Source organism: Streptomyces sp. ITFR-6 (genome assembly GCF_031844725.1).
In the GTDB taxonomy this organism is placed as follows: domain Bacteria; phylum Actinomycetota; class Actinomycetes; order Streptomycetales; family Streptomycetaceae; genus Streptomyces.
Window position 1 is genome coordinate 2,059,232 of sequence record NZ_CP134612.1, and the last position, 230,686, is coordinate 2,289,917.

Annotated in this window: 195 protein-coding genes, 5 tRNA genes, 10 pseudogenes and 2 riboswitches (2 of these 212 cut by a window edge); of the genes and pseudogenes, 51 read left to right on the plus strand and 159 right to left on the minus strand. The window is 70.9% G+C overall.

Annotated features, from left to right (window positions below):
• The 4 genes from RLT59_RS09090 to RLT59_RS09105 all read right to left on the minus strand — a co-directional run.
• On the minus strand, positions 1–1,878 hold the 5' portion of the coding sequence (locus RLT59_RS09090; protein ID WP_399125088.1) for a glycosyl hydrolase family 28-related protein. Its footprint begins 42 nt before the window's first position; only the first 1,878 of its 1,920 coding nucleotides appear in the window; its start codon is at positions 1,876–1,878; its stop codon lies beyond the left edge, outside the window.
• Between the two features lie 50 nt (positions 1,879–1,928).
• Complete coding sequence (locus RLT59_RS09095; protein WP_399125090.1) at positions 1,929–3,677, minus strand: glycosyl hydrolase family 28-related protein; 1,749 nt, start codon at positions 3,675–3,677, stop codon at positions 1,929–1,931.
• A gap of 293 nt (positions 3,678–3,970) precedes the next feature.
• A complete protein-coding gene (locus RLT59_RS09100) occupies positions 3,971–5,134 on the minus strand; it encodes a polyamine ABC transporter substrate-binding protein (protein ID WP_311307661.1) in 1,164 nt (387 codons plus the stop codon).
• 196 nt (positions 5,135–5,330) lie between these two features.
• Entirely contained in the window at positions 5,331–6,770 is a 1,440-nt protein-coding gene (locus tag RLT59_RS09105; RefSeq protein ID WP_311302938.1) for a gamma-aminobutyraldehyde dehydrogenase, read from the minus strand.
• A gap of 163 nt (positions 6,771–6,933) precedes the next feature.
• Between RLT59_RS09105 and RLT59_RS09110 the strand changes: the two genes are divergently transcribed.
• The 4 genes from RLT59_RS09110 (at position 6,934) to RLT59_RS09125 (ending at position 10,963) form a co-directional block, all read left to right on the plus strand.
• A complete protein-coding gene (locus RLT59_RS09110; RefSeq protein ID WP_073739130.1) occupies positions 6,934–7,440 on the plus strand; it encodes an Lrp/AsnC family transcriptional regulator in 507 nt (168 codons plus the stop codon).
• Positions 7,425–8,804, plus strand: coding sequence for an aspartate aminotransferase family protein (locus RLT59_RS09115; RefSeq protein ID WP_311302939.1), 1,380 nt, complete (start codon positions 7,425–7,427; stop codon positions 8,802–8,804). The genes RLT59_RS09110 and RLT59_RS09115 overlap by 16 nt, the downstream gene beginning before the upstream one ends.
• Before the next feature lie 255 nt (positions 8,805–9,059).
• Positions 9,060–9,797 (plus strand): ABC transporter ATP-binding protein, encoded by a 738-nt coding sequence (locus RLT59_RS09120; RefSeq protein ID WP_311302940.1) that lies wholly within the window; start codon positions 9,060–9,062, stop codon positions 9,795–9,797.
• Positions 9,779–10,963, plus strand: coding sequence for a hypothetical protein (locus tag RLT59_RS09125; RefSeq protein WP_311302941.1), 1,185 nt, complete (start codon positions 9,779–9,781; stop codon positions 10,961–10,963). The genes RLT59_RS09120 and RLT59_RS09125 overlap by 19 nt, the downstream gene beginning before the upstream one ends.
• 56 nt (positions 10,964–11,019) lie before the next feature.
• On the opposite strand, the gene RLT59_RS09130 is transcribed toward RLT59_RS09125, so the two are convergent.
• The 9 genes from RLT59_RS09130 to rpsB form a co-directional block, all read right to left on the minus strand.
• Positions 11,020–12,045 (minus strand): ABC transporter ATP-binding protein, encoded by a 1,026-nt coding sequence (locus RLT59_RS09130; protein WP_311302942.1) that lies wholly within the window; start codon positions 12,043–12,045, stop codon positions 11,020–11,022.
• A gap of 13 nt (positions 12,046–12,058) precedes the next feature.
• Positions 12,059–13,672: an ABC transporter permease gene (locus tag RLT59_RS09135; protein WP_311307662.1), complete on the minus strand. Its 1,614-nt coding sequence runs from the start codon at positions 13,670–13,672 to the stop codon at positions 12,059–12,061.
• 86 nt (positions 13,673–13,758) lie between these two features.
• Positions 13,759–14,862 (minus strand): thiamine ABC transporter substrate-binding protein, encoded by a 1,104-nt coding sequence (locus tag RLT59_RS09140; protein WP_311302943.1) that lies wholly within the window; start codon positions 14,860–14,862, stop codon positions 13,759–13,761.
• Positions 14,863–14,944: 82 nt separating this feature from the next.
• Positions 14,945–15,061, minus strand: a riboswitch (TPP riboswitch).
• A gap of 41 nt (positions 15,062–15,102) precedes the next feature.
• A complete protein-coding gene (gene rlmN / locus RLT59_RS09145) occupies positions 15,103–16,209 on the minus strand; it encodes a dual-specificity RNA methyltransferase RlmN (RefSeq protein ID WP_311302944.1) in 1,107 nt (368 codons plus the stop codon).
• Positions 16,210–16,477: 268 nt separating this feature from the next.
• On the minus strand, positions 16,478–17,563 hold the full coding sequence (locus tag RLT59_RS09150; RefSeq protein WP_311302945.1) for a phosphatidate cytidylyltransferase: 1,086 nt from the start codon (positions 17,561–17,563) through the stop codon (positions 16,478–16,480).
• On the minus strand, positions 17,563–18,120 hold the full coding sequence (gene frr / locus RLT59_RS09155) for a ribosome recycling factor (RefSeq protein WP_024488459.1): 558 nt from the start codon (positions 18,118–18,120) through the stop codon (positions 17,563–17,565). Before frr ends, RLT59_RS09150 begins: the two co-directional genes overlap by 1 nt.
• A gap of 167 nt (positions 18,121–18,287) precedes the next feature.
• Positions 18,288–19,064, minus strand: a complete 777-nt coding sequence (gene pyrH, locus RLT59_RS09160) for a UMP kinase (protein WP_311302946.1) — start codon at positions 19,062–19,064, stop codon at positions 18,288–18,290.
• Between the two features lie 158 nt (positions 19,065–19,222).
• Positions 19,223–20,059 (minus strand): translation elongation factor Ts, encoded by an 837-nt coding sequence (gene tsf, locus RLT59_RS09165; protein ID WP_311302947.1) that lies wholly within the window; start codon positions 20,057–20,059, stop codon positions 19,223–19,225.
• Between the two features lie 101 nt (positions 20,060–20,160).
• Positions 20,161–21,108, minus strand: coding sequence for a 30S ribosomal protein S2 (rpsB, locus tag RLT59_RS09170; protein ID WP_311302948.1), 948 nt, complete (start codon positions 21,106–21,108; stop codon positions 20,161–20,163).
• A 276-nt stretch (positions 21,109–21,384) separates the two neighbouring features.
• Here rpsB and RLT59_RS09175 point away from each other — a divergent pair.
• A pseudogene (locus tag RLT59_RS09175) lies at positions 21,385–21,957 on the plus strand (peptidoglycan DD-metalloendopeptidase family protein); the annotation flags it as partial.
• Positions 21,958–22,184: 227 nt separating this feature from the next.
• Here the strand turns inward: RLT59_RS09175 and RLT59_RS09180 are convergent.
• From RLT59_RS09180 to RLT59_RS09265, 18 genes are all read right to left on the minus strand, one after another.
• Positions 22,185–22,763 carry a TetR/AcrR family transcriptional regulator gene (locus RLT59_RS09180; RefSeq protein WP_024494563.1) on the minus strand — a complete coding sequence of 193 codons (579 nt, stop codon included), beginning with the start codon at positions 22,761–22,763 and terminating at the stop codon, positions 22,185–22,187.
• Positions 22,764–22,868: 105 nt separating this feature from the next.
• The gene (gene whiG, locus RLT59_RS09185; RefSeq protein ID WP_073739112.1) at positions 22,869–23,705 is read right to left on the minus strand and encodes an RNA polymerase sigma factor WhiG; all 837 of its coding nucleotides are present in this window, start codon (positions 23,703–23,705) and stop codon (positions 22,869–22,871) included.
• A 302-nt stretch (positions 23,706–24,007) separates the two neighbouring features.
• Positions 24,008–25,267, minus strand: coding sequence for a DNA-processing protein DprA (dprA, locus tag RLT59_RS09190; protein WP_311302949.1), 1,260 nt, complete (start codon positions 25,265–25,267; stop codon positions 24,008–24,010).
• The gene (locus tag RLT59_RS09195; RefSeq protein WP_311302950.1) at positions 25,264–26,889 is read right to left on the minus strand and encodes a YifB family Mg chelatase-like AAA ATPase; all 1,626 of its coding nucleotides are present in this window, start codon (positions 26,887–26,889) and stop codon (positions 25,264–25,266) included. Before RLT59_RS09195 ends, dprA begins: the two co-directional genes overlap by 4 nt.
• A complete protein-coding gene (locus RLT59_RS09200) occupies positions 26,889–27,248 on the minus strand; it encodes a YraN family protein (protein ID WP_311302951.1) in 360 nt (119 codons plus the stop codon). The genes RLT59_RS09195 and RLT59_RS09200 overlap by 1 nt, the downstream gene beginning before the upstream one ends.
• A gap of 84 nt (positions 27,249–27,332) precedes the next feature.
• The gene (locus RLT59_RS09205) at positions 27,333–27,641 is read right to left on the minus strand and encodes a DUF2469 domain-containing protein (protein WP_003965949.1); all 309 of its coding nucleotides are present in this window, start codon (positions 27,639–27,641) and stop codon (positions 27,333–27,335) included.
• Between the two features lie 61 nt (positions 27,642–27,702).
• Positions 27,703–28,191 (minus strand): NUDIX hydrolase, encoded by a 489-nt coding sequence (locus tag RLT59_RS09210; protein ID WP_311302952.1) that lies wholly within the window; start codon positions 28,189–28,191, stop codon positions 27,703–27,705.
• Complete coding sequence (gene lepB, locus RLT59_RS09215) at positions 28,181–28,930, minus strand: signal peptidase I (RefSeq protein WP_311302953.1); 750 nt, start codon at positions 28,928–28,930, stop codon at positions 28,181–28,183. The genes RLT59_RS09210 and lepB (RLT59_RS09215) overlap by 11 nt, the downstream gene beginning before the upstream one ends.
• A gap of 49 nt (positions 28,931–28,979) precedes the next feature.
• The gene (gene lepB / locus RLT59_RS09220) at positions 28,980–29,885 is read right to left on the minus strand and encodes a signal peptidase I (protein ID WP_399126861.1); all 906 of its coding nucleotides are present in this window, start codon (positions 29,883–29,885) and stop codon (positions 28,980–28,982) included.
• Between the two features lie 98 nt (positions 29,886–29,983).
• Positions 29,984–30,883, minus strand: a complete 900-nt coding sequence (gene lepB, locus RLT59_RS09225; protein ID WP_311307663.1) for a signal peptidase I — start codon at positions 30,881–30,883, stop codon at positions 29,984–29,986.
• Positions 30,780–31,853 (minus strand): signal peptidase I, encoded by a 1,074-nt coding sequence (lepB, locus tag RLT59_RS09230; protein ID WP_311302955.1) that lies wholly within the window; start codon positions 31,851–31,853, stop codon positions 30,780–30,782. The genes lepB (RLT59_RS09225) and lepB (RLT59_RS09230) overlap by 104 nt, the downstream gene beginning before the upstream one ends.
• Entirely contained in the window at positions 31,846–32,616 is a 771-nt protein-coding gene (lepB, locus tag RLT59_RS09235; protein ID WP_311302956.1) for a signal peptidase I, read from the minus strand. Before lepB (RLT59_RS09235) ends, lepB (RLT59_RS09230) begins: the two co-directional genes overlap by 8 nt.
• A gap of 45 nt (positions 32,617–32,661) precedes the next feature.
• Positions 32,662–33,012, minus strand: a complete 351-nt coding sequence (gene rplS, locus RLT59_RS09240; RefSeq protein ID WP_024492231.1) for a 50S ribosomal protein L19 — start codon at positions 33,010–33,012, stop codon at positions 32,662–32,664.
• Between the two features lie 126 nt (positions 33,013–33,138).
• Positions 33,139–33,960, minus strand: a complete 822-nt coding sequence (gene trmD / locus RLT59_RS09245) for a tRNA (guanosine(37)-N1)-methyltransferase TrmD (RefSeq protein WP_311302957.1) — start codon at positions 33,958–33,960, stop codon at positions 33,139–33,141.
• On the minus strand, positions 33,960–34,541 hold the full coding sequence (gene rimM, locus RLT59_RS09250; protein ID WP_311302958.1) for a ribosome maturation factor RimM: 582 nt from the start codon (positions 34,539–34,541) through the stop codon (positions 33,960–33,962). The genes trmD and rimM overlap by 1 nt, the downstream gene beginning before the upstream one ends.
• A 79-nt stretch (positions 34,542–34,620) precedes the next feature.
• Entirely contained in the window at positions 34,621–34,860 is a 240-nt protein-coding gene (locus RLT59_RS09255) for an RNA-binding protein (protein WP_024492228.1), read from the minus strand.
• Between the two features lie 2 nt (positions 34,861–34,862).
• Complete coding sequence (gene rpsP / locus RLT59_RS09260; RefSeq protein WP_073739096.1) at positions 34,863–35,306, minus strand: 30S ribosomal protein S16; 444 nt, start codon at positions 35,304–35,306, stop codon at positions 34,863–34,865.
• Positions 35,307–35,463: 157 nt separating this feature from the next.
• Entirely contained in the window at positions 35,464–36,057 is a 594-nt protein-coding gene (locus RLT59_RS09265) for a hypothetical protein (RefSeq protein ID WP_311302959.1), read from the minus strand.
• A 543-nt stretch (positions 36,058–36,600) separates the two neighbouring features.
• Here RLT59_RS09265 and RLT59_RS09270 point away from each other — a divergent pair.
• A complete protein-coding gene (locus RLT59_RS09270; protein ID WP_311302960.1) occupies positions 36,601–37,461 on the plus strand; it encodes a methyltransferase domain-containing protein in 861 nt (286 codons plus the stop codon).
• A gap of 39 nt (positions 37,462–37,500) precedes the next feature.
• Here the strand turns inward: RLT59_RS09270 and ftsH are convergent, their stop codons facing one another.
• From ftsH to RLT59_RS09300, 6 genes are all read right to left on the minus strand, one after another.
• On the minus strand, positions 37,501–39,423 hold the full coding sequence (gene ftsH, locus RLT59_RS09275; protein WP_311302961.1) for an ATP-dependent zinc metalloprotease FtsH: 1,923 nt from the start codon (positions 39,421–39,423) through the stop codon (positions 37,501–37,503).
• Between the two features lie 171 nt (positions 39,424–39,594).
• The gene (gene ffh, locus RLT59_RS09280; RefSeq protein ID WP_311302962.1) at positions 39,595–41,145 is read right to left on the minus strand and encodes a signal recognition particle protein; all 1,551 of its coding nucleotides are present in this window, start codon (positions 41,143–41,145) and stop codon (positions 39,595–39,597) included.
• Between the two features lie 131 nt (positions 41,146–41,276).
• On the minus strand, positions 41,277–43,730 hold the full coding sequence (locus tag RLT59_RS09285; RefSeq protein WP_311302963.1) for a [protein-PII] uridylyltransferase: 2,454 nt from the start codon (positions 43,728–43,730) through the stop codon (positions 41,277–41,279).
• A gap of 31 nt (positions 43,731–43,761) precedes the next feature.
• The gene (locus RLT59_RS09290) at positions 43,762–44,100 is read right to left on the minus strand and encodes a P-II family nitrogen regulator (RefSeq protein ID WP_003965965.1); all 339 of its coding nucleotides are present in this window, start codon (positions 44,098–44,100) and stop codon (positions 43,762–43,764) included.
• Positions 44,097–45,449, minus strand: coding sequence for an ammonium transporter (locus RLT59_RS09295; RefSeq protein WP_311302964.1), 1,353 nt, complete (start codon positions 45,447–45,449; stop codon positions 44,097–44,099). The genes RLT59_RS09290 and RLT59_RS09295 overlap by 4 nt, the downstream gene beginning before the upstream one ends.
• 365 nt (positions 45,450–45,814) lie before the next feature.
• On the minus strand, positions 45,815–47,290 hold the full coding sequence (locus tag RLT59_RS09300) for a transcriptional repressor NsdA (protein WP_311302965.1): 1,476 nt from the start codon (positions 47,288–47,290) through the stop codon (positions 45,815–45,817).
• Between the two features lie 427 nt (positions 47,291–47,717).
• On the opposite strand from RLT59_RS09300, the gene RLT59_RS09305 reads away from it, so the two are divergent.
• Complete coding sequence (locus RLT59_RS09305; RefSeq protein WP_311302966.1) at positions 47,718–48,377, plus strand: bifunctional DNA primase/polymerase; 660 nt, start codon at positions 47,718–47,720, stop codon at positions 48,375–48,377.
• An 81-nt stretch (positions 48,378–48,458) separates the two neighbouring features.
• On the opposite strand, the gene ftsY is transcribed toward RLT59_RS09305, so the two are convergent.
• On the minus strand, positions 48,459–49,655 hold the full coding sequence (gene ftsY, locus RLT59_RS09310) for a signal recognition particle-docking protein FtsY (RefSeq protein WP_311302967.1): 1,197 nt from the start codon (positions 49,653–49,655) through the stop codon (positions 48,459–48,461).
• A gap of 214 nt (positions 49,656–49,869) precedes the next feature.
• Between ftsY and RLT59_RS09315 the strand changes: the two genes are divergently transcribed.
• On the plus strand, positions 49,870–50,835 hold the full coding sequence (locus RLT59_RS09315; RefSeq protein WP_311302968.1) for an LLM class flavin-dependent oxidoreductase: 966 nt from the start codon (positions 49,870–49,872) through the stop codon (positions 50,833–50,835).
• A gap of 46 nt (positions 50,836–50,881) precedes the next feature.
• Here the strand turns inward: RLT59_RS09315 and RLT59_RS09320 are convergent, their stop codons facing one another.
• From RLT59_RS09320 to RLT59_RS09335, 4 genes are all read right to left on the minus strand, one after another.
• Positions 50,882–52,300 (minus strand): sugar porter family MFS transporter, encoded by a 1,419-nt coding sequence (locus RLT59_RS09320; protein ID WP_311302969.1) that lies wholly within the window; start codon positions 52,298–52,300, stop codon positions 50,882–50,884.
• 142 nt (positions 52,301–52,442) lie between these two features.
• Positions 52,443–56,141, minus strand: coding sequence for an AAA family ATPase (locus tag RLT59_RS09325; RefSeq protein WP_311302970.1), 3,699 nt, complete (start codon positions 56,139–56,141; stop codon positions 52,443–52,445).
• Positions 56,142–56,506: 365 nt separating this feature from the next.
• Complete coding sequence (locus RLT59_RS09330) at positions 56,507–56,719, minus strand: hypothetical protein (RefSeq protein ID WP_024494492.1); 213 nt, start codon at positions 56,717–56,719, stop codon at positions 56,507–56,509.
• A 439-nt stretch (positions 56,720–57,158) separates the two neighbouring features.
• Positions 57,159–57,440: an acylphosphatase gene (locus RLT59_RS09335; RefSeq protein ID WP_073739083.1), complete on the minus strand. Its 282-nt coding sequence runs from the start codon at positions 57,438–57,440 to the stop codon at positions 57,159–57,161.
• A 144-nt stretch (positions 57,441–57,584) separates the two neighbouring features.
• On the opposite strand from RLT59_RS09335, the gene RLT59_RS09340 reads away from it, so the two are divergent.
• Together RLT59_RS09340 and RLT59_RS09345 are read left to right on the plus strand one after the other, a co-directional pair.
• Positions 57,585–58,574 (plus strand): CAP domain-containing protein, encoded by a 990-nt coding sequence (locus tag RLT59_RS09340; protein ID WP_311302971.1) that lies wholly within the window; start codon positions 57,585–57,587, stop codon positions 58,572–58,574.
• Between the two features lie 109 nt (positions 58,575–58,683).
• Positions 58,684–59,106, plus strand: coding sequence for a winged helix-turn-helix transcriptional regulator (locus RLT59_RS09345; RefSeq protein WP_311302972.1), 423 nt, complete (start codon positions 58,684–58,686; stop codon positions 59,104–59,106).
• Here RLT59_RS09345 and mutM read toward each other — a convergent pair.
• The 9 genes from mutM to RLT59_RS09390 form a co-directional block, all read right to left on the minus strand.
• Positions 59,103–59,957 carry a bifunctional DNA-formamidopyrimidine glycosylase/DNA-(apurinic or apyrimidinic site) lyase gene (mutM, locus tag RLT59_RS09350; RefSeq protein ID WP_311302973.1) on the minus strand — a complete coding sequence of 285 codons (855 nt, stop codon included), beginning with the start codon at positions 59,955–59,957 and terminating at the stop codon, positions 59,103–59,105. The genes RLT59_RS09345 and mutM overlap by 4 nt on opposite strands.
• 111 nt (positions 59,958–60,068) lie before the next feature.
• A complete protein-coding gene (rnc, locus tag RLT59_RS09355) occupies positions 60,069–60,896 on the minus strand; it encodes a ribonuclease III (protein ID WP_311302974.1) in 828 nt (275 codons plus the stop codon).
• Between the two features lie 19 nt (positions 60,897–60,915).
• On the minus strand, positions 60,916–61,089 hold the full coding sequence (rpmF, locus tag RLT59_RS09360) for a 50S ribosomal protein L32 (RefSeq protein WP_003965982.1): 174 nt from the start codon (positions 61,087–61,089) through the stop codon (positions 60,916–60,918).
• A gap of 2 nt (positions 61,090–61,091) precedes the next feature.
• Positions 61,092–61,700, minus strand: a complete 609-nt coding sequence (locus RLT59_RS09365) for a YceD family protein (protein ID WP_311302975.1) — start codon at positions 61,698–61,700, stop codon at positions 61,092–61,094.
• A 225-nt stretch (positions 61,701–61,925) separates the two neighbouring features.
• Entirely contained in the window at positions 61,926–62,996 is a 1,071-nt protein-coding gene (locus RLT59_RS09370; RefSeq protein ID WP_311302976.1) for a cell division initiation protein, read from the minus strand.
• Positions 62,997–63,094: 98 nt separating this feature from the next.
• Complete coding sequence (gene coaD, locus RLT59_RS09375; RefSeq protein ID WP_311307664.1) at positions 63,095–63,574, minus strand: pantetheine-phosphate adenylyltransferase; 480 nt, start codon at positions 63,572–63,574, stop codon at positions 63,095–63,097.
• 26 nt (positions 63,575–63,600) lie between these two features.
• Positions 63,601–64,185 carry a 16S rRNA (guanine(966)-N(2))-methyltransferase RsmD gene (gene rsmD, locus RLT59_RS09380; RefSeq protein WP_311302977.1) on the minus strand — a complete coding sequence of 195 codons (585 nt, stop codon included), beginning with the start codon at positions 64,183–64,185 and terminating at the stop codon, positions 63,601–63,603.
• 88 nt (positions 64,186–64,273) lie between these two features.
• Positions 64,274–66,499 carry an ATP-dependent DNA helicase RecG gene (recG, locus tag RLT59_RS09385; RefSeq protein WP_311302978.1) on the minus strand — a complete coding sequence of 742 codons (2,226 nt, stop codon included), beginning with the start codon at positions 66,497–66,499 and terminating at the stop codon, positions 64,274–64,276.
• Positions 66,500–66,562: 63 nt separating this feature from the next.
• Complete coding sequence (locus RLT59_RS09390) at positions 66,563–68,203, minus strand: fatty acid kinase ATP-binding subunit FakA (protein ID WP_311302979.1); 1,641 nt, start codon at positions 68,201–68,203, stop codon at positions 66,563–66,565.
• A 258-nt stretch (positions 68,204–68,461) separates the two neighbouring features.
• Between RLT59_RS09390 and rpmB the strand changes: the two genes are divergently transcribed.
• The gene (gene rpmB / locus RLT59_RS09395) at positions 68,462–68,647 is read left to right on the plus strand and encodes a 50S ribosomal protein L28 (protein WP_003965989.1); all 186 of its coding nucleotides are present in this window, start codon (positions 68,462–68,464) and stop codon (positions 68,645–68,647) included.
• A 107-nt stretch (positions 68,648–68,754) separates the two neighbouring features.
• On the opposite strand, the gene thiD is transcribed toward rpmB, so the two are convergent.
• Entirely contained in the window at positions 68,755–69,582 is an 828-nt protein-coding gene (gene thiD, locus RLT59_RS09400) for a bifunctional hydroxymethylpyrimidine kinase/phosphomethylpyrimidine kinase (RefSeq protein ID WP_311302980.1), read from the minus strand.
• Between the two features lie 10 nt (positions 69,583–69,592).
• On the minus strand, positions 69,593–70,564 hold the full coding sequence (locus tag RLT59_RS09405; RefSeq protein ID WP_311302981.1) for a thiamine-phosphate kinase: 972 nt from the start codon (positions 70,562–70,564) through the stop codon (positions 69,593–69,595).
• Positions 70,565–70,884: 320 nt separating this feature from the next.
• Here RLT59_RS09405 and RLT59_RS09410 point away from each other — a divergent pair, with 320 nt between their 5' ends.
• Both RLT59_RS09410 and RLT59_RS09415 read left to right on the plus strand, forming a co-directional pair.
• A complete protein-coding gene (locus RLT59_RS09410; protein ID WP_311302982.1) occupies positions 70,885–71,118 on the plus strand; it encodes an Lrp/AsnC family transcriptional regulator in 234 nt (77 codons plus the stop codon).
• A gap of 20 nt (positions 71,119–71,138) precedes the next feature.
• On the plus strand, positions 71,139–71,627 hold the full coding sequence (locus RLT59_RS09415) for a DUF3515 domain-containing protein (protein WP_311302983.1): 489 nt from the start codon (positions 71,139–71,141) through the stop codon (positions 71,625–71,627).
• 48 nt (positions 71,628–71,675) lie between these two features.
• Here RLT59_RS09415 and RLT59_RS09420 read toward each other — a convergent pair whose 3' ends face one another.
• The 3 genes from RLT59_RS09420 to RLT59_RS09430 all read right to left on the minus strand — a co-directional run bounded on the left by RLT59_RS09420 (position 71,676) and on the right by RLT59_RS09430 (position 74,683).
• Entirely contained in the window at positions 71,676–72,833 is a 1,158-nt protein-coding gene (locus tag RLT59_RS09420) for a D-alanine--D-alanine ligase family protein (RefSeq protein ID WP_311302984.1), read from the minus strand.
• 90 nt (positions 72,834–72,923) lie between these two features.
• Positions 72,924–73,934, minus strand: coding sequence for an NAD(P)H-dependent glycerol-3-phosphate dehydrogenase (locus RLT59_RS09425; protein ID WP_311302985.1), 1,011 nt, complete (start codon positions 73,932–73,934; stop codon positions 72,924–72,926).
• Positions 73,931–74,683: a lysophospholipid acyltransferase family protein gene (locus RLT59_RS09430; protein ID WP_311302986.1), complete on the minus strand. Its 753-nt coding sequence runs from the start codon at positions 74,681–74,683 to the stop codon at positions 73,931–73,933. The genes RLT59_RS09425 and RLT59_RS09430 overlap by 4 nt, the downstream gene beginning before the upstream one ends.
• Before the next feature lie 159 nt (positions 74,684–74,842).
• Here RLT59_RS09430 and cofC point away from each other — a divergent pair, with 159 nt between their 5' ends.
• Together cofC and RLT59_RS09440 are read left to right on the plus strand one after the other, a co-directional pair.
• Positions 74,843–75,526 carry a 2-phospho-L-lactate guanylyltransferase gene (gene cofC / locus RLT59_RS09435; RefSeq protein WP_311302987.1) on the plus strand — a complete coding sequence of 228 codons (684 nt, stop codon included), beginning with the start codon at positions 74,843–74,845 and terminating at the stop codon, positions 75,524–75,526.
• A gap of 10 nt (positions 75,527–75,536) precedes the next feature.
• On the plus strand, positions 75,537–75,740 hold the full coding sequence (locus RLT59_RS09440) for a hypothetical protein (protein WP_024490262.1): 204 nt from the start codon (positions 75,537–75,539) through the stop codon (positions 75,738–75,740).
• A 90-nt stretch (positions 75,741–75,830) separates the two neighbouring features.
• Here the strand turns inward: RLT59_RS09440 and RLT59_RS09445 are convergent, their stop codons facing one another.
• The 4 genes from RLT59_RS09445 to leuC form a co-directional block, all read right to left on the minus strand.
• On the minus strand, positions 75,831–76,490 hold the full coding sequence (locus tag RLT59_RS09445) for an HU family DNA-binding protein (RefSeq protein WP_311302988.1): 660 nt from the start codon (positions 76,488–76,490) through the stop codon (positions 75,831–75,833).
• A 144-nt stretch (positions 76,491–76,634) separates the two neighbouring features.
• Positions 76,635–76,862, minus strand: coding sequence for an SCO5555 family protein (locus tag RLT59_RS09450; protein ID WP_024490260.1), 228 nt, complete (start codon positions 76,860–76,862; stop codon positions 76,635–76,637).
• 104 nt (positions 76,863–76,966) lie between these two features.
• Entirely contained in the window at positions 76,967–77,560 is a 594-nt protein-coding gene (leuD, locus tag RLT59_RS09455) for a 3-isopropylmalate dehydratase small subunit (RefSeq protein ID WP_311302989.1), read from the minus strand.
• A 5-nt stretch (positions 77,561–77,565) separates the two neighbouring features.
• Positions 77,566–78,990 (minus strand): 3-isopropylmalate dehydratase large subunit, encoded by a 1,425-nt coding sequence (leuC, locus tag RLT59_RS09460; protein ID WP_311302990.1) that lies wholly within the window; start codon positions 78,988–78,990, stop codon positions 77,566–77,568.
• Between the two features lie 174 nt (positions 78,991–79,164).
• On the opposite strand from leuC, the gene ndgR reads away from it, so the two are divergent.
• Positions 79,165–79,881, plus strand: a complete 717-nt coding sequence (gene ndgR / locus RLT59_RS09465) for an IclR family transcriptional regulator NdgR (RefSeq protein WP_024490257.1) — start codon at positions 79,165–79,167, stop codon at positions 79,879–79,881.
• A gap of 99 nt (positions 79,882–79,980) precedes the next feature.
• On the opposite strand, the pseudogene RLT59_RS09470 reads toward ndgR, so the two are convergent.
• The 8 genes and pseudogenes from RLT59_RS09470 to RLT59_RS09505 all read right to left on the minus strand — a co-directional run.
• Positions 79,981–80,231 (minus strand): annotated as a pseudogene (locus RLT59_RS09470) (monooxygenase family protein); the annotation flags it as partial.
• A gap of 269 nt (positions 80,232–80,500) precedes the next feature.
• Positions 80,501–80,573: transfer RNA gene (locus RLT59_RS09475), tRNA-Glu, on the minus strand.
• Between the two features lie 28 nt (positions 80,574–80,601).
• Positions 80,602–80,673 (minus strand) — tRNA-Gln (locus tag RLT59_RS09480).
• 12 nt (positions 80,674–80,685) lie between these two features.
• Positions 80,686–80,758 (minus strand) — tRNA-Glu (locus RLT59_RS09485).
• 60 nt (positions 80,759–80,818) lie between these two features.
• Positions 80,819–80,891: transfer RNA gene (locus RLT59_RS09490), tRNA-Glu, on the minus strand.
• 24 nt (positions 80,892–80,915) lie between these two features.
• Positions 80,916–80,987: transfer RNA gene (locus RLT59_RS09495), tRNA-Gln, on the minus strand.
• Positions 80,988–81,073: 86 nt separating this feature from the next.
• Positions 81,074–81,793 (minus strand): HAD family hydrolase, encoded by a 720-nt coding sequence (locus RLT59_RS09500; protein ID WP_311302991.1) that lies wholly within the window; start codon positions 81,791–81,793, stop codon positions 81,074–81,076.
• 31 nt (positions 81,794–81,824) lie between these two features.
• Positions 81,825–82,937: a YeiH family protein gene (locus RLT59_RS09505; RefSeq protein ID WP_311302992.1), complete on the minus strand. Its 1,113-nt coding sequence runs from the start codon at positions 82,935–82,937 to the stop codon at positions 81,825–81,827.
• An 85-nt stretch (positions 82,938–83,022) separates the two neighbouring features.
• On the opposite strand from RLT59_RS09505, the gene RLT59_RS09510 reads away from it, so the two are divergent.
• Complete coding sequence (locus RLT59_RS09510; protein WP_311302993.1) at positions 83,023–83,952, plus strand: LysR substrate-binding domain-containing protein; 930 nt, start codon at positions 83,023–83,025, stop codon at positions 83,950–83,952.
• A gap of 44 nt (positions 83,953–83,996) precedes the next feature.
• Here RLT59_RS09510 and gltX read toward each other — a convergent pair whose 3' ends face one another.
• The 3 genes from gltX to RLT59_RS09525 all read right to left on the minus strand — a co-directional run bounded on the left by gltX (position 83,997) and on the right by RLT59_RS09525 (position 86,523).
• Positions 83,997–85,469, minus strand: a complete 1,473-nt coding sequence (gene gltX, locus RLT59_RS09515) for a glutamate--tRNA ligase (protein WP_311302994.1) — start codon at positions 85,467–85,469, stop codon at positions 83,997–83,999.
• Positions 85,462–86,238, minus strand: a complete 777-nt coding sequence (locus tag RLT59_RS09520) for a fumarylacetoacetate hydrolase family protein (RefSeq protein ID WP_311302995.1) — start codon at positions 86,236–86,238, stop codon at positions 85,462–85,464. Before RLT59_RS09520 ends, gltX begins: the two co-directional genes overlap by 8 nt.
• A 93-nt stretch (positions 86,239–86,331) precedes the next feature.
• Positions 86,332–86,523, minus strand: coding sequence for a hypothetical protein (locus tag RLT59_RS09525; protein ID WP_311302996.1), 192 nt, complete (start codon positions 86,521–86,523; stop codon positions 86,332–86,334).
• A 584-nt stretch (positions 86,524–87,107) separates the two neighbouring features.
• Between RLT59_RS09525 and RLT59_RS09530 the strand changes: the two genes are divergently transcribed.
• From RLT59_RS09530 to RLT59_RS09565, 8 genes are all read left to right on the plus strand, one after another.
• Positions 87,108–90,893, plus strand: coding sequence for a sensor histidine kinase (locus RLT59_RS09530; RefSeq protein ID WP_311302997.1), 3,786 nt, complete (start codon positions 87,108–87,110; stop codon positions 90,891–90,893).
• Positions 90,894–90,902: 9 nt separating this feature from the next.
• A complete protein-coding gene (locus tag RLT59_RS09535) occupies positions 90,903–91,316 on the plus strand; it encodes a roadblock/LC7 domain-containing protein (protein WP_024495006.1) in 414 nt (137 codons plus the stop codon).
• 133 nt (positions 91,317–91,449) lie between these two features.
• The gene (locus RLT59_RS09540; protein WP_311302998.1) at positions 91,450–91,857 is read left to right on the plus strand and encodes a DUF742 domain-containing protein; all 408 of its coding nucleotides are present in this window, start codon (positions 91,450–91,452) and stop codon (positions 91,855–91,857) included.
• Complete coding sequence (locus RLT59_RS09545) at positions 91,838–92,419, plus strand: GTP-binding protein (protein ID WP_073738725.1); 582 nt, start codon at positions 91,838–91,840, stop codon at positions 92,417–92,419. Before RLT59_RS09540 ends, RLT59_RS09545 begins: the two co-directional genes overlap by 20 nt.
• Positions 92,420–92,765: 346 nt before the next feature.
• Positions 92,766–96,017 carry a sensor histidine kinase gene (locus RLT59_RS09550; RefSeq protein WP_311302999.1) on the plus strand — a complete coding sequence of 1,084 codons (3,252 nt, stop codon included), beginning with the start codon at positions 92,766–92,768 and terminating at the stop codon, positions 96,015–96,017.
• 10 nt (positions 96,018–96,027) lie between these two features.
• Positions 96,028–96,441: a roadblock/LC7 domain-containing protein gene (locus tag RLT59_RS09555; RefSeq protein WP_037779127.1), complete on the plus strand. Its 414-nt coding sequence runs from the start codon at positions 96,028–96,030 to the stop codon at positions 96,439–96,441.
• 89 nt (positions 96,442–96,530) lie between these two features.
• Positions 96,531–97,193 (plus strand): DUF742 domain-containing protein, encoded by a 663-nt coding sequence (locus tag RLT59_RS09560; RefSeq protein WP_311303000.1) that lies wholly within the window; start codon positions 96,531–96,533, stop codon positions 97,191–97,193.
• Positions 97,174–97,755 (plus strand): GTP-binding protein, encoded by a 582-nt coding sequence (locus RLT59_RS09565; RefSeq protein WP_014048542.1) that lies wholly within the window; start codon positions 97,174–97,176, stop codon positions 97,753–97,755. The genes RLT59_RS09560 and RLT59_RS09565 overlap by 20 nt, the downstream gene beginning before the upstream one ends.
• Positions 97,756–97,905: 150 nt before the next feature.
• On the opposite strand, the gene RLT59_RS09570 is transcribed toward RLT59_RS09565, so the two are convergent.
• The 10 genes and pseudogenes from RLT59_RS09570 to RLT59_RS09615 form a co-directional block, all read right to left on the minus strand.
• Positions 97,906–98,112 carry an acyl-CoA carboxylase subunit epsilon gene (locus RLT59_RS09570; protein WP_311303001.1) on the minus strand — a complete coding sequence of 69 codons (207 nt, stop codon included), beginning with the start codon at positions 98,110–98,112 and terminating at the stop codon, positions 97,906–97,908.
• A 34-nt stretch (positions 98,113–98,146) separates the two neighbouring features.
• Positions 98,147–99,730: an acyl-CoA carboxylase subunit beta gene (locus tag RLT59_RS09575; RefSeq protein WP_311303002.1), complete on the minus strand. Its 1,584-nt coding sequence runs from the start codon at positions 99,728–99,730 to the stop codon at positions 98,147–98,149.
• Positions 99,731–99,894: 164 nt separating this feature from the next.
• Positions 99,895–100,954, minus strand: a pseudogene (locus tag RLT59_RS09580) (carbohydrate ABC transporter substrate-binding protein).
• Positions 100,951–101,970, minus strand: a complete 1,020-nt coding sequence (locus RLT59_RS09585) for a GlnX family signal transduction membrane protein (RefSeq protein ID WP_311303003.1) — start codon at positions 101,968–101,970, stop codon at positions 100,951–100,953. The pseudogene RLT59_RS09580 and the gene RLT59_RS09585 overlap by 4 nt, the downstream one beginning before the upstream one ends.
• Positions 101,970–102,335, minus strand: a complete 366-nt coding sequence (locus RLT59_RS09590) for a hypothetical protein (protein WP_311303004.1) — start codon at positions 102,333–102,335, stop codon at positions 101,970–101,972. The genes RLT59_RS09585 and RLT59_RS09590 overlap by 1 nt, the downstream gene beginning before the upstream one ends.
• Positions 102,336–102,430: 95 nt before the next feature.
• On the minus strand, positions 102,431–103,099 hold the full coding sequence (locus RLT59_RS09595; RefSeq protein WP_311307665.1) for a vWA domain-containing protein: 669 nt from the start codon (positions 103,097–103,099) through the stop codon (positions 102,431–102,433).
• A gap of 348 nt (positions 103,100–103,447) precedes the next feature.
• A pseudogene (locus RLT59_RS09600) lies at positions 103,448–105,763 on the minus strand (tetratricopeptide repeat protein).
• A complete protein-coding gene (locus RLT59_RS09605; RefSeq protein WP_311303005.1) occupies positions 105,760–107,142 on the minus strand; it encodes a S1 family peptidase in 1,383 nt (460 codons plus the stop codon). The pseudogene RLT59_RS09600 and the gene RLT59_RS09605 overlap by 4 nt, the downstream one beginning before the upstream one ends.
• A 72-nt stretch (positions 107,143–107,214) precedes the next feature.
• Positions 107,215–109,548 (minus strand): polysaccharide lyase 8 family protein, encoded by a 2,334-nt coding sequence (locus tag RLT59_RS09610; RefSeq protein ID WP_399126864.1) that lies wholly within the window; start codon positions 109,546–109,548, stop codon positions 107,215–107,217.
• A gap of 131 nt (positions 109,549–109,679) precedes the next feature.
• The gene (locus tag RLT59_RS09615; protein ID WP_311303006.1) at positions 109,680–113,549 is read right to left on the minus strand and encodes an endo-alpha-N-acetylgalactosaminidase family protein; all 3,870 of its coding nucleotides are present in this window, start codon (positions 113,547–113,549) and stop codon (positions 109,680–109,682) included.
• A gap of 410 nt (positions 113,550–113,959) precedes the next feature.
• Here RLT59_RS09615 and RLT59_RS09620 point away from each other — a divergent pair, with 410 nt between their 5' ends.
• On the plus strand, positions 113,960–115,183 hold the full coding sequence (locus tag RLT59_RS09620; RefSeq protein ID WP_311303007.1) for a glycoside hydrolase family 64 protein: 1,224 nt from the start codon (positions 113,960–113,962) through the stop codon (positions 115,181–115,183).
• Between the two features lie 132 nt (positions 115,184–115,315).
• Here the strand turns inward: RLT59_RS09620 and RLT59_RS09625 are convergent, their stop codons facing one another.
• From RLT59_RS09625 to RLT59_RS09635, 3 genes are all read right to left on the minus strand, one after another.
• Complete coding sequence (locus RLT59_RS09625) at positions 115,316–115,546, minus strand: hypothetical protein (protein ID WP_311303008.1); 231 nt, start codon at positions 115,544–115,546, stop codon at positions 115,316–115,318.
• 6 nt (positions 115,547–115,552) lie between these two features.
• On the minus strand, positions 115,553–115,954 hold the full coding sequence (locus tag RLT59_RS09630; protein ID WP_311303009.1) for a histidine phosphatase family protein: 402 nt from the start codon (positions 115,952–115,954) through the stop codon (positions 115,553–115,555).
• Positions 115,955–116,248: 294 nt separating this feature from the next.
• Positions 116,249–116,662 carry a hypothetical protein gene (locus tag RLT59_RS09635; protein ID WP_311303010.1) on the minus strand — a complete coding sequence of 138 codons (414 nt, stop codon included), beginning with the start codon at positions 116,660–116,662 and terminating at the stop codon, positions 116,249–116,251.
• A 262-nt stretch (positions 116,663–116,924) separates the two neighbouring features.
• Here RLT59_RS09635 and RLT59_RS09640 point away from each other — a divergent pair, with 262 nt between their 5' ends.
• Positions 116,925–117,575, plus strand: a complete 651-nt coding sequence (locus RLT59_RS09640; RefSeq protein WP_311303011.1) for a peptidoglycan-binding protein — start codon at positions 116,925–116,927, stop codon at positions 117,573–117,575.
• Between the two features lie 86 nt (positions 117,576–117,661).
• On the opposite strand, the gene RLT59_RS09645 is transcribed toward RLT59_RS09640, so the two are convergent.
• From RLT59_RS09645 to RLT59_RS09665, 5 genes and pseudogenes are all read right to left on the minus strand, one after another.
• Positions 117,662–118,597 (minus strand): ROK family protein, encoded by a 936-nt coding sequence (locus RLT59_RS09645; protein ID WP_311303012.1) that lies wholly within the window; start codon positions 118,595–118,597, stop codon positions 117,662–117,664.
• A pseudogene (locus RLT59_RS09650) lies at positions 118,594–120,301 on the minus strand (dipeptide ABC transporter ATP-binding protein). Before RLT59_RS09650 ends, RLT59_RS09645 begins: the two are co-directional and overlap by 4 nt.
• A pseudogene (locus RLT59_RS09655) lies at positions 120,298–121,193 on the minus strand (ABC transporter permease). Before RLT59_RS09655 ends, RLT59_RS09650 begins: the two co-directional pseudogenes overlap by 4 nt.
• Positions 121,179–121,496: pseudogene (locus RLT59_RS09660) on the minus strand (ABC transporter permease); the annotation flags it as partial. The pseudogenes RLT59_RS09660 and RLT59_RS09655, both read right to left, overlap by 15 nt.
• A 50-nt stretch (positions 121,497–121,546) precedes the next feature.
• A pseudogene (locus tag RLT59_RS09665) lies at positions 121,547–123,353 on the minus strand (peptide ABC transporter substrate-binding protein).
• Between the two features lie 277 nt (positions 123,354–123,630).
• Here RLT59_RS09665 and RLT59_RS09670 point away from each other — a divergent pair.
• The 3 genes and pseudogenes from RLT59_RS09670 to RLT59_RS09680 all read left to right on the plus strand — a co-directional run bounded on the left by RLT59_RS09670 (position 123,631) and on the right by RLT59_RS09680 (position 127,149).
• Positions 123,631–124,851, plus strand: a complete 1,221-nt coding sequence (locus RLT59_RS09670) for an ROK family transcriptional regulator (RefSeq protein WP_399126866.1) — start codon at positions 123,631–123,633, stop codon at positions 124,849–124,851.
• Between the two features lie 23 nt (positions 124,852–124,874).
• Positions 124,875–126,397, plus strand: a pseudogene (locus tag RLT59_RS09675) (M81 family metallopeptidase).
• Positions 126,394–127,149 carry a copper homeostasis protein CutC gene (locus RLT59_RS09680; protein WP_311303014.1) on the plus strand — a complete coding sequence of 252 codons (756 nt, stop codon included), beginning with the start codon at positions 126,394–126,396 and terminating at the stop codon, positions 127,147–127,149. Before RLT59_RS09675 ends, RLT59_RS09680 begins: the two are co-directional and overlap by 4 nt.
• Positions 127,150–127,233: 84 nt before the next feature.
• On the opposite strand, the gene RLT59_RS09685 is transcribed toward RLT59_RS09680, so the two are convergent.
• Positions 127,234–127,755, minus strand: a complete 522-nt coding sequence (locus tag RLT59_RS09685; protein ID WP_311303015.1) for a hypothetical protein — start codon at positions 127,753–127,755, stop codon at positions 127,234–127,236.
• Positions 127,756–127,980: 225 nt separating this feature from the next.
• Between RLT59_RS09685 and RLT59_RS09690 the strand changes: the two genes are divergently transcribed.
• Entirely contained in the window at positions 127,981–128,601 is a 621-nt protein-coding gene (locus RLT59_RS09690; protein WP_311303016.1) for a YceI family protein, read from the plus strand.
• 59 nt (positions 128,602–128,660) lie between these two features.
• Here RLT59_RS09690 and RLT59_RS09695 read toward each other — a convergent pair whose 3' ends face one another.
• Positions 128,661–128,975, minus strand: a complete 315-nt coding sequence (locus RLT59_RS09695) for a hypothetical protein (protein WP_311303017.1) — start codon at positions 128,973–128,975, stop codon at positions 128,661–128,663.
• Positions 128,976–129,045: 70 nt separating this feature from the next.
• Here RLT59_RS09695 and RLT59_RS09700 point away from each other — a divergent pair, with 70 nt between their 5' ends.
• A complete protein-coding gene (locus RLT59_RS09700) occupies positions 129,046–129,945 on the plus strand; it encodes a LysR family transcriptional regulator (RefSeq protein WP_311303018.1) in 900 nt (299 codons plus the stop codon).
• A gap of 45 nt (positions 129,946–129,990) precedes the next feature.
• Here the strand turns inward: RLT59_RS09700 and RLT59_RS09705 are convergent, their stop codons facing one another.
• The 4 genes from RLT59_RS09705 to RLT59_RS09720 form a co-directional block, all read right to left on the minus strand.
• A complete protein-coding gene (locus RLT59_RS09705; protein ID WP_311303019.1) occupies positions 129,991–130,350 on the minus strand; it encodes a hypothetical protein in 360 nt (119 codons plus the stop codon).
• 67 nt (positions 130,351–130,417) lie between these two features.
• Entirely contained in the window at positions 130,418–130,972 is a 555-nt protein-coding gene (locus RLT59_RS09710; protein ID WP_311303020.1) for a DinB family protein, read from the minus strand.
• A 60-nt stretch (positions 130,973–131,032) separates the two neighbouring features.
• Entirely contained in the window at positions 131,033–131,692 is a 660-nt protein-coding gene (locus RLT59_RS09715; protein ID WP_311303021.1) for an SAM-dependent methyltransferase, read from the minus strand.
• Positions 131,689–132,726, minus strand: a complete 1,038-nt coding sequence (locus RLT59_RS09720; RefSeq protein WP_311307667.1) for an NAD(P)/FAD-dependent oxidoreductase — start codon at positions 132,724–132,726, stop codon at positions 131,689–131,691. Before RLT59_RS09720 ends, RLT59_RS09715 begins: the two co-directional genes overlap by 4 nt.
• A 264-nt stretch (positions 132,727–132,990) precedes the next feature.
• Here RLT59_RS09720 and RLT59_RS09725 point away from each other — a divergent pair, with 264 nt between their 5' ends.
• Positions 132,991–134,115, plus strand: coding sequence for an FAD-dependent oxidoreductase (locus tag RLT59_RS09725; RefSeq protein ID WP_311303022.1), 1,125 nt, complete (start codon positions 132,991–132,993; stop codon positions 134,113–134,115).
• Positions 134,116–134,141: 26 nt separating this feature from the next.
• On the opposite strand, the gene RLT59_RS09730 is transcribed toward RLT59_RS09725, so the two are convergent.
• The 3 genes from RLT59_RS09730 to RLT59_RS09740 form a co-directional block, all read right to left on the minus strand.
• Entirely contained in the window at positions 134,142–135,395 is a 1,254-nt protein-coding gene (locus RLT59_RS09730; protein ID WP_311303023.1) for an MFS transporter, read from the minus strand.
• A 155-nt stretch (positions 135,396–135,550) separates the two neighbouring features.
• Entirely contained in the window at positions 135,551–136,147 is a 597-nt protein-coding gene (locus RLT59_RS09735) for a dihydrofolate reductase family protein (RefSeq protein WP_311303024.1), read from the minus strand.
• A gap of 82 nt (positions 136,148–136,229) precedes the next feature.
• A complete protein-coding gene (locus RLT59_RS09740; protein WP_311303025.1) occupies positions 136,230–137,669 on the minus strand; it encodes a hypothetical protein in 1,440 nt (479 codons plus the stop codon).
• Between the two features lie 224 nt (positions 137,670–137,893).
• On the opposite strand from RLT59_RS09740, the gene RLT59_RS09745 reads away from it, so the two are divergent.
• Positions 137,894–139,135 (plus strand): BamB-related PQQ repeat family beta-propellar protein, encoded by a 1,242-nt coding sequence (locus tag RLT59_RS09745; protein ID WP_311303026.1) that lies wholly within the window; start codon positions 137,894–137,896, stop codon positions 139,133–139,135.
• A 76-nt stretch (positions 139,136–139,211) separates the two neighbouring features.
• Here RLT59_RS09745 and RLT59_RS09750 read toward each other — a convergent pair.
• The 14 genes and pseudogenes from RLT59_RS09750 to ureA form a co-directional block, all read right to left on the minus strand.
• Positions 139,212–140,165: pseudogene (locus RLT59_RS09750) on the minus strand (glycoside hydrolase family 16 protein); the annotation flags it as partial.
• A 248-nt stretch (positions 140,166–140,413) separates the two neighbouring features.
• Positions 140,414–141,832 (minus strand): GH1 family beta-glucosidase, encoded by a 1,419-nt coding sequence (locus RLT59_RS09755; protein WP_311303027.1) that lies wholly within the window; start codon positions 141,830–141,832, stop codon positions 140,414–140,416.
• A 31-nt stretch (positions 141,833–141,863) separates the two neighbouring features.
• The gene (locus tag RLT59_RS09760; RefSeq protein ID WP_311303028.1) at positions 141,864–142,877 is read right to left on the minus strand and encodes an ABC transporter ATP-binding protein; all 1,014 of its coding nucleotides are present in this window, start codon (positions 142,875–142,877) and stop codon (positions 141,864–141,866) included.
• Positions 142,874–143,851: an ABC transporter permease gene (locus tag RLT59_RS09765; RefSeq protein ID WP_311303029.1), complete on the minus strand. Its 978-nt coding sequence runs from the start codon at positions 143,849–143,851 to the stop codon at positions 142,874–142,876. Before RLT59_RS09765 ends, RLT59_RS09760 begins: the two co-directional genes overlap by 4 nt.
• Before the next feature lie 3 nt (positions 143,852–143,854).
• Positions 143,855–144,835: an ABC transporter permease gene (locus RLT59_RS09770; protein ID WP_311303030.1), complete on the minus strand. Its 981-nt coding sequence runs from the start codon at positions 144,833–144,835 to the stop codon at positions 143,855–143,857.
• Positions 144,832–145,890 (minus strand): ABC transporter ATP-binding protein, encoded by a 1,059-nt coding sequence (locus RLT59_RS09775; protein ID WP_311303031.1) that lies wholly within the window; start codon positions 145,888–145,890, stop codon positions 144,832–144,834. The genes RLT59_RS09770 and RLT59_RS09775 overlap by 4 nt, the downstream gene beginning before the upstream one ends.
• Positions 145,891–145,914: 24 nt before the next feature.
• The gene (locus RLT59_RS09780) at positions 145,915–147,591 is read right to left on the minus strand and encodes an ABC transporter substrate-binding protein (RefSeq protein WP_311303032.1); all 1,677 of its coding nucleotides are present in this window, start codon (positions 147,589–147,591) and stop codon (positions 145,915–145,917) included.
• 159 nt (positions 147,592–147,750) lie between these two features.
• The gene (locus tag RLT59_RS09785) at positions 147,751–148,725 is read right to left on the minus strand and encodes a LacI family DNA-binding transcriptional regulator (protein ID WP_311303033.1); all 975 of its coding nucleotides are present in this window, start codon (positions 148,723–148,725) and stop codon (positions 147,751–147,753) included.
• A gap of 385 nt (positions 148,726–149,110) precedes the next feature.
• Positions 149,111–150,718 carry a citramalate synthase gene (gene cimA / locus RLT59_RS09790; RefSeq protein ID WP_311303034.1) on the minus strand — a complete coding sequence of 536 codons (1,608 nt, stop codon included), beginning with the start codon at positions 150,716–150,718 and terminating at the stop codon, positions 149,111–149,113.
• Between the two features lie 277 nt (positions 150,719–150,995).
• Complete coding sequence (locus RLT59_RS09795) at positions 150,996–152,330, minus strand: MFS transporter (RefSeq protein WP_311303035.1); 1,335 nt, start codon at positions 152,328–152,330, stop codon at positions 150,996–150,998.
• An 81-nt stretch (positions 152,331–152,411) separates the two neighbouring features.
• Positions 152,412–153,017 (minus strand): TetR/AcrR family transcriptional regulator, encoded by a 606-nt coding sequence (locus RLT59_RS09800; RefSeq protein WP_311303036.1) that lies wholly within the window; start codon positions 153,015–153,017, stop codon positions 152,412–152,414.
• Between the two features lie 57 nt (positions 153,018–153,074).
• Positions 153,075–154,100: an agmatine deiminase family protein gene (locus tag RLT59_RS09805; protein ID WP_311303037.1), complete on the minus strand. Its 1,026-nt coding sequence runs from the start codon at positions 154,098–154,100 to the stop codon at positions 153,075–153,077.
• A gap of 61 nt (positions 154,101–154,161) precedes the next feature.
• A complete protein-coding gene (locus RLT59_RS09810; RefSeq protein WP_311303038.1) occupies positions 154,162–155,844 on the minus strand; it encodes an urease subunit alpha in 1,683 nt (560 codons plus the stop codon).
• On the minus strand, positions 155,844–156,542 hold the full coding sequence (gene ureA, locus RLT59_RS09815) for an urease subunit gamma (protein ID WP_311303039.1): 699 nt from the start codon (positions 156,540–156,542) through the stop codon (positions 155,844–155,846). Before ureA ends, RLT59_RS09810 begins: the two co-directional genes overlap by 1 nt.
• A 157-nt stretch (positions 156,543–156,699) precedes the next feature.
• On the opposite strand from ureA, the gene RLT59_RS09820 reads away from it, so the two are divergent.
• Complete coding sequence (locus RLT59_RS09820; RefSeq protein ID WP_311303040.1) at positions 156,700–158,136, plus strand: cytosine permease; 1,437 nt, start codon at positions 156,700–156,702, stop codon at positions 158,134–158,136.
• Positions 158,137–158,151: 15 nt separating this feature from the next.
• On the opposite strand, the gene RLT59_RS09825 is transcribed toward RLT59_RS09820, so the two are convergent.
• Both RLT59_RS09825 and RLT59_RS09830 read right to left on the minus strand, forming a co-directional pair.
• Complete coding sequence (locus RLT59_RS09825) at positions 158,152–159,240, minus strand: branched-chain amino acid aminotransferase (protein WP_311303041.1); 1,089 nt, start codon at positions 159,238–159,240, stop codon at positions 158,152–158,154.
• 239 nt (positions 159,241–159,479) lie between these two features.
• On the minus strand, positions 159,480–160,520 hold the full coding sequence (locus RLT59_RS09830; RefSeq protein ID WP_311303042.1) for a 3-isopropylmalate dehydrogenase: 1,041 nt from the start codon (positions 160,518–160,520) through the stop codon (positions 159,480–159,482).
• A 130-nt stretch (positions 160,521–160,650) separates the two neighbouring features.
• Between RLT59_RS09830 and RLT59_RS09835 the strand changes: the two genes are divergently transcribed.
• Positions 160,651–162,222, plus strand: coding sequence for a purple acid phosphatase family protein (locus tag RLT59_RS09835; protein ID WP_311303043.1), 1,572 nt, complete (start codon positions 160,651–160,653; stop codon positions 162,220–162,222).
• A gap of 32 nt (positions 162,223–162,254) precedes the next feature.
• Here the strand turns inward: RLT59_RS09835 and RLT59_RS09840 are convergent, their stop codons facing one another.
• Together RLT59_RS09840 and RLT59_RS09845 are read right to left on the minus strand one after the other, a co-directional pair.
• Complete coding sequence (locus RLT59_RS09840; protein ID WP_274535172.1) at positions 162,255–162,383, minus strand: hypothetical protein; 129 nt, start codon at positions 162,381–162,383, stop codon at positions 162,255–162,257.
• A gap of 230 nt (positions 162,384–162,613) precedes the next feature.
• On the minus strand, positions 162,614–163,525 hold the full coding sequence (locus RLT59_RS09845; protein ID WP_311303044.1) for a LysR family transcriptional regulator: 912 nt from the start codon (positions 163,523–163,525) through the stop codon (positions 162,614–162,616).
• A 118-nt stretch (positions 163,526–163,643) separates the two neighbouring features.
• Here RLT59_RS09845 and RLT59_RS09850 point away from each other — a divergent pair, with 118 nt between their 5' ends.
• A complete protein-coding gene (locus tag RLT59_RS09850) occupies positions 163,644–164,654 on the plus strand; it encodes an NADP-dependent oxidoreductase (protein WP_311303045.1) in 1,011 nt (336 codons plus the stop codon).
• A 212-nt stretch (positions 164,655–164,866) separates the two neighbouring features.
• Here the strand turns inward: RLT59_RS09850 and pruA are convergent, their stop codons facing one another.
• Both pruA and RLT59_RS09860 read right to left on the minus strand, forming a co-directional pair.
• Positions 164,867–166,498: an L-glutamate gamma-semialdehyde dehydrogenase gene (gene pruA, locus RLT59_RS09855; RefSeq protein WP_311303046.1), complete on the minus strand. Its 1,632-nt coding sequence runs from the start codon at positions 166,496–166,498 to the stop codon at positions 164,867–164,869.
• Between the two features lie 38 nt (positions 166,499–166,536).
• Positions 166,537–167,517: a proline dehydrogenase family protein gene (locus RLT59_RS09860; RefSeq protein ID WP_311303047.1), complete on the minus strand. Its 981-nt coding sequence runs from the start codon at positions 167,515–167,517 to the stop codon at positions 166,537–166,539.
• 183 nt (positions 167,518–167,700) lie between these two features.
• Here RLT59_RS09860 and RLT59_RS09865 point away from each other — a divergent pair, with 183 nt between their 5' ends.
• A complete protein-coding gene (locus tag RLT59_RS09865; RefSeq protein ID WP_311303048.1) occupies positions 167,701–168,843 on the plus strand; it encodes a PucR family transcriptional regulator in 1,143 nt (380 codons plus the stop codon).
• Between the two features lie 186 nt (positions 168,844–169,029).
• On the opposite strand, the gene RLT59_RS09870 is transcribed toward RLT59_RS09865, so the two are convergent.
• The 7 genes from RLT59_RS09870 to RLT59_RS09900 all read right to left on the minus strand — a co-directional run bounded on the left by RLT59_RS09870 (position 169,030) and on the right by RLT59_RS09900 (position 179,375).
• The gene (locus tag RLT59_RS09870; RefSeq protein ID WP_311303049.1) at positions 169,030–169,620 is read right to left on the minus strand and encodes a TetR/AcrR family transcriptional regulator; all 591 of its coding nucleotides are present in this window, start codon (positions 169,618–169,620) and stop codon (positions 169,030–169,032) included.
• A gap of 76 nt (positions 169,621–169,696) precedes the next feature.
• Positions 169,697–171,289 (minus strand): phosphoglycerate dehydrogenase, encoded by a 1,593-nt coding sequence (serA, locus tag RLT59_RS09875; RefSeq protein WP_311303050.1) that lies wholly within the window; start codon positions 171,287–171,289, stop codon positions 169,697–169,699.
• A 274-nt stretch (positions 171,290–171,563) separates the two neighbouring features.
• Positions 171,564–172,565, minus strand: coding sequence for a ketol-acid reductoisomerase (gene ilvC, locus RLT59_RS09880; RefSeq protein ID WP_311303051.1), 1,002 nt, complete (start codon positions 172,563–172,565; stop codon positions 171,564–171,566).
• A 100-nt stretch (positions 172,566–172,665) separates the two neighbouring features.
• Positions 172,666–173,193 carry an acetolactate synthase small subunit gene (ilvN, locus tag RLT59_RS09885; protein WP_073738667.1) on the minus strand — a complete coding sequence of 176 codons (528 nt, stop codon included), beginning with the start codon at positions 173,191–173,193 and terminating at the stop codon, positions 172,666–172,668.
• A 23-nt stretch (positions 173,194–173,216) separates the two neighbouring features.
• Positions 173,217–175,073 (minus strand): acetolactate synthase large subunit, encoded by a 1,857-nt coding sequence (locus RLT59_RS09890; protein ID WP_311303052.1) that lies wholly within the window; start codon positions 175,071–175,073, stop codon positions 173,217–173,219.
• A 217-nt stretch (positions 175,074–175,290) separates the two neighbouring features.
• Complete coding sequence (locus RLT59_RS09895; protein ID WP_311303053.1) at positions 175,291–178,128, minus strand: EAL domain-containing protein; 2,838 nt, start codon at positions 178,126–178,128, stop codon at positions 175,291–175,293.
• Between the two features lie 284 nt (positions 178,129–178,412).
• On the minus strand, positions 178,413–179,375 hold the full coding sequence (locus RLT59_RS09900) for a 2-hydroxyacid dehydrogenase (protein ID WP_311303054.1): 963 nt from the start codon (positions 179,373–179,375) through the stop codon (positions 178,413–178,415).
• A 98-nt stretch (positions 179,376–179,473) separates the two neighbouring features.
• Between RLT59_RS09900 and RLT59_RS09905 the strand changes: the two genes are divergently transcribed.
• From RLT59_RS09905 to RLT59_RS09920, 3 genes are all read left to right on the plus strand, one after another.
• Entirely contained in the window at positions 179,474–180,466 is a 993-nt protein-coding gene (locus tag RLT59_RS09905; RefSeq protein ID WP_311303055.1) for an aldo/keto reductase, read from the plus strand.
• A gap of 269 nt (positions 180,467–180,735) precedes the next feature.
• A complete protein-coding gene (locus tag RLT59_RS09915; protein WP_399125135.1) occupies positions 180,736–181,920 on the plus strand; it encodes a PQQ-dependent sugar dehydrogenase in 1,185 nt (394 codons plus the stop codon).
• A 31-nt stretch (positions 181,921–181,951) separates the two neighbouring features.
• On the plus strand, positions 181,952–182,212 hold the full coding sequence (locus RLT59_RS09920; protein WP_311303058.1) for a DUF6191 domain-containing protein: 261 nt from the start codon (positions 181,952–181,954) through the stop codon (positions 182,210–182,212).
• A gap of 85 nt (positions 182,213–182,297) precedes the next feature.
• Here RLT59_RS09920 and RLT59_RS09925 read toward each other — a convergent pair whose 3' ends face one another.
• The 14 genes from RLT59_RS09925 to RLT59_RS09990 form a co-directional block, all read right to left on the minus strand.
• Positions 182,298–185,447 carry a helix-turn-helix transcriptional regulator gene (locus RLT59_RS09925; protein WP_311307668.1) on the minus strand — a complete coding sequence of 1,050 codons (3,150 nt, stop codon included), beginning with the start codon at positions 185,445–185,447 and terminating at the stop codon, positions 182,298–182,300.
• 94 nt (positions 185,448–185,541) lie between these two features.
• Complete coding sequence (locus RLT59_RS09930) at positions 185,542–185,721, minus strand: hypothetical protein (RefSeq protein ID WP_311303059.1); 180 nt, start codon at positions 185,719–185,721, stop codon at positions 185,542–185,544.
• 232 nt (positions 185,722–185,953) lie between these two features.
• Positions 185,954–186,670 (minus strand): hypothetical protein, encoded by a 717-nt coding sequence (locus tag RLT59_RS09935; RefSeq protein ID WP_311303060.1) that lies wholly within the window; start codon positions 186,668–186,670, stop codon positions 185,954–185,956.
• Between the two features lie 114 nt (positions 186,671–186,784).
• Complete coding sequence (locus RLT59_RS09940) at positions 186,785–189,010, minus strand: MMPL family transporter (RefSeq protein WP_311303061.1); 2,226 nt, start codon at positions 189,008–189,010, stop codon at positions 186,785–186,787.
• Positions 189,011–189,205: 195 nt separating this feature from the next.
• Positions 189,206–190,465, minus strand: coding sequence for an SLC13 family permease (locus tag RLT59_RS09945; protein WP_311307669.1), 1,260 nt, complete (start codon positions 190,463–190,465; stop codon positions 189,206–189,208).
• A gap of 82 nt (positions 190,466–190,547) precedes the next feature.
• On the minus strand, positions 190,548–192,059 hold the full coding sequence (gene gatB, locus RLT59_RS09950; protein ID WP_311303062.1) for an Asp-tRNA(Asn)/Glu-tRNA(Gln) amidotransferase subunit GatB: 1,512 nt from the start codon (positions 192,057–192,059) through the stop codon (positions 190,548–190,550).
• Positions 192,060–192,076: 17 nt separating this feature from the next.
• On the minus strand, positions 192,077–192,310 hold the full coding sequence (locus RLT59_RS09955) for a hypothetical protein (protein ID WP_073738655.1): 234 nt from the start codon (positions 192,308–192,310) through the stop codon (positions 192,077–192,079).
• Positions 192,311–192,315: 5 nt separating this feature from the next.
• Complete coding sequence (gatA, locus tag RLT59_RS09960; RefSeq protein ID WP_311303063.1) at positions 192,316–193,824, minus strand: Asp-tRNA(Asn)/Glu-tRNA(Gln) amidotransferase subunit GatA; 1,509 nt, start codon at positions 193,822–193,824, stop codon at positions 192,316–192,318.
• Between the two features lie 6 nt (positions 193,825–193,830).
• Positions 193,831–194,127, minus strand: a complete 297-nt coding sequence (gatC, locus tag RLT59_RS09965) for an Asp-tRNA(Asn)/Glu-tRNA(Gln) amidotransferase subunit GatC (RefSeq protein WP_003966094.1) — start codon at positions 194,125–194,127, stop codon at positions 193,831–193,833.
• A 186-nt stretch (positions 194,128–194,313) separates the two neighbouring features.
• The gene (locus RLT59_RS09970; protein ID WP_311303064.1) at positions 194,314–196,485 is read right to left on the minus strand and encodes a putative bifunctional diguanylate cyclase/phosphodiesterase; all 2,172 of its coding nucleotides are present in this window, start codon (positions 196,483–196,485) and stop codon (positions 194,314–194,316) included.
• A 259-nt stretch (positions 196,486–196,744) separates the two neighbouring features.
• Positions 196,745–199,006 (minus strand): NAD-dependent DNA ligase LigA, encoded by a 2,262-nt coding sequence (gene ligA / locus RLT59_RS09975; RefSeq protein WP_311303065.1) that lies wholly within the window; start codon positions 199,004–199,006, stop codon positions 196,745–196,747.
• A gap of 30 nt (positions 199,007–199,036) precedes the next feature.
• Positions 199,037–200,062 (minus strand): methionine synthase, encoded by a 1,026-nt coding sequence (locus RLT59_RS09980; protein ID WP_311303066.1) that lies wholly within the window; start codon positions 200,060–200,062, stop codon positions 199,037–199,039.
• Positions 200,063–200,096: 34 nt separating this feature from the next.
• Positions 200,097–200,786: an SDR family oxidoreductase gene (locus RLT59_RS09985; RefSeq protein ID WP_311303067.1), complete on the minus strand. Its 690-nt coding sequence runs from the start codon at positions 200,784–200,786 to the stop codon at positions 200,097–200,099.
• 52 nt (positions 200,787–200,838) lie between these two features.
• Positions 200,839–201,378, minus strand: coding sequence for an LOG family protein (locus tag RLT59_RS09990; protein WP_311303068.1), 540 nt, complete (start codon positions 201,376–201,378; stop codon positions 200,839–200,841).
• 98 nt (positions 201,379–201,476) lie between these two features.
• Between RLT59_RS09990 and RLT59_RS09995 the strand changes: the two genes are divergently transcribed.
• A complete protein-coding gene (locus RLT59_RS09995) occupies positions 201,477–201,812 on the plus strand; it encodes a DUF427 domain-containing protein (protein ID WP_311303069.1) in 336 nt (111 codons plus the stop codon).
• A gap of 116 nt (positions 201,813–201,928) precedes the next feature.
• Positions 201,929–202,729 carry an alpha/beta fold hydrolase gene (locus tag RLT59_RS10000; RefSeq protein WP_311303070.1) on the plus strand — a complete coding sequence of 267 codons (801 nt, stop codon included), beginning with the start codon at positions 201,929–201,931 and terminating at the stop codon, positions 202,727–202,729.
• Between the two features lie 105 nt (positions 202,730–202,834).
• Here RLT59_RS10000 and RLT59_RS10005 read toward each other — a convergent pair whose 3' ends face one another.
• The 5 genes from RLT59_RS10005 to mnmA form a co-directional block, all read right to left on the minus strand.
• Positions 202,835–203,590 (minus strand): M48 family metallopeptidase, encoded by a 756-nt coding sequence (locus RLT59_RS10005; RefSeq protein WP_311303071.1) that lies wholly within the window; start codon positions 203,588–203,590, stop codon positions 202,835–202,837.
• A gap of 142 nt (positions 203,591–203,732) precedes the next feature.
• A complete protein-coding gene (locus tag RLT59_RS10010) occupies positions 203,733–204,485 on the minus strand; it encodes a hypothetical protein (RefSeq protein WP_311303072.1) in 753 nt (250 codons plus the stop codon).
• A 225-nt stretch (positions 204,486–204,710) separates the two neighbouring features.
• Positions 204,711–204,893, minus strand: coding sequence for a type I restriction enzyme subunit R domain-containing protein (locus RLT59_RS39335; RefSeq protein ID WP_399126869.1), 183 nt, complete (start codon positions 204,891–204,893; stop codon positions 204,711–204,713).
• Positions 204,894–205,428: 535 nt separating this feature from the next.
• Positions 205,429–206,697: an AAA family ATPase gene (locus RLT59_RS10020; protein ID WP_311303074.1), complete on the minus strand. Its 1,269-nt coding sequence runs from the start codon at positions 206,695–206,697 to the stop codon at positions 205,429–205,431.
• Between the two features lie 112 nt (positions 206,698–206,809).
• Positions 206,810–207,940, minus strand: coding sequence for a tRNA 2-thiouridine(34) synthase MnmA (gene mnmA, locus RLT59_RS10025; protein ID WP_311303075.1), 1,131 nt, complete (start codon positions 207,938–207,940; stop codon positions 206,810–206,812).
• A gap of 61 nt (positions 207,941–208,001) precedes the next feature.
• On the opposite strand from mnmA, the gene RLT59_RS10030 reads away from it, so the two are divergent.
• Positions 208,002–208,664 (plus strand): N-acetylmuramoyl-L-alanine amidase, encoded by a 663-nt coding sequence (locus RLT59_RS10030; protein ID WP_311303076.1) that lies wholly within the window; start codon positions 208,002–208,004, stop codon positions 208,662–208,664.
• 17 nt (positions 208,665–208,681) lie between these two features.
• Here RLT59_RS10030 and RLT59_RS10035 read toward each other — a convergent pair whose 3' ends face one another.
• The 3 genes from RLT59_RS10035 to RLT59_RS10045 all read right to left on the minus strand — a co-directional run bounded on the left by RLT59_RS10035 (position 208,682) and on the right by RLT59_RS10045 (position 210,563).
• A complete protein-coding gene (locus tag RLT59_RS10035; RefSeq protein ID WP_311303077.1) occupies positions 208,682–209,851 on the minus strand; it encodes a cysteine desulfurase family protein in 1,170 nt (389 codons plus the stop codon).
• Positions 209,852–209,980: 129 nt separating this feature from the next.
• Entirely contained in the window at positions 209,981–210,349 is a 369-nt protein-coding gene (locus RLT59_RS10040; RefSeq protein ID WP_311303078.1) for a DUF4190 domain-containing protein, read from the minus strand.
• A 52-nt stretch (positions 210,350–210,401) separates the two neighbouring features.
• A complete protein-coding gene (locus RLT59_RS10045) occupies positions 210,402–210,563 on the minus strand; it encodes a hypothetical protein (protein ID WP_311303079.1) in 162 nt (53 codons plus the stop codon).
• A 102-nt stretch (positions 210,564–210,665) separates the two neighbouring features.
• Here RLT59_RS10045 and RLT59_RS10050 point away from each other — a divergent pair, with 102 nt between their 5' ends.
• Both RLT59_RS10050 and RLT59_RS10055 read left to right on the plus strand, forming a co-directional pair.
• The gene (locus tag RLT59_RS10050) at positions 210,666–211,301 is read left to right on the plus strand and encodes a TetR family transcriptional regulator (protein ID WP_311303080.1); all 636 of its coding nucleotides are present in this window, start codon (positions 210,666–210,668) and stop codon (positions 211,299–211,301) included.
• A gap of 49 nt (positions 211,302–211,350) precedes the next feature.
• Positions 211,351–212,214 (plus strand): alpha/beta fold hydrolase, encoded by an 864-nt coding sequence (locus RLT59_RS10055; protein ID WP_311303081.1) that lies wholly within the window; start codon positions 211,351–211,353, stop codon positions 212,212–212,214.
• On the opposite strand, the gene RLT59_RS10060 is transcribed toward RLT59_RS10055, so the two are convergent.
• From RLT59_RS10060 to RLT59_RS10110, 11 genes are all read right to left on the minus strand, one after another.
• A complete protein-coding gene (locus RLT59_RS10060; RefSeq protein WP_311303082.1) occupies positions 212,162–213,154 on the minus strand; it encodes a helix-turn-helix transcriptional regulator in 993 nt (330 codons plus the stop codon). The two genes, RLT59_RS10055 and RLT59_RS10060, sit on opposite strands and share 53 nt — an antisense overlap.
• Before the next feature lie 75 nt (positions 213,155–213,229).
• Positions 213,230–214,096: a thioesterase family protein gene (locus RLT59_RS10065; protein ID WP_311303083.1), complete on the minus strand. Its 867-nt coding sequence runs from the start codon at positions 214,094–214,096 to the stop codon at positions 213,230–213,232.
• A gap of 92 nt (positions 214,097–214,188) precedes the next feature.
• A complete protein-coding gene (locus RLT59_RS10070; protein WP_311303084.1) occupies positions 214,189–214,848 on the minus strand; it encodes a trimeric intracellular cation channel family protein in 660 nt (219 codons plus the stop codon).
• An 18-nt stretch (positions 214,849–214,866) separates the two neighbouring features.
• Positions 214,867–216,078 (minus strand): ABC transporter ATP-binding protein, encoded by a 1,212-nt coding sequence (locus RLT59_RS10075; protein WP_311307670.1) that lies wholly within the window; start codon positions 216,076–216,078, stop codon positions 214,867–214,869.
• A 56-nt stretch (positions 216,079–216,134) separates the two neighbouring features.
• Complete coding sequence (locus RLT59_RS10080; RefSeq protein WP_311303085.1) at positions 216,135–217,223, minus strand: ABC transporter ATP-binding protein; 1,089 nt, start codon at positions 217,221–217,223, stop codon at positions 216,135–216,137.
• Positions 217,220–218,230 (minus strand): ABC transporter permease, encoded by a 1,011-nt coding sequence (locus RLT59_RS10085; RefSeq protein WP_311303086.1) that lies wholly within the window; start codon positions 218,228–218,230, stop codon positions 217,220–217,222. Before RLT59_RS10085 ends, RLT59_RS10080 begins: the two co-directional genes overlap by 4 nt.
• Positions 218,231–218,379: 149 nt before the next feature.
• Positions 218,380–220,095, minus strand: coding sequence for an ABC transporter substrate-binding protein (locus RLT59_RS10090; RefSeq protein ID WP_399126872.1), 1,716 nt, complete (start codon positions 220,093–220,095; stop codon positions 218,380–218,382).
• A 119-nt stretch (positions 220,096–220,214) separates the two neighbouring features.
• On the minus strand, positions 220,215–221,213 hold the full coding sequence (locus RLT59_RS10095; protein ID WP_311303088.1) for an ABC transporter permease: 999 nt from the start codon (positions 221,211–221,213) through the stop codon (positions 220,215–220,217).
• 433 nt (positions 221,214–221,646) lie between these two features.
• On the minus strand, positions 221,647–222,411 hold the full coding sequence (locus RLT59_RS10100; protein ID WP_311307671.1) for an enhanced serine sensitivity protein SseB C-terminal domain-containing protein: 765 nt from the start codon (positions 222,409–222,411) through the stop codon (positions 221,647–221,649).
• A 208-nt stretch (positions 222,412–222,619) separates the two neighbouring features.
• Entirely contained in the window at positions 222,620–223,390 is a 771-nt protein-coding gene (locus tag RLT59_RS10105; protein ID WP_311303089.1) for an enhanced serine sensitivity protein SseB, read from the minus strand.
• Positions 223,391–223,421: 31 nt separating this feature from the next.
• Positions 223,422–224,102 carry an AAA family ATPase gene (locus RLT59_RS10110; RefSeq protein ID WP_311303090.1) on the minus strand — a complete coding sequence of 227 codons (681 nt, stop codon included), beginning with the start codon at positions 224,100–224,102 and terminating at the stop codon, positions 223,422–223,424.
• Positions 224,103–224,258: 156 nt separating this feature from the next.
• Positions 224,259–224,351, plus strand: a riboswitch (glycine riboswitch).
• A 140-nt stretch (positions 224,352–224,491) separates the two neighbouring features.
• Here RLT59_RS10110 and gcvT point away from each other — a divergent pair.
• The 4 genes from gcvT (at position 224,492) to RLT59_RS10130 (ending at position 228,904) form a co-directional block, all read left to right on the plus strand.
• Positions 224,492–225,607 carry a glycine cleavage system aminomethyltransferase GcvT gene (gene gcvT, locus RLT59_RS10115; RefSeq protein ID WP_311303091.1) on the plus strand — a complete coding sequence of 372 codons (1,116 nt, stop codon included), beginning with the start codon at positions 224,492–224,494 and terminating at the stop codon, positions 225,605–225,607.
• A gap of 92 nt (positions 225,608–225,699) precedes the next feature.
• Complete coding sequence (gcvH, locus tag RLT59_RS10120; protein WP_311303092.1) at positions 225,700–226,077, plus strand: glycine cleavage system protein GcvH; 378 nt, start codon at positions 225,700–225,702, stop codon at positions 226,075–226,077.
• 19 nt (positions 226,078–226,096) lie between these two features.
• Complete coding sequence (gene glyA / locus RLT59_RS10125; RefSeq protein WP_311303093.1) at positions 226,097–227,353, plus strand: serine hydroxymethyltransferase; 1,257 nt, start codon at positions 226,097–226,099, stop codon at positions 227,351–227,353.
• A gap of 168 nt (positions 227,354–227,521) precedes the next feature.
• Complete coding sequence (locus RLT59_RS10130) at positions 227,522–228,904, plus strand: L-serine ammonia-lyase (RefSeq protein ID WP_311303094.1); 1,383 nt, start codon at positions 227,522–227,524, stop codon at positions 228,902–228,904.
• Between the two features lie 103 nt (positions 228,905–229,007).
• Here the strand turns inward: RLT59_RS10130 and RLT59_RS10135 are convergent, their stop codons facing one another.
• On the minus strand, positions 229,008–229,271 hold the full coding sequence (locus tag RLT59_RS10135) for a hypothetical protein (protein ID WP_311303095.1): 264 nt from the start codon (positions 229,269–229,271) through the stop codon (positions 229,008–229,010).
• Between the two features lie 297 nt (positions 229,272–229,568).
• On the opposite strand from RLT59_RS10135, the gene RLT59_RS10140 reads away from it, so the two are divergent.
• A protein-coding gene (locus RLT59_RS10140) for a molybdopterin-dependent oxidoreductase (protein ID WP_311303096.1) crosses the window boundary here: on the plus strand, positions 229,569–230,686 show its 5' portion. The gene runs 247 nt beyond the window's last position; only the first 1,118 of its 1,365 coding nucleotides appear in the window; it begins with the start codon at positions 229,569–229,571; its stop codon lies beyond the right edge, outside the window.

Sequence of the window (230,686 nt, forward strand, 5' to 3'; positions counted from 1 at the left end):
TGCCGCGGTCCCGTTGATCACGAACTGCGATCCGGGTTCGACGGTCACGTCCCCGTCGCGCGAACCGCTGATCGTCACATCGGTGAGCGTGGCGCTGCCCCGTGCGCCGCCCATGGCGAGGATGCCGGAGCCGTTGGCGGACCCGGAGATGTTCACGTTGCTGATCTTGACGTCCGGCATCTCGCCGCCGCCGGTCTTGAACTGGATGCCGTCGTACGTCGAGTCCTCGATGTCGGTGTCACGGATGGTGACGCCGGGGATGCCGGAACCCTGGGGGAACAGGGTGATCGCGCCGAACTCCTGGTCCTCGTTCCAGAACGCGCCGCCGGTCCGGTAGAGCCCGTTGTTCGCGATCAGGGTCTCCCCGGAGAAGGGCACCGGGTCGTGGTCGGTGGCCAGCATGATGCCCGGGTAGTTCATGGTGTCGGACACCAGGTTGTTCTCGATCTTGTTGCCGTAGCCGCCGTAGACCGCGATGCCGTTGGCCCGCCAGGGCAGCTGGATCGTGTTGTTGCTGAAGACGTTGTCATGGCCGACGTCGACCGAGGGGTCCTTGACGTACTTGCTCGCCCACACCGCCAGCGAGTCGTCCCCGGTGTTGCGGAAGGAGGAGTTGGTGACGGAGGAGTTGCGGGTGCCGTTGGTGAAGTTGATGCCGTCCGCGTAGGTGTTGCGGATGCGCATCCCGGTGAATTCGAGTCCGTCGCCGGGGCCCCACAGCTCCGGGATGTTGCTGTAGTCGCGGCCGACCCAGGTGGCGACGTTGGCGTGCTCGATCCAGACGTTGCTGATCTTGGTGTTCTCGCCGAAGCGGCCGTTGAGGCCGACGCCGCCCTCGGCGTTGCCGTCACCGCCCCGGATGGTGCCGGAGCCGAAGATCGCGATGTCCGAGATCTGGGTGTTGTCGTCGATGTCGAAGCCGAAGTTCCCCTCGTGCGGGTGGTTGATGCCGCCCGCGTCCTGCGGCGCGGTCAGCGTGTACAGCTGCGAGTGCCACATACCGGCGCCCCGGATGGTGACGTCGCTGATGCCGACCTGGTTGTACTCCCCGCGGTTCTCCGGGTCGTCGGTGAGGATCTTCTGCTCCTGACGCCACTGCCCGGCCGGGATCCACACGCAGTCGATATCGCCGTTCTGGTCGGCGGTGACGGCCGCCTGGATCGCGTCGGTGTCGTCCTTCCCGTCGTCGGGCACCGCACCGTACTCGGTGATCGAGGTGCACTCGGCGGGCTTGCTCGCGGGCGGCGCCACCTGCTCCAGGTCGACCAGGTCGACGACGTAGTACGCGGCGTCGTCACCGGCGTCCCGCTGGAGGCGGAAGGTGGTTCCCTCGGGGTAGGTCTTGTCGAGCAGCGCGTGCGACTCGTCGAACAGCCGCCGCGCGTCACCGCCGGGGTTGTTCGTCAGGCCTTCCGGGTCGTCGGTGCTGCCGTACAGCCAGCTGTGCTTGGACGACAGGTCCAGCTTCTGTACGAACGTGCCGTCGGCGTAGAGGCTCAGCGTCTTGTCCTGGCCGCCGCCGCCCGGCGCGTCGGGGATGGAGTTGCGGACGACGATGGAATTGGTGCTTGCGGCAGAGGTGAACTCCACGTACTGGCCGGTGGAGTCGAGGCGTACCGACTTGCGGCCAGAGGACTCGGTGGAGAAGTTGGTGTGCCCGAAGGTACGGGTGGCGTCCGTCTCCAGCAGGGTGCCGTCGTAGCTGCCGTCCTCCGCCTCGTACTCGGCGAACGGGGATGCCGCACCACGGGCGGCCGCGGTGGCGGACGGCTCGGGGGCCGCCGGCGCCGCGTGTGCGGCCGGTACGAGCCATGCGGCGGTCAGTGCGGCGCCGAGTGCGACGGCGATGCCCGGCCGGCTCCAGTCTCTCCTCGTCACAGCGTGCGTTCCTCTCGGTGGGGGGGGATGGTGCGTGCGTGGGGGGGCCGCTAGTTGCCGGTGTCCGGCTCGGGCCAGGCGGAGCAGTCGTCCCAGGTGGCGTCCCAGCCGGTGTTGCCGCCGCCGTCGGTGAGCGTGAAGGTGCCGGAGCCCTCGGGGAAGGGGCAGTTGTATACGCCTGCCGCGCCGGTCCCGGTGGCGGTGACGTCCGACATCGTCACGGCGCCGGGCGTCTCGGCCTGCACGACGACCGTGCCGACGCCGTCGACGGCCGACCCGTCGACGGTCACGTTCTTGACGTCCTGGCCGGTGCCGCCGCCCGAGACGAACTCGTAGGCGCTGTAGGGGCTGTCCGTGATGGTGGTGTCGGTGATGTTGACGTTCGCCTCGATGGGGCTGTCGTACGCGTCCACGCGCAGCGCACCCATCGGGTGGCCCCAGTTGGGGTTGACGGCCCCGGTGCGGACGAGGGTGTTCCCGGAGACGGTGATGGTGCCGCCGAGGGGGAAGAACGGGTCGGCGAACTTCTGGTTGGAGATGGCGATGCCGCTGCCCAGCGCGTTGGTGTCGCTGATCAGGTTGTCCTTGACGGTGATGTCGCTGCCGCCGTAGATGGCGATGCCGTTCGCCAGGTTGGGCTGGGAGATGGTGTTGTCCGCGAAGGTGGAGTCGGTGTCGGCGGCGTTCAGCGACCACATGGCGAGTGAGTCGTCGCCCTGGTTGCGCAGGAAGTTGCCGCGCACCTGCACGCCCTTGGCGCTGCCGTTGAGGTTCAGCCCGTCCGCGGTGGTGTCGAGGATGCGGTTGTTCTCGACGACCAGGTTGTCGTTGTTGCCGGTCAGCCAGAGCCCGACCTTGAGGTGCTGCAGCCACATGCCGCTGACCCGGGAGTCCGGGCCGAGGGAGCCGTTGACGAAGTTGTCCGGGTTGCTGTCGACCCGCTCCGTGACCTCGCCGACGACCGCGAAGTCCTTGATGGTGACCTTGCCGTCGGAGTTGCTCTGGTTGATGAACCGTGAGGCGTGCACGACCGAGTGCCAGCTGCCGGCCCCCTGGATCGTCACGTTCTCGACGCCGCTCAGCTCGGAGTCCAGCTTGAAGTCGCCCGCCGGGATCCATATGGTGCCGCCACCGGCCCTGGCCTCGGTGATCGCGTCGCGGAAGGCCTGGGTGGAGTCCTGCTGTCCGGTGGCGTCGGCGCCCTTGTCGACGACGGAGACCGCGCCGGAGGGTGCGGCGGCGGGCTCGTCCACCTGCTCGAAGTCGGCCACGTCGACGGTGACCTCGGTGGACGCGGCCTCCAGCTTCACCTTGTCGCCCGCCGCCAGGTCGCGGCCGAGCAGCAGGCGGGCGTTGTCGAAGAGGTGGTGGGTCTTGGCGCCGGCGATCCAGGGGGTGTCGACGTAGCTGTACTTGGAGGTGACGGCCAGCGAGGCGTCGAGCTTGGTGCCGTTGACGTAGACGTCGAGTGAACCGCTCTGCCCGTCGGGCACGTTGTAGGCGACGTTCACGGCGTTGGCGGCCCGGTCGAGGGTGAACTCCACGCTCTGCCCGCTGCTCAGCCGCACCGCCTGCCGGCCCGAGGCCTCGGAGGCGAGGGTGCCCTGGGTGTAGTCGGGGCCGATCTTCTGGCCGGTGGTGGAGGCGGACTCCGCCTCCGTGGAGCTGAACGGGAGGGTGGCTCCGGCCACGGCCGCCGCTCTCGGCTCCGGGGTCCGCTGGGCGGAGGCCTGGCCGGTGACGCCGATGACCGTGCCCACGAGGGCGACCGCGACGGCGAGGACATACGAACTGCGCATGGGATATGACGTGCGCATGACACTCCATTTCTGCTGTGACTGGCGCTTCCCGGTGGGGGGGCGGGGGGAAGCGCCTGTCACTCAAGCATCACGGACACACGAACACAAGATGTCGCTCAGATATTGCAAATTATCGACAGCGTGCTGAAACAACCAACTGTCGCCCGGACGCGGCGTGAAGAGAGCCGGGCCGAACCACGAAGAACCGGCACCACGCGCATTCCGCGTGATGCCGGTTTTTGGTCTTCAGTGCCCGCCGAAAGCCCTGGCCACGGGCGATCGAAGCGGTTCCCTCACAACCCGACTATGGAGTTCCACTTCTTGGCGAACGCGGTGCGCTCCTCGGAGGTGATGTCGCGGGCGATCGCGAGCCGCTTGCGCATGGCGTCGTCGGGGAAGATCAGCGGGTCCTCCGTGAGTGCGGCGGTCTCCTCGTCCTTGGAGGAGGCCAGCACCTCGCGGGCGGCCGGGACCGGGCAGACGTAGTTGACCCAGGTCGCCAGTTCCGCGGCGACCTCGGGCTCGTAGTAGTAGTCGACGAGCTTCTCCGCGTTGCGCTTGTGGTGGGCGAGGTTGGGGATCATGAGTGATTCCGCCCAGAGCTCGGCACCCTCCTCCGGCACGACGAACTCGATCTCCGGGTTGTCGGCCTGGAGCTGGATGACGTCGCCGGAGTAGGCCTGACAGGCGAGCACGTCCCCGGTGGAGAGGTCCTTGATGTAGTCGTTGCCGGTGAAGCGGCGGATGTGTTTCGTCCGCACCAGCTTCTCCACCTGGTCGCAGATGTCGTAGAAGTCGTCGCGCTTCCAGCGGGTGATGTCGACCCCGTTGCCCTGCATCAGCAGCGCGAAGGACTCGTCGAGCCCGGAGAGCAGCGTCACCTTGCCGCGCAGGTCGTGCGCCCACAGGTCGCTCAGGTGCTTGATCTCGCGGCCCAGCCGCCTGCGGTTGTACGCGATGCCGGTGATCCCGGACTGCCAGGGGACGCTGTGGGTGCGGCCCTTGTCGAAGGCGGGCGAGCGCAGCTGCGGATCGAGGTACTTCGCCACGTTGGGCTGCTTGGCCCGGTCCATCTCCTGGACCCAGCCGAGCCGGACGAACCGGGCGGCCATCCAGTCGCTGATGACGATGAGGTCGCGCCCGGTCTGCTGGTGGTTCATCAGCGCGGGGCTGATCTTCCCGAAGAACTCGTCGTTGTCGTTGATCTCCTCGGTGTACGTGACGGAGATCCCGGTGCGCTTGCTGAAGGCGTCCAGGGTGGGCCGCTTCGACTGGTTCCTGTCGTCGGTGTCGATGTAGAGCGGCCAGTTGGCGAAGTGCAGGGTGTGGTCACTGGCGGAGGAGTCGCGCCCGGCCCGGTCGCCCGGCTCCACATAGGCGGCGGGCACTCCGCAGCCGGCCAGCGTGGCACCGGCCGCCCCCGCCCCGAGGGCGCGGAGCAGGGACCGGCGGGACATGGGGTTCTTCGGGATCGCTCGCACCTGCGCAGGATGCCGCTCGTGGGGTACGGCGGGCAATGGACCAACCGTCCAGCGGTGGCCGTCCGCCGCGCACACCCTGTCGAGGGTCCCGCGCGGGGGCGGGGATACGGAGACGGCCCCGGGCGCTCGCACAGTGCGCCCGGGGCCGTGCCCGTACCGAATGGAGCGGCGGTCAGCCGTCGAGGGAGGTCATGACGTGCTTGATCCGGGTGTAGTCCTCGAAGCCGTACGCGGAGAGGTCCTTGCCGTAGCCGGACTTCTTGAACCCGCCGTGCGGCATCTCGGCGACGAGCGGGATGTGGGTGTTGATCCACACGCAGCCGAAGTCGAGGTTCTTGGACATCCGCATGGCGCGGGCGTGGTCCTTGGTCCACACCGAGGAGGCCAGGGCGTACTCGACGCCGTTGGCCCACTCCAGCGCCTGCGCCTCGTCCGTGAACGACTGGACGGTGATGACCGGGCCGAAGACCTCGTGCTGGATGATCTCGTCGTCCTGCTTGAGGCCGGAGACGACGGTCGGGGCGTAGAAGTAGCCCTTCTCACCGACCCGGTGGCCGCCCGCCTCGACCCTGGCGTGGGCGGGGAGGCGCTCGATGAAGCCACTGACCTGGGCGAGCTGGTTGGCGTTGTTTAGCGGGCCGTAGAGCACGTCCTCGTCGTCCGGCTGCCCGGTCTTCGTGTCGGCGGCGGCCTTGGCGAGCGCGGTGACGAACTCGTCGTGGATGGACTCGTGGACCAGCACGCGGGTGGCGGCCGTGCAGTCCTGGCCGGCGTTGAAGTAGCCGGCGACCGAGATGTCCTCGACGGCCTTGGCGATGTCGGTGTCCTCGAACACGACGACCGGCGCCTTGCCGCCGAGCTCCAGGTGGACCCGCTTGACGTCCTTCGCCGCGGACTCCGCGACCTGCATGCCGGCCCGGACCGAACCCGTGATGGAGGCCATCGCCGGGGTCCGGTGCTCCACCATCGCGCGGCCGGTGTCCCGGTCCCCGCAGATGACGTTGAAGACGCCCTTGGGCAGGATCTGCCCGATGATCTCCGCGATCAGCACGGTGGAGGCCGGGGTGGTGTCGGACGGCTTGATCACGACGGTGTTGCCCGCGGCAAGCGCCGGGGCGAACTTCCAGACGGCCATCATCATCGGGTAGTTCCACGGCGCGACCTGGGCGCAGACCCCGACCGGCTCGCGGCGGACGATGGAGGTCAGCCCCTCCATGTACTCGCCGGCCGAACGGCCCTCCAGCAGCCGGGCCGCACCCGCGAAGAAGCGGATCTGGTCGACCATCGGCGGGAGTTCCTCGGTGCGGGTGAGCCCGACCGGCTTGCCGGTGTTCTCGGACTCGGCCGCGATGAGGTCCTCCGCACGCTCCTCGAAGGCGTCCGCGATCTTCAGCAGGGCGCGCTGGCGCTCGGCGGGGGTGACGTCGCGCCAGGCGGGGAAGGCCGCGACGGCGGCCTCCATGGCGGCGTCGACGTCGGCGGCACCGGAGAGCGGGGACGTCGCGTAGACCTCTTCCGTCACCGGGTTGACCACGTCGATGGTCCGCCCGTCGGCGGCGTCGCGGAACTCTCCGTTGATGTAGTTGCGCAGACGGCGCACCTCGGTGGTCACAGCCGACCCTCCTGCTCTGAAGTCCAATGGGTGAGACGCCCAGCGTAGTCGCTCGGGTAACGCTTTCGACATACCTAACCGCCGTGAACTTCGGATTCGGTGAGATTCAGGTCCCTCAACAACGAATTTCATCGATCGAGGGTTGCAAGACAGACGAGTCCCGGTGCACAGTGGCTCCGTGGCAAGCCGCAGCGCAGACTCCAGGACCGGGAACGGATCGTCCTCAACGGTCGATGCCGTGTCCCTCGCAATCATCGAACAGCTCCAGGAGGACGGACGCCGTCCGTACGCCGCGATCGGCAAGGCCGTCGGCCTCTCCGAGGCGGCCGTGCGACAGCGCGTCCAGAAGCTGCTCGACCAGGGCGTGATGCAGATCGTCGCCGTCACCGATCCGCTCACCGTGGGATTCAGACGGCAGGCGATGGTCGGGATCAACGTCGAGGGCGACCTCGATCCCGTCGCGGAGGCCCTGTCGGCCATGGCCGAGTGCGAGTACGTGGTGATGACCGCGGGCTCCTTCGACCTGATGGTGGAGATCGTCTGCGAGGACGACGACCACCTGCTGGAGACGATCAGCAAACGCATCCGGGCCATTCCCGGAGTGCGCTCCACCGAGAGCTTCGTCTACCTCAAGCTCAAGAAGCAGACCTATATGTGGGGAACCCGATAGCCGTGAGCAAGGACCTCAGCCGGACCGCGTACGACCACCTGTGGATGCACTTCACCCGCATGTCGGACTACGAGAACGCGCCCGTTCCCACCATCGTGCGTGGCGAGGGCACCTACATCTTCGACGACCAGGGCAAGCGCTACCTCGACGGGCTGTCCGGCCTGTTCGTGGTCAACGCCGGCCACGGCCGCCGCGAGCTCGCGGAGGCCGCGTACAAGCAGGCGCAGGAGCTGGCCTTCTTCCCGGTGTGGTCCTACGCCCACCCGAAGGCCGTCGAACTGGCCGAGCGCCTCGCGGACTACGCCCCGGGCGACCTCAACAAGGTCTTCTTCACCACCGGCGGCGGCGAGGCCGTCGAGACCGCGTGGAAGCTGGCGAAGCAGTACTTCAAGCTCAAGGGCAAGCCGACCAAGTACAAGGTCATCTCGCGCGCGGTCGCCTACCACGGCACCCCGCAGGGCGCGCTGTCCATCACCGGTCTGCCGGCGCTCAAGGCCCCCTTCGAACCGCTGGTCCCCGGCGCGCACAAGGTGCCGAACACCAACATATACCGCGCCCCGCTCTTCGGTGACGACCCCGAGGCCTTCGGCCGCTGGGCCGCCGACCAGATCGAGCAGGAGATCCTCTTCGAGGGCCCGGACACCGTAGCCGCCGTCTTCCTGGAGCCCGTGCAGAACGCGGGCGGCTGTTTCCCGCCCCCGCCCGGCTACTTCCAGCGCGTGCGCGAGATCTGCGACAAGTACGACGTGCTGCTCGTCTCCGACGAGGTCATCTGCGCCTTCGGCCGGCTCGGCACGATGTTCGCCTGCGACAAGTTCGGCTACGTGCCGGACATGATCACCTGCGCCAAGGGCATGACCTCTGGCTACTCCCCGATCGGCGCCTGCATCATCTCGGACCGGCTCGCCGAGCCGTTCTACGAGGGCGACAACACCTTCCTGCACGGCTACACCTTCGGCGGCCACCCGGTCTCCGCGGCGGTCGGCCTCGCCAACCTCGACATATTCGAGAAGGAAGGCCTCAACCAGCACGTCCTCGACAACGAGAACGCCTTCTTCACCACGCTGCAGAAGCTCCACGACCTGCCGATCGTCGGTGACGTCCGGGGCAACGGCTTCTTCTACGGCATCGAGCTGGTCAAGGACAAGGCCACCAAGGAGACGTTCACCGACGAGGAGACCGAGCGCGTCCTGTACGGCTTCCTCTCCAAGGCGCTGTACGAGAGCGGCCTGTACTGCCGGGCCGACGACCGGGGCGACCCGGTCGTCCAGCTCGCGCCGCCGCTGATCTCCGACCAGTCCACGTTCGACGAGATCGAGTCCATCCTGCGGTCCGTCCTGACGGAGGCCTGGACGAAGCTCTGACCGATCGCTCGACCGGCTGATCGAGCGAGCCCGGCTTGACCACCGCTTGACCCTCCACGGACGGTCCTCCAGCGGTCATTTCATACGGTCCACGCGGCCCGGATGCGCCCAGTCGAGTGGGAAGAGGCGCACCCGGGCCGCGTGCTGTGCGCACACCGCGGTCGGAATCCTTACGGTGCCGAGTGACCGATCGGCCCTCTCTTCGTTCCCCCGTACGGGGGAACGGGATATCTGATCTGAACCGAGGTGTACGCCATGGTGGCCCCGCCGGACAACGACGTGATCTGGGCGCACTCCCTGCACCACTCCCACAACGGCTCACCCGCGCTCGGCGGGGTGTCCCTGGGGATCCGCGACGGCGAGATCCTCGCCGTGACCGGCCCGCGCGGCAGCGGCAAGACGACCCTGCTGCACTGCCTGTCCGGCCAACTGGTGCCCACCGAGGGCGAGGTGTGGTTCAACAGCGTCCCCGTCCACACCATGGGCCCCCGGCTGCGCGAACGGCTGCGCCGCGACAAGTTCGGCTGGATCGCCCCCGAGCCGCAACTCGTCCCTGAGCTGACCACCTGGGAGAACACCGCCCTTCCGCTGCTGCTGCGCGGCGCCTCGCACCGGGAGGCCAAGAAGGCCGCCATGGAGTGGCTGGAGCGCCTCGACATCGGCATGTGCGCCAGGAAGCGGCCGCACACCCTCCAGCAGAGCCAGCGGCAGCGGATCTCGGTGGCCCGCGCACTGGCCACCGCCCCCGCGGTGATCTTCGCCGACGAGCCCACCGCCACCCTGCACCGCACCGACCGCACCCATGTCCTGCGGACCCTGACCAGCGCGGCCCGCTCGCACGGCATCACGGTGGTCCTCGCCACCCACGACGCCGAGATCGCCGCCCTCGCGGACCGCACGGTGCCGCTGCTGGACGGGCGCCGGGTCGCCACGGCCAAGCTGACCGCCGGGACCGACACGGAGGGCCGCGCGGCGTGCTCGCTCTCCGTCTAGCCCGCGGTTCCCATCCCCTGGTCCTGGTGCGGCGGCTGCTCGTCGCGGCCGCCTCCGCCGGGGTCGGCTTCCTCCTGCTGTGCACCCTGGGCTACGCCTCCGGGCACCCGGCGCACTCCGCCGGTTCCGTGCTGCGGCTGCTGTGGTGCTTCGTACCGCTGGCCGCCACCGTGCAGTTCGCGGTCGCGGTGGCCCGGACCGACCCGAGCACCCGGCCGCGCCCCGGACTGTCCGCCGTGGGCCTGGGCCCTGTCCGGCTCAGTGTGCTCGCCGCGGTCTCCACCGCCGTCTCGTGCACCCTCGGCTCCATGGTGGCGCTGCTCTTCTTCCTCCATCTGCGCGGCGACCTGTCCGGGCTGCCGTTCGACGGCGCGGCGGCCGGGCTGCTGGGCGCGGACGCGTCGCTGCCGCTGGCCGCCGTCGTGGTCCTGCTGACCCTGGTGCCCGCGACGGCGGCGACCGCGAGCGCGCTGGCGCTGCGCACCAGTCCGGTGCGGGCGGCGGGCGTGCAGGACGGTGCGCGGGACCTGCTGCCGGAGGAGCAGGCCCCCGCCCCGGCCGCGCCGCCCGCCGGGCTGCCGTGGGGCGTCGCCCTGACGGCCGCCGGCCTCGCGGTCGAGGCGTACGCGAGCCGAGGCTCGTCGGGCAGCCCGTTCCCGCTCCCCGGAAAGCTGGACTCCACCCCGGTCTGGGTCCTGGTGGGGTGGACGCTGACGGCGATCGGCCTCGCCACCGCCGGCCCCGGGCTGACCCATCTCGCCGGACGGCTGCTCCAGGCGGTGCGCCCCGGAGCCGTACGGCTGCTGGCGGGCCGGGTACTGATGGACGAGGCGCGCCGGATCGGCCGGCCGCTGGGCGTCGTCTGCGCGGTGCTCTCCGCCGTCATCGCCGCCTTCGCGCTGTACGGCACGGGCCCCCGCCCCTTCGGACCGCTCACTGCCCTCGGCGCCGTACTCGTCATCGGCTGCACGACGGCGACGCTGCTGACCTCGGCACTGGAGGCGAGGCAGGCCCGCGCGGAAACGGCACAGGCCCTGCTGCGTCTCGGCGCCCCGGCCTCGGCGCTGCGGGCCGCGACAGCACTGCGCGCGGCCGCACTGCTCCTGGTCTTCGCCCCGCTGACCTGGGCGATCGCGGAGCTGGCGGCTCTGCCGCTGACGGGCTGAGCGGGGGGCCGGACGGCTTCGGGGCGATCCGGCCACCGGCCAGTGACCCCCGGCCGTCAGAAGACCGCGGGCAGTACGACGCTCTCCGCCGCGTCGAAGGTGACGCCGACGACCGCGCCCTCCTCCGGTGTACCGCGCAGTGCGCACTCGGCGTCCAGGGCCGGTCCGTGCTCCGGGTACAACTTCACGGCGACGTGGTTGCCCCGGAAGGTGCGGGCGGCCACGGTGCAGCGCAGGCCGTCCTCCGGGGCGCCGATCAGGACTCCGGCCGGCCGCACCAGCAGGTCGCAGGCCCCCTGGCGTGATCCGGCGGGCACTGGCACCTTGCCCCAGTCCGTGTCGGCGGCCTCGCCGGTGACCGTCGCCTCCACCACGTTGTCGAAGCCGAGGAAGCGGGCGACGAAGGCCGACGCGGGATGCTGCCAGACCTCCAGCGGGGTGCCCACCTGGGCGATGCGTCCGTCGCGCATCACGACGACGCGGTCGGCCAGCGCGAAGGCCTCGCCCTGGTCGTGGGTGACGGCGAGCACGGTCGTGCCCAGGCGGGCGAAGAGCGTGCGCAGTTCGACGACGAGGCGTTCGCGCAGACCGCGGTCCAGCTGGCCGAGCGGCTCGTCCAGCATGAGCAGCTTGGGCCGGGGCGCGAGCGCACGTGCCAGGGCGACGCGCTGCTGCTCGCCGCCGGAGAGTGCGGCGACGGCCCGCCGCTCGGCGCCGGGCAGCCCCACCAGACCGAGGAGTTCGGCGACCTTGCGGTCCTGCTCGGCCCGGCCCACGCCGCGCATCCGCAGCCCGAAGGCGACGTTGGCGCCGGCGTCCCGGTGCGGGAACAGCTGGTGGTCCTGGAACATCAGGCCGAGCCCGCGCCGGTGCACCGGCACCCCGGCCTGGTCCGCGCCGTCGAGCAGCACCCGGCCGGCGTCCAGGTGCTGGAGGCCGGCCACCACCCGCAGCAGCGTCGACTTCCCGCTGCCGCTCGGTCCCAGCACACAGACGATCTCGTGGTCCGCGACCTCCAGACCGACCGCGTCCAGCGCCACCCGGTCACCGAAGCGCACGGTGGCCGATTCGAGTGTCAGCATTGTGTCAGCATCCCTAGAACTCGCCGGATCGGTCGGTGCGGATACGTTCGAGCAGCAGCAGCGAGATCGCGCACACGAGCATCAGAATGGTGCTGAGGGCCATCGCCTGGCCGTAGTTGAGATCCCCGGACCGCCCGAGCAGCCGCGCCACCGCGACCGGAAGCGTCGGGTTGTCGGGCCGCGCGATGAACACCGTCGCGCCGAACTCCCCGAGCGACACGGCGAACGCGAAGCCCGCCGCCACCAGCAACGCCCGGCGCACCAGCGGCAGATCCACCTCGCGCCAGACCCGCAGCGGCGAGGCGCCGAGCACCGCGGCCGCCTCGCGCAGCCGCCCGTCCACCGCGCGCAGGACCGGCAGCATGGTCCGTACGACGAACGGCACCCCGACCAGCGCCTGGGCGAGCGGCACCAGGATCCAGGAGGTCCGCAGATCGAGCGGCGGCTTGTCCAGGGTGATCAGGAAACCGAAGCCGACGGTGACGGCGGAGACCCCGAGAGGCAGCATCAGCAGCGCGTCGAAGCCCCTGACCAGCCGCCCGGCCCGCCTGGTCAGCGCCGCCGCGGCCAGGCCCCCGACGACCAGTGCGATGGCGGTCGCGACCAGGGCGTACCGCAGCGAGTTCCCGATCGCTTCGAGCGGCGCGACCAGGAACGTACCGCTGTTCGCGTCCGCAAAGGCCAACGCCCGGTAGTAGCCGAAGCCGTGGCCACCGGGCAGGTCGAGCGAACGCTCCACCAGGATGGCGAGCGGCAGCAGGATCAGCACCAGCACGGTCAGCAGGACGCCTCCGAGCAGCGTCCACTGGCCCGCGCCGCGCGGTCTGCGGGCCGTCTGCGCCGGGTCTACGAGCTTCAGTGCCGTCTCCCGGCGCCGTACGGTCCAGGCGTGCACGGCGAGGATCGCGCCGACCGCGGCGAACTGCACGAGCGTGAGCACGGCGGCCGTCGGCAGGGCGAGCAGCTGCGCGGTCTGGCGGTAGATCTCCACCTCCAGCGTGGAGAATCCGGGGCCGCCGAGGATCTGGACGACGCCGAAGGAGGTGAAGGTGAAGAGGAAGACCATCAGAGCGGCCGCCGCCACGGCGGGGGCGAGCGCCGGAAGCGTCACCCGCCGCCAGGCGGCGAACCGTCCGGCGCCGAGGACGCGCGCGGCCTCCTCCTGCCGGGGGTCGAGCTGCGACCACAGCCCGCCGACGGTGCGCACGACGACCGCGTAGTTGAAGAAGACATGGGCCAGCAGGATCGCCCACACCGTGGTGTCGAGCCGCACGCCCCACAGGTCGTCGAGGAAGCCGCCGCGCCCCAGCAACGCGAGGAACGCGGTGCCCACGACGACGGTCGGCAGGACGAACGGCACCGTGACGGCCGCCCTCAGCACCTGCTTGCCCGGAAAGTCGAACCGGGCGAACACATAGGCGCCCGGCAGCGCGATCAGCAGGGTCAGCGCGGTCGAGGCGAGCGCCTGCCAGAGCGTGAACCAGAGGACGTTCTGCATGTCGGACCGGCTCAGCACCTCGCCGATCCGTCCGAACTGCCACACCCCGCCGTCCTTGAGCCCGCGTCCGACGATCGCGACGACGGGGTAGGCGAAGAACACCGCGAAGAAGGCGACGGGCACGGCCATCAGGCCGAGCCGCACCGCGCTCCCGCGCCGAGACCGGGAGCGTGCGGCCTTCCCGCGCGCGCCCGGTCCGCGTACGGGGGGCTTCGCTACTTCACTACGAGCGAGGACCATGACTGGACCCACTGCTCACGGTTCTTGGCGATCGCGTCCGGGGCGACGGTCGCGGGCTTGTCCGAGGTGGCCCCGAACTCGGTGAAGAGTTCAGGCACCTTCGCACTCTTGGTGACCGGGCTGACGAACATGTTGAGCGGCATATCCTCCTGGAACTTCTTCCCGATCATGAAGTCCAGCAGGGCCTTGCCGCCCTCCTCGTTCTTCGCGCCGTCGAGCAGACCGGCGAACTCGATCTGCCGGAAGCACGTCCCGGTGGCGACCCCGGTCGGGGCGGTCTTGGGCTTCGGGTCCGCGTACAGCACCTCGACGGGCGGGCTGGAGGCGTAACTGACCACGAGCGGCCGGTCGGCCTTGGCCTTCTTGCCTCCCGCGGAGCCGGAGAACTCCTCGTTGTAGGCCTGCTCCCAGCCGTCGACGACCTTGACGCCGTTGCTCTTCAGCTTCTTCCAGTAGTCCTGGTAGCCGTCCTCGCCGTAGGTGGCGATGCTGCCGAGGAGGAAGCCGAGGCCGGGCGAGGAGGTCGCGGCGTTCTCGGTGACGAGGAGGTTTCTGTACGCGGGCTTCGCCAGGTCCTCGAAGGTCTTCGGCGGCGCGAGCTTCTTGTCGGCGAAGTACTTCTTGTCGTAGTTCACGCAGATGTCGCCGGTGTCGACCGGAGTGACCCGGTGCTTCTCGGCGTCCAGCTGGACATCGGACGCGACCTGGCCGAGGCCCTTGGCGGCGTACGGCGTGAAGAGGCCGTTGTCGAGGGCGCGCGAGAGCAGGGTGTTGTCGACGCCGAAGAACACGTCACCGCGCGGTGATCCCTTGGTCAGGATCTCCTGGTTGAGGGCGGCGCCCGCGTCACCGCTCTTCAGCACCTTGACGGTGTAGCCGGTCTCCCGGGTGAACTCCTTCAGCACGCCCTTGGACGCGTTGAAGGAGTCGTGGCTGACGAGCGTGACGGTCTTGGAGCCGGTGCCCTTGGTACCGGACGAGCCGGACGAAGCGTCGTCCGAGCTGCCGCAGCCGACGAGCGCGGTCGCGCCGATCGCGGCGGCGACGGCCGCCACCGCGACCTTGTTGGTGGTGCTCATGTGATTCCTCCTGGAGATGACCAGGAAGAGACGCGGCCCTGCCCGCGCCGGTGGAGAACCGGAAGCGGGCAGGGCGCAACAGCTTGAGTAAGGTCCGAACTTCCTACCCGGAATGACCCGGGCGAGGTTCAGAGGGTCTGCGGCCAACCTGTCCTCGGTGCCGCACTCTCAGCGCTGTGGCGCTCCCCTGTCGGAATATGAAGTTGATTTCACGCCCAGGCTACACGGCCGGTTCCGGCCTCAGCGCTCGGACGCCGCGAGCTGCCCGCAGGCCCCGTCGATCTCCTGGCCCCGGGTGTCCCGCACGGTCACCGGCACCCCGTGGGCGGCGATGGCCTCGACGAACGCCTTCTCGTCCTCGGGCCGCGAGGCGGTCCACTTCGAGCCCGGTGTCGGGTTCAGCGGGATCAGGTTGACGTGTACCCGCTTGCCCTTGAGGAGCCGGCCGAGCCGGTCACCGCGCCAGGCCTGGTCGTTGATGTCACGGATCAGCGCGTACTCGATGGAGATGCGGCGGCCGGACTTCTCCGCGTACTCCCAGGCCGCGTCCAGCACCTCGCGCACCTTCCACCGGGTGTTCACGGGGACGAGGGTGTCGCGCAGCTCGTCGTCCGGGGCGTGCAGCGAGACGGCGAGACGGCACTTGAAGCCCTCGTCCGCGAAGCGCAGCATCGCCGGCACCAGGCCGACGGTGGAGACGGTTATGCCGCGCTGCGACAGCCCAAGCCCGTCGGGCTCCGGGTCGGTCAGCCGGCGGATGGCGCCGACCACGCGGTTGTAGTTGGCGAGCGGCTCGCCCATGCCCATGAAGACGATGTTGGAGAGCCGCGCCGGACCTCCGGGGACCTCGCCGTCGCGCAGCGCCCGCATGCCGTCCACGATCTGGTGGACGATCTCCGCGGTGGAGAGGTTGCGGTCGAGACCGGCCTGCCCGGTGGCGCAGAACGGGCAGTTCATCCCGCAGCCGGCCTGCGAGGAGATGCACATCGTGACGCGCTCGGGGTAGCGCATCAGGACGGACTCGACCAGCGTCCCGTCGTGCAGCTTCCACAGGGTCTTGCGGGTGGTGTCGTCGTCGCAGCTGATGTGGCGGACGACGGACATCAGCTCGGGGAACAGCACCTCCGCGAGCTTGTCCCGCGACCCGGCCGGAATGTTGGTCCACTCCGAGGGGTCGTGCGCGTACCGCGTGAAGTAGTGCTGCGAGAGCTGCTGGGCACGGAAGGGCTTCTCGCCGGTCGCGGCGACGGCTTCCTTGCGCTCGGCGGGCGTGAGGTCGGCGAGGTGCCGCGGCGGCTTCTTGGCTCCGCGGGGCGCGACGAAAGTGAGTTCTCCGGGCTTAGGCATGGTTCATCCAGTGTCGCAGACACGCGGCGATGCCCCGCCCTCCTCCGAAGAGGCCCTGGTCCGGGCCGGACGGGGTAACCGGAGTGACGGGACGGCCCGCCGACTCCGCAGGAGATATCAGCCGTGCTGGAGAGGCGCGAGCGGGCGATCGAGCTCCGCCAGCACATGCGCTCGGCCCTGCGGGAACGTGGCTGACGTCACCGGACACGGGTGAGGGCCCACCGTCCGAGAACGGTGGGCCCTCACCCGTGCTGACGCGTACGGACGCTCAGCCGGAGCCGACGAAGAGGACCATCAGCAGCCAGACCACCGGCGCGGTCGGCAGCAGGGAGTCCAGCCGGTCCATGATGCCGCCGTGCCCGGGGAGCAGCGTGCCCATGTCCTTGATTCCGAGGTCCCGCTTGATCATGGACTCGCCCAGGTCACCGAGGGTGGCACTGGCGGCGACCGCGAGGCCGAGCAGCAGGCCCTGCCACCAGGAGCCGTCGTCGATCAGGAACTGCATGCACAGCGCCCCGGCCACCATCGCGAAGCTCACCGCTCCGAAGAGGCCCTCGCGGGTCTTTCCGGGGCTGATCCGGGGCGCGAGCTTGTGCTTGCCGAACCGCCAGCCGACGGCGTACGCGCCGGTGTCACTGACCACGGTCAGCAGCAGGAACGTCAGCACCCGCATGGGCCCGTCGTCCGCCGTCAGGAGCATGGCGACGAAGGTGGCCAGGAACGGGACGTAGAACGCGGCGAAGACGCCGGCCGTGACGTCCTTGAGGTAGCCCTCCGGCGGTGCGGTCATCCGCCAGACGAGCACCGCGAGAGCGGTCAGCGCCATCGCGGCCCAGGCCCCCTCGGCGCCTCGCGCGTAACCGGCCACGACCATGGCGGCGCCACCGACCGCGAGGGGTACGAGCGGCGCCTTGATGCCCTTGCGCTCCTCCAGCCGGGAGGTGAGCTCCCAGAGGCCGACGACGACGGCGACCACGATCACACCGACGAAGACGGCCTTGACGATGAAGAGCGAGGCGACGACGACGGCGCCCAGCCCCACGCCGACCCCTATGGCGGATCCGAGATCACGGCCCGCACGTTTCTTCTGCGGGGGCGGCGGCGCGGTGGACATGGGCTCCTGCGGCTTCTCGTCGCGGAACAGGGGGCCGCCGCTCAGGCGTGCGGCCCCCTGGTCCCGGTCATCACGGCTCTCAGCGTCTCTACCTGCGTCGGGAACGTCCGGCACGATGGGCATGGGCCGAGTCTGCTGGGCGTTATGCACATCGTATGCAGGACCCGCCGGAACGGACCGCATCTCGGGAGCGGCCCCGTGGCCGGCGTCCTGCGGGACGCCCCAGGAAGAGTCGTTCATCAGACTTCGAGCAGCTCGGCTTCCTTGTGCTTCAGCAGCTCGTCCACCTGCGCGACGTACTTCGCGGTGGTGTCGTCGAGCTCCTTCTCGGCACGGCGGACCTCGTCCTCGCCGGACTCCTTGTCCTTGACCAGCTTGTCGAGGGTCTCCTTGGCCTTGCGGCGGACCGCGCGGATCGAGATCTTGGAGTCCTCGGCCTTGGTCTTCGCGACCTTGATGTAGTCGCGACGGCGCTCTTCGGTGAGGTCGGGGAAGTTCACCCGGATGATATTGCCGTCGTTGCTCGGGTTGACGCCGAGGTCGGAGTCGCGGATGGCCTGCTCGATGTTGCGCAGCGCCGTCTTGTCGAACGGCGTCACGACGGCCATCCGGGGCTCGGGCACCGAGAAAGAGGCCAGCTGGTTGATCGGGGTCAGCGCGCCGTAGTAGTCGGCGACGATCTTGTTGAACATCGCCGGGTGCGCACGGCCGGTACGGATCGCGGCGAAGTCCTCTTTCGCGACCACGACGGCCTTCTCCATCTTCTCCTCGGCCTCAAGGAGGGTTTCTTCGATCACCACGTGCTCCTGCGTGTCTTGAGTGGGCCCGGCGTGCTCGGGCCCGGCGGGTCCTGCGTCGCGTCCTCACCTGCACGGTGTCCGACCGGCAGGCCGTTGTCCATCCTTCGGGCCCCTGCTCGGGCCCCGGGAACCACCCGGGTCTCCCCGGTCCGGTCCCCCGGCTCTCAGGCCCGGGTGCTCCGGTCGCTCACGAGCGAGCCGATCTTCTCACCCTTGACGGCGCGGGCGATATTGCCCGCCGTCGTCAGCTCGAAGACGAGGATCGGCAGCTGGTTGTCACGGCAGAGCGTGATGGCGGTGGCGTCGGCGACCTTGAGATCGCGGGCGAGCACCTCGCTGTACTCCAGCGCGTCGAACTTCACCGCTCCGGGGTTGGTCTTCGGGTCGGAGTCGTAGACCCCGTCCACACCGTTCTTGCCCATCAGCAGCGCCTCGGCGTCGATCTCCAGGGCGCGCTGGGCCGCGGTGGTGTCGGTGGAGAAGTACGGCATGCCCATACCGGCGCCGAAGATGACGACGCGGCCCTTCTCCAGGTGCCGTACGGCGCGCAGCGGGATGTACGGCTCCGCGACCTGGCCCATGGTGATGGCGGTCTGGACGCGGGAGTCGATGCCCTCCTTCTCCAGGAAGTCCTGGAGCGCCAGGCAGTTCATGACCGTGCCGAGCATGCCCATGTAGTCGGACCGGGCCCGGTCCATACCGCGCTGCTGGAGCTCGGCGCCGCGGAAGAAGTTGCCGCCGCCGATGACGATCGCGATTTCCGCGCCGTCCCGGACGACCGCCGCGATCTCGCGTGCGATGGCGTGTACGACATCTGGGTCGACACCGAGACCCCCGCCACCGGCGAACGCCTCTCCGGACAGCTTCAGCATGAAGCGTCCGGGCACCTTGCCGTCGTCGCGCCTGTGGTCACCTTTTGCGGCGTCCGCGCCCTTGTTCATGGAGATTCTCCTCGTGCACATACGAAGAAGGCCATTGCCGGTGGGTCCGATGTCCCTCAGCGGCAATGGCCTCCTCGTCAGATCTGCGGTCGTACGGCGGTGTGCGGCCGTCGACTGCACCAGACCCTATCGGGGTCCACCGTTTTTCGCGGACGGACTCAGATGCCGACCTTGATGCGCGAGAAGCGCTTCAGGGTGACACCGGCCTCGTCCAGGACCTTCTGGACGGACTTCTTGTTGTCCAGCGCGTACGGCTGGCCGAGGAGGGTGGCCTCCTTGAAGAAGCCGTTGACGCGACCCTCGACGATCTTCGGGAGCGCGGCCTCGGGCTTGCCCTCGGCGCGCGTGGTCTCCTCGGCGACACGACGCTCGGTCTCGACGATCTCGGCCGGGACGTCCTCGCGGGAGAGGTACTTCGGCGCGAAGGCGGCGATGTGCTGGGCAAGGCCCTTCGCCAGCTCCGCGTCGGCCTTGTCGAGCTCGACCAGAACACCGATCTGCGGCGGCAGGTCGGGCATGGTGCGGTGCATGTACACGGAGACGTAGGCGCCGGTGAACTGCGCGAAGCGGTCCAGGACGATCTTCTCGCCGAGGTTGGCGTTCGCCTCGTCGACGTACGCCTGAACCGTCTTGCCGGCCTCGATCTCGGAGCCGAGCAGCGCGGCCAGGTCGGCCGGGGAGGTGGCGGCGACGTGCGCGGCCAGCGCGTTGGCGACGGCCTGGAACTTCTCGCCCTTGGCGACGAAGTCCGTCTCGCACTTCAGCTCAAGCAGGACGCCGGAGGTGTTGTCCTCGGAGATGAGGGAGACGACGGCGCCGTTCTCGGCCGAACGGCCCTCGCGCTTGGCTACGCCCTTCTGGCCCTTGATACGAAGGGCCTCGACGGCACCTTCGACACTGCCGTCGGCCTCGTCGAGCGCCTTCTTGCAGTCCATCATGCCGGCGCCGGTGAGCTCACGGAGCTTCTTGACGTCAGCGGCGGTGTAGTTCGCCATGAGTCTGAATTTCTCTCTCGAAGTCTGAAAGATCTACGGGTGAACGGCGGGGGCGGTGCCTCTGCGGCACCGGCCCCCGCCGTCGTCAGCCGTGACGGGTGTCAGGCCTGCTCGCCGTCCGCGGCCGGAGCCTCGGCGGCGGGGGCCTCGACGGCCGGCGTCTCGGTGGCGGGCGCCTCGGCAGCAGCCTCGGCGGCCGGTGCGTCAGCGGCCTCGGCGTCCGCGACCTTCTCGGTCTCGGCGGAGGTCTGGACCTCGGCGTCGGCCTTCTTGTCGCCCTCCAGCAGGTCACGCTCCCACTCGGCGAGGGGCTCGCCGGCGGCCTTCTCGCCCGGCTTCGAGTCGCCGGTCGCGGCACCGGAGCGGGCGATGAGGCCCTCGGCGACGGCGTCGGCGATCACGCGGGTGAGCAGGGTGACGGAGCGGATCGCGTCGTCGTTGCCCGGAATCTTGTAGTCGACCTCGTCGGGGTCGCAGTTGGTGTCCAGGATCGCGACGACCGGGATGTGGAGCTTGCGCGCCTCACCGACGGCGATGTGCTCCTTCTTGGTGTCGACGATCCAGACGGCGCTCGGCACCTTCTGCATCTCGCGGATACCACCGAGGGTCTTCTCCAGCTTGGCCTTCTCGCGGGAGAGAACCAGGAGCTCCTTCTTGGTGAGGCCGGAGGCGGCCACGTCCTCGAAGTCGATGAGCTCAAGCTCCTTCAGACGCTGAAGGCGCTTGTAGACGGTGGAGAAGTTGGTGAGCATGCCACCGAGCCAACGCTGGTTGACATACGGCATGCCGACGCGCGTCGCCTGCTCGGCGATGGCCTCCTGGGCCTGCTTCTTCGTACCCACGAACATGATGGAGCCGCCGTGGGCGACGGTCTCCTTGACGAACTCGTAGGCACGGTCGATGTACGACAGCGACTGGAGCAGGTCGATGATGTAGATGCCGTTGCGCTCCGTGAAGATGAAGCGCTTCATCTTCGGGTTCCAACGACGGGTCTGGTGACCGAAGTGGACGCCGCTTTCCAGCAGCTCCCGCATCGTGACGACGGCCATGGCCGTACTCCTTGAGGTACTCGGTTATCGCGACCGCAGGATTGCGGTCGCGCCTGACGCCCCGACGCGCCGTGCCACGAGGGACCGAGGAGCGCGGCCACCTCCGTTGAGAAGGAGATGGCGGGGCGTGCGAAGTCGACCCGGTGACCCGGATCGCCACAAGAAGTGTACGGGACCCACTGAGTGCCGGGTGACGGCGCTGTCCACAACCGGCCGGTACTCCACAGATCCGGTCCGTGATCCCCGCGGACCGGGCCGCCGGGGGACGGTTGTGCCATGCGAAACACATCTGACCAGGACGGATCCCGGGCCCGCTCCGGGGGCCGCCGCGCACCGGGCGGCGGGCGGGGCGATGAGCGGGGCGGCGGGCCGGGGCGCCTGGCGCGGGCGGTGTCGGCGGCGGCCGCCGCGGCGCTTCTCGCGGCGGGGTGGTGGTGCGGGACATCGGCCGCCGCGGACCGGCCGCCCCCGCCCGTGACGGCGCCCCTGGCTCCCCCGGCCACCCCTGCCCCTGCCCCGGTGGATCCGCCGCCCGCTCGCGGACGGGTCCGGCCGCTGGCGGGGCGGCCCGTGGTCGTACGGGGATGGGAGCCGCCCGCCACGGACTACGGGCCGGGGCACCGCGGGGTGGACCTCGCAGCAGGACCGGGTACGGAGGTGCTCGCGGCCGCGTCCGGCCGGGTCTCGTTCGCGGGCGGCGTCGCGGGACGGGGGGTGCTGGCGATCGAGCTCGCGGGTACGGGCGATCCGCCGCTGCGGACGACGTACGAGCCCGTGCGCCCGCTGGTCGCGAAGGGGGACGAGGTCACCGCGGGGCAGGTGGTGGCGGTCATGGCGGCGGGGCCGTTCCACTGCGCCTCCGGCTGTCTGCACTGGGGGCTGCGTCGCGCGGCGGTGTATCTGGACCCGCTGTCACTGCTGCCGCCCGAGCTGCTGCGGCGCGGACCGTCCCGGCTGCTGCCGGTGGCCGGTGTGCCGGAACCTTCACCACGGCCGGGCGGCGGGGAGCCGGTGGCGGGGGACGGCGAGGGCGCCGCGACCGCGCCCCCGCACGGGGCCGTGGTGAGGCGCCGGAGTCAGGAGGCCTGCTCGCCGGGGGCGCCCCGGACGCCGCGGAGGATCATGGCGACGGCGGTGTCCGCGATCACGGCGGGCTCCTCCGCCACACTGAGTTCGATACGCCGCACCGCCGCGTCCACGGAGCCCTGGAGCAGCATCGCCGCCAGCCGGGGCTGCTCGTGGCCGAGGTCGCCGAGTGCCTCGACGATCATGGCGATCAGCCCGCCGTGGGCGGCGCGGATCTTCTCCCGGGCGCCCGCGTCCAGCTCGCTCGCGGAGATGGCGACGACGGCGCGGTGGCGCCGGTCCCCCACGAGATCGAGCTGCCGTCGTACATACGCCTCGATCTTCTCCTCCGGCGTATCCGCCCGTTCCATCGCGTTCTCCACCTCGGCCGCCCAGACGGGGAAGTCGACGGTGCAGAGCTCCTCCACGACGGCGGCGCGGGAACGGAAGTACTCGTAGACGGAGGACCTGGCGAGGCCCGTGCGCTCGGCGAGGGCGGGGAAGGTCAACGCCTCCGTGCCTCCCTCGGACAGCAGGGAACGCGCTGCGTCCAGGAGGGCGCCGCGCTGCATGGTCCGGTGCTCGGCCACGGAGGCCGCTCGAATCCTGGGCACGCCTCCACTCTACGGCGACCGCTCCCCGGAAGGGGGCGCGCGGCCCCGATCGGCCGACGCCGGACGCCGCACGAGGCGGTCTCAGCGTCCGGCGTCGGCCAGTTTCGCGCGCAGTTGCAACACGGACTTCGTGTGGATCTGGCTGACCCGGCTCTCGGTGACCCCGAGGACGTTGCCGATCTCGGCCAGGGTGAGGCCCTCGTAGTAATAGAGCGTGACCACGGTCTTCTCCCGGTCCGGGAGGGTGTTGATCGCGCGGGCGAGCAGCCGCCGGAGCTCGCGGCCCTCGGCCACTTCCACCGGATTGTCGGCGGCGGTGTCCTCCAGCGTGTCCATCAGGCTCAGCCGGTCGCCGCCCTCGCCGCCCACATGGAGCAGCTCCTCCAGCGCGACCACGTTCGCCAGCGACAACTGGCTGAAAACCGCGTGCAGTTCCTCCAGCCCGATCTCCATCTCCGCGGCGACCTCCGCCTCGGACGGGGTACGCCGCAGCCGCGCCTCCAGCGTGGCGTAGGCGCGTTCCACCGCACGGGCCTTCTGGCGCACGGAGCGGGGGATCCAGTCCAGCGCCCGGAGTTCGTCGATCATCGCGCCGCGGATGCGGGTGATCGCGTACGTCTCGAACTTGATCGCCCGCTCGATGTCGAACTTCTCGATCGCGTCGATCAGTCCGAAGACCCCGGAGGAGACGAAGTCCGCCTGCTCGACGTTGGACGGAAGGCCCACACTCACCCGGCCGGCTACGTACTTCACCAGCGGTGAGTAGTGCAGGATCAGCTGCTCCCGCAGCCGCTCGTCGCCCGTGGTCTTGTACGAACGCCACAACTCGTCGAGGGAGGAGGGGGCGGGAGGGCGCACAGTGCCACGCGCAGCCGGTGGTACTGCCGCGCGGTCAGACCCGGAGGTGTGCTGGGGCATGTGGTGCCTTGAGCCGTTCTGCAGTGAAGTGCTGGGGAATGTGCGTCTGGGGCGGGGTCCTTGTGAGCGTAGCGTGACTGAAGTGTCGCGGTGCGCGCAGGATATGGGATCGGAGCCGCGCGCTTGCGGGAGAACGGACACGGCACCGGACGCGGCACCGGACCCGGTTACGGAGACGGCCGCGCACCAGGTCGAGGACATGACTGGCGGCCGGGGCCGACACGTCGCGCGCCGGCCCCGGAGACGTTGCCGAACGATCCGCCGAGGTCATCGGCATCACCTTTTCACCCGAATGCTCCAGGTCAAGTACCGCCTCGCCGCGCGTCGTCATTGCAAGTGGGCCGCCGCGTCAACCGCCATCCATCGCCATGACGTTCGACGAACCCCAGTGAGTGCAGTTCGTACAACTTGGCGAGTGCCTCGTCGGCGCCCGTTCCGGCGGTACGGGCCAACTCGCGCACCTCGGCGGTGCCACGGGCCGGAAGCGCGTCGAGAACCCTGGCGCAGCCGGTGTCCAGCAGGTCTCTGGGCAGCACCGCACCGTGTCTGGGCGGGGCGAGTTCCCCCATGTCACCGACCAGTTCGACGATTTCCGAGGCATCCGTCACCAGCACCCCCTCGCCCCGCAGGAGTTCATGGACACCTGCCGACAGACCGCTGGTGGCGGGCCCGGGGACGCCCATGGTGAAGCGGCCGAGCCGCTGGGCACACCGCGCCGTGACCAGGGAACCGCTGCGGTATTCGGCCTCCACCACGACGGTTCCCCTCGTCAACGCGGCGATGACCCTGTTCCGGAGGATGAACCGGCTGCGCGTGGGGTGTTCGGCCGGCGCCAGCTCACCGATGACGAGCCCCTGCTCGGCGACGCGCCCGATCAGTTCGGCGTGTCCGCGGGGGTACACGACGTCCACCCCGCAGGCCAGCACCGCCGCCGTCGCACCGCCGGCGGCGAGAGCACCCCGGTGAGCGGCCCCGTCGACCCCGAACGCCGCGCCCGAGACGACCACCCACCCGCGCTCCGCTAGACCGGCGCCGAGGGTCGTCGCCATGTGCGCTCCGTATGGGGTGCAGGCGCGGGCGCCGACCACCGCGACCGAACGCAGCGCCCAGAGCCGCAGATCGGGACTCCCCCGCACCCAGAGCCCGGTCGGCCGGGCGTCCCCCAGGTCGTCCAGTTGGCTCGGCCACTCGTGGTCGCCCGGACAGACGAAGCGCCCGCCGACCGAGGCCACCGCCGCCAGGTCCTGCGCGGGGTCCGCGGCCTCCGCCCGCAGCCGGTAGCCGGCCAGCCGGCGCGCCGTCATACCGCTGAGCCGCTCGGCCGATCCGTCCCGGGCAGTGATCCGCCGCAGCAGCTCCCCGGCGCCGCACTCGCGCAGCCAGCGGCCGCCCCGTTCGTCCCCCGGCTCCAGGACCCGCGTCAACGCGACCCGCGCCAGCCGCTCCCCGCCCCCCGCCCCACCGGAAGACCACCCCGACCGCTCCCCGTCCCCCGCGCCACCGGGAGACCACCCCCCGTCCCCCGCGCCCAGCCGCGGGTTCCCCGCCCGGCGCCCCGTCATGCCGCCCCCGCCGTCATCGGGGCCCCGCGCGGAATGCCGGTGCGCAGCTCCAGCGCCACCGCGATGTCCGAGGCGTCCGGCCGGTCCGCGCCCCGCAGATCCGTGAGGGTCCACGCCACCCGCAGGACCCGGTCCAGGCCGCGCGCGGTGAGCATTCCCCGTTCCATGTCGCGCTCGGCCGCCAGAAGCGCCCCGGGCGCCGCCACCAGACGGGTCCTCAGCTCGTGGCCGGGCACCTCGCTGTTGGTGGTCCAGGGGGTACCGGCCAGCCGCTCCGCCGCCCGTGCCCGCGCCTCCCGCACCCGGGCGGCGACCGTCGCCGTGGACTCGCCGCGACCGCCCTGACCTATCAGGTCCGCGCGCCTGACCGGGTCGACGGTCACCCGCAGATCCACCCGGTCGAGCAGCGGACCGGAGAGCCGGGCCTGATAGCGCCGGACCGAGGAGGGCGGGCACTCGCAGCCGGCCCCGCTCAGGGTGTGCCGCCCGCACGGGCATGGGTTGGCGGCGAGCACCATGAGGAAGCGGGCGGGCAGCCGGACCACCCCCGCGCTGCGCGCCACCACCACATGCCCCGACTCCAGCGGCTGGCGCAGCGCGTCCAGGGCCCGTACCGAGAACTCCGGCGCCTCGTCCAGGAAGAGGATGCCGCGGTGGGCCAGCGACACCGCGCCCGGCCGGGGCAGTCCGTTGCCCCCGCCGACCAGCGACTGCATGGTCGCGGAGTGGTGCGGCGCGCAGTAGGGCGCCCGGGAGACCAGGGGCTGCCCCGGCGGCAGGATGCCCGCCACCGAGTGCACCGCGGTGACCTCGAGGGACTCCTGCCTGGTCAGGGCGGGCAGGATCGCGGGGAGCCGTTCCGCGAGCATGGTCTTGCCCGCGCCCGGCGGTCCGGACAGCAGGAGGTGGTGACCGCCCGCCGCCGCGACCTCCAGGGCCTTGCGCGGCCGCTCCTGGCCCACGACGTCCGCCAGGTCCGGCCGGTTCCCCTCGCCCTGGGCCGAGCCGCGGGCGATACCGGTGCCCATCCCGGCGCCGGGCACCATCAGACCGGCCAGCACCGTGTCGGGGCGCCCCTGGTCGTGCGGCTGCTGTTCCTCCGGCACCGGTTCGTCGCAGAGCACGGCGATCAGCTGCCGCAGGCTCCGCACCCCGAGCACGGAGATCCCGGGTACCAGCGCCGCCTCGCCCGCCGTCTGCTCGGGGACGACCACCTGCCGGTAGCCGGCCTCCGCGGCGGCCAGCACGGCGGGCAGTACCCCGCGCACCGGACGCACCCGGCCGTCGAGCCCCAGCTCACCGATCATCACGACATCCGCGATCGACGCGGGGTCGATCCGCTCGGCCGCGCCGAGCACCGCGCACGCCACGGCGAGATCGAAGCCCGAGCCGCCCTTGGGTACCGACGCCGGGGACAGGCCCACCGTGAGCTTCTTCTGTGGCCACTCCGCACCGGAGTTGGTGACCGCCGCCCGCACCCGGTCGCGGCTCTCCACCAGGCTCTTGTCGGGCAGCCCCACCAGGGTGAACGTCGCCACCCCGGCCTCCAGGTCCGCCTGGACCTCCACCACCACGCCCTCGACGCCGACCAGGGCGACCGAGCAGGCCCGCGCGAACGCCATCAGGCCACCCCCCGCGCGTGCTCGGCCAGCGGCGCACCGCGCCTGGGCAGCACCACGCCGACCAGGTCGATCCGCACGCCGCCGGGCGGCGGACCGCCGTGCCGGTCCAGCCAGAGTTCGGCCAGCCGGCGCAGCCGGTCCGCCTTGGCCGGTGTCACGGCGGCCATCGGGTGCTCGAACCCACCCGCCCTGCGCGTCTTCACCTCACAGATGACGAGCGCGTCGCCGTCCAGCGCGACGATGTCGATCTCGCCGGTGCGACAGCGCCAGTTCCGTTCCAGTACGGACATGCCGGCCTCGGTCAGCAGCCGCGCCGCCAGATCCTCGCCGTACCGCCCGAGTGCCCCCCGTGCGTTCATATCGGCACCACCTCCGGCACCGACTCTGACGCGTCCGCCCTCAGCTAGTGGATCTTGGTGGACAAGCGGGCGGATGTGGAAAACTCAGCCACCCGGAAGTTCGAGATCGCTCTTGTTGAGCTCCTCGATGTTGACGTCCTTGAACGTCAGCACCCGGACCTGCTTGACGAACCGGGCCGGCCTGTACATGTCCCAGACCCAGGCATCCGCCATGGACACCTCGAAAAACACCTCACCCTGGACCGAGTGCACCTGCATCTCGTAGTCATTGGTGAGGTAGAAGCGCCGTTCGGTCTCGATCACATATTTGAACAGACCGACGACATCGCGGTACTCCCGGTAGAGCTTCAGCTCCATCTCGGTCTCGTACTTCTCGAGGTCCTCGGCGCTCATTGGCATGTTCCCCTTCAGCCGTGCGTGCCCCCATTGTGCGCCAGGCCGGCGCCCCGGACGCTCAGGCGGTTTCGGGAGCCAGAACCAACGGCGTACGCGGGGGACCCTCGTCGAGCAGCGTGTGCAGCAGCCCGGCGAGTCTGGTCGGGTACACCGTCTCACGCGTCGCCGACAGTTCGGCGGATGTCCACCACCTCAGGCCCGCGACACTGCGCCGTTCCAGCCCGGTCTGCCCACTGGTGTCCGTCAAGGTCTGTGCCGTACGGGCGAGGAAGTACCACTCGTCCTGCTCCCAGCGTCGGCCGTCGAACGGAAAGGAACACATCCGCTTCCAGAGGAGCGGGCCCAGTTCGACATCCCTGATCCCGGTCTCCTCCGCCAGTTCGCGCAGCGCCGCCTGCTCGCGGGTCTCGTCGCCCTCCAGCCCTCCGCCCGGGGTGAACCACCAGGTGCTGGCCGGGTCCTCCGGTTCGAACCCGTGCATCAGCAGAACGCGGTCGTCCGGATCGAGGAGGACCAGGCGGGAGACCTGGCGCTTCTCAGCGGACACCGGCAGCCGCCTTCCCCTGCCCATTCCGCTTGGACCGGGCGGACCGGGCCGCGAGCGGTCCGTACACGGACCCGCCCAGGATGAGCAGCACGCCCGCGATCACCGCCGCGAGCTGAAGCTTGACCGGCCCCGGAGAGGACACCCCGCCGGGCAGGGCGGCGAAGGCGCTGGGCCGCTCCACCATGCTGCCCAGCGGCCAGGCCACGGCGTCCACCCGGGCCGTCACGGCGCTGCGGGGCACCGAGCCCTGTCCACCGTCCTCCAGGTGGACCCGGGAGTCCAGGGAGACCTGGCGGTCGTCGCCCAGGAGGAAGAGCTGCCCCTTGGGCACCTGGGCCGTGAAACCGTTCGCGGAGGCGGGGTCGTGAGAGCGCAGATACGGTTCCGCGACGGGTATGCCGTTGACCGTGAGCCGGCCGTTCTTCTCGCAGCAGGCGACCTTGTCGCCGCCGACGCCGACGACCCGCTTCACCATCGGCATATCGCCCCACGCCGGATCGGTGAAGACCACGACATCCCCCCGGCGCACCTCGCTGCCGTCCACCCGTTGCGCGAGGACCCGGTCGCCCGCGTTCACCGTGGGGGTCATCGACTCGGTCGGCACCGTGTACGGCCGGTACACCACGGCCGCCCAGGCGAACCCGCCGAGGAAGAGCACACAGCCGACGGCCACCGCCAGCCCCGACAGCTTGCTGCCGAGCCGGCCGCGGCCGTCATCCGTACGTCCTGATCCACTCATCCCAGCGTCCCCCATCGGAGATCGACAATCGCTGATCCGAGTCGGCACCCTACCCGGCGGTACGCCCGCCGGTCAGTTTCCGCCTGCGCCGGATCACCAGCGGCAGGGCTCCGGCGATGCCGAGCGCGCCGGGAGCCACCGCGGCCGCGGTGTTGATCCCCCGCTGGTCGAAGGTGTCCGGGACCGGCAGCGTCGCCCAGCGGTTGACCGGCCACGCGACCAGGACGGCCCGGCCCACGACATCGTCCACCGGCACGAAGCCCTTGTTCACGTCGTTGGTGTGGTACCGGGAGTCCGAGGAGTCCTGCCGGTGGTCGCCCATCACCCAGATCTTGCCGTCGGGCACCTTGAACGGGCCGAAGGGCATGTCGTCACAGGGTGTGCCGCCGGGGAAGATGTACGGCTCGTCGAGCGGCTTCCCGTTGACGACGACCGGACCGCCCTTCTTGCAGGACACGGTGTCGCCGCCGACCGCGATCGTCCGCTTGATCAGATCCTTCTCCTGCGAAGAGGGCATCAGGCCGATGAAGCTGAGGAAGGTCTGCACCGCGTTCGACTCGGGCGTCGGCTCGCCGTCCAGCCAGCCGCTCGGATCGTGGAAGACGACGACCTCGCCGCGCTCCGGCTCTGAGCCGAACCACGGGGTGAGCTTGTCGACCAGCACCCGGTCGCCCTGCTGAAGGGTGTTCTGCATCGAATCCGACGGAATCGAGAACGCCTGCACCAGAAACGTCTTGATCAGCAGCGCCAGAACCAGCGCGATACCGATGAGGAGCGGCAGCTCCTTCCAGAGGGGACGGGGCTTCTTCGCCCGCTTGCCCCCCTGTTCCGGGATGCGCGCGGCCTCCGGGGCGGCCGGACCCGGCGTCCCTCCCACGGGATCGAGCGCGGCGTCGGCAGGCTGCCCGGTCCTCTCCGTGGACTGCCCGTGTCCGGATCGCGCTCCGTCTGCCACGTCGCTCACATTCATTCCTCACTCTGCGCCAACGACGGCCCACCCGGGCCCGCCGATCACAAACCCACCCCCTGCACAACGAGCGGGGGTTCCCCGGGCTACTTCCGCCGCGCCGCCGCGGCCCTGCTGCGCCTGCGCCAGAGCACGAGGGGCACCGCACCCGCGAAGCCCAGCGCGCCCGGAGCCATCGCGGCCGCGGCGTTGATCCCCGGCTGGTCGAAGGTCTTCGGGACGGGCAGCGTCGCCCAGCGGTTGACCGGCCACGCCACCACGATGGCCCGGCCCACGACCTCGTCGTTGGAGACGGTGCCGCCGCCCGGCAGCTCCTGGTGGTAGCGGGAGTCGAGAGAGTTCTGACGGTGGTCGCCCATCACCCAGATACGGCCCCTGGGCACCTTGACCGGGCCGAACGGCTCGTCGTTGCAGGCGGTGTTCCCCTTGAAGATGAACGACTTGTCGTCCAGCGCCTTGCCGTTGACCATGACCGGGCCGTTGTTCTTGCACTCCACCGTGTCACCGCCGACCGCGATGACGCGCTTGATCAGGTCCTTCTCCTCTGCGGACGGCATCAGCCCGATGAAGCTCAGGAACTTCTGCACCGCGTTCGGATCGGCCGTCGGGGTGTTCTCCAGCCAGCCGCCCGGATCGTGGAAGACGACGACCTCGCCGCGCTCCGGCTCTGAGCCGAACCACGGGGTGAGCTTGTCGACCAGCACCCGGTCACCGCGCTGAAGGGTGTTCTGCATCGAATCCGACGGAATCGAGAACGCCTGCACCAGAAACGTCTTGATCAGCAGCGCCAGAACCAGCGCGATACCGATGAGGAGCGGCAGCTCCTTCCAGAAGGAGCGGGGCTTCTTCCTGGCCGTACTGCCACTGCCCCGGGCGTCGCCGTCACTCTCCGTCCGGTCCGCCGTCGTCCCGGCCGACTCGGTGTTCCCCGGAATGTCCGGCCGGTCCTCGGGTTCGTCGTGTCCGGATCGTGCGCCCACCGCCAAATCCCCCACATCTGCTCCTTATTCCGTGCCACCGCCTGCGCCCTAGCCGGTGCAGGCCAACCACTCCCATAACGAGCGGGAGTTCCGCAGGGGTCGGGAGCCGGAACATCCCGTTGGGATCCTGGGACACACTATTCGACGGTTCCGGGGCAGCCGCCGTCCCGGCGCGCGGGTCCGGGACCGAGGAGAACGCCGAACGTTCCTCAAGCTTCGTCCAGTGTCCGACGGGCCAGCCGATCACCACGGCCCGTCCCACTACGGCATCTTCGGAGACCGTGCCGTCGGCCGTCTTGTCCAGGTGGAAACGAGAATCGGCGGAATTGGAGCGATGGTCACCCATCACGAAGATTCGTCCGGCTGGAACCTTTACCTCGAATTTGATCGTGGAAGGGGGATTGCCGGGAAAGAGATAGGGCTCGTCGATCGCCCGGCCGTTGACCATGAGGCGGCCGTCCGCGTCACAGCACTTCACGGTGTCGCCGCCGACGGCGACCACTCGTTTGATCAGGTCCTGTTCGTCGTCCGACGGCAGCAGCCCGATGAAGGTCAGCGCCTCCTTCACCTGCTTGATGACGACGGGCGACTCCTTCGCCGTCACCGGATTCGGCGGCGGCCAGTCGGAGGGGTTCTTGAACACGACCACATCGCCACGCTGCGGCCGCGACCCGAACCACGGGGTGAGCTTGTCCACGAGGACCCGGTCCCCGATCCGGATGGTCTGTTCCATCGACCCCGACGGGATCACGAAGGCCTGCACCAGGAACGTCTTGAGGACCAGCGCGATCACCACCGCGACGGCGATGAGCAGGGGTATCTCCTGGACGGCCGATCTGCGCCGCCTCCGTTTCACCTTGCGGGCCAGCCGGCGCCGCTCCGCCCGGGTGGGCAACGAGCGGGACGCCGTGTCGCCGCCCGACGGCGGCCGCACCCCGGGACCGGCGGCGTCCTGCCGCCGCCCGCGGTTACCCATGCGTCGCCCCCGGCGCGGGCACGCCGTCGAAGGCCGCGGTGCCCGGGAGCGAGGCCACCCGTCCCAGCGGCCAGCCGATCCAGTCCACCCTGCCGATCACCTTGTCCACGGGCACCATGCCGCCGCCCGGTTCGCCCAGGTGATCGCGGGAGTCCCGGGAACGGCTGCGGTGGTCGCCCATCATCCAGAGCGTGCCGTCCGGCACGACGATGTCGAACGGGGCCCGGGAGGGCGCGTCACCCGCGAACAGGTAGCCCTCGTCCAGCGTCCGGCCGTTCACCTGGATCCTGCCCCGCTTGTCGCAGCAGACCACCCGGTCGCCCCCCACGCCCACCACCCGTTTCACGAAGTCGGTCTCGGCGGGCTCCGCGAGGCCCAGGGAGGCCGCCGCCCCGTGCAGCAGCCCGGTGACTGGGTTCTCCGGCGGCGCCTCCCGCATGAAGGAGCCGGTGCCGTCGAAGACCACCACGTCCCCGCGCCGGGGTTCGGAGCCGAAACGGTACGCCAGTTTGTTGACCAGCACCCGGTCCCCGACCCGCAGCGTGGACTCCATCGAGCCACTCGGGATCAGGAAGGGCTGCACCACGAAGATGCTGAAGAGCAGGACGAAGACCGAGCAGACAGCACCGAGCGCGACCGTGCGCCGCCAGGACATCGCGGCGGCGAAACGGTGCGGGATACGCGAAAAGCGCGACCCCTCCTCCGGCCCCTTGGAGGCTGCGGAGGAGCGGTCGCGCTCCGTGGTTCTTGCTTCCGTGTCCATCGGGGCCAGAGCTTATCCGGCCGTGCCGCGGACCTGGGAGCCAGCTCAGCGGTCGCGCTTCTCCTTGATCTTCGCGGCCTTGCCGCGCAGCTCACGGAGGAAGTACAGCTTGGCGCGACGAACGTCACCGCGGGTGACGAGCTCGATCTTCTCGAAGATCGGGCTGTGCACCGGGAAAGTGCGCTCGACGCCGACGCTGAAGGAGACCTTGCGGACCGTGAAGGTCTCGCCGACGCCCGCGCCCTGGCGGCGGATGACGATGCCCTTGAACTGCTGGATACGGGAGCGGTTGCCCTCGATCACGCGGACGTGAACGTTGACGGTGTCACCGGGGCGGAACGCCGGGACGTCGGTACGCAGCGAGGCGGCGTTGACGCCATCGAGCAGGGAAGTCATGTTGTCTGCTTTCTTCGCCGATGCCACAGGTCATCGACGGGAGAGTGATGAGATTCGGGTGCTGATCGCGTCGGACGGGCGTCTTTCCCCCTGTGGCAGGGGCGCACGCGGACGTACAGCAGCGGCCTATTCTTCCACGGCCTCGGGCCTGCGCCAAAATCGGCCGCCCGGCTCGGGCGACCAGCCGAGGATCGAGAGCATCTCGCGGTCCTTCTTGTCGAAGCCCGCCGCCTCGCAACGCTCGATCAGATCGGGCCGGTTGAGCGCGGTACGGCGGAAGGCCTCGTCCCGGCGCCAGCGCGCGATGCGGCCGTGGTGGCCGCTGAGCAGCACGTCCGGAATCCCCCGGCCGCGCCACTCGGGCGGCTTGGTGTAGACGGGCCCCTCCAGCAGATCGGCCATCGCGCCGGGTGCGAAGGAGTCGTCCCGGTGCGATTCGGCGTTGCCGAGCACGCCGGGCAGCAGCCGGGCCACCGCCTCCGTGATCACCAGCACCGCGGCTTCCCCGCCGGCCAGGACGTAGTCACCGATGGACACCTCGACGACCGGCATCCGGGTGGCGTACTCCTCGGTCACCCGCCGGTCGATGCCCTCGTAGCGGGCCGGGGCGAAGATCAGCCAGGGCCGCTCGGACAGCTCGACGGCGAGTTCCTGGGTGAACGGCCGGCCGCTCGGCGTCGGCACCACGAGCACCGGGGAGCGCGCCCCGGACTCGTAGCCGCCGGCCAGCGTCTCGTCCAGGGCGTCGCCCCACGGCTCGGTCTTCATGACCATGCCGGGGCCACCGCCGTAGGGGGTGTCGTCGACCGTGTTGTGGCGGTCGTACGTCCACTCCCGCAGATCGTGCACGTGCACGTCGAGCCGGCCGCGGGCGCGCGCCTTGCCGACGAGCGAGACGTTCAGCGGTTCGAGGTACTCGGGGAAGATCGTGACGACATCGAGGCGCATCAGTCGTCTTTCCCGCCCTCGGCGGCGTCGGCCGCCTCCTCGTCGTCCCGCGAGGAAGCCACGACCGCCTCGCTCTCGTCGATCAGACCCGGCGGCGGCGTGATCACCGCGCGCTGCTCCTCCAGGTCGATCTCGGAGACGATCTCCTCGACGAACGGGATCATCACCTCGGTGCCGTCGGGGCGCTCCACGATGAAGAGGTCCTGGGACGGCAGGTGCGTGATCTCGGTGATCCGGCCGATCTCGGTGCCGTCGGCGAGCACCACGTCCAGGTCCATCAGCTGATGGTCGTAGAACTCCTCTGGGTCCTCCGGGAGCTCCTCCGGGTCGACCTCGGAGATCAGCAGCGTATTGCGCAGCGCCTCGGCGGCCGTACGGTCCCGTACGCCCTCGAAGCGCAGCAGCAGCCTGCCGCTGTGCACCCGGCCGGTCTCGATCGTCAGCGGTCCCGTGGAGGCCGGCTCCGTGGCCAGTACCGCGCCGGGGCCGAGCCGGAGCTCCGGCTCGTCCGTGCGCACCTCGACGGTGACCTCGCCCTTGATGCCGTGGGCGCGACCGATCCGCGCGACTACCAACTGCACCTTGTGTCTCTCCTGTCATACGACGACGGGCCGGGGCGGGCGCATGGCCCTCCCCGGCCCGTGCCGGTGTTCAACTCTGTCAGCGAACCTGATCCACATCGACGAGGTCGACGCGGATACCACGGCCGCCGATGGCTCCGACGACGGTACGCAACGCACGTGCGGTGCGGCCGTTACGGCCGATCACCTTACCGAGGTCATCGGGGTGGACCCGGACCTCAAGCACACGGCCACGACGCAGGGTGCGCGAGGCGACCTGCACGTCCTCGGGGTTGTCGACGATGCCTTTCACGAGGTGCTCAAGAGCCTCCTCGAGCACGATCAGGCCTCGGTCGACTCGGCGGGCGCGGCCGCGTCAGCAGCCTCGTCCGCCTTCTTGTCGGCCTTCTTCGCCTTCTGCGTGATGGCCTCGCCCTTGGACTCCTCAGCGGTGTCCTTGGTCAGGGCCTCGAACAGGGCGCGCTTGTCAGCCTTGGGCTCCGGCTGCAGAAGCGGCGCGGGGGCCGGGAGACCCTTGTGGGCCTGCCAGTCACCGGTGAGCTTCAGGATCGCGAGGACCGGCTCGGTCGGCTGGGCGCCGACGGACAGCCAGTACTGCGCGCGCTCTGCGTTGACCTCGATGCGCGAGGGGTTCTGTACCGGGTGGTACAGGCCGATCTCCTCGATGGCCCGGCCATCACGGCGGGTACGGGAGTCGGCGACGACGATGCGGTAGTGAGGCGAACGGATCTTACCCAGACGCTTCAGCTTGATCTTGACTGCCACGGAAGTGGTGTCTCCTGGTCTATGACGTGGTTGGGCACAACGAAGATGCCACGTGGGGTTGCGGTACTCGGGTGCCCGATGGACGCGTCAGCCGGAGGAGAGAGGGGTCCTATGCGACTGTCGAGTACAGCTAGCCATTGTGCCACACCACATCGGCTCACCCCACCGCGACCACTGCCTCCGGGATCCGGAACGGCTTTCCGCAGCCGCCGCAGACGATCGGGGCCTGTGCGAGGACCGAGGGGACCACGCGCACATTGCGGCCGCAGTCGCAGACGGCCTTGACTCGCACGCCCCCTCCGGAGGAGCCGTGCCGGGCGGCCGGGCCGCGGAAGGAGCGCTTGGTGTCGGCGGCGGTGGCCACGGTGTGCGCCTTGAGGGCGCGCTGCAGCCGTTCCATCGTCGGCCGGTACCGGCGCTTGGCCTCGGGGTTGAGCGTGACCAGGGAGAAGCCACTGCTGGGGTGGGGCTCCTCGGTGTGGTCGAGGCCCAGCTCCTCGGCGATCGCGAGGAATCGGCGGTTGTGATAGCGGCCGGCGCGTGAGGTGTCCCGGACACCTCTCGCGGCGGCGATGCCATGGACTGCCTCATGGAGCAGCCGTTCGAAGGAGAGCTCCGCGCCACAGGCGGACGAGGACTCTCCGATCAGGGACTCGGGCGCGGCAAGATCGGGCAGCTCGGGGTGGTACCGCTGAATGTCGGCCCACGCCTGTGCCAGCTCTGCGGCAAGTACAGGTGGTGTCGTGCTCACGTCGTGACAACGAGCGCGAGTGCCCCGGTGTTCCGATTCCGGGCCATCCCAAATAATTTGCACGTACCAGTCAGTTGCCGTTCATGCGTCCTGACGAGGGCGGGTGCGCTGATCTGCGGAGAACTCTCACAGCTCACACCAAGGTGGTACGTAGCGACGTGTACGCCCGAGCGCGTAGACGGCGCGTACGCCCCCTGAGCTCCGCACCACCCGGGCGCCCGGAGTGCCGGCGGGCGCGGGCCGCGGAAACCGACAGCACCCGGGGCCCGCCCCGCACCGCCCGCCCCCTCCCCCTGGCGGTTCGACGCCCCGGGAGGGCGCTCGACGTGCCCGGCTCCGCCCGCCGGGTGAGACTGGACCGGCGAGCGGTACCGGAGGCAACCACTGCCCGTAGACCCCTGGACGCGGCGGCGGATGCGCAGTTCCCTGGCATACGGGGGAAGCGCGGCCGCAGGCACGGGGGATCGTCCACTCGGACAGGACCGACCGGCAGCACCGGCATCACCGTAATCACCGACATCTCGGCGGATTGGGGCGCATTCCATGACACCAACGCTCGTCCGGCACCACAGGCACGCGGATCCGTCCGCCCCGGTGGACACCGGGTCCCGAGCCCGTGACTGGGCCGAGATCCAGGAACGGATGCTCGCACCGCTCTACGAGGCGGTGTACCGGCGGCTGGAGGTGGGGGCCGCCACCCGGATGCTCTCGCTCGGCTGCGGCTCCGGGCTCGCGCTGCTGATCGCGGCAGGCCGAGGGGCCCACGTCACCGGCGTCGACACCGACCCAGAACGCCTCGCTCTCGCCCGCGCCCGGCTGCTGCCGGACCCGGACCCCGTGGGCGACGCCGGGCCGCCGGCCACCGGGCCGTGGCTCCTGGACGCCGTCCCGGACGTCGCGGCGGGCCACCGGCCGTACGGGCTGATCACCGCGTTCACGCCGATCGGCTGCTCGGCCGACGACGCGGAGGAGCTGGTGGGCGCGCTCGGCTCCGCGGTGCCGCTGGCGGCCCGGGGCAGCACCGTCGTGCTCACCGGCTGGGGCCCGCCCGAGCGGTGCGCCACCGCGGCGGTGCTGCGGGTGGCGGCCCGGCTCGCGGAGGGGACGGGTTCCCCGGGGGCGGGCGGCTGGCTGGGCGCGCAGCGGGACGATCTGGAGGACGTGGCGTTCCGGACCGGGCTGAAGCCGGACGGCTCCGGGCGGGTGGCGTGCCCGTTCGGCTACGCGGACCTGGCCAGCGCGGTCCGCGGCCTGCTGTCGACCCGGCTCTTCGACGCGGCGGTACGGGCGACGGACCGCACCCAGGTGGAGAAGGAAGTGGCGGAGGCGCTGCACCCGCACCTGCGCCGGGACGGCACCGTCTGGATGCCCAACGTGTTCCGCTATCTCGTCTGCACGACGTAGCGGTCCGGGCGGCGGGCGTCGCGGGCGGGCGGGCAGCCCCTACGGCTTGTCCAGCCGGGTGACGCCGGCGGCCCGGTAGGCGGCCACCTCGTCCAGCGTCTCGTGCTCCAGCAGCGCCCCGGCAAGGGAGTCCAGCCGGTCCCGGTTGTTCCCGAGGAGCCGGCACGCCTCCTCGTAGCACTCGTCGACGATGCGGCGCATCTCGCCGTCCACCGCGTCCAGGGTGGCGGGCGCGGCGCTCAGGCCGTACGCCTGCTGGGCATCGGCCGGGATCGCCGTCAGCCGGCCCACCTTGTGGCTCATGCCCCAGCGGCCCACCATGCCCCTGGCCAGACCGGTGACCTGCTCCAGATCGCTCTCCGCGCCCGTGGTGACGACGCCGAACACCACCTGCTCGGCCGCCATCCCGCCGAGCGCTCCGATGATCCGGCCGCGCAGGTACTCCTCGGTGTACGCGTACTTGTCGGCGTCCGGCGTGGAGAGCGTGACCCCGAGGGCCCGGCCGCGCGGCACGATGGTGACCTTGCGGACCGGGTCGGCGCCGGGCTGGAGCATGCCCAGCAGCGCGTGCCCACTCTCGTGGAAGGCGGTTCTGCGGCGTTCCTCGTCCGCCATGACGAGCGAGCGCTCCGCACCGAGCTGAACCTTCTCCAGGGCGTCCGAGAGATCGGCGCCGCTGACCTCCCGCTGCCCCCGCTTGACGGCGAGCAGGGCGGCCTCGTTGGCGAGGTTGGCCAGATCGGCGCCGGTCATCCCCGGGGTCGTACGGGCCACCTGGCCCAGGTCCACGTCCTGCGCCATCGGGATCTGCCGGGTGTGGATCTCCAGGATCGCCTCCCGGCCGGTCTTGTCCGGCGGGCTGACCTGGACGATCCGGTCGAAGCGGCCGGGCCGGGTGAGCGCCGGGTCCAGGACGTCGGCGCGGTTGGTCGCCGCGAGCACGATCACACCCTCCGAGCCGGAGAAGCCGTCCATCTCGGTGAGGATCTGGTTGAGCGTCTGCTCGCGCTCGTCGTGTCCGCCCATGCCCGAGCCGCCGCCTCTGACCCGTCCGATGGTGTCGATCTCGTCGATGAAGACGATGGCGGGGGCAACCTTGCGCGCCTCGGCGAACAGCTCGCGGACCCGGCCCGCGCCCACCCCCACGATCATCTCGATGAACTCGGAGGCCGAGGCCGAGAAGAACGGCACCCCCGCCTCCCCCGCGACGGCCCGCGCGAGCAGCGTCTTCCCGGTGCCGGGAGGACCGGCGAGGAGTACGCCCCCGGGCATCCTGGCGCCCATCTCGCGGTAGGCGTCCGGGTTCTTCAGGAAGTCCACGACGTCGTCGAGCTCGCCCTCGACCTCGTCGATGCCGGCCACGTCGTCGAAGGTGGTGCGCCTGCCGCCCTCCAGCTCGACCGGCTTGGGCGGGGCCTTGCGCCCGAAGCCGGCCATCCCGCCGCCCATGCCGCCCTTCGACATCCGCCGCGCGATGAACACCCAGAGCACGACGAGCAGCAGCATCGGCGCCAGCGAGATCAGCAGGTTGGCCAGGAAGCTGCGCTCCTTGACGACCGGTTCGGCCGTGACCGTGACGTCGTCCTTGACCAGCTCGGCCCAGAGGTTGTCGTCGGCGAAGGCGGGCCGCTGGGTGACGAACTTGGTGTACTTGTCGTCCTTCTTGCCCGGGACCTCCGCCTCCTTCTTGAGCTGCCCCTCGATGGCATCGCCCTTGGAGTAGATCTTGGAGACATTGCCCGAGGTGACCTGCTTGCTGAACTCCGTGTACGCGATCGTCCGCTCCTCCTCGCCGTTGAAGAAGGAGAGCAGCAGATTGGCGATCAGATAGACGACCAGGGCGGTCAGCAGCAGCCCGCCCCAGCCGCCGGGCATCTTCCGGCGGGGCGGCGGGGGCGGTGGTGCGCCCTCGGAGCGCCAGGGCTGGTCGGTGCGGTCGCGGGGAGGTACCGGACTGGTCACGCGCGCTCCTCTGCCGACAGCCGTTGAGCCGACATTAAGGGAGAAACACGGGCAAAGCCCTCGGAGCGGCGGTCCGCTGGGCCCATGGAGGGAACGCCGCTCCCCCGCACACGCCGGAGGGGGCGCCCGCCGTGAAGCGGGCGCCCCCTCCGGGACATGGCACGGGTTCGGTCAGCCCATGAACTTCTTGAACTCGTCGGGGAGCTCGAAGTTCTTGTCGTCCTGACCGGCCGGCAGACCGAGCGCGCCGCCCTGCGCCGCCTGCTCGCGGCGGGCGGCCTCGGCCGCCTCCTCCGCCTTGCGCTTCATCGGGTTGCCGCTCTTGCGCTTGCCCTTGGCCTGCTTGACCTGCTTCTTCTGACGGCCGGGGCCGCCGCCCATGCCGGGCATCCCGGGCATGCCCGGCATCCCGCCGCCCTGCGCCATCTTCGACATCATCTTGCGGGCCTCGAAGAACCGCTCGACCAGGCTCTTCACGGCGCTGACCTCGACACCGGAGCCCTTGGCGATACGGGCGCGCCGCGAGCCGTTGATGATCGTCGGCTCGGCGCGCTCCTTCGGGGTCATCGACTTGATGATCGCGGCGGTGCGGTCGACGTCACGCTCGTCGATGTTGTTGATCTGGTCCTTGATCTGCCCCATGCCGGGCAGCATCCCGAGCAGCTTGGAGATGGAGCCCATCTTGCGGACCTGCTCCATCTGGGCGAGGAAGTCGTCGAGCGTGAAGTCCTTGCCCTTGCTGGACGCCAGCTTCGAGGCCATCTTGGCGGCCTCGTCCTGACTGAAGGTCTTCTCCGCCTGCTCGATCAGGGTGAGCAGGTCACCCATGTCGAGGATGCGCGAGGCCATCCGGTCCGGGTGGAAGGCGTCGAAGTCCTCAAGCTTCTCACCGTTCGACGCGAAGATGATCTGCTTGCCCGTGACATGGGCGATCGACAGGGCCGCGCCACCTCGGGCGTCACCGTCGAGCTTGGAGAGCACCACACCGTCGAAGCCGACGCCGTCGCGGAAGGCCTCCGCGGTGTTGACCGCGTCCTGACCGATCATCGCGTCGACGACGAAGAGGATCTCGTCCGGGCTGACGGCGTCGCGGATGTCCGCGGCCTGCTGCATCAGCTCCTGGTCGATGCCGAGGCGGCCGGCGGTGTCGACGACGACGATGTCGTACTGCTTGGCGCGGGCGTGCTCGATCGAGTCCTTGGCGACCTGGACCGGGTCACCGACGCCGTTGCCCGGCTCCGGTGCGTACACCGCGACGCCGGCGCGCTCGGCGACGACGCTCAGCTGGTTGACGGCGTTGGGGCGCTGGAGGTCACAGGCGACGAGCAGCGGGGAGTGGCCCTGGCCCTTGAGCCAGAGGCCGAGCTTTCCGGCGAGGGTCGTCTTACCGGCGCCCTGGAGGCCGGCGAGCATGATCACGGTGGGCGCGGTCTTGGCGAACCGCAGCCGCCGGGTCTCGCCACCGAGGATGGAGACGAGCTCCTCGTTGACGATCTTGATCATCTGCTGCGCGGGGTTCAGCGCCTGAGAGACCTCGGCGCCGCGCGCCCGCTCCTTGACGTTGGCGATGAAGGACCGGACGACGGGCAGGGCGACATCGGCCTCAAGCAGGGCGATACGGATCTCGCGAGCCGTGGCGTCGATGTCCGCCTCGGACAAGCGGCCCTTGCCCCTGAGGTTCTTGAAAGTCGCGGCAAGGCGGTCGGAGAGAGTATCGAACACGGCGCTCGTCGGTCCTCAGGGTCGGGGGCGGGATGGGTCAGTCGTTCCCCAGGGTATCCGGACGCCGTGGAACGCAAAGCCCTCGCCCGGTTCTCGTGACGGACGAGGGCCGCCGCACGCGGTGAAAGCGCTCAGCCGAGCGCCTTCTCGACCTCCTGGGCCAGCTCCGCCGCCCGCTCCGCCGCCAGGGGCCTGCCGTCCTGATCGGTGACATAGAACGCGTCCACCGCGTTGGCCCCGAGCGTCGACACATGCGCGCTGCGGACCCGTACCGCGCTCTGCTCCAAGGCCCGGCCGATCCGGTGGAGCAGCCCCGGGGCGTCCTGGGCGCGCACCTCGATCACCGTGGCCAGCTGGGAGCCGGCCGCCGCGACCTTCACCCGGGGCGGCGGTGCCTTCATCCCGCGGCGGCGCGGGTAGGCCGCCTCGCGCTCGGCCAGCCGGGACCGGATGTCCAGCGAGCCGTCCAGGGCGCGTACGAGATCGGCGCGCAGCCGGGCGGCCTGGGGCAGGGACCCGTACTCGGCGGCGACCCGCCAGCTGAGCAGCAGTACGTCGGCGCTCCCGCCCAGCTCGGTGGGCAGCTCCACGGCCCGCAGGTCCGCGGCGCGCACGGTGAGCCGGTGCAGGGCCAGCACCCCGGCGGCGGCGGGGAGGACCCCGGGCCGGTCCGGGAGGGCGATGAGGAGTTCGACGCCGACGGGTTCCGGGGCGTCCTCCTCGTGCGGGGTCTCGGTCTGGGCGTGCAGGGCGAGGACCGGTTCGCCGGTGCGCAGGGCCTCGATGGCCAGGCGTTCCTGTTCGGCGCTCGGGGCCGCGGGCTCCGGCTCCTCCGGGCCCTCTCCGGCGAGGACCGCCGCGACGCGTCTGACCAGGTCCGTGACGAGGGAGGCGCGCCAGGCGGACCAGGCGGCGGGCCCGGTGGCGAGCGCGTCGGCCTCGGTGAGCGCGTGCAGCAGCTCCAGGGTGGAGGCGGTGGAGACGGCGGTGGCGACGGAGCGGACGGTCGCCGGGTCGTCGAGGTCGCGCCGGGTGGCGGTCTCGATGAGCAGCAGGTGGTGGCGGACGAGGGTGGCGATGACGCCCACGTCGTGCGGCTCGAAACCGATCCGGGCGGCCATGTCGCGGGCGATGACCTCACCGGCGACGGAGTGGTCGCCGGGCCAGCCCTTGCCGATGTCGTGCAGCAGCGCGGCGACGAGCAGCAGGTCGGGCCGGCCGACGCGGCGGGTGAGGGAGGAGGCACGGACGGCCGCTTCGACGAGGTGGCGGTCGACGGTCCAGGTGTGGACGGGGTTGCGCTGGGGCCGGCAGTGGACCCGCTCCCAGTCGGGCAGCAGCCGGGTGATCAGCCCCTCCGCTTCGAGGGCCTCCCAGACGGGCACGGTGGCCTCGCCCGCGCCGAGCAGGGTGACGAGCTCCTCCCGGGCCTCGGCCGGCCACGGCACCGGCAGCGGCTTGGCGGCGCCGGCCAGGTGGCGTACGACGTGGCGGGAGAGCGGGAGTTCGGACTGGGCGGCGGCCGCTGCGGCGCGCAGGACGAGCACCGGGTCGCGTTCGGGCCGGGCGGTGCGGGCGAGCACGACCTCGCCGTCCGCCTCGACGACGCCGTCCGCGAGCGGGCTGCGGTCGACGGCCGGGGCCCTGCCGCCGCCCAGCATGGCGCGCAGCCTGGGGCGCGCGGAGCGGGCCCGCAGCACCCGGTTGACCTCGCGCCAGGTGACGTCGGTGGCGTACGAGACGGTGCGGGCGGCCTCGTACACCTGGCGCAGCAGGGCGTCGGCGTCCAGGAGGCCGAGGGCCTCGGCGACCTGGTCCTGTTCCTGGAGGGCGAGGCGGTCGGTGGCGCGGCCGGTCGTCAGGTGCAGGGCGTCGCGGGCGTCCAGCAGGACGCGGCGGGCCTCCGCGAGGCCTTCGCGGGGTGCGTCGGCCACCCAGGAGGCGGCGACGGCGCGCAGGGCGGTGGCGTCGCGCAGGCCGCCGCGGGCCTCCTTGAGGTCGGGTTCCAGGAGGAACTGGAGCTCACCCTGGCGTTCGGCCCGTTCGCGGCAGAGCTCGTCGAGCGCGGGCAGCCGCTTGGGGGCCTGGTTGCGCCAGTCCGCGAGGATCGCGGTGCGCAGCGAGGCGACGAGGCCGAGGTCGCCGGCGACGGGCCGGGCGTCGAGCAGCCCGAGCTGCACCTTGAGGTCCTCGCCCGCCGTCTTACGGGCTTCGGCGGGGGTGCGGACGGAGTGGTCGAGGGCGAGGCCGAGGTCCCAGACGGGATACCAGATGCGGTCGGCCAGGGTGGCGACGGCTCCGGCGTCGGCGCTGCCGTCGTGCAGGAGCAGCAGGTCGAGGTCGCTGCGCGGGGAGAGTTCGCCCCGTCCGTAGCCGCCGACGGCGACGAGGGCGGCGCCGCGGACCCCCGCGTGGGCGGTGGCGGAGGCGAAGAGGGCGCTCAGCCAGTCGTCGGTGAGCGAGGCGAGGGCCGCACGGCGCGGCGGCCCGGACCGCGCCTCTCTCTGGAGGAGGCGCAGCCGGGCCGCCGCATAGCCGCTGGGTCCCGAGTCCTCGGATTCGGTGGTCACTTCGGTACTCGTCACCCAGCTGCCTTTCCGTTCAAGGAATCGTCGGTCAGAGTGCGTCGGGGCCGCGTTCGCCGGTACGGACCCGGACGGCGGTCTCGACGGGCACGCTCCACACCTTGCCGTCACCGATCTTGCCGGTCCGGGCCGCCTTGACGACGACCTCGATGAGCTGTTCGGCGTCCTCGTCCTCGACGAGCACCTCGATGCGGATCTTCGGGACGAGGTCGACGGTGTACTCGGCGCCCCGGTAGACCTCGGTGTGGCCGCGCTGGCGCCCGTAGCCGCTGGCTTCCGTGACCGTGAGGCCCTGGACGCCGAAGGCCTGGAGGGCCTCCTTGATCTCGTCAAGCCGGTGTGGCTTCACGACTGCGGTGATGAGCTTCATGCGTCCACCTTCTTGTTCGTCGGGGCTGCCGTGGTGCCGGGGCCGGGGGGCGTGGGGCGGGGGGACAGACCGCCGCCGGCGCCGCTGAAGTCGTAAGCGGTCTCGGCGTGCTCGACCTGGTCGATGCCGGAGACCTCGTCGTCCTCCTCGACCCGCATCCCGATCGTCCGGTCGAGGACGAAGGCGAGGATCGCGGAGACGACCAGAGAGTACGCGAGGACGGCGAAGACGCCGACGGCCTGCTTGCCGAGCTGGTCGAGGCCGCCGCCGTAGAAGAGGCCCTTGGCGTCGGACTGGACACCGCCGGTGGCGAAGAAGCCGATGAGCAAGGAGCCCACGATGCCGCCGACGAGGTGGACGCCGACGACGTCCAGGGAGTCGTCGTAGCCGAACCTGTACTTCAGGCCGACCGCCATGGCGCACAGCACACCGGCGATGGCACCGACCGCGATGGCGCCGAGCGGGCTGACCGCGCCGCCCGCCGGGGTGATGGCGACGAGTCCGGCGACGGCGCCGGAGGCGGCGCCCAGGGTGGTGAAGGAGCCGTGGCGGAGCTTCTCGTAGCCGAGCCAGGCGAGCATCGCGGCGGCGGTGGCGACCTGCGTGTTGACGAACATGACCGCGCCGACGCCGTCGTCGTTGCCGAGCCACGAGCCGGCGTTGAAGCCGAACCAGCCGAACCAGAGCAGTCCGGCGCCGAGCATCACGAGCGGCAGGCTGTGCGGCCGCATCGGGTCCTTCTTGAAGCCGACCCGCTTGCCGATGACGAGGATCACGCCGAGGGCCGCGGCGCCGGCGTTGATGTGGACGGCGGTACCGCCGGCGAAGTCGATGACGCCGAGTTCGTACAGCCAGCCGCCCGCGCCCCAGACCCAGTGCGCGACCGGGAAGTAGACGACGGTGACCCAGAGGGTGATGAAGAGCGCCCAGGAGGTGAACTTGACCCGGTCCGCGAGGGCACCGCTTATCAGGGCCGGGGTGAGGACGGCGAACATCAGCTGGAACACGGCGAAGACGTAGACCGGGATGGTGTAGCCGTCCCAGAGTTCCGTGACGCCGATCCCGCTGAGGCCGGCGAAGTCGGAGCTCCAGCCGATGAAGGAACCGATGTCGGAGCCGAAGGCGAGGCTGAATCCGTACAGCACCCACAGGATCGTGACGATCCCGAGGCTGATGAAGCTCATCATCAGCATGTTGAGGGTGCTCTTGACGCGGACCATGCCTCCGTAGAAGAAGGCCAGGGCCGGGGTCATGACCATCACGAGGGCGGAGCAGATGAGCATGAATCCGGTATTGGCGGCAGACAGCGTCGGGGCGTCTGCTGCGAACGTCGTGATGCCTGGGGGCATCGGCGTCTCCTCGTCGTCGGTGCGGCCGCGTGCGGGTGGTGGGGGCACAACCACGTGCGGAACCACTGGGGAAAGGGGCCGTCCTTATGCGCCATGAGATTCGCTCAGCGCCGTTTCCATGGATGCCGCGTGGTGTTTCGCCGCAGTGACGAAGGCGAGCGACGTGTTACGTCCCCATGAACCGCCCGTGCTGTTCCCGCGCTCGCACCTACTCTGCGGCCGGGGCCGCATACGGTGCGGTTACGACGCTCCGGTACGGGAACGACCACACGAACCGGCCACGGCGACCACCCACTGACCTGGCAATCGGGGGAGCCGAAGTCGGTCTGTGCGGGGTGGCCGTCGTGGCCGGGGACTGGGTGCCTTCAGACCGCTTCCGCGGTCTCGGGCAGCTGTTCGGTGAGGAGATCGGTGAGCCGGGCGACCTCGGGGATGTCCCCGAAGTCCCTGGCGGCGGTGTCGACCGTCTTGCGCAGCCGGGTGTTGACCCGCTCGGAACGGACCTTCCTGGCGACGCGCAGCGCCTTCTCGGCCAGCACGGTGGACTCCTCGGGCTCGCGCTTGAGGAGGTGGACCGTGGCGAGACCGATCAGGTTGAGGGCGTAGGAGCGCTGGTGCTCGTCGTCCTCCCCGAAGAGCTGGACCGCCTTCTGCATGACGGGTTCGGCCAGCGAGGCGTACGTGGGGCTGCGGCCGGCCACGTAGGCGAGGTCACGGTAGGAGTGGGAGTTCTCGCCGTTCAGCTCGGCGTCGGAGAAGAACCGGATCCAGTCGGGCTCGGGCTCGCCGTCGATTCCCGCGTCGAGGAAGGTGTCCTCGGCCATCCGGACGGCTCGTTTGCACTTGCTGGGCTGGCCCATGTTGGCGTACGCGCGGGCCTCCATCGCATACAGCATGGCCTGGGTCCGCGCGGTGGCGCAGTCCCGGCTGCCGTACTGGGCGAGGTGGATCAGTTCTAGGGCGTCGTCGGGCCGGCCGAGGTGGATCATCTGCCGGCTCATGCTGGACAGGACGTACGAGCCGAGCGGCTTGTCGCCGGCCTCCTTGGAGGCGTGCAGGGCGAGGACGAAGTACTTCTGGGCGGTGGGCTGGAGGCCGACGTCGTAGCTCATCCAGCCCGCGAGCTCGGCCAGTTCGGCGGCGCAGCGGAACAGCCGTTTGGCGGTGGCGGCCGGCTGCGGCTCCTGGAGCAGGTCGGTGACCTCGTGGAGCTGGCCGACGACGGCCTTGCGGCGCAGTCCGCCGCCGCACTGCGCGTCCCACTGGCGGAACATCGCGGTGGTGGACTCCAGCAGGTCGAGCTCGGGCCCGGAGAGCCTGGAGGGGCGGCGGGCGGCGGCCTCCGGATCCGGCTCGGCGGCCGCGGCGGCGGTGACGGGCACCAGCCAGCGCTGCATGGGTTCGATGAGGGCGGGACCGGCGGCGAGGGCGAGGGAGCTGCCGAGGAAGCCTCTGCGGGCGAGCATCAGGTCGCTGCGGGAGAACTCACTGAGCAGGGCGACGGTCTGGGGCCCGGCCCAGGGCAGGTCGACACCTGCCACCGACGGGGACTGGTGCGCGGCACGTAACCCCAGGTCCTCCACGGCGACGACGGAGCCGAAGCGCTCCGAGAACAGCTCGGACAAAATGCGCGGGATCGGTTCGCGCGGCTGCTCGCCGTCCAGCCAGCGCCGCACCCGTGAGGTGTCGGTGCTGATGTGGTGGGCGCCCAGCTGGCGTGCCCTGCGGTTCACCTGGCGGGCCAGCTCGCCCTTCGACCAGCCGCTGCGCACGAACCATGATCCCAATTGCCCGTTGGGGCGCTTACCGGCATTCGAATCGCCTGCGCCGCTGCCACTCACTGGAACGCCCCCATCCCGCCGAAATACCGTCCGCCGCGAACCATTCTCAGAATGCCGTGAACCGATCCTGTCCGTACGGAGGTCGCACGCCATCGAACAGAAAATCGAGTCGCCTCCGGCATACCCATGAGCGCACATACTTCCATGGTTCGTGTACCGACGGTAATCCTACGATCACCCCCTCGGGGAGGGTGATTGCGGAAACGCCACCATTCGCCACCCCTTCGGATGAACGCCACCGCAGCCCAGCGCGATTCACTTGACAGGTGACGATCAGCGCTAGGCGCAAAGGTGCATTCAGGGGCGTGCGAATGAGCCCGGACACTCAGGTGTGCGCCCCACGCCCGGCCGGACCGGCAGGGACGGTGGAGTGTCACGATTGAACCGCGTTCCGTAACCACCGCGAGCTGGACCCGTTGGAGGGGGCATGGGCTTCACGATCGGCGGCATCCGCGAACTGCGATCGGGCGCACGGCGCCGCGGCCGTGCGACCGAGGGCACCGCGGTGGCCGAGTACACGGGGTTATGGGGCTGGGCCGTCGCACCGGGCGCGCGGGCCTCTGACGGACACTGCTCCTGTGGGGCGGCCGACTGCCCCTCCCCCGGCGCGCATCCGCTGGACTTCGCACGGGAGGTGCCCGCGGGGGCGAGCCTCGACACCGCGGCGCGCGCGTGGGCAGAGGTGCCCGGCGCCTCGATGCTGCTGCCGGTGGGCCGCAGCTTCGACGTCCTCGAAGTCGCCGAGCAGTCCGGGCGCCGGGCGCTGGTGCGGATGGAGCGGATGGGCCTGCCGCTGGGCCCGGTGGCCGTGACGCCGGCCGGGCGGGCGCAGTTCTTCGTGGCACCGGGCGCGGCCGCCGGTCTCCCCCAGCTGCTGTACCGGATGGGCTGGGACGACGCGGAGCTGGACCTGCGGGCGCTCGGCCTCGGCTCCCACGTCACCGCCCCGCCGTCCGACCAGGGTGGCCTCGGCCCGGTCCGCTGGCTCCGTCCGCCGGCCCTGGACACCGCTGCGGCGCCGCCGGAAGCCCGGCTGCTGCTGGGCACGCTGGCGTACATCTGCCACCGCTGGTCCCTCTGCGGCTGAGCCCGCCCGGCCGCCCCGCGCAGCGAAAAGCCCGGCCGCCCTGATGTCCGGGCGGCCGGGCTGCTTCCTGTCCGGGCGGTCTCAGTCCCCGATCAGGGCGTCCACGAATGCCTCCGGCTCGAAGGGTGCCAGGTCGTCCGGCCCCTCGCCGAGCCCGATCAGCTTCACCGGTACGCCCAGCTCCCGCTGGACGGCGATGACGATGCCGCCCTTGGCGGTGCCGTCCAGCTTGGTGAGGACGATGCCGGTGATGTCGACGACCTCAGCGAAGACCCGGGCCTGCACCAGGCCGTTCTGCCCGGTGGTGGCGTCCAGGACGAGCAGGATCTCGTCGAGCGGTCCGTGCTTCTCGACCACCCGCTTGACCTTGCCGAGCTCGTCCATCAGGCCGGTCTTGGTGTGCAGCCGGCCCGCCGTGTCGATCAGTACGACATCGGCGCCCTCCGCGATGCCCTCCTTCACCGCGTCGAACGCGATCGAGGCCGGGTCACCGCCCTCGGGTCCGCGCACGGTGCGGGCGCCGACGCGCTCGCCCCAGGTCTGGAGCTGATCGGCGGCGGCGGCCCGGAAGGTGTCGGCCGCGCCGAGGACGACGCTGCGGCCGTCGGCCACCAGCACCCGGGCGAGCTTTCCGGTGGTGGTGGTCTTTCCGGTGCCGTTGACACCGACGACCATCACGACGCCGGGGGTGTCGACGCCGCTCTCCGTCTTGACCGCACGGTCGAAGTCGGTGCCGAGCAGGGTGATGAGCTCCTCGCGCAGCAGGGTGCGCAGGTCCTCCGGGGTACGGGTGCCGAGGACCCGGACGCGCTCCCGGAGCCGTTCCACCAGCTCCTGGGTGGGGGCGACGCCCACATCCGCGGTGAGGAGGGTGTCCTCGATCTCCTCCCAGGTGTCCTCGTCGAGGTTGTCCCGGGACAGCAGCGTGAGCAGCCCCTTGCCGAGGGAGTTCTGCGAGCGGGCGAGCCGGGCCCGCAGCCGGACCAGCCGGCCGGCGGTGGGCTCGGGGACGTCGAGCGCGGGGGGCGCGGCGGCATCCGGGGCCTGCTCCGCCTCCTCCTCGGTGGGCGGGAGCCCGACCTCCTCGATGGTGCGGCGCGATTCGTCGCGCGGCGTTTCGGCCTCCTCGCCGACATGGGGCTCGGCGGGAGGAGTGATGGTCGGCGTGCTCGACGGTGCCGGGGGCAGCTGCTTCTTCTTGCGGCTGCTGACCACGAGCCCGCTGATCACGCCGACCGCGACCAGGGCGATGACTACAGCAAGGATGACGAATTCCATAACCCACCCAGTATCAGTCACGCGCGGGGACAATCGGGGAATGGCCGTTCCGCAGGGGGCCGGCCGCACCATATTCCCGGTACGCCGACGGCTCCGCCCGCACGCGGCACCGCCGCGCCCCGGCGTACGGCGGCACGACGCACCCCTACACTTCTGACGCTACGTCAGCTACTGTCCGGCCTCGCCCAGCCCGCCCGGCGAAGGGGACAGTGTCATGGCCTTCACAGTCGTCCGGTTCAACCTCGTCGATCCAGCCGCCACGCCCGACTCGCTCTCGGCCCGCTACCGCGCGGCCCTGGACATGGCCGCGTACGCCGACGAGCACGGCATCGACACCGTACAGACAGAGGAGCACCACGGGGCCGCCAACTCCTGGCTGCCCTCGCCCTTCGTCCTGGCCGGGGCCGTCTTCGGCGCGACCGGCCGGATCGCGGTCACGGTCTCCGCGGTGATCGGGCCGCTGCACGACCCGTTGGGGCTGGCGGAGGACATCGCGGTGCTCGATTTGCTGAGCGCGGGCCGGCTGGTCACGGTCGCGGGGATCGGTTACCGGCCGGAGGAGTACGAGCGGGCGGGCGTCGAATGGGGCAGGCGCGGCCGGATCCAGGACGAGCTGCTGGAGACGCTGCTGCTGGCGTGGACCGGGGAGCCGTTCGAGTTCCGGGGCCGCACGGTCACGGTGACCCCCCGGCCGCTCACCCGGCCGCACCCGCTGCTGCTGGTCGGCGGCAGCTCCCGGGCGGCGGCGCGGCGGGCGGCGCGGCTGGGGCTGCCGCTGTTCCCGAGCGCGCATCTTCCCGAGCTGGAGGCGTACTACCACGAGCAGCGCGCGGAGCACGGCACCGAGGGTTTCTGCATGATGCCCGCGGCCGAGACGCCCCTGTTGCACGTGTCTCAGGACCCGGACCGGACCTGGGCCGAGTACGGGGAGCACTTCCTGCACGAGGCCCGTACATATGCCTCCTGGCAGTCCAAGGACATCCGCTCGGCCGTCCGCTCGGCGGCCACGACAGTGGCGGAACTGCGCGAGGAGGACGTCTACCGGATCGTCACCCCGCAGGCGTGCGCCGATCTGGGCCGGGAGCTGGACAGCCTGGTGCTGCATCCGCTGTGCGGCGGGATGCCGGTCGAGGAGGGGTGGCGCAGTCTGCGGCTGTTCTGCGAGGCGACCGGTGGCTGACGGTCCGTGCCGCGCGGCGTGAGCCGCGCGGCACGGACCGTGGGGGTCAGCCCATCTCCTCCAGCGCCTTGCCCTTGGTCTCCTTGACGAACTTGAGGACGAAGGGGATCGAGAGCGTCGCGAAGCAGGCGTAGATGATGTACGTGCCCGACAGGTTCCAGTCGGCGAGGCTCGGGAAGCTCGCGGTGATCGCCCAGTTGGCGATCCACTGCGCGGACGCGGCGACACCGAGCGCCGCGGCGCGGATCCGGTTCGGGAACATCTCGCCGAGGAAGACCCAGACGATGACACCCCATGACAGGGCGAAGAACAGCACGAACACGTGGGCAGCGACAAGCGCGACCACGCCCTGGGTGTTGGGGAGCTTGCCGTCGACCAGGTTGGCGGAGAAGGCCCACGCCTCGAAGGCGAGCGCGATGGCCATGCCGCAGGAGCCGACGAGAGCCAGCGGGCGGCGGCCCACCCGGTCCACCAGCACCATCGCGATCACCGTACCGATGATGTTGATGATCGAGGTGGTGAACGAGTAGAAGAACGAGTCGGTCGGGTCGATGCCGACGGACTGCCACAGTGTCGCCGAGTAGTAGAACGCCACGTTGATGCCGACGAGCTGCTGGAAGACCGACAGGCCGATACCGACCCAGACGATGGGCAGGAAGCCGAGGCGGCTGCCCAGCAGATCCTTGAATGTCGACTTGTGCTCGCGGTGCATCGCGGTCTCGATCTCGGTCACCCGGGCGTCGAGGTCGACCCCCTCGCCCTCGACCTCCGAGAGGATCCGACGGGCCCGGTCCTTCTTGCCGACCGAGATCAGGAACCTCGGCGACTCGGGGATCGCGAAGGACAGCAGACCGTACAGAACCGCGGGCACGACCATCACACCGAGCATCCACTGCCAGGCTTCCAGGCCGCCGATCTTGCCGCGCTGGTCGCCGTCGGCGATCTGCAGGATGCCGTAGTTGACCAGCTGGGAGATGGCGATGCCGATGACGATGGCCGCCTGCTGAAAGGAGCCGAGGCGGCCCCGGTAGGCGGGCGGTGAGACCTCCGCGATGTACGCCGGGCCGATCACCGAGGCCATGCCGATGGCGAAGCCACCGATGATGCGCCACATCGACAGGTCCCAGAGCGCGAACGGGAGCGCGGACCCGACGGCGCTGATGGTGAAGAGGACCGAGGCGATCTGCATGCAGCGGATTCGGCCGATCCGGTCGGCGATGCGGCCCGCGGTGGCCGCGCCGATCGCACAGCCGATGAGGGCGATGGCGATGACCTGGGCGAGCGTGCCGGAGCCGATGTCGTACCGGCTACGGATCGCCTCGACGGCGCCGTTGATCACGGAGCTGTCGTAACCGAAGAGGAAGCCGCCCATCGCGGCGGCCGCCGTGATGAAGATGACATGGCCCAGGTGGTCCGGGTGGGCCGCTCCGGTTCCGGACTCGGGTCCCTGCGATGTGCTGGTCACGTGAACTCCTGGTGCCTGGCCGCAGACGCAGGCGTGGGGGGCGAGCTGTACCCAGTGGCGCATACGTTCACCTGCGCCACCACTCGAAGACGAAACGTCGGCGCGGGGACCAGATGTTCGGTTCTCGAAGCCTGAGGGTGGCTCAGCGCAGCCGCTGGCTGATCACCTTGGAGACCCCGTCGCCCTGCATCGAGACGCCGTAGAGCGCGTCGGCGACCTCCATCGTCCGCTTCTGGTGCGTGATCACGATGAGCTGGGAGCTCTCCTGGAGCTCCACCATGATCCGGATCAGCCGCTGGAGGTTGGTGTCGTCGAGCGCCGCCTCGACCTCGTCCATCACATAGAACGGGCTCGGCCTGGCCTTGAAGATCGAGACGAGCAACGCCACTGCCGTCAGCGACCGTTCACCGCCGGACAGCAGGGACAGCCGCTTCACCTTCTTGCCCGGCGGGCGGGCCTCGACGTCCACACCGGTCGTGAGCATGTTGTCCGGGTCGGTCAGGATGAGCCGCCCCTCGCCGCCCGGGAAGAGGCGCGAGAAGACCCCCTCGAACTCGCGGGCGGTGTCCCGGTACGCCTCGGTGAAGACCTGCTCGACGCGCTCGTCGACCTCCTTGATGACCTGCATCAGATCGGCCCGGGTCTTCTTCAGGTCCTCAAGCTGCTCGGAGAGGAACTTGTGCCGTTCCTCCAGTGCGGAGAACTCTTCGAGGGCGAGCGGATTCACCTTCCCGAGTTGCTGGTACGCCCGTTCGGCCGACCTCAGCCGCTTCTCCTGCTCGGCCCTGACGAACGGCTTCGGCTGGTTGCGCGGATGCTCCGGATCCTCCGGCAGCTCCTCGCCCTCCGCGGCCGGGGACGGCGGCACGAGCTGGTCGGGCCCGTACTCGGCGGCCAGACCGGCCGGCTCCACGCCCAGCTCCTCCAGGGCCTTGGCCTCCAGCTGTTCTATCCGCAGCCGCTTCTCCGCGCCGAGCACCTCGCCCCGGTGGACCGAGTCGGTCAGCTTGTCCAGCTCGTCCTTGAGCGCACGGCCCCCCAGCCGCTCCGCCGCCAGCTCCTGTTCCCGCTCGGCCTTCGAGGCCTCCGCGGCGGCTCGCTCCTGCTCGGCCCGTACGACGGACACCTCGACGTGGGCCAGCAGCTGACGGGCGCCGGACGCCACGGCGGAGGCCACCGCGGCCTCATGGCGCAGCCGAGCCCTGCGCTGCTCGACCCGGGCCCGCGCCTCCCGCTCCGCGCGGGCACCCCGGTCCAGGGAGTCGGCGCGGCCGGCCAGCGCCTTGACCCGTTCCTCATGGGTACGGACCTGGAGGCGGGCCTCCATCTCGGTCTGGCGGGCATTGGCACCGTCGGCGGCGAGCCGGTCGCGGACGGCGCTGTCCGGCTCCTCGTCGGCGCCGTCCTGCGCGGCCTCCTCGGCCACGAGCAGCCGCTCGGCCAGCTCCTCCGCGTCCTGGGTCGCGCGCTCCAGCGCCTCCTGGGCGCGGGCGGCGGAGGCGGCCATCCGGTCGGCCTCACCGGCCGCGCCCCGCGCCTGGCCGGCCAGCCGGCCGAGCTGCTGGGCCACCCCGGACTTCTCCCGCTCGGCGGCCCGGCGCCGCTCCCCCAGCTCCTCGACGAGCGCCGCGACGGTGGAGCGCCGCTGCCCGGCGAGCTGCTGGGCCTCGGCCAGCTGCGTGCACCGCACCGCCAGTTCGGCCAGTTCGGCGGCGGCCTCGTCCACGGACGCCTGGACTTCGAGGAGGCTGGGCGCGCCCGCGGAACCGCCGTGCGCGAAGTGCGCCGAGAGGACGTCCCCCTCGCCGGTCACCGCCATCAGCTCCGGGCGGGCGGCCACCAGGTCCTCCGCGTCCTCCAGCGTCCCGACGACCACCATGTCCCGCACCAGCCTGCGCACCGCGGCCACCAGTTCGACGGGACCGCTGACGAGGTCCGCGACGGCGGGGTTCTCCAGACCGTCGGGCGCGGGCGCGGCCGGGTGTCCGGCCGGAGCCGCCCCGGTCCCGTCCGCGCCCAGCCGCACCGGGAGCCGCTCCGCCGCCTGGCCCGGGACGTGCGCGGCCTCGCTCCGGGGCGCGGGCTCCGCTTCCGTGCCCTGCCCGGGTACGTGAGCGCCTGCGCCGCCTCCCAGCAGCAGCGCGGCCCGGCCCGCGTCCAGTTTCCGCAGCAGCCGGATCGCCTCTGCCGCCGTGGCCGGGTCCGTCACCGCCACCGCGTCCGCCGCCGCGCCCAGTGCGGCGGCCACCGCGACCTCGTGCCCCGGGGCCACCGTGAGCAGCTCCGCGGCCGGTCCGAGCAGCCCGGTCAGCCGGTCCCGGGCACCCAGCAGCACCCCGGTGCCGTCCTTGCGGCGCAGCCCGAGGGCCAGCGCGTCATGGCGGGCCGCGACGGCGGCGCGCTTCCGTTCGGCGACGGTGGCGGCCTCCCGGGCGGCGGAGAGCGAGGCCTCCGCCTCCTTGAGTCCGCTCCGGGCGGCCTCGTGCCGCTCACCGAGCTCGGCGTCACCGGCGTCCAGGCCGTCGACCTCGGCCTTGAGCTGTTCGTACTCCTCCTGGGCGGCGACCGCGCGCTCCCGTGCCTCGTCGCGCGAGGTGGCCAGCCGGTCGATCTCCGACTGCGCCGAACCGGCACGGCTGCGGGCCGCGTTGACCTGTCCGCTGAGCCGGGCGAGCCCTTCGCGGCGGTCCGCGAGGGCGCGGGCGGCATCCTTCAGCCTGCGTTCCTCCGCCGCCAGCTCCCGCTCCAGTTCGGACCGGTGGGAGGCGGTGTCCTCCAGGGCGTGTTCCGCGGCTTCCAGCGCCGCGGTCAGCTCCGCCTCCTGCTCGCGGATCCGGGCCGCCTCGCGCTCCATGTCCTCGGGGTCGCGGCCGCGCCGCTCCTCCTCCGGCGGGGCGGTCGCGCTCTTCACCCGGGCGTCGGCCAGTGAGATCGTGCCGCGCACCCGCTCGGCCAGCTGCGACAGCTCGTACCAGGTCTGCTGGGCGCGCTGGAGCCTGGGCGTGAGCCGCCGCACCTCGTCCTCAAGCTCCGCCTCGCGCCCCAGCGCCGCCTTGAGCTCCACCTCCGCCGCCTCCCGGCGCCGCTTCAGCTCGGCCTCGTCGGCGATCTCGCTGCGCAACGCGCTGTGCAGCCTGACCAGGTCGTCCGCGAGCAACCGGAGCCGGGCGTCGCGCAGATCGGCCTGGATGACGGCGGCCCGGCGGGCGACCGCGGCCTGCCGGCCGAGCGGCTTCAGCTGTCGCCGCAGTTCGTCGGTGAGGTCCTGGACGCGGGCCAGGTTCGCCCCCATCGCGTCCAGCTTCCGCAGCGCCTTCTCCTTGCGCTTGCGGTGTTTCAGTACGCCGGCGGCCTCCTCGATGAACGCGCGGCGCCCCATCGGGTCGGCGTGGAGTACGGAGTCCAGCTGGCCCTGGCCGACGATGACGTGCATCTCGCGGCCGATGCCGGAGTCGGAGAGGAGTTCCTGGATGTCCAGCAGCCGGCAGGTGTCGCCATTGATCTGGTACTCGCTGCCGCCGTTGCGGAACATGATCCGGGTGATCGTCACTTCGGCGTACTCGATGGGCAGCGCCCCGTCGGAGTTGTCGATGGTCAGCGACACTTCGGCCCTGCCGAGCGGAGGCCGCCCGGTGGTACCGGCGAAAATGACGTCCTCCATCTTGCCGCCGCGCAGGGATTTGGCACCCTGCTCCCCCATGACCCAGGAAAGCGCGTCCACCACATTGGACTTGCCCGATCCATTGGGGCCGACCACGCAGGTGATCCCGGGTTCGAACCGCAGGGTCGTGGCGGAGGCGAACGATTTGAAACCACGCAGGGTCAGGGCCTTGAGGTGCACGCCGCCGGACTCTACCTTTCGCTCTCGGTTTCGCTGATGAAGGTGCAGGGCACATCAGACGGTAAGGGAAGGGGTGTACGTCCGGGGCGGGACGGGCGCGGTTCGGAGGGGAAAAGAAAGAAGGGACGCCGAAGCGTCCCCGGTAAAGCTTGTGCATTGCTCTGTCGCCGGATCCGCCGCCTCCAATGGAGACGCGCGTGCCGGATCATGACAGGCAGACGAAGACGCAGATCAAACGCATTTCATGAGCGAGTTCCATGAGCAAGCGATGATCAGGCGCAATCGATCTTCAATGATCCGGTGACGATCCGGCGATGATTCCGTGCGGCTGACGCGTGCAGCCCGACCGGCCCTGGGGCAATCGGTCAGGTCAGCGCCGGCTCCGCCTGAGGTACGTCGATGTCGATGCTGTCGAGCAGCGACTCTTGGTGCTGAGCGGCGGCGTTGAGCGCGTCGTTCTCGTCCTGAATCCGTACGATCTCGGATTCAAGATCCTGGACGCGCTGCTGAAGCCGTCGCATCTCGGCGAGGAGTCGCGGGTCGGAACCGCCGACGTAACCGAGAAGCGCCTTTGCCATGAGGATGGTCCTCCACACTGAGTGACCGACCGATGCGGTGTGGGTCGTGAGGGAATCGCACCCGCGGTGCTCGGCAGTGCTCTGTGTTCACTGCTGTTCTGCTGCCAAACAGCTCTGCCGAACAGCTAAGGTGCGCGGGGTTTTCAGCGTCTCACCAAAAAGTTTGACGGTCAACACGATCACACCCTGTAGAGAAGGGCGTCCCGGGGGTGCGCGGCCTGGCGATCATGCGGCGCGACTCTCCTGCGGGGCCCTCAGGAGCGCGGAGATCATCCTTCTCGCCGCAGCCTCGCACGGCAACCGATTCTTGGCAACCACCGGATCATTCCGCAGGTCATTTCATGTGTACGCGCGACGGCGCCCCCCCGCGGTCACCCCGCGCCGCCCTTCGAACACAGCCCGAACACGGCACTTCCTGCGCGCCCCTCCGGGCACCGGATCAGCGGATCGCGAACCCCTCGTATCCCCCCCGTGGCGTGTCCCAGATCTCAGTGACTCCGTCAACGCGGCCGGGTGTGTCGTCCGAGCGCAGCCAATCCAGCAGACGGTGGCAATTCTCACGCCGCCCCTCGGCCACCACCTGCACCCTGCCGTCGTCGAGATTGAGGGCGAATCCTGTGAGGTCCCCGATCTCCAGAGCGTTTGCCCTGGTGAACCAGCGAAACCCTACTTGCTGTACTCGACCGCGTACCCAGGCGGTGAGTCGTACATCTTCGTTCATGCCCGAACGCTAACCGCCCAATTGCTCTCGGAGCACTTCTCGGCGAAAGCTCATGGCGTACAGTCCCCTCGCAAAAGCTCACTCGATCGGGTGAGTCATGGTGACGTCGAAAACGGCGTCCAGGTCGTCAGAAGGGCACAGCAGATGGGACGCCATCGACGCTCCGCCGCAGCTCCCACCGCTGAGGAAAGCGCGGAACGGGACGCCGGACGGAGCCGGGGAGACCGCCGCAGGAAGCGGTCCGGCCTGCCGGTGCGCACTGGACTGCTCGGTGTCTCCGCGGCCATGGCCGTCGGAGCCGTCGCGGTGGCCTCCGGTCTGCTGCCCGGTGGTGACAACTATCTGAGCGGTGGTTCGGCCGCCGACCAGGTGCGTTCCCAGGGCGCCCCGGACCTGCTGTCCCAGGGCGGCTCCACGACCCCGCCGGCCGACCGTCACACCGCGTCCGACACCGCCAGCCGCGGCACCGGCCGCGCCGACGGGCCGACGAAGTCGAGCCCCTCCGCCGACGGCAAGCCCTCCTCCCCCTCCAGGACGTCCGGACCGGCGAAAAAAACCGGGAAGAAGGACAAGAAGAAGGAAGCGGACCGGAACGCGGGGAAACCGGCGAGCGCCGGGCCGTCCCGGAAGGCCGCCGCCTCGAAGGCCCCCGCCGCACGGGCCACGAAGAGCGCCACCACCAGCCCGACGACCGCCGCTCCGGCCCCCTCCACGTCCGCACCGGCCGCTCCGCAGACCACCGCGCCGCCCGCCGCCGGCACCTCGGCCCAGGCCGCCGTGCTCTCCCTGGTCAACCAGGAGCGCGCCAAGGTCGGCTGCAGCCCGGTCACCGCGAGCGGTTCGCTGGCCTCGCTCGCCCAGAACTTCAGCGACGACATGGCGGCCCGCGGCTTCTTCGACCACACCGACCCCGACGGCAAGACCCCCTGGGACCGCGCCGCCAAGGCCGGCGTGGACGGACTCGGCGGCGAGAACATCGCCCGCGGCCAGGCCGACGCGCAGGCCGTGATGGATGCCTGGATGAACAGCGACGGCCACCGCGCGAACATTCTCAACTGCGATTACAAGACGCTCGGCGTGGGTGTCCACTTCGGCTCCGGCGGCCCCTGGTGGACCCAGGACTTCGGCTTCTGATCCCTACCCGCCCCACATCGCCACCCGCTCCTGCCCCGTACGCCCCACTCGCCCTCCAGCGGATAGCGCAATCCCGTGGAGAGCGCTGTGCGGGCGTACGCTGGTTTTCATGGACGAGAACGGTGGCAGCGGGGCGGACGGCTGTCCGGACGAGGAATGGGCCTTCGACGTGTTCTCCAAGCGGTGCCCCTCGCGCGGCACGCTGGAACATGCCACCGGCCGCTGGGGAAGCCTGACGCTGGGCGCGCTGTACGAGGGCAGCCTCCGCTTCAACGCGCTGCGCCGCCGGGTCGACGGGGTGAGCGAGAAGATGCTGTCCCGGACCCTGCACGCACTGGAACGGGACGGACTGGTGCACCGAGAGGCGCAGCCCACCAATCCGCCCCGCGTCGACTACGAGCTGACCCCGCTGGGACAGCAGGTCGCCGAGCGGCTGCTCGGGCTGATCCACCTCGTCGAGGGCCGGATGGACGAGGTCCTGGCCGCCCGCGCCCGTTACGACGAGGCCAGACAGGACGCGGGCACGCCTTAGGGGCGCGGCGGGCGCTGGCAGCGCGGGCAGAAGTAGCTGGACCGGTTCATCCAGGCGCGGCGCCTCATCGGCGTACCGCAGCGGTGGCACGGCTCGTCCTCGCGCCCGTAGGCGTCGAGCGACCGGTCGAAGTAGCCGGACTCGCCGTTCACGTTGACGTAGAGGCTGTCGAAGCTCGTGCCGCCCTGTGCCAGTGCCGCGTTCATCACATCGCGGACGTGGCCGAGCAGCTCGGCCGACTTGGGGCGGGTCAGGGTCGCGGTCGGGCGGTCGTAGTGCAGCCTGGCGCGCCACAGCGCCTCGTCCGCGTAGATGTTGCCGACCCCGCTGATCAGCGACTGGTCGAGCAGGGCGCGCTTGACGGTGGTGCGGCGCAATCGCAGCGCGGTGTGGAACGCGGCGTCGTCGAATTCCGGGTCCAGCGGATCGCGGGCGATGTGCGCGATGGTTTCGGGCATTCCGTCGGGGGTGTTGTCGTGCAGCGAGAGGCCGCCGAAGGTGCGCTGGTCGACGAAGCGGAGTTCGGTGCCGAGGGAGTCGTCGAACCGGATCCTGATCCGCAGATGCTTCTCGTCGGCGGCGTCCTGCGGCTGTACGAGCAGCTGACCGCTCATGCCGAGGTGGCCGAGGAGCGAACTGGCCGTGTCCTCCAGCGGCACCCAGAGGTACTTGCCCCGGCGCATCGCGGGCCCGAACCGGACCCCGTCGAGCCGGGCCGCGAAGTCCACGCCGCCCGCGAGATGGCGGCGGACCGCACGCGGGTGCAGTACCTCGACCTCATCGACCGTGCGCCCGGTCACCCAGCGCTGGAGACCGCGTCGTACGACTTCGACCTCGGGCAGCTCGGGCACGGTGTCGCTCCTGTATCTGAAAAGGATCCGGTATCTGAAGGGACCGGTATCCGGAAAGGATCCGGACAGAGAGAACCCCCCGGTGCGCAGGGCACCGAGGGGTTTTCCGGGTCAGGCCGGAGCGACGTCCGTGGATGACGGCGGTTCGGCAGGGGTGTCGGCGGCCCCTCCGTCGGCAGCGGCCTCGTCGGCCACAGCCTTCCGCGCCTCCGCGGCGGCACTGATCTCGCGCCAGGCGGATTCCGCCGCCTGTTGCTCCGCTTCCTTCTTGCTACGGCCGGTGCCGGTGCCGTACGAGACACCACCGACGCGAGCAGCAGCAGTAAAGGTCTTCTCGTGGTCCGGGCCGGTCTCCGTGACGAGGTACTCGGGGACTCCGAGGCTCTCGCTCGCGGTGAGCTCCTGAAGACTGGTCTTCCAGTCCAGGCCGGCGCCGAGGTTGGAGGACCTGTCGATCAGCGGGTCGAAGAGCCGGTGAACCAGCTCGGAGGCCGCGCCGAGGCCCTGATCGAGATAGACCGCGCCGAGCACCGCTTCAAGGGTGTCGGCGAGGATGGACGCCTTGTCCCGGCCACCCGTGCCCTCTTCACCTCGGCCGAGCCGGATGAAGGAGCCGAGTTCGAGGCCGCGGCCCACTTCCGCAAGCGCACGCGAGTTGACCACCGCGGCCCGCAATTTGGCCAGCTGGCCTTCAGGCAGGTCGGGGTGAGTGCGGTACAGCGTGTCCGTGACCACCAGGCCGAGCACCGAGTCCCCGAGGAACTCAAGCCGCTCGTTGGTGGGCAGGCCGCCGTTCTCGTACGCGTACGAACGGTGGGTCAGCGCACGCACCAGAAGGGCGGACTCAAGGTGATACCCGAGCCGCCCTTCCAGAAGCGTGTGGGACGAGGCTGTGTTGACGTTGTCTGACTGCTTCTTGGCGTGGGACAACTCAGACATCGGGCCTCTCACCAGCCGCTCAGACCTCGAGGACCTGGCGCTTGTTGTACGTGCCGCAGCTGGGGCACGCGATGTGCTGCAGCTTCGGCTCCTGGCAACGCTCGCACGAAACCAGGGTGGGGACCGCAGCCTTCCACTGCGACCGGCGGTGGCGCGTGTTGCTGCGCGACATCTTCCGCTTCGGAACAGCCACGGCTACTTCTCCTGCTTCTCGTCGACGCCAGGTTCGGCGCCGCCCATGTTGTCCTTCTCGCCGTCCTGAACGGTCTCGGCGAGTCCTTGCAATGCCGCCCAACGGATGTCGAGGGCTTCGTGGTGGTGACCGGGGTTCTCGTCCAGCCTGACTCCGCATTCGGAGCACAGACCGGCGCAGGTCTCCCGGCACACCGGCTGCATCGGCAGTGCGAGCACTACCGCATCACGCAGCACTGACTCAAGGTCGAACAAGCCGTCCTCAAGGAAGAACCTGTCCTCGTCGTCCTCGGCGTCGTCGACCGGGTCCGCCGTCTTGCTGCGGTTCCGGTCATCGGCGTCAGGGTACGAGAACATTTCCTGGAAGTCCGCCTCGACCTCAAGGCTCAGCGGCTCCAGACACCTTACGCACTCCCCCTCGGCCGATGCACGGGCGGTGCCTGTGACGAGCACACCTTCCATGACCGATTCGAGGCGGACGTCCAGCTCCACGGGTGCGCCTTCCGGCACACCGACGACTCCGTCGATACCGAAGTCCTTGGGGGTGTCCACCGAGCGGGTCAGCCGCTTCATGGCACCCGGACGCCGACCCAGCTCGTGCGTATCGAACACGAGAGGGTTTCGGTGGTCGAGGTGGCCGTTCAGGGCTTTTCCTGCTTTCGAATCATGCGCATCACGCGTGGTGGGGAGGGGCCGACCGACTCCGGAGTCGAAGCGGGCAGCCAGGATCGCGGACATACGCGCGACCGAAGAACCAGGATACTTGACGTGCCGCCCAGCTCCCAATCCGGCCTTGGTCCGGCGCAGGACAGCGGCCCCGCGCCGGTTCCCGGCCGGTCAGCGCTCCTGTTCGTACCGGCGCAGCTGGTCCAGATCGATCATGCTGGTGTCGAACAGGCTGGTCTCGTCCAGCGCGCCCTCACCGTGCTGCTGAAGGGGCTGCTGGGCCTGGACGGGCTGCTGCTGCCAGGCATCGTAGCCCTGGGCGGGTGGCGGGACCTGGCCCTGGTTCTGGTCGTAGCCCTGCTGCTGGTAGCCGGCGTAGGGGTTCGGCTGCTGCTGGTAGCCGTACACGTCCTGCTGGGGCTGGTCCTGGTACGCGTACGTCTGCGCGTACTGCGGCTCCTGCTGCACGGGGTACTGCGGATCGGCCTGCTGGGGCACCTGCGGGGTGGCGATCTCGGCCAGCCCCGCCCAGTGGTCCTCGTCACTGGTGCGGCCCTGGCCGCCCGCGGCGTCCTGGGCGGCCATGTGCGCGCCGAGGTCGTCGGTGGCGACCCGGCCGTGCAGCTTCTGCCGGCCCCGGCCCACCGCCTCCAGGGTCTTGGCGAGCACCGCCTCGAAGGCGCCGAGCTTGGTGTCCACGTACTCGTCGGCCCGGCGCTGGAGCGTGGCCGGGTCGGCGCTGCGCTCGGGGGCCTCGGCGAAGTCCGGGTCCTCGTAGCCCTGCTCGTCGAAGCCCTGGCCCCGGCCGAGCAGCTTCTCGCGGCCCCGGTCGACGGAGCCGATGGTCTTGGTGAGGACGACCTCGAAGTTGGCGAGCTTGCTGTCGACGTACTCGTCGGCCTCCGCGCGGATCTCGTCGGCCTCCTTGCGGGCCTCACCGAGGATCCGGTCGGCCTCCGCCTGGGACCGCCGGGCGATCTCGGTGTCCGAGATCAGCGAGCCGCGCTCGGCGTGGGCGGTCTCGATGATCCGCCCCGCTTCCCGGCGGGCCTGCTCGACCAGCTGCTCATGGCCGCCGATCAGCTCGGCGGCCTGTGCGAGGGAGCCCGGCAGGGCCTCGCGCACCTCTTCGAGCATCGCGAGCAGATCGGCGCGGTTGACCACGCAGGACGCCGACATGGGCATCGACCGGGCGCTCCCGACCGCTTCGACGATCTCGTCGAGCTTCTTCTGCACGTCCACCGTGTGCTCGCCACTCTCTACTGCCGATTGGAGACGGACGGGACGACTGTACGGCCAGTCGGCGCCCGCCCGACACCTGGTGACGGGCTGTCAGTGCCTCAGCGCTGGGCGAGGCGCTCGGTCAGGGCCTCGCGGACCAGCGGGGGCAGCAGGTGCGAGACGTCGCCGCCCCAGGTCGCCACCTCCTTGACCAGCGAGGACGACAGGAAGCTGTAGGTCGGATTGGTCGGCACGAAGAGCGTCTCCACGCCCGAGAGCCCGTTGTTCATCTGAGCCATCTGGAGTTCGTAGTCGAAGTCGCTGACGGCCCGCAGGCCCTTCACGATCGCCGGGATGTCGCGCTCCTTGCAGAAGTCGACCAGCAGTCCGTGGAAGGCCTCGACCTGCACGTTGCCGAAGTCCTCGGTGACCTGGCGGATCATGTCGATCCGCTCGTCGACCGTGAACAGACCCTTCTTCGACTGGTTGATCATCACCGCGACATGTACGACGTCGTACAGCTTCGAGGCGCGGCCGATGATGTCGAGATGTCCGTTGGTGATGGGGTCGAACGACCCCGGGCAGACGGCGCGGCGCAACTTGATTCCCTCGCTCTCCGGTCCGGTCATCGTGCGTCTTCGTACGTAGCGGCGGCGCGACCGTACCAAAGCGTTCCCTCGCCGTAGCGACGGGCCCGCAATGGCTCGTATCCCTTGGGCCAGCTGAATTCTCCGCCTCTGGTGCTGCGCTCCACGGTGACGAGCGCATCGGCCGAGAGCCACCCCTGCGCACGGAGTGTGAGCAGTATCTCGCCAAGATCGTCGTCGGTGACGGCGTACGGAGGGTCGAGGAACACCACGTCGTACGGGTCCGCGGGCGCCGGTCCTGTCACGATCTGCTCGGCTTTGCCGGTACGGACCTCCGCGCCGGGCAGGCCCAGGGTGCGGACGTTGTCCCGGACGGTCCGGACGGCCTTGGCGTCGGCCTCGACGAGCAGGGCGTGGACCGCGCCCCGGGAGAGCGCTTCGAGGCCGACGGCGCCGGAGCCCGCGTACAGATCGGCGATCCGGATGCCGTCGAGGGTGCCGAGGAGCGCCTGCCAGGTGGAGAACAGGCCCTCGCGCGCGCGGTCGGAGGTGGGGCGGGTGCCGGTACCGGGCGGGACGGCCAGGCGGCGTCCGCCGGCCGAGCCGGCGATCACGCGGGTCATGGGTGTCTGATCCTCGGGTCGGGGCGGCGCGCAGGGTGCTGCGGGCGCCGTACCACCCACGATATGGCGTCGGCGCGGCCGGGGCGCGTCACCCCTTGTCGAGGTACTCCTCCCGGTCCTTGTCGAGCAGCGCGTCCAGCACCAGGCGCAGCTCGGGCAGGTGCTCCAGCTCCGGGTCGGCGGCGACGGTCTCGACGGCCTCCGCGCGGGCGGCGGCGATGACCTCCTCGTCGTCGATGACGCTGAGGACCCGCAGCGAGGAGCGGACCCCGGACTGGGCCTGGCCGAGGACATCGCCCTCGCGGCGCTCTTCCAGGTCGATCCGGGACAGCTCGAAGCCGTCGAGGGTGGAGGCGACGGCGGAGAGCCGGGCGCGGGCGGGGCTCGCCTCGTGGGCCTCGCTGACCAGCAGGCAGAGTCCGGGGGCGGAGCCGCGGCCGACCCGGCCGCGCAGCTGGTGGAGCTGGGAGACACCGAACCGGTCGGCGTCCATGATCACCATCGCGGTGGCGTTGGGGACGTTGACCCCGACCTCGATGACCGTGGTCGCCACCAGGACGTCGACCCGGCCCGCGGCGAAGCGCCGCATCACGTCGTCCTTCTCGTCGGGGTGCATCCTGCCGTGCAGCACCTCGATGCGCAGGCCCGTCAGCGGCCCCTTGGCGAGCTGCTCCGCGATCTCCAGAACGGCGAGCGGCGGGCGTCTGTCCGCCTCCGCCTCGGCCGTCTTCTTCCCCTTCTTGCCGGCCGACTCGTCCTCGTCGTCACCGATCCGGGGGCAGACCACGTAGGCCTGGTGCCCGTTCTCCACCTCTTCGCGGACCCGTTCCCAGGCGCGGCTGAGAAAGTGCGGCTTGTCCTTGGCGGGGACGACATGGCTGGCGATCGGGGAACGGCCGGCCGGCAGCTGGTCCAGGACGGAGGTCTCCAGGTCACCGAAGACGGTCATGGCGACGGTACGGGGAATGGGGGTGGCGGTCATGACGAGCAGATGCGGCGACCTCTTCTCCCCCTGGGACTGCGCCTTGGACCGGAGGGCGTCGCGCTGCTCGACCCCGAAGCGGTGCTGCTCGTCGACGACGACCAGCCCCAGTTCGTGGAACTTCACCTTGTCCTCGATCAGCGCGTGGGTGCCGATGACGATGCCGGCCTCGCCGGTGACCAGGTCCAGGAGCGCCTGCCGGCGGGCGGGCACGCCCATGGAACCGGTGAGCAGGACCACTTTGGTGCCCTGGTCCGCCCCGCCGAGCATGCCTCCTTCGGCCAGCTCGCCCATCATCTCGGTGATGGAGCGGTGGTGCTGCTGGGCGAGGACCTCGGTGGGCGCGAGCATGGCGGCCTGACCGCCCGCGTCGACCGTCGCGAGCATGGCGCGCAGGGCCACCATGGTCTTTCCCGAACCCACCTCGCCCTGGAGCAGCCGGTGCATCGGGTGCTCGGTCGCCACGTCGTCGAAGATCTCCTTGGAGACCTTGAGCTGGCCGTCGGTGAGGGTGAAGGGGAGCGTGGCGTCGAAGGCGTCGAGCAGCCCGCCGGGGACGGGTCTGCGGGCGACGGCCGGCAGCTGGGTGTCCGCGTACCTGCGGCGGGCCAGCGCGACCTGGAGGACGAAGGCCTCGTCCCACTTGAGCCGGTCCCTGGCCGCCGCGACGTCGGCCTTGGTGTGCGGGCGGTGGATCTTCAGCAGCGCCTCGGGCAGCGCGGTGAAGCCGCGGCCCTCGCGCAGTGCGGGCGGCAGCGGGTCGACGGCCTCCTGGGCGCTGGGCAGCACGGCGTCGACCGCCTTGGCGATCCGCCAGGAGTCGAGCTGCTTGCAGGCCGGGTAGATCGGGAGCAGCTTGCCGGCGAAGGCGTCCACGGCCTCGGTCGCCCCGGCCTCGTCGGTGAGTTCGGCGTCGAGCAGCTGGTAGGTGGGGTGGGCCAGCTGCATCTTGCGGTTGAAGACGGCGACCTTGCCGGCGAACATGGCGCGCCGGCCCGGCAGCAGCTCCTTGTGCGGCTTGTGGACGCCGTGGCCGAAGAAGACCAGCTGGAGCCGTCCGTGGCCGTCGGTGAGGGTCACTTCGAGGCGCTTGCCCCGGCCGCCGTTGAACGTCATCACGCGGGCGTCCGCGACCTGGGCGACGACCGTGACGTGCTCGTCCAGCGGGAGGTCTGTCAGCGCCGTGAGCCGGCCGCGCTCCTCGTACCGCCGCGGGTAGTGGTGCAGCAGATCACCGACCGTGTGCAGGTCGAGGTGGTCGGCCATCACCTTCGCGGTGGCGCCACCGAGCAGCTTCTTGAGGGGTTCGTCGAACGCAGACACGTGGTCCATTGCACACCACGCGACTGACAGTTGTCCGGCGGGCACCACCGGAGCGGCGGAAGTCCCCGGTCCCTACTCGACGCCGATCAGCAGCGGGGCGCACTGGTGGCCGCCCCGGTAGACCACCGTGTCCACCGCGAGGTAGCCCTCGCGGACGTGTTCCTCCAGTGTCGCGGCCAGTGCGTCGGGGATGTCCTCGCCCAGGACGAGGGTGACCAGTTCGCCGCCGGCCGCCAGCATCCGGTCCAGCACGCTGCGTGCCGTGGTCGGGACGTCCTGGCCGATGACGGCGACATCGCCGTCGATGAGGCCCAGGATGTCGCCGGTCTGGCAGATCCCGGCCATGGTCCAGGACTGCCGCTCCGCGACGGCCAGTTCGGCGTACCGGGTGGCGCCGGCGGCCGCCGTCATCGCGACCACGTCCTCGTCGAAGCTGCGGTCGGCCTCGTGGACGGCCAGCGCGGCGATGCCCTGGACCGCGGCCCTGGTGGGGATGAGGGCGACCCGGATGCCCTCGGCGCGGGCCTGCTCGGCGGCGGCCGCGGCGGTGTGGCGCAGGTCCGCGTCGTTGGGCAGGAGCACCACCTCTCGGGCGTGGGCGCGGCGGATCGCGTCGACCAGTTCGCCGCTGGCGGGCGGCTCCCCGGGGCGGGCCAGCACCGTCGTCGCCCCGGCCTCCGCGCACAGGCCGCCGAGGCCGTCGCCCGGGACGACCACGACGACGGCGCGCTGGGCGGGTTCGGGGCGGGCGTGCAGCCGGTCCGCGGCGAAGTGGGTGATCCGGATGCGGTACGGGCGTCCGGCCTCGACCCCGGCCTCCACCGCCGCACCGGCGTCGTCGACGTGCACATGGACGTTCCAGAGCCCGTCGCCGCCCACCACCACGAGCGAGTCGCCGAGCGCGTCGAGCCGGGCCCGCAGCCGCTCCACGGCCTCGTCCCCGGCCTCCAGCAGGTAGATGACCTCGAAGGCCGGTCCGCCCTCGGGGTCGTCCGCCGCGGGGCAGTCCCCGGCGGCGGTGAACGGGGCGGGCGCGGCCGGCGCGGTGGGCCCGGTGGCCAGCCGCTCCGGTGCCCGGCCCGAGACCGCCTCGACCAGTGCTCCGAGGACCGCGACCAGTCCCCGCCCGCCGGCGTCCACGACCCCGGCCCGGCCGAGCACGGCGAGCTGTCCGGGGGTCGCCTCCAGAGCGATGCGCGCCCCCTCGTACGCCGCCCGCGCCACCGCGCCCGCTCCGGCGCCGGCCCCGGTGCGCCCCGCGGCTTCCGCAGCTGCGGTGGCCACCGTCAGGACCGTGCCCTCGACGGGGTGGGCGACCGCCTCACGGGCCGAGGCGGCGGCCCGCTCCAGCGCGAGGCCCAGTCGGTCCGGGCCCGCCGATTCCGCCAGCACCCCGGCCATGCCGCGCAGCAACTGGGCCAGGATCGTGCCGGAGTTGCCCCGCGCGCCGATCAGCGCCCCGTGCGCCATGGCGCGTACCGCGTCGGCGGTGGAGGGTACGGAGGTACCGGTCTCATGGGCGGTGAACACCGCCTCGACGGCCGCCGCCGCGGATTCCGCGGTCAGGTAGAGGTTGGTGCCGGTGTCCCCGTCGGCGACGGGATACACGTTGATCGCGTCGATCGCCTCGCGCTCCCGGCCGAGTGCGTCCAGCGCCAGTGAGCACCAGGTACGCACCGCGACGGCGTCCAGGTCGTCGGCGGTCTGCGGCACCTGATGGTCCTCCTCGGAACGGGGCCTGGGGCGGCGGGCTGCACCGCAGGGTAGCCCCGGCCGGTGGTCCCCGGCGGGGTCAGGGGCGGGGCGGGCAGCTGTGGATCCCATGGTAGTTTCGTATCTCCGACGCAGCCGTTGTATGCTGCTTCGGTTGCCCGACGAGAGTCGGGACATTCCCCCGGTACCGCCACTTCAGTCATTGAATCCGGCGTGCCGGAATTCACTGTAAGTGCATCTGAAGTTTTGGAGTGACCCGTGGCTGCCAACTGCGACGTTTGCGGCAAGGGGCCGAGCTTCGGCAACAGCATTTCGCACTCGCACCGCCGTACGTCCCGTCGCTGGAATCCCAACATCCAGCGCGTGCGTGCCGTGGTCGGGCGGACGCCGAAGCGGCTCAACGTCTGCACCTCGTGCATCAAGGCCGGCAAGGTCGCGCGCTGACGTTCCCGTCGTAGCGCAGCCTTACCGGTTGCCCAAAAAGCCGGTCCATTTCGGTGGACCGGCTTTTTGCTGTGCCCGTGCGGGCCTCGGGAGGGTGCTGAAGATCTTCAGCACCCTCCCGAGGGCGTCAGCCGGTTCCGCAGCTGCCAGCCGTGGTCGACCGGGCCGATCCCCGCGCCCAGGGCGAAGCCCGCCGCGATCGCCCCGGTCACGTAGGACTTGGCTTCCCGTACCGCCGTGGGCACGTCCTGGCCCCTGGCCAGTCCGCAGGCGATCGCGGAGGCGAGGGTGCAGCCCGTGCCGTGGGTGTGGCGGTTGTCGTGGCGGGGGGCGCGCAGCCAGTGCTCCTCTGAGCCGTCGGTCAGCAGGTCCACCGGATCGCCCGGCAGGTGCCCGCCCTTGATCACCACCCAGCGGGGTCCGAGGCCGAGCAGCTCGGCGGCGGCCCGTCGCATCCCGGCCTCGTCGGTGACCCTCACACCCGTGATCTGTGCCACCTCGTCGAGGTTCGGGGTCGCCACGGTCGCGACGGGCAGCAGCTTCGTGCGCACCGAGTCCAGTGCCTCCGCGGCGAGCAGTGGGTCGCCGTGCTTGGAGACGCCCACCGGGTCCACGACCGCCGGGGCGTCCGTCCCGGCGATCAGCGCGGCGACGGTCTCGACGAGGGCGGCGGAGGACAGCATGCCGGTCTTGACGGCGTTCACCCCGATGTCGTCGACCACGCTGCGGTACTGGGCGCGAACGGCTTCCGGGGGCAGTTCCCAGGCGCCCTGCACACCCAGCGAGTTCTGCGCGGTGACGGCGGTCAGCACGCTCATGCCGTGCGTGCCGAGCGCCAGCATCGTCTTCAGGTCTGCCTGGATGCCGGCACCGCCGCCGGAGTCGGATCCGGCGACGGTGAGCACACGGGGAGGTACGGCGGGAGATATGGGCATGGCCCGCAATCTACTGGGCGTCCTCGATGTCCCCGAAGTGGTCCCAGCCGTTTCTGCTGGTCCAGGGCGCCCCGTCGACGGTCACCTGGGGCAGCGCGGAGGGGTTGAGGACCTCGCCGATCACCTTCCAGCGGGCCGGCAGCTTCACGTCGGGCGGGAACGTCGCGACGATCGCGTGGTCCTCTCCCCCGGTGAGCACCCACTGGAGGGGGTCCACGCCGACGGCCTGTCCGATGTCGGACATCTGGGACGGGATGTCGATCCGGCCCGAGCGCAGGTCGATGCGGACCTTGCTGGCCTCCGCGATGTGCCCGAGGTCGGCGACGAGTCCGTCGCTGACGTCGGTCATCGCGGTGGCGCCGAGTCCGGCGGCCGCGGGGCCCGCGTGGTACGGCGGTTCGGGCCTCCGGTGGGCCTCGACGAAGGCGCGGGGCGAGCGGAAGCCCCGGGAGAGCACGGCGTACCCGGCGGCGGACCAGCCGAGCCAGCCGGTGACGGCGACGACGTCACCGGGCTGGGCGCCCGCCCTGGTGACGGGTTCGTGGTTGCGCAGATCGCCGAGCGCGGTGATCGCGACGGTGATGGTGTCGCCGCGCACCACATCGCCGCCGACCACGGCCGCCCCGGCGACCTGGCACTCGTCGCGGATGCCGTCCATGAGCTCCCCGGCCCAGGTCACCGGGAGTTCGGCGGGGACGACGAGGCCGAGGAGCAGCGCGGTGGGCACGGCTCCCATGGCGGCGATGTCGGCGAGGTTCTGGGCTGCGGCCTTGCGGCCGACGTCGTACGCCGTCGACCAGTCGCGCCGGAAGTGCCGTCCCTCCAGCAGGATGTCGGTACTGGCCACGACCCTGCGGTCGGGAGCGGCCACGACCGCGGCGTCGTCGCCGGGTCCCAGCCGTACCGCCGGAGTGGTGGTGAGCCGGGACGTCAGCTCTCTGATGAGCCCGAACTCCCCCAACTCGCCCACGGTTCCCTTCACCGAGTCTCACCCCTCATCTGTCGCGCCGGACGGACGTCCGGCCTGTTTCGGCGGCCTGCGGATGTCCGGACCGCGGACCGGCCCCGGGGGGCGGCCCGTCCTGGTCGTCACGGGCACGCGGGTCCCCCGTCCGCACCGCTGGACTTGCGGTCGCGGGCCGTCACTGCTGTCGGTACTGTCAAGAGATACGTCAACTTGTGTGTTCTGTACGCCACGCTGTGGGCGTCATCCGGCCCGCAGGTCTCCCCGCGGCCCGGGGCAACGCGATACCGTGGCGTCCCTTTCCCCCACATGATCCTCGTGGCCGCCCTGGAGGTTCCGTGGTACAGGCGTACATCCTTATTCAGACAGAGGTGGGCAAGGCGTCGACAGTCGCCCAGACCATCGCCAGAGTCCCGGGAGTGATCCAGGCAGAGGACGTCACCGGCCCCTACGATGTGATCGTGCGTGCCCAGGCCGACACGGTCGATGAGCTCGGACGCATGGTGGTCGCCAAGGTCCAGCAGGTGGACGGCATCACCAGAACCCTGACCTGCCCGGTCGTGCACCTGTAACCCCCGTCTAGGCTGGGCCGGTGACGTCTTCCCGCCGCCGGCTTTCCCGTCCTGTGATCCTCGGTCCGTCCGCTGCCCTGGTGCTCGTGGCCGCGGCGGGCTGCTCCTCCGGAGATGCCTCGGCGTCGGTCACGGTTCCCACCCCGTCGCCGGAAGCCGCAGCCTACTGCCGTGCGTTGCACAAGGAGCTGCCGAGTGCCGTCGCCGGTCAGGAGCGCAGTGACCCGGGGTCCGGCTCTGACCTGACCGCCGGGTGGGGGGACGGGGAGATCGTACTGCGCTGCGGTGTCCCGCGCCCGGCGAAGATGGATGACTCCCAGTCGAAGGCGATCGACGCGAACGGCGTCAACTGGATGCTGGAGCAGCTGGATGACGGCCGGCCCCGGTTCACGACCACGCTCCGCAAGGCGTACGTCGAGGTGACGTTGTCGGCGGCGTACGCGCATGACGCGAGTCCGCTGGCGGCCTTCGCCCCCGCGGTCAGGAAGACCGTCCCCGACAGCCTGTAGGGCGTGCGCTCCGGTGCGGAGCGCACGCCCTCTGCCGTCGGCTCAATCTCAGCGCAGTCCGGTCGGCCGGTTCAGCGCCGCCTGGATGAGCCGGTCGACCAGTTGCGGGTAATCGACGCCGCTCTCCTGCCACATGCGCGGGTACATGGAGATCGGGGTGAAGCCCGGCAGGGTGTTGATCTCGTTGATGACGAAGCCGCCGTCCTCCGTGAGGAAGAAGTCGGCGCGCACCAGCCCCTCGCAGGACGCCGCTTCGAAGGCCTCGACGGCGAGCCGCTGGACCTCCGCGGTCTGGTCCTCCGTGAGCGGGGCCGGCACGATGCCGGGCGCCGCGTCGATGTACTTGGCCTCGAAGTCGTAGAAGTCGTGCGAGGTGACCGGCGGGATCTCGGCCGGCGCGCTGGCGCGCGGCCCGTCCTCGAACTCCAGCACCCCGCACTCGATCTCGCGGCCGCGCAGCAGTGACTCGACGAGGAACTTGGGGTCGTGGCGCCGGGCCTCCTCGATCGCCTCGTCCAGCCCGGAGGCGTCCTCGACCTTGGTGATGCCGATCGAGGAACCGGCCCTGGCCGGCTTCACGAAGAGCGGCCAGCCGTGGTCACCGGCGAACTCCACGATGCGCTTGCGGGCGGCCTGCGGGTCCTGGTCCCACTCGCGGGGGCGGACGACGGCGTACGGGCCGACGGGCAGTCCGAAGGAGGTGAAGACGCGCTTCATGTACTCCTTGTCCTGGCCGACCGCGGAGGCGAGGACTCCGGCGCCGACGTAGGGCACCCCGGAGAGCTCCAGGAGGCCCTGGAGCGTGCCGTCCTCACCGTAGGGGCCGTGCAGAACGGGGAAGACGACGTCGACCTCTCCGAGCGCCTTGGGGACCGCGCCGGGTTCGCTGTAGACCACTTCGCGGCTGCCGGGATCGACGGAGAGCACCACGCCGCCCTCGTCGGACTCGGCGAGCTGGGCCACGTCCGGCATCTTCCGGTCCGTGATGGCCATGCGTTCGGGTTCGTCGGCGGTGAGCGCCCAGCGGCCGTCCGTCGTGATGCCGATCGGCAGGACGTCGTACTTCGTCCGGTCGATGGCGTTCAGGACGGCACCGGCCGTGACCACCGAAATGCCGTGTTCGGAGCTGCGGCCGCCGAACACGACGGCCACACGCGGCTTGCGGAGCTGCTGCTCCGTGCTCTGGGGGAGGTTCTCGCTGCTCATATCGCGATGAGCGTACCTGCTGGTACGGGTCGAGTCAGCGCCGCCGGTGCCGCCCGGCGGGTGAACCCGGCCCGGGGAGGAGTGCCGGTCTCAGTGCCGCTCGGCCTTGGCGCTGCGCGACATGAGCTCCTTGAGGGCGACCATCGGGGGCTTTCCCTCGTGGACGATGCCGACGACCGTTTCGGTCAGCGGCATCTCCACACCGTGCCGGCGGGCCAGATCGAGCACCGATTCGCAGGACTTGACGCCCTCCGCGGTCTGCTTGGTGACGGCGATGGTTTCCTGAAGCGTCATGCCCCGGCCGAGGTTGGTGCCGAAGGTGTGGTTGCGCGAGAGCGGCGACGAGCAGGTCGCCACCAGGTCCCCGAGGCCGGCCAGTCCGGAGAAGGTCAGCGGGTCTGCGCCCATCGCGTGGCCGAGCCGGGTGGTCTCGGCCAGGCCGCGGGTGATGAGCGAGCCCTTGGCGTTGTCCCCCAGCCCCATGCCGTCCGCGATGCCGACGGCCAGCCCGATGACGTTCTTGACGGCGCCGCCCAGCTCGCAGCCGACCACGTCGGTGTTGGTGTAGGGACGGAAGTACGAGGTGTGGCAGGCGGCCTGGAGGCGGCGGGCCACCGATTCGTCCTGGCAGGCGACGACGGCCGCGGCGGGGCGGCGTTCCGCGATCTCCTTGGCGAGGTTGGGCCCGGTGATGACGGCGATGCGGTCCGCGCCGACTCCGGTGACGTCCTCGATGACCTCGCTCATCAGCTTCGCGGTGCCGAGTTCGACGCCCTTCATCATGGAGACCAGGACCGTCTTGGACTCCAGGTGCGGGGCCCAGGCCGCGAGGTTGGCGCGCAGCGTCTGGGAGGGCACGACGAGCACCGCGAAGTCGGCGCCGCGCAGCGCCTGCGCCGCGTCCGTGGTGGCCCGGACCGCTGCGGGGAGTTCGATGCCCGGCAGGTAGTCGGGGTTGGTACGGGTCGTGTTGATGGTCTCGGCGACCTCGGCGCGGCGTCCCCAGAGGGTGACCTCGCAGCCCGCGTCGGCCAGGACCACGCCGAAGGCCGTACCCCATGAGCCGGTTCCGAAGACGGCTGCTTTTACGGGGTGCGTCACTTGGGTCCCTCTCGTTCGGACTTGCGCCGCTGTTCCGCGCGGGCCTTTCGGTGGTCGTAGAGCTCTGCGGGGGCCGGCAGCCCGCGTACCTCCGCCAGCTGCTCGGTGATCGCGAGCATGATGACCTCGGTCGCCTCGCGCAGGACGTCGGGCGTCGGCTCCTTGTCGTAGAAGCGGGAGAGGTCGACCGGCGGACCGGCCTGGACCTGGAGGGTCTTGCGAGGGAAGAGCCGCAGCTTCTTGTCCGTGGCGTAGGGCGGCATCGCCAGGTTGGCGCCCCACTGGGCGACGGGGATGACCGGGGCCCGGGTCATCAACGCGACGCGGGCGGCGCCGGTCTTGCCGCCCATCGGCCACATCTCGGGGTCGCGGGTGAGGGTGCCCTCCGGGTAGAAGGCGACGCACTCACCGCGCTCGATGGCGTCGACGGCGGCCCGGAAGGCGTCCAGCGCGTTGGTGGTCTCGCGGTACACGGGGATCTGGCCGGTGCCGCGCAGCATCATCCCGACGAAGGGGGCCTTGAAGAGCCCCGCCTTCGCGAGGAGCCTCGGCACCCGGCCGGTGTTGTACTGGAAGTGCCCGTACGAAAGCGGGTCCAGATACGAGTTGTGATTGACCGCAGTTATAAAGCCGCCATCGGCCGGAATATGTTCCATCCCTCGCCAGTCGCGCTTGAACAGAACCACCAGCGGCGGTTTTGCGATGACCGCAGCAAAGCGGTACCAGAAGCCGATTCTGCGGCGGGACACCCGGACACCCTTCTCTACGGACCTGACTGTGGAGCTCTACTGACTGACTACCGACGGTCAAGTCTCGCCCCAGGCCCCTGCTCTGTCGAGAACACCGTACGCCTCACCTTCGGGACCGACCCTCCAGGTTGTCGCACCGGCAGGCGAGAATAGGCGGTGATGCGCATCGAGGGGGAGACCGCCACGAACACCGACCCGACCGGCCGCTGGTCCCTGGTCGTCCCGTTGAAGCCGCTGGCGCGGGCCAAGAGCAGGCTGGTACCCGCGTCCGGCGCCCTGTTGCGCCCCCGGCTGGCCCTGGCCTTCGCCCAGGACACCGTGCACGCCGCGCTGGCCTGCCGGTCCGTCGCGGATGTGGTGGTAGTCACGGACGACGCGGCGGCGGGCGCCGCGCTGGCGGCCCTCGGCGCCCGCGTCGTGCCCGACTCCCCCGCCGCCGGGCTCAACGCGGCCCTCGCGCACGGTGAGCGTGCGGTGCGCGCGGCCCGGCCCGGAGCGGCGGTCGCCGCGCTCAACGCGGATCTGCCGGCACTGCGCCACCCGGAATTGGCCCGGGTGCTCGAATTTTCGGCCGCTTTTCCGCGCGCATTTGTGACCGATGCGGCGGGAATCGGAACAACATTTTTGTCCGCTGGGCCAGGAGTGGAATTGCGCCCCGATTTCGGTGGCCGGTCCCGGGATCGGCACCTCGCCTCCGGGGCCGTGGAAATCACGCTCTCCGGCATCGATTCGGTCCGCCAGGACGTGGACACCGGCGACGATCTGCGGGCGGCGCTCGCCCTCGGGGTGGGCCCCCGCACGGCGGGCCGCTGGGCCGCCGGGGTCCCTTTGATGGACCGATAGGCTGCCGTTCATGCAGGCGACCTCGTACACGTACGACCCCGAGACCCGCACCGGCAGTGTGCTGCTCGACGACGGCACCCCGGTGGATTTCGACGCCCAGGCCTTCGACGCCGGCGGCCTGCGGCTGCTGCGGCCGGGCCAGCGGGTACGGATCGAGGGCCGGGGTGAGGGGGCCGGGCTGCGGATCACCCTGGTGACGCTGCAGACCTTCTGAGCCCGCCTCCGCACCCTGAACAGCCCGCGGGCCGGGCTCCCCGAGGGGAGCCCGGCCCGGCGCGTGTGATGAGCCCTGTGCTGCTGGGTCTCACTTCTTCCGTGCGGTGGCCTTCTTGGCCGTGGTCTTGCGCGCGGTGGTCTTCTTCGCGGGCGCCTTCTTCGCCGTGGTCTTCTTGGCGGGCGCGGTCTTGCTGGCGACGGCCTTCTTGGCGGTCGTCGTCTTCTTCGCCGCCGCGGGGGTCGCCTTCTTCGCGGCCGCCGTGGTCTTCTTCGCCGCCGAGGACGTCTTCTTCGCGGTCGCCTTCTTGGCGGTGGCGGTGGCCTTCTTCGCCGGTGCCACGGCCTTCTTGGCGGTGGCCTTCTTCGCGGTGGCCTTCTTGGCGGCCGCCTTGGCCGTCGTACGGGTGGAAGAACCGCCCGAGAGGCTGCCCTTGGGCGCCTTCTTCACGGCCACATCGTTCTTGGGGAGCTTCTTCGAGCCGCTCACCAGGTCCTTGAAGCCCTGTCCCGCACGGAAACGGGGCACGGACGTCTTCTTGACCCGTACCCGCTCACCCGTCTGCGGGTTGCGGGCGTAGCGGGCCGGGCGGTCGACCTTCTCGAACGAGCCGAAGCCGGTGACCGAAACACGGTCACCCGCGACAACCGCACGGACGATCGCGTCGAGCACCGCGTCGACGGCGTCCGCGGCCTGCTGTCGGCCGCCGACCTTGTCGGCAATCGCTTCTACGAGCTGCGCCTTGTTCACGTCTTCCCCTTCGGAGACATAGCCAGAACGAAAGTGTTCAAGCCTTTTTCGCACGTTAGGCAGATATATACCGCAAATCAAACACGAAACGGGCTAATCACCCTAGTGCCGCAACGAAGTCGACCGCTGCGCAGTTCCGCAGAGTCAGTCACCTTCGGGGAATCGGCCCTCATCGAGGTCCTTCATCAACCGGTCCAGACGCCTTGCCGCGTCTGGGAGATCGTGCTTCGCCGCGGCCGTGACGACCAGCAGCTTCCGGGACAGCGCCATCCGTACGCTCTCCGGGACTTGCAGTGCACGCACTCGTGAGTGCGCTTCCTTCAATTGGTCGGCGACTTGGCCGTAAAGCTTGAGTTGGCTGTCGCGTTCCATGCACCGATTGTGCCATCTGGGGCGAGTTGTCGCCCGACGGGGTCTCAACAAGCGACTGCGCCCCCTACCAGAAGGCAGGGGGCGCAGTACTGGAAAAGCGCTGCTCAGGCGTGAATTGTACGTGGCTTGTGGGCCGGCCTGGTCGCCTCGTAGGCCGCGATGTCCGGTTCGTTCTGCAGGGTGAGGCTGATGTCGTCCAGCCCGTTCAGCAGCCGCCAGCGGGCGTTCTCGTCGAGCTCGAAGTCGGCAGTGATGCCCTCGGCGAGCACCTGGCGCTTCTCCAGGTCGACCGTGACCTCCGCGGTCGGGTCGGCCTCGGTCAGCTCCCACAGGGCGTCGATGACCTGCTGGTCGAGGACCACGGTCAACAGCCCGTTCTTCAGCGAGTTGCCTCGGAAGATGTCGGCGAACCGGGAGGAGACGACAGCCTTGAAGCCGAAGTTCTGCAGGGCCCAGACGGCGTGTTCACGGGAGGAGCCGGTGCCGAAGTCGGGGCCGGCCACCAGGACCGAGGCGCCCTTGCGCTCCGGGCGGTTGAGGACGAAGTTCTCGTCCTTGCGCCAGGCCTCGAAGAGCCCGTCCTCGAAGCCGTCCCGGGTGACCTTTTTCAGCCAGTGGGCGGGGATGATCTGGTCGGTGTCGACGTTGCTGCGGCGCAGCGGGACGACCCGGCCGGTGTGTGCGGTGAAGGCTTCCATGATTCTCAGACTCCGGCGGGCGTACGGGCGTCGGACAGGTCGGCCGGCGAGGCCAGATGGCCCAGCACGGCGGTGGCGGCGGCGACCTGCGGGGAGACCAGGTGGGTGCGGCCGCCCTTGCCCTGCCGGCCCTCGAAGTTGCGGTTCGAGGTGGAGGCGGAGCGCTCACCGGGGGCGAGCTGGTCGGGGTTCATACCGAGGCACATCGAGCAACCCGCGTGCCGCCATTCGGCGCCGGCGGCCTTGAAGACCTTGTCCAGGCCCTCCTCGACGGCCTGCAGGGCGACCCGCACGGAACCGGGGACGACCAGCATCCGTACCCCGTCGGCGACCTGGCGGCCGTCCATGATGGCGGCCGCGTTGCGCAGGTCCTCGATCCGGCCGTTGGTGCAGGAACCTACGAAGACGGTGTCCACGTTGATCTCGCGCAGCGGCTGCCCGGCGGTCAACCCCATGTATTCCAGGGCCTTTTCGGCGGCGTTGCGCTCCGAGGCGTCCTCGTACGAAGCGGGGTCGGGGACGCTGGCCGACAGCGGGGCGCCCTGGCCGGGGTTGGTGCCCCAGGTGACGAACGGCGCCAGTTCGGCGGCGTCGATGACGACCTCGGCATCGAACACCGCGTCGTCGTCGGTGCGCAGCGTCTCCCAGTACGCCACCGCGGCGTCCCAGTCCTCGCCCTGCGGGGCGTGGTCGCGGCCCTGGAGGTAGTCGAAGGTGGTCCGGTCGGGGGCGATCATGCCCGCCCGCGCTCCGGCCTCGATCGACATGTTGCAGATGGTCATCCGGGCTTCCATCGAGAGCTTCTCGATGGCGGAGCCGCGGTATTCGAGGATGTAGCCCTGGCCGCCGCCGGTGCCGATCCGGGCGATGATCGCGAGGATCAGGTCCTTGGCGGTGACACTGTCGGGCAGTTCACCCTCGACGGTGATCGCCATCGTCTTCGGGCGGGCCAGCGGCAGCGTCTGGGTGGCCAGCACGTGCTCGACCTGGCTGGTGCCGATACCGAACGCCAGCGCGCCGAACGCGCCGTGCGTGGAGGTGTGGGAGTCGCCACAGACGACCGTGGTGCCGGGCTGGGTCAGTCCCAGCTGCGGGCCGACCACGTGCACGACGCCCTGCTCGACGTCGCCCAGCGGGTGCAGCCGGACGCCGAAGTCCGCGCAGTTCTTGCGCAGGGTCTCCAGCTGGGCGCGGGAGACCGGGTCCGCGATCGGCTTGTCGATGTCGAGGGTCGGGGTGTTGTGGTCCTCGGTGGCGATGGTGAGGTCGAGGCGCCGCACCGGGCGTCCGGCCTGCCGCAGACCGTCGAAGGCCTGCGGGCTGGTCACCTCGTGCAGCAGGTGCAGATCGATGAAGAGGAGGTCGGGCTCGCCCTCGGCGCGCCGGACGACATGGTCGTCCCAAACCTTCTCCGCGAGTGTCCTACCCATCGCTTTCCCTCCGGCCGGCGTCATCGCCAACCCAACTAGAGATTCGGTGCGCCCCCGTCCGGACCCCCGTGCGGGGCGGTGGCTACGGGCCGTTGCGGGGCCGCCCGTACAGGTTCGCAACTTCCCCGGAAAATTGAACTTGCGTTTCACAGAGTGAGACGCGAGTATCGTCGTATGGACAACTCTAGCGGCGTCGGCGTTCTCGACAAGGCAGCTCTGGTATTGAGCGCCCTGGAGTCCGGTCCGGCCACCCTCGCCGGGCTGGTCGCGGCGACCGGGCTCGCAAGACCCACGGCCCACCGGCTGGCCGTGGCACTGGAACACCACCGCATGGTGGCGAGGGACATGCAGGGCCGCTTCATTCTCGGCCCCCGGCTGTCGGAGCTCGCGGCGGCGGCGGGCGAGGACCGGCTGCTCGCCACGGCCGGACCGGTGCTCACCCACCTTCGCGACATCACCGGGGAGAGCGCCCAGCTCTACCGCCGGCAGGGCGACATGCGGATCTGCGTGGCGGCGGCGGAGCGGCTGTCCGGTCTGCGGGACACCGTGCCGGTCGGCTCCACGCTCACCATGAAGGCGGGCTCGTCCGCCCAGATCCTGATGGCGTGGGAGGAACCGGAGCGCCTGCACCGGGGCCTCCAGGGCGCCCGCTTCACCGCGACGGCGCTCTCCGGCGTACGGCGCCGGGGCTGGGCCCAGTCGATCGGCGAGCGGGAACCGGGCGTCGCCTCGGTCTCCGCACCGGTACGCGGCCCCTCGAACCGGGTGGTCGCGGCGGTCTCGGTCTCCGGTCCGATCGAGCGGCTGACCCGTCACCCGGGCCGGATGCACGCTCAGGCCATCATCGACTCGGCCGCCCGACTCAGCGAAGCGCTGCGCCGCACCGGCTGAACCGGCGCACCCCGCCCCTCCGGCACCGGCCGCCCCAGCGTCGTGGCGGCCCCTTCAGAACCTCACGTCACCTCTCGCTTCACCTCGCCTCACACCGCTTCACCCCGCTTCACCTGACTCCGCCGGTGAACGGTGCGCGAAGCGGTCCGCCGCCCGGCGCCCCCGGCTCTCGACCGGCAGTGACCCGGTCGCCGCGGCCAGTCCGTACGCCGGCATATCCGCGTAGATGGACTCGTAGCCGCCCCCGGGCACCACATACGCCCCGTGCCACAGCCCACGTGCTGCCGGGACTTCTTCTCCTCGCGGTTGATCACCGCCCACGCCTTGCGGTGGAACATGCCGGGCGCTGCTCCAGGTCGGCCGGCTGCCGGTCGAGACGGTAGCCGCGCGGGCCGAAGTCGACCGACTGCTGGACCGGTTGGGGTGGCCGACCACCCAGGACGGCCACACCCATCCGCCTCGGATATCCCTGCGAGGGCGACTACTTGGCGGAGCACGCGCGGCTGATGCGTCAAGTGGCGGTCCGGGGACCGGACATGAGCACGCGCGGGCATGCGGGCACGCACAGGCAGAAGGCCCCTCACCGGAGTGAGAGGCCTTCTGCCTGTTGCTCTGCTTGTACCCCCGACCGGATTCGAACCGGCGCTACTGCCGTGAGAGGGCAGCGTGCTAGGCCGCTACACAACGGGGGCCTGTGTCCTGCGATTTGCTTGTTTTGCGCTGGGCTACCAGGACTCGAACCTAGAATGACGGTACCAGAAACCGTAGTGTTGCCAATTACACCATAGCCCATGGTGTTACAAGTACCCCCGACCGGATTCGAACCGGCGCTACTGCCGTGAGAGGGCAGCGTGCTAGGCCGCTACACAACGGGGGCCCTAGCGATCCTGCATCGAGAGCGTGGGTGCGACCCAGATGTTCTCGCGGGAAGGATCTGTACCCCCGACCGGATTCGAACCGGCGCTACTGCCGTGAGAGGGCAGCGTGCTAGGCCGCTACACAACGGGGGCGTGTTGTACAGATGAAGCTCTGCGCTGGGCTACCAGGACTCGAACCTAGAATGACGGTACCAGAAACCGTAGTGTTGCCAATTACACCATAGCCCACTGAAACGCAACCCTTGGCGGGTCTTATTTCCGTGTGCGCTTCCCGACCGGATCCTTCGGCCCGCTCGGGCGGCGCAGGAAGAACATTACCCGAAGGTGTCCGGCGCTCCAAAACGGGTATTGCGCGCCAACAACCCGGGGAGCTGATCCAGACCGGTGATCCGGGCCAGTTCGGGCCGCCCACCACGCCCGTCCCGGTCCAGCCAGACGCCGCTCAGTCCCGCCGCCACCGCACCCGCCGCGTCGATGTCCGGGTGGTCGCCCACGTACACGACCTCCTGCGGCTCCAGCCCGAGGGCCTCGACGGCGGCGTGGAACGCCCCGGCCTCCGGCTTGGAGATGCCCAGTTCGACGGCGCACACCACGGCCTCGAAGCGGTCGCGCACACCGAGAACACGCAGCTTCCGGTCCTGGTTGATGATGCTGGAGTTCGACAGCACGGCATGGCGGTAGCCGTCGGCGAGCCGGTCCAGGGCCGGCACGGCATCGGGGAAGAGCGACCAGGCGGCCTCGTAATGACCCACGTGCCGGGCGAACCACTGATCGGCCTCCGCGTCCGTGAGCGGCCGCCCCAGGAACGTACGCACCCGCTCGCGCCGCTGCCCCTGGAAGTCGGTCTCCCCCGCGGCGAATCGCTCCCACTGCACATCGGTGATCGCCCGCCACGCGTCGAGGGCCCCCTCGGCGGACGCGTATCCGTCGGGCAGGCCCTCGTTCTCCAGATGCCTGCGCATGCCGACACGGTCGGCGCCCGTGTAGTCGAAGATCGTGTCGTCGATGTCCCAGAGCACTGCTCGGATCGGCATACGACCATGCTACCGCCCCCTCGGCGCCCGCTCAGGTGGTGAGCAGGACGCCGCCGTAGCTCGCCACCGCGATGACCAGCCAGGAGGCGAGGCCGAGGACGGCGGTCCTGGCTCCGGAGCGGGCGAGCGTCGGCAGGTGGACGGCGGTGCCGAGGCCGAAGAGCGCGGCGGCCAGCAGCAGTTCCTGCCCGGTGGCCGCGGCGTCGAGTGCTCCGGCGGGCAGCAGGCCCGTGCTGCGCAGGGCCGTCATCGCGAGGAAGCCGATCAGGAACAGCGGCACCACGGCCGGGCGGCGGCCGCCCGCCCGCCGCCGGTCACCGGCCGCCCCGCGCACCCGTCGGCGGTAGGCCACGGCGACCCCGGCGACCAGCGGTGCGAGCATCGCCACCCGGATCAGCTTGACCAGCACGGCCTCACCGAGCGCGGTCGGCCCGGCCGTCTGCGCGGTGGCGACGACCTGGCCGACGTCGTGCACGCCGGCGCCCACCCAGCGGCCGAACTGCACGGTGTCCAGGCCCAGCGGCTGGTGCAGCAGCGGCAGTACGGCGATGGCGAGGGTCCCGCACAGGGTGACCAGCGCGACCGAGGTCGCCACGTCGGCCGCGAGCCGCTCGTCGTCGTCCTCCTTGCCGAGCGCGCTGCTGACCGCGCTGATCGCGGAGGCGCCGCAGATCGAGTAGCCGGTGGCGATCAGCAGTGGCTGGTCGCCTGGCAGCCCGAGCTTCCGGCCGAGCCACCAGATGCCGAAGAAGGCCACCAGGACGACGCCGAACACCATGGCCACGGTCGCCCAGCCGAGCCCGAGGACGTCTCCGACGCTGAGCTTCAGCCCGAGCAGCACGATGCCGGCGCGCATCAGCCGCTTTCCGGCTGTCGAGAGCCCCACCCGGCCCCGGCCGCGCACGAAGGGCCGCACGCCGGGAAGGTGCGCCGCCACGACTCCGAGCACCACCGCCGCCGTCAGCATCGGCACGGCGGGCAGCAGGGCGTGCACCCTCTCGGCCAGCCCGAGCCCGATGCCGGCCAGCGCGAGGCCGGGGACGTTGCGGCGCACCGGACCCGGCGTGGACCCGCCGCCCCCGGATGACGGCTTGGCCGGCTGTCGCACGGGCGGCGACCGGGAGTGTTCGGTGTCCAGAGTCATGATCACCAGCGTGGTCGGGTTCCCCGCCGCCCGGTAGACACGAACCGGAGCCCAGGCCATAGGGTTGCCCTATGAGGGTTTTCCTATGAGCGAGCGCGGCGGGAACCAGGACCTCGGGCAGCTGCCGCTGCCCGATCTGCAGTCGTTGCAGCTGCTCGTGAGCGTGGCGGAGACCGGCAGCCTGGGCCGGGCGGCGACGCGGCTGCTCATCAGCCAGCCGTCGGCCAGTGCCCGGATGCGGACGCTGGAGCGCCGTCTCGGGCTCCAGCTCCTGGACCGCTCCACCGCGGGGTCCCGGTTGACCCCGGCCGGGGCGGTGGTGACCGACTGGGCGCGGACGGTGCTCGAAGGGGCCGCCGCGCTGGTCGAGGGGGCCGCCGCGCTGCGCTCCCGGCAGGACAGCCGGCTGCGGGTCGCCGCCAGTCTGACCATCGCGGAGGAGCTGATGCCCGGCTGGCTCGTAACCCTGCGGGAGAGCGCCCCCGACGCCCATGTCGGGCTGACGGTGACCAACAGCTGGGGCGTGGTCGAGGCCCTGCGGCGCGGCGGCTGCGATCTGGGCTTCATCGAGGGGCCCAGGGTCCCCGACGACCTGCACCGAACAGCGGTGGGGCGTGACCGGCTCGCGGTCGTGGTGGCCCCCGGTCACCCCTGGACCCGCCGCCGCAGCGCCCTGACCGGACGCGAGCTGGCCGACACCCCGCTGCTGCTGCGCGAGGCGGGCTCCGGCACCCGGGAGACCCTGGAGCGGGCGCTGCGCGCGTACGACGGCGTCGCCGTCCCGGTTCTTGAGCTCGGCTCCACCGCTCCGCTGCGCAGCGGAGCGGCCCGGGGGCTGGCACCGGCCGTCCTCTCCGCGCTCGCCGTGCGCGAGGACGTGGCATCGGGCCGTCTGGTCGAGGTCGAGGTCACCCCGGCCGTCCGGCTGCAACGCGTCCTGCACGCGGTCTGGCCCAAGGGCCATGAACTGCCGGAGCCGGCCCTTCACCTGCTGCGGGTGGCCAAGCACCAGTAGCGGGTGAGGAGCCGGCTCGCGTGATCCGGGGCCTGCTCAGGCGGTCAGGCGGTGAGCTTCGCCAGTGCGGCGTCCACCCGGGCGAGGGTCTTCTCGCGGCCCAGGACCTCCAGGGACTCGAAGAGCGGCAGGCCGACCGTGCGGCCGGTGACGGCGACGCGAACCGGCGCCTGCGCCTTGCCGAGCTTCAGACCGTGCTCCTCACCTGCGGCGAGGACGGCGGCCTTGAGGGCGTCCGTGTTCCACTCCGCCTCGGTCAGCTTGGCGCGGGCCGTCACGAGCAGGGCGTAGGAGCCCTCCTTCATCGCCTTGGCCCAGGACGCCTCGTCGGTGACCGGCTCGTCGAGGAAGAGGAAGTCGACGTTGGCCGTGATCTCCGAGAGGACCGTGACACGGGTCTGGGCGTGCGGGGCGATCGCCGCGAACAGGTCCGCGTCGAAGGCCTCCGGGGCCCAGGGGGCGAACGGCGCCTTCAGCCAGGGGCCGCAGGCCTCGGTGAAGGTCTTCACGTCGAGCCGGCGGATGTGCTCGGCGTTGATGTGCTCGCACTTCTTGAGGTCGAAGCGGGCCGGGTTGGCGTTGACGTCCTCGATGTCGAACGCGGCGACCATCTCGTCGATGTCGAAGATGTCGCGGTCCTCCGCGATCGACCAGCCGAGCAGCGAGAGGTAGTTGAGCAGCCCCTCGGGCAGGAAGCCGCGCTCGCGGTAGAGGTTGAGCGAGGCCTGCGGGTCACGCTTGGAGAGCTTCTTGTTGCCCTCGCCCATGACGTACGGCAGGTGGCCGAACGCGGGGGTCTGCTTGGCGATGCCCAGCTCGGTGAGCGCGCGGTACAGCGCGATCTGGCGCGGGGTGGAGGAGAGCAGGTCCTCGCCGCGCAGGACGTGGGTGATCTCCATCAGCGCGTCGTCGACCGGGTTGACCAGCGTGTAGAGCGGGGCGCCGTTGGCGCGGACGATGCCGTAGTCCGGCACGTTCTCCGGCTGGACGGTGATGTCGCCGCGGACCAGGTCGGTGAAGGTGATCGCCTCGTCGGGCATCCGGAAGCGGACGATCGAGGTGCGGCCCTCGGCCTCGTACGCGGCCTTCCGCTCGTCGCTCAGGTCGCGGCAGTGGCCGTCGTAACCGGAGGGCTTGCCTGCGGCGCGGGCGGCGTCGCGGCGGGTGTCGAGCTCCTCTGTCGTGCAGTAGCAGTGGTACGCGTGACCGGCCGCGAGGAGCTTCCCGGCGACGTCCCGGTAGATGTCCATCCGCTGCGACTGGCGGTACGGGGCGTGCGGGCCGCCGATCTCGGGGCCCTCGTCCCAGTCGAGACCGAGCCAGCGCATCGAGTCGAGGAGCTGCTCGTACGACTCCTCGGAGTCGCGCGCCGCGTCGGTGTCCTCGATGCGGAAGACCAGGGTGCCCTGGTGGTGCCGGGCGAAGGCCCAGTTGAAGAGAGCCGTCCTGACCAGGCCGACGTGGGGGTTGCCGGTCGGGGAGGGACAGAAACGTACGCGCACGTCAGTGTTAGCCACGCTTGATCACCTTGTTGGTGAGAGTGCCGATGCCTTCGATGGTGACGGCGACCTCGTCGCCGACGTGCAGGGGGCCGACCCCTGCGGGGGTGCCGGTGAGGATCACATCGCCGGGGAGCAGCGTCATGGCTTCCGTGATGTGGACGACCAGGTCCTCGATGGAGCGGATCATCTCGCTCGTCCGGCCCAGCTGGCGTTGCTCGCCGTTGACCGTGGCCTGGATGGTGAGGTCGCTGGGGTCGAGGTCTGTCTCCACCCAGGGGCCGAGCGGGCAGGAGGTGTCGAAGCCCTTGGCCCTGGCCCACTGCTTCTCGCGCTTCTGGGCGTCACGCGCGGTGACGTCATTGGCGCAGGTGTAGCCGAAGATGACGTCCTTGACCCGCTCGCGCGGCACTTCGCGGCACATCCGGCCGATGACCACGGCCAGTTCGGCCTCGTGGTGCACCTCTTCGGAGAAGGAGGGGTACTCGATGGCGTCGCCGGAGCCGATCACCGAGGTGGTGGGCTTGAAGAAGGCGACGGGGACGTCGGGGACCTCGTTGCCGAGTTCCGCGGCGTGCTCCGCGTAGTTGCGGCCGATGGCCACGACCTTGTTGGGGAGCACGGGCGGCAGCAGCCGGACCTTGTTCAGCGGGACCTTGGTCCCGGAGAGCTCGAACTCGGCGTACGGGATGCCCTTGATGATGTCGAGGACGAGACCATCGGGCCCGTCGCCCTCGACGGCGCCGAAGGCGACATTGCCGTCGATGGAGAACCTGGCGATGCGCACGGGAAGCTGTGGCCCCTCACTTGCTGGCTGACTGAAGACTGGGGCTCCAGGCTAACGCCCGTGAGGGGAGAGGCCGCGCGTATTACTCCCGGCTCACTCCGCGGCGGCGGTGGCGGAGGCGGGGGCGACCATGAGGATCGTGCGGCGGGGGTTGGCCGTCTGCGTCGGCAGGTCGAGCGCGTGCTCCGGCAGCTCCGGGGTCTGCAGCGCTTCGGCGTCCTTGAGGTGCGCCAGCGTCGTGCGCCGGGGGTTGGCAATGTTGCGGAACATCATCGTCGTCTTCATCTGCCGTTCGGACCCTGTCGGTAGGGGCGCCGCCGGAGGGGCGCCGGTTGTCGGTTCTGCCATCCCTGTAAAGCGTCAGGCTAAACATCCAATTCCCTACCGGAGCCCGGAAGAGACGACGATCATCATGTGAGTTTGCTCACCATTGACCCGACAATTACCTCAATCCGGGCGGCCGGTCCGACCGGTCAAACCAGACATTGCATCACTGAATCTACCATTCCGCTCCTGATCATGTCGTCTGGGACACCCGCCACCCTCACCTGATTCACCCTCAATAGTCCGCTTTGACGGCGAATCGGCTCCACGGCTTGTTACGCAGCCATCACAACGTGTCACCCAGGTCACAGCCCGGTACCTGGCCCTTGTTGGAGATCCTGCACTGTGCTGGAATTCCACGCACCGCCGCAGGTTTCAGGCCGGCGCGCAGGGGGCGCAACGCAGCGCCGATCCGAGTGGCGGCGGGAAGGGGAAGAACGCCGGTCACTCACGACCACCATGGGGCGGTACAACGCCCCACGACGCCGACACCGTTCCATCCGTCCATGACGGGGGGAACGCCTGGTCCAGAGGTTGCGACGCTAGTGCAGGGACGTTTCAAGAGGGATGGCAGCGCAGCGGCTGAACAGGAGCCGCGCGGCGGGACCGACCGCGGCTCCTCGCCCCAGCACGCCCAGAACCCCGGACCGGCCTCGGCCGGCGACACCACAGACCGCGCCAAGCGCTCCGGCGCACCGTCGGGCGACAACGCCGACGCGGTCGCGTCACCGAAGCCTCAGGGCCCGGTCAACACCGGATCGCGGGTAGCTCTGCGCAACTGGCGCATCAGCACGCGCCTGGTCTCCCTGCTCGCCCTCCCCGTGGTCGCGGCGACCACGCTGGGTGGTCTCCGCATCAACGACTCCATGAACGACATCCAGCAGCTGGAGCACATGCAGCTGCTGACCCAGATGACCAAGCAGGCGACCTCGCTGGCCCAGGCGCTCCAGGAGGAGCGCGACCGGTCGGCCGGCCCGCTGTCCAATGGAGTGCCGGCCGACGACTTCAAGGTCACCGAGCCGCGGAAGAAGACCGACCGGGCCAAGAAGGCCTTCTTCGACGCGACGAACGACATCGGCGACACCGAGGGCGACGAGGCGCTGGAGAGCATCCACTCCAGCGTCCAGCAGATCGCCTCGCAGCTGGGCGGCATCCGCGACATCCGCAAGCAGGCGTTCGCCAAGGGCACGCCGAGCCTTCAGACCGTCGACGCGTACAGCCAGCTGATCACCTCGCTGCTGAGCCTCTCGCAGGACATGGCGCAGGCGACCAGCAGCCCCGAGATGATCAAGCGGACCCGTGCCCTGGCGGCCTTCTCCTCCGCCAAGGAGTACGCCTCGGTCCAGCGCGCGGTCATCGCCGCGGCGCTGCCGAGCGGCAACGACAAGCAGCCGAAGCTCGATTCGAACGACCGGCAGTTCGGCCTGGCGGCGCTGCGCAAGGAAGAACTGGCGCGTCGCTCGTTCGAGTTGATCTACACGACCACCGGCAACAGCGCGGCCGAGCTGACCGCCACGCTCGACGAGGGCAACCCGGAGATCAAGGCCGCCGACACCTACGCCAAGAAGGTGCTCGACAGCCCGACCAGCATGACCGGGACGGCCCGGCGTTCGTACCTCGACTGGTACGACCAGGACTCCACCAAGATCCAGGCCATGAAGCAGATCGAGGAGACGCTCCTCAGCGACATGGAGGGCAAGGCGCGCGAACTGCGCGACGAGTCCCAGCGCGAGGCGATCATCTCCGGTGCGCTGATCCTGCTGGTGCTCGGTGTCTCGCTCGTCGGCGCCTTCGTCGTCGCCCGGTCGATGATCCGCTCGCTGCGCCGGCTCCAGGACACGGCCACCCGCGTCGCCCAGGACCGGCTGCCGGAGCTCGTCAAGCAGCTCTCCGAGGCCGACCCGCAGGACGTCGACACCTCGGTCGAGTCCGTCGGTGTGCACTCCCGCGACGAGATCGGCAAGGTCGCCGCGGCCTTCGACGACGTGCACCGCGAAGCCGTCCGTCTCGCCGCCGAGCAGGCCCTCCTCCGGGGCAACGTCAACGCGATGTTCACCAACCTCTCGCGCCGTTCGCAGGGCCTCATCCAGCGTCAGCTCTCGCTCATCTCCGAGCTGGAGTCGCGTGAGGCCGACCCGGACCAGCTGTCCTCGCTCTTCAAGCTCGACCACCTCGCGACCCGTATGCGCCGGAACGGCGAGAACCTCCTCGTCCTCGCGGGCGAGGAGCCGGGCCGCCGGTGGACCCGCCCCGTGCCGCTGGTCGACGTGCTCCGTGCCGCCGCCTCCGAGGTGGAGCAGTACGAGCGCATCGAGCTGGCCGCGGTGCCCGCCACCGAGGTCGCCGGCCGGGTCGTCAACGACCTCGTGCACCTCCTCGCCGAGCTGCTGGAGAACGCCACGTCGTTCTCCTCGCCGCAGACCAAGGTCCGGGTCACCGGTCACGCGCTGCCCGACGGCCGGGTGCTCGTCGAGATCCACGACACGGGTATCGGCCTCTCCCCCGAGGACCTCGCGGCGATCAACGAGCGGCTCGCCTCGCCGCCCACCGTGGACGTCTCGGTCTCCCGCCGCATGGGTCTGTTCGTGGTCGGCCGGCTGTCCCTGCGTCACGGCATCCGCATTCAGCTGCGGCCCTCCGACTCCGGGGGCACGACCGCGCTGGTCATGCTCCCCGTCGATGTCGCGCACGGCGGCAAGATGCCGGTGCCGAAGCAGGCCCAGGGCCAGCAGCCCGCTCCCGGCGGCCTGCTCGCCGGCGGTGCGCCCGCGCCGCGCCCCGGCCTCGACAGCGCTCAGTCGGCGCCCGGCGGCCGGCTCCCCGCCGGACCCGGTGCCGGCCGCGGTCAGGTCGGTGCGGGCTCCGGTCCGCGCGCCGCGCTGCCCGCCCGGGACACCGCAGCCCGGTCCCAGAACCCGCAGGGCCAGCCGGGACAGCCCGGCCAGAACGGTCCGGGTGCGCCGAACGGCCGGCCCGGTCAGCCGGGCTCCGACTTCCAGAGCGCCGGGCTCTCCGGCACCGGCCCGCAGGCCCGGCAGCCGCAGGACGGCTCACGCCAGGAGCCGCCGCGTCAGGGCCGCGGCCTCTCCGGCGCCTTCGGCGGCGGTGCCCGGCTGGGCGCCCGCGGCCAGGGCGGCGCCGGGCGTACGGACCCGGGCCAGGGCAGCCTGTTCAGTCAGCGGCGCCCGGAGCAGAGCGGCCAGGGCGGCGGCTTCCAGCAGCCCGGCGGTCCCGGCGAGAACGGCCGCCAGCTGCCTCCGGTCGGCGGTCCGCGTGCGGAGCTGCCCGGCGGCAACCCCGCACCGGCCGCGCCGAACAGTGGATTCCCCGCTCCGCAGCGCCCGCAGGCCACCAGCTGGGGCTCCGAGGAACAGTCCGCACCCCAGCAGCGCTCCCCGCTCGACGCCCCCCGGGGCCACGAGGAGCCCGAGTCCACCAACCAGTTCCAGCGGCCGCTGAGCCCGCCGCCGCTCACCCCTCGCCGTCCGATGGACGACCGGCAGGGACCGGGCTCCACCTCGGAGTTCGCCCGCCCGGACTTCTCGGCGCCCGCTCCGGGTGCGCAGACGCCGGATCCGGCGAACACCGCGCAGTTCCCCCGCCCCGACTTCGGCCAGCCGCAGAACCAGGGCCAGGGCCAGGGACAGGTCCCGGGACAGGGACAGCCCGGACTCGTCCGGCGCGACCGCGGCAACGAGGACTTCGGTGCTCCGCGGCCGCCCGTCGCGCCGCAGGACCCGCAGTACCGGCCGGCCCTGCCGCAGCAGCCTCAGCAGCCCGAGGCGCTTCCGCCGGCCTCCGGGCCCGGCGACGGCCGTACCCCGCTGTACGACACGCTGGAGACCAACTGGTTCCACGGTCCGCAGCAGAACGGCCAGTACCAGAACGGCCAGCAGCACGGGCAGCAGCCGAACCACCAGCAGCAGCCCGCCGCGCCGCAGGCATCCGGCTTCCCTCAGCAGCAGCCCGCCGAGGCGCGTCCCGCACCGCCCGCACCGCAGCGCGGACCGGGCGACACCAACGGCGTCACGAGCTCCTGGCGCGCCTCGCCGAACGACGAACTCGTCCGGCAGGCGGAGCGGGTGAAGAAGCCCGCAGCAGGCGGAATTACCACTTCCGGTCTGCCTCGCCGGGTACCGCGTGCCAATCTGGTGCCGGGCACCGCCCAGCAGCAGAATCACCAGTCCGGTCCCCAGGTCTCGCGTGCGCCCGATGATGTGCGCGGGCGTCTTACCAATCTCCGCCGGGGCATTCAGCAGGGGCGTCAGGCCAACAACGGCCAGTCGACCGGCAGTTTCCCCATCGGCCCCACTCACCAGCAGGAGCGTTAGTTGAGCCCGATGAGTCAGGCCGCGCAGAATCTGAACTGGCTGATCACCAACTTCGTGGACAACACCCCCGGGGTGTCGCACACGGTGGTGGTCTCCGCGGATGGCCTGCTGCTGGCGATGTCCGAAGGTTTCCCGCGCGACCGTGCCGACCAACTGGCGGCTGTCGCCTCCGGTCTGACCTCGCTGACCGCGGGTGCCTCCCGGATCTTCGAAGGCGGCGCCGTCAGCCAGACCGTGGTGGAGATGGAACGCGGGTTCCTCTTCCTGATGTCCGTCTCCGACGGTTCCTCACTTGCCGTACTCGCCCATCCGGACGCCGACATCGGTCTGGTCGGGTACGAAATGGCGCTTCTGGTCGACCGGGCGGGCACCGTCCTCACCCCGGACCTCCGCGCCGAGCTCCAGGGCAGCCTGCTCCACTAGGCGGCCGTGAATCGGTGACACAGACGATTACCCCAGGTATTGCAATCAACCCTCGCCCGTCCGGCCGCTTACAGCCCCCCACCGGCCCCTTCCGACGGCAAGCCGACATCCTGCTGTCACGCCCGGAGGATTCATGACCCCGCCACCCGCCTCACCCGATCCGTACGGCGCGCTGAACCACGCGTCGTACGAAGGTGAAGGCGACCAGCCGCTGGTTCGTCCGTACGCCATGACCGGCGGCCGGACCCGACCGCGCTACCAGCTAGCGATAGAGGCTCTGGTCAGCACCACGGCCGACCCCACGCACCTGGGGACACTGCTCCCCGAGCACCAGCGGATCTGCCACCTGTGCCGCGAGGTCAAGTCGGTGGCCGAGGTGTCGGCCCTGCTGTCGATGCCGCTCGGCGTGGCCCGGATCCTCGTAGCGGACCTGGCGGAAGCCGGCATGGTGGCCATCCACCAGCCGGGCAACGGAGAGGCCGGCGGCGCGCCGGATGTGACACTGCTCGAAAGGGTGCTCAGTGGACTTCGCAAGCTCTAGTGGCGGTGCCGCCCGTGCCACCACCTCGGCGAAGATCGTGGTGGCAGGCGGGTTCGGCGTGGGTAAGACCACGTTTGTCGGTGCTGTTTCGGAGATCAATCCGCTGCGCACCGAAGCCGTGATGACGTCCGCATCCGCGGGCATCGACGACCTCACACACACCGGAGGCAAGACCACCACCACGGTGGCCATGGACTTCGGACGCATCACCCTGGACCAGGACCTGATCCTGTACCTCTTCGGTACACCCGGCCAGGACCGCTTCTGGTTCATGTGGGACGACCTCGTACGCGGCGCCATCGGCGCCGTCGTACTCGTCGACACCCGCCGCCTCGCCGACTGCTTCCCCGCCGTCGACTACTTCGAGAACAGCGGACTCCCCTTCGTCATCGCCCTCAACGGCTTCGACGGACACCAGCCCTACACCCCCGACGAAGTCCGCGAAGCCCTTCAGATCGGGCCGGACACGCCGATCATCACGACCGACGCCCGGCACCGCGGTGACGCCAAGAGCGGTCTGATCACGCTGGTGGAGCACGCATTGATGGCAAGGCTCAAGTAGGCACAAGTCGGTATTGCCGTACGGCAGCCAAAGTAGTCACACGGGGGCGGACTGTGTCCTTTGACACGATCCGCCCCCGTGTTCATAACGTTTCGAAAGAGAATTACTTCACGACCGACACCCGATGCGTACGCGCGGTACCACTGTGCTCAACTGAGCCCCGCCTTTTGGCGGGGCTCGTTCTTTATGCCCGTTTTATCTGAGGCCTGCGCCACTTGGAATCGCCGGTCCCGACTGTTTGGAACGCGGCCGTTCCACGTGCTGCAATTCGACGAACTCCCGAGTAGCACGGCCCTGAACAAACACGGCACAACGTAGGTGCCGACGCCGAGAGGTTGTTGGTCGAGTGAGGCGTAACAACGAGGGCTCCACGGCGCAGCCGGAGCGGGGCAGCTTCACCCCGCCGCGTGCCGCGGCGTCTTCCGCCGACGTGTCCGAAGGGACCCCGGCCGGTGGCAGCACCAGCCGGATGTCCCCACGCAACTGGCGGGTGCCCACCCGGCTGAACGCGATCCTCCTGATCCCCGTACTGGTCGGGCTGGTCATGGGCGGCTTCCAGGTGAAGGGGTCGATCGACACCTGGCAGGAGGCCCAGGACGCCGAGAAGACCGCGCTGATCGTGCGGGCGGCCTCCGAGTACGGCCAGGCGCTGCTGAACGAGCGCGACCTCAGCGCTCAGCCGCTGCTCTCCAACAAGCGCGACGCGGCGGCCGTCTCCGAGGTACGGGCCACCACTGACGCGGCCGCCGACAAGTTCGACAAGGCCGTCCAGGGCATGCCCAGGAAGGCGGGCCTGGAGCGCCGCCTCAAGCTGTTCCGGCTGGAGGAGCCCGGCCTTCCCGATCTGCGCAAGGCCGCCTACGCCGAGGCCATGGACCCGGTGAAGACGGAAGAGGGCTACGTCCAGGTCCAGCACTCCCTGATGGAGTTCTGCAACGAGCTCGGTCTCGGCACCGGCAACATCACCAGTTACGGCCGTACCGTCTACGCGATCGAGCTGGCCAAGGCTGCAGAATCGCTTCAGCGCTCCATGGGCATGCACCTGCTGGTACGGCCCAGCCAGGAGAAGGGCAAGTTCAACGAACAGGTCAAGGCCTTCGGCTCGTACAACTACCTGGAGCAGATCGCCCTCGGTGAGTTCGTCTCCGGCGGTACGGAGACCGACGCGGCCCGACTGAAGAAGGTCATGGCGGGCAAGGCGGCCGAGGGCGCTGCCCAGGTCAAGTCCGCCAAGGAGAAGGCCGACGCGGCGGGCGTCCCGTTCGTGACGCCGCCCACGGTGGACGGCTCGGTCTACGACGGCATGGCCCAGCAGCTCGGGCTGGGCCGGACCCCCGCCCAGCTCAAGGCGAAGGGGATCACCCCCGACACCTGGATGGCAGCCGCCACGGCCAAGTTCGACGGCTACACCACGGTCGAGGACGAGCTCGTCGACAAGGCGGTGACCGAGGCCGCGGACATCTCCGCCGACGCCCGCACCGACGCCATCGTCAACGCCGCCGTCGTGATCATCGCGCTGCTGGCCGCCTTCCTCCTGGCCGGGCTCATGGCCCGCCAGATGAGCCGCTCGATGCGCCGGCTGCGCAACGCCGCCTTCGGTATCGCCGAGCAGCGGCTGCCCTCGCTCGTCGACCAGCTCTCGCGGACCGCCCCGGGCCGGGTCGACACCCGTGTCCAGCCGATCCCGATCAACAGCCAGGACGAGATCGGCGAGGTCGCCCGCGCCTTCGACCAGGTGCACCGCGAGGCGGTCCGGCTGGCGGCCGAGCAGGCCATGCTGCGGGGCAACGTCAACGCGATCTTCACCAACCTCTCGCGCCGCAACCAGTCGCTCATCGAGGGCCAGCTGACCCTCATCACCGACCTGGAGAACAACGAGGCCGACCCGGACCAGCTGGAGAGCCTCTTCCGGCTGGACCACCTCGCGACCCGTATGCGCCGCAACGGCGAGAACCTTCTCGTCCTCGCGGGCGAGGAGCCCGGCCGCCGCTGGAACCAGCCGGTGCCGCTGGTGGACGTGTTGCGCGCCGCCTCCTCCGAGGTGGAGTCCTACGAGCGCATCGAGCTCTCCGGGGTGCCGGAGAGCGAGATCCACGGCCAGTCCGTCACCGACCTCGTCCACCTGCTGGCCGAGCTGCTGGAGAACGCCACGACGTTCTCCTCGCCGCAGACCAAGGTGCGGGTCACCGCGACCCGGCTGCCGGACAGCCGCGTGATGATCGAGATCCACGACAAGGGCATCGGCCTCACCGCTGAGGACTTCGCCGACATCAACCACAAGCTGGCCAACCCGCCGACGGTGGACGCCGCGGTCTCCCAGCGCATGGGCCTGTTCGTGGTCGGCCGGCTCGCCGACCGGCACGGCATCCGGGTCCAGCTGCGCCCTTCTGGCGAGCAGGCCGGGACCACTTCGCTGGTCATGCTGCCCGACGCCATCACCCACGGTGGCGGTGGCGAGGGCGCGCCCTCGCACGACGACTTCACGGTCTCCTCGATCATTCCGCAGCAGCAGGCGTTCGACGCGCCGCCGCTCCAGCCCCAGCTGCGTACCGCGGCCGAGCTCGGCTTCGACGACTCCCGCTACGGCGAGGCGTCGGAGGAAGCCGCACAGCTCGACCCGGTGGGCCGCTCGCTGATGCGCGAGGAGCGCCGCGCGGCCCTGGAGACGCAGACCGGCGCCGGGGAGCAGACGGCGTTCCCGCAGCAGGAGTCCCAGGAGCAGTACCCGCAAGCGGCGTACGAAGAGGCCCCCTACGCCGCCGCGGACCCGTACGCGCTGGAGCCCCGGCAGGACGGCCAGTACGCCCCCGAGCCTCAGCAGCGGGACGGTCAGCAGGACCAGCAGCAGTACGGACAGCCGGCGTACGAGGGCGGCTACGACCCGTTCCGCGGTGACACCGGCTACGTCCAACAGCCCGACTACCCGTCGCAGAATGGCTATCCGGAGTCGGCATACCCGGCCCCCGGGACACCTCAGCAGGCTTACGACGGGCAGTACGCCACCCAGCCCCAGCAGGAGAAGTGGCCGGATCAGGGCGGCTACCAGGGTGGTTACGAGGCCCCGGTCCAGGCCGAACCGGAATCTGTTGGGAGCGCCCCCGCCGAATCGCCGGACAGCGTAGGCTTCGACCGTTCGGGCCCCGTGCCGAACTCCGGCCACGAGATGACCGAGGCCGGTCTGCCGCGCCGGGGCGGCCAGCAGCACTGGCAGCCCACCGGGCTCGGGAACGAACGGCCCGCCGCCGCGCAGGAGCAGCCGCAGGGGCAGAAGCCGCCGCGGCAGCCCGTGTCAGCACAGCAGAATCCGGACGGCGCGGACGGAACGGACGACTGGCGGTCGGCGAACGACGAGCGCTGGGAGCGGGCCGAGCAGCTCCGGGAACCGAAGGCGGGCGGGGTCACCCCCTCCGGTCTTCCCCGGCGCGTCCCCAAGGCCAACCTGGTCGAGGGCACGGCCGAGCAGACCCAGCAGGGCGGCCCCCAGGTCTCCCGCGCCCCGGAGGACGTGCGTGGCAGGTTGAGCAACCTGCGGCGGGGCGTCCTGCGGGGACGTAACGCGGGTTCGGACAGCAGTAATACCTACAACCAGGAGCGTTAGTGTGAGCCCGATGAGCCAGGCGGCGCAGAATCTGAACTGGTTGATCACCAACTTCGTGGACAACACCCCCGGGGTGTCGCACACGGTGGTGGTCTCCGCCGACGGACTCCTGCTGGCGATGTCCGAGGGATTTCCGCGTGACCGCGCCGACCAGCTGGCGGCTGTCGCCTCCGGTCTGACCTCGCTGACCGCGGGTGCCTCGCGGATCTTCGAGGGCGGCGCCGTGAATCAGACAGTTGTGGAGATGGAGCGAGGATTCCTCTTCATCATGTCCGTCTCCGATGGATCTTCCTTGGCCGTCCTTGCACACCCGGACGCCGATATCGGTCTGGTTGGGTACGAAATGGCGCTTCTGGTGGATCGCGCCGGCGGTGTCCTCACTCCGGACCTCCGCGCCGAACTTCAGGGAAGCCTTCTTAACTAGTAGACAGACAGTGCGTTTCGCGTCACCGCGCCATAGGGTTCGGTGGCGCGGACACACTGGGACCGGGACCGGCAGGCGGAGGAGGAACCGTGGGTACACCCCCAGGCGAGCACCAGTTCAACGGTGGTCAGCAGGTACCGGGTGAGCACAGGGGCGATGGCTTCGACTTCCCCTCTCCGCCCGGCAGACAGGGCGGACAGCAGCCTTTTCAGCCGTTCCGGCAGCCTCGTCGTGCCCAGGGCGCCGACGACTGGCCGCACCAGGACGCGCGCGGCTCGGACGACTGGCCCCAGCAGCCGCAGCAGCCTCAGCGGCCGCAGCGTCCGCACCGGTACGACTCCCCGCAGCCGCCGCCCCGTATCGAGCCGGTGCAGCCGCGGTGGACCCCCGAGCCGGCCGCTCCCGCCGCGCACAATCCGCTGGTTCGTCCGTACGCCATGACAGGTGGACGGACCCGACCGCGCTACCAACTCGCCATTGAGGCGTTGGTCAGTACGACGGCTGATCCGTCCCGGCTGCAAGGGCAGTTGCCCGAGCACCAGCGGATCTGCCGGCTGTGCATCGAGATCAAGTCAGTGGCCGAGATTTCGGCCCTGCTCTCGATCCCTCTCGGCGTTGCCCGGATCCTCGTAGCCGACCTGGCTGAGGCCGGACTCGTCGCTATCCACCAGCCCGGCGGCGAAGAGTCCGCCGGCGGCCAGCCAGATGTGACACTGCTCGAAAGGGTGCTCAGTGGACTTCGCAAGCTCTAGCGGCGGAGCGGCCCGCTCCACTACCTCGGCGAAGATCGTGGTGGCAGGGGGCTTCGGCGTGGGTAAGACCACGTTTGTCGGTGCTGTTTCGGAGATCAATCCGCTGCGCACCGAAGCCGTGATGACGTCCGCATCCGCGGGCATCGACGACCTCACACACACCGGGGACAAGACCACCACCACGGTGGCCATGGACTTCGGACGCATCACCCTGGACCAGGACCTGATCCTGTACCTCTTCGGTACACCCGGCCAGGACCGCTTCTGGTTCATGTGGGACGACCTCGTACGCGGCGCCATCGGCGCCGTCGTACTCGTCGACACCCGCCGCCTCGCCGACTGCTTCCCCGCCGTCGACTACTTCGAGAACAGCGGACTCCCCTTCGTCATCGCCCTCAACGGCTTCGACGGACACCAGCCCTACACCCCCGACGAAGTCCGCGAAGCCCTTCAGATCGGGCCGGACACGCCGATTCTGACTACGGATGCGCGGCATCGGGCGGATGCCAAGAGTGCGCTGATCACGTTGGTGGAGCATGCGTTGATGGCGCGCCTGCGGTAGGTCTTCCGCCGGATACGCGTGAGGCCCCGCGCCCCTTTGCTGGGGGGTGCGGGGCCTTTCGTTGTGGTGCGCCCGGCCTTTGGCCGTGCTTTGTCCTCAATCGCCGGACGGACTGATCCGGCCGACGACGTCCTGATGGGCCGGGAGGGGTCAGCCTTGCCAGCTGTGGGGGGCTCGGAAGCCGGGGGTGCGCTCCAGGCGGCGCCAGCCGGCTGTGTCGCGGACCCGGTGGGCGGGGGTGGCTGCTGCGGGCTGGGCGGCGGCGCGGGCGAGCAGGACCGCGGTTATGGCGGCCAGCTCCTCGGGGTCGGCCAGGCCCTTCTCGACGCGCAGCACGGACTCGGCGGCAGTGGTCATGGGTGTCTCTCCGTCTTCTCGGCAGTGCTGCGGACTACTGCGGGGGGTTGCCGTGCTTGCGGGACGGCAGGTCTGCGTGCTTGGTGCGGAGCATGGCCAGTGAGGCGATCAGGACTTCACGGGTCTCGGCGGGGTCGATGACGTCGTCGACCAGGCCGCGCTCTGCGGCGTAGTAGGGGTGCATGAGTTCGGCCTTGTACTCCTTGACCATGCGGGTCCGCATGGCCTCGGGGTCCTCGGCATCCGCGATCTGGCGGCGGAAGATGACGTTGGCGGCACCTTCGGCACCCATCACCGCGATCTCGTTGGTCGGCCAGGCATAGGTGAGGTCGGCGCCGATGGACTGGCTGTCCATGACAATGTACGCGCCGCCGTAGGCCTTGCGCAGGATCAGCGAGATCCTCGGCACCGTGGCGTTGCAGTAGGCGTAGAGCAGCTTCGCCCCGTGCCGGATGATTCCACCGTGCTCCTGATCCACACCGGGCAGGAAGCCGGGTACGTCCAAAAGAGTGACGATGGGGATGTTGAACGCGTCACACATCTGGACGAACCTGGCGGCTTTTTCGCTGGCTTCGATGTCCAGGACGCCGGCCAGGGCCTGGGGCTGGTTGGCGACTATGCCGACGACCTGGCCGTCGAGCCGGGCCAGCGCGCAGATGATGTTGCGGGCCCAGCGCTCGTGGACCTCCAGGTAGTCGCCGTCGTCGACGAGCTCCTCGATGACCTTGTGCATGTCGTACGGGCGGTTGCCGTCGGCCGGCACCAGGTCCAGCAGGACGTCGCCGCGCCGGTCGGCCGGATCGTCGCTCTCGACCATGGGAGGGTTCTCGCGGTTGTTCGAGGGCAGCATCCCGATCAGGTACCGGACCTCCGCGATGCAGGTCTCCTCGTCGTCGTACGCGAAGTGCGCCACACCCGAGGTCTCCGCGTGCACATCCGCGCCACCGAGACCGTTCTGGGTGATCTCCTCACCGGTGACCGCCTTCACGACATCCGGACCGGTGATGAACATCTGCGAGGTCTCACGGACCATGAACACGAAATCGGTCAGCGCCGGGCTGTAGGCCGCGCCGCCCGCGCACGGGCCCAGCATCACGCTGATCTGCGGGATCACACCCGAAGCCCGGGTGTTGCGCTGGAAGATGCCGCCGTAACCGGCCAGCGCCGAAACACCCTCCTGGATACGGGCACCCGCACCGTCGTTCAGCGAGACCAGCGGCGCACCCGCCGAGATGGCCATGTCCATGATCTTGTGGATCTTCGTGGCATGGGCCTCACCCAGCGCCCCGCCGAAGATCCGGAAGTCATGCGCGTAGACGAAGACCGTGCGGCCCTCCACCGTGCCCCAGCCGGTGATCACACCGTCGGTGTACGGCTTCTTCGCCTCCAGACCGAAACCCGTCGCCCGGTGCCGACGCAGCTGCTCGACCTCCTTGAACGAACCCGGATCCACCAGCAGCTCGATACGCTCACGCGCCGTCAGCTTGCCCTTCGCGTGCTGCGCCTCGGTCGCCCGGTCACTCGGCCCGCGCCGGGCCTGCTCACGCAGCGCCAGCAGTTCCGCCACCCGGCCACGGGTGTCGCTCGGCTCGCCCTGGGTCTCGTCCACAACGGTCATGTACCGACCCTACGAAGTCCGGCAAGAAAATCCTGCCGTCGACTCCGTACAGTCTCCTGCCCGGTTTCCTGGTGGAGCCTGACAGAAGCCTTGCTCCATGCAGGCGAAGTGCCAGCCCGCACCCCTCACCTTTTGTGGGAACCCAACAGGGGCATCCTCGGCGTTCACTGTGCTCTGCCGCACACTCCGGTCAGCCGGGGTGTGTCGGACGACTGGGCGTCCTGGACCTTCTGGATGTCCTCCAGCCGCTGCCGTACCGGTTCCTCCGGATGCGCGACGGTCAGCAGCACCGCCTCGTAGAACGCGTCCCGTACGGCGGCCGGCATCACGTCTGAGGCGTCCAGGCAGAGCGGCACCCGCTGCTCGGTGAAGCGGCTGCTGATCTCCTTCTCCACCGCGCCCTTCTTGGCCGGGACCGCCGCGTTCGGTGAGAAGACCCCGCCCCTGCGGCCCCAGTCCTCCTGGCCCTCACGGGAGGCGAGCCGCCTGATCATGTCACGGGCCCTGCCGCCGCGGCCGAACAGCGCGGCGAAGTCGGCCGCCACCTCGTGGGCCTTCACCGTGTGCGGGCCGCCGGGCAGCAGCGGCGCCGAGTCCATGAAACCGGCCGCCTCCTCGCGGTCCCCGTAGAAGGCACGGGCGAAGGAGCCCTGGTGCTCCAGGTCGCAGCCACCGCCGAAGAGCAGCCCGTGCCCGCCGACCGGGCCCCGGTGGTCGTCCAGGAGCGCGTCGCGGGCGGCGTCCCGGTCCTGGGCGAGCAGCCCGGCCCAGGTGGTCCAGGCGCTGCTCACGCGCTCGTCGGTCCACGCCAGGTCGCCGGTCGCCCAGCGCTCGTAGAGCGTCGGGCCGGCACGCTGGAGGATCAGGTCCTCGATCCAGTCGCTGCCGGGCCAGCCGGAGGCGCCGTCGTCGCCCATGGAGCCGGTCCTCCTCCGCGTACTCGACCAGCTCACCGACGCCCGGCAGGATCGCGATGTCGGGCGGGTTGCCGGCCTGGACCTCGGCGAGCAGTACCTCGCGGGTGGCAGCGGTCCCCTGGTAGGTGTACGGGATGCCGAAGCCGTCCAGCACCTCCTTGAACCGCCGTTCCTGGTCGTCGGTCCACGGGCCGAGGATCGTCACCTTCGGCTCCTCGTCGCTGCCGCCGGGAGCCGAGAGCCCGCAGCCGGCGGCGGTCAGGAACAGTGCCAGGACGAGCAGCAGGACGCGGTTCAGCCGGGTCATCCGGCCCTCCAGTAGTCGGCGTTGAGCCGTCGGCAGATGCCGACGGCCGGCAGCAGGACGATCAGCGCGCCGCCGCCCAGCGCCCCGTAGTAGGTCCAGCTCTGCCAGCGCTGGGCGGCCAGCCCGCCGCGCAGGGCCGTGGACTTCTCGATGACGTCCTGCTGGGAGGCCGCCAGGTCCTGGGTGCCATGGGCGCGTGCCTCGATCGCGACGAGCCGTTCGCGGGCGGCGTCCAGCCGTACCTGGGTGGCGGTGGTCGCCCACAGCGGGACGACGGCCAGGGCGACCGCGGCCAGCAGAGCGAGCAGCAACCAGGGGTCGTGGCTGCGTCCGCAGCGCACCCGCAGCACCCACAGCGCGGAGAGCGAGGTCAGTGCCATGATCAGGAGGCCCAGTTCGGCGGCCGCCCAGCCGGTCTGCTGGAGGGCCCCCATGGAGCTGACCCGGCCGACCCGCTGCATCTGGTGCTGCTGCAGGACATCCAGGCGCGGCACCACTCCGGTGCCCTGCCGTCTGAGGATGCGTTCGGCCTCCTGGAACTTCTCCCGCTGCATCAGGTCGTCGTCCACGTACTTGACGGAGCCGGGCGTCATCGAGCTGCTGTACGAGGTCAGCAGGCCGGTGACCGTTTCGAGGACGCCCCGGCCGCGTTCGCCGTCGATCTGTACGTCGGAGAGCCGGGACAGTCCCTGGTCGGCGGCGGAGAGCTGGTTCTCGTAGCGGGCTCCGGCGCCGATCACGTTGTCGATACCCTGGTGGACCGAGGCCTCGGCCTCCTGGTGGGCGCGGAGCAGGGCGAGCTGGGTGGCGGAGACTCCCTGGACGGCCGGCGCGCCACGGGTGCGCAGCTCGCCCGCTGAGTTCTGCACCTCGCGGTAGGAGGCGAGCAGGAGGCCCGTCGAGACGAGTGCGGTCACCACCAGGACGGCGAGGTGCAGTTCGAGCAGCCGTCTGGTGCGGGAGCCGCTCGCGCGGCGGGTCCGCCGGGTGCGGGTGCGACGGGTCGGCGGGGGCATCACAGCTGCCTTGCGCAGGCGATGCAGTACCGGGCGTGGGGCCCGGCGGGGTGGCGGCAGTCCTGGCAGGTCGGCGGCCTCCCGGCGGGGTGTTCCGGCAGGTCCAGCAGGTGGCCGGAGGCGATGTGCAGCCGGCCGCGGCGCACGGTGGCCGGGTCCACGGTCGGGCCGACCCGGACGACGCCCCGGGAGCCCTCCAGGATCTCGGCCACCTCGCGGACCTTGTCCAGGACCCAGTCGGCGCCGATCTCGTTGGCCAGCCTGACCGCGAGGCCGAACTGCTGCTCGGCCTCGCCCCTGGTCAGCGGGTCCAGGGCGAGGTATCCGCGGTCCAGGGCGGTCCGCATCCGGGTGGCGACGTTCATCGCCTGGAGGGTGCCGCCCCCGTCGCCGCTCCCTTCCGCGCCTACCGCGACTCCGGGCGGCAGCCAGCGGACCAGCAGCGGGGCGATGGAGTCGCCTACGGAGACGGTGGCCAGCTGCAGCAGGACGCCCAGCGGGTCGGTGCTCCGTCGACCCGCAGGGTGAGGAGGTAGTCGCGGGTGCCCGGCTCCCACTGGTGGGTGGGGAAGTCGAACCGGCGCGGCTCGTCCGGCCGGTGCACCGCGTCGAGCACCTGCCGGCGGGGGGCGGTCTCGATCAGGGTGACCTCGCGCACCGCCGGGCGCGCCCGGACCGAGACGGGAAGTTCGGGGCTGCGGACCCGGCGCAGCCGCCGCACTGCCTCCGTGACGGCGGGGCCGAACCGGTCCGGCGCGTCGACGGGGCTGCCGTGCAGCCGCTCCACGACGGCGAGCAGCGGCGCGGGGTCCCAGTCGCCGCCGAGCGCGAGCACGTCCGCGGTGAACCGCCCGGCGCAACGCCCCAGTTCGGCGGTGAGCGCGCTGTTGGTCGGGCCGGGGGCGTCCAGGTCAGGGGCGTCCGTCCCGTCGTCGCTGCTCCCGTCGGTGATCAGGAGCAGGTGCCGTACCGGGAGCGGGCGCTCCGCGAACAGTTCGCGGGCGGCGGCGAGCCAGGCCGGGTATCCGATGGGCGGCCGGTCCCCGGCGGCCGGCGCGATCCGGCCCGCGCTGAACGCGGCCCGGCGCTTCTGCCGTGCCGGACAGCGCCCAGCGGCCGCGCAGCGGATAGCAGCTGGCCGGGGCCCCGGTCGCGTCGGCGCCGCCCAGGACGGTGAAGGAGAGGCCGTCGGGCAGGGCGCGCAGGGCGGTGGCCAGGGCGGCGGCCGCGTCCTGGCGGCGCTCGGCGGCGACGTCCAGCGCGATGACGACGGCGAGTTCGACGGCGGGCACCTCGTCGCTCGGTCCGACGCCGACCGCCTTTACGCGCAGGTGGGCGTCGATCCGGGTGTCGTGGTGCGGCTGCTGATCGCGCCGGACGTCGACGGACACCTTCAGGCGGACGGGCAGCCGCGGGGCGGGCGAGGTGTCGGTTGCGCCCAAGGGGCTGCCTCCAGTGAATTCGTCGCGGGCGGGCGTCAGGACCGGGTCTGCGGGCGGACCGCGTGCGAAAGGCCGATCAGCCGCTCGTACTCGGCCGGGGCCTGCCGCTGCCGGGCCAGCCAGCGGTAGCACTGCTCCAGTTCCAGCCGTACGGCCCGTTCCCCGAGCACGGCGGGGGGCGGCAGGCCCGTCCGGGCCCACCGCCCGGGGTGCCTGGGCCCGCCGGCCGCCGCCGCCAGGACCGCGTCGAGCTTCCACTCGTACAGCTCGGTCCGCAGCAGCCAAACCGGTTCGTCGCCCGCGACCAGTGGGGGGTGCGTGCCGGGCGCGGGGGTGAGCAGGGCGAGGCAGGCGTCGATCTCCGCCTCCGGGGGCAGCGGCCGCTCGCCGGTCGCGAGCCGCCCCGCGCGGATGCGGAAGGCGGCGATCCGCGCGACGGTGTGGTCGCGCGACTCGTCGGGCACCAGGTCGAGGACCTCGGTGGCGGCGGCCCGGTCGCCGCGGGCCAGGGCGAGTCTGGCCAGGCCCAGTGCGGCGCCGACGTGCGAGGGGTTGCGGGCGTGCACGGCGCGGAACAGCTCGTACGCGGAGTGCCCGGCCGGGGCGGTGCCGTCCGCGCCGAGCTGTTCCGCGCCGTAGGCGAGCGCCAGCTTGGCCGCGTACTCGCCGGGCAGGGCCCGGTGCACGGCGGAGAACTGCTCCAGGGCCTCTTCGAGCATCGCCCCGCGCTCGTCCAGCACATCGGCTCCGCGCAGCGCGACGAGCCCCCGGTGCCAGCTCAGCCGCCACTCCCGCACCGGCCCCGGTCCCGGTACGGCGGCCGCCTCCTCCACCTGCTCCCGGGCGGCGGCGAGCGCCCCCTCGCCCTCCTGGCCGAGCAGCAGCCGCGCGTTGTGCAGGCAGATCTCCACGGACTGCTCCCCGTGGGCGGGCTGGGCCAGCGGCTGGCCCGGGTCGTAGCTGCTGACCCCGAACCGGGCCGCCTGCGGGTCGCCCGGGTAGGGGCGCGGCACCGGCAGCCGGCGGGCGATCTCGGTCGGGGTGGGCAGTCCGGAGTCGAGCGCGGGCGACCGGGGTGTCTCCCGGCGGCCGTACAGCGGGCGGCTCAGCCAGTGCGCGTAGTCGGGCACAGAGACGAGCCGGACGCCCAGCGGTTCGGTGGACGGGGTCTGACCGGCCGGGCCGAAGTACTAGGAGGGTTCGGGCTGGTCGCGTTTGCCGCGCAGGGCCCGGATCTCGCGGAGCACTCCGCGCAGCTGCCCCGCCATGTCCTCGGCGGAGCCGAAGCGGCGTTCCGGGTCGTGCGCGGTGGCCCGCTCCACCACCAGCCGGAAGGAGCTGATGCCGAGTCCGGGCACGTCGTCCCCGACCGCCCAGCCGGCCAGTTCGGCCAGGGTGACGCCGACGGTGTGCAGGTCGTGCGCGACGGTCAGCGGTGTGCTGCCGTCCATCTCGGGGGCAGCGAACCAGGGGGTGATCACCGGGGGCGGGTCGGTGGAACCGGCCTTGCGGACCCCGCCGAGGTCGATGACCTTGATGCCGTCGCCGTGGTGGATGACGTTGGACGGCTTCATGTCGCCGTACAGGAAGTCCATGCCGTGCAGATGGGCGAGGGCCTCCAGGATCTGGCAGCCGTAGGTGATGACGTGCTCGATGTCGAGGACGAATTCGCCCCGCCTGGCCGATTCGACGACGGCCGACAGTGTCCGGTCGCCGACGTCCTCCATCACGATGTAGCCGCCTGACACCGTGCCGTCGGCGTTGCGGGTGCTGACGAAGTCGCGGATCTGGACGATGCGTTCGTGCCGGATGGCGACGAGACTGCGGCGCTCCTCGCCGGCCTGGGCCGCGCCGCGTTCCGCGTAGCGGTTGAGGAGTCCCTTGACCGCGACGAGGTCCTCCAGGTGGGTGTCCTCCGCCAGGTAGACCCAGCCCTGGCCGCCGTGGGCGATGGGGCCTCTGATCCGGTACTGGTCCTGGAGCGGCGGGCCGCCCCTGGCCAGCTCGGGGCGGTAGGAGTAGGGGGCGCCGCAGCGGGGGCAGTGGCCCTCCTCCGGCGGCGACGTGGCGGTGTACGGCGGGACGAACGCGATTCCGCAGGCCTCGGCCGAGCACGTCATCACGATGCGTACCGGGTGCTCGGCGGCGCTGAGCCGGTCTGCCGGATTGCCCGGCTCCAGGAGCGGGAGTTCGAGGAGTCCGGCGGGCCCGTGCTCCTCGGGGGCGGCGGGCAGCGGCGGCAGTCCTGGGTCCGCCTCGTCGCGGCCGCAGGTGTCGCAGTAGCCGGTGGGCCGGACGGCCCCACCGCAGCGGGCCCCGGTGAACCGGCGGTGCGGGCACGGAATCCTCATGGGCCGCCCGCCGGACCCGGACCGGTGCGCTGTCCCGGCAGCTCCACGGGTACGGTGCGGGACCGCTCTTGGAGGTCGGCGCGCAGCTCGCGTAACAGCTGTTTCAGCGCGGCGAGTCGTTCGCGCGGGTCCGTGAGTGAGCGCAGGGCGCCCAGCTGACGGCGGCGGGTGGCGGCGTCGGTGCCGGGGCGGGGGGCCATGGACGCCGAGTCGAGCAGTCCGTTCAGCCTGACCCACTCCCGCTCGAACCGCTCGGTCCCGCGCACCAGTTCCTCGGCCCGCTCGTCGAGGGCCGGTACCAGCAGTTCGCGCGCCACCTCGTCCAGTGCCGCCCCTTCGCCGCTGCGGAAGATGACCAGCAGCCGGAAGCCGAGGGTCCGCACCCGTGCCAGCAGGGGCACCAGCGCGCCCGGGTCGGGGTGCTCGTCCAGGCCGATCACGGCGAGCACCGGTCCCGATCCGGCCGGGCGGCCGGCGAGCGTGCGCTCCGGCTCCTCACCGCCCTCCAGGAGCCAGTCGCGGTAGGCGTTGCACTGGTGGCGGGGCGGCCGCAGCTGCGCCACCAGCGTCTCGACGAGTTCCTCCGGCCGGGTGCGGCCGCCCCGGTGGACGAGGTGGGCCCGGTGGAGCTGGTGGCGCAGGGTGCGGTCCCGGCCGCCGCCGTGCGGGACGACTCCGACCCGTACCGCGGGCTGGCCGACGCCGGTGAACCAGTCGCGCAGCCGCTCGGAGAGTCCGCTGTCCCAGCCGTCGGGGCCGCTCAGTTCGGCGACCAGCGGGACGAGTTCGGCGATGCGGTCGACCGGGATCATGTACGAGAACGCCAGGTCGTTCTCGTCGGGCAGCGCCAGCTCCAGATCTCCGCGCCAGCTCACCACCAGGCCGACGACCCGGTCGGTGTGCGGTCCCTCGCCCCTGGTCTGCACGGCCGCGCCGCTGAACCCGGGGCGCACCACCTCGACGTTCCGGCCGGCGTCGAGCTGCACCCACGCGCCGTGCAGTCCGCTGATCCGGCCGGTCAGCCACATGCCGTCGTCGAAGGCCTGGGAGTAGCCGCCGATCCAGACCTCCTGGCCGCGCTCCATCCGCCGTCCCAGCGGCGCGGGAGCCGCCTGCGGGCGGGGGCTGTCCAGTGCGAGTACGGCGATGTCCTCACGGGCGGTGCCGTCCCGGCCGGGCAGCCAGCCGTCCGGCGCGACCCGGGCGGCGACCGGCGGGATCCCGGGGTTCTCCGCGAACTCCACCCACATCCGGGCGTCCGCTTCCCGGACGACGTGCGCGCAGGTCAGCATCCGGTCCTGGGTGAGCAGCACCCCGGCCCCGCACACCTCGCCGTCGGGACCGCCGCGGCGTAACCGGAGCCGCCAGTCCGCTTTCAACTCCCCATAGCTACCGAGAGTACGCGCGTACCACGCATGGTTCACAGAGTCCGTACACACTCGCCCACCGGGCTACCGGACGTCACACCTCAGTGTGGCGCCGGCCTTCCCCGGGTCCACGCCGAGCACCAGCCGCCGGCCGGTGGCGCGGACCTCAATGCCCGGGTCCGCCGGTACGGCCTCGCGCACCGGACGGTCCCAGACCACTTCGAACGGGGTGCCGCTGCGGTCCGGCGCGCTGATCCGGATCGTGGACGCGCCCCGGCCCTCGCGGACGAGCACGCTGGCCGGGCCCGTCGAGGAGAGCCGTCCGGCCGTGCCGGGCTGCCAGAAGTTGGCGGCGGTCAGGCCGAGGGAGCGGACCGAGACGCCCTGTACGGCGGCGGTGTTCGCGAGCACGGTCAGCCAGTGCCGGTCCGCGGCGCGGGCGGCGACGGTGCGCCGGGAGGCGCCGGGCATCAGGAGATAGAGGTAGCCGGCACCGGCCGGGTCGGTGCCGTGGTCGAGCCAGAGGGTCTGCCAGTGGCGGGTGCGCCGCTCGGTGGAGCTGGTGGTGTTGATGTCGGACCAGGCGCCGGTCCTGGCCTCGCGCAGGGTGTGCAGGACGGCGCCGCCGGGCAGCACCCAGCCGCCGTGGCCCTCCAGATGGGCCCAGCGGGGGCGTGCGCGGTCCTCGACGGTGAGGGTCTGCCCGCCCTCGTCCGGGCCCAGGTTGCGGTTGTCGACGATCGTCTCGACGGGCACCCCGTCGGCGGCGGTGATGCCCGCGCCGAGGCAGATGACCGTGTCGGCCGCGCAGAACCAGGACTTGCGGGCCTCCAGGGTGGAGTCCAGGCCCTTCACGTGCTGGCCGACCGCCGCGAACTCGCCGTCGTGCGCGCCGCCCACCCACCGCGTGTCCGGCCGGGGCTCGCCCCACTCGCCGCCGGCCCGGTCCGCGAGCCGCTTGGTGGAGACGGTGGTGCCGGGCAGCCGGTACGGGTCGACGGTGGGCCAGAACCAGTCGGTGTACTGGCCTCCCCCTTCGGCGCCCTGCCACCAGTAGAGCATTCCGGCCCCGGTGTGCCAGCCGTGCGGGTTCTCGCCGTTGCCGCACTCGTAGGAGCTGATCCGCTCCGACGACATGGCGAGGCTGGCGACCCAGCCGGGGCGCCGGTGCACGGCCCGGTCCATGGCGGCGAACAGAGTGTGGCCGACGGGTTCCGGCGCGGCGGGGACGGGTGCGTCGGCCGCCGCGTGCAGCCGTGCGAGGTCGGCGACACCGAACTGCGGGGCGGTGAGGACGGGGCTGATGGTGTCCCGTTCGATCCAGCCCTTGATCATGCCGTTCCACCGGTCGCGCTCGGCGGCGGAGGCACCGTTCGCCAGCAGGGCGACGGCCGCGATCAGCCCCTGGCCGTGGAAGTGGTCGCTGCGCATGACCTGGAGTTCGTCGCTCTTGAGGAGCCCCCGGCTGATGGCGCGGCCGTTGACGCTGTCCATCATCAGGCCGTCGTGGATGAGCGGCGCGTAGGCGTGTTCGACGCTGTCCAGGATGACTTGGCGGCCCGGGTCCGTGACCTCCCAGGTGGACCCGGCCAGCAGTGCGAAGAGCCGGCCCAGGCCGTCCAGCATGACCTGGCCGTACGTGCCCGAGTAGGCGATCCAGGTGTGCTGGATGAACGAGCCGTCGGCGTACAGGCCGTCGCCCTCGCTCACGTACGGGAAGACGGGCGAGAGGGCGTCGCGGGCCAGCGCCGTCTTGGCGCCGTCGCGGCCGAGGATGCCGCGCAGGGCCACGGAACGGCAGAGGTCGACCCGGTTGGCGCCGGTCGAGGTGCCGCTGTAGTCGGTGAGCGCGGAGTCGGGGATGAAGTGGTCGACGGCCGCGCAGGCCGCCTGGACGCGCTCCTCGCCCAGCTCGTCGCGGAGCACCGCGACGATGTCCATGAGCAGGCGCGGGCTGCCGATCTGCCACTCCCACCAGTTGCCGTACGGGGCGGTGGACGGGTTGTAGACGGTGGTGGAGAGGTGGTCGAGGCCCCGGACTACGGCGTCGAGCAGCTGTGCGTCCCCGGTGTGGCCGGTGCCCTGCTGGGCGTAGGCCTGGGTCATCGTCCACAGCCGGGTGTAGCTCCAGGTGATGCCGGCCGGCGGGTCGAAGGTGTGCCCGGCCCAGAGCGAGTCGGCGGCGGGGGCCATCGTCGAGCGGAATTCCCCGGCGAGTTCGCCGGTACCGGCGAGCCGGGAGGCGTACGGCTCGGCGGCGGGGTCGTAGCCGGTGCCGAGCGAGAGGTCGTTCCAGCGCTGCCGGAGCGTCTCGAACTCGTCTTCGGCCCCGTCCGCACGGGCCGTGGGGGCGAGCGCGAGGCCCAGTGCGGTGGCACTGCCGGTGGCGAGAAAGGCACGGCGTGACCAGGCGGGCAGAAGTGACACGAGCAACCTCCGGTGTGCAAGTGGTTTATACCAGCTGGATGTTGGTCTAGCACGCGCTTACTACGACGGGGAAGGGGGCGGACCGATGACGACGGCCCGCCCCCTTCCCCTCATGGAGCCGTTCAGCTTCCGCAGTGGAAGCGGGCGCTGCCCCAGTCGGCGTGGTCGTTGCCGTTGCCGTCACCGCCGTCACCGACGACCAGCTCGGCGTACTTGGCGCCGGTGACGTCCGCCGTCAGCGACCAGGCGGAGTCGGCGGCCTTGAGGACCGGCGACTTCACCTTCTCGGTGCCGTCCGCCGTCACGGAGAAGCGCACACTGCCGGCGCTCTTCTGCACGTCGTCCACGCCCACCTCGGCGGTGAACGAGGTGCACTTCCCGCCCAGGTAGTAGCGGACCTTCGCGGGTGCGTGGCTGCCGAGGCCCTTCTCGTACACCGCTCCGCCGATGGTCAGCGGGGTGCCGTCGCCGGTCCCGGTCTCGCCGTTGGAGAGGTCGCGTTCGACCGGTCCCCAGCCGTTCTCGGAGGCCGTCCAGTCCAGGTCACTGGCCCAGCTGTCGGTGGTGGGCGGCGGCGGCAGCGTCCGCACCGAGGTCTGCGCGCCGAGCTTCCGCTGCCCGCCGCCGGTCGTGTACGCCGCCTCCGAACCCAGCTGGTACGTCTGGTACTTGGCGTCGACCGGCGGGGTGACCCGCCAGCTTCCGGTGACCTTCGCACCGGCCGCGACCGAGTCGAAGGTGACGGGGCCCGCGGGCTCGGCCTGCCAGCCCTCGGGGACGGTCAGGTCCACCGAGACCGCGGTGACGTCGGTGGCCTCGTAGTTGGTGAAGCTTGCCGTGACGGTGTTGGCGGTGCCCGGCTCCAGGGTCTCGGCGGCCGGCTTGACGGTGAGCGTGCCGCAGGCGGCCTGCTCGCCCGCGGGCGCCTTGCCGAGGTCGGTCACGGTGAAGCCGTCGAGGGCGAAGTCGGCGCCCTCGGGGGCGTCGTCGCGCTTGCGCAGCCCGGTCCAGGTGTCGCCGCAGCCCGCCGTGACGGTCTCGGTGAAGTGCCCGGTGGTGTGCTGGGCGCCGATGGCGGTGGACCGGGTCTGCACGGAGTCGGGCTTGCCGTCCGCGGTGATCCGGTCGTAGCCGTCGACCCACTCGTAGGCGCCGGCGTGGCTGGACTGGTAGTCGTACTCGACCTTGTAGCGGTGGCCGTCGGCCATCGGTACGGTCCAGGGCGCGGTCCGGTAGACGATGCCCGCGTTCTCCTCGTGGGCCTTGAGGGACTCGCTTCCGCCGAGCACGTCGTCGATCAGCTTGCCGTTCCAGCCGGCCTGGGTGTACGGGGCGTGCAGCTGGGAGATGCTGGTGCGGGGGTCGGTGTCGCCGCCCGCGTCGCCCTTGAGGAAGGGGCCCCAGCCCTGGTCGACGTCCTCGAAGTCCTCGTACACGACGGTGTTCTTCTTGGTGGCGGGGGAGTTGGCGACGACACGTACGTCATCGGCGCGGACGGTCGCCGCGCTGCCCTTGGCGGCTTCGACCCGCAGTGTGGTGCGTCCGTTGGCGGGGGCGGTGAAGTTCACCTTGGCCCGCTGGAAGTAGCTGCCGTGCCAGTCGGAAGCGGCGACCTGGTCCTTGGCGGTGGAGCGGTCCACGGCGACGGACTTCCCGCCGGCCGACAGCGTGGTGTGCCGGGTCTTTCCGGGCTGGACCTCGATCAGCGCGGAGGCGGTGTAGCGCGCGCCGGGCTTCAGTCCGCCGATGGACTGGGAGAGCGCGGCGGTGCCGGTGCCGGAGAGCTTGGCGCTGTTGCGGCCCTGGCTGTCGGTGTCGCGGACGGCGGTGCCGGTCTTCGACCAGTCGGACAGCCTGCCGTCGTTGAAGCCGGGGTCCTCGACCGGGGTGCCCTCGCCCCACTTGGCGTCGGCGGCCTTCGGCGCCTTGTCCGGGTAGAGGACGTACGGCTGCCCGGCCTCGGCCTTCAGCGTGACCTTCCCGTCCACCGGACGGACGGTTCCGGTCTTGACGCGGCCGTTGTCGGTGAGCTTGTAGACGGTGTACGTGCCCTTGGAGGGCACCGCCCAGCTGCTCGTACCGCCGGACTCGCTGTAGTGGTAGAGCTTCTTGCCGCCGTCCCACGGGAGCAGGTAGTCGGTGCCGCTGAGCACCTTGCGGCCGTGGTCGTAGAAGGTCCGCTTGCCGTCCTCGACCGTGCCGCTCACGCCACCGGTGAAGGTGATGTCGTTGCCGTCCCAGCGGGTGATCTTCTGCTGCTGGAGGTACTTGGCGGGCAGGTCGCGCTGCCAGATGTTGTCGTAGAAGGCGTTCCAGTCGGTCTCGCCGGTCCAGCCCTCGAACTCGTCGATGGCGCTCTGGCCGAGGACCGGGTCGTTGTTCCAGACGTCCTTCTCGTCGTTGCGGATGAACCGGATGATCTGCGAGTTGAGGCCCTTGTCGGTGGCGCCGCCGTAGTCCAGGTCATTGGCCCAGTGCGACCAGAGCGAGCCGCGCTCGAACTTGTCGGCCCACTCGCTGGAGACGTTCCAGCCCTGCTTCTGGAGGGACTGGAGGGTCTTGTCCGCGATCCAGCCGTGCGTGTAGTAGACGTCGATGTACAGCATGCTGAGGTTGCTGTCCGTCTCGTCGCGCAGCTGCTGGAAGCGCTTGGCCAGGTCGCCGCTGTTGATGTCGCGGCGCTGGTCGATGTAGTAGCTCTGGTTCAGCCAGTTCCAGCCGGGGCTGGACTTGTCGACGAGCTTCTCGTCGAACGCCTTCGCCTCCGGGTAGGCCTCGGTGGCGTTGACGTGGACGCCGAAGGTGGCGCCCCATTTCTTGCCGTCCTTCAGGAGCTCGTTGAGGTCCTTCAGCCCGCCGGCGCGCTTGTTGTAGTTGCCGCCGTAGTCGGGGTGGGCGGAGTCGTGGCCCTCGGAGGCGTACCCCTTGAGCAGCGCGAACTGGCCGAGGCCGTCGGTGGCCAGGGAGATCCGCTTGACGTCGTCGAGGGTGCGCAGGAAGGGGTGGGTGGCCTGGCTGGCGAAGTTGAACGGGATGTGGGTGACGACCCGGTCCGCGGTGTCCTCGCTGCCGGGCGCGACCACGCCGATGGAGCGGAAGGCGACGGCGCCGTCCTGCCAGTCGACGGCCCTGTCGCCGTTGGCGTCGGGCGTGACGACGACCTTCGCCCAGGGCAGGTTGTCGCCGCTCTCCGGCTCGGGGGCGCCCTCGCCCCGGTAGGTCCACTGGCCGGACCAGACGCCGACCCGGGTGGAGCCGTCGTCGGCCTTGCGGGCCTGGTGCCAGAAGCGGGCGTCGTCGCCGCCGGTCGCGCCGGCCGGCTTGTCGTACGAGGAGTTGGACTCGACGGCGGCCGCCAGCGATCCGGTGTTGACGATCGCGTACGTGCCGCCGACCGGTGCCGCGTCGGCCTTGGTGGCGTCGGTGACCTTCGCGAAGACGTCGGCGGTCCTCGTCGAGTCGGGGTCGAGCTTGGTGAAGGCGGTGGCGGCCCCGGCGTCGGTGCTCGCGACGGAGACCAGGTCGTGGCCGGCGATGTCGATCGTGCCGACCCGGAACGCGGCGGTGTCGCGGACGGCGGTCACCTTGAAGGTGGTGGCGCGTCCGGAGACCGAGAGCGAGGCGTCGATCTCGACGCCGGGCAGATCCGCGAAGGTCAGTGTGTAGCGGGCGGCCGACTTGGTGACCTCGGGCGCGCCCTTGAGCTTCACGTCGTGGGCGGTGCCGTTGAGGGTGACGGCGGTGACCGGCCGGGTGGAGCCGGACAGCTGGTTCCCGGAGGCCCGGTCGGTGTACGTCAGGACGCGCGGGAAGTCGTCCGCGACGGCGACGGCGAGCTGGGCGGAGGCGATCACGGCGCCCGCCGCGACGGCCGATTCGGCCGAGGCGGGCGCGGGGGCGGCGGCTGAGGCGGGAAGGGCGGTCCCCACCAGAGCCAGGACGGCGGCTGAGGCGGCGGCAGCAGCGCCCGCCGTAGTGAATCTTGGCGACATGTGCTCTGCGTAGTCGCCGTGTCCGGACACCGTCAACGACGTACGGCTCCGAGGGCCCCTCCAGTCCAACAACCGCTCTGCGTAAGTCCAAGTAGGCCCACGGGGGATGCGTGGGAGGCGGCTCCGGCCCCGCGTTCAGATGTTGATCACGGTGGCTGGTGACGGATCGAATGTGCCCGCCAAGTAGTGGCTCAGGGCATCGAGTTGTGAAGACCTTCGATTTTTGAGAGCGCTCTCAGTCACAAGTCTTGACGGTCGTCGCAGCCCTCGCGAGAGTGGTGCGCACCGCGGACGCGCTCGTTCCACCTCCCCGCACCACCGCGCCGTCCGCGACCCTCCTGTCCCCCACCGTTCGCCCCCCACATCCCCACATCTCCACATCCCACCCCCCACGCCTCAGGAGTCCCCTCGTGATTTCGCGCAGACTGTTCCTGACGGGCGGCATCGCCGCCTCCGCGACCGCGCTCACCTACCCCGTCTGGGGGAGCGCGCTGAGCCCGAGCGCCTCTGCGGCCGCCGCGACCTGCGAACTGGCCCTGGAGAACAAGTCCCTGTCCGGCAAGGTCAACGCCTACGTCACCGGCCACGAGCAGGGCACCGACCAGTGGGTGCTGCTGCGGGCCGACGGCAGCGTCTACCACCCCGAGTCCCCGGCGGAGCCGCAGACCCCGCTGCCGGTGGACTGCGCCATCCCGCTGAACGCGGCCGGCGCCGCACCCGTCGTCGTGACGCTCCCCCAGATGTACGGGGCACGGGTCTACTTCGTGCACGACGACACCCTGGACTTCTTCCTGAACCCGGGCCCCTCCCTCGTCGAACCGGCCTTCGCCACGCCCACGGACGTGAACTACGGGCGCACCTGGTCGTTCTGCGAGTTCACCTTCAACCCGCAGCAGCTGTACGCGAACATCAGCTACGTCGACCTGGTGACCGCACTGCCGATCGGCCTGACCCTCCAGGGCGACACCACGCACACCGTGGCCCCGCTCCCGGACGGCGCGGTCCAGAAGATCGCGGACGACCTCACCGCCCAGGCCGCCGCCGACGGGCAGCCCTGGGACCAGCTGGTGAAGCGCGGTTCGGACGGCAACGTGCTGCGGGTCATCTCCCCGCAGAACCTGATGGCGTCGTCCGGCGGCGGCGACATGCCGTTCGGGAACCTGTTCACCGCACAGGTAGACGAGGTCTGGGAGAAGTACCGCTCGACGGACCTGCGGATCGACCTCCAGGGCGGACGCGGCGTCCTCGCCGGGCGGGTCAGCGGCGACACCCTGACCTTCGACGGCGGGCACACCTTCTCCAAGCCCAGCTCGCAGGACATCTTCACCTGCAACGGCGGCCCGTTCGCCAACAACCCGGCGGACAACGACGACAAGAAGGCCCTGCTCGCCCGGATCGCGGCCGGCTTCAACCGCTCGATCATGCTCAGCCACCCGGACCAGCCGAACGGCACCACGGTGGCGGACTACTACCAGGGCGATGTGACCAACCACTGGTCGCGGATCGTGCACGCCAACAGCCCGATCGGCTACGCCTTCCCCTACGACGACGTACGCCCCGACGGCGAGCCGGACGTCTCGGGTGCCGCGAACGACGGCAACCCGACGCGCTTCACCGTGAGCGTCGGTTCCTGACCTCCCCCCACGGAGACCGGCAGGGCCCCCGTCCGGGCGGGACGGGGGCCCTGCCCTGTGCGGGCCCGTGCGGACCCGCGCTGAGGGCTCGTATCAGGATCTTGCTGAGCGGAAGGTCGCCGAGGTGCAGATTCAACGTTGCACGGCATCAAGATGGCGAGTATCACCAAGGGTGACGACCTGTCGGTTGTGGAAGAAGTCGTCCTCGCACAGCTTGGTGATGCTGCCGGAGGGGCCCCGGAAACTGGCGTAGTCGACTGACTCGATCGGCATCTTGATCCAGCAGGCCAGGACAAAGGTCAGCGAGCCGCCGTGCGTCACGATGATCTGGTGCTCGCAGGGACGCTGCAGAATCTCGTCCATGGCTGCCTAGATGCGCTGTACCAACTGCGCCTTCGTCTCCGCGCCCTTCACGCCCTCGTCATGGTCCATCCGCTCCCCGACAGCCGGCGGTGGGATGAAGCGCCGGTCCAGCCACTCCTGCGGTTGCCCACCTGCCTCACCGTAGGACTTCTCTCGCAGCCGGCGGTCAAGGGCCGGCTTCACGTCGAACAGTGCGGCCACTGTCTCGGCGGTTTGACGCGTGCGCTGCAGATCCGAGGAGAACAGCTCCACCTCCGCGTCGTCGGGGATCTGAGCCCGAAGCGCCTGGGCGATGGAAGCCGCCGCACGAACGCCGACAGGCGTCAGGCGCGAGTCGTGCCATCCGCCGACGACTCCCTCGACGTGGTGCGTCGCTTCTGGGTGGGTGACAACGTAAAGAGTGCGCACTGAAGCTGCCCTTCCGTTAACGGCGCCCCGGACACGGCACGCCAACGACAGGAAAACGTCGTGGCGTTCGAGCGCCGTTCCCATCGGGCGGCAAGGTGTTTGAACTGATGCGGCAGGGCGAAGGTCTGCTCGACGACTCAGCGGGGCCTGCGCAGCCCCTTGATGTTCGGGGCGCCCCTGGCGTGCAGCGGGTGCCCCTGCTGTCGCAGATCAGGTGATGCCTACTGTCCGTCTTCCGCCGGTCGACCGGTGATGAACCGGTCACAGCACCCCAAGATCCTGTTACGAGCAGCCCTAAGGGCGTGCGTCGAGACGGTGCTGCAGCCCGCCGTCCGGGCCGAAGACGTCCATGAGGTAGCCCCGCCCCAGCGAAAGCCCTTCCTCGCGCTCCAGATATCCCGTGATCGACTCCTTGAGGTCATCGAATATCCCGGCGCCCTCATCCGGATTGCGGGTCCGCACGATCAGCAGGGGGACGCCGTCCGGACCGGAGCTCCGCTGGATCCCGTACACGTCCTTTTCCCCGCCGGACCGGCGGTAGCGTTCGGCCAGCCGGGACGCGGCAGCGGGCGCGACGGTGGAGGTGGCCGTGGGACCGGGCACGGCACGGGAGCGGACCGGGTCCGGGGCGCCGTCCGTGGTGCAGCCGGACAGGAGGGCGGCGCATCCGACGCAGACGAACACCGTCCAGCGGGTGATCTGATTCATCAGCCCATTCTCATCGACTCGCGAACACCCGTCTTGCAAACAGGCGTTCACATCAAGCGCTTACGACAACGGGCAACAAATGGGAATTACTCCATTGGTCGAACCGATGACGGCGCACATGCGCCGGCCTCGGATTCCGCTCCATTTCCCCGTAGCTGCCGGCTCCCTTACCTGGGAGGACGGCAAATTCACTGCGGCTCACCAACTCCCGTGACATACAGGTTCCTTGACGCCATATCGCAGTCCGCGACACCGTACCTTCATGCGACAGAAGAGAATGGCTCAGCTCATGGCCGCCGCGGCAGCCACCGCCGGGATACTCCTCTCCGTTCCGGCGCCCGCCCAGGCGGCACCCACCCCCCACCACGGCCTGCGTTCCTTCCAGGCGGCTCACGGGCTCCGGTCCACCGGCACCGTCGACGCGGCGACCGCCCGGTCGCTCCAGGCGGCTCCGGACAGCGAACTGCGGACGGTCTTCACGGTCGCCGCCGACCTCGGGCCGGCCGAGCTCGCCAACGCCCGTACCGTCATCGGCGTCGGCAAGGGCGCCCAGATCCCCGAGCAGGGGCAGGTCATCGCGCTGATGACGGCCATGCAGGAATCGAAGTTCGTCAACTACCTGACCCCGGTCGACCACGACTCGCTCGGCATCTTCCAGCAGCGGCCCAGCACCGGCTGGGGCACCCCGGAACAGATCACGGACGTCCCCACGTCGTCCAAGTCCTTCTACGGGGTGGCCCCGTTCGGCAGCAATCCGGGCCTGATCCAGATCGCGAACTGGCAGACCAGGCCGCCGGGCGAGGTGTGCCAGGCCGTGCAGGTGTCGGCCTTCCCCGACGCCTACGCCCAGTGGGAGCAGTTCGCCCGTGACCTGCTGGCCCAGGAGGGCCCCACCGTCGACCCGATCTACTGAGGTCTCGGCCGCACACCACTGCCCCCCCCATGCACAGGCGCCCCCGTCCGTCCGGACGGGGGCGCCTGTGTGTGCGGCCGGGGGGCTCAGACCGGGGAGCCCACCGCGAGTTCCCGCCGGGCCCGTGCCGCGGCGCCGACCGGTACGGCGTCGGCGCCCAGGCCGGACCGGACCAGCCGGACGGGGTGACCGCTCACCGGCGGTTCCGCGGCCAGCGACGCGCCGATGACCGGGCCCAGCAGCGGCCAGGCGTGGCTGACCCCGCCGCCCACGACCACCGTCGTGATGTCGACGACGCCCGCGGTCATCACGATGGCCCGCGCGATGCCGGCACCGGCGGCCCGGTACACCGCGAGGGCGTCCCCGTCACCGCGCTCCGCCGCCCCCGCGACCTCGCGGGCGGTCAGCCGACGGCCGGTGCGCTCCGCGTAGCGGGCGCCGATGGAGCGGCCGGCGGCCAGGGTCTCCAGATGTCCCCGTCCGCCGCACGAGCAGAGCAGGTCCCCGAAGCCGGGGATGTGCCCGATCTCGCCGGCCGCGCCGTGCGGGCCGGTGAACAGCCTGCCACCGCTCCACAGCGCGCCGCCCACGCCGGTACCGAGGGTGATGCCGAGGACGTCCGGCTCGTCCCGGACCGCGCCGCCCGACGTCTCCCCGTACAGGAAGGCGTTGACGTCGTTGTCCAGGAAGGCCGGGACCCCCAGTGCGTCCTGGACGGCGTCCGTCACCCCGAAACCGGCCCAGCCGGTGAAGGAGTCGCTGGCCACCAGGATGTGACCGGTGCCGGAGTCCACGACGCCGGCGGCACCGACCCCGCAGCCGGTGAGCCTCCCGTGGGTGCGCTCCAGCAGCGGGGGCAGCACGTCCAGGGCCGCGCCGATCATGGCCGGGCCGCCGTGGGCCGCCGGGGTGGCGGTCTCGGCCCGGTCCAGGACGGTCAGGTCGTCGTCGCACAGGACCACCTGTGTGGTGGTGCCGCCGATGTCCACGCCGGCGAAGAGCCTGCGGTCGTACGGGTTCATGCCCGCTCCTCCGTCCGGCCGGCCGAGAGGGCGGCCAGGCGCTCGGCTGCGGCCGCGCTGGATCACCGGGTCCGGCACCGGTACGGCGGCCAGCAGGCCGCGCGTGTAGTCGGTCTCCGGGTGCAGGAGCGTCGCCCCGGTGGGGCCCTGCTCCTGGATCCGGCCGCCCCGCAGCACCACGACGCGCTGCGCGAAGTGCTGGACGACGGCCAGGTCGTGGGAGACGAAGAGGCAGGCGCTGCCCAGCTCGTCCTGGAGTTCGGAGATCACTTCCAGTACGGCCTGCTGGACGCTCACGTCGAGCGCGCTGGTGGGTTCGTCGGCGACCAGCAGCCGGGGCTCCAGGACCAGCGCACGGGCCAGGCTCACCCGCTGGCGCTGACCGCCGGACAGCTCCCTCGGGGCCCGGTCCGCGACCTCGCGCGGCAGCCGGACGCGGTCGAGGATGGCGGCCACCTTGCTCCGGCGGTCCTTGGCGGAGATGCCCCGGTGGTGGACCCTGAGCGGCTCCGCGACGCATTCCCCGACCGTCATCCGGGCGTCCAGCGAGGCGACCGGGTCCTGGAGGACCACGCCGATGCCGGCCCGCAGGGCGCGGCGGGCCCGGGACCGGACGCGCCCCAGGTCCGTGCCGAACAGGGAGACCGTGCCGGAACTCGGCGCGATCAGACCGAGCGCGACCCGGGAGGCGGTGGACTTGCCGGAACCCGACTCACCCACCGGCCCCAGGGTCTGGCCCGGGTGCACGGCGAAGGAGACACCGTCCAGGGCCCGCAGGGCGTTCTTGCCCCGGCCGAAGTCCACGCAGACATCGCGGAGTTCGGCCACCGGCTCGGCGCCCGGGTCCGCGGTGGAGGCGGCCGGGGCCGACTGGCCCGCCTCGGCCACGGACAGCCGGGGCACAGCGGCCAGCAGGCGGCGGGTGTACTCGTGGGACGGCCGCAGGAGCACGTCCTCGACCGGTCCGGTCTCCACGATCTCGCCCCGGTACATCACGGCGACCCGGTCCGCGAAGTCCGCGACGACGCCCATGTTGTGGGTGACCAGCAGGACGCCGGTACCGGTCTCCGCGGCGAGCCGGCGCAGCAGGTCGAGGATCTCGGCCTGCACCGTGACGTCCAGCGCGGTGGTCGGCTCGTCCGCGATGAGCAGGGCCGGGTTGTTGGCGATGGCCATCGCGATGACGACGCGCTGGCGCTGTCCGCCGGAGAGCTGGAAGGGGTAGGCGGTGGCCCGCTTCTCCGGTTCCGGGATGCCGACCTTGCGCAGCAGCCCGACGGCCTCGGCGGCGGCGTCCTTGGCGGAGATCTCGCGGTGGTTGCGGATGACCTCGGAGATCTGCCTGCCGACCCGGGTCAGCGGGTCGAGCGCGGTGGCCGGCTCCTGGAAGACCATGGAGGCGGTCCGGCCGCGCAGCGAGGCGAGTTCGTTCTCCCGGGCGCCGACCACCTGGGTGCCCGCGATGAGGGCGCTGCCGGTGGCACGGGCGTTGCCGGTGAGCAGGCCCATCGCGGCCAGCGCGATGGTGGACTTGCCGGAGCCCGACTCCCCGACCAGGGCGAGCGTCTCGCCGGGTCCGACGTGCAGGGAGACCCCCCGCACGGCCGGCACCTCACCCGTCTCCGTGGTGAAGACGACGCCGAGGTCGTCGAGTTCGAGAATCGGTCCGGCCGGCGGTGCGGCGGGACCCTTGGTGACGGTCATCCGCGTCCCCTCACGTCGAATGCGTCGCGGAGCCCGTCCCCGATCGCGTTGAACGCCCAGACCACCAGGATGATGGCCAGGCCCGGCGGAATGATGAGCCACCAGTAGCCGGAGTACGCGGCGGTGACACCGGCCGACAGCATGCCGCCCCAGTCGGTGGCCGGGGGCTGGACGCCCAGGCCCAGGTACGAGACGTAGGCGATGAGCAGGATGGCGTCCGCGATCTGGAAGGTGGCCGCGACGATGATGGTCGAGACCGAGTTCGGCAGGATGTGCCGGAGGATGGCCCGGCCGTGCGTCCCGCCGCTCGCGCGGAGCGTCAGCACGTAGTCGCGGTTCTTCAGACTCAGCGTCTCCGCCCTGATCAGGCGCGACGGCACCAGCCAGGAGACGAAGCCCAGGATGACGATCATTCCGGTCAGGTCCGGGGTGGTGATCGCCGAGACCACCAGCAGGATGAAGAGCGCCGGGATGGCGATCCCCGCGTCCACGACCCGCATCATGACCGCGTCGACCCAGCCGCCCGCGTAACCGGCGACGGCGCCCCACAGGGTGCCGATGACGGGGGCCAGCACGCCCGCCGCGAGACCGACGATCAGCGACACCTTGCCGCCGTACATGAGCCGGCCCAGTACGTCGTGGCCGACGGCGTCGGTGCCCAGCCGGTGCGAGCCGCTGGGTGCGAGGTTGACCTGCTGGAGCATCGTGTGGGTCTGGTCGGTGGAGTACACCAGCGGACCGACGAAGCAGAACAGGAAGAAGAAGGCCACCACGCGGGTCCGACCACGGCGAGCCGGTTGCGGCGGAAGCGGCGCAGCGCGAGGCGGGAGCCCGACGCCGCGGGGGCGGTGGCCGTGGCGGGCACCTGGCCCGGCTGGATGACGGCGCTCAAGCCCGGCCTGCCTAGCCGCTCCGTGATGAGCTGGGAGACCGGCTCGCTGAGGGTGTACGAGGTCCCGAAGTCGCCGTGCAGCAGCTGGTTCAGGTAGTAGAAGTACTGCACGGGCAGCGGCTTGTCGAGGCCCTGTTCGTGGTTGAAGGACGTGATCTGCTGCGGAGTGGCCTGCGGGCCGAGGATCCCGCGTGCGGGACCCCCGGGCAGGGCGTGCAGCAGACCGAAGACCACGATCGTCACGATGACGATCACCACGACGGCCTGGAGGACCCGCCTGATCAGGTAAGAAGAAGTACTCATGTGTATTCCGGCCGCTTCGGCTCAGTGATGCGCGTGGTCGCCAACCGGGCTTACTTGTTGGTCCACTTCCACATGGCGGGGTGGAAGTTGGCCAGCGAGTCCTGGGCGAAGCCGCCGAGGCCGCTCTTGACCACGGAGACCTGGTAGTCGGGTTCCGGCAGCCAGACCACCGGAAGGTCCTCGGCCAGGGTGGCGCTGTACTTCTGCATGGCGGCGGGCGAGGAGTCGGTGGTGGTCTCGCCGATCAGCTTGTCCACGGCGGGGTTGGTGTAGCTGCCGAAGTTGGAGGCGCCGCCGGTGGCGAAGAGGGAGTCACCGCTCGGGTAGGCCGGGAAGTACCAGCTGCCCGCGCTGCCGAAGAACGAGAGCTGCCACTTGCAGCCGGAATCGCCTGCCTTGCACTGGCCGGCCTGTGCGAGAACGGAGTTGACCGGGGCGGTCTTGATGGAGAAGCCGATGCCGGACTTGGCGAAGGACGACTGGAGGGCGCTCATCAGGTTGTCGGTCACGGTCGAGCCGGACTGCGACAGCACCTGCATCTGGAACTTCGTGCCCTTGTCGACCCCGGCGCCGCACTGGTCGTCGCCGCTGCCCGGGTGGGTGCAGACCATGGTGGCGCCCTGCTGGGTCCAGCCGTGGTCGGTGAGCAGCTTCTTCGCCTTGGCGGTGGAGAAGGGGTACGGGTTGTTCTTCTGCTTCGAGGAGACGAAGGCGGAGGTCTGGCCCTGCGGAACGGGGCCGTAGGTGGAGACGGCGGTGCCGTTGAAGATCACCTCGGAGAGGGTCGCCTGGTCCACCGACATCTGGATCGCCTGGCGGGCGTGGAGCTGCTTGAAGACCGGGCCCATGGTGGGGTTGTTGAAGTTGTAGGGCATGTACGTGATCGCCCAGCCGGCCCACGGCTTGAGGGTGTAGCCCTTGGCGGTGAAGGACGCTTCCTGGCTGAGGTCGGTGGCGTTGATGTAGCCGTAGTCGACCGTGCCGGCCCGGAGCGCGTTCTCCTCGGCGTCCGCGGTGGTGAACGGGAGCAGGTTCACCGTCTTGGTGTTGGCCTCGCCGCCGCCGTCGTACTTGGCGTTGGCGAGGAGCTGCACCTTGCCGGCCGTCGAGAACGACTTGATGGTGTACGGGCCGCTGACCGTCTTTCAGAGCAGGTCGGTGGCGTAACCGGAGATCTTCTTGGCGGCGGTGTTGAGGTACGCCCAGACCTTCTTGGCGCCCGCGGGGGTGAGGTCGAGGTCCGACACCTTGCCGGCGTCGCTGGTCTTGTCCCAGACGTGCTGCGGCATCGGGCGGATCATGCTCAGCTCGTTGGCGAGCATCCACTGCGTGTTGTACGCCTTGTCGAACGTGATCGTGAAGTGCGTGTCGTCCACGATCTTCAGCGAGGTCCAGTTGTCCGGCGCCTTGCCCCGGCCTGTAGCTGGCCCAGTCGCCCTTGTTGGCCTTGACCAGGTTGAACCAGAACTGCACGTCGCGCGAGGTGATCTTCCCGCCGTCGCTCCAGTGCCGGTCGCCGAGGGTGATCTTGACGCTCTTGCTGTCCTTCGCGAAGTCGGCGCCGGTGGCCAGCGAGTTGTTCTTGTTCCAGCCGACCTTTCCGGTGGAGCCGTCGTACGCGATCAGCGGCTCCCAGAGGGACTGGGATATCGAGGCGTTGTTGGTGTTCAGGTGGGAGGCGGTGCCGACCGGGAGGATCCAGTTCGGCGTGAAGTTCGCCGGCAGCGCGTAGTTGATGCTGTCCTTCGAGCCGGCGCCGGACGAGGTCGTGCCCCCGCCGGAACAGCCGGACAGCAGAACGGCCGCCGTGGTGGCGAGGGCCCAGCGGCGGCTGTTCGCTGTGCGGGTAAGGATCATGACTCTCCTCGGAATGAAAGGGCCCGCAGCCGCTCAGGTGGGTCGACGCCGCGTTCACGACAGCTAACGCCGCCATTGCCGAAGAAACAAACAAGAATTAATAACAAGTAAGTTACTGCACTTTCGACGAAAGCCCTCTTGCCCCATTTAGCCCGACAACTTGGGGCGATATAAGGGATTTTACGGGTGGCGCACTTCCTTCAAGGGGATGGTTCCCTGTACGAAGTGCGGGCGTATCGTCTTCGCCACATACCCCGTTGCGGAAGTAACTTTGCACCTGTCTGGAATAAGTACGTGGGACCGCAAGGCCACGAAAGGGACCCCCTCCCTCGCCGTGCGTGTTCTGGAACTGATCGCATCGGGCGAGGCGACGTCACGTACCGAACTCGCGAGACGCCTCGGGGCCGCCGCCTCCACCGTCTCCCTCGCCGTGGGGCACCTGGTGGACCGCGGTCTGGTCGCGGAGGAGGGCACCCAGTCCTCCACCGGTGGACGCCCCCGCAAGGTGCTGAGGATCGGGAGCCGTGACGAGTTCGCCGTCGCCGCCGACCTCGGCGGCCGGCACGCCAGGATCGGCGTGGTGCTTCCGGGCGGCGGCCTGACCGACGTCTCCACGGTCCCCTTCCTGATCGCCGACGGTCCGGAGGCGGCCCTGCCCAGGCTGGCCGAGGCACTGGAAGCGCTGGCGCAACAGCGCGGCCCCGGCCGCCTGCGCGGGGTCGGGCTCTCGCTGCCCGGACCCGTGGACATCGCCTCGGGCTCCGTCGTACGGCCCTCCCGGATGCCCGGCTGGAACCGCTTCCCGGTCGCCGCCTGGCTGGAGGAGCGCTTCGGGGTCCCGACGGCCGTGGACAACGACGCCAACTGCATGGCGGTCGGCGAACACACCGTCCGGCTCGACGGGCCCGCTCCGACGATCATGGTGAAGATCGGATCCGCGATCGGAGCGGGCGTGATGGCCGAGGGGCGCCTCTACCGCGGCGCGACCGGCGCCGCCGGGGACATCACCCACATCAGGATCGACGCGGGTGCCGGCATCCCCTGTTCCTGCGGCAACACCGGCTGCCTGGAGACCGTGGCGTCCGGTGCCGCTCTGGTCCGCATCCTGCGCGAGCGCGGGGCGGACGTGAACAGCACGGAGGACGTGGCCCGGCTGGCCCTGGACTGCGATCCGCTGGCCACCCGCACGGTCCGCAGGGCCGGCGACTACCTGGGCCAGGTGCTGGCCGCCAACGTCAACTTCTTCGACCCGGACGCCGTCCACCTCGGCGGCATCCTCTCCACCCTGGAACAGTTCGTCGCCGCGGTGCGCAGCCGGCTCTACGAGAGCTGCCACCCGCTCGTCACCGAGCACCTCACCATCGAGCGGACCAGGCTCGGAGCCGACGCCGGACTGGTCGGCGCCGGGCAGTTCGCCCTGCAACGCGCCCTGGCCCAAGCCCTGCACGAGGTGGGCGGAGCCGAACGGTTCGGCACTCTCGCCCCCCGTCACGTCTGACACCCGACCCCCTACGAGGAGCCATGTCGCAATCCCGCACCGCCGCATCCCGCCCGGTCATCGCCATCGCAGGGCTCGGCATCGAGTCCTCCACCTTCTCCCCCGCCCGGACCGGGGCCACCGCCTTCCACCCCTCGCGCGGCGCCGAGGTGCTGGACCGCTACCCCTTCCTGGCCGCCGGTGAGGAACTGCGCGAGGCGGCCGACTGGCACGGCGCCCTGGTCGGCAAGTCGCTGCCGGGCGGCACCGTCACCGCCGCCGCCTGGGCCGAGCTGACCGACGAGCTGATCGAACGGCTCGCCGCGCTGCCCCGCCCGGACGGCCTCTGGTACGACATCCACGGCGCGATGACCGTGGAGGGCATCGACGACGCCGAGGTGGTCCTGCTGGACCGCATCCGCGCCACCGTCGGCCCCGACGTCATCATCTCCACCTCGATGGACCTGCACGGCAACGTCTCCCGCGAGCTCGTCCACGGCAGCGACCTGATCACCTGCTACCGGATGGCCCCGCACGAGGACCACATGGAGACCAAGGAGCGGGCCGTCCGCAACCTGGTGGACCTGCTGGTCTCCGGCGCGCCCCGTCCGGTCAAGGCCTGGGTGCCGGTACCGGTGCTGCTGGCCGGCGAGCAGACCTCCACCCGGATCGAGCCGGCCAGGAGCGTGTACGCGGCGGTGGACGACGTCGAGGCCATGGACGGCGTGACCGACGCCGCGATCTGGGTCGGCTACGCCTGGGCCGACGAACCCCGCAACCGCGCCGCGGTGGTGGTCACCGGCACCGACCGGGCCGCCGTGTCCGCCGGCGCGGAGCGGCTGGCCGAGGGCTTCTGGAAGGCCCGCGACGACTTCGACTTCGTCGCCCCGACCGGCACCTTCGACGCAATCCTGGACGAGGCCCTGGGCTCGGACCAGCGCCCCTACTTCATCAGCGACACCGGGGACAACCCGACCGCCGGCGGTTGCGGTGACATGACCTGGGGGCTGACCCGGCTGCTGGCCCGCCCGGAGTTCCAGAAGGACGACGGCCCGGTCGTCATCTACGCCTCCGTGCCGGGCCCGGCCGCCGTCGCGACGGCCGTCGCCGCCGGGGTCGGCGCCACCGTCACGGTCACCGCCGGGGCGGAGGTGGACGACCGGCACGCGGGCCCGGTCACCCTGACCGGCACGGTGCACTCCGTCCGGCACGGCGACCGCGACGCCCGGACCGAGGTCGTGATCCGGGTGGGCAGCGTGTACGCGATCCTCACGGAGCTCCGCAAGCCGTACCACCACGAGGCCGACTTCACCGGCCTCGGACTCGACCCGCGCGGCGCCGACGTCGTGATCGTGAAGATCGGCTACCTGGAGCCCGAACTCTTCGACATGTCGGTCGGCTGGAAGATGGCGCTCACCCCCGGCGGGGTGGACCAGGACCTGGTGCGCCTGGGCCACCACCGCATCTGCCGCCCGATGTTCCGTTCGACCGGGAGATGGCGGACCCGGACCTGTCGGCCCGCGTCATCCCCGCCTCCGACCAGCCGCTGACCGGGGACGACGAGTGACCGCCCGTCCCGCCCTGGAGATCGCCGTCACCTCCCCGGCCGGCGCCCGCGCCGCCAGGGAGAACGGTGCGGACCGGGTCCAGCTCTGCACCGCGCTGGAGCTGGGCGGGCTGACCCCGTCGGCCGCGCTGGTCGAGGCGGTCGCGGCAGAGGGGCTGCCGGTGCAGGTACTGGTCAGGTGCCGGCCCGGCGACTTCGTCCATGACGCGGAGGAGATCGCGCTGATGGCCGCAGAGGTGCGGTCCGTCATCGCCTCCGGCGCCGCCGGAGTGGTCATCGGCGCGCTCACCGCGGACGGCGCCCTGGACACGGACGCGGTCGCCCGGCTCGCGGAGGCGGCCCGCGCTTCGGGCCGCCCGGTGGAGGTGACCCTGCACCGCGCCGTCGACCAGTCCGCAGACCCGGTGGCCACCGCCGCGCTGCTGCCCTCGCTCGGTCTGACCAGGGTCCTCACCTCGGGCGGCGCTCCCGCCGCGGCCGACGGGCTGGAGACGATCACCGCCATGGTCGCCGCCGCACCCGGCGTGCAGGTGATGGCCGGTGGCGGCGTGCGCCTCTCCGACATCCCGGCGCCGGCCTCGGCCGGTGTCGCCTCCGTCCACCTCTCCGCCAAGACCCGCGCCCCGCGCCGGCTCGGCGGCAGCTGGATACCGCTCGGGGCGGGCGGAGCCTCGGCCGAGCAGGACACCCACTTCGTCACGGACCCCGAGGTCGTCGCCCAGGCGCGACGGGCCCTGGAGGCGGTGGGCTGACCACCGCCGCCCCCGCGCATGACGGCGCCCCCGCCCGGGAGTTGGGCGGGGGCGCCGTCATGCGCGGGGGCGGACCGCAGGGCGTCAGCAGCCGCCGCAGTTGTGGTACGTCACGTCCCAGTGATTGCCCTCGTCCGCGTAGACGTTGCCGGAGCCGGACTGGTACTGGGGCGCGCCGTCACCGCGCAGACCGATGTAACTGAACACGCCGTGGATGTAGTTGGTGAGACAGGTGGTCTTGCCGAAGTCGAGCTTGTAGCCGTTCCAGTGCGAGTACGTGCCACTGGCGTGCCCGGTCTCGGTGCCGCCGGTGATGTTGAGCGCGCAGCCCGTGGCGCTCTTGAGCGTCTGGGCGCCCTGGGCGCTCGGGAGGTTGAGCTGGTCGAACGAGGTGCAGGTGGAGACGTTCCGGTTGGAGCAGCCGCCGGAGGACGACCAGGTGACACCGGACGAGCTGAATCTGGCGGTCGCCTGGCTGTGGGTGAGCTTGCTGACGGCGAAGGCGTCCGTCGCACCGGAGACGACGCCGATTCCGGGGGCGAAGAGGACTCCGAGGACGAGGGCGAGAACGGTCAGGACGGGGCGCAGCGTCATACGGGACACCATGGAGACTCCTCCTGTGCATGACAATGTCGGGGCAGGGAGATAGTGCCCGAGTTCTACGCGCGTCCGCCAGAGGGCGTGGGGTGACGGTCGCGTGAATGCGTGGCGCCGTGCGAACAGGCCTGGATCCTTGATGTTGAACTTTGAACTAGATGGGGTTACAGTCGATCTCGTTGAAGGTTAAACAAACACGTCGAGCCCCGCTCGATCACGTCCCGAGGAGGAGCCATGGCTCTGTTCAACCGCAAGTCCAACGACACCGCGACCGCCACGACCGCGACCGCCGTCGACCCGGCCCTGGCCGCCCTCACCGGCGACTACACGATCGACCCGGCCCACAGCAGCATCGGCTTCACCGTGCGCCACGCGATGGTCACCAATGTGCGCGGCTCCTTCGGTGAGCACGAAGGCACCCTGAGGCTGGACGGCAGCAACCCGGCCGGCTCCGCCGCCTCGATCGACGTCAGGATCGCCAGCGTGGACACCGGCATCGCGGACCGCGACGGCCACCTGGTCAGCGGCGACTTCTTCGACGCCGAGAAGTTCCCCCTCATGACGTTCCGCTCCACCTCCGCCGAGCAGCTCGGCGGCGACAAGTACCGCGTCACCGGCGACCTCACCATCAAGGACGTCACCCGCCCGCTCGCCATCGACCTGGAGTTCAACGGCTCCGCGACCGACGTCTACGGAAACGAGCGCGTCGGCTTCGAGGGCGGCACCGAGATCCTGCGCTCCGACTGGGGCCTGACCTGGAACGCGGCGCTGGAGACCGGCGGCGTGATGGTCAGCGACAAGGTGAAGCTGAACTTCGACATCTCCGCGATCAAGGCCGCCGCACCGCAGGCCTGACCCCGGCAGTGCGCCCGCCGTCCGCTCCCCGCGCGGAGCGGACGGCGGGCGTGGTCGGGTCAGAGCGGCTGGTGGTTGGCCCAGACGACCCGGTACGGGTACCGGGCCTGCCAGCGCCGGATGAGTTCCTCAACCCCGGGGGCGGCGAACGAGGCGTTGAGCGCGTCGAGGTCCGCGAAGCCGAACCGCACGATCGCGGTGGCGGCGAACACCGGGCTGTGCTCGTCGGCGGGCACACGGATGTGGTGCTCCGCCGAGAACGACGTGGTCTGCCCGGAGTCGCGCATGAGCTTTTCCATGTCCTTCAGGAACTGATCCAGCTCCGCGTCCGGGACGGGTTCGTTGAACGAGACGATCATCGTGTGGTCAATCATGAGTCAATCCAACCCCGGTACCCGGTGCGGAGTCCAAGACCGATCCGGCCTCGAACGATAACCTGTGGGCATGGCTGACCTGGAGACGCGTGAGATCGAGTACTTCGTCGCGGTGGCCGAGGAGCTGCATTTCGGCCGGGCCGCCGAGCGCCTGTCCATCGCCCAGCCGGCGCTGTCGAAGGCGGTCCAGCGCCTGGAATCGCGGCTCGGTGTCCAGCTGCTCACCCGCTCCAGTCGCCGGGTCTCGCTGACGCCGGCCGGCCAGGCGCTGCTGCATCACGGCCGCCACGCGCTCAACGCGGTGAGCGCGGCGGCCGAGGGGGCCCGCCGGGCGGGTGCGCCCGAGGCCCATCTGCGGCTGGTGATCAAGCCGGGCGGCGACGCGAACCTGCTCTCGGGGATCCTCGCCGCGTACGCCCGGGGACCGGGCGCCGGCAGGGTGGACGTCCTGTTCGGCGGCGCCACCGACCGGGCCGACCACGTGCGCGACGGCCGGGCCGATCTGGCGCTGCTGTACACGCCGTTCGACGACCTGACGGGGCTGGACCACAGGACCCTGTTCGTCGAGGGGCGCGTCGCGATCCTGCCGCGCGGGCACCGGCTGGCCGGTCGCGAGGAGCTGCGGATGGCCGACCTGGCGGGCGAGACGCTGCCGCGCTGGAAGGGGGTGCCCGAGAGCGGCGACGGCGTCATCGGCGGCAGCGGCCCGGAGATCGCGGACGTGGCACAGATGACTCAGCTGATCATGCTCGGCCGGACGATCGCGGTCCTGCCGCGCTCGTCCGTCGAACCCGCCCACCCGGGGCTGGTGTACAAGCCGGTGGCCGATGCGCCGCCCAGCCGGATGGTCGTGGCGTGGTCACGGCTCGACGAGCGGCCGCTCGTCGCCTCGTTCGTCGACGCCGCGGTCTCCGCGAGCAGTTCGCGACCGGACCCGGCCACGCACCAGGATTCAGGTGCTGTCGGCTGAAGGGGCGGGTCCGGGCCGCGAACCGGTCCTGCTACGGCAGCCGGTTCAGCACTCGCGGAGGCCGGGGGCCGGGTCCACGCCGGTCTTGACGGAGACGGCGGGGACGTTGCCCCACTGGCCGTTGTCGAGCTGGGTCCAGTACCAGATGTCGTTCTGGCCCTGGTGCGGGTCGCCGTGGCCCCAGCAGGCGAACCAGTTGAACCCGGTGGTGAGCGTGCCACGGGTCGCCGAACGGTAGGAGCGGTCCGCGTATCCCTTCGCACCCACGGCGTTGCCGCAGTACAGCCGGCCGTCGGAGCGGACCCCGCACTCGGCGGCGTGGGCGGTGGTGGCGGGCACCGAGAGTGCGAGCAGGGCGGTCGCGGCGAGGGTGCCGAGTGCGCTGGTCAGGCGTCGAGTGTTCATGATCGCCTCAACGGCCGGGCCGGAGCGGTGGTAACGGCCACCGCTCCGGCCTCACCCGACCGCCCGGTCAGCCCATGCTCTTCGCGCCGTCCAGCGACTCGCGGATGATGTCGGCGTGCCCGGCGTGCTGAGCGGTCTCCGCGATGACGTGCATCAGCACCCGGCGGACCGACCACCGCGCGTCCCCCTCGTACCAGGGAGCCTTCGGGAGCGCGTGGGTGACGCCCAGGTCGGGCAGGGTGGCGACCAGTTCGTCGGTCCGGCCCGCCTCCTCCTCGTACGCGGCCAGCACGCCTTCCAGCGTCTCGCCCGGCAGCATCCGGAAGTCGTCCGCCCGGTCGGCCAAGTCCTGCTCGGTCATGGCGGTGAAGTCCGGCATCGCCGAGGCCCCCTCCACCATGAAGGCGGCCCAGCCCCGTTCGACCCCGGTGACATGCTTGATCAGACCGCCCAGACACAGCTCGCCCGCCGTGGGCCGCAGCCCGGCCTGCTCGTCGGTGAGGTCGCGGGTGGTGAAGCGCAGGAAGTGCCGCTGCTGAGCCAGGGCCTCCTGCAGATCGGCGCGCTCGCCGGTGAGAGAAACCTCGGCCGCCTCGCGCGTGTCCGGCTCGTTGACGTTCATGGTCTCCGCCTTCGGTCGTTCCTGTTCCGCCGTCAGGAACGACTCTAGAACCCGTATAGGTCAGTCCCCGTCCTGTATGCCGGACGCGTGGCGGCGGACCTTCAGGGCGTTGTCGGTACGGGTGGTGGGGTTCCCGTCCGGGTCGTTCTGCACCCGCTCGTGCTCCTCGCTGACCAGCACGTCCCACTCCCCCGCCGGGAGTTCGAGGGATGCCAGCACCTCGTCGGTGGTGGGGAGTTCCATGTCGGCGTGGTTGTGCTCCCATGCCGGGAAGCCCGCGTGCCCGATGATCAGGAGCACCCCGCCGGGCGCGACGGCGGCGGCGGCCCGCCGCAGGATCGCCTCCCGCGGCAGGTCGCCCATCGAGTGCAGGAACGAGGCGGTGACCAGGTCGTACTCCCCCTCGGGGAACAAGACCCCGAGGTCGTGGAACTGCCAGTCGACCCGCTCCTGGACCCCCGCCTCCGCGGCGTGTTCCGCGGCCCGGTCGAGCGCGACGCGCGAGATGTCCGTGGCGGTGACCTGCCAGCCCCACCGTGCGAGCCAGACCGCGTCGGCCCCTTCCCCGCACCCGAGGTCGAGGGCGCGCCCCGGTGTCAGCCCCTCCACCTCGCGGACCAGCGCGGTGTTGGGGTTCCCGCTCCAGATCCGGTTGCTCTCGCGGTAGCGCTCGTCCCAGAGTTCCGCGTCGGTCGGGGTCGGCGTGCTGTCGGTGGTCATCGTGTCTCCTGCAGTCCGTGACGGCGGTCTCCGAGCGTCTTCTCGCAGACCTGGCGCTCGGCCTCCGCCGAGAAGGGTGCGCGGCGGGCCTCGACCGCGCGGCGGGTGTCGGCGTCCACCAGGTCCGCGTTGATGGCGGAGGCCGCCTTCAGCCCGGCCGCGGCGGCGCCGATGACCTGCTCCATCAGGTTGGTGACGTTACCGGCGACCCAGACCCCGGGCACCTCGGTCGCACCGGCCGGATCGGACACGATGTACGTGCCGACGGTGTGACCGCCGGCCTCCAGCGCGGCGGCCCGCAGCCCGAGGCCGTCCAGCACCCCGGACCTCGCGGTGAAGCGCGGCTGGACCACCACGGCCTCGCGCTCCACGACCCGGCCGCCGGCCAGCCGCATCCCGGTGAGCCGGTCACCGCTCGCCTCGATGCCGGTCACCTCCCCGTCCACCACGGCGATGCCCCGCGCGGCGAGCTGCTCGTACTCCTCGTCCGTGGGCTCGGGGGCGTGGTGCAGGAAGAGGGTGACGTCGTCGCTCCACTGCCGCCAGAGCAGCGCCTGGTGCACGGCCATCGGGCTCGTCGCCAGGATGCCGACCGGCGCGTCCCGCACCTCCCAGCCGTGGCAGTACGGGCAGTGCAGCACGTCCTGGCCCCACCGCTCGGCCAGGCCGGGGACCGGTGGCAGTTCGTCGACTAGGCCGGTGGTGACGAGGAGGCGGCGCGCGGTGACGGCGCTCCCGTCGTCCCGTACGACCCGGAACCCGGCCCCGCCGGGCAGTCTCTCCGCCGCCACGGCCGCGCCCTCGACGATCTCGGCCCCGTACCCGGCGGCCTCGTCGCGGCCGATGGCCAGCAGCTCGGCGGGCGGCAGGCCCTCGCGCCCCAGGTAGTTGTGCGCGTGGGACGCGGGTGCGTTGCGCGGGCTGCCCGCGTCGATCACCAGCACCGAACGCCGGGCCCTGGACAGCGCCAGGGCCCCGCTCAGCCCGGCGGCACCGCCGCCGATCACCACCACGTCGTACGTCTGCGTCGTCATGTCGCTCATGCGAAACACCTCCATCTGCGGACGATGGTGCGCGCTTCCACGCCACACGGCAAAGATCCTTGCCGAAGCGGCAAACCCCGCTCCGGGCAACCTTCACTCCGACGCCGTGCGGGCCGCGCCGCCGTGTCGGTCGCCTGTCGGCGCGCCCCGCACGGTGTCGGTGAGGTGTCGGCAGCCTGTCGCCGGAGGCCCGGACGCTTGCCGGAGAGCCTGTTGGAGTCCGTCCGGCAGGCCTGCGACCGGCAAGGAGTCGGCATGACCACTCATGTCACGATCATCGGCGCCGGACTCGGCGGCCTCACGCTCGCCCGCGTCCTGCACGTCCACGGCATCCCGTCCACCGTCTACGAGGCGGAGGCCTCACCGACGGCTCTTACGCAGGGCGGAATGCTCGACATCCACGACTACAACGGCCAGTTGGCGGTGCGGGCGTGCGGCCTGATGGACGAGTTCCGCTGCATCGTCCTGGAGGGCCGCCAGGCGATGCGGGCGCTCGACCGGGAGGGGAACGTCCTGCTCGACCAGCCCGACGACGGCACCGGCGGCCGACCCGAGGTGCAGCGCGGCGAGCTGCGGCAACTGCTGCTCGACGCGCTCCCGGACGGCACCGTCCGGTGGGGGCACAAGGTGAGCGGTGTCCGGAGCCTCGACGAGGGCCGCCACGAGGTGACCTTCGCGGACGGCTCCACCGTGGCCACGGGTCTGCTGGTCGGTGCGGACGGGGCCTGGTCCCGGGTCCGGCCGCTGCTCTCCGACGAGGTACCCGTGTACACGGGCATGTCGTTCGTCGAGACCTACCTGTTCGACGCCGACGAGCGGCACGCCGCTGCCGCGAAGGCGGTCGGTGGCGGCTCGATGTTCGCGACAGAGCCGGGCAGGATCCAGCTCGCCGCCCACCGGGAGAGCGGTGCGACGCTCCACACGTACGCGATGCTGACCGAGCCGCAGTCCTGGTTCGCCGCGATCGACTTCACCGACACCGCCGCGGCCACCCGGCGGATCGCGCAGGAGTTCGACGGCTGGGCCCCGGAGCTGACCGCCCTGATCACCGACAGCGACACCCCGCCGGTCGTGCGCCCCCACCACACGCTGCCGGTCGGGCACCGGTGGGAGCGGGTGCCGGGAGTGACCCTGGTCGGTGACGCCGCCCACCTCATCCCCCCGAACGGCGAGGGCGCCAACCTGGCCATGCTGGACGGCGCCGAGCTCGGAGCGGCCCTCGCCGCGCACCCCGACGACGTCGAGGCCGCGCTCGGGGCGTACGAGCGGGTGATGTTCCCGCGCAGTGCCGAGGTCGGCGAAGCGGAGGCGCAGGCCCCGGCCAACCCCACGATCGAGGAGGTGATCAGCTTCTTCGCGCACAGCGACGAGCCCGCCTGAGCGGCCGCTCCCGGACCCGGCCGTCCTCAGGCCCGGTCGACGGCTTCCCCGGCGCCGGCGGGTGCCGGTCCGGGGGCGCCCTCGCGGCGGGGCAGCAGCAGCGGAGTGGCCAGCAGGACGACCCCGGCGACGGCGATCGCGGCGCGCGGGCTGGTGACGGCGGCCAGCAGCCCCCACACCGCGGTCATGGCCGCGATCGCGGCGCTGCTGCTGATCGACCAGGCGGACAGGGTGCGCGCCACCCGGCCGGGCTCTGTGTGGTCGAGCCGGTAGGTGGCCAGCAGCGGGTTGAACACGGCGCAGCAGGTCACCAGTCCGAGCTGGACGAAAATGATGAGCGCCATTCCGGGGAGACCGGGCCCGACGAACGCGAGTCCGACGGGCCAGCAGGCGCGCAGCGCCCCGGAGGCGGTCATCGTCCGGTGGTGGCCGAACCACGCCGCCAGCGGGTGCGCGAGCCGTGAGCCGACGAGGCCGCCGACGCAGGGGGCCGCGAACACGAGACCGTACTGCCAGGGGGCGAAGCCGAGGGGGCCGAGCAGGAGCACGGCCAGGATCGGCGCGGAGGCCATGATCAGGCCGTTGACCACGATCGAGTTGAGGAGCAGCGGGCGCAGCGTGGGGTGGGCGAGGATGTAGCGCCAGCCGTCGAGCAGATCACCGGCCCGCAGCCGGGGCGCCCCCGTTCGGGCGGGGCCCGGTTCCGTTCCGCCGATGGCGCGGATGCCGAGCGCCGAGAGCAGGTAGCTGACCGCGTCGGCGACCGCGGTCGTCACCGGGCCGAACAGCCCGATCGCGGCCCCGCCGAGCGGCGGCCCGATCATGGTCGAGGTCCATGTCGTGGATTCGAAGCGGCTGTTCGCGACGAGCAGGTCCTCCGACGGTACGAGCGTCTTCAGATAGGCACCGCTCGCCGCCTTGAAGGCGATGTCGGCCGCCGCGACGAGGACCGAGACGAGCAGGAGCTGTACGAAGCCGAGCAGACCGAGCGCGAACGCGGCGGGAATGCTCATCAGCGCCGCGAACCGGATCAGGTCCATCGCGATCATCACCGGCCGCTTGTGCCGGAACTCCACCCAGGGGCCGAGCACCACCGCGACCAGCGCCCCCACCGCCCGCCCCGCGGCGGCCAGCGCCGCCACCTGGGCCGGCCCGCTGTGCAGCACGAGCACCGCGATCAGCGGCATCGCGCCGAACCCGAGCCCGGTGCCGTACGAGCTGACCGCGTACGCCGCCCACAGCCATCCGAACCGACGCCCCAGCTTCCGTCTGCCCGCCATGCCCCACATGCCTCCCGCCGGTCCGGACAGCTCCACGCCGACCACCAGGCATCAAAGCGGCCGAGGGGCGGTGCGAGCAAACAACCGGAAGGGCCGCACACAACCGCTGGTTGTGTGCGGAAGCGATGCCCGGCGGGGGCGCCTGAGCCCGGCCCCTACCCCTTCGCCGCCGGCCGGTACGTGCAGACCTGGACGCCCGCGGGGCTGGTGGCGGACGAGACCAGTTCGAGGGTGCGCAGGCCGCCGTCCGCCGGGAAGATCGACTTTCCGCCGCCCAGCAGCACCGGCATGATCACGAGCCGGAGTTCGTCGACCAGGCCCTCGCTCAGCAGTCCGCGTACGAGCGTGGGGCTGCCCATCACCAGCAGGTCGCCCTCGCCCCGCTCCCGCAGCTCCTGGATGCGGGCGGTGGCCTTCTCGCCGGGGACGCGTTCGGTGTTGGTCCACGTCAGGTCGCCGTCGCCGAGGGTGTCGGTCACGACGTACTTCTGGAGGGTGTTCATCCGGTCGGCGAAGGGGTCGCCGGCCCGCTCGGGCCATGCCGCGGCCATCGTCTGCCAGGTGCGGCGGCCGAACAGCAGGGCTCCGGCCCCGTCCACCGCTTCGCCGAAGGAGGCGCCGACCACGTCCGCGTCGAAGAACGGGTGGGACCAGCCGCCGTGCGCGAAGCCGCCGTCGCGGTCCTCCTCGGCACCGCCCGGCGCCTGCACGACGCCGTCCAGGCTGATGAACTCGCTGATGACCACGCGCATGACGCTCACTCCTCGGCACTTCGGATCAGGTGTACGGGAACAGAGACCGCCGGCCCGCCCGGAACTCATCGCCGGACGGTCTCTAGAACCCGCCGCCCCCGAAGTCCCCGCCACCACCGCCGAATCCGCCGTCGTCACCGAATCCCCCGCCTCCGCCGTCCCCGAACCCGCCGCCGCCGAAGCCCGAGGAGTCGAAGTCGGAGCCGGAGAAGTCACCGCCGCCGAAGTCGCCGCCGGAGCCGAAGTCCCCGCCGCCGTACTCCGCCGCGTACGCCGGGGTGGAGAGCATCGAGCCGAGCATGGTGCCGACCAGCAGGCCGGGCAGCAGTCCGCCGCCGAAGTAGCCGCCCGCCCAGGGGCCGTAGGCCGGGCCCGCCTCCCAGTAGGGGCGGCGGCTGCCGTCGCCCATGTCCACGGTGCGGCTCATCGGGTCCTCGCTGTCGCGCAGCCGGATCTCGTCGGCGCCGCAGACCGGGACCTCGCGGGCCGCGCCGCCCGACGGGGACCAGCGGACGTCGGCAACGGAGGGGCCGTGGCGCGGGTCGAAGAAGCAGGGCGGGCGGCGCGCGGGCAGTTCGGCGCCGGTACGCCGGGCGTCGAGGACGGCGAGGGAGAAGCGCCCGTCCTCCAGTGCCTGGGTCACTCCGCGCACGTCGGAGGGGTGCCGGGCGTGCTCCATGCGGGATTTGGCGCTCTCGTAGGAGTCGAGGGCGCGTTCGTAGTCCGCGCGCATCGTGTCGTCGGCGCCCGCCTCCGCCGGGTGGAAGTCGAGCCGGTCCAGCGTCTCGCCGTACTCCGTGATGTCCTCGTCCACCACGACCCGGAGCTTGTCGAGCGCCGCCTGCTCATCGGCCTCCTTGCGCCTGCGGTTGCGGCGGACGATCGTGTAGGCGCCCGCGCCGCCGAGGACCACCACCGCGCCGACGGCGATCAGCCCGGCGGCGGACGAGCCCCGGCCGGACGGGGAGCCGCCCCAGGAGTCGGGGGCGTGGCCCCTGGCCTGTTGGACGGCCCGGTCGACGAAGCCGTTCAGCTGGGTCGCGGCATCGGGGGCCGCACCCGGCGCCTTCACGGCGGCGGTGAGATTGCGTACCGCCTGCTCGGACATCACCTGCGGGTCGGCACCCGCGTTGAAGCCGTCACCGAGCCGGATGGCGTAGACGCCGGTGATCCCGGTGTCGGTGCGCACCGTTCTGAGCACGCTCGACGCGGGGAAGGCCGAGGTCTGCGGGAGCACGGCCACGAACACCGGTTTGCCGGCGTCCTTGATCTTCTTCGTCAGGGCCGCCGCCTGGCCGCGAGAGAGCTGCGCCGACGCGGCCGGATCGACGTAGACCGGGCCCTTGCGCAGCGCCTTCGCCACATCGTCGACGGTGGACGCGCTCGCGGCCGCGGGCGGGGCGGGCGCGGCGGGAGTGGCAGGCGGGGCGAGCGCCAGGACCAGGGCGGCCGCCGACAGGAGCGCCAGCAGTCCGGCCAGGAGCGCCGGGATCAGGAAGGTCGGGAACGGTCTGTTCCGCATACCTCGAACGTAACCCACTCGGCCGATCGCTGCGTCCCGGGACCGGTGGGGCGGGGCCTGGTTTCCCCGGGTCCGCGTGTGATCTGCTGACGCCCGGGTCCGGTCCGGTTGCCGTGCGTGCGAAAGGTCGAGCAGTGAACTCAGGGGAGCATGCCAGGCGTCGGGGACGGGATGTCACCCGCCGGACCGTGCTCGGGGCGGGGGCCGTGGGTGCCGGAGCCGTCGTGGCCTGGAAGATCCACGGCGGCGAATCGGACGGCTCGGCCGTCCCCGCCCCGCCCGAGCGGCGGCGTGTCTGGACGTACGCGATGGACGGGGCCGCCGCCGGGGTGAGCCGGCTGGGCTTCGCGGGCGGCTCCCTCTACGCCACGGCCGAGGGGCCGCTGTCCGAGCACGCGGTGAGCGCCCGGAGCGGACGCGGCCGCTGGGTGGCCGGGATGAGCGGCGGCACGCCGGGGGAATCGGAGCTGGGGCCCGTCACGGTGGCCGGCGGGAGCGTCTACGCGGTGGTCGAGGGCGGTCATGTTCGCGCGCTCGCGGCGGCGGACGGCGTCCGGCGCCGGCTGACCGGGCCACTGGGCGGCGGCCCGCCGGCCGCTCCGGTGGCCGTCGGCACGACCCTCTGCGCGCTGATGAGGACGCAGACCGCTGCGGACGAGACGGGCGGCAGCCGGACCCTGACCGACGGCGTGCTGTGCGGGCTGGACGCGGCGAGCAAGCGCGTGAGGTGGCGGGCCGGGGGCCACCGGCTGCTGCTGGCGGACCGCTCGCGCGGGCAGCTGATCGCGGATGCCCGGGGCGGCGACGGGCTTTCCGCGCTGGACGCGGACAGCGGTGCGCGGCGCTGGTCGCTGCCGGGGCAGGACACCGTGGTGACGGGGCCCGAGCTGCTGTACGCGACCGGAACCGGGACGGCGGACGAGGTGAGCGCGTACGAGCTGTCCACCGGCCGGCGGCGGTGGAGGTCCGCCGCCCCGCCGAAGGACCACCCGCGCACCCCGGGCGCCCATCTCGGCCTCTCCGCCGACGGGCGCACCGTCCACGCCTGCGACGGCGGGACCGGGGCCGTGTACGCGTACGACGCGATGACGGGCGACCGGCGGTGGCGGATCACGATCGACTCGCCGGTGGTGCCCGCGGCGGCGGCCGCCGGGTCCGCGGTCTTCCTCGCCTCGGCCTCCGGTTTCCGCGCCTCGCACAGGCCGGGCGGCTACCTCACCGCGCGGTCCGCGGCCGACGGCGGTCAGCTGTGGCGTACCGACTCCGGCGACGGCACCTCCGTGGCGGCCGCCGCGCGGGGCACTGTGCTGGTGGCCCACGGTGCGCAGACATGGGCCTACGACGCGGGCAGCGGGGCGGCCCGCCGGCGGGTGACGGGCGGGCCCGGTGCGGGCGACGCCCCGCTGACCGCAGACGGCAGGCTGTACGTGGTCACGGACGCGGGGATCGGCGCGGTCACGGTCTGACGCCCCGCCCGGCAGGCCGGGCTGCCGGACGGGGCGTCATATCACCGCGCGCGCATGGGGGCCGGCGCGGTGGGTGCTACTTCTTCTGCTCGACCTTGACCCAGTCGATCTCGGCCTTGATGCCGCCCTGGGCGACCTGGTCGACACTGGACTGCGGCAGGCCCCAGTACGGCTCCGTGACCTTGTTCCAGCCGGCCGGGTAGGCGCCGCCGAGGGCCAGGTTGAGGATCACGTACTGGTTGTGGTCGAAGACCCACTGCCCCCGGGTGGACTCCAGCTTCTGCCGGGAGGTCTTCTGGACGACCCGGTCGTCGACGGTGAACGTCATGCCCTCGGGCGTCCACTCGACGCCGTAGGTGTGCCACTCGTCGGCGCGACCGCCGTCGGCGTAGGTCTGCTGCGCGCCGATGTTGCCGTCGGCCGAGTAGCCGGGTCCGTGCAGCGCGGAACTGGTCCAGTCCCCGTAGCCGATGTTCTCCATGATGTCCGTCTCGCCGGAGCCGGGCCAGGAGACCGTCGGGTCGTCGACGTTGCTGCCGAGCATCCAGAACGCGGGCCAGTAGCCGTCCCCGACCGGCAGCTTCATTCTGGCGCTGACCTTGCCGTAGGTGAGGTCGAACTTGGTGTTGGTGTCGACCCGGCCGGAGGTGAAGTCGAAGGTGCCGTTGGGGGTGGAGGTGCAGCCCTTGCAGTACTTCGGCTCCAGGACGAGCGCGCCGTTCTCGGTGCGGATGTTGTCCGGCGAGTCGACGTAGGCCTGCGACTCACCGTTCACCGGCCCCATCTCCGTACTCGTGCGCACCACCCGCCACTTGGAGCGGCCCAGGCCGGAGTCCGTGAAGTCGTCGAAGAACGTGGTGCTGTACGCGCCGCCGGGGTCCTTCGGCAGGGCCGGGTAGGCGGCGTCCGCGCTGCCGCCGGTGCCCCGGACCTGGGACTCGTAGAGCGAGTAGCCGAACTGGGCGGTCGACGGGGCCGGGTTGTAGAAGGAGCGGCGCTCCACGCCGAGCATCCGGACGTAGCGGCCGGTCCGGTGGCGTCGTTCTCACTGCCGGACGCGGTGACGGCGTCCGGGTTCGCGGTGTGGGCGGCGGCCGTCAGGTCGGTTTCCCAAGCCGCGGCCCGCGCGGCGGCCCGCGAGGGGGCGGGCGCCGCGAAGGCCATGGGGGCGGCGAGGGCGATCAGAGCTGCGGTGGTGGCTGCCAGAGTCGTACGAGAGGGCACGGTGGGGCTCCCGTTCGTATCAGTGGGGCAGCGTGAGCGCGCACGCGGGCGCGGTTACGCGTTGCGGGTGTGGTGGATGGTGTCGCGGTACCACTTGGCGCTGTCCTTGAGCGTCCGCACCTGCGTGTCGTAGTCGACGCGGACGATGCCGAATCGCTTGTCGTAGCCGTAGGACCACTCGAAGTTGTCCATCAGCGACCAGGCGAAATACCCCCGGACGTCGGCCCCTTGGGAGCGGGCGGCGGCGACGGCGGCGATGTGGTCGGCGAGATAGGTGATGCGCTCCGCATCGTGGATCCCGCCGTCCTCTGAGACGGTGTCGTCGAACGCGGCGCCGTTCTCGGTGATGACCGTCGGGAGACCGTAGTCCTTCTCCAGACGGACGAGCAGGTCGGTGAGGGCCGTGGGGGTGATCTCCCAGTCCATGGCGGTACGGGGCAGGTCGCGCTCGACGACGCGGGTGACGGGCAGGCCGTCGGCGTCGAGCACCGCGCCCTGTTCGGTGACGCCGGAGAAGAGCGAGCCCCGGTAGAAGTTGACGCCGAGGACGTCCAGCGGGGTGGCGATGACCGCGAGATCGCCTTCCTGGACCGGGAGTTCGATGCCCTGGACGGCGAGGTCGGTGACGATGTCCTCGGGGTAGGCACCCTTGACGACCGGGTCCAGGTAAAGGCGGGCACCGAGTCCGTCGGCGCGGCGGCAGGCCTCCGCGTCCTCGTGGCTGTCCGTCTCGGGGGTGGCGGTGCCCAGGTTGAGGGTGATGCCGAGCTCCAGCTCGTTGCCGCGGGCGGCGGCCTGCTCGCGCAGGTGCCGCGAGGCGAGGCCGTGGCCCAGCAGCAGGTGGTGGACGGCGTGGATCGCCTCGCCGAAGTTCTGCCGTCCGGGGGCCTGGTTGCCGTATGCGTAGCCGAGCATCGCCGAGCACCACGGCTCGTTCAGCGTGGTCCAGTGCTTGACCCGGTCGCCCAGGGCGTCGTACGCGAGGGCCGCGTACTCGGCGAACCGGTAGGCGGTGTCACGGGCCGGCCAGCCGCCCGCGTCCTCCAGCTCCTGCGGCAGGTCCCAGTGGTAGAGGGTGATCCACGGGGTGACGCCCTTCTCGTCCAGCTCGTCGATCAGCCGCTTGTAGAAGTCGAGGCCCTTGGCGTTGGCGGGGCCCCGGCCGCCGGGCTGGATGCGCGGCCAGGCCAGCGAGAAGCGGTACGTGTCGACGCCCAGGTCCGCGATCAGCGAGACGTCCTGCGGCATCCGGTGGTAGTGGTCGCAGGCCACATCGCCGTTCTCACCGCGGACGACCATGCCCGGCACCCTGCAGTACGTGTCCCAGATGGAGGGCGTCCGGCCGTCCTCCGCCGCCGCCCCCTCGATCTGGTAGGCGGCTGTGGCGACGCCCCAGCGGAAGTCCGCGGGCAGACCGGGAACGGCCTGGGCGGCGATCTCGCGGGCGTAGGCCTGGGGGGTGACGAGGTTCATGGTTCTCCTGTGGTGTGCGGTGCGTACGTCGCTAGGAACGGGCGACTGCGGGGGCCGGGGCCTCCCGGTGGAGCCAGCAGGCCACCGAGCGGGAGCTGTCCCCGTTCGGTGCGGCGAGCACCGGGACGTGCGTGTCGCAGCCCTCGACCTTCTTGGCGCAGCGGGGGTGGAAGGCGCAGCCGGTGGGCATCGCGGACAGGTGCGGGGGCGAGCCCGGGATGCCGCTGAGTTCGCGCCGGGGGCCGTGCAGCGCGGGGAAGGAGTGCAGCAGTCCGTCGCTGTAGGGGTGGCGGGGGTCGCGGTAGATGTCGGCGGACGCGGCCTCCTCGACGATCCGGCCGCCGTACATGATCGCGATCCGGTCGGAGAACTCGATCAGGAGCGAGATGTCGTGCGTGATGAAGACGACGGAGAAGCCGAGCTCCTCGCGGAGCTTGACCAGCTGGCGCAGGATCTGCCGCTGCATGACGACGTCCAGGGCCGTGGTCGGCTCGTCCATGATGACGACCTCGGGTTCCAGCGCGAGCGCCATCGCGATCATGACGCGCTGGCGCATTCCGCCGGAGAGCTGGTGCGGGTAGGCGGCCAGCCGGTCGGCGGAGATCCCGACGAGCTTCAGGAGCTCCTGGGCGCGTGCGGTGCGCTCGGTGCGCTTCATCTCCGGGCGGTGGGCCTGGAGTACGTCGGTGAGCTGGCTGTGGACCGTGTGCACCGGGTTGAGGGAGTTCATCGCGCCCTGGAAGACGATCGACAGCTCCTGCCAGCGGAAGGCGCGCAGTTCGGGCGCGGACAGGGTCAGCAGGTCGAGCGTTCCGCCGTCGCGCTGGTGGTAGCGGACCTCGCCGCCGGTGATCACACCGGGCGGGGAGAGCAGCCGGGTGACGGCGTAGGCCAGCGTGGACTTGCCGGAGCCGGACTCGCCCGCGAGGCCGAGCACCTCGCCCCGGTGCAGGGTGAGGTCGATGTCGCGCAGCGCGTGCACGGCGTCGTCCCCGGTCCCGTAGTCGACGTTGAGGCCGCTGATGCTGAGGACGGGCTCACTCATGAGCGGTTCTCCTTCCCGGGGTCGCCCGTACGGGCCACGGGGGTGAAGCCGACCCGCATCCGGACCTTGCGGGAGCCGCCGGTCTCGGTGCGCAGGCGCGGGTTGACGAATTCGTCGATGCCGAAGTTGATGAGGGCGAGGGACATGCCGAGCAGGGCGATGCAGAGCCCGGCCGGTACGAACCACCACCACGCGCCCTGGGCCAGGGCCTGGTTGGACTGCGCCCAGAACAGGACGGTCCCCCAGTTCCAGTTGGAGATGTCCGCGACGCCGATGAAGGCGAGGGTGATCTCGGAGAGGATCGCGAAGATGACGGTGCCGACGAAGCCGGAGGCGATGACGGCGGTCAGGTTCGGCATCACCTCGAAGAAGATGACCCGCCAGGTCGACTCACCGGTGGCGCGGGCCGCCTCGACGTAGTCCCGGCGGCGCAGCGAGAGCGTCTGGGCGCGCAGCACCCGCGCTCCCCAGGCCCAGGAGGTCAGGGCGATGACGCCGGCGATCAGCAGGTCTCCGGTGTCGGAGACGAAGCTGGCGATGATGATGATCAGCGGCAGTCCGGGGATGACCAGGAACACGTTGGAGAGCAGCGAGAGCACCTCGTCGGCGGTGCCGCCGAGGAATCCGGCGCTGACGCCGATCAGCACGGAGAGGATCGTGGCGAGGATGCCCGCGATGAATCCGACGACGAGGACGCCGCGGGTGCCGACGAGGATCTGCGAGAGCACGTCCTGACCGGTCTGGGTGGTGCCGAACCAGTGGGAGCCGGACGGCGGCTGGAGCAGCTGGTTGCTCATCGTGTCGGGGTCGTAGGGGGCGATCCACGGGCCGATGACGGCGATCACGACGAAGAAGAGCAGGATGCAGAGCCCGACGACGGTCTTGCGGCCGCGCAGGAACCGGAACTTGCGCTTGCTCGCGGCCGGGGTCTCGGCCGCGTCGAGTACGGCGACCTCTGTGGCGGTGACAGCCATCTCCTAGGCCTCCCTTCGGGTACGGGGGTCGAGGATCATGTAGAGGACGTCGGCGAGGAGGTTCGCCGCCAGCACCGAGAGCGTGATGATCAGGAAGACGCCCTGCATCAGGGGGTAGTCCTTGGCGCCCACGCCCTGGAAGAGCTGGTAGCCGATGCCCGGGTAGGAGAAGACCATCTCCACCAGCAGGGTGCCGCCGACGATGAAGCCGAGTGAGAGCGCGAAGCCGGAGATGTTGGGCAGGATCGCGTTGCGGGCGGCGTATCCGAACATCACCCGGCGCTCGGAGAGCCCCTTGGCCTGGGCGACCATGACGTAGTCCTCGGAGGAGACCGTCACCATCATGTTGCGCATGCCGAGGATCCAGCCGGCCACCGCGCTGAGCACGATGGTGAGGCCGGGCAGCACGCCGTGGTAGAGCGCGCTGGAGATGAACGGCCAGTCGAAGGCGGGTACGAGCGAGTTGTCGTAGCCGCCGGCGGCCGGGAAGAGCGGCCACTTCACGGCGAACAGCGAGATGGCGATGAGGCCGAGCCAGAAGTACGGGATGGCTGAGATGAAGGTGGTGACGGGCAGCAGGCTGTCCAGCCATGAACCGCGCCGCCAGCCGGTGAACACCCCGATGCCGGTGCCGAGCACGAAGCTGATCAGCGTGGTGATGCCGACCAGCGCGAGCGTCCACGGCAGCGACTGGGCGATGACCTCGCTGACCGGGGTCGGGAAGAAGGTGAACGACAGGCCGAGGTCGCCGTCGAGCAGGTGGCCCCAGTAGTCGGTGTACTGCTGCCACAGCGACTGGTGCTCGTCCAGGCCGAAGAGGGCCTTGAGGGAGTCGATGGCGCTGGTGTCCAGCTGTCCCTGGAACCGGGCGATGAGGGCCTGCACCGGGTCGCCGGGCATCAGCCGCGGGATGAGGAAGTTGATGGTGATCGCCGCCCATGCGGTGACCAGGTAGAAGGCGAGCCTCTGGAGCAGGTACTTCACTTCGCGGCCTCCTTCTCGTGGTCACCGGCGCGGCCCGCGCCGTCCGCGTACAGCCAGCAGGCCGCCCACTGGCCGTCGGCCAGGTCGAATCGGGGCGGCAGCTCGGTGCGGCAGCGCTCCATCGCCTTGGGGCAGCGCGGGTGGAAGCGGCAGCCGGCCGGTGGGTCGATGAGCGAGGGGGGCTCGCCGCTGCCGGTCTCCTCCTGCTCCTCCTCGGCCACCACCCGGTCCGGGTCGGGCGCCGAGGCGATCAGCAGCTGGGTGTAGGGGTGGGCGGGGCGCTGGGTGACGGTCTCGCTGTCGCCGCCCTCCACGATCCGGCCCGCGTACATCACCAGCGTGGAGTCCGCGAAGTAGCGGGCGGAGGCGATGTCGTGGGTGATGTAGAGGATCGCGAGGTGCATGCGGTCCTTGAGGTCCTTGAGCAGGTTGAGGACCCCGAGCCGGATCGAGACGTCCAGCATCGAGACGGGCTCGTCCGCGAGGAGGACCTGGGGGTCGGCGCCGAGCGCGCGGGCGATGGCCACGCGCTGGCGCTGACCTCCCGACAGCTCGTGCGGGAACTTGTCCAGGTACTGATGAGGAGGAGTCAGCTGGACGCGGTTCAGCAGAGCGGTCAGGTTCTGTTCCAGTTCCGCCTCGCCGTTCCCCGCCCGGCCGTGGATCTTCAGCGACCGGGTGAGGTGGTAGCGCACGGTGTGCACCGGGTTCAGCGAGGCGAACGGGTCCTGGAAGATGAGCTGGACCCGGCGTACGTAACTGCGGAAGGACCGGCCACGTCCGGCCTTCACCGGCTGCCCGCCCAGGTGGATCTCGCCCTCGGTGAGCGGATACAGCTGGGCGAGCAGTCTGGCGACGGTGGACTTCCCGGAGCCCGACTCCCCCACCAGTGCCGTGACGGTGCCGCGCCGCAGTTTCAGCGAGACGTCGTCGACGGCGTGGACGGTACGGCGCTTGCCCGCGAGGAGATCGCGGCCGGTGCGCCGTACGGCGAAGTGTTTGGTGACTCCGCGTGCTTCGAGCACGACGTGGTTCTTTTCGAGCTGTTCAGACATGGCCGGTACCTGGATCCCTGTGTCCTACTTGGACGGCTTGAGCTTCAGCACGACTTCCAGCGCCGAGCGCTGGGTGTGCTGCGGGTCGGCGTACGGGTCGGCCTCCGTGGGCCACCCCACCCAGTTCTTGGTGGAGTACTCGGCCCCGATGGGGGCGGCGGCCGTGGGGATCATCGGCGCCTGCTCGACCATGATCTTCTGCAGGGCGTTCATCGCGGTGATGCGGGTGGTGTCGGAGGTGGCGTTGGCGAAGTCCTTGAGCGCCTCGGTGGCCTCCGTGCTCTTGAAGCGGCCGAAGTTGCCGAGCTGGGAGGGCTTGCCGATGGGCTGGAGCAGCGCGCCGTCCATGATGTTCTGGTACATGTCGTACGGGGTCGAGCCGCTGTTGGTCCAGTGCAGGGTGGCGTCGAAGTTGCCGTTGGCCACGTCCGCGTTCCAGGCGTCGGCGGTCTGCGTCTTGACCTTCGCGTCGATGCCGAGCTTCTTGATGTTGTCCTTGATGATCGCGAGACCGGTGATGTAGTCGTTCCAGCCGGCCGGGTCGGTGAGGGTCAGCTTCACCGGCTTGCCGCCCGGGTCCTTCAGCACTCCGCCGCTCAGCGTGAAGCCGGCCTTCTCCAGGACCTGCTTGGCGCCCTCGACGTCGGGCTTGGTGCTGGCGTCCTTGTACTCGGGGGCGAGGAAGGACTTGCCCGCGGGCAGCGGGATGCCGGTCGGGTTGGTGATCTCCGGGTAGAGCGTCGCCTCGGCCTGGGTGTAGATCGCGTTGCGGTCGACGACCATCGCCATGGCCTTGCGCAGCGCCGGGTTGTCGAACGGCTTGCGGGCGGTGTTGAACCACAGGCCGTGGATGCCGAGCCCGGACGGGAACCACAGCTTGTGGTTCTTGGGGTCCTTGGATATGAACAGCTGCTTGTAGTTCGGCATGAAGACGAACGACCACTCCAGCTTGCCGCTGGCCAGCGCGGTCGTGGCGGCGCTGTTGTCGTTGTAGGTGCTGTACCGCAGCTCCTTGACCTTCGTCGCGCCCTTCCAGTAGGTGGGCGTGGCGGTCAGCGTCGTGGTCTGCGGGGTGAACGTCTTCAGCTTGTACGGGCCCGAGCCGACCGGTGTGCGGTTGGGCCAGGTCTCCGGGTTCTTGACGCCTTCCCAGATGTGCTTGGGCACGATGAACTGCTGAAGGATCTTGTTCTGGTTGACGTACTGGGAGTCGTCGAAGGTCAGCACGACCTTCTTGCCCTGCACCTCGACCCCGCCCCACGCGATGCCGTCGGCGTTGAGCGCCGGGTGCTTCTTCAGCAGGTTGAAGGTGAACGCCACGTCCTCTGCGGTCAGCGGCTTGCCGTCGGCCCACTTGGCCTTGTCGTCGATGGTGAAGGTGACCTTGGTGAAGTTGAGGTCCCACTTCCAGTCCGTCGCCAGCCACGGGTTGGGCTTCTCAGCGGGCCGGATCTGGCGCACCATCGCCAGCGGCTCGTAGATCATCCAGCGGTAGCCGAGGGTGGCGCCCGCCGAGGTGTTCAGGAACGGGTTGCTGTTGTTCGTCTGCGGCCCGTCCGGCTTGCCGATGTTCAGGACGCCGGAAGCGCCACTGCCGCTCTTCTTGTTGTTCGAGTTGGCTGACGAGCATCCGGCGGCGAGCGCGACCACCGCGGTGGCGAGCGCGACCGCTCTGAGCGTGTGGTGACGGCGTGCGGACATGGCGACTCCAGGAGGGACTGGCGGGTCTGGGAGATCCGGAAACGGGCAGCGCTCGGCGCGCCGGGTACGGGCTGGTGCGGGTACTGATGCGGTGCGGGTGCGCGCAGCCGGCTGCTGCGCGGAGTACGGGAGCGGTGGGGCCGTGGCCGGCCCCGGCCGCTAGGGCGCCGAGTGGCGCACGACCAGTTCGGTGGGCAGTACGAGGGGTGCGTCGGGTACAGCCGTGCCGCCCAGGTGCGAGAGCAGCAGCCGCGCGGCCGTCTCACCCATCTGCCGGGTGGGCTGGCGCACGGTGGTGAGCGGCGGTTCGGTGTGCTCGGCCATCGGGATGTCGTCGAAGCCGACCACCGCGATGTCGCCGGGAACGGACCGTCCCGCGGCGCGCAGCGCCCGCAGCACGCCTGCCGCGGTGATGTCGTTGTGCGCGAAGACCGAGTCGAACTCCACCCCGGAGGCGAGGAGTTGCTCCACGGCCAGCCGGCCGCAGATCTCGGTGAAGTCGCCGCGGACGACGAGGTCTGTGGGCAGCACGGAGACGAATCCCGCGAGCCGGTCGCGTACGCAGCCGAAGTCGTGGGGTCCCGTGATGACCAGGGGCTTGGTGCGCCCGGCCGACCGCAGATGGCGGGCGGCCGACGCGCCTCCCTCGTGGTTGGTGGTCACGACGGAGGGGAACTCGGGGTGGTGGCCGCGATCGTCGATCAGCACGATCGGCAGGCCGGCGCGGTGCAGTGCGGTGAGGTGGTCGAGGGTGTTCTCGGGTTCGACCACGACCAGTCCGTCGAAGGCCCGCGCCGACACCTGGCTGGTGAAGCGCTGCACGGACTCGGCCCCGCGGTTGCAGGTGAAGAGCAGCAGACCGTAGTCGGCGGCCTCGACGGTGTCGACGACGCCCTGAAGCACCTCGCCCATCCACGGCCAGGTCAGCGAGGGCACCAGCATGCCGACCGTGCGGCTGCTGCCGCGGGCCAGACCGACGGCGCCCGAGCTGGGCACATAACCGAGCTGTGCGATCACTTCACGAACACGGGCGGCCGTTGAACCGTCCACTTCGCCCTTGGTGTTGAGGACCCGGGACACGGTCGTCTTGCTGACGCCGGCCTCGCGGGCGACATCAGCGATGGTGACACGCATCGGAGGGCCTCCAGGACACCACAGGACAGAGCGAACGGCCGGTCGTGGAACTGGTACCGCAACCGGTTCCGGAACCGGTACCGGCGTTGGTGGCGTGAGTTAACCCCGCCGACACAGAGCCGTCAATACTTCACGCCGAGATTGGTCCGTACCCATCCTTCGAGCTGCGAGGAAGGCCGATGCGTTCAAGTCCTGAACACGCATACTCTTGACGTGGGCGCATGAGGGCAGTTCACTCAGGCCTCGTCAGCAACTCCGGGACCGGCTGGACCCAGACCGGCGTCCCCGCGGCAGCAAAGCACCGGATGTGCAACCGCGAAGGCGGCCGCGCCGCCGGGACGTGTCCGTGTCCCGGCGGCGCGGCCGCCTCTGCGTGCTCCCCGTCCTACTCCGTCGGCTCGATCCCCGCCCGCAGCAGGCCGAAGGTGTACGCGTCCTCCAGCGCCTGCCAGGACGCCGCGATGATGTTCTCCGCGACACCCACGGTCGACCAGTCGGCGGTGCCGTCGCCGGTGGTGATCAGCACCCTGGTCGTGGAGTCGGTGCCGGTGCGCCCCTCCAGGATGCGGACCTTGTAGTCCACCAGCTCCAGCTTGGCGAGCTGCGGGTAGATCCGCTCCAGGGCCACCCGCAGCGCCCGGTCCAGTGCGTTGACCGGGCCGTTGCCCTCCGCGGTCGCGACGATGCGCTCGCCCTTGGACCAGAGCTTCACGGTCGCCTCGTTCGCGTGCGTACCGTCGGGGCGGTCCTCGACGATGGCGCGCCAGGACTCGGTACGGAAGTAGCGGCGCACCCGGCCCTCGGCCTCGGCCCGCAGCAGCAGCTCGAAGGAGGCGTCGGCCGCCTCGTAGGTGTAGCCCTTGAGCTCGCGCTCCTTGACCCGCTCGACGACCCGGCCCACCAGCTCGCGGTCGCCCCCGAGGTCGATGCCGAGCTCCTGGCTCTTGAGCTCGATGGAGGCGCGGCCCGCCATGTCCGATACGAGCATCCGCATGCTGTTGCCGACCAGCGCGGGATCGATGTGCTGGTAGAGGTCGGGGTCGACCTTGATCGCGGAGGCGTGCAGCCCGGCCTTGTGCGCGAAGGCCGAGACTCCGACGTAGGGCTGGTGCGTGGAGGGGGCGAGGTTGACGACCTCCGCGATGGCGTGCGAGACGCGGGTCATGTCCGCCAGCGCGCCCTCGGGCAGCACGGTCTTGCCGTACTTGAGCTCCAGCGCTGCGACGACGGGGAAGAGGTTGGCGTTGCCGACCCGCTCGCCGTAGCCGTTGGCGGTGCACTGGACGTGGGTGGCGCCCGCGTCGACCGCGGCCAGCGTGTTGGCGACGGCGCAGCCGGTGTCGTCCTGGGCGTGGATGCCGAGGCGGGCGCCGGTGTCCGCGAGGACGGTGGAGACGACGGCCTGGACCTGGGCCGGAAGCATCCCGCCGTTGGTGTCGCAGAGGATGACGACGTCCGCGCCGGCCTCGGACGCGGCCCGCACGACGGCCTTGGCGTACTCGGCGTCGGCGCGGTAGCCGTCGAAGAAGTGCTCGCAGTCGACGAAGACCCGGCGGCCCTGTCCGCGGAGGAAGGAGACGGTGTCGCGGACCATCTCCAGGTTCTCCTCCAGCGTGGTGCGCAGGGCCAGTTCCACATGGCGGTCGTGGGACTTGGCGACCAGCGTGATCACCGGTGCGCCCGACTCCAGCAGCGCCTTGACCTGGGGGTCGTCGGCCGCTTTGCCGCCCGCTCTGCGGGTCGCGCCGAAGGCGACCAGCTCGGCGTTGCGGAACTCGATCTCCTGCTGGGCGCGGGCGAAGAACTCGGTGTCACGGGGGTTGGCGCCGGGCCAGCCGCCCTCGATGAAGCCGACGCCGAAGTTGTCCAGGTGCCGGGCGATGGTGAGCTTGTCGGCGACCGTCAGGTTGATGCCTTCACGCTGCGCACCGTCGCGCAGCGTGGTGTCGAAGACGTGGAAGCTGTCGTCGGTGGGCTTGGCCTTGGTGGTCATGCTGGTCTGACTCCTGTCGGATGAGTGGATCCGGACGATCTGGCTCCACTTGCCCCCATCATCCCGCGCGCCTCGCTCCGGCCGAGGTGAGGGCCGGAAAACAAAAAACCCCTCGCGGGTGCGAGAGGTCTGCGCGCGGGTCTGGGGCACGATGGCCGCGCCGTACATGGTGGTACGGGACGGTCACTGCGGACCGGCGCGCCTGTTGCCAATAATCATGACGAACGAGGACACGGAGGCAGTCTGGCACAGGACCGCCTCCGTGCCGTGCCCTGTCTCAGGATGCGGGCGTGACGCTCGTCGCTCCGGACTGCCGCGACCGCCCCTGCTGCTGCCCGGCGGCGGCGACCCGGTTCAGGTCGATGTCGCGGGTCTCGCGCATCGACAGGTAGACGATCAGGGAGACCGCGGCGCAGCCCGCCACGTACCAGTAGAAGCCGGATTCGGCGCCGGTGTTCTTGAACCAGAGCGCCACGTACTCGGCGGTGCCGCCGAACAGCGCGTTGGCGACGGCGTAGGAGAGGCCGACCCCCAGGGCGCGGATGCCGGTCGGGAACAGCTCGGCCTTCACGCAGGCGTTGATCGAGGTGTAGCCGGTGACCACGACCAGGGCGAGGAGCGCGAGGCCGAGCGCGGGCCAGAAGGTGCTGGCGTGCTTGAGCATCGTCATGATCGGCACGGTCAGGAAGGTCGAGCCGACGGCGAAGGTGATCAGCAGCGGGCGGCGGCCGATCCGGTCGGACAGCATGCCTGCCAGCGGCTGGACGCACATGAAGACGAACAGCGCGCAGAAGCTGACGAGCGAGGCGGTGGACTTGTCCATGCCGGCGCTTTTGGAGAGGAACTTGGTGAGGTAGGTGGTGTACGTGTAGTACGCCACGGTCCCGCCCATGGTCAGCGCCATCACCAGGAACGCCTCGCGCCGGTGCTGCCAGAGCACCTTGAGCGTGCCCCGGTCCTCCTGCCGGGACGCGCCGGACTCGGCGTACACCTCCGTCTCCAGCATGGAGCGGCGCAGGTAGAAGACGATGCCGGCGCCGAGCGCGCCGACGACGAACGGGATGCGCCAGCCCCAGCTGTGCAGCGCCGCGTCGGACATGTTGCGCTGGAGGACGATCTGGAGACCGAGGCCGACGAGCTGGCCCGCGGTCATGGAGACGTACTGGAAGCTGGAGGCGAAGCCGCGCTTCTCCGGGGCGGAGGCCTCGGTGAGGTAGGTGGCGCTGGCGGCGTACTCGCCGCCGACCGAGAGTCCCTGGAGCAGCCGGGCGAGCATCAGGACGGCGACCCCGCCGTATCCGGCGACGTCGTAGGTGGGCGCGACGGCGATCAGGATCGCGGAGGCCGACATGAGGGTGACGGTGAGGGTGAGCGCGGCCTTGCGGCCCCTGCGGTCACCGATCCGGCCGAGCAGCCAGCCGCCGACCGGTCTCATGAAGAAGCCGACGGCGAAGATCCCCATGGTGTTCATGAGGTTGGCGGTCTCGTTGCCCTCGGGGAAGAACGCGTCCGCGAAGTAGACCGCGAAGGTGGCGTACACGAACCAGTCGAACCACTCGACCATGTTGCCGGCGGAGCCGACCCAGATCTTCTTCCACTGCTCTCGTCCCATGGTTGGTCACCGTGCCCCAACGGCCGGAGGACTCACAAGGATTCAGCGGGCAACGATCGGGCGTACTTACGTGCGTTGTGTTCATCGCAGTAGTGAATCCCGCAGGAACTCCGCTACGTGGGAGAGGACTTGTTCGCGTCCGGTGCCGGGGATGCCGACGGCGACATGGACGCTGAAGCCGTCCAGGAGGGCGCGCAGCCGGGCGGCGAAGCGGTCCGGGTCCACGGCGGCGAACTCGCCGCGCGAGATGCCCTCGGCCAGCAGCGCCACCAGGTCCCGGTGCCAGGCCCCCTCGATCGCGGCCATCCGCCCGCGGGCGTCGGCGTCGGCGTTCTGCGAGCGGCTCCAGACCTCCAGCCAGAGCGTCCAGTGCGGGTCGCGCGGCCCGTCGGGGACGTACAGGTCGACATACGCGTCGAGCCGCTCGGTGGCGGGCGCCTGCCGGGAGAGCAGGGCGCCGCGTTCGGAGCCGAGCCGGCCCTCGCTCCACTCCAGGGTCTGCAGCAGCAGTTCGTCCTTGGTCCGGAAGTAGTACAGCAGGTGCCCGCTGCTCATCCCGACCTCCCGGCCGAGCCCGGCCATGGTCAGCCCGTCGAGCCCGCGCTCGGCGATGGTGGCCATGGCGGCGACGAGCAGGGACTCGCGTGGCGGGGCCGTGTTGCGCCGTCTGGCGGGGGGCGGGGTCATCGCGCGGCCGGTGCGCTGGGCGTCTGGTTCACCCGTACGTTCTACCGGACGCACCGGTCAGCCGGGGACCGCGGGCTGCTGCTGGGTGATGCAGTGGATGCCGCCGCCGCCCGCAAAGATCGTGCGGGCGTCGACCAGGGTGACGGTGCGTCCGGGGTACAGGCGGCGGAAGATGCCCGCCGCGGTCTCGTCGCGGGGGTCGTCGAATCCGCACAGCACGACGCCGCCGTTGCAGACGTAGTGGTTGATGTAGGAGTAGTCGACCCAGTGGCCCTCCTCGTCCCGCACGGCGGCGGGCGCGGGGACCTCGACGACGCGCAGCGCCCGGCCCCGCGCGTCGGTCGCGGAGCGGAGCAGCTCCACGTTCCGCGCGCAGAGCTCGTGGTCGGGGTGGGCGGGGTCCGGCTGGGTGTGGGCGACGACGACGCCGGGGCCGGCGAACGCGGCGACGATGTCGACATGGCCGAGGGTGCCGAAGCCTTGCGGCGGGTAGTCGCCGGTCAGCCCGCGCTCCAGCCAGATCGCCTTCGTGGTGCCGAGCCTGGCGTGGATCTCGGCCTCGGCCCGCTCCTTCGTCCAGCCCGGGTTCCGCTCCGGGCCGAGCTGCACGGTCTCGGTGAGCAGTACGGTGCCCTCGCCGTCGACGTGGATGCCGCCGCCCTCGTTGACCAGGGGCGAGCTGTGCACCGGGACTCCGGCGAGGCCGGCGACCTGGCGGGCGATCTCGGCGTCGTGCTCCCAGACGGCCCAGTCCTGCGCGCCCCAGCCGTTGAAGACCCAGTCCACGGCGGCGAGCCGGCTGCCGTCGGTGACGAAGGTGGGCCCGATGTCGCGCATCCAGGCGTCGTCCAGCTCGCGTTCGACCAGCTCGATGTCCGGCCCGAGGAGGGAGCGGGCCTCCACGGACCGCCCGGTCGGTACGACCATGGTCACCGGCTCGAAGCGGCGTACGGCGCGGGCCACGGCGGCCCACGCCTCGCGGGCCCTGACCAGCTCCTCGCCGGTGAACGTGGCGTTGGGGCCGGGCCAGGCCATCCAGGTGCGCTCGTGCGGAGCCCATTCGGCCGGCATGCGGAAGGTCATCTCGTCGGACTCCTGAAGGCTGTGTGTCGTGAAGCGGAGCGGTACTCGTGGAGTGCTGGATCTACAGGAAGTAGAGGCGGTTGAGCGAGATCGAGTCGGCGGGCCCGGACCGCATCGGAGCCCCGTCCAGCGTCACCAGACCGCTTTCCCCGTCCACCCCGACCTCTCCGGTGCGAGAGTTGAGGCGCAGGTCCGCCGGGCCGATCCCGCGGGTGCCGCGTACCGCGACCCTGCGCCGCCGGGTCGGCATCAGGTCGGAGCCGAGAGCGGCCGCGGCCTTCGCCACGAACGCCACCGAGAGATCGGCCGGGGTCGCCCCGTGCCCGCCGAACAGCGGCCCCAGGACGAGCGGTTCACAGGTGTCGCTCGCCGCGTTGGGGTCGCCCGTCACTCCCCAGGCGGGGAAGCCCGACTTCAGGACCAGCTGCGGCTTCGCGCCGAAGTACTGCGGCTTCCAGAGCACGATGTCGGCGAGCTTGCCCACCTCGACCGAGCCGATCTCGTCGCTCAGCCCGTGCGCGATGGCCGGGTTGATCGTCAGCTTCGCCGCGTAGCGCAGCACCCGGGCATTGTCGTCGTGCGGGCCGTCGCCCTCCAGCGGGCCCAGCTCGGCCTTCATCTTTCCGGCCATGGCGAAGGTGCGGCGTACGGTCTCGCCCGCGCGCCCCATGCCCTGCGCGTCGGAGGAGGTGATGCCGATCGCGCCGAGGTCGTGCAGGACGTCCTCCGCGCCCATCGTCCCGGCCCTGATCCGGTCCCGGGCCATGGCCGCGTCGCCGGGCAGGTCGGTCTTGAGGTCGTGGACGGAGACGATCATCCCGTAGTGCTCGGCCACCGCGTCCCGGCCGAAGGGCAGCGTCGGGTTGGTGGACGAGCCGATGACGTTCGGGACGCCCGCCATCTTCAGGACGTTGGGTACGTGTCCGCCGCCGCAGCCCTCGATGTGGAAGGCGTGGATCGTCCGGCCGTCCAGGACGCTCAGGGTGTCCTCGACGGAGAGGCATTCGTTCAGCCCGTCGCTGTGCAGGGCGACCTGGACGTCGTGCTCCTCCGCGACCCGCAGGGCGGTGTCCAGGGCGCGGGCGTGGGCGCCCATGTCCTCGTGCACCTTGAAGCCGGACGCCCCGCCCTCGGCCAGCGCCTCCACCAGCGGCGCGGGGTCGGAGGACGAACCCCGGGCCAGGAAGCCGATGTTGACGGGCCAGGCGTCGAACGCGTTGAACGCGTGCCGCAGCGCCCACGGCGAGTTGACGCCGACGCCCCAGACCGGGCCGAACTCCTGGCCGATGACGGTGGTGACCCCGGAGGAGAGCGAGGCCTCCAGGATGCGCGGCGAGAGCAGGTGGACATGGGTGTCGACGGCGCCGGCCGTGGCGATCAGGCCCTCACCGGGGACGATGGTGGTGCCCGTGCCGACGACGACGTCCACCCCGTCGAGAGTGTCCGGGTTGCCGGCCCGGCCGATCGCGTGGATGCGGCCCTCACGGATGCCGATGGAAACCTTCCGGATGCCCTGGACCGCATCGATGACCAGCACGTTGCTGATGACGACGTCGCAGGTGTCGCGGACTGCGGCGGCCTTGAGGTGCAGCCCGTCGCGCGCGGTCTTGCCGAATCCGGCCAGGAACTCCTCGCCGTGGCGCTGCGCGTCCGACTCGACGCGCACCACGAGCCCGGAGTCGCCCAGCACGACCCGGTCCCCGGCGCGGGGTCCGTGGACCGACGCGTACTCGTAGGGGTCCATCAGGCGTCGCCCTCCGCTCCGAGATAGCCGCAGGCCACCGCGCGTCGCAGGGCCTCCTCCTTCGCGCCGGGCGCGTCCAGCGGACCGTCGACCAGGCCGGCGAAGCCGATCGCGATCCGGGCACCGCCGATCGGCACCAGGCCGACCTCGGCGGCGCCGCCCGGATCGAACCGGACCGACGATCCGGCCGGCACGCACAGCCGCATCCCGTACGCGGCCGCCCGGTCGAAGTCGAGCCGGGGGTTGGCCTCGAAGAAGTGGAAGTGCGAGGTGACGCTGACCGGCACCGTCGCGGTGTTGCGCACGGTCAGCCGCAGCGCGGGCTCCGGTCCGGCGTGCTCAGGGGCGGGCAGCAACGCGCCGGGCGCACCGTCGCCGAGCCGCGTCCCGGCGCCGGCGCCGATCGGGTCGGTCACCACGGCGAGCCGTGACCCGTCGTCGAAGACGGCCTCCACCTGCACCTCCGTGACCACGTCCGCCACTCCCGGCAGCACATCGTCGGCGCCGAGCACGGCACGGGCGGCCGCTATCGCCTCCGCGAGCCGCCGCCCGTCGCGGGCCGCCTCGCAGACGGTGTCCGCGACCAGCGCGGTCGCCTCCGGGACGTTGAGCCTCAGCCCGCGCGCCCGGCGGGCACGGGCGAGTTCTGCGGCTCCGAAGAGCAGCAGCCGGTCACGCTCGCTCGGGGTCAGTCGCACGTCACCACACCTCCTGTTTGAACGTCACTCTAACTGCGACCCGTCCGGCACTCCACACTTCACGAAAATAATCCAGAATATCGAGACCATTAACGAGCTGCATCGACCTGCGTCACATTGAGCAGCACTCAAACAGTCGAACGTCAGGGGCGGCCTCATGCCGATCGAACAGCGCGGAGTCGACACCATCCCGGAGGCGGAGCGCACCAGCACCCCGCGTGACCTCGTCTCGATCCTGCTCGGATCGAACCTCTGCCTGGGCGTGATCGTCTTCGGCTGGCTGCCGGTCTCCTTCGGGCTGGGCCTGTGGCCCGCGGTGACCTCGGTCGTCGCCGGCACGGCCGTCGGGGTGGCGGTCACCGCACCGCTCGCCCTGGTCTCGCTGCGCACGGCGACGAACCTGTCGACCTCCAGCGGCGCGGCCTTCGGCGTACGCGGCCGGCTCGTCGGGTCCGTCGTCGGACTGCTGCTCGCGCTGGGGTACACCGCGCTCACCCTGTGGATCGGCGGCGATGTGATGGTGGGCACCCTGGCCCGCCTCGCCGGACTCCCCTCCGGCGGCCTCTCGCACAGCCTGGTCTACGCGATCCTGGCGGCCTGTACGGTCGTCGGCGCGGTGTACGGGTACCGGCTGCTGCTGCGCCTGAGCAAGATCCTCGCGGTCGGCATGACCGTACTGCTGCTCATCGGGCTGATCGCCTACGCGCCGGACCTCACGACGGCGGCGCCGCCGGACACCCCGTACCTGCTCGGTTCGTTCTGGCCCACCTGGGCGCTGTCCGCCGTGGCCGCCGGGCTGAGCGGGCCGATCGCCTTCATCACGCTGCTCGGGGACCACACCCGGTACATCTCACCGGTCCGCCACCACCCGCGCCGGGTACTGCGGGCCACCTGCCTGGCCCTGGTCGTCGGACTGCTGGTCCCGCAGCTCTTCGGTACCTTCACCGCGCTCGCGGCCCGCGCCTCGCTCGACTACGCGGGGCCGCCGGTCGCCGCCGCACCCGCCTGGTACCTGCTCCCGCTGCTCCTCGCGGCGACCGCGGGCTCGGTGGGCAACGCCGGGCTGATGCTCTACTCGATGGGCCTCGACCTGGACGCGATCCTGCCGCGCGCCACCCGGGCGCGGGCCACGCTGGTCGTCGCCGGGGTCGCCACGGCGTTCGTGTTCCTGGGCCACTTCGTGTGGGACGCGCAGTCGGCGATGACGTCGTTCGTGCTGCTGCTCACGGCGATCGGCACGCCCTGGGCGGTCATCACGATGATCGCGCACCGGCGCTGCCGGGGCGCGTACGACGCGGAGGCCCTCCAGGTCTACAACCGGGGCACCCGGGGCGGCGTCTACTGGTTCCGGTCCGGCTGGCATCCGCACGCCACCTTCGGCTGGGCGCTCGGCGCCGCGGTGGGCCTGTGCGGCGTCTCCACCCCGCTCCACGAGGGCCCGCTGCTCACGCTGACCGGCGGGGTGGACTGCAGCTTCGTGCTGTCGGGGCTGGTGGGCGGGGTGACGTACGCCGTGCTGACCCGGCCGGGTGCGGACAGCGCCGCCGGCCGGGCCCGCGGACAGGCCCGGCCGGCGGCTCAGCACACGCCCTGAGGGGCCCGTGCCCGGTCAGCCGATCCGGTGCATCCAGCCGTGGGTGTCCTCCGCGGTGCCGCGCTGGATGTCCAGCAGGCGCTCGCGCAGCCTGAGGGTGACCGGGCCCGGCGTGCCGTCGCCCTGGGTCCACTCCCCGCCCGCGCTCTTCACGGTGCCGACGGGGGTGATGACGGCCGCGGTGCCGCAGGCGAAGACCTCGGTGAGGGTGCCCGCAGCGGAGTCCTCGCGCCACTGGTCGATCGAGACCCGGCTCTCCTCTGGCTCGTAGCCGAGGTCCGCGGCGAGCCTGAGCAGCGAGTCACGAGTGATGCCGGCCAGGAGCGAGCCGGTCAGGGACGGGGTGACGATCCGGTTCCCGTACACGAAGTACAGGTTCATCCCGCCGAGCTCCTCGACCCACTTGTGCTCGACGGCGTCGAGGTAGGCGACCTGGTCGCAGCCCTTGGCGGCGGCCTCGGCCTGGGCGAGCAGGGAGGCCGCGTAGTTGCCGCCGGTCTTGGCGTCGCCCATGCCGCCCGGGACGGCGCGGACCCGGTCCTCGGAGAGCCAGATGGAGACGGGCTTCACACCGCCGGGGAAGTACGCGCCGGCCGGCGAGGCGATGACCAGGAAGAGGTACTCGTTCGACGGGCGCACCCCGAGGCCGACCTCGGTCGCGATCATGAACGGGCGCAGGTACAGCGACTCCTCGCCGCCGTGGGCCGGGACCCAGGCCGCGTCCTGCTGGACCAGCGCGTCGCAGGCCTCGACGAAGGTCTCGACGGGCAGCTCGGGCATCGCGAGCCGGCGGGCGGAGGCCTGGAAGCGCGCGGCGTTGGCCTCGGGGCGGAAGGTGGCGACCGAGCCGTCGGGCCGGCGGTAGGCCTTGAGGCCCTCGAAGATCTCCTGGCCGTAGTGGAGCGTCATATTGGCCGGATCGATCGACAGCGGCGCGTACGGGACGAGCTGGGCGTCGTGCCAGCCGCGGCCTTCGGTCCACTTGATGGTCACCATGTGATCGGTGAAGTAGCGGCCGAATCCGGGCTTGACCAGGATCGCCTCGCGCTCCGCGTCGGACAGCGGGTTCGAGGAGGGCTTGAGCTCGATCGTGGGCGTCGTCATGAGTACGTGTCCTTCACCGTTTTGTGTGTGTAGGGCCGCACTCACGCCCACTCCCGCCGGACAGGTTGTAGGACGTCCGAGCTTCATGGCGAGCCACGGCCCCGTTCGATTATCTCTCGCGGGAGGCCGTGCACGAAATGACGTGTGTGCGGTCCAGGATTCGATGGTGACACCCGGGGCCGCACAGGAAAAGCCGCCGGGTGCCTGTGGGACCCGGCGGCTTTGAGGCAGTCGTCGGATCAGCCCGCTACGCGTACCGCGAGCGCGTCGCCGATCTCGTCGGTGGTACGGGCGGTCCCCTCGCGCTCCGCGAGGTCCGCGGAGACGGCGTCCTCGATGCGCACGGCCTGGGCCCGGTAGCCGAGGTGGCGCAGCAGGAGGGCGACGGAGAGGATCGTCGCGGTCGGGTCGGCCTTGCCCTGGCCCGCGATGTCGGGGGCGGAGCCGTGGACCGGTTCGAACATCGACGGGAAGGCGCCCGTCGGGTTGATGTTGCCGGAGGCGGCCAGGCCGATGCCGCCGGAGACGGCCGCGGCGAGGTCGGTCAGGATGTCACCGAAGAGGTTGTCGGTGACGATGACGTCGAAGCGCTCCGGCTGGGTGACGAAGAAGATCGTCGCGGCGTCGACGTGCAGGTAGTCGGTGGTGACCTGGGGGTACTCGGCCGCCACCTTGTCGAAGGTGTTCTTCCACAGGTGGCCCGCGTACACGAGGACGTTGTTCTTGTGGACCAGCGTCAGCTTCTTGCGCGGGCGGGCGGCGGCCCGCTCGAAGGCGTCACGGACGACGCGCTCGACACCGAAGGCGGTGTTGAGGCTGACCTCGGTGGCGACCTCGTGCTCGGTACCGGTGCGCAGCGAACCGCCGTTCCCGGTGTACGGGCCCTCTGTGCCCTCGCGGACGACGACGAAGTCGATGTCCGGGCGGCCGGCCAGCGGGGTCTCGGTGTTCGGGAACAGCTTCGACGGCCGCAGGTTGATGAAGTGGTCGAAGGCGAAACGCAGCTTCAGCAGCAGCCCGCGCTCCAGCACGCCGGACGGCACGGAGGGGTCACCGATCGCGCCGAGCAGGATGGCGTCGTGCCCCTTGAGGGCCTCCAGCTCCGCGTCCGGGAGGGTTTCACCGGTGCGGTGCCAGCGCTGGGCGCCGAGGTCGTACTCCTTGGTCTCCAGCTTCACATCCTGCGGGAGAACAGCGTTGAGGACCTTGAGGCCCTGGGCCACGACCTCCCGGCCGATACCGTCACCGGGGATCACTGCGAGATTGATGCTGCGAGACATGCCCCGCACCCTACTGCGCGTCCCACCCCATGACACGTCACGTCCACCATGCGGACACGTGGGACGTTGTACGTGTACCGTTCACCCATCCGACAGGGTCCCGTCAGGCAACGGGTGGAGGTTGTCGCCCATGGACATCCCCCGCTTCGGAATCCCCGAGAAGCTCGCCGACCGCATGAGCATGGCCGAGCAGCACGACTACCTGCGCAGCCGGCTGACCCGTCGCGGTGTGCTGCGCACGAGCGTGGCGACCGCCGCCGTCGCCGGTGCCGGTCTCGGCACCTCCCTCACCGCCTCCCCCGCGTACGCCGCGCCGACGGTGCTCACCTCGCACAGCACGACCCGGGTGGACGGCTCGCTGGTCGCCCCGTTCGGCCGGCACCTGGCCTACGGCGCCGACCCGAGGACCCAGATGGCGGTCTCCTGGCAGGTCCCGTTCGCCGTGCGCCGTCCGTACATCCGGATAGGCCTCAAGCCGTGGGCGCTGAGCCGGAAGATCGACGCCGAGGTGCGCCACCTCACCACGCCCCGGCTGAACGACGGCAAGATCGCGGCCGCCGAGCAGTTCTACGTACACGCGGGCCTGGAGCGGCTGAAGCCCGGCACGACGTACTACTACGGTGTCGGCCACGACGGCTTCGACCCGGCCGACACCCGCAACCTGGGCACCCTCGGCACCTTCACCACCGCGCCCTCGCGCGCCCAGAACTTCACCTTCACCGCCTTCGGCGACCAGGGCGTCAGCTACCACGCGCTCGGCAACGACCAGCTGATCCTGGGCCAGAACCCGGCCTTCCACCTGCACGCCGGTGATATCTGCTACGCCGACCCCTCGGGCTCCGGCCAGACGAGCGACACCTATGACGCCCGCACCTGGGACCAGTTCCTGGCGCAGACGGAGACCGTGTCGAAGACCGTGCCGTGGATGGTGACCACCGGCAACCACGACATGGAGGCCTGGTACTCGCCGGACGGCTACGGCGGCCAGAACGCCCGCTGGACCCTGCCCGACAACGGACCGGACCCGGTGAACCAGCCGGGCGCCTACTCCTTCGTGCACGGCAACGTGGGCGTGATCGCGCTCGACGCCAACGACGTCTCCTACGAGATCCCCGCCAACTTCGGCATCAGCGGCGGCAAGCAGACCCGCTGGCTGGACCGGCGCCTGGGCGAGCTGCGGGCCCGCCACGACATCGACTTCCTGGTGGTCTTCTTCCACCACTGCGCCTTCTCCACCACCAACGCGCACGCCTCGGACGGCGGGGTGCGGGACGCCTGGGTGCCGCTCTTCGAGAAGCACCAGGTGGACCTGGTCATCAACGGCCACAACCACGTCTACGAGCGCACCGACGCGATTCTCAAGAACACCGTCAAGCGCAAGGTGCCCATCGGTGAGCGCACCAACCCGAAGCGGGACGGCATCGTGTACGTCACCGCGGGCGGCGCGGGCAAGGCGCTGTACGACTTCCCGGCACCGGACAGCTACGAGGGACACGTCACGGACCAGGAGAGCGTGAACACCTATCACGTGGTCAAGGGCGGCGGAAAGGCCACCGAGACCGTCGAGTGGTCACGGGTGCGATACACCGGCTTCTCGTTCCTCGCGGTGGAGGTGGAGGCCGGGCGGCACGCCCGGATGAAGGTCACCGCGCTCGCCGAGTCCGGCGAGCGCATCGACCACTTCGGGATCAGCCGGGGCTGATCAGCGGGTCACGGCCGGGCCGGGGGGCCCAATCAGTGACCGGTGGAGCCGCCGTTGTCCCTGCGGTCGAGGGCGCGCTGCAGGGCGGCGGCGGCGTTGCGGCGCTCCGACTCGGTCGGGCGGTGGGCGTGACGGACGCGGCGGACAGTGGTCTCGGCCATGGTGGATCGACTCCTTGAGATCGCGAGGATTTCGAGATCGAACATCGTGAAGGTGATTTCGAGATCAGGGATTTCGAGGCGCCAGAAGGGGCGGGGAGCGGACGCCGCAGGGGTTGCCTGCTTCGGGGCGCGCACTCACGACCGCCAGTCGCTGGTTCAGCGAGACGTTCGGCTTCTACAAAGCTAGGGCAGCCCGGCCGATCTGTCTCCACAATTACTCGGACTTCCTACTATCTGAGACGGAGGTTTGCCCGCGGTGCGGCCGTACCCACTCTCAGCTCCCGGATGAGGGCCCGCACGGCGAGCGATCGTGCCAGCTCAGGGGTGGTGACATAGCCCACCGACCGGGTGGGCCGGTCCGGTCCGAGATCGGCGACCACCACCGTGTCCGGTGCTCCCTCGAGGGACAACTCCGGCATGACCGCCATCCCGAGACCGCGGGCCACCATCGAGAGCACCGCCCCGTCGTCCTCGGCCTCCACCGTCGCCCGCGGAAGCCAGTCCTGCGCGGCCCACCAGTCCCGGGTGTACGAGGAGCAGCTCTCCGCCCAGTCCACCAGCGCCAGCGTCCGCGGTGCCGGATGGCCCGCGGGGTGCGCCAGCGCGTACCGCTCCTCCAGCAGCACTCCCCCGACCAGCTCCTTCGGGACGGGCGAACTCGTCCCGATCGTCGCGATACCCAGATCGGCCCGCCCCGCCAGGACCTCGCCCGCCGTGCCGCGCCCCAGCTCCCGCACCACGCGCACCACCGGCTCGATCCCCGGATGGCGGTCACGCAGCCGCTCCAGAGCGGGCGGCAGCAGATGCAGCGCGGCGCTCCGGAAGGCCGCGATCCGCAGCGGGCCAGCCATCACGCCGCTCTCCGCAGGCCCGGCCGCCGCGGCCCGCGCCTCCTCGCCCATCAGCTCCAGCAGCCGCAGGACACGACGGGCGTGCGCGATGGCGCTCGCGCCCGCCGGGGTGGGCTCGGCGCCCCTGCGGCCGCGGTCGAAGAGCACCGCTCCGATTCTGCCCTCGGCGGTACGGATCGCGTGGGAGACGGCCGACTGTGTCATACCGAGCGCCGCTGCCGCTCCGGAGAAGCTGCCGGCGCCTCCGACCGCGACAAGGATGCGCAGCTCGTGCGGGGCCAGATCGGTCATGGCGGGAATCCTTCTGCTCGTTCGATCCGCTCGGTCCATGAAAGCCGTTCATGGAAACGGTCTTTCCATCGACGCAACCCACTGCCGGGCCCGGGGATTCCTTCCTAAGGTCGCTGCCATGACGACGACCCGCACCGCCCGCACCTTCCACCTGACAGCCCGCCCTTCCAAATTCCCCAGCCCCGGCCTCTTCTCCGTGGCCGAGTCCCCGGTCCCCGCCCCCGGCCCCGGACAGGCGCTGGTGGAGAACCTCTACCTCTCCGTCGACCCGTACCACCGCGAGGAGATGGACGGCGGCTGGGAGCTGAACGCCCCGCTGGAGGGCCGCGCGCTCGGCCGGGTCGTCGCCTCCCGGGACCCGGGCCTCACCGAGGGCGACCTGGTGTTCCACCGGTCCGGCTGGCGCACCCACGCCCTGGTCACCGCGGGCGTCCTCGGTACCCGCGGGCTCCCCACGTACGAAGGGGTACCGCTGACCGCTCACCTCTCGATCCTCGGCGGCACGGGGCTGACCGCCTATGTGGCGCTCACCCGCACCCTGGAGTTCCGGGCGGGCCAGGACCTGTTCGTATCGGCCGCCGCGGGCGGGGTCGGCACCGCCGTGGGCCGGATCGCCAGGCTGCTCGGGGCCGGCCGGATCGTCGGCAGCGCCGGCTCGGCCGCGAAGGTCGCCCGGCTCACGGCGGATCTCGGCTACGACGCGGCCTTCGACTACCACGACGGGCCGGTCCGCGACCTCCTGGCGAAGGCGGCGCCGGACGGGGTCGACGTCGCGGTCGACAACGTCGGCGGGGACCATCTGGAGGCCGCGATCTCGGCGGTACGTGATTTCGGCCGGATCGCCTGGGTCGGTGCGATCGCCCAGTACCACGCGGCGGACCGGCCGCCTGCCGCGCCGCGCAACCTCTACGACGTGGTGGGCAAGAGCCTGCGGCTCGAAGGCGTCCTGGTCCGCAACCACCGGGACGCACAGGACGAGTTGGAGGACCTGCTCGTCCCGCACCTGCGGAGCGGCCGGATCACCCCCGACGTCACGGTCGTCGACGGCTTCGAGCGGACCGTGGACGGCTTCCTGGGCATGCTGCGCGGGGAGAACACCGGAAAGATGCTGATCCGGACCGGAGCGTAGGACCAGCTGCGCGGGCGCTCACCGCGGCCGCGGTCCGAAGCCGGCCGTCCGGCGCGATTCAAGCCCGTCCGGCGATTGAGGACAAGGCGTCCCCCCGGACGCACCCCCACCCCCGTACCCGCCCACGGAAACCGCCCCCCGGCCGGCAGGGGAACCGGTCGGGAGGCGGGAATCATGGCGGGTCGCCGGGCGGGCGGCGCCCCGGAGAGCGGTCAGCCCTGGTGGGGGTAGACGTACTCGGTCGGCGGGACCAGCGTCTCCTTGATGGCCCGGGTCAGGGTCCAGCGCTGGAGGTTCTGCGGGGCGCCCGCCTTGTCGTTCGTACCCGAGGCACGGCCACCGCCGAAGGGCTGCTGGCCGACGACGGCACCGGTCGACTTGTCGTTGATGTAGAAGTTGCCCGCGGCGTACCGCAGCTTCTCCATCGTGGCCGCGGCCGCGGCGCGGTCGTTCGCGATGACGGAACCGGTCAGCGCGTAGTCGGAGACCGACTCCATCTGCTCCAGCATCGCGTCGTACTTCTCGTCCTCGTAGACGTGCACGGCGAGGATCGGGCCGAAGTACTCGGTCGTGAAGACCTCGTTCTCGGGGTCGCTGCACTCGATGACGGTCGGGCGGACGAAGTAGCCCACCGAGTCGTCGTACGTGCCGCCCGCGATGATCGTGCACGCCGGGTCGGCGGCGGCGCGGTCGATGGCGGCCTTGTTCTTCGCGAACGAGCGGTCGTCGATGACGGCACCCATGAAGTGCGACAGGTCCGTGACGTCGCCCATGGTGATGGAGTCGACCTCGGCCGCGAACTTCTCCTTGAAACCGGAGTTCCAGATGGAGGCCGGGACGTACGCCCGCGAGGACGCGGAGCACTTCTGGCCCTGGTACTCGAAGGAGCCGCGGGTCAGCGCGGTCTTCAGGATCGCCTGGTCGGCCGAGGGGTGCGCGACGACGAAGTCCTTGCCGCCGGTCTCGCCGACGAGCCGCGGGTAGGTGCGGTAGTTGGCGATGTTGTTGCCGACCGTCTTCCACAGGTGCTGGAAGGTGGGGGTCGAGCCGGTGAAGTGGATACCGGCCAGGTCGCGGTGGTTCAGGGCCACCTCGGAGACGGCGATGCCGTCGCCCGTCACCAGGTTGATGACGCCCTTGGGGAGACCGGCCTCCTCCAGGAGCTGCATCAGCAGCACGGCGGCGTGCGTCTGCGTCGGGGACGGCTTCCACACCACGACGTTGCCCATGAGGGCGGGGGCGGTGGGCAGGTTGGCCGCGATGGCCGAGAAGTTGAACGGCGTGATCGCGTAGACGAAGCCCTCCAGCGGGCGGTGGTCCATGCGATTCCACACGCCGGCGGAGTTCGCCGGGGGCTGCTCGGCCAGGATCTGGCGCGCGTAGTGCACGTTGAAGCGCCAGAAGTCGACGAGCTCACAGGGGCAGTCGATCTCGGCCTGCTGGGCGGTCTTGCCCTGGCCGAGCATCGTGGAGGCGGCCAGCGTCTCGCGCCAGGGGCCGGAGAGCAGCTCTGCGGCGCGCAGGATGATGGCCGCGCGGTCGTCGAAGGACATCGCGCGCCAGGCCGGAGCGGCGGCGAGGGCGGCGTCGACCGCGTCCTTCGCGTCCTGCTCGGTGGCGCCCGCGTACGTACCGATGACGGACTTGTGGTTGTGGGGCTGCACGACGTCGAAGCGCTCGCCGCCGCCCATCCGCTTCTCGCCGCCGATGGTCATCGGCAGGTCGATCGGGTTCTTACTGAGCTCCTTGAGCTTGGCCTCCAGGCGGGCGCGCTCCGGGGAGCCCGGGGCGTAGGAGTGGACCGGCTCGTTGACCGGCGCGGGGACCTGGGTTACAGCGTCCATGGTTTCCGTTGCTCCTTCAGTAGAGGGGTGGAGGGGGCTCAGCCCTTGGTGAGGATGGAGCGGCCGAAGAACAGCAGGTTGGCCGGCTTCTCCGCGAGGCGGCGCATGAAGTAGCCGTACCAGTCGGTGCCGTATGCGGTGTAGACGCGCATCCGGTGGCCCTCGGCCGCGAGCCGGATGTGCTCCTCGCTGCGGATGCCGTACAGCATCTGGAACTCGTACTCGTCCAGCTTGCGTCCGGCCTTGCGGCCCAGCTCCTGGGCGATGGCTATCAGACGCGGGTCGTGGGACCCGATCATCGGGTAGCCCTCGCCGTCCATCAGCGTCCGCAGGATGCGGACGTACGCCTTGTCGATCTCGGCCTTCTCCTGGTACGCGACGGAGGCGGGCTCCTTGTAGGCGCCCTTCACGATGCGCACCCGGCTGCCCGCGGCGGCGAGGCGGCGCGCGTCCTCCTCCGTACGGAAGAGGTAGGCCTGGATGACGCATCCGGTCTGCGGGTAGTCCTTCCGCAGCTCCTCGTGGATGGCGAACATCGAGTCGAGGGTGGTGTGGTCCTCTGCGTCCAGGGTGACCGTGGTGCCGATTTCGGCGGCGGCCTCGACGACCGGGCGGACGTTGGCGAGCGCCAGCTCATGGCCGCCGTGGAATGCGGGGGCGAGCCCGGAGGGCTCTCCGTTGAGGGTGGTGGCGGGCGACGGGAGGGACTGGCCGAACATGGAGAGCTTCACGGACATCTCGGCCCGCGTGCCCAGACCGAGGTCCTTCAGGCGGCCGATGAGCTCCAGATACGCGTCGCGGGCGGCGGCGGCCTGCTCGGGCGTGGTGATGTCCTCACCGACCACGTCCATGGTGACTTCGAGGCCCTTGCCGGCGGCGTCCTCGATGATCGGGACGACCTGCTCGACCGTCTCACCGGCGATGAACCGGCCGACGACCTGCTTGGTGCCCGGGGCTGCCGAGATGAAGCGGCGCATCTTGTCGCTGCGTGACGCGGCGAGAATCACGGGACCCAGCACGGGGCACCTCCACGGAAAGTACGGACGAAAGCCGTACCGCTGCTCTATGACGAACATAAGCGGTACAGCACGGAGAACCACCGTCAAATCTATGGATCTCCCTGATGCCGGGCCATCGACAGCTGTCACGCACCCGCGCCCTGGATCTCAGACATATGTCTGAAGGGGTGCGAGAATGGCCGGGTGAAGGGCGATTACCAGGAGCTGGTCGACGAGATCTCCGGGCTGCTCGGCACCCCCGCGACGCTGGAGAACCGGGACTTCGGCCTGGTCGCCTTCGGCGCCCACGACAGCGACGACGACACGGCGATGGACCCGGTCCGCACCCGCTCGATCCTGACCCGCCGCTCGACCCCGGCGGTCCGCGCCTGGTTCGAGAACTTCGGCATCACCCACGCCACCGGCCCCGTCCGCATCCCGGCCGCCCCGGAGGCCGGTGTCAACCGGGACCGGATCTGCCTTCCGGTACGCCATCGGGGTGTGGTGCTCGGCTACGTATGGCTGCTGGACGCCGACCCCGGCCCGACCGACCGGCAGCTGGACGCGGCGATGGAGGTGGCGGCCCGGATCGGCGCGCTGCTCTCCGACGAGGCGCGGGCGGGCACCGACCTGTCCCGGGAGTTCGGCGCGGTCATCACGGCGGCGCGCGGCTGGCAGCGCGAGATGGCGGTGGCCGCGCTCAGCGAGGCGCTCGGCCCGGACGCCGAGGGGCTGCACACCGTGGTGTGCGTGACCCCGTGGACGGAGGCCCCCCCCTCGGCCCGCACGGTGCCGTCCACGGCGGCCCTGTCCGGCGCCCCGTCCGCCGACGCGGCAGGCACTCCGGCGCTGGCCGCGCTCGTCCGGCTCCGCTCCCCCCAGGTCCTCGACCCGGCGCTCACCGCCGCCGACCGGCTGCGCGCCACCGCGGGCGCCGCCGCCACCGCGGGGATCGCGGTGCCGCGCCGGGGCCTGGCGGAGCTGGCCGACGCCTGGCACGAGGCGTCCGCCGCGAACCGGGCGGCAGCGGCGGAGACCCGGTTCGGCCCGGTCGCCCAGTGGTCGGCCATCGGCCCATACCGCCTGCTGACCGCGCTCGCCCCCGAACAGCCGCCCGACCACACGGTCCGCCCGCTGCTCACTCCGGCGCACCGGGACCTGGCCCGCACCGCGGAGGTGTTCCTCGACTGCGCGGGCCAGGCGTCCCGGACCGCCGCAGAGCTGGGCATCCACCGCCAGACGCTGTACTACCGGCTCTCCCGGGTCCAGCAGCTCACCGGCCTGGACCTGAACGACGGCGAGGACCGGCTGCTGCTGCACATGGCACTGAAGGCGGCAAGACTCTGAGGGGTGCGGGGGCGCCTGCCCGGCGGGTGGGGGTCCGGGGTCCCTCCGAGTCTCCCCGGAGGGGCACCACCCCCCACCCGCCGGGGGCAGGCGCCCCCCACGAACAAAGCCGCACCCGCACCACTCAAGCCCGTCCGGCGTTTGAGGACGGAACCCCGCGCCAAGGACCGCCGCGACGGCCCCCGCCTAAGCGCGTCCCGCCAGGATCGCCTTCAGGCCGTCCGTCAGATCCTGGGCCGAGGGCGCTGATTCACTGTCCATCAGCCACTGGACCATGACACCGGCGAGCAGCGCCTGGCAGAAGAGCCCCGCCACCCGCGCCTTCTCCGGCTCCGCCTCGGGGTCGATGCCCAGCATGTTCTCGGCGAGCCCGTCGCGGCCCTCGCGCTGCGGGCCGGCGAGGGCCTTCTGCAGCTCGGGGTCGGAGTCGATCCGCGAGATGACCTCCATCTGGAGCTGCCAGACGGACCGGGTCTGCTCGTAGCTCCCGATCACCCGCTCCCAGGTCTCGCGGAACTGGTCGAGCGGGGCGGGCGGCACGTCGGCCGAGGCCTCTTGACCGGCCTCGTCGTTCTCCTTGGTCAGCACGTCGCCCCACTCCTCCGTCACCTTGATGAAGGCGAGGTTGAGCAGGGCCTCCTTGGAGCCGTAGTGGTAGCCGATGGAGGCGAGGTTCGTCCCGGAGGCGGCCACGATGTCGCGTGCCGTCGTCCGGGCGTACCCCTTCTCCAGCAGGCAGCGCTTGGCGCCTTCGAGCAGATCCTCACGATGTCCCATGACAGCAGCGTACCCGGCATGCAGACGTTTGTGTAAGACACGCGTCTAGATGCCGGGTACGGGGTTGCGGGACGGCTCAGTCGGTGAGGTTCACCGAACGGGCCGAGGCCGCGCCGATCTCGGCGGAGATCTCGGTGAGCACCGTCGGCGGGACGTCGTCGTCGACGGTGAGGACGACCAGCGCCTCGCCGCCCACATCGGCCCGCGAGACCTGCATGCCCGCGATGTTCAGACCGGCCTCACCGAGGATCTTGCCGACCGCGCCGACGACACCGGGGCGGTCGTCGTACCGCAGGACGACCATGTGGTCGGCCAGCGCCAGGTCCACGTCGTGGTCCCCGATCGCGACGATCTTCTGGAGGTGCTTGGGGCCGGCCAGCGTGCCGGACACCGCGATCTCCTCGCCGCTGGCGAGTGTGCCGCGCACGGTGACCACGTTGCGGTGGTCGGGCGACTCGGAGCTGGTGGTGAGGCGGACCTCGACGCCGCGCTCCTGCGCGAACAGCGGGGCGTTCACGTACGAGACGGTCTCGTCGACGACGTCCTCGAAGACGCCCTTGAGCGCGGAGAGTTCGAGCACCTTGACGTCGTGCTGGGTGATCTCGCCGTACACCTCGACGTCGAGGCGGGCCGCGACCTCGCCCGCGAGCGCGGTGAAGATGCGGCCGAGCTTCTCGGCGAGCGGCAGTCCGGGACGGACGTCCTCCGCGATCACGCCGCCCTGGACGTTGACCGCGTCCGGTACGAGCTCACCGGCGAGCGCGAGGCGCACCGACTTGGCGACCGCGATGCCCGCCTTCTCCTGGGCCTCGTCGGTGGAGGCGCCGAGGTGCGGGGTGCAGACGACCTGGTCGAACTGGAACAGCGGGGAGTCCGTGCAGGGCTCCTTGGTGTACACGTCGAGCCCGGCGCCGGCGACGCGGCCCTCCTTGAGGGCGGAGGCGAGCGCCTCCTCGTCGACGATGCCACCACGGGCGGCGTTGACGATCCGGACCGAGGGCTTCACCTTGTGCAGCGCCTCGTCACCGATCAGGCCGAGCGTCTCCGGGGTCTTGGGGAGGTGCACGGTGATGAAGTCGGAGACCTCCAGCAGCTCGTCCAGCGAGAGGAGCTTGACGCCCATCTGCGCGGCACGCGCGGGCTGCACGTAGGGGTCGAACGCGACGATCTTCATGCCGAAGGCCGACATGCGCTGGGCGACCAGGACGCCGATGCGGCCGAGGCCGACGACACCGAGGGTCTTCTCGCTCAGCTCGACGCCGGTGTACTTGGAGCGCTTCCACTCGCCGTTCTTGAGGGCGGTGTTGGCCTGGGGGATGTGGCGCGCGGTGGCGACCAGCAGGCCGCAGGCGAGCTCGGCGGCGGTGACGATGTTGGAGGTCGGCGCGTTCACGACCATCACACCGGCCTTGGTGGCCGAGGAGACATCGACGTTGTCCAGACCGACACCCGCGCGGGCGACGACCTTCAGCTTCTTCGCGGCGGCGATGGCCTCGGCGTCGACCTTGGTGGCGGAGCGCACCAGGATGGCGTCGACATCGACGATCGCGGGGAGGAGCTCGGCGCGGTCCGCGCCGTTGCAGTGCCGGATCTCGAAGTCCGGGCCCAGGGCGTCCACCGTGGCGGGCGACAGCTCTTCAGCGATGAGTACGACAGGTTTCGAGCTCACGTGAGTCCTCACAGGTCCAGTGCGGACGGCCGTCCCGACGGCCGCAGGCGGTGGAGGGGCTTGCCGCGTGGAAGACGCACGACACTGTGGGCCTGACGCGTGTATGTGTGAAGAAGTGTAGTCATGCGCGACGGCGCATACAGCGCCCCGTTGGAAGGATCACCCACATGAGGCTGGACGACTTGTACACACGTACGACGCCGCCTCTTCCAGCGGTGAAGCAGGGCTGATGCCTCAGGGGCGGGTCCGGGAACCCGCCCCTGAGGCATCGGTGTTACGCGTCGTCGTCGTTGACCCAGCTCATGAGCTTGCGGAGCTCACGGCCCGTGGTCTCCAGCAGGTGGTCGCTGTCGGCCTTCTTGTACTCGTTGTACTTGGGCAGACCGTTGTGGTACTCCGCCATCCAGGCCTTGGCGAAGGTGCCGTCCTGGATCTCGGCGAGGACCTTCTTCATCTCGGCCTTGGTGGCGTCGGTGATGATGCGCGGGCCGGTGACGTAGTCGCCCCACTCGGCGGTCTCGGAGATCGACCAGCGCATCTTCTCCAGGCCGCCCTCGTACATGAGGTCCACGATGAGCTTCAGCTCGTGCAGGCACTCGAAGTACGCGATCTCCGGCTGGTAACCGGCCTCGGTCAGCGTCTCGAAACCGGCCTTCACCAGGGCGGCGGTGCCACCGCAGAGGACTGCCTGCTCACCGAAGAGGTCGGTCTCGGTCTCCTCGGTGAACGTGGTCTTGATGACGCCGGCGCGGGTGCCGCCGATGCCCTTGGCGTACGAGAGCGCCAGCTCCAGGCCCTTGCCCGTGGCGTCCTGCTCGACGGCCACGATGCACGGAACGCCGCGGCCCTCCTCGTACTGGCGGCGGACCAGGTGACCCGGGCCCTTCGGGGCGACCATGCAGACGTCGACGCCCGCCGGCGGCTTGATGAAGTCGAAGCGGATGTTCAGGCCGTGGCCGAAGAACAGCGCGTCGCCGTCCTTGAGGTTGTCCTTGACGGACTCCTCGTAGACCTGGGCCTGGATCGGGTCCGGAACCAGGATCATGATGACGTCGGCCTCGGCGGACGCCTCGGCGGGCGTCACCACGCGCAGGCCCTGCTCCTCGGCCTTGGCCTTGGACTTCGAGCCCTCGTGCAGACCGACACGGACGTCGACACCCGAGTCGCGCAGCGACAGCGCGTGGGCGTGGCCCTGGCTGCCGTAGCCGAGGACCGCGACCTTGCGGCCCTGGATGATGGACAGGTCGGCATCGTCGTCGTAGAACAGCTCGGCCACTGGGTCTTCTCCTTGGTGTGCAGGTGTTGCGTCCCACCGTACGGCGGGGTGCGTCAGTTACGTTTCCGGGTCTCGCCATACGAGCGGCGAGCCGGTGGGGCTATGCCGTGCGGTCGAGGGCGCGCAGCGACCGGTCGGTGATCGAGCGCGCGCCGCGTCCTATGGCGATGGTGCCGGACTGGACGAGTTCCTTGATGCCGTACTGCTCCAGCATCTTGAGCATCGCCTCCAGCTTGTCGGCTCCGCCGGTCGCCTCGATCGTGACGGCCTCCGGGGAGACGTCCACGGTCTTGGCGCGGAACAGCTGGACGATCTCGACGATCTGGGAACGGGTCTCGCTGTCGGCGCGGACCTTCACCAGGACGAGCTCGCGCTGGATCGCAGCGGCGGGTTCGAGTTCGACGATCTTCAGGACGTTGACCAGCTTGTTGAGCTGCTTGGTCACCTGCTCCAGGGGCAGGCCCTCGACATTGACCACAATGGTGATGCGGGAGATGTCGGGATGTTCGGTGGTACCGACCGCGAGCGAGTCGATGTTGAAGCCGCGGCGGGAGAACAGGGCGGTGATCCGGGCGAGGACACCGGGCTTGTTCTCGACCAGGACGGAGAGCGTGTGCTTGGTGGACATGGAAGTCGGTCTCTCTCTGTCTCTCAGTCGTCTTCGTTGTCGCCGAAGTCGGGGCGGACGCCGCGGGCGGCCATGACCTCGTCGTTGGAGGTGCCGGCGGCGACCATCGGCCACACCATCGCGTCCTCGTGGACGATGAAGTCCACCACGACGGGGCGGTCGTTGATCGAGTTGGCCTCGGCGATGACCTTGTCCAGGTCGGACGGGTCCTCGCAGCGGATCGCGTAGCAGCCCATGGCCTCCGACAGCTTGACGAAGTCGGGCACCCGGGTGCCCTTCGCCGGGAGGCCGTCGGTATCGGCGCCGGAGTGCAGCACGGTGTTGGAGTACCGCTGGTTGTAGAAGAGGGTCTGCCACTGGCGGACCATCCCGAGCGCGCCGTTGTTGATGATCGCGACCTTGATCGGGATGTTGTTCAGCGCGCAGGTGGTGAGCTCCTGATTGGTCATCTGGAAGCAGCCGTCACCGTCGATCGCCCAGACCGTACGGTCCGGCATCCCGGCCTTGGCCCCCATCGCCGCCGGAACCCCGTACCCCATCGTCCCCGCACCGCCCGAGTTCAGCCAGGTGGCGGGCTGCTCGTACTTGATGAAGTGCGATGCCCACATCTGGTGCTGGCCGACGCCCGCGGCGAAGATCGTTCCGTCCGGGGCGAGTTCACCGATCCGCTCGATGACCTGCTGCGGCGAGAGGCTGCCGTCGTCCGGCAGGTCGTAGCCGACGGGGTAGGTGTCACGCCACCGGTTGAGGTCCTTCCACCAGGCGGCGTAGTCGCCCGTGTGGCCCTCGGTGTGCTCGGCCTGGACCGCCTGGACGAGATCGGCGATGACCTCGCGGGCGTCCCCGACGATCGGCACGTCGGCGGCACGGTTCTTGCCGATCTCGGCCGGGTCGATATCGGCGTGCACGATCTTGGCGTACGGGGCGAAGCTGTCCAGCTTGCCGGTGACCCGGTCGTCGAACCGGGCTCCCAGGGCGACGATCAGGTCGGCCTTCTGCAGCGCGGTGACGGCGGTGACCGCACCGTGCATGCCGGGCATTCCCACGTGCTGCGGGTGGCTGTCGGGGAAGGAGCCGAGCGCCATCAGGGTGGTGGTGACGGGCGCGCCGGTGAGCTCTGCCAGGACCTTCAGTTCGGCGGTGGCTCCGGCCTTCATGACGCCGCCGCCCACGTACAGCACCGGGCGCTTGGCCTGGGTGATGAGCTTGGCGGCCTCGCGGATCTGCTTGGCGTGCGGCTTGGTCACCGGGCGGTAGCCCGGCAGGTCCATCTGCGGCGGCCAGGAGAACGTGGTCTTCGACTGCAGCGCGTCCTTGGCGATGTCGACGAGGACCGGCCCCGGACGCCCGGTGGACGCGATGTGGAAGGCCTCCGCGATGGTGTGCGCGATGTCCTCGGCGCGGGTGACCAGGAAGTTGTGCTTCGTGATCGGCATGGTGATGCCGCAGATGTCGGCTTCCTGGAAGGCGTCCGTACCGATGGCGGCGGAGGCCACCTGGCCGGTGATCGCGACCATGGGCACGGAGTCCATGGCCGCGTCCGCGATCGGGGTGACGAGGTTGGTGGCACCGGGACCCGAGGTGACCATGCAGACACCGACCTTGCCGGTGGCCTGTGCGTAGCCGGTGGCCGCGTGGCCCGCGCCCTGCTCGTGGCGGACCAGGACGTGACGGACCCGGGTGGAGTCCATCAGCGGGTCGTACGCCGGGAGAATGCAGCCGCCGGGGAGGCCGAATACCGTGTCGGCCCCGACTTCCTCAAGAGAACGAATCAGGGACTGCGCGCCCGTGAGGTGCTCAACGGCGGCGGAGGGCGATCCGCCGGTACGGGCTCGCGGCTGGGGATGGTGGGCCCCGGTGGCCTGCTCGGTCATCGGCATTCTCTTCTCGAAGCTGAGGGTTTTTGCGAGTGTTTTACGACGTTTTGCGTGGTACCGGTGCAACAAAAAACCCCTCGTGCCGTGAGGCAAGCGAGGGGAGCGCGCCGGTGCGGTCTGCAGAGTGTCAGTGAGGGACTCTGCTTCAGCCGACGCGCTTTCCAAGTACGAGAATTCGGGTGCGCATGGCATTGACCCTCTCTCCGACGCACTCGGCGTGTCAAGTGGGTGGGACGGGCGTCTCAGTATGTGATCCGGTGAGGAGCGGGATCGAGCCGCCCGCCAGGACCGGCTGCGCGACGCTGCCGCCGGGCACAGGGAACTCGCCGCGGGCCAGGGCGCGGCGCAGCCGGTACTCGTCCAGCGGTCCGGAGAAGGCCATGCCCTGGCCGTGCGTACAGCCCATGGCGCGCAGGGCGAGAACCTGTTCCGGTACGTCGACGCCGTCGGCCACGGACTGCATGCCGAGGTCGCACGCGATCCGCAGCAGCCCGCTGGTGATCTTGTGCAGCCGGGCGGATTCGACGACTCCCTCGACCAGGCCGCGGTCCAGTTTCAGTACGTCGATGGGGAGCCGGCGCAGGGCGTTGATCGCGGCATAGCCGCTGCCGAAGCCGTCGAGCGCGATCCGCACGCCGAGCCGTCGCAGGGCCACCAGCCGCTGTTCGAGCTCGTCGAAGGAGACTCTCGGGTCGCTGTCGGAAACCTCGATCATCAGCGCCCCCGACGGCAGCCCGTAGCGGGTGAGCAGCGCCTCGACAGAGCCGAAGGGCATCCCCTTGTCGAGCAGCCGGCGGGCGGAGAGCCGGACGGCGACGGAGACCTGGTGTCCGGCGCGGGCCCGGTCCGCGGCCTGCTCGACGGCCTCTTCGAGGAGCCAGCGGCCCAGCTCGGCGGTGCGGTCGCTGTCCTCCGCGACGCGGAGGAACTCGGCGGGGGTGAACAGGATGCCCTGGGCGGAGCGCCAGCGGGCCTGTGCGGCAACGGCGGCGACCGTGCCGCTGGTGAGATGCACGACGGGCTGGTGGAGGAGCGCGAACTCGCCTTCGCGCAGGGCGGTGCGCAGCCGGGCGGCGAGTTCGGAGCGGCGGACCACCTCGGCCTGCATCTGCGGGGCGTACAGCTCGACGCGGTCCTTGCCGCCCGCCTTGGCCCGGTACATGGCGAGGTCTGCGTTGCGCATGAGGTCGTTGGGGGTGATGGCCGGCTCCGCGAAGGCGACGCCGATGGAGGCGGTGACCCGGACCTCTCCGGCGCCGATCCGGTAGGGCCGGGAGAGGGTGAGGCGCAGCCGGTCGGCGATCTCGTGGACCTGGTACTCGCGGGCGGTCTGCTCGCGGCTGCCGTCCCCGACGATGAGGGCGGCGAACTCGTCACCGCCGAGCCTGGCCGCGGTGTCCCCGGCCCGTACGGAGTCCTGGAGGCGGCGGGCGGCCTGGATGAGGAGCTCGTCGCCCGCCTGGTGGCCGAGCCGGTCGTTGGCCGCCTTGAAGCCGTCCAGGTCGATGAAGAGGACGGCTGTGCCCGCGTCACCGGACCGGCGGCCGCTGAGGGTGCGGCGGACCCGGTCGGTGAAGAGGGCCCGGTTGGGCAGGTCGGTGAGCGGGTCGTGCTCGGCGTTGTGCTGCAACTGGGCCTGCAGCCGGACCCGTTCGGTGACGTCGCGGCTGTTGAGGATCAGCCCGCCCTGGTGGCGGTTGACGGTGGACTCGACGTTCAGCCATTCGCCGCTGCCGGACCTGAAGCGGCACTCGATACGGGTGGTGGGCTCCTCGGCCGGCGGGGCGGCGAGGAAGCGGCGCACCTCGTGCACCACCGCGCCCAGGTCGTCGGGGTGGATGATCGAGGAGAGCTCGGCACCCACGAGGTCGTCCGCCTCGCGCCCGTAGACACCGGAGGCGGCGGGGCTGACGTAGCGGAGTATGCCGGTCGGGGCGGCGATCATGATGACGTCGCTGGAGCCCTGCACCAGGGAGCGGAAGTGGTTCTCCTTCTGGGCCAGTTCCTGGGTGAGGGCGATGTTGTCGACGAGCATGATGCCCTGCCGGACGACCAGTGCGAGCACCACCGTGCAGCCGGTGAAGACCACCACCCGGTCCACCCTGCGGCCCTCGATGACGTTGTAGAGGATGCCGAGGGTGCAGACGGCGGCGGCGAGATAAGGCGTCAGCGCGGCCAGCGAACCGGCGATGGGGCGGCTGGTGGTCCGGGGTACAGCCCGCTCCTGGACAGCGTTGTCCTCCGCGCGGCCCGCGCCCCAGGGGGCGTAGGCGAGGAGCAGCGAACCGGCGAACCAGCCCGCGTCGAGCAGCTGTCCCGAGTGGTACGTCTGGCGCAGCAGCGGCGAGGTGAACAGGGCGTCGCACAGGACGGTCAGGGCGAGGGCGGCGATCGCCGTGTTCACCGCGGCCCGGTTGAGGCTGGAGCGCCGGAAGTGCAGCGCGAGGACCATGGAGACCAGCACGATGTCGAGCAGCGGGTAGGCCAGCGAGAGCGCCGCCCTCGCCACGCTGGCGCCCTCGACGTCCGCCAGATGTGCCGTGTGGGCGAGGGCGAGGCTCCAGGAGAGCGTGAGGAGCGATCCGCCGATCAGCCAGGAGTCGAGTGCCAGGCAGACCCAGCCGGCCCGGGTGACGGGGCGCTTGGCGAGGACGAGCAGTCCGACGATCGCGGGCGGCGCGAAGCAGAGGTAGAAGAGGTCCGCGAGGGAGGGGCTGGGCACCGGGAGCCCGCGCACGAACTCGTACCACCCCCAGACCGCGTTGCCCCCGGCGGCCATCAGCGAGGAGAGCGAGAACAGCAGCCAGGCCGGCCGGAACCGGTTGTCCGCCGCGCGTGCGAAGAGGAAGCAGGAGACGGCTGCGGCCAGGGCGGCGGTGCTGAGGCCGAAGTCGCCCATGAAGAGCGCCATCCGCACCGAGCCCCAGCCCAGCCCCGCGCCCACCGCGTATCCGGCGCAGGCGAGGCCGAGGAGAAGCTGAGGCAGGAGGGACGGCGTCCTGCCGAGGGCCGACCGCCGGGCCAGGAGCGCTCCGCGGGTGCTCGCCGGCGCGCTCACCGGGGTGCTCCCGCGGTCTGCGGACGGCCGCGGCGCCGGCGCACCGGACGGCCCGCCGGCCGTCTGTGGTCACCCCGCCATGTCGGATCGTTCGCCCATCGGCCGTACATCGCCCGTCGCCCCCTCGCGTGTGGCTTCCTCCCCGACGCCGTCCCTTCCACGGCGCAGCCTCCCTTTCGGGACGATACACCAGACTCGTCACGCAGGGACATAGTTCCTCTACTCTCCGTGACGACCTGGAGACTTGTCGCCACGGAGTGCCGCGGAACGTGCTCGCCGCGTGTTCAGCCGGTGGTGCGTACGACGTTGTGGACCGGCTCCCCCGCGGCGAAGCGGCTGAGCTGTCCGGCGATCAGACGCTTGGCCCTGGGCAGGAACGCCGAGGTGCTGCCGCCCACATGAGGAGTGATCAGGACGTTCGGAGCATGCCAGAGCGGATGGCCGGAAGGGAGCGGTTCCGGGTCTGTGACATCGAGTGCGGCGTGCAGCCGGCCCGATTCGAGTTCGGACAGCAGCGCCTTGGTGTCGACGACACCGCCGCGGGCGACGTTCACCAGCAGCGCCCCGTCCCGCATCGCCGCGAGGAAGTCCGCGCCCACCAGCCCTTGTGTGGAGGGGTTCAGCGGGGTGGACAGAATCACGATGTCGGCCTCGGGCAACAGTGCGGGCAGGTCGTCGAGCGTATGTACGGGACCGCGTGCGGTGGTCCGCGCGGAGCGTGCGACGCGCGCCACCCGCGCGCACTCGAAGGGTGCGAGCCGGTCCTCTATCGCGGAGCCGATCGATCCGTACCCCAAGATCAGCACCGACTTGTCGGCGAGCGCCGGGTAGAACCCGGACCGCCACTCCTCGTTGTCCTGGCCGCGCACGAAGCCGGGGAAGCCGCGCAGGGAGGCCAGGATCAGGGCGAGCGTCAGCTCGGCGGTGGACGCCTCGTGGACCCCCTTGGCGTTGCACAGCCGCACACCGGAGGGCAGCAGGCCGAGCCCCGGCTCGACGTGGTCGATGCCCGCGGAGAGGGTCTGCACGACCCGTACCGCGCTCATCGCGGCGAGCGGACGGACCGCGACCTTCGGGCCCTTCATGTACGGAACGACATAGAACGCGCAGTCCGCCGGGTCGGCCGGGTAGTCCTGCCCGCCGTCCCAGAATCGGTAGTTGAGGCCCTCGGGGAGCCCCTCGATCCCGTCGGCCCCGATCGGCAGCCACACGTCGGGGGCCGCGGTGGAATTCGTGGTGGAAGTCATGGTCAGGAGGCTATGCGACGGGGCGCGGGGAGCAGAGGTTAGTTTGTGGGTGCGGAGTGTGGTCCCGGGCCGGCGGGGCCGAGGAAGGGTGCGGGGAGTTGGAGCGCAGGAGTCTCGGCGCGGCGGCGCTCGCCGTGGGCGCGGTCGGTCTCGGCTGCATGCCGATGAGCTGGGCGTACGACGCCTCGCGGCAGCGTGGCGACGACGCCCTGCGCGCGGTGCACGCGGCCCTCGACGCGGGCGTCCAAGTGCTCGACACGGCCGACATGTACGGCCCGTTCACCAATGAGCTGCTGTTGGGGCGGGCGCTGAAGGGGCGCCGCTCCGAGGCCTTCGTCTCCACCAAGTGCGGACTGCTGGTGGGCGATCAGCACATCGTGGCCAACGGCCGGCCCGGCTATGTCCGGCGGGCCTGCGACGCCTCGCTGCGCCGGCTGCAGACCGATGTGATCGATCTGTACCAACTGCACCGGGCCGACCCGGAGGTGCCGGTCGAGGAGACCTGGGGCGCGATGGCGGAGCTGGTGGCCGCGGGGAAGGTCCGGGCGCTGGGGCTGTGCGCGATCGGGGCGCGGGCCTCGCGTCGGCAGGGGGCGCGACTGCACGACGGAACGATCCGGCAGCTGGAACGGGTGCAGCAGGTCTTTCCGGTGAGCGCGGTGCAGGCGGAGCTCTCGGTGTGGTCGCCGCAGGCGCTGGAGTCGCTGCTGCCGTGGTGTGCGGCGCGGGGTGTGGGGTTCCTGGCGGCGATGCCGCTGGGCAACGGGTATCTGACGGGGACGCTCACGCCGGGGCAGGGTTTCGAGCCGGAGGATCTGCGGGCCCGGCACCCCCGGTTCACCGCCGAGATGATGGCGGCGAACCAGCCGGTGGTGGTCGGGCTGCGGCGGGTGGCGGAGCGGCACGGGGCGACGCCCGCGCAGGTGGCGCTGGCCTGGGCGCTGCGGCAGGGACCGCAGGTGGTTCCGGTGCCCGGGACCAAGCGGGAGCGCTGGGCGGTGGAGAACGCGGAGGCGGCCGGTCTGGCGCTGACTGCGCGGGACCTGGCGGAGATCGACCGGCTGCCGCCGGCGCGGGAGTCATGGGACTGAGCGCGGGCGTCATGGGACTGAGCGCTGGCGCGCCGGCCGCCGGATCCCTGATCGAGAAAGTCGGCCGTCATCGGGAACCTCGGGGCGGGCCGCGGTGTAAGAACAGTAGACAGGCGGCCGTCGAAGGGATCAGTGCGGTGATCGGATCCGGGCAGGACCCGATGGGGAGTCACACGACGCCTCATGGGAGTGGTCGCCTCGCGCGGCTGAGTACGGCACGGGCAGGTGCGGCACGGCTGGGTGCGGGGGCCGGGGTACGGCGTGGGGCGGTGGCTCTGCTGGCGAGCGGTGCCCTGCTGCTCGCCGCGGGGTGCTCGTCTCAGGAGGGGGCGCAGAGCACGGCGGGCCAGGGCGCGAGCTCACCGGCGGGGTCCCAGCAGACCGGATCGGGCACACCGGCTCCTTCCTCGCCGTCCGCCTCGCGTCCGGCGGCGGATCTGCCGCCCGCGAAGGGCTCGGTGAAGGTGGTGTCGACCCTCACGGAAGGGCTGGGCTCGCCGTGGGGCCTCACCGCCCTGCCGGACGGTGACCTGCTGGTGTCCTCGCGCGACAAGGGGACGATCACCCGGGTGGACGCGGAGAGCGGGAAGAAGACGCTGCTGGGCGCCGTGCCCGGGGTGGCCCCCGACGGGGAGGGCGGGCTGCTGGGGATCGCGGTCTCCCCGACGTTCGGCACGGACCATCTGGTGTACGCGTACTTCACCACCGCCTCGGACAACCGCATCGCCCGCATGCTCTACGACGAGAAGGGGACGGCACCCGGCCAGCTGCTGGGCGCTCCCGACACGATCCTGCGGGGCATCCCGAAGGGCTCCATCCACAACGGGGGACGGATCGCCTTCGGCCCGGACCACATGCTGTACGTGGGGACGGGCGAGACGGGGGATCACGGCTACGCCCAGGACAAGAAGTCACTGGCCGGCAAGATCCTTCGGATGACACCGGACGGTGAGCCCCTGCACGGCAATCCGCAGGCCGACTCCGTGGTGTATTCGTACGGTCACCGCAATGTGCAGGGCCTCGCCTGGGACAGCCACAAGCAGCTGTGGGCATCCGAATTCGGCCAGGACACCTGGGACGAGCTGAACCGGATCGTGCCAGGTGGGAACTACGGCTGGCCGGACGCCGAGGGCAAGGCGGGCGAGAAGGGTTTCCTCGACCCCGTGGCACAGTGGAAGACGTCCGAGGCGTCCCCGAGCGGTATCGCCTACGCCAAGGGTTCCATCTGGATGGCCGGTCTGCGGGGTGAGCGGCTCTGGCGGATTCCGCTGTCCGGTGACGAGAGCAAGGAACCTCTGGCGGCCCCGCAGTCGTTCCTGAAGGGGAAGTACGGCCGTCTGCGCACGGTGCTGGCGGCGGGCGGCAACAAGGTCTATCTCGTCACGAGCGAGACGGACACCCGTGGCACGCCGAAGCCGGGAGACGACAAGATGCTGGTGCTTGAGGTGCGGTAGCGGCTACAGCAGGCGGAAGGGTGCGCGGCCCGTGTTCAACTTCTTCGAGGAACTCTTCGCACCCGGCCGCAAGCACGCCGCCGAGGAACAGCGGCGGCTGGAGCTGAGCCGGGTGGATCTCGGCATCGGTGACCCGGCGCGCGGCCCGATAGACCTCACCTCGGGCAAGGTGGTGGTCCGCCGGCCGGACACCGGGGACGCGGAGCCCGGAGACACAGCACCCGAGGACACGGAGCCCGAGGTCACCGGCGCCCGGAACGCGGACACCGGGGAGCGTGGCGAAGCGGTGTAGCTGTCCGCGTCCTCGCGCGCCCGGCGGGGCCGCCGGACAGCCACCTGCCGCCTGCCGCCTGCCGCCCCGCCGAGAAACCCGGTCCTCAGGAGCCCGTGGGCGTGCGGTAGAGGCGGAGCCGGTGGGCGAGTGCGGCGGCCTCGCCCCGGCTGGCCACCCCGAGCTTGGCCAGGATGTTGGAGACGTGCACGCTCGCGGTCTTGGGCGAGATGTACAGCTCCTCGGCGATCCTCCGGTTGGTGTGGCCGTCCGCGACGAGCCGGTGCACGTCCTGTTCGCGCCGGGTCAGCCCGAAGGACTCCACCGCGGCGGCGGCCGCGGCCCGGAGTTGCTCCTCGGAGCGGTCCCGGCCGGTCTGCTCGTCGTGGGCGCCGTCGCCGTCCGGGACGGTGACGGCCTCCAGGATCTCCGGCCCGGACCCGGACCCCGGGCCGGTGGCCGAACCGGGGCCGCGAAGCGCGTCGGGGGCGGCGAGGGTGATGCGGGCGCGGCCGGCCAGCAGCTCGATGGTCTCGGTCAGCGGGCGCGAGCCCAGACGCAGGGACGTACCGTGCGCCTCGCGCAGCAGGGCGGTGGCGGCTGCCCGGTCACCGGAGGCCACGAGCAGGGCCTCGGCCCAGCGGTGACGGATCTGTGCCAGCTCGTACGGGCGGGACAGCGGGGCGAAGGCCTTGGCCGCCCGCGACCAGTGGCCTGGGGTGTCCAGGCCCTCGGCGCGGGCCAGTTCGGCATCGACGAGCAGACCGTAGGCCGCCCACACCGGGACGAGCATCGGCAGCCGCTTGAGGTGGCTGCGGATCAGCGCGAGGTTCGCCGGCCGGCCGGGCTCGGTGGCGGGCAGGCCGCGGGCATCGGCCTCGGCCGCCGCGACGACGTGCAGCAGGGGCAGGGCGTAGCGCTGGGTGCCGGTCGGGAAGCCGGTCTCCGCCTGGGCCTCGAAGGCCGTCCGGGCCTCGCTGAGGCGGCCCTGCTGCACGGCGAGGACGACGGTGTGGCGCACGGCGTTGATGAAGTGCTGGGGCTGCGGGTCACGTGAGCCGAAGCTTCGCTTGTTGAGGGCGAGTTGGCGTTCCGCCTCGTCGAAGTCCCCTCGTGCCAGTGCTACTTCGGTGCGGCGGGCGGCGACCAGGCCCTGGGCCTTGCGGGACTGGGCCACCCGGGCGGCGGCCTCCGCGGTGGCCAGGGCCTCGTCCCAGTGGCCGAGCGAGAACAGGGACATCGCCTGGTTGGTGCGGACCCAGGCCTCCTTGTCGGCTATGCCGTGGCTGTGGCAGATCTCGATCCCGTGGTCGGCGGCGGACACCGCTTCCAGGGAACGGCCCATCGCTTCGAGGGTCGAGGGGAGATTGATGCTCGCGCGGCCCATGACGCCGACGAGGCACAGTTCCTCGGCCCGGTCGCGGACGGCGTACATCTCCGCGATGCCGTCGTCGGCGTCTCCGGCGTCCGCGGTCAGCCAGCCGCGGGTGAGGCGGGCGTGCAGTTCGATGTACTCGTCACCGACCAGCCGGGCGTACTCCACGGCCCGGTCCGCGGCGGCGAGGGTATCGGGCCCGGGGCGGTGCAGCGCGCCCCAGCCGGCCACGCTCATCAGGACGTCGGCATGCACGGCCGACGGGGGCAGTCCGCGGACGAGCTCCTCCGCGGTGGCCAGCTCCTCCCAGCCGTCGCCACGGGTGAGGTCCTGGACCAGCCGGGAGCGCTGGACCCAGAACCAGGCGGCGCGCAGCGCGTCGTCCTCGTTCTCCAGGATGCGCAGGGCCTTCTTGCAGAGGGTGAGGGCCCGTTCGCGGTCGCCGCCGAAGCGGGCGGCGACGGTGGCCTCCGCCATCAGGTCGAGGTACCGCAGCGGGGTGGCGCTGTCGCAGCCGCAGCCGCAGGCCGGGTAGACCTCGGCGTAGTCGATGGGGCGCAGCGTGCCGCGGATCGCTTCCGGGGCGTCGTCCCACAGTTCCATCGCCCGTTCCAGCAGCCGCAGCTGCTCGGAGAAGGCGTGCCGGTGGCGCGCTTCGACCGAGGCCTTCAGTACGGCGGGCAGCGCCTTGGCCGCGTCGTGCGCGCCGTACCAGTAGCTGGCCAGGCGGGTGGCGCGCTCCCCGGCGCGGACGAGGGTGGGGTCGGCCTCCAGGGCTTCGGCGTAACGGCGGTTGAGCCGGGAGCGTTCGCCCGGCAGCAGGTCGTCGCTGACGGCTTCGCGGACCAGGGAGTGCCGGAAGCGGTAGCCGTTGCCCTCCGGGGTGGTGAGCAGCAGGTTGGCGCCGACCGCTCCCCGCAGGGCTTCGATGAGGTCGTCCTCGGCGAGGCCCGCGACGGCGGCCAGCAGTTCGTACTCGACGGTGGAGCCGCCTTCGGCCACCACCCGGGTGACCCGCTGGGCGTCGTCGCTGAGTGTTTCGACGCGGACGAGCAGGAGGTCGCGCAGCGAGTCGGGGACTCCGGCGCCGTCCCCGCACTCCAGGCTGCAGGCAAGCTCCTCGACGAAGAAGGCGTTGCCGTCGGAGCGCTCGAATATCTCGTCCACCAGGGCGGGTTCCGGGGTGTCGGCGAGGATGCCGGTGAGCTGGCGGCGGACCTCGGCCCGGTTGAACCGGTCGAGCTCGATGCGGCGGACGGTGCGCAGCCGGTCCATTTCGGCCAGGAGCGGGCGCAGCGGGTGGCGGCGGTGGATGTCGTCGGCCCGGTAGGTGCCGACCACGACGAGGCGGCCGGTGCGCAGCGTACGGAACAGGTAGGCGAGGAGGTGCCGGGTGGAGGCGTCGGACCAGTGCAGGTCCTCCAGGACCAGGACGACCGCGCGGTCCGCCGAGATGCGCTCCAGCAGCCGGCCGGTGAGCTCGAAGAGCCGGGCGGTGCCGTGCTCACCGGCCGAGTCCCGCCCGGGTTCGCCCAGTTCGGGCAGGAGCCGGGCCAGCTCGCTCTCCTGCCCGGCGCAGGCCGCGGCCATCTCCTCGGGAAGGGTGCGGCGCAGGGCGCGCAGGGCCGCGGAGAACGGGGCGTACGGCAGACCGTCCGCGCCGATCTCCACGCAGCCGCCCACGGCCACGACGGCCCCTCGGCGGGCCGCCACCGCGAGGAACTCCTCGACCAGACGGGTCTTGCCGACGCCCGCCTCGCCGCCGACGAGCAGCGCCTGCGGTTCTCCGCAGGCGCAGCCGTCCGGGCCGGCGCCCTGCGCGGTGGCGCGTGCGAGCGCGTCGGTGAGCGAGGTGAGTTCATTTGCGCGGCCGACGAACATGGGACTGACTGACCTGGTCTCCACGGAGCCGAGCATCGCATACGCGTCTGACAACTCGGATCCGGGAAGCTGGACCGGCATCGTCCTCCGGTCCTTACGCGGCGTGCGCGAACCGCTGTCGATCGCTGTCCGCACTCACCGTCCTCTCGCGCTCCTTGCGTGCCGTACTGCGGGCGGCCCGCTCGGCGCGACGTACTTCGCGGGCGAGCCGCTCGGCGTCGGCGCGGCGGATCAGTTCGGCCTGCATGACCTTGTGGAGCTCGTACTCGTACATGCGATTCCCCTGGTGACGTGGGCCGTTGGGCCCGGTGGCGGCAGTTCGTCTGCCGTGCCTCCACTTTCGTCCACCGGGGGGTGCCGGCGCATCGGGCGAGTTCCGCATCTCCGGCGGGCGGGTGCCTTGGGCGCGTGCCCGAGTCACCGCACCCGGACCGCGAACGCCCCCGCGGATGCCTTAGGCGGCTCCGGGGGGCGTCGTACGGAAGGGGGAGTTCCGGTCCGCCGGGTCAGCTTCCCGCGGTCGTCGCGGCCGCCGTGGGCAGGGCGACGATGAGGTCGAAGTACATGCCCACGGCGACCAGCACGCCGATCACGCCGAGCGCGATGCCGCCCTTGGCCACCGCCCGGACCCAGCCCGCCTGCGGGTGCGCGGAGGGGGCGCCGAACGCGGGCCGGACCAGGACGTAGCAGCCGACCAGCAGGGCGACGAGTCCGAAGATCCCGTTGACCAGGGCGGTGGCGTGCCAGGCGTCGCCGTAGATCTCGGAGATCTGCTGGGCGGCCGAGCCACCGGACGACGTCTTGATCTGCCCGATCAGGGTCTCGCGCTCGGCGGCGACCCGGCCGCTCCAGGCTCCGGTGAGCGAGACGATGCCGAGGCCGACGGAGACGACGGCCGCGGCGGCGGTGCCGAGACCGGCGGACTCCTTGCCGGACCCGTCGTCGTCCAGGTCGTCATCACCCAGGGCCAGGTCCAGGTCCGGGTCCGCGTCCGGGTCCAGGTCCGGGTCGAGGTCCGGGTCGAGGTCCTGCTCCGCCCCGTCGCCGCGGTCCGCGGGCTCCGTGCGTGCCTTGTCGAGCCGCCCCGCCGTCTCGGGTCGCTCCGCCGCGTCCTTGGCGCCTGCGGTGTCTGTGGCGGCCTTCTCTGCCGTCTTCTTCTCCCCGTCGCCCTCGGCGACGGGAGCTGTGGGAGTGGTGGGAGTGGTGGGAGTGGTGGGGTTCATTTTCCGCACGCTAGGCGTCCCGGATGAGAACGTTCTTAACGCGCTGCGCCGCCCCGCTCCCCCGCCCCGGCACAGCCGCTCCGAACCACTCCCGGATGCTCCCGGCCGCTCCGGTCAGCGGACGTGCTGGGCGGCCGGTACCGCCTCGCCGTCCGGGCTCGCGCCCGCCGCCGGGATCCGCGCACGCGAGGACCGGCATTCGGGCGGCTCGATGCTGAGGCGCGGCAGTCTGCGGTCCAGCCGGCCCGGCAGCCACCAGTTCGCCCCGCCCAGCAGGTGCATCAGGGCGGGAACCAGCAGCGTGCGCAGCACGAAGGCGTCCAGCGCGACGGCCGAGGCGAGCGCGATCCCGAACATCGCGATGACCCGGTCACCGCTGAGCACGAACGCGAGGAAGACCGAGATCATGATCACCGCCGCCGAGTTGATCACCCGGCTGGTCTCCGCGAGGCCGACCCGGACCGCCCGCCGGTTGTCGCCGGTCTCCAGCCACTCCTCGTACATCCGGCCGACCAGGAACACCTGGTAGTCCATGGAGAGGCCGAACAGCACGGACACCATGATGACCGGCAGGAAGGGTTCGATCGGGCCGGAGCTGCCCAGTCCCAGCAGCTCGCTCCCCGACCCCCGCTGGAAGACCGCGACGACCACGCCGAACGAGGAGGCGACCGCCGCCACGTTCATCGCCGCCGCCTTCAGCGGGATGCCGACCGACCGGAGGGCCATCAGCAGGAGCAGGCAGCCGAGCCCTATGACGACGCCGATGAAGAGCGGGAGCTTCCCGATGATGATCTGCGCGAAGTGGTCGTAGCCGGCCGTCACGCCGCCCACATGGGTGCGCAGGGATGTGTTGGCGGCCGCCTGCGGAGTTACGTCCGTACGCAGCCGGTCGACGAGCGCGCTGGTCCGCTGGGACTGCGGAGCCGAGTCCGGTACGACGGTGACGAACGCGGTGTCGCCGCTGGAGTTGTACGTGACCGGATAGGCCCACGCGACCCCGTCGGTGTTCCGCAGCGTCGCGGGCAGCGCGTCCATCGCCAGCCGGTCGTCCGCGCCGTCCAGCTGCGCGGCGATGGTCAGCGGTCCGTTGACGCCGGGGCCGAATCCGTCGGCCAGCAGGTCGTAGGCCTGCCGGGTGGTCGAGGACTTCGCGTTGTTCCCCTGGTCGGAGCTGCCGAGGTGGAGCGCGAAGGTGGGGAGCGCGAGGACCAGCATCACCGCCACCGCGATCCCGCCGAGCAGCTTGGGGTGCCGCTCGACGAAGTCGGACCAGCGTGCGGCGAATCCGGTGGGCAGGTCCGGCCGAGGCCCGTCCTGGGCGAGCCGTCTGCGCTCGCGCCCGCTCAGCGCCCGCATGCCGATGAGGGACAGCAGGGCGGGCAGCAGGGTCACGGCGGCCGCCACGGTCAGTACGACGGTGAGCGAGGCGGCGACGGCGACACCGTTGAGGAAGTTCAGCCGCAGGATCAGCATGCCCAGCAGCGCGATGCAGACGGTGGCCCCGGCGAAGACGACGGCGCGTCCGGTCGTGGCGACCGCGTACTGCGCCGCCTCCGGCACGCTCATGCCGCGTCTGAGCCCCCTGCGGTGCCGGGTGACGATGAAGAGGGCGTAGTCGATGCCCACCCCGAGCCCGACGAGCATGCCGAGCATGGGCGCGAAGTCGGCCACCGTCATCAGGTGTCCGAGCAGCACGATGCCCGCGTACGCGGTGCCGACCGAGACGAGCGCGGTGGCGATGGGCAGCATGCTGGCGGCGAGCGAGCCGAAGGCGAGGAAGAGCACGACGGCCGCGACGACGACCCCGATGGCCTCGCTGAGATGTACGGCGGGCGCCTCGGTGAGGGCGATGGCCGAGCCGCCCAGTTCGACCTGGAGGTGCATGCCGGAGGCGGCCTTCGCGGTCCGGACGATTGACTGGGCCTGCTCCACCGGTACGTCGTCGGCCTGCCGGTCGAAGGTGACCGTGGCGTAGGCCGTGCGCCCGTCCGGGCTGATCTGTCCGGCGCCCGCCTGGGTGTAGGGGCCGGCCACCGCGCCGACGCCGGGCAGCTGTTCGACCGCTTGCAGGGTCCTGGTCAGCTTCTGCTCGACGTCGGCCGCCCGCACGGTGGAGTCGTCGGTGTGCCAGACGATGGTGTCGGTGTCCCCGCCGAGATTCGTGAAGCCGCTCTTCAGGAGCGCGGCGGCGCGACCGGACTCGGTGCCGGGTGCCTCGTAGTCGTTGGTGTAGGAACTCCCCGCGATCGCCGCACCCGCGGCCGTGCCGCCCAGGGCGAGCAGCCAGAGGAGGACGGCGACGAGGCGGTGTGCGATGCACCAGCGTGCGATGGCAGCCAAGGGACGAGCTCCCTGCGGGTTCGTGGTCTCTGCGGCGGCTCGGCAGAACCGCCGCAGGAGAACGCACGACCTTGAGAACCGTCACTCTGACAGCCAACTGTGATCATTTGCCCGATTCGTGGCCTTACTCACAGGCGTCGGATCCGCATATGGGCGACATGGCCTCGGCCGTCCGGCGGACTCGCGGAGGGCCTGTCACACCCCGATCACCCGAAGCGCCCCCCAGAGCGCGACCGTCGACACCGCCAGCGTCGCCGGTACGGTCAGCAGCCCGAGCCTGGTGAAGTGGCCGAGCTCCGGCGCCTCGTCGTGCGTGTGCAGGATGCGGCGCCACAGCAGCGTGGCGAGCGAGCCGACGTACGTGAGGTTCGGCCCGAGGTTCACCCCGATCAGCCCGGCCAGCAGCGGCCCCGGTCCGGCCGCCGCGAGGACCGGGAGCAGAGCGAGGATCGCCGGCAGGTTGTTGATCAGGTTGGCGAGCACCGCCGCGACCGCGGCCACCGCCAGCAGCGCGCCCAGCGAGGAGCCTTCCGGCAGGAGCCGGGCGATGCCGGTACCGAGGCCGTGGTCGACGACCGCCTTGACGACGACGCCCAGCGCCAGCACGAACAGGCAGAACGGCACGTTGGCGGAGTGCACCAGGCCCTTCGCGGTGGTCTCCCGCCTCAGCAGCGCCCGTACGGCCAGCACGACGGCGCCCGCCAGCGCCGCCCACAGCGGTTCCGCGCCCGCGAACGAGGTCACGACGAATCCGCACAGGGTCAGCACCAGGACGACCAGGGTGAAGACGGGCAGCCCCGGCCGGTCCGCGTCCTCCTGTGGCGGGTGCGCGCCCGCCGCCAGGTCGGCCGCGAAGAACCGGCGCAGGATGACGTACTCGACGGCGATCGCCGCCAGCCACGGCAGCGTCATCAGGGCGGCGAAACGGGTGAAGGAGAGGCCGCTGGCCGTGAACGCCAGGAGGTTGGTCAGGTTGGAGACGGGGAGCAGGAGCGACGCGGAGTTGGCCAGGTGCGCGCAGGCGTACACGTACGGGCGGGGACGGGCACCGACGCGGGCGGCGGTCGCGAGGACGACCGGGGTCAGCAGGACCACGGTGGCGTCCAGGCTGAGCACCGCCGTGATCGCCGAGGCGACGACGAAGACGCCCGCGAGCAGCGGGCCGGTCCGCCCGCCGCAGGCGCGGGCGACCAGGTCGCCGGCGGCCCTGAAGAGCCCTTCGTCGGCGCAGAGCTGCGCCAGCACCAGGATCGCGGCGAGGAATCCGACGACCGGCAGCAGGTCGGCCAGCTGGGACCTGGCCTCGGGCCAGGAGACCGCGCCGAGCGCGATCACGAGCACCGCGGCGGGCACGGCGACGGTCGCCTCCGGCAGGCCCCTGGGGCGTACGACGGCGAACGCCAGCACCACCAGCAGGAGTGCGACGGAGACGATCTCGGCGGTGACGGTGTTCAGCGGACTCTCCGGACCGGTGAAAAGGGGGCGGTGCGCCGGGCAGGACCCGGTGCACCGCCCCCTCGGGACGTGCGGGAAGGGCTCAGCCCTCGACGCCGAGCTTCTCCAGGATCAGCTCACGCACCCGGGCCGCGTCCGCCTGGCCGCGGGTGGCCTTCATGACGGCGCCGACGAGCGCGCCGGCCGCGGCGACCTTGCCGCCGCGGATCTTGTCCGCGATGGCCGCGTTGCCCGCGATGGCCTCGTCGACCGCCGTGGACAGCGCGCCCTCGTCGGAGACGACCTTCAGGCCGCGCTTCTCGACGACGGTGTCCGGATCGCCCTCGCCCGCGAGGACGCCTTCGAGGACCTGGCGGGCCAGCTTGTCGTTGAGGCCGCCGGAGGCGACGAGCTCGGCCACCCGGGCGACCTGCGCGGGGGTGACACCCAGCTCGTCGAGGCCCCGGCCGGTCTCGTTGGCGTTACGCGCCAGCTCGCCCATCCACCACTTGCGGGCCTGGTCCGCGGGGGCGCCCGAGTCGATCGTCGCGACGATCAGCTCGACCGCGCCCGCGTTGAGGATGGACTGCATGTCGTGCTCATTGATGCCCCACTCCTCCTTGAGCCGGGCGCGGCGCAGCCGGGGCAGCTCGGGAAGCCCGCCCCGCAGCTCCTCGACCCAGTCCCGGGCCGGGGCGACCGGCACCAGGTCGGGCTCGGGGAAGTAGCGGTAGTCCTCGGCGTTGTCCTTGATGCGGCCGGCCGTGGTGGAGCCGTCCTCCTCGTGGAAGTGCCGGGTCTCCTGCACGATCGTGCCGCCGGAGTTCAGCACCGCGGCGTGGCGCTGGATCTCGAAGCGGGCGGCCCGCTCGACGGAACGCAGCGAGTTCACGTTCTTCGTCTCCGAGCGGGTACCGAACGCCTCGCGGCCGTGCGGGCGCAGCGACAGGTTCACGTCGCAGCGCATCTGGCCCATCTCCATCCGGGCCTCCGAGACGCCGAGCGCCTTGATGAGCTCGCGGAGCTCGGCGACGTACGCCTTGGCGACCTCTGGTGCCCGTGCGCCCGCTCCCTCGATCGGCTTGGTGACGATCTCGATGAGCGGGATGCCCGCGCGGTTGTAGTCGAGCAGGGAGTGGGACGCGCCGTGGATACGGCCGGTGGCGCCGCCGACGTGGGTCGACTTGCCGGTGTCCTCCTCCATGTGGGCGCGCTCGATCTGCACCCGGAAGATCTTCCCGTCCTCCAGCTGGACGTCCAGATAGCCGTCGAAGGCGATCGGCTCGTCGTACTGGGAGGTCTGGAAGTTCTTCGGCATGTCCGGATAGAAGTAGTTCTTCCGGGCGAACCGGCACCACTTTGCGATCTCGCAGTTCAGCGCGAGGCCGATCTTGATGGCGGACTCGACGCCGATTTCGTTGACGACCGGCAGCGCGCCCGGCAGCCCGAGGCAGACCGGGCAGGTCTGCGAGTTGGCGTCCTGCTTGAGCTCGGTGGAGCAGCCGCAGAACATCTTGGTCTTGGTACCCAGCTCGACATGGACTTCGAGGCCCATGACGGGGTCGTACGTCGCGAGGGCGTCCTCGTACGACTCCAGGTCAATGACAGCAGTCACGGTGAAAACTTTCCCTCTCAGCCCAGCAGGACGTCGTCGTCGCCGAGACGCTTCAGTTCGCGATAGAGGATCGCGAGGCCGGTGACGATGGCGGCGGCGGACACGGTCGCGTCGATGAGGCGCAGCGTGTCGTTGTCGTTCCGCGCGAGCCTGATCTGCTTGGCAACACTGATCGCGCCGAACGCGGTGCTGCCGAGCGATACGTAGAGCCCGGTCTTGGACTTCTTGAAGTTCGTGGCCTTCTTTGCCATGGCACTCACAGCGACGGAGCCTCCTCAAGCAGTGGGTGTCCCCACTTTTCCACGAAGGCGGCCTCAACGGCGGCTCCGACCTTGTACAGCCGGTCGTCCTTCATGGCGGGGGCGATGATCTGCAGTCCGACCGGCAGGCCGTCCTCCGGTGCCAGGCCGCACGGCAGCGACATGGCGGCGTTGCCGGCCAGGTTGGTCGGAATGGTGCACAGGTCCGCGAGGTACATGGCCATCGGGTCGTCGGCGCGCTCACCGATCGGGAAGGCGGTGGTGGGCGTCGTCGGGGAGACGATCACATCGACGCCGCCCTCTCCGAAGGCCTTCTCGAAGTCCCGCGTGATCAGGGTGCGGACCTTCTGCGCGGAGCCGTAGTACGCGTCGTAGTAGCCGGAGCTGAGCGCGTACGTGCCGAGGATGATGCGGCGCTTGACCTCGTCACCGAAGCCGGCCTCGCGGGTGAGCGCGGTGACGTCCTCCGCGGACCTCGTGCCGTCGTCCCCGACCCGCAGGCCGTAGCGCATGGCGTCGAAGCGGGCGAGGTTCGAGGAGCACTCGGACGGCGCGATGAGGTAATACGCCGAAAGGGCGAGGTCGAAGGACGGGCAGTCCAGCTCGACGACCGTGGCGCCGAGCGACTTCAGCAGCTCGACCGACTCGTTGAAGCGCTGGACGACACCGGCCTGGTAGCCCTCGCCGGAGAACTGCTTGACGACTCCGACCCGCATGCCCTGTACGGAGCCGTTGCGGGCGGCCTCGACGACCGGCGGGACCGGGGCGTCGATGGAGGTCGAGTCGAGCGGGTCGTGTCCGGCGATGGCCTCGTGCAGCAGCGCCGCGTCCAGGACCGTACGGGCGCAGGGGCCGCCCTGGTCGAGGGAGGAGGAGAAGGCCACCATGCCGTAGCGGGAGACGCCGCCGTAGGTGGGCTTGACGCCGACGGTGCCGGTGACGGCGGCGGGCTGGCGGATGGAGCCGCCGGTGTCCGTGCCGATGGCGAGCGGGGTCTCGAACGACGCGAGGGCGGCGGAGGAGCCGCCGCCGGAGCCGCCCGGGATGCGGGTGAGGTCCCACGGGTTGCCGGTCGGGCCGTAGGCGCTGTTCTCGGTGGAGGACCCCATGGCGAACTCGTCCATGTTGGTCTTGCCGAGGATGACGACGTCGGCGGCCTTGAGCCGCTTGGTGACGGTCGCGTCGTAGGGCGGGACCCAGCCTTCGAGGATCTTCGAGCCGACGGTGGTCGGCATGTCCTGCGTGGTGAAGATGTCCTTGAGCGCGAGCGGGACGCCGGCCAGCGGGCCGAGCTTCTCGCCCGCCTCCCGCTTCGCGTCGACGGCACGGGCCTGCGCGAGCGCGCCCTCGCGGTCGACGTGCAGGAAGGCGTGGACCTTCTCGTCGACGGCCTCGATCCGGGCCAGGTGGGCCTCGGTGACCTCGACGGCCGTGAGCTCGCCGGAAGCGATCTTCTCGGCGGTCTGCGCGGCGGTGAGCTTGATGATGGTGCTGATGTCCGTCATGGCTTTTTAGTCCTCCCCCAGGATCTGCGGCACCTTGAAACGCTGCTGCTCCTGGGCCGGGGCGCCGGAGAGCGCCTGCGCGGGGGTGAGCGAGGGACGGACCTCGTCCGCCCGCATGACGTTGGTCAGCGGCAGCGGATGGGAGGTCGGCGGTACGTCTTGGTCGGCGACCTCGGAGACGCGGGCGACCGCGCCGATGATGTCGTCGAGCTGACCGGCGAAGTGATCGAGCTCTTCGCCCTTCAGCTCCAGACGCGCCAGCCGGGCGAGGTGGGCGACCTCCTCGCGCGTGATGCCAGGCATGCAGCGATCCTCAGGGGTTGGTGTGTGGTTTTGGTCCAATCCTATGGGGTGTCCGGGTGCGCGAAATCAAGCCCGTCCCACACACAGGATCCAAACCGGGCCGCATCCCGATCAAGCCCGTCCGGCGATTGAGGACAAAGCGGCCGCCGGGCGCCTCCGGTCACCCCGCCGGCCCCGCGCCCCGTCCTACGGCGTCGCCGGCCGTGAGCCCGCCGTCCGCCCGGACGGCCGCTGCTCCAGCTCGGGCGTCGCGGCGGCGGCCACACTCGCCGCGGCTGCCGCGGCCGCCGCCGCTGCCGCCAGCTCGGCCGGCCGCCGCCACCCGTGCTCGCCCCGCGCCCGCAGCCAGGCGGTCGTCTCCTGCGGCGGCATCGCGGCCGCCACCAGCCAGCCCTGCACCGCGTCGCAGCGCAGGTCCCGCAGCCGCTCCCAGGTCTCGTCGTCCTCGACGCCCTCCGCGACGACCAGCAGGCCCAGCGAGTGCGCCAGGTCGATCGTGCAGCGGACGATCTCCGCGTCCTCGTGGTCGATGGCGAGCCGGGCCACGAAGGAGCGGTCGATCTTGAGCTCGCTGACCGGCAGCCGGCGCAGGTGTACGAGGGAGGAGTACCCCGTGCCGAAGTCGTCCAGGGACATCTTCACGCCGTGCCCGGTCAGCCCGGCCAGCGTGTCCGCGGCCCGCTGCGGGTCCTCCAGCAGCACGTGTTCCGTTATCTCCAGCTGCAGGGCGCCCGCCGGGACGCCGTGCCGGGCCAGCCGGGCCGCGACGCCGCCCGCGAATCCGGGGGTGTGGACGTCGCGCGGGGAGACGTTGACCGCGACCGGGACGAACAGCCCCTGCGCCCGCCACCGGGCGACCTGGGCGAGTGCCGTCTCCAGTACGTACTCGGTGAGGTGCGGCATCAGCCCGGACGACTCCGCGATCGCGATGAGCTCGTCCGGAGGGACCCGCCCCCGCTCCGGGTGCACCCAGCGGACCAGGGCTTCCAGGCCGGCCACCTGTCCGTCGAAGCGGACCTTGGGCTGGTAGTGCAGCTCGACCTCTCCGGCGTCCAGCGCGCGCCGCAGGTCACCGAGGAGCCCGAGGCGGTCCGGGGTGTTGCTGTCGCGCTTCGACTCGTACACCTCGACGCCCGTGCGGTCGCGCTTGGCCTGGTACATGGCCACGTCCGCGCGGCGCAGCAGCCCCTCGGCGTCCACCGCGTGATCGGGGTGGACGGCGACACCGGCGCTGGCCTCCAGCACCAGGGTGAGCCCGTCGAGGTCGAGCGGGGAGGAGAGCGCGGCGACCAGATGGCGGGCGACCCGCATGGCGCTGGTGGTGGAGTCGGCGGTGGGCAGCAGGACGGCGAACTCGTCGCCGCCGAGCCTGGCCACCTCCGCCCCGCGCGGCAGGGCGAGGCGCAGCCGTTCCGCTATCTGCAGCAGCAGCCGGTCCCCGGCCAGATGGCCGAGGGTGTCGTTGACCGCCCGGAAGCGGTCGAGGTCGATCAGGACCAGTCCGGCCCGGGAGCCGACGCTCTCGGCCTCCTCCAGGGCCGTCCAGGTGCGTTCCAGCAGCCACTGGCGGTTCGGCAGTCCGGTCAGCGGGTCCCGCAGCTGCTCCTCCGCCCGCGCTCGGGCGATCCAGAGCGTGGAGTCGAGTGCGATCAGCGGGACTGCGAAGAGCGGCAGCAGGACCGGCATGGCCATGGCGACGACGCAGATCAGCGGTGCGATGCCGAGCAGCGCGACCGCGACGAGGCCCTGGCGGAGCAGCGCGGTGCGGGCCGCGGTCGGCAGTCCGCCACCCTGGGGTGAGCGGGCGTACCAGAGCAGTACCCGGGTGACGAGCAGATAGGTGGAGGCGGCGAGGAGGACTTCCGGGACGGCGTCGATGCCCCAGTCGAGTGGCTGCCAGGGCGACTCGACGGTCTGCACCTCACCGAACGCGGCCATGACCAGTGCCGCCGCGCCCACCCCCAGGATGTCCACCGCGCCGTGCAGCAGCCCCTGCCACCAGCGGTGCCTGCGGGCCATCCCGACGAGTACGACCACGACCAGGCTGACCAGTCCGGCGGGCACCCAGCCGTAGAGCAGCAGCACGGCGAGCGTGAGGGCGGCTCCGGAACCGGTGCCGCCCCACCAGCGGTCGCGGCCGAGCGCGACCAGGTGGCCGACGACGATCCCGGTGAGTACGGCGAGCGACCAGCCGGCCTTCCCGTCCGGGAAGATCGCGTGTCCGCCGCTCACGGTCCGGTAGAAGCCGGTCGCGAGCTGGACGGTGGCGAGGGCCACGACGACGATGCCCACCTTGGGCGTGAGTCCGGCGAAACCCTGCAGCCGCGACACCGGTGCGGCGTTCTCGGTCGGTTTCATTCCGTCCCTCTCACAGCCGGCGGTGCCGATGTCACCTGATCGTTCCGTTCCCTGCCACCGCGCCCCGCACACCCGGCGGCCGGGCTCCGCGGACGCATCCCTCAACAGTAGGCCGCAGAGGGCTTCCAGGGGCAGCGGTCTACATCTCTTGCCCGAATGCGAACCGACCGTCCGTCAGCATCTACTATGCGCCGACCGGGTGAATCCGGGCGTACGCCCACGACTCCCCGCACCGCGGCACCGGCACCGGGGACCGGCGCTACTCCCCGGCCCCGGCATCGGCCCCCGCACCGGGCTCCGTCTCAGCCGTCTCAGCCGTCCCGGCCGGCACAGCCGCCTCGCGCGCCGGGTCGGCGCCGTCCGCGAGCAGTACGGCGAAGCCGTCCTCGTCCAGCACGGGGACCTTCAGCTGCATGGCCTTGTCGTACTTGGAGCCGGGGTTGTCACCGACCACCACGAAGGAGGTCTTCTTCGAGACGGACCCGGTCACCTTCGCCCCGCGGCTCTGGAGGGCCTCTTTCGCGCCATCCCTGGTGTGCGAGGCCAGGGTGCCGGTGACGACGACGGTGAGTCCTTCGAGCGGCCTGGGCCCCTCCTCCTCACCGGCCCCCTCGTCCTCCATCCGGACCCCGGCCTCCCGCCACTTGCGCAGGATCTCCCTGTGCCACTCCTCGGCGAACCACGCCTTGACCGAGGCCGCGATGATCGGTCCGACCCCGTCGGCGTCGGACAGCTCCTGCTCGGTGGCCTCGTCGATCCGGTCGATGGACCGGAACTGACGGGCCAGCTCCTGCGCGGCGACCGGCCCGACGTGGCGGATCGAGAGCCCGGTGAGGATGCGGGCCAGCGGGGCTTCCTTCGCCGCCGCGATGGCGTCCAGCATCCCGACGGCGTTCTTCTTCGGCTCGCCCTGCTGGTTGGCGAAGACCAGCGCGGTCTTCTCCTCGCCCGTCTTCGGGTCGCGCTTGGGCAGTCCGCTGTCCATGTCGAGGACATAGGCCCGGATCGGCAGCAGCTGCTCGACGGTCAGCCCGAAGAGGTCGCCCTCGTCGCGCAGCGGCGGCTCCGCGGGCTCCAGCGGGCGGGTCAGCGCGGCGGCCGCGACATAGCCGAAGTGGTCGATGTCCAGGCACTTGCGGCCCGCCAGATAGGCGACGCGCTCGCGCAGCTGAGCCGGGCAGGAGCGGGCGTTCGGGCAGCGGACGTCGATGTCGGCCTCCTTCATGGGCCGCAGCTCCGTGCCGCACTCGGGGCACTCGGTGGGCATGACGAACGCCCGCTCGGTGCCGTCACGGAGGTCGACGACCGGACCGAGGATCTCGGGGATCACATCGCCCGCCTTGCGGAGCACCACCGTGTCACCGATCAGGACGCCCTTGCTCCGCACCACGTTCTGGTTGTGCAGGGTGGCGAACTCGACCTCGGAGCCCGCCACCTCGACCGGTTCGACCTGGGCATACGGGGTGACGCGACCGGTACGGCCGACGCCGACACGGATGTTGACCAGCTTGGTGTTGACCTCCTCCGGCGCGTACTTCCAGGCGATCGCCCAGCGCGGGGCGCGCGAGGTGGAGCCGAGCCGGCCCTGGAGCGGGATCTCGTCGAGCTTGACGACGACGCCGTCGATCTCGTGCTCCACCGAGTGCCGGTTCTCACCGAAGTGGGCGATGAACTCGCGTACGCCGTCCAGGGAGTCGACCACCTTGTTGTACTTGGCGGTGGGCAGGCCCCAGCCCTGGAGCAGCTCGTAGGCGTGCGAGAGGCAGTCGATGTCGAAGCCCTCGCGGGCGCCGATGCCGTGGACGACCATGTGGAGCGGGCGGCTCGCGGTGACCTTGGGGTCCTTCTGGCGCAGTGAACCGGCCGCCGCGTTGCGCGGGTTGGCGAAGGGCTTGTCGTCCGCCTCCACCAGCCGGGCGTTCAGCTCCTCGAAGCCCTCCATCGGGAAGAAGACCTCGCCGCGGATCTCGACGAGCGCCGGGACGCGGTCGCCCTTCAGCCGGTGCGGGATCTCCGCGATCGTCCGGACGTTGGGCGTGATGTCCTCGCCGGTGCGGCCGTCGCCCCGGGTCGCGGCCCGGGTCAGCAGGCCGTTCTCGTAGGTGAGGTTGACCGCGAGGCCGTCGATCTTCAGCTCGCAGAGGAAGTGGTAGCCGGTGGCGCCGACGTCCCGGGCGACGCGCTCGCCCCAGGTGGCCAGCTCCTCGTCGTCGAAGGCGTTGTCCAGGGACAGCATCCGCTCGCGGTGCTCGACGGAGGTGAACTCCGTCCGGTACGGCCCCGCGACCTTCTGCGACGGCGAGTCGGGCGTACGCAGCGGCGGATACGTGTCCTCCAGGGCCTCCAGCTCACGCATCAGCCGGTCGAACTCGGCGTCGCTGACGACCGGCTGGTCGTTCACGTAATAGCGGAAGCGGTGCTCCTCGATCTGTTCGGCGAGGAGTGCGTGCCGCTCGCGCGACTCCGGCGGCACCTCCGTCCCCGCCTCCACCGGCCCTGCCGTCTGCTCTTCGCCGGCCATCGTCCCGTCCTCCCGTTACCCAGTGCCCCGTTACTCAGGGTTGTCCGCAAGCGATTTCGCGGCCCGAGCGCAGTGGGCGAGCGCGGCCCGTGCGTACGCGGGTGACGCGCCCGCGAGGCCGCATGACGGAGTGATCGCGACGGACTCGGTGAGAGTCCCCGGATTCAGCCCCAGCCTGCGCCACAGCGTCCTGACACCCATGACGCTACCGCCCGGGTCGGACAATCCGTCCGAGGCCGGGTCCGTGCCCGGCACCACCCCGAGGAACAGCTGGGTACCGCCCTCGACGGCTTCCCCGATCGCCTCCTCCTCACGCTCGGTGAGCAGCGAGAAGTCGAACGAGATGCCGTCCGCCCCGGCCCTGCGCAGCAGCGCGAACGGGACCTCCGGCGCGCAGGTGTGGACGAGCGTGGCGCCCTCGCCCGCCGCGCCCAGCACCTCGCGCAGGGTGGATTCGACGAGCTGGCGGTCCACCGCCCGGTAGGTGCGGTAGCCGCTCGCCGTCCTGACCCGCCCGCGCAGGACACCGGTCAGGGAGGGTTCGTCGAGCTGCAGGATCACCCGCGCGCCGGGCATCCGGCGGCGCACCTCCGCGAGGTGGTCGCGCAGCCCCTCGGTCAGCGATCCGGCCAGGTCGCGGCAGGCGCCCGGGTCACCGAGCACGGCCTCGCCGCCCCGGCGCTCCAGCGCGGCGGCCAGCGTCCAGGGCCCGACGGCCTGGACCTTGAGCGGGCCCTCGTAGCCCTGGGTGAACTCCTCCAGCGCGTCGAGGTCCTCGCCCAGCCAGGAGCGGGCCCGGCGGGTGTCGCGCCCCGGCCGGTCGCTGATCCGCCAGCCGCTGGGCTCGACGTGCCCGTACATCTCGACGAGCAGTCCGATGGTCCGTCCGATCATGTCCGCGCCCGGTCCGCGCGCGGGTAGCTCCGCCAGATACGGCACGCCCTGACCGTCCCCGAAGGAGCCGGTGACGGTCTTCGCCGCCTCCCGTGCGTCCCCTCCGGGCATCGAACCGATTCCGGTGGCCGGGCACATCCTGAACTTGCTCTTCTCGCTCACGCCGGAAGCCTACGGCCGTCGCGGGCCCGTGCCGTCAGCGGCCGGGTCGCACCGTGAGGTCGTTGACCTCGGCGTCTCGCGGCAGGTCGATCGCCATCAGGATCGTGGTGGCGATGGACTCCGGGTCGATCCAGCGCTCGGCGTCGTACTCCTTGCCCTCCTGCTGGTGGACCTTGGCCTGCATGGGGCTCGCGGTGCGGCCGGGGTAGACGGTGGTCACCCGGACCCCGTTGCCGTGCTCCTCCTGACGCAGCGAGTCGGCCAGCGCCTTGAGCCCGTGCTTGCTCGCCGCGTAGGCGCTCCAGCCGGGGCTCGCGGCGAGCCCGGCGCCGGAGTTGACGAAGAGGACGTGGCCCTGTGCGACGCGCAGCTGCGGCAGGAAGAGCCGGGTGAGCTCGGCCGGGGCCACCAGGTTGGCGTTGAGCTGGGCGTGCCAGGCCTTGGGCGTGAGCTCCCCGACCTGACCGAGCTCGACGACGCCCGCGATGTGCATCAGGGAGTCGAGCCGCTCCGGCACCGGCTGCTGGGCGAAGGCCCAGGAGAGCCGGTCCGGGTTGGCGAGGTCCCCGACGATCGTGCGGGCGCCGGGGTGCATGGCGGCGAGTTCCCTGGCGCGGCCCGCGTCGCGGGCCAGGAGGACGAGTTCGGCGCCGCGCTCGGTGAGACGGCGGGCGACTGCTGCGCCGATGCCGGAACCGGCGCCGGTGATGAGGTGAGTGGACATGCCCCCATCGTCGCACCCGTCACACCGCCCCCTTCACGTCACTGCCGCCGCATCACTGCAGGCCGGACGACTGCTCCAGGTAGGCCAGGGCACCCACGCCGTCCTTGGCGAAGAACACCAGGTCGGTCAGCGGGAGCGGCAGGAAGCCCTCGTCCTCCATGCGCTGGAACTGCTGGCGCAGTCCGTCGTAGAAGCCCGCAGTGTTGAGCAGCACGACCGGCTTGGTGTGCTTGCCGTGCTTCTTGAGCTCCAGGATCTCGGTCGCCTCGTCGAGGGTGCCGGTGCCGCCCACCATGATCACGACGGCGTCGGACTTCTCCAGGAGGAGCGCCTTGCGCTCCGCGAGGTCACGCGCGATGACCATCTCGTCCGCGTTGGTACGGGCCTTCGCGGCCAGGAAGTCCACCGAGACCCCGACCAGCTTGCCGCCCGACTCCTGCACCCCGTCGGCCACGACCTTCATCAGCCCGCTCTCCGAGCCGCCCCAGACCAGGGTGTGTCCGCCCCGGCCGAGCAGTTCGGCGAATTCGCGGGCGGGCCGGGTGTAGCGCTCGTCGAGGTCGGCGGCGGAGAGAAATACGCAGATGTTCATGGCCTCCACGGTAGAACCCGCCACCGACAGCCGTGCCGCCGGGGAAGCCGCCGGACAAGAGGGGGAAGAAACGGGCGTGCCCCGCCGCTGAACCAGACATGACTGCCACCCGAGGACACCTCATCACCGTGGAGCCCGCCGCCGAGCATGTGCGGGTGATCCACGACGGCGTACTGCTGGCGGAGAGCCGCCGCCCGCTCGTCCTGCGCGAGACCGGCTGTCCGGTGCGCTACTACCTGCCGCCGGAGGACGTCCGGACCGAGTTGCTGACGGCCTCCGACACCCGGACCCACTGCCCGTTCAAGGGGGATGCCTCCTACTGGTCGCTGCCGGACGCGGCGGACCTGGTCTGGGCGTACCCGGAGCCGAAGGAGGAAGTCGCCGCGATCAAGAACCACTTCTGCTTCTACGACACCGAGACGGCCGCCGGCTGAAGCCTGACCGGAGGTCAGCACCGCTCAACAGCCCCTGCGAGCAGGCGCGGAGAGAAAATTCAGAAACCTTTCGCTCCGGGCGATGAGTTTTCCCGCACCCCGCAGTCCACCTCCACATGGACAAGACTCTCTCCCGCGACGGCACCCCGATCGCGTACCGGCGCCGGGGTGAAGGACCGCCGGTGATCCTGGTGGGCGGGGCCCTGGCCACGGCCGCGACCGAGGCCCCGCTGGCCCGCCTGCTGGCGCCCCGCTTCCATGTGGTCACCTACGACAGGCGGGGCAGGGGCGACAGCGGTGACCGCGCGCCGTACGCGGTGGAGCGCGAGATCGAGGACCTGGGCGCGCTCGTCGAGGCGGTCGGCGGCCGCCCCTCGGTGTTCGGCGTCGGGGCCGGCGGCGCGCTGGCCCTGGAGGCGCAGGCCGCCGGGCTCCCCGTCGATCAGCTCGCGGTGTACGAACCGCCCTACACCCCCGGCCCCGCCGGTCTGCTGTTCAAGGCGGACTGCACGGCCCGGCTGCACCGGCTGCTGTCCGCCGGGGACCGGGACGGCGCGGTGGAGCTGTTCCTGAGCGTGACGGGCATCCCAACCGATCTGATCGCCAGGATGCGGCGGGCGCCGCTGTGGCCGACCCTGGAATCCGTGGCGCACACCCTGGCGTACGACGACGCGCTGCTCGGCACCGGCGCGGTGCCGGCCGAGCGGTTCGCCGCCGTCACGGCACGGACCCTGGTGGTCGGCGGCGGTTTCAGCCCGGACACCGCGAGGGCGGCGAGCCAGGAGCTGGCGGACGCCCTCCCCCGGGGCCGCCACCGCACGCTGACGGGCCAGGCCCGGGAGCTGGCACCGCAGGTGGTCGCCCCGGTACTGGCGGAGTTCTTCACCCGGCACGAGTACGTGGGCCAGGCGTCCTGAGGGGGGCCTGAAAGCACTCCGCGCGGATACGCCCGTACAGGGGTCGGGCGTATCCGCGCGGGGTATACCGCGACTCGCGGCCTGGCGGGTTTCAGCTGTACGAGGTCACCGAACCGCTCCACGCCACAGGACGGGTTCGGCGTCCGCGAAGAGCTTCTCCCGTTCTTCGGCATCCGGAAGCACAAGTCTCACCTGCCGGCGGAACGCCACGCCATGACCGGGCGCCCGCAGGTGGCAGAGTTCATGCACCAGTACCAGGTCCACCAACGACGGTGGCAACTGCAGAACCGCCCAGTGCACCGCGATGTCTCTGTCCTGCCCGAGTGCTCCCCACTTTGGTCCCAGATCACGGGCCTCGACCCGGGGCGCCGGCAGCCCGACGCGTGATGCGTGATGCGTGATGCGTGATGCGTACGAGGACAACCGCCCGGCGAGCCACCGCGTGCCGCACGCCTCGTACCACTGAGCAATCCGGCGGGCGCCCTCGTCGGCCGTGCGCGGCCTGGGAAGTTCCAGCCAGCTCCGGTACAGCCTCACACGGCCGCCCTCTCCAGCAGGCAGGAGCCTCAGACGGTGGCGTCGCCCCAGGTAATTGGAGCCAGTGCCGCCGACAAGCTCCTTGGCCGGCTCATCCGGCCTCGCCCGCCTGTCCCGGACCTCGCGCGCCAGGCGTGGCAGCCTCGTCCGCACGGCCCGTGCGACGGCGGCCGGGTCCGCGTTCGGCGGTACGGCGAACAGGACATCCCCGCTCTCGTCTACCTCGATGCCCAGCGTGCGCCGTCGTAGCCGTACGACAACCTGCCACGTCCACTCCCCGGGCACGGGGAGTGCCGCGATCGCCCGGTGGACGGGAGTACTCACGGGGCATTCCTACCATCCGACAACGCGGATTCCCTGCGACGCCCCTCACTCAGCGCTCATTGCACTCCCCGTACCGCAGGAAGTCGTCACGGCGCTCGACGGCCAGTTCCACCAGGAGTCCGGCGAGCGGGCCGGTGTCCTCTCATTCCAGGGAGACATGTCTTTCCAGACTGTCACGGAGGTGCTTGCGGACCCGGTCCCTGGTATCCGTCAGGTGCACGATGTCCGGTGAGCGCACATGCCCGGCGATCTCCACCGTGAGGGCACGGGCGGCTGCCGTCAGGTCGGCACCCGGCGGAGTCAGCGCACCGTCCTCCAGCTCCTGTACGAGCAGCCCGTGTACCGGCCGCTCGGTCCACGGGTCGAGACCGCTGCCCGCATTTGCGTCCTCGGCCTCGTTCTCGTTCATGTCGCCGACAAGCCGGGTGAGCTCGACGGCCGCCTTCTCGAAGTCGTCCCGCATCTGCTGCAGGATCTCGTCGAGCCGTCGGCTGAAGCGTGTGTAACGGGCTCGATCGGAGCCGATTTCGGCTGCGATGCGCACCTTCACCGAGCTGGACATGTACGAAACCCGGGTACGCGCATCACTGTTGGCGTTGACTCGCTCCATGAAGTCGGGAGGGGTGAGCTCGACGGGAGGGACTCGCTGCTCAATGTTCGTCACCTTCAGGTGCCGTGCCATCAGCTGCCGGATCTTCGCGCCGTAGCGACGCGGGCTGAAATCGTCACGACCGTCGAGGTAGCGGCGGCGGGCGAGGTACTGAACCTCACCGAGGAGCCCTGCGAACGCCTCGTACTTCAGTGCCTCGGGTCGCGGCAGTACGGCGTTGAGGGCGCTGAGGAAGTCACGTGCGAGCTCGTCGAAATCGGCGCGCAGCAACGGGTCCTCAAGCACGGCCAGCAGGTCCTCCCGCTGCTCCTCCGCCTTGAGGGAGGTGATACCCAGCCGGTCCAGGAAGTCGGAGACGTGGCTACGCAGATCTGCGAGCAGGGCGATGGCCGCCGCGTCGGCCTGGCGCAGCAGACGGTCCCGAACCGGCTGGTCGCCCGTGAACGTCTTCTTGTCCAGGTGGTCGACGGACGCGTCGTAGCCGTACAGCTCACGCAGGTGCGCCTTTTCTTAGTCCCCGAGCGAACTGGCCAGCTCCGGACCGATCCCGACAAAGTCGACCACCTGCCCCCAACGTTTGTTCCGGTACGGGCGGTTGGTACGGGCGACCGCCTGGAGCAACCCCGCGCCGGACAGTGCGCGGTCGAGGTAGAGCACTTGCTCAACGGGGGCATCTAAGCCGGTGAGCAGCATCGACTGCACGACCGGCGGCCATGGGGCCCTCGTCCGGTTCCTCGCTCTCGTTCACCGGCGGGTCCGGTTGCTGCCCGTCAGGGTGCCACTTCTCCCTCGCTCCGCCGGGCGTGCCCAGCCCGGAGGCCGAGTTCCCGTGAGCGGATGCCTTCCACGCGGGGTCTTCGGCAGCGGCAAACGGGTCACCGAGGCCTTTCTGGAAACGCTCGATGTAGCCGTCCTGCTGTGACCTCGACGTCCAGCACTTCCATGTCCCGGGGTCCTTGCGCCCGCTGTTCGGCTGGGCCTCGGAGATCACCACGGGTGAGGCTGCCGTCCCCGAAGCGTTCGTTGAGGTAGTTGAGATAGTCCGGCTCGGTGGACTCGCCTTCGCAGCCGACATACAGCACCCGTTGCGCCCGCGTATCGGCCGGAGGCGGTGGCGCGGGGGCCACGAGAGGCTTCTCCTCTCCCTTGCGGCTCTTACGCTTCCGCCGGGGCGGCTCGTCCTCCTGCCCCTCGGTACCGTGTTGTCCTTGCTGCTCACCCCACGTACTCACGCTGTTGCCTTCTCCTCCAGCCAGGACAGTTCGCGAGCGATCTCGCCCGCGCTGACGCGGGGCACCCCGCCGTAGCGCCCGCGCAGGTAGCCACGCTCCAGGTTCTCGCCGTCCTTCGGGTGGGCGGCGGTCAGCGGATAGATCTCCGTCGCGCCCGACCGGTCCTTGGCCGCGATCCAGACCTGGTCAGGGCCGAGCGGCCGGTCCAGTACGTCGCTGCCGAGAAGAGTGGCGTCGTGCGTGGTGAAGATCAGTTGCGCGTTGCGCGGGTCGGCCTTCGGATCCTGGAAGATCCGTACGACCTCCGCCGCCAGCGTCGGGTGCAAGGAGGAGTCAAGCTCGTCCACGAGCAGCACCGCCCCCTTGTCGAGCACGGTGAACATGGGCCCGAGGAAGGCGAACCAGGCGTGCGTGCCGAAGGACTCCTCGGTGAGGAAGTCCAGCGGGGTGTCGGTTCCGTCTCCGGTGCGGTGCCGCAGTCTGACCGCTCCGGTCTCCGGGTCGACCTCCACGCCCGTGACGCCGAGATCGGCGGCAGCCAGCAGATGAAGGACCCGCTCGCGGTACCCGTCTTTCGCGTTCCGCTCGACGAGGTCCAGCGTCCACTTCGTGCGGTGTCCGACATCCTCACCGGGTGTCACCAGCCACAGGTTGTCCAGGAACCACCGGTGCAGTGGGGAGAGTTGGCGGTCGTTCAGAGTCGCGGCGGTGGAGAGGAACAAAGAATTCGGTCGAGTGACGGACATCAGCAGTTCGCGATTCCCGGTGAAGCCCTCGCTCTCGAAGACGAACTCCCCGCCCTCCGCTTCGGGTCGCCCCGCCTCGCGATCGAACCAAGTCTCCCGCTTGCCCCCGGGGTAGGCGTGCAGCCATTCGGTCTCGACGCGATCGTCAGAAAGCTCGAAGCCGTACGTGAAGCGGGTCCCGCTGCGACCGAGGGAGAGATCGACCTCGTACGGACTGGTCTCGTCCGCGCACGCGGGGTCGAGCTTGAAGGGCTCGCGAGGCACGCCGGGAGACTTCGTCCAGTCGGCGAAGGATGTGCGGACCGCATGGCGCATGTCGGACAGCGCACTGAGCAAGTTGCTCTTGCCCGCGGCGTTGGAGCCCATGATGCCCAGCACCGGCAGCGCCGATACGTCGTGCCCGTCGTGACGGAGTCCGGTCACTCGGGCGTTGCCGTCACCGTGATCCGGTCCGATCAGCGACAGCTCGCACTCATCGCGGATCGAGCGGTGATTGGCCACCCGGAAACGCAGTAGCACCCCCGGCCTCCCGACAGGACGGGGAGGCTGGCCCCGTCGTACGTACACCGCATGCGGACGATCCGCATGCGCAGCCTATGACGCCGGCACCGGACGTGCCAGCCCTGACCAGTCAGCCCGTCGCGGCCGTCTCCCGGCGCACCGTCGTCGCGATCGTGGCCGACCCGACCACGCGCGTCCCGTCGTACAGCACGACCGCCTGGCCCGGGGCCACGCCCCGCACCGGCTCGGTGAACGAGACGTGGAGGGTGCCGTCGAGGAGTTCGGCGCTCACCTCGGTCTCGCCGCCGTGGGCGCGCAGCTGGGCGGTGTACGTGCCGGGGCCGGACGGCGGGGTGCCGCACCAGCGGGGCTTGATCGCGGTCAGGGCGGTCACGTCGAGTGCCTCGACGGGGCCGACGGTCACCGTGTTGTTCACCGGGGAGATGTCCAGGACGTAGCGCGGCTTGCCGTCGGGCGCGGGGTGGCCGATGCGCAGGCCCTTGCGCTGGCCGATGGTGAAGCCGAAGGCGCCCTCGTGGGTGCCGAGCTTCGTACCGGACTCGTCGAGGATGTCGCCCTCCGCCGTGCCACCGAGGCGGTCGGCCAGGAAGCCCTGGGTGTCGCCGTCGGCAATGAAGCAGATGTCGTGGCTGTCGGGCTTCTTGGCGACGGCCAGGCCCCGGCGCTCGGCCTCCGCGCGGATCTCGTCCTTGGTGGTGAGGGTGTCACCGAGCGGGAACATGGCGTGGGCGAGCTGGCGCTCGTCCAGGACGCCCAGCACATAGCTCTGGTCCTTGGCCATGTCGGAGGCACGGTGCAGCTCACGGCTGCCGTCGGCGGCGAGCACGACCGTGGCGTAGTGGCCGGTGCAGACGGCGTCGAAGCCCAGGGCGAGGGCCTTGTCGAGCAGCGCGGCGAACTTGATCTTCTCGTTGCAGCGCAGGCAGGGGTTGGGGGTGCGGCCGGCCTCGTACTCCGCGACGAAGTCCTCCACGACGTCCTCGCGGAAGCGTTCCGCCAGGTCCCAGACGTAGAAGGGGATGCCGATGACGTCCGCGGCGCGGCGGGCGTCGCGGGAGTCCTCGATGGTGCAACAGCCACGGGCCCCGGTCCGGAAGGACTGCGGGTTCGCGGAGAGGGCGAGGTGCACACCGGTCACGTCGTGGCCCGCCTCTGCGGCGCGGGCCGCGGCGACGGCGGAGTCGACCCCGCCCGACATGGCGGCGAGGACACGGAGGGGGCGCTGGGAAGTCTGAGTCATAGCTCCACCAGGGTACGGGGCGGCGGGAACCGAACGCTCATGGATATGCGTTGTCGACCACATGGGGACCAAGGGCACGACAGGCGCCGAAGGCTCCGGCACCGGCATCAGCCGGCGTTCGGTGCTGATCGGTGGCGCCGTCACGGCGGCCGGTACGGCTGCGCTCGCCCATGACCAGCTGAAACGTGCCTGGTGGCGGCTGCCGGGCGTGGAGAAGCCCCGTAAGCCCGGCGAGGTGGACTACGCGCGGGCCCGGTGGACGGCGGCCTCGCCGTCGAACTGGCGGCGGGCGGACCGCCCCGACGACTACGGCATCGACCGGGTGGTCATCCATGTCACGCAGGGCAGCTTCCAGAGCGCCGTGAGGGTCTTCCAGGACCCTCGGCACGGGGCGGCGGCGCACTACGTGGTGCGTAAGGACGGCCATGTGGAGCAGATGATCCGCGAGCTGGACGTGGCGTTCCACGCGGGCAACCGCTCGTACAACGAACGCAGCGTCGGCATCGAGCACGAGGGCTTCGTGGACCGCCCGCAGGACTTCACGGCGGCGATGTACGCGGCGTCCGCCCGGCTGACCGCGGCGATATGCGAGCGGTACGGGATACCGGTGGACCGGAAGCACATCATCGGGCACGTGGAGGTGCCGGGCGCCGATCACACGGACCCGGGCAGGGGCTGGGACTGGGACCGCTATATGAAGCTGGTGCGGGCGGCGCGGCGCTGAGGCCGGGCCGCCCGTGCTCAGCTGAGTCCGGCCGTCCTGGCCCGTTCCACCGCCGGGCCGATCGCCCGTGCCACCTCGTCGATGTCCTGCTTGGTCGTGGTGTGGCCGAGCGAGAAGCGCAGGGTGCCGCGCGCCAGGTCCGGGTCCGTGCCGGTGGCGAGCAGGACGTGGCTGGGCTGGGCGATCCCGGCCGTGCAGGCGGAGCCGGTCGAGCACTCGATGCCCTGGGCGTCCAGCAGCAGCAGCAGGGAGTCGCCCTCGCAGCCGGGGAACGTGAAGTGCGCGTTGGCCGGGAGCCGCCCGCCGGGGGCCGGGTCGCCGCCGAGGAGGGCGTCCGGGACCTCCGCCAGCACGGCCGCGACCAGCTGGTCTCGGAGGCCGCCGGTCTCCCGGGCGAAGTCCTCGCGCCCGTCGGCGGCGAGCCGTCCCGCGACGGCGAACGCGGCGACGCCGGGAACGTCCAGGGTGCCGGAGCGCACGTGGCGCTCCTGACCGCCGCCGTGCAGCACGGGTACGGGGGTGCAGTCGCGGCCGAGCAGCAGTGCGCCGACGCCGAACGGGCCGCCGATCTTGTGGGCGCTGACGGTCATCGCGGCCAGCCCCGAACGGGCGAAGTCGACCTCCAGCTGCCCGAAGGCCTGCACCGCGTCGGCGTGCATGGGCACATCGAACTCGCGCGCCACCGAGGCCAGTTCACGTACCGGAAAAATGGTGCCGATCTCGTTGTTGGCCCACATCACGGTGATCATCGCGACGTCGTCGGGGTTGCGGACCAGCGCCTCGCGCAGCGCGTCCGGGTGGACGCGCCCGTAGCGGTCGACGGGGAGGTATTCGACGGTCGCGCCCTCGTGCTCGGCCAGCCAGTCCACGGCGTCGAGCACCGCGTGGTGCTCGACGGGGCTGGCCAGCACCCGGGTGCGGCGGGGGTCGGCGTCGCGGCGGGCCCAGTACAGCCCCTTCACCGCGAGGTTGTCCGCTTCGGTGCCGCCGGAGGTGAAGACCACCTCGCTGGGGCGTGCGCCGAGGGCGTCGGCGAGGGTCTCTCTGGACTCCTCGACGGTACGGCGGGCCCGGCGCCCGGCGGCGTGCAGGGAGGACGCGTTGCCGGTGACAGCGAGCTGGGCGGTCATCGCCGCGATCGCTTCCGGGAGCATCGGGGTGGTCGCGGCGTGGTCGAGGTAAGCCATGGTGGGCTCGATTCTACGAGCCCGCGGCGGGGCGCAGGGCGGGCGCATGGCTCATTGCCGCCCGCGCACCGCGGAATCGGCGCCCGCGCACCGCGATTTCGGTGCCCCGTGCACCGGGATCGCTCTTCGTCAGCCGCTGAAGCTCCAGCCGACAGCGCCGTTCCCGGTGACGAGGAAGGCCAGCACCACCAGGTCGGCGACGCCGAGCGCGAGCCCCAGCAGGGCGCGGCCGCGGCGGGCGGTGGACCTGGCCAGGGCGATGACCGCCATCACGATGGCCGCCGGGCCCAGCAGGATGTTCATCACCAGCAGACCGACGAGACCGAGGACGAAAGAGGCGACCGCGAGGGCGTCGGCGTCCCGCGTGGACCTGGCGGACCGGGTGGACCGGGCCGGGGCGTCGGCGGTCGGGCCGGCGGAGGTCGCGGCGGGGGCGGCGGCGCCGGGATCCGTGCCGTCCGTTGCTCCGGAGCGGCGGCCGAGTGTGGTGAGCGTCATGGTGCGGACTCCTTCGGGGTGGATGCGGCGGGGCGTCGGCCGGCCGGGGCCGTCAACGGGACCGGCGCTGGGCGCCGAGGCGCTCGCGCACGGCGAAGACCAGCAGCCAGCAGCCGATGAGGCCACCGAGGACGAGAGTCAGCGGCAGCGGTATGTGGGCCACCGCTCCCAGCACGATCCCCAGCAGAAGCAGGGCGACGACGAGGACGATCATGGCCGGCCTTTCCACAATTGAGAGCACGAGTGTTCACTGACTTGTCAGTCTAGACCCGCACACCCCTTCCCCGCCCCGGAGAACAGTTGTTTACTGAATGGCATGAGTCACACCGCCGGTATCCGCCAGGCCAAGAAGCTGAGGACACGCCAGGCCCTGCTGGACGCCGCCCTCGGACTGCTGGAGGAGCAGAGTCTGAGCAGCCTGGGGCTGCGCGAGGTGACCCGCGCGGGCGGTGTCACGCCGACGGCCTTCTACCGGCACTTCGACGACATCGCCGCACTCGGGGTCGCTCTCGTCGAGCAGACGCTGGGCAGCCTGCACGGAATGATCGGCGCGATCCTGGCCGAGACCGGCGACAGCGAGGTCCGGCTCGACCGCAGCGTCGAACTGATAGCGCGCCATGTCCGTGAGCAGCCCGCCCACTTCCGGTTCATCGCCCGCGAGCAGCACGGCGGGGTCGGACCGGTCCGCGAGGCCATCGCCGCCCAGCTCCGGCTGTTCACCGAGGAGGTGGCGGCGGCGCTCGCCGGGGAGCCGGAGTCGCGGGGCTGGAGCGAGGAGGATCTGCTGATGCTGGGCGGCCTCTACGTCGACCACATGGTGATCACCGCCTCCGCGCTGCTGGACGCGGGCCCGGACGGCGGGCGGGCGGTGGCCGAGGTGGCCCGGCGCCGGCTGCGGCTGGTCACCCTCGGCCGGCTGCACTGGCTGGACGCACCGGACCCCGCACCCTGATCCGGCCTGATCCGGCCTGATCCGGACGACAGACCCTAGGCCGGCGCACATGAGCGACGACCCATGGACTCTGGACCGCACGTTCCACAGCTCCGCCGGGGAGGTCCGCTGGGCCGTCCTGGGGCCGGCCGACGCACCGCCCGTCGTCCTGGTGCACGGGACGCCCTTCTCCTCGTACGTCTGGCGCGGGGTGGCCCGCGCGCCGGCCCAGGACCACCGGGTGTTCGTCTGGGACCTGCCCGGGTACGGCGCCTCCGCCCAGTTCGCGGGCCAGGACGTCTCGCTCGGCTCGCAGGCCCGGGTGCTCACCGAGCTCCTCGGCCACTGGGAGCTGAGCCAACCCGCCGTGGCCGCCCATGACTTCGGCGGCTGCGTCGCCCTGCGCGCCCATCTGCTGCACGGCGCCCGCTACCGCCGCCCGGCGCTGGTGGACCCGGTGGCGCTGGCACCCTGGGGCTCGCCCGCCTACCGGCTGCTCGGCGGGCACCCGGAGGTCTTCGGGCAGCTGCCGCCCGCGCTGCACCGGGCGCTGGTCCGCGAGTACGTGAGCTCGGCCTGCCACACCGGCCTGGGTCCGGCGGTCCTGGACCGGCTGGTCGAGCCGTGGTGCACCGAGGCCGGACAGCCCGCCTTCTACCGGCAGATCAGCCAGAACGACCAGCGGTTCACCGACGAGATCCAGCACCGCTACGCCGAGATCGAGCCGCCGGTGCTGATCTGCCGGGGCGCACAGGACACCTGGATCCCGGTCGAGCGCGGCCACGAACTGGCCTGCCTCGTGCCCGGGTCCGAGCTGCGGATCATCGAGGGCGCCGGGCATCTGGTGCAGGAGGACGCGCCGGCCGAACTGACCGCCGCGCTCACCGGCTTCCTGCGGACGCCCCCGGCCCCTGATCCCCGTACAGCGCCGTGACCGCGGCCGCGTGCCCGGCGACCACCGTGCGCGCGGCGGGCGGTGCGAGGACCTCGACGTTCGGGCCGAGGGAGAGCAGGGAACGCGCCCACTCCACCGACTCCACGGCCAGTTCGGCCCGCAGCCACTCGCCGTCCGGCTCCTCCGGCCGGGGCTCCCCGGTGAGCACGGCCGCGTTCAGCCGCAGGAACAGGTCAAGACGGGAGCGGTGCACCCGTACCAGCAGGGTCACCTCGCCGCGCCGTTCCTCGACCTGACGGCGCAGCACCTCCCACACCTGGGCCAGTTCCACGCCGGGCCTGCGCACCACCGCTTCGTCGGTGAGGACGGCCCGCCGCACCCGGTCCGCGCGGAAGAGACCGGGTTCGCCGTCCCGGTCGGCCACCAGGTACCAGACGCCCGCCTTCACCACCAGGCCGTACGGGTCGACGGTGAGGGTGCGCGCGCTGCGTGTCCCGCTGTGCCGGTAGTCCAGCCTCAGCCGCCGGTCGCTGAAGACCGCGTCGTGCAGCTCGGCGATGTCGACGGCGACCGGCGGACCGCTCATCCAGCGCACCGGGTCGACCAGGATGCGGCGGCTGGTCAGCTCGGCGGCGGGCCGGTGCGGGGCGGGCAGCGCGGCCATCACCTTGCGCAGCGCCGAACCGATCGCCGCGTCGAGGCCCAGCGCCGCGTGGGCGCCGTCCGCCGCCAGCACGAACAGGGCGCGCGACTCGTCGGCGGTCAGCCCGGTGACATCGGTGCGGAACCCGGGCAGCAGGGCGATCCCGCCGTGCCTGCCGCGTTCCGCGTAGACGGGGACGCCCGACGCGGAGAGCGCCTCGACGTCCCGGTAGATGGTGCGTACGGAGACGTCGAGGCGCTCGGCGAGCTCGGGCGCCGGGACCGGGCCGCGGGTCTGGAGCAGCAGCAGGATCGAGAGCAACCGGTCGGACTTCACCGCACCAGCATGCCCCGGCTCCCGCGTCTCCGGGCTCCCGGCACCCGGCTCCCGGTTCCGGCCCGCCGCCGGGTGTCAGCCGCGCGGGGCCTTGGCGAGCTGGCGGGACTGGGCGACCAGCCGGTCGGCGCTGTCCCAGACGTCGGCGTCCTCCTCCAGGAAGCCGCCCGCGAGGTTGCGGGTGGTGATGGAGACGCGGAGTGGGCCGGGGGCCGGGCGGCAGCGGATGTGCGCAGTGAGTTCGACGGTCGGGGTCCAGCCCTTGAGCCCCAGCTCGAACGAGGTCGGCGGCAGCGCGTCTACGGTGAGCAGCAGCGAGAGCGGGTCGGCGTCGCGGCCGTCCGCGAGCCCGAACCAGCCGCGCATCTCGCCCCTGCCGGACGGCTGTCCCACGGCCCAGCCGATCGTCGCCGGGTCCAGCTTGATGTCGAGCCGCTCGGTGATGGCCGAGCTGCCGGGGATCGGGGCAGGTCCGTCGCTCGGGCCGAGGCAGTGTTCGCGGGGCGGCATGGCGGGCACCGTCGCCGTGGTGCGGATCTCGTCGCTCAGGGCGCCCAGGTCGCAGTAGGTGGCGAGGACCCGGATGCGTTCGACCTCGGTGCCGTCGTCCGCGTACTGGAAGAGGGAGGCCTCGCCGGTGGAGAGGGTGCGGCCGGTGCGGACGACCTGGGTGCGGATCACCGCGGGCCCGGGGACGGACGCGGTGAGGTAGTGCGCGGAGACCGAGAGGGGGTCCGGGTGCGGGAGGGCCTCGCCGAGGGCGCGGCCGAGCAGCGCGAGCAGGTAGCCGCCGTTGACGGCGCGGATGATCGTCCACCCGGCGGAGAGCTCGGCGTCGTAGACGCCTTCCTCACGAAGGGTGACGGCGGTGTCCCGGTCGAACTCGCTGTCACCGATGGTCGCCTGCGCGGTCTCTGCCGCCTGCGTTGCTGCCTGTGCCATGAAACGCACCGTACACCGATTGTATTACTGAGCGGTAGCTTTTTCCGGATGTTGCCGGGTGCTTCCGGACGCCGAGACTCCGGACGCCCCCGCTATCCCTCCTCGGCCGTGGCCGAGCGCCGGTTGTAGGCACGCGGGGCCCGCCAGTGGTAGCGCAGCGCCAGCAGCCGCAGCACGAACGCGGTGATCGCCGCGGCACCGCTGGTGAAGGCGTTGAGCGCGTCGAAGCGGATGCAGAGCACGATCATCGCGGCCCCCACGATCGCGGGCACCGCGTACAGGTCGCGGTCCCAGCGCAGCAGCGAGGGCACCTCGTTGGCGAGTACGTCCCGCAGCACACCGCCGCCGACCGCGGTGGCCAGCCCGAGCGCCGCCGAGGCGGTCAGGCCGAGGCCGTAGTCGTACGCCTTGACCGTCCCGGTGACGCAGAAGAGGCCGAGCCCGGCCGCGTCGAAGACGTTGATGCCGACCTGGATCCGTTCGACGTGCGGATGCAGGAAGAAGACCAGCCCGGCGGCCAGCAGCGGGGTGGTGAAGTACCCGAGGTCGGTGAAGGCGGCCGGCGGCACCGCACCGATGATCACGTCACGGAACAGCCCCCCGCCCAGCGCGGTGACCTCCGCGAGTACCGCGATGCCGAAGACATCGAAGTTCTTGCGTACGGCGAGCAGAGCGCCGGAGATCGCGAAGACGAAGATCCCGACGATGTCGAGCGCATGCTGGACGGTGGGCGTGAACAGTTCGTTGAGCACAAGGCAATTGTGCCGGTCCTACTCCTTCGGGCTGTCCTCCGGCGTCTCCGAGGGTGTTGCCGGGTCCGCCGCGGCGGGTTCGGCGGATTCGGCGGATTCGGCAAGGGGCTCGGACGGCTTTTCCGCGGAGCTGTCCGGTGTGGCCGGGGTGGACAGCTCGACCGTTTCCCGGGCCACGGCCGTCTGCTGTCCGGGCGCCTGGTCCGGGGCGTTCTCCGGGTGGTGGCAGGCGACCTGGTGGCCGGTCTTCAGCGCGATCAGCGGCGGCTCCTGCGTCTTGCAGATCTCCGTCGCCTTCCAGCACCGGGTGTGGAAGCGGCAGCCGCTGGGCGGCGAGATCGGCGAGGGCACATCGCCCTTGAGCAGGATGCGCTCGCTCTTGGTCCCCCGGCGCCGCGGGTCCGGCACCGGCACGGCGGACATCAGGGCCTTGGTGTACGGGTGCATCGGCGCCGAGTACAGCGACTTGCGGTCCGCCAGCTCGACGATCTTGCCGAGGTACATGACCGCGATCCGGTCCGAGACATGGCGGATGACCGACAGGTCGTGCGCGATGATCACGTACGTGAGGCCCAGCTCGTCCTGGAGGTCGTCGAGCAGGTTGACCACCTGCGCCTGGATCGACACGTCCAGCGCGGAGACCGGTTCGTCGGCGACGACGAGCTTCGGGCGCAGGGCGAGCGCGCGGGCGATGCCGATGCGCTGGCGCTGTCCGCCGGAGAACTCGTGCGGGTAGCGGTTGTAGTGCTCGGGGCTGAGCCCGACCAGCGACAGCAGCTCCTGCACATGCTTCTTCAGACCGCCCTCGGGCTCGACGCCCTGCAGCTTGAACGGCGCGCTGACGATCGTGCCGATCGTGTGCCGCGGGTTCAGCGAGGAGTACGGGTCCTGGAAGATCATCTGGACGTCGCGCCGCATCGGCCGCATCTTGCCCATGGACAGGTGCGTGATGTCGCGGCCCTCGAACTCGACCTTGCCGCCGGTCGGTTCGATCAGCCGGGTGACCAGCCGGCCCATCGTCGACTTGCCGCAGCCGGACTCGCCCACGACGCCCAGGGTCTCCCCCGGGTACACCTCGAAGCCGATGCCGTCGACCGCCTTGACCGCGGCGGCCTGGCGGCCGAACAGTCCCTTGCGGATCGGGAAGTGCTTGACCAGGCCCTCGACCCTGAGCAACGGCTCGCGCGAGGCGGTGGCCTGCTCGGGGATTGTCACGTCCTTCTCCAGCACCGGGGAATTCTTCTTCTCGCTCACGTCACTCACGTCGCTCACATCACTCGGATCGCTCACAGCTTCGGCGCAATCTGTTCGGTCCAGATCCGGGACCGCTCCTCCGGTGCCATGTGGCAGGCGGCGAAGTGTCCGTCACCGACCTGCTCCAGCTCGGGGCGCGTCGTGCGGGTGATGTTGTCCTTGGGGATGTCCGCGTACGGGCAGCGCGGGTTGAACGCGCAGCCGTCCGGGACGTTGATCAGCGACGGCGGCTGGCCCTTGACGGGGATCAGCCGGTCGGTCTCCTCACGGTCGATGCGCGGCATCGAGGTGAGCAGACCCCAGGTGTACGGGTGCTGGGGCTCGTAGAAGACCTTCTCCGCCGAACCGCGCTCGATGCACCGGCCGCCGTACATCACCAGGAGCTCGTCGGCCATCTCCGCGACCACCCCGAGGTCATGGGTGATCATGATGACGGCGGAGCCGAACTCCTTCTGCAGGTCCCGGATCAGGTCCAGGATCTGCGCCTGGACGGTGACGTCCAGGGCGGTGGTCGGCTCGTCCGCGATGAGCAGTTCCGGGTTGTTGACCAGGGCCATCGCGATCATGGCGCGCTGGCGCATACCGCCGGAGAACTCGTGCGGGTGGGAGTCGACCCGCTTGTGCGGCTCGGGGATGCCGACCCGGTCGAGCATCTCGATGGCCCGGGTGCGCGCGATCTTCTTGCTGACCTTGTTGTGGACCCGGTACGCCTCCACGATCTGCCCGCCGACCGTGAAGTACGGGTGCATCGCGGAGAGCGGGTCCTGGAAGATCATGGCCATCTTGCGGCCGCGCAGGGCGCGCACCCGGTCGTCGGACGCGCCGATCAGCTCCTCGCCGTCCAGCCAGACCTCGCCGGAGATACGGGCGTTGGGGGCCGTGCGGTGCAGGCCCATCACGCCGAGCGAGGTGACGGACTTGCCCGAGCCGGACTCGCCCACGATGCCGAGGGTCTGTCCGGGCTTCACGTCAAAGCTGACGCCGTCGACCGACTTGACCAGGCCGTCGTCCGTCTTGAAGTGGATGCGCAGGTCCCGTACGGAGAGGAAGGCCTCGTCGGCGGCCCGCGCGGCGGCGGGCTTGCCGGCCGCCGCTGTCTGTGACTTGGAAACCTCGGTCACGAGTACCTCACCCTGGGGTCGATGGCGGCGTACACCAGGTCCACCAGCAGATTGCAGACGACGATGAAGAAGGCCGCGATGAGCGTCACGCCCATCACGATGGGCAGGTCGTTGCCCCGGACCCCGTCGATGGCGTAGAAGCCGAGGCCCTGGAACGAGAAGACCTGCTCGGTGATGACGGCGCCGCCGACCAGCAGGCCGAAGTCCATGCCGAAGATGGTGACGATCGGGGTGAGCGCGGCCCGCAGACCGTGCTTTCCGATGATCACGTTCTCCCTCAGGCCCTTGGCGCGGGCCGTACGGATGTAGTCCTCACCCATGGTCTCCAGCATCCCGGCTCTGGTGATGCGGGCGTAGAGCGCGGAGTAGAGGAAGGCCAGCGAACACCACGGGATCAGCAGGTTCCAGGCCCATTCCAGCGGATTCTCCGTGAACGGCACGTAGGTGATGTTCTCCCAGACGGGCCACTGCACGGTGAACACGCCCAGCGCGAGCATGCCGGTGAAGAAGATCGGCAGCGAGACGCCGGCGAGGGCGACGGCCATGAAGAAGCGGTCGAGGATCGAACCACGCTTGAGCGCGGAGACGACACCGATCGCCACACCGCTGATCAGCCAGATCACCGCGGCACCGATGGCCAGCGAGAAGGTGACCGGGATACGCGCGGTCAGCTCGGGCCAGACCTCGACGTGGTTCTTGAAGGAGAAGCCGAAGCAGGGGGCACCGCAGTGCGAGACCTCGGGGCCGAACGTGTAGTCCGCGCCGACGAAGATCTGCTTGATGAAGTGCCAGAACTGCTGGTACAGCGGCTGGTCGAGGCCGAGGTTCTGTTTGACCGCGAGGATGGACTGCGGATTGGCGTCCTTGCCCACGTACTGGGCCGCCAGTTGGTCCATCGTCTGCCCGGCGAGCCGGGGGACGAGGAAGAAGATCGCGAAGGTGACTGCGCTGACGATCAACAGCAGCAGTACCGCGCCGAAGACGCGTCGGATGATGTACGCAGCCACAGCTATCCGGCGCCGGTATCTGTCTGCCGGGGGTGACCCGTGCGGTCGGACACCGTGCCTTCACCTGCCTTTCAGGACAATTCTGGGGGCCCGGGGGGCCGCTCCCCGGGCCGCGCCGTGTGCGCGCGGCCCGGGGAGCGGAGCCGTACCTACTTGGCGGAACCCATCAGCACGTAGTCGTACATGCCGAGGTAGGCCTGGGTGACCGTGACGTTGGTCGCGGACTTCGGCCGGAGCAGCAGGTTCTTGCGGTAGATCAGCGGCACGGCGGTCGCGCCTTCGGCCACGGCCTTGTCGACGTCGCCCCACGCCTTCTCACGGGCGGCGGTGTCGGTGTTGGCGATGCCCTCGTTGAGCAGCTTGTTGATCTTCGGGTCGTTCAGTTCCTGGACGTTGTTGCCACCGGACGGCTTGATGGCCGAGCCGTTGATGATCTGGTCCAGGAAGCCGAAGCCGGTCGGCCAGTCGGCACCCCAGGCGCTCATGATCATGCCGAGCTTGTTCGCGTGCACGTAGCTCGGGTTGCCCGCGAAGTTCGAGAAGTACTTACCGGCCGGGAAGCTCTTGATCTCGGCGTTGATGCCGATCTTCTTGAGCGAGGCCTGCACCGCGGTGACCATGGCCATCTCGGCGGGGCGGTCGGAGCGGGCCGAGATCTTGGTGTCGAAGCCCTTCGGCTTGCCGCACTGCTTCAGCTCGTCCTTGGCCTTGGCCTCGTCGCCCTTGTGGCCGGCGGACTCGTACAGGTCGAACTTGCTGTAGCCGTTGACGGTCGGCGGCAGCAGGGTCGTCGCGACGTCACCCTTGGGGTCGCCACCCTGGGCGGCCTGGACCGACGCCTTGTCGAGGCCCCACTGAACGGCCTTGCGGCAGTGGATGTTGTCGAACGGGGCCACGTTGACGTTCAGACCGATGTACGAGGTGGCGCCCGCGTACGAGTTGTCCGTCTGCTTCTTCAGGTCGGGCTTGGTGATCACGTTCGGCTGGGTGGCCGGGGCGACACCGGTGCCGCCGCCGTCAACGGTGATGTTGTCGGAGATCAGGTTGTTGTCGACCGTCTCCTGCTTCACCTTGAAGCGGATCGTCACCTTGTCCGGCAGGGCCGGACGGTTCGGGTCGGTCTTCGGGTCCCAGTTCGAGTTGCGCACCAGGGTCGCGCCGCGGCCCTCGTCGTACGACTCGAACTTGTACGGGCCCGAGGACACGATGTGCTTCACGTAGTCGGCACCCTTGTCCTTCGAGGCCGGCACGGGGGCCGTCTGCGAGAAGGTCGCCAGGTAGTCGAAGTCCGCGAAGGGGTCCTTCAGCTTGAAGACGATCGTGCTGTCGTCCGGCGTCTCTATGGAGGAGATGCCGCCCGCGCTCTTGTCCTTGTACGGGCCCTTGTACTTGTCGCCGCCCGCGAGGTGGGCCTTGAAGTACGTCGGGCCGTTGGACAGGGCCTCCGGCGCGAAGTTGGAGCGCTCGACGGCGTACTTGACGTCCTTCGAGGTGATCGGGGTCCCGTCCTCGAACTTGAGCCCCTTCTTCAGCGTGTACGTCCAGGTCTTGGCGTCCGCGCTCGCCTTGCCGAGGCCCTCCGCGAGGTCCGGGACGACCTCCAGGCCGTCCTTGCCGGCGGCCGGCTTGAAGGACGTCAGGGTGCGGCCGTACAGGCGGGAGAGGTTCTGCACCCAGCCGTAGTAGGTGTTGCCGGGGTCCAGGGAGTCGGGCTCGTCGGAGAGCTCGATCTTGACGGTCCCGCCCTTCTTCTCCGACTTGTTGACGACCGACGTCAGCGCGGCGTCGGTGGCGCCGGAGCCCTTGCTGCTCCCGCCGCCGTTGTTGTCGTCGTCGGAGCCGCTGCACGCGGACGCGCCCAGCATCAGGACCACAGCCGTGGCAACCACCGCTGTCGTTTTACTGGTCTTCACCTGAGGAAATTCCCCTCAATCGATGGTTGCCATGGCATGTCGCACGTCGTTGTGACGAGCGCCCTTGGGCCCTACTTGCTACGGGGGTCGAGGGCATCACGCAGCCCGTCTCCCAGCAGGTTGAACGCCAGGACCGTGACGAAGATGGCCACGCCTGGCACGATCATGTACATCGGGTCGTTCCGGTAGAAGTCGATCGCGTTCGTGAGCATCCCGCCCCAGGAGGCCTGCGGCGGGGCGATACCGACCCCGAGGTAGCTGAGACCCGCCTCGAAGAGGATGTTCGAGGGGATCAGCAGCGTGGAGTAGACCAGGATGGGAGCCACCAGGTTCGGCAGCAGCTCCCGGAAGAGGATGAAGGGGCCGCGGGCCCCCAACGAGCGGGCCGCCTCGACGAATTCGCGGTTGCGCAGGCTCATCGTCTGGGCCCGGACGATACGGCCCATGTACGGCCAGCTGAAGAAGCCGATCACGAAGATCAGTACCGCGAGCCGCAGCGGCAGCCCCTCAAGACCGAACGCGCCGTCCTGCAGCGCCGCCGAGATGGAGATCGCGAACAGCAGCAGCGGGAAGGCCAGGAAGGTGTCCATCATGCGGCTGATGACCGTGTCGACCCAGCCGCCGTAGAACCCGGAGACCACGCCGAAGAAGACGCCGATCACCACGGAGAGCAGGGTGGCGCCGACGGCGACGACGAGGGAGACCCAGGAGCCCTCGATGATCCGGGACAGGATGTCGCGCCCGTACTGCGGTTCGACGCCGAGCGGATGGCTCCAGCTGATGCCGCCCCAGTCGCCCTTGGGCGCGAGCAGCGCGGGGTCGATGAGGTCCTGGTGGAACTCGTTGGGGTCCAGACCGAAGACGGCCTGGATCGGCTTGGAGAGGACAGCGAGCAGGACCAGCAGGATGACAACGATGCCGCCCGCGACGGCCACCTTGTCGCGCTTGAAGCGCGACCAGGCGATCCGTCCGAGCGAACGGCCTTCGATCTGGCTCTGCTTGACTCCCGTGAGTACTGCCTCCGGCTGAGCCTCGGCAGCCGATCCGGTGGTCTCGATCGGTGCGGTCACAGTGCCTTTGACCCCTCCCGCCGGCGGTGGCCGGCCCTTGCTCGCCGCGGTAACGGCCTGGCGCTTGTCGGCCGCGCGTGTTCACGCGGCTGCTGGCGTCTCGGTGCGAAATCGGTGCGGAACTCTGTGCGGAAATGCGTCTGCGGAATGTCCGCCGGGGCAACCTCGTACAAAGGGCCGACGATCCCCACTAGCCGGGAGTCTTCAACGCAGTTGCGATCACCCGCCAGACCTGACGGGGAATGTTTGCTCAAACGTGATGCGGTCAGTGAGCTTCCGTTATCCGGACAGGTGGAGCGAGTGAGCGGACTACTCGCCCGCTAATCCACCAGAACGGACATGACACCCAACAGGCGTTATTGAGTGGCTATTTGGGTGACCGGGAGGGTCATCTTGTCCGCCGCAGGGACCTTTGTCCGCTCCGGTGGGCGCACTAGTAGGTGTGCGGAGCCGGTCCGGGTGCCTGCGGGTAGCCGTAACCGGGAGCGACGACGCCACTGCGGCCGGCCGGGGCGTGCGACTCCCGGTCGTAGAACGGACGGGAGTTGCCCCGCAGCCACATCGCGACGGGGTCGTACTCGTCGGACATGGCGACGGTGGAGACCGGCAGCCCCTCCGGGACGGCGCCGACCGACTGCCGCATCATCGCGCGCACCGCGTCGACGGAGGGCTGGCTCGTGTCGTACAGGTCGAGGCCGATGGCGAGGTACGGCACGCCGAGCGCGGGCTGCACCCAGGCGCGACGCAGCGAGCGGACCGCCGGGGTGTGGTGGGCGTTCTGCGTCAGCTGCGCGTAGAACTGCGGGGTCTCAAGGGCGGGGTCGCTGATCCGCAGCGGACCGGCGGGCATCCGGTCGAGGCCGGTGGCGATCCGGCGGAGGTCGAGCCAGGGGATGCCCACGCCGCCGCCCGGGGCGTGCGGATTGAGCCAGATGCCCCAGCGGTCGGGGAACAGGGCGCGGGCGATGTCGCGGCCGCCCACCACCTCGTGGGCCCGGTTCCAGCCGCTGGCGGCCAGCTCCTGGGCGGAGGTGACACAGGGGGCGTAGCCGAGGCCCTCGACCTCCATGTTGCCGTACTGTGCGTCGGGCGAACCGGCCCGGCCGTGCCAGAGCAGCATCCAGATCCGGTCGGCCGTCAGGGCCTGGAGCAGGGCCTCGTACGCGTCGTAGCGACCGGGCGTCACTTGGCGCAGCATGTTCTCGACCCGCCCGGCCGCCCCCGTGCCTGACGCACTCACCCTGGTCCCGCCCCTCTTCGATCCACTGTGTCGGCCTGCCGCTCCCGGGGCACACGGGTGCGGCGCGGTGCCGAGGCACCAGCCATCAAACCAGCTTAGGCGCCGGTCATGACACCGACTTGACGCCATGGCCCGGCGCCGTCACCCCCGGTGCGGCCGGGCCGCGCTACTCGGCGGGGCGCTGGAAGAACGGCCGGATCCGCGCACGCATCCAGTCGGCGACCGGGTCCTGCGCCACGTCGAGCAGGACCAGGTTGACCGGCCACGGCGGCTCGACGCGGCCGAGCGCCCGGCCCAGCGCGTCCATGGGGGCGTTGCGCCCCGCACCGTCCCAGGTCGAGAACTCGACGCCGACGAAGAGGACGGGGTCGCCCCCCTCGATGCTGGCGAGGGTCCTGCGGGCGCTGAGCACGACACCGCTCCGGGCGAACTCGTCGGCGGCGGCGGCGAGGAAGTCGACGGGCTCCTCCTTCCAGTCCGGCTCGTAGAGCCGGACCCGGCCGCCGCCGGCCGGTCCGTCGAGCACGCTGCGTCCGGCCCGGCAGAGTTCGGCCACGGCGGGCGGCGGCAGCGGCATGCCGACGGCGCCGCCCGGGTTCACCGCGAGGCCGAGCTGCGGGGGCAGTCCGCGGGCGAACTCCACGGCGGGCGCCACGGTGAACGACATATGGGTGCCGACACAGCTGAGGAACTGGTGCTCGGAGCTGAACACGGGGACGTACACCCCGCCGTCGAGCTCCAGCGTGGGCAGGTCCAGGTCGGTGGAGTCCGGCCCGCCGCCGTTGGGCAGGGGCACCCAGAGATGGCTGCGGCCGAGCACCTCCACGAGCCGGCCGCCCGCTTCCGGGCTGCCCAGCGAGGCGCCCAGTACTTCTTCTAGCTCATTGGCCGGCCATCCGCCCCGCTGGTGGATGGAGTCATGCGCCGGAGTGTCCACTGCTTACCTCTCTAGGGCCTGTCGCAAGAGGTTAGCCCCGCGCGTCCGCGAAGGTGATCCGGGTCAGCAGCGCCGCCGCCTCCCGGTCCAGCAGGACCGCCGATGCGCAGCCGAGCGGCAGCAGTCCGGTCTCGGTCTCCCGCAGCAGCCTCCGCAGCGCCCTGCGGTGCCGGGCGAACGCGTATCCGGAGACGCCGCGCCCCCGCTCGATCTGCCCGGCCCGCGCCGTCTGCGGGCTGACGTCGAGCAGGACGAGGTGCAGGACACGGCCGTGCCGCCGGGCGTCGCGCGCCAGCCAGCCGCGCACCCAGGACTGGGTACCGCAGTCGTGCACGACGACGGAGACGCCGGAGCGCAGCACCCGCCACAGCCCCCAGTAGTGGGCGACGCGGACGAGCGGGCGGTAGAGGGCGTACGGGACTAAGCGCGGCAGCACGGCGGCCCAGCGGTCCCTGGTGTCCTGGGAGTCGATGACGCGGGCGGACACGGCCCGTCCGATCAGGGTCGATTTGCCGCTGCCCGGCAGCCCGGAGACCACCACCACATCGCCCGCCATGAAGTGCAGGCCGCGCGGGCTGCGCCCGGCCCGGTCGCGCAGGTCCCGGACGACGGGTCCGCGCGGCCCCAGCGCCTCCCGGGCCGGCGCACCCGACTGTGCGGGCAGTGCGCCGTGCGCGGCCCCCGCGGTCGTCGCGTACCGCTGCAACGCCATCACCATCCCCCTGTCGGCCGACCCACACCTGCCAAGAAGTGTAAAGAAAAGGTAATGCGGCACAAGCGCGCGACCCGCCGGATCCGGTGGGGTACCGGCGCCCCACTGGCCGGAGATGCGTGCGATGATGGCCCGGCCAACTGCATAAAGGCCGCTTGAATCCGCGCGGGAGAGTTCCGGCCACAGGCCGGGCGCCGAAGGAGCAAGATCCTCCCTTGAATCTCTCAGGCCCCGTACCGCGTGGATGAGGCAGATCTGAAAAGCGAGTCGCCCCGCGGCTCCACCCAAGGTGCAAGCCGAACCCCTCCGGGTCTCTCGGCGAACCTCTCAGGTTCCGATGACAGATGGGGAGGGATCGTCCTCGTCGTCATGCCCTGGGAGCCATATCCATGAGCACCGCCCCCCGTCTCACCGCCCTCGACGCCCTGCACCGTTCGCTGGGCGCCACGATGACCGACTTCGCGGGCTGGGACATGCCGCTGCGGTACGCCAGTGAGCGCGACGAGCACATCGCCGTGCGCACGAAGGCCGGCCTCTTCGACCTCTCCCACATGGGCGAGATCACCGTCACCGGCCCCCAGGCCGTGGACCTGCTGAACTTCGCGCTGGTCGGCAACATCGGCACCGTCTCGGTGGGCCGGGCCCGCTACACGATGATCTGCGCCGAGGACGGCGGCATCCTGGACGACCTGATCGTGTACCGGCTGGCGGAGACCGAGTACATGGTGGTCGCCAACGCGGGCAACGCGCAGATCGTGCTGGACGCGCTGACCGCCCGCGCCGAGGGCTTCGACGCCGAGGTGCGCGACGACCGCGACGCGTACGCGCTGCTGGCCGTCCAGGGCCCGGAGTCCCCCGCCATCCTGGCCGCCGTCACCGACGCGGACCTGGACGGGCTGAAGTACTACGCCGGACTGCCCGGCACGGTCGCCGGGGTCCCCGCGCTGATCGCCCGTACCGGCTACACCGGCGAGGACGGCTTCGAGCTGTTCGTCGCGCCCGAGCACGCCGAGCAGCTGTGGAAGGCGCTGACCGAGGCCGGCGCCTCGCGCGGGCTGATCCCGTGCGGGCTGTCCTGCCGCGACACGCTGCGCCTGGAGGCGGGCATGCCGCTGTACGGGCACGAGCTGACCACCTCCCTCACCCCGTTCGACGCCGGTCTCGGCCGGGTCGTGAAGTTCGAGAAGGAGGGCGACTTCGTCGGCCGCAAGGCCCTGGAGTCCGCCGCGGAACGCGCCGAGACCGCCCCGCCCCGCAAGCTCGTCGGCCTGGTCGCCGAGGGCCGCCGGGTGCCGCGCGCCGGGTTCCCCGTCGTCGCCGGCGGCCAGGTCATCGGCGAGGTCACCTCCGGCGCCCCCTCGCCCACCCTCGGCAAGCCGATCGCCATGGCGTACGTCGACGCCGCGCACGCCACGCCCGGCACCGAGGGCGTCGCGGTGGACATCCGGGGCAGCCACGAGCCGTACGAGGTCGTGGCGCTGCCGTTCTACAAGCGCCGGAAGTAACGGCCGCCCGCGTCGAGAAGTGACGCAGTCGCGTCTCACACCGTAAGACCATCGTTCATCAGCACTCCCCCGCGTACAGGAGAATTCAGGTCATGAGCAACCCCCAGCAGCTGCGGTACAGCAAGGAGCACGAGTGGCTGTCGGCCGTCGAGGACGGCGTGGCCACGGTCGGCATCACGGAGCACGCGGCCAACGCGCTCGGTGACGTCGTCTTCGCCCAGCTCCCCGAGGTCGGTGACACGGTGACAGCGGGCGAGACCTGCGGCGAGCTGGAGTCGACCAAGTCGGTCAGCGACCTGTACTCGCCGGTGACCGGCGAGGTCACGGCCGCGAACCAGGACGTCGTGGACGACCCCTCGCTGGTGAACTCCGCACCGTTCGAAGGCGGCTGGCTGTTCAAGGTGCGCGTCGCGGAGGAGCCGGCCGATCTGCTCTCCGCCGACGAGTACACCGCGTTCTCCGGCAACTGAGACCCCAAGGGACCACCTGATGTCGCTTCTGAACTCCTCCCTCCACGAGCTGGACCCGGACGTCGCCGCCGCTGTCGACGCCGAGCTCCACCGTCAGCAGTCCACCCTCGAAATGATCGCCTCGGAGAACTTCGCTCCGGTCGCGGTCATGGAGGCCCAGGGCTCCGTCCTGACCAACAAGTACGCCGAGGGCTACCCCGGCCGCCGCTACTACGGCGGCTGTGAGCACGTCGATGTGATCGAGCAGATCGCCATCGACCGCATCAAGGCGCTCTTCGGGGCCGAGGCCGCGAACGTGCAGCCGCACTCCGGCGCGCAGGCCAACGCCGCCGCGATGTTCGCGCTACTGAAGCCGGGCGAGACGATCATGGGCCTGAACCTGGCGCACGGCGGTCACCTGACCCATGGCATGAAGATCAACTTCTCCGGGAAGCTCTACAACGTGGTCCCGTACCACGTGGACGAGACCGGTGTCGTGGACATGGCCGAGGTCGAGCGCCTCGCCAAGGAGTCCAAGCCGAAGCTGATCGTCGCCGGCTGGTCCGCCTACCCCCGCCAGCTGGACTTCGCCGCCTTCCGCCGCATCGCGGACGAGGTCGGCGCGTACCTGATGGTCGACATGGCGCACTTCGCCGGTCTGGTCGCCGCGGGCCTGCACCCCAACCCGGTGCCGCACGCCCACGTCGTCACGACCACCACGCACAAGACCCTCGGTGGTCCGCGCGGCGGTGTGATCCTCTCCACCCAGGAGCTCGCCAAGAAGATCAACTCGGCGGTCTTCCCGGGTCAGCAGGGCGGCCCGCTGGAGCACGTGATCGCGGCCAAGGCGGTCTCGTTCAAGGTGGCGGCGGGCGAGGAGTTCAAGGAGCGCCAGCAGCGCACCCTGGACGGCGCCCGCATCCTCGCCGAGCGTCTGGTGCAGCCGGACGTCACCGAGGTGGGCGTCTCCGTCCTGTCCGGCGGCACCGACGTGCACCTGGTCCTGGTGGACCTGCGCAACTCCGAGCTGGACGGCCAGCAGGCAGAGGACCGGCTCCACGAGCTGGGCATCACGGTCAACCGGAACGCCATCCCGAACGACCCTCGGCCGCCGATGGTCACCTCGGGTCTGCGGATCGGCACGCCGGCGCTCGCCACCCGCGGTTTCCAGGCGGCGGACTTCACCGAGGTCGCGGAGATCATCGCGTCCGCCCTGAAGCCGTCCTACGACGCGGACGACCTGAAGGCCCGCGTCGTCGCGCTCGCAGAGAAGTTCCCGCTGTACCCCGGTCTGTAGTCAGACCTGCGCATTTGCGCATGAGGGCGGGGCACCACGCACACTGAGAGGTGAGCGGGGTGCCCCAACCCTTGCCCCCCGCTCTTGCCCCGCCCTTCGGGCCGGCCCGGCCCGTACCGCACCACCCGGCAGACAACGGCGTCTACCAGCGCTTTTGAGGAGTCACCCGTGGCCATCTCGGTCTTCGACCTGTTCTCGATCGGCATCGGCCCGTCCAGCTCCCATACGGTCGGCCCGATGCACGCGGCCCGTATGTTCGCACGCCGGCTGAAGAACGAGGGCCTGCTCGCCCACACCGCCTCGATACGCGCCGAGCTGTTCGGCTCGCTCGGCGCCACCGGCCACGGCCACGGCACGCCCAAGGCCGTGCTGCTCGGCCTGGAGGGCGAGTCCCCCCGTACCGTCGACGTCGAGACGGCCGACGACCGGGTCACCGAGATCCGCTCCACCGGCCGGCTCAACCTCCTCGGCATGCACGAGATCGACTTCGACGCCGACAAGCAGCTGGTCCTGCACCGCCGCAAGCGGCTGCCGTACCACGCCAACGGCATGACCGTCTTCGCGTACGACCGCGACGGCGCCCCGCTGCTGGAGAAGACGTACTACTCGGTCGGCGGCGGCTTCGTCGTCGACGAGGACGCGGTGGGTGAGGACCGGATCGTCCTCGACGACACCGTGCTGAAACACCCCTTCCGCACCGGCGACGAGCTGCTCCGGCTGGCCCAGGACACCGGTCTGTCGATCTCCTCCCTGATGCTGGAGAACGAGCGGGCCTGGCGCACCGAGGCCGAGATCCGCTCCGGGCTGCTGGACATCTGGCGTTCCATGCAGGCGTGCGTCTCCCGCGGCATGACCCGCGAGGGCATCCTGCCCGGCGGCCTGAAGGTCCGCCGCCGCGCCGCGAACACCGCCCGCCAGCTGCGCGCGGAGGGCGACCCGCAGAGCCACGCGATGGAGTGGATCACCCTCTACGCGATGGCGGTCAACGAGGAGAACGCCGCGGGCGGCCGCGTCGTCACCGCCCCGACGAACGGCGCCGCGGGCATCATCCCGGCGGTGCTGCACTACTACATGAACTTCGCGGCGGGCGGCGCCACGGAGGCGGAGAAGGACGACAGCGTCGTCCGCTTCCTGCTGGCCGCCGGTGCGATCGGCATGCTCTTCAAGGAGAACGCCTCCATCTCCGGCGCGGAGGTCGGCTGCCAGGGCGAGGTGGGCTCCGCCTGCTCCATGGCCGCCGGCGCCCTCGCCGAGGTCCTGGGCGGTACCCCGGAGCAGGTGGAGAACGCCGCCGAGATCGGCATGGAACACAACCTGGGCCTGACCTGCGACCCGGTCGGCGGCCTCGTCCAGATCCCGTGCATCGAGCGCAACGGCATGGCCGCGGTCAAGGCCGTCACGGCCGCGAAGATGGCGCTGCGCGGCGACGGCAGCCACAAGGTCTCCCTCGACAAGGTCATCAAGACCATGAAGGAGACGGGCGCGGACATGAGCGTCAAGTACAAGGAGACCGCCCGGGGCGGGCTCGCGGTGAACATCATCGAGTGCTAGGCAGCGAGGCCCTGCCTCCTCGGCCGCGCCGGGGCAGGGCGCCGGCGCGGGAATGTACGAGGGCCCGTCCCATGGTGGGACGGGCCCTGCGTGGTGCGGGAGGTCAGCCCCGGCTGAGGTACTCGGCGTAGAAGCTGCCGCCCTCGCCCTCCAGCTCCGCCTTGTGCTGCTTGCCGTAGGTGATGCCGTAGGGGCCACCGACGTTGAAGAACTCCGTGTTCTGACGCGAGGCGTCGAACTCGTAGTAGTTGGCCCCGATCTTGCCGGCCTCCTCGCCGTTCCCGCCGCCGTTGGCAGCGGCCGGGGCGGCGGCCATGAATCCTGCAGCGGCAACGGTGGCCAGCGTGATCGCGATACGGCGAACCATGGGTCACTCCTTTTGCGGTACATCACGGGTAGTGCGGGCGATTCACCATGAACCGAGCGAGGCGGTATCCGGAGCAGGCACGCCAAGTTCTCGTCAGGAGTTGCACCGAACGGATTCCCCTGTTACCCCAACTGCCAACGCGCGCCCCCTAATACGCCCGGCGCACGCCCTGCGTCCGCCTGGTATACGCCTGGTGCACGAGCGCGCTCGGAGTAATGCCGTGTCTCCGACGACGCGGACGCTATGGTCCCCTTTCTGGCGTTTGTCTCACGTCGTGTCCGATTCACGAGGGGCGTCATGGAAGACAGACAGTCGATGGCCCAGGGCCGGACCGGTTCGACGCTCCGGAGACCCGCGCGGCGCCGGCCCTCGCTGCCGGAGCTGCTGCGGGACGGACCGCCGGCCGGTCCGACCCGACGGGGTTTCTGGCGCAGCCCGTTGCGCGGGCCCTGGCTGACGTCCGTGCTCGGCGCGGTACTGCTGGTGGGCATCACGCTGATGTTCGTGACGGGGCTGCTCTCGTACGCCGCGTACAACCCCGGCCTCGGCGCCAACGACAAGACTCCGGACCGGGGCTGGCTGGGCTTCTACCTGTTCTCCTGGCCCACTCACCCGCACTGGCTCTACCGGCTCACCCAGGGCGTCCACGTCACGCTGGGCATCGTCCTGATCCCGGTGCTGCTCGCGAAGCTGTGGTCGGTGGTCCCCAAGCTGTTCGCGTGGCCGCCGGTCAGGTCGGCGGGCCACGCGCTGGAGCGGCTCTCGCTGCTGCTGCTCGTGGGCGGTGTGCTGTTCGAGTTCGCCACCGGGGTGCTCAACATCCAGCTGGACTACATCTTCCCCGGCTCGTTCTACCCGCTGCACTTCTACGGTGCCTGGGTCTTCATCGGCGCCTTCACCGTCCATGTCGCCCTCCGCGTCCCCCTCATGGTGCGGATGCTGCGCGGCGGCGGTCTCCGCGAGGAGCTGCGGAGCCCGGCGGGGGCGGGGCGGAAGGAGCCGGCGGACCCCACGGAGCTGGTGACTCCGCGCCCCGCCGCGCCCACCATGTCGCGCCGGGGGGCGCTGGGCATGGTGGGGGCGGGCTCGCTGGTGCTGCTCGTGGTGACGGCGGGGCAGAGCATCGGGGGCGTCCTGCGGTCCACCGCGCTGCTCGCGCCGCGCGGTCAGGACCCCGGGCCCGGCCCCAACGGATTCCAGATCAACAAGACCGCGGCGAGCGTGGGAATCAGGGCGCGGGATGTGGGACCCGGCTGGCGGCTCGTCGTGCGGGGGCCCGGCCGGGAGCGGGTCCTCACCCGCGCCCAGGTGCTGGCCCTGCCGCAGCACTCGGCGGCGCTGCCCATCGCGTGCGTGGAGGGGTGGTCCACGGAGGACCAGGAGTGGAGCGGGGTGCGGCTCGCGGATCTGGCGGC

Coding starts and splice junctions, on each gene's coding strand:
- RLT59_RS09810 (WP_311303038.1), bottom strand. CDS start 155,844: ATGGACCCCTACGAGTACGCGTCGGTCCACGGACCCCGCGCCGGGGAC.
- RLT59_RS09955 (WP_073738655.1), bottom strand. CDS start 192,310: ATGGCAAAGAAGGCCACGAACTTCAAGAAGTCCAAGACCGGGCTCTAC.
- thiD (WP_311302980.1), bottom strand. CDS start 69,582: ATGCCCATATCTCCCGCCGTACCTCCCCGTGTGCTCACCGTCGCCGGA.
- RLT59_RS09725 (WP_311303022.1), top strand. CDS start 132,991: ATGACCACTCATGTCACGATCATCGGCGCCGGACTCGGCGGCCTCACG.
- RLT59_RS10090 (WP_399126872.1), bottom strand. CDS start 220,095: ATGCTGGGCGCGTCCGCGTGCAGCGGCTCCGACGACGACAACAACGGC.
- RLT59_RS09835 (WP_311303043.1), top strand. CDS start 160,651: ATGGACATCCCCCGCTTCGGAATCCCCGAGAAGCTCGCCGACCGCATG.
- RLT59_RS09345 (WP_311302972.1), top strand. CDS start 58,684: ATGGACGAGAACGGTGGCAGCGGGGCGGACGGCTGTCCGGACGAGGAA.
- RLT59_RS10045 (WP_311303079.1), bottom strand. CDS start 210,563: ATGATCGTCCTCGTCGTCGCCCTGCTTCTGCTGGGGATCGTGCTGGGA.
- RLT59_RS09130 (WP_311302942.1), bottom strand. CDS start 12,045: ATGCTGACACTCGAATCGGCCACCGTGCGCTTCGGTGACCGGGTGGCG.
- RLT59_RS09540 (WP_311302998.1), top strand. CDS start 91,450: ATGACCCCGCCACCCGCCTCACCCGATCCGTACGGCGCGCTGAACCAC.
- RLT59_RS10035 (WP_311303077.1), bottom strand. CDS start 209,851: ATGGCTTACCTCGACCACGCCGCGACCACCCCGATGCTCCCGGAAGCG.
- RLT59_RS09925 (WP_311307668.1), bottom strand. CDS start 185,447: ATGTTCGTCGGCCGCGCAAATGAACTCACCTCGCTCACCGACGCGCTC.
- RLT59_RS09700 (WP_311303018.1), top strand. CDS start 129,046: ATGGCTGACCTGGAGACGCGTGAGATCGAGTACTTCGTCGCGGTGGCC.
- RLT59_RS09825 (WP_311303041.1), bottom strand. CDS start 159,240: ATGACGACGCCCACGATCGAGCTCAAGCCCTCCTCGAACCCGCTGTCC.
- RLT59_RS09870 (WP_311303049.1), bottom strand. CDS start 169,620: ATGGGACATCGTGAGGATCTGCTCGAAGGCGCCAAGCGCTGCCTGCTG.
- RLT59_RS09840 (WP_274535172.1), bottom strand. CDS start 162,383: ATGGCCGAGACCACTGTCCGCCGCGTCCGTCACGCCCACCGCCCGACC.
- RLT59_RS09720 (WP_311307667.1), bottom strand. CDS start 132,726: ATGACGACGCAGACGTACGACGTGGTGGTGATCGGCGGCGGTGCCGCC.
- RLT59_RS09640 (WP_311303011.1), top strand. CDS start 116,925: ATGCGACAGAAGAGAATGGCTCAGCTCATGGCCGCCGCGGCAGCCACC.
- rpsB (WP_311302948.1), bottom strand. CDS start 21,108: ATGGCCGTCGTCACGATGCGGGAGCTGCTGGAAAGCGGCGTCCACTTC.
- cimA (WP_311303034.1), bottom strand. CDS start 150,718: ATGACCACCAAGGCCAAGCCCACCGACGACAGCTTCCACGTCTTCGAC.
- RLT59_RS09505 (WP_311302992.1), bottom strand. CDS start 82,937: ATGACTCTGGACACCGAACACTCCCGGTCGCCGCCCGTGCGACAGCCG.
- RLT59_RS09740 (WP_311303025.1), bottom strand. CDS start 137,669: ATGCGGAACAGACCGTTCCCGACCTTCCTGATCCCGGCGCTCCTGGCC.
- RLT59_RS10055 (WP_311303081.1), top strand. CDS start 211,351: ATGAGCGACGACCCATGGACTCTGGACCGCACGTTCCACAGCTCCGCC.
- RLT59_RS09335 (WP_073739083.1), bottom strand. CDS start 57,440: ATGAACGAAGATGTACGACTCACCGCCTGGGTACGCGGTCGAGTACAG.
- RLT59_RS09120 (WP_311302940.1), top strand. CDS start 9,060: ATGGTGGCCCCGCCGGACAACGACGTGATCTGGGCGCACTCCCTGCAC.
- leuC (WP_311302990.1), bottom strand. CDS start 78,990: ATGGGTAGGACACTCGCGGAGAAGGTTTGGGACGACCATGTCGTCCGG.
- RLT59_RS09785 (WP_311303033.1), bottom strand. CDS start 148,725: ATGCGTGTCACCATCGCTGATGTCGCCCGCGAGGCCGGCGTCAGCAAG.
- gcvT (WP_311303091.1), top strand. CDS start 224,492: ATGAGCACCGCCCCCCGTCTCACCGCCCTCGACGCCCTGCACCGTTCG.
- RLT59_RS09695 (WP_311303017.1), bottom strand. CDS start 128,975: ATGATTGACCACACGATGATCGTCTCGTTCAACGAACCCGTCCCGGAC.
- RLT59_RS09995 (WP_311303069.1), top strand. CDS start 201,477: ATGACTGCCACCCGAGGACACCTCATCACCGTGGAGCCCGCCGCCGAG.
- RLT59_RS09735 (WP_311303024.1), bottom strand. CDS start 136,147: ATGCGCGTGGTCATCAGCGAGTTCATCAGCCTGGACGGCGTCGTGCAG.
- gatC (WP_003966094.1), bottom strand. CDS start 194,127: ATGCCTGGCATCACGCGCGAGGAGGTCGCCCACCTCGCCCGGCTGGCG.
- RLT59_RS10110 (WP_311303090.1), bottom strand. CDS start 224,102: ATGGCGTTGCAGCGGTACGCGACGACCGCGGGGGCCGCGCACGGCGCA.
- RLT59_RS09535 (WP_024495006.1), top strand. CDS start 90,903: ATGAGTCAGGCCGCGCAGAATCTGAACTGGCTGATCACCAACTTCGTG.
- cofC (WP_311302987.1), top strand. CDS start 74,843: ATGCGCATCGAGGGGGAGACCGCCACGAACACCGACCCGACCGGCCGC.
- RLT59_RS09095 (WP_399125090.1), bottom strand. CDS start 3,677: ATGCGCAGTTCGTATGTCCTCGCCGTCGCGGTCGCCCTCGTGGGCACG.
- lepB (WP_311302955.1), bottom strand. CDS start 31,853: ATGGGTAACCGCGGGCGGCGGCAGGACGCCGCCGGTCCCGGGGTGCGG.
- RLT59_RS09570 (WP_311303001.1), bottom strand. CDS start 98,112: ATGACCACTGCCGCCGAGTCCGTGCTGCGCGTCGAGAAGGGCCTGGCC.
- tsf (WP_311302947.1), bottom strand. CDS start 20,059: ATGGCGAACTACACCGCCGCTGACGTCAAGAAGCTCCGTGAGCTCACC.
- RLT59_RS09850 (WP_311303045.1), top strand. CDS start 163,644: ATGACGACGACCCGCACCGCCCGCACCTTCCACCTGACAGCCCGCCCT.
- RLT59_RS10100 (WP_311307671.1), bottom strand. CDS start 222,411: ATGCTGCGCCAAGTGACGCCCGGTCGCTACGACGCGTACGAGGCCCTG.
- glyA (WP_311303093.1), top strand. CDS start 226,097: ATGTCGCTTCTGAACTCCTCCCTCCACGAGCTGGACCCGGACGTCGCC.
- RLT59_RS09590 (WP_311303004.1), bottom strand. CDS start 102,335: ATGAACGTCGCCACCCGGATGCGGACCGCCCTGGACCGCGGATACCTC.
- RLT59_RS09710 (WP_311303020.1), bottom strand. CDS start 130,972: ATGAACGTCAACGAGCCGGACACGCGCGAGGCGGCCGAGGTTTCTCTC.
- RLT59_RS09730 (WP_311303023.1), bottom strand. CDS start 135,395: ATGGCGGGCAGACGGAAGCTGGGGCGTCGGTTCGGATGGCTGTGGGCG.
- RLT59_RS09150 (WP_311302945.1), bottom strand. CDS start 17,563: ATGAACGACTCTTCCTGGGGCGTCCCGCAGGACGCCGGCCACGGGGCC.
- RLT59_RS09800 (WP_311303036.1), bottom strand. CDS start 153,017: ATGACCCCGCCCCCCGCCAGACGGCGCAACACGGCCCCGCCACGCGAG.
- RLT59_RS09510 (WP_311302993.1), top strand. CDS start 83,023: ATGAGCGAGCGCGGCGGGAACCAGGACCTCGGGCAGCTGCCGCTGCCC.
- pruA (WP_311303046.1), bottom strand. CDS start 166,498: ATGGACGCTGTAACCCAGGTCCCCGCGCCGGTCAACGAGCCGGTCCAC.
- gatA (WP_311303063.1), bottom strand. CDS start 193,824: ATGACGGACATCAGCACCATCATCAAGCTCACCGCCGCGCAGACCGCC.
- trmD (WP_311302957.1), bottom strand. CDS start 33,960: ATGCGCCTCGATGTCGTCACGATCTTCCCCGAGTACCTCGAACCGCTG.
- RLT59_RS09575 (WP_311303002.1), bottom strand. CDS start 99,730: ATGACCGTTGTGGACGAGACCCAGGGCGAGCCGAGCGACACCCGTGGC.
- RLT59_RS10065 (WP_311303083.1), bottom strand. CDS start 214,096: ATGGCACAGGCAGCAACGCAGGCGGCAGAGACCGCGCAGGCGACCATC.
- RLT59_RS09140 (WP_311302943.1), bottom strand. CDS start 14,862: ATGAGCACCACCAACAAGGTCGCGGTGGCGGCCGTCGCCGCCGCGATC.
- rplS (WP_024492231.1), bottom strand. CDS start 33,012: ATGACTTCCCTGCTCGATGGCGTCAACGCCGCCTCGCTGCGTACCGAC.
- RLT59_RS09315 (WP_311302968.1), top strand. CDS start 49,870: ATGGCCTTCACAGTCGTCCGGTTCAACCTCGTCGATCCAGCCGCCACG.
- RLT59_RS09970 (WP_311303064.1), bottom strand. CDS start 196,485: ATGAAACCGACCGAGAACGCCGCACCGGTGTCGCGGCTGCAGGGTTTC.
- RLT59_RS09525 (WP_311302996.1), bottom strand. CDS start 86,523: ATGAAGACGACGATGATGTTCCGCAACATTGCCAACCCCCGGCGCACG.
- RLT59_RS09290 (WP_003965965.1), bottom strand. CDS start 44,100: ATGAAGCTCATCACCGCAGTCGTGAAGCCACACCGGCTTGACGAGATC.
- ilvN (WP_073738667.1), bottom strand. CDS start 173,193: ATGTCCACCAAGCACACGCTCTCCGTCCTGGTCGAGAACAAGCCCGGT.
- RLT59_RS09625 (WP_311303008.1), bottom strand. CDS start 115,546: ATGGACGAGATTCTGCAGCGTCCCTGCGAGCACCAGATCATCGTGACG.
- rlmN (WP_311302944.1), bottom strand. CDS start 16,209: ATGCCTAAGCCCGGAGAACTCACTTTCGTCGCGCCCCGCGGAGCCAAG.
- RLT59_RS09690 (WP_311303016.1), top strand. CDS start 127,981: ATGGCTCTGTTCAACCGCAAGTCCAACGACACCGCGACCGCCACGACC.
- RLT59_RS09295 (WP_311302964.1), bottom strand. CDS start 45,449: ATGCCCCCAGGCATCACGACGTTCGCAGCAGACGCCCCGACGCTGTCT.
- RLT59_RS09795 (WP_311303035.1), bottom strand. CDS start 152,330: ATGGGACGAGAGCAGTGGAAGAAGATCTGGGTCGGCTCCGCCGGCAAC.
- leuD (WP_311302989.1), bottom strand. CDS start 77,560: ATGGAAGCCTTCACCGCACACACCGGCCGGGTCGTCCCGCTGCGCCGC.
- RLT59_RS10000 (WP_311303070.1), top strand. CDS start 201,929: ATGGACAAGACTCTCTCCCGCGACGGCACCCCGATCGCGTACCGGCGC.
- RLT59_RS09685 (WP_311303015.1), bottom strand. CDS start 127,755: ATGGTGTCCCGTATGACGCTGCGCCCCGTCCTGACCGTTCTCGCCCTC.
- RLT59_RS09270 (WP_311302960.1), top strand. CDS start 36,601: ATGACACCAACGCTCGTCCGGCACCACAGGCACGCGGATCCGTCCGCC.
- RLT59_RS09100 (WP_311307661.1), bottom strand. CDS start 5,134: ATGTCCCGCCGGTCCCTGCTCCGCGCCCTCGGGGCGGGGGCGGCCGGT.
- rsmD (WP_311302977.1), bottom strand. CDS start 64,185: ATGACCCGCGTGATCGCCGGCTCGGCCGGCGGACGCCGCCTGGCCGTC.
- RLT59_RS09845 (WP_311303044.1), bottom strand. CDS start 163,525: ATGACCGATCTGGCCCCGCACGAGCTGCGCATCCTTGTCGCGGTCGGA.
- RLT59_RS09615 (WP_311303006.1), bottom strand. CDS start 113,549: ATGTCGCCAAGATTCACTACGGCGGGCGCTGCTGCCGCCGCCTCAGCC.
- RLT59_RS09635 (WP_311303010.1), bottom strand. CDS start 116,662: ATGAATCAGATCACCCGCTGGACGGTGTTCGTCTGCGTCGGATGCGCC.
- gcvH (WP_311303092.1), top strand. CDS start 225,700: ATGAGCAACCCCCAGCAGCTGCGGTACAGCAAGGAGCACGAGTGGCTG.
- RLT59_RS09555 (WP_037779127.1), top strand. CDS start 96,028: ATGAGCCAGGCGGCGCAGAATCTGAACTGGTTGATCACCAACTTCGTG.
- RLT59_RS09900 (WP_311303054.1), bottom strand. CDS start 179,375: ATGACTTCCACCACGAATTCCACCGCGGCCCCCGACGTGTGGCTGCCG.
- RLT59_RS09990 (WP_311303068.1), bottom strand. CDS start 201,378: ATGAACATCTGCGTATTTCTCTCCGCCGCCGACCTCGACGAGCGCTAC.
- RLT59_RS09985 (WP_311303067.1), bottom strand. CDS start 200,786: ATGTCCACTCACCTCATCACCGGCGCCGGTTCCGGCATCGGCGCAGCA.
- RLT59_RS09765 (WP_311303029.1), bottom strand. CDS start 143,851: ATGGCTGTCACCGCCACAGAGGTCGCCGTACTCGACGCGGCCGAGACC.
- RLT59_RS39335 (WP_399126869.1), bottom strand. CDS start 204,893: ATGCTGCTCACCGGCTTAGATGCCCCCGTTGAGCAAGTGCTCTACCTC.
- lepB (WP_311302956.1), bottom strand. CDS start 32,616: ATGGACACGGAAGCAAGAACCACGGAGCGCGACCGCTCCTCCGCAGCC.
- RLT59_RS09500 (WP_311302991.1), bottom strand. CDS start 81,793: ATGCCGATCCGAGCAGTGCTCTGGGACATCGACGACACGATCTTCGAC.
- RLT59_RS09305 (WP_311302966.1), top strand. CDS start 47,718: ATGGGCTTCACGATCGGCGGCATCCGCGAACTGCGATCGGGCGCACGG.
- pyrH (WP_311302946.1), bottom strand. CDS start 19,064: ATGAACAAGGGCGCGGACGCCGCAAAAGGTGACCACAGGCGCGACGAC.
- RLT59_RS09890 (WP_311303052.1), bottom strand. CDS start 175,073: ATGCCGATGACCGAGCAGGCCACCGGGGCCCACCATCCCCAGCCGCGA.
- RLT59_RS09195 (WP_311302950.1), bottom strand. CDS start 26,889: ATGGCGTTCGCGCGGGCCTGCTCGGTCGCCCTGGTCGGCGTCGAGGGC.
- RLT59_RS09585 (WP_311303003.1), bottom strand. CDS start 101,970: ATGCCCCCGCCGACCCGTCGCACCCGCACCCGGCGGACCCGCCGCGCG.
- RLT59_RS09715 (WP_311303021.1), bottom strand. CDS start 131,692: ATGACCACCGACAGCACGCCGACCCCGACCGACGCGGAACTCTGGGAC.
- ligA (WP_311303065.1), bottom strand. CDS start 199,006: ATGGCCGGCGAAGAGCAGACGGCAGGGCCGGTGGAGGCGGGGACGGAG.
- dprA (WP_311302949.1), bottom strand. CDS start 25,267: ATGACGGGGCGCCGGGCGGGGAACCCGCGGCTGGGCGCGGGGGACGGG.
- RLT59_RS09645 (WP_311303012.1), bottom strand. CDS start 118,597: ATGAACCCGTACGACCGCAGGCTCTTCGCCGGCGTGGACATCGGCGGC.
- RLT59_RS09200 (WP_311302951.1), bottom strand. CDS start 27,248: ATGAACGCACGGGGGGCACTCGGGCGGTACGGCGAGGATCTGGCGGCG.
- rnc (WP_311302974.1), bottom strand. CDS start 60,896: ATGTCTGAGTTGTCCCACGCCAAGAAGCAGTCAGACAACGTCAACACA.
- ftsY (WP_311302967.1), bottom strand. CDS start 49,655: ATGGAATTCGTCATCCTTGCTGTAGTCATCGCCCTGGTCGCGGTCGGC.
- RLT59_RS10135 (WP_311303095.1), bottom strand. CDS start 229,271: ATGGTTCGCCGTATCGCGATCACGCTGGCCACCGTTGCCGCTGCAGGA.
- RLT59_RS09450 (WP_024490260.1), bottom strand. CDS start 76,862: ATGGAACGCGACAGCCAACTCAAGCTTTACGGCCAAGTCGCCGACCAA.
- recG (WP_311302978.1), bottom strand. CDS start 66,499: ATGGACCACGTGTCTGCGTTCGACGAACCCCTCAAGAAGCTGCTCGGT.
- RLT59_RS09340 (WP_311302971.1), top strand. CDS start 57,585: ATGGGACGCCATCGACGCTCCGCCGCAGCTCCCACCGCTGAGGAAAGC.
- ndgR (WP_024490257.1), top strand. CDS start 79,165: ATGGACAACTCTAGCGGCGTCGGCGTTCTCGACAAGGCAGCTCTGGTA.
- RLT59_RS09930 (WP_311303059.1), bottom strand. CDS start 185,721: ATGTACGAGTACGAGCTCCACAAGGTCATGCAGGCCGAACTGATCCGC.
- RLT59_RS09820 (WP_311303040.1), top strand. CDS start 156,700: ATGCCGATCGAACAGCGCGGAGTCGACACCATCCCGGAGGCGGAGCGC.
- RLT59_RS09205 (WP_003965949.1), bottom strand. CDS start 27,641: ATGAGCGCCGAGGACCTCGAGAAGTACGAGACCGAGATGGAGCTGAAG.
- whiG (WP_073739112.1), bottom strand. CDS start 23,705: ATGCCCCAGCACACCTCCGGGTCTGACCGCGCGGCAGTACCACCGGCT.
- RLT59_RS09755 (WP_311303027.1), bottom strand. CDS start 141,832: ATGAACCTCGTCACCCCCCAGGCCTACGCCCGCGAGATCGCCGCCCAG.
- RLT59_RS09775 (WP_311303031.1), bottom strand. CDS start 145,890: ATGTCTGAACAGCTCGAAAAGAACCACGTCGTGCTCGAAGCACGCGGA.
- RLT59_RS09440 (WP_024490262.1), top strand. CDS start 75,537: ATGCAGGCGACCTCGTACACGTACGACCCCGAGACCCGCACCGGCAGT.
- RLT59_RS09135 (WP_311307662.1), bottom strand. CDS start 13,672: ATGGCCGTGCCCGTCGCCTTCTTCGCGGTGTTCTTCGCCTACCCCGTC.
- RLT59_RS09330 (WP_024494492.1), bottom strand. CDS start 56,719: ATGGCAAAGGCGCTTCTCGGTTACGTCGGCGGTTCCGACCCGCGACTC.
- RLT59_RS09760 (WP_311303028.1), bottom strand. CDS start 142,877: ATGAGTGAGCCCGTCCTCAGCATCAGCGGCCTCAACGTCGACTACGGG.
- mnmA (WP_311303075.1), bottom strand. CDS start 207,940: ATGACTCAGACTTCCCAGCGCCCCCTCCGTGTCCTCGCCGCCATGTCG.
- RLT59_RS09420 (WP_311302984.1), bottom strand. CDS start 72,833: ATGAGCAGCGAGAACCTCCCCCAGAGCACGGAGCAGCAGCTCCGCAAG.
- RLT59_RS09830 (WP_311303042.1), bottom strand. CDS start 160,520: ATGTCTCGCAGCATCAATCTCGCAGTGATCCCCGGTGACGGTATCGGC.
- RLT59_RS09780 (WP_311303032.1), bottom strand. CDS start 147,591: ATGTCCGCACGCCGTCACCACACGCTCAGAGCGGTCGCGCTCGCCACC.
- RLT59_RS10040 (WP_311303078.1), bottom strand. CDS start 210,349: ATGACGCTCACCACACTCGGCCGCCGCTCCGGAGCAACGGACGGCACG.
- RLT59_RS09805 (WP_311303037.1), bottom strand. CDS start 154,100: ATGACCTTCCGCATGCCGGCCGAATGGGCTCCGCACGAGCGCACCTGG.
- RLT59_RS09705 (WP_311303019.1), bottom strand. CDS start 130,350: ATGAACACTCGACGCCTGACCAGCGCACTCGGCACCCTCGCCGCGACC.
- lepB (WP_311302953.1), bottom strand. CDS start 28,930: ATGAGTGGATCAGGACGTACGGATGACGGCCGCGGCCGGCTCGGCAGC.
- RLT59_RS09935 (WP_311303060.1), bottom strand. CDS start 186,670: ATGAACCCCACCACTCCCACCACTCCCACCACTCCCACAGCTCCCGTC.
- RLT59_RS10030 (WP_311303076.1), top strand. CDS start 208,002: ATGGGGACCAAGGGCACGACAGGCGCCGAAGGCTCCGGCACCGGCATC.
- RLT59_RS10050 (WP_311303080.1), top strand. CDS start 210,666: ATGAGTCACACCGCCGGTATCCGCCAGGCCAAGAAGCTGAGGACACGC.